This window comes from Rhizobium sp. RAF36, assembly GCF_052114105.1.
Classification (GTDB): Bacteria; Pseudomonadota; Alphaproteobacteria; order Rhizobiales; family Rhizobiaceae; genus Rhizobium.
Map to the genome: position 1 here is coordinate 7,501 of NZ_JBFREC010000007.1, position 226,231 is coordinate 233,731.

211 protein-coding genes and 1 pseudogene (1 of these 212 cut by a window edge) are annotated in these 226,231 nt (G+C 62.1%); 109 read left to right on the forward strand and 103 right to left on the reverse strand.

Going from position 1 to position 226,231, the window contains the following annotated elements; translation table 11 throughout:
* Positions 1-63: 63 nt before the first annotated feature.
* The 9 genes from ccoS to ccoN all read right to left on the reverse strand — a co-directional run bounded on the left by ccoS (position 64) and on the right by ccoN (position 8,315).
* Entirely contained in the window at positions 64-222 is a 159-nt protein-coding gene (gene ccoS / locus AB4Z25_RS21925; RefSeq protein WP_112389759.1) for a cbb3-type cytochrome oxidase assembly protein CcoS, read from the reverse strand.
* Positions 219-2,507: a cation-translocating P-type ATPase gene (locus tag AB4Z25_RS21930; protein WP_442208985.1), complete on the reverse strand. Its 2,289-nt coding sequence runs from the start codon at positions 2,505-2,507 to the stop codon at positions 219-221. Before AB4Z25_RS21930 ends, ccoS begins: the two co-directional genes overlap by 4 nt.
* On the reverse strand, positions 2,504-2,989 hold the full coding sequence (locus AB4Z25_RS21935) for a FixH family protein (RefSeq protein ID WP_112516615.1): 486 nt from the start codon (positions 2,987-2,989) through the stop codon (positions 2,504-2,506). The genes AB4Z25_RS21930 and AB4Z25_RS21935 overlap by 4 nt, the downstream gene beginning before the upstream one ends.
* Positions 2,986-4,554, reverse strand: coding sequence for a cytochrome c oxidase accessory protein CcoG (gene ccoG, locus AB4Z25_RS21940; RefSeq protein ID WP_442208987.1), 1,569 nt, complete (start codon positions 4,552-4,554; stop codon positions 2,986-2,988). The genes AB4Z25_RS21935 and ccoG overlap by 4 nt, the downstream gene beginning before the upstream one ends.
* Positions 4,555-4,725: 171 nt before the next feature.
* A complete protein-coding gene (locus AB4Z25_RS21945) occupies positions 4,726-4,911 on the reverse strand; it encodes a hypothetical protein (RefSeq protein WP_442208989.1) in 186 nt (61 codons plus the stop codon).
* Between the two features lie 11 nt (positions 4,912-4,922).
* Positions 4,923-5,786, reverse strand: coding sequence for a cytochrome-c oxidase, cbb3-type subunit III (ccoP, locus tag AB4Z25_RS21950; RefSeq protein WP_442208991.1), 864 nt, complete (start codon positions 5,784-5,786; stop codon positions 4,923-4,925).
* A gap of 1 nt (position 5,787) precedes the next feature.
* Entirely contained in the window at positions 5,788-5,940 is a 153-nt protein-coding gene (locus AB4Z25_RS21955; RefSeq protein ID WP_112389764.1) for a cbb3-type cytochrome c oxidase subunit 3, read from the reverse strand.
* Positions 5,941-5,949: 9 nt separating this feature from the next.
* Positions 5,950-6,684, reverse strand: coding sequence for a cytochrome-c oxidase, cbb3-type subunit II (gene ccoO, locus AB4Z25_RS21960; protein WP_112516611.1), 735 nt, complete (start codon positions 6,682-6,684; stop codon positions 5,950-5,952).
* Positions 6,685-6,692: 8 nt separating this feature from the next.
* Positions 6,693-8,315 (reverse strand): cytochrome-c oxidase, cbb3-type subunit I, encoded by a 1,623-nt coding sequence (gene ccoN, locus AB4Z25_RS21965; RefSeq protein ID WP_112516610.1) that lies wholly within the window; start codon positions 8,313-8,315, stop codon positions 6,693-6,695.
* Between the two features lie 240 nt (positions 8,316-8,555).
* Between ccoN and AB4Z25_RS21970 the strand changes: the two genes are divergently transcribed.
* The 7 genes from AB4Z25_RS21970 (at position 8,556) to AB4Z25_RS22000 (ending at position 14,689) form a co-directional block, all read left to right on the forward strand.
* Positions 8,556-9,287: a Crp/Fnr family transcriptional regulator gene (locus AB4Z25_RS21970; RefSeq protein ID WP_442208993.1), complete on the forward strand. Its 732-nt coding sequence runs from the start codon at positions 8,556-8,558 to the stop codon at positions 9,285-9,287.
* 18 nt (positions 9,288-9,305) lie between these two features.
* Positions 9,306-11,228 carry a PAS domain S-box protein gene (locus AB4Z25_RS21975; RefSeq protein WP_442208995.1) on the forward strand — a complete coding sequence of 641 codons (1,923 nt, stop codon included), beginning with the start codon at positions 9,306-9,308 and terminating at the stop codon, positions 11,226-11,228.
* A gap of 114 nt (positions 11,229-11,342) precedes the next feature.
* Complete coding sequence (locus tag AB4Z25_RS21980) at positions 11,343-11,789, forward strand: pseudoazurin (RefSeq protein ID WP_442208997.1); 447 nt, start codon at positions 11,343-11,345, stop codon at positions 11,787-11,789.
* A 158-nt stretch (positions 11,790-11,947) separates the two neighbouring features.
* Entirely contained in the window at positions 11,948-12,385 is a 438-nt protein-coding gene (gene speD / locus AB4Z25_RS21985) for an adenosylmethionine decarboxylase (RefSeq protein ID WP_442208998.1), read from the forward strand.
* Complete coding sequence (locus AB4Z25_RS21990) at positions 12,385-13,488, forward strand: fused MFS/spermidine synthase (RefSeq protein WP_442209000.1); 1,104 nt, start codon at positions 12,385-12,387, stop codon at positions 13,486-13,488. The genes speD and AB4Z25_RS21990 overlap by 1 nt, the downstream gene beginning before the upstream one ends.
* Positions 13,489-13,491: 3 nt before the next feature.
* On the forward strand, positions 13,492-14,325 hold the full coding sequence (locus AB4Z25_RS21995; protein ID WP_442209001.1) for a hypothetical protein: 834 nt from the start codon (positions 13,492-13,494) through the stop codon (positions 14,323-14,325).
* A gap of 10 nt (positions 14,326-14,335) precedes the next feature.
* Entirely contained in the window at positions 14,336-14,689 is a 354-nt protein-coding gene (locus AB4Z25_RS22000) for a hypothetical protein (RefSeq protein ID WP_442209002.1), read from the forward strand.
* Positions 14,690-15,092: 403 nt separating this feature from the next.
* Here the strand turns inward: AB4Z25_RS22000 and AB4Z25_RS22005 are convergent, their stop codons facing one another.
* Complete coding sequence (locus AB4Z25_RS22005) at positions 15,093-16,892, reverse strand: IlvD/Edd family dehydratase (RefSeq protein WP_442209004.1); 1,800 nt, start codon at positions 16,890-16,892, stop codon at positions 15,093-15,095.
* 106 nt (positions 16,893-16,998) lie between these two features.
* Here AB4Z25_RS22005 and AB4Z25_RS22010 point away from each other — a divergent pair, with 106 nt between their 5' ends.
* The gene (locus AB4Z25_RS22010) at positions 16,999-17,925 is read left to right on the forward strand and encodes a LysR family transcriptional regulator (RefSeq protein WP_112386762.1); all 927 of its coding nucleotides are present in this window, start codon (positions 16,999-17,001) and stop codon (positions 17,923-17,925) included.
* 17 nt (positions 17,926-17,942) lie between these two features.
* Here AB4Z25_RS22010 and AB4Z25_RS22015 read toward each other — a convergent pair whose 3' ends face one another.
* From AB4Z25_RS22015 to hemN, 4 genes are all read right to left on the reverse strand, one after another.
* A complete protein-coding gene (locus AB4Z25_RS22015; RefSeq protein WP_442209006.1) occupies positions 17,943-18,203 on the reverse strand; it encodes a BON domain-containing protein in 261 nt (86 codons plus the stop codon).
* Positions 18,204-18,285: 82 nt separating this feature from the next.
* On the reverse strand, positions 18,286-18,753 hold the full coding sequence (locus tag AB4Z25_RS22020) for a hypothetical protein (protein ID WP_442209008.1): 468 nt from the start codon (positions 18,751-18,753) through the stop codon (positions 18,286-18,288).
* A 127-nt stretch (positions 18,754-18,880) separates the two neighbouring features.
* Positions 18,881-19,390, reverse strand: a complete 510-nt coding sequence (locus AB4Z25_RS22025) for an NUDIX hydrolase (RefSeq protein ID WP_442209333.1) — start codon at positions 19,388-19,390, stop codon at positions 18,881-18,883.
* A 233-nt stretch (positions 19,391-19,623) separates the two neighbouring features.
* The gene (gene hemN / locus AB4Z25_RS22030; RefSeq protein ID WP_442209010.1) at positions 19,624-20,976 is read right to left on the reverse strand and encodes an oxygen-independent coproporphyrinogen III oxidase; all 1,353 of its coding nucleotides are present in this window, start codon (positions 20,974-20,976) and stop codon (positions 19,624-19,626) included.
* Positions 20,977-21,145: 169 nt separating this feature from the next.
* Here hemN and AB4Z25_RS22035 point away from each other — a divergent pair, with 169 nt between their 5' ends.
* Both AB4Z25_RS22035 and AB4Z25_RS22040 read left to right on the forward strand, forming a co-directional pair.
* Entirely contained in the window at positions 21,146-21,496 is a 351-nt protein-coding gene (locus AB4Z25_RS22035) for a hypothetical protein (RefSeq protein WP_442209012.1), read from the forward strand.
* Positions 21,497-21,582: 86 nt separating this feature from the next.
* Positions 21,583-22,143 (forward strand): LysE family transporter, encoded by a 561-nt coding sequence (locus AB4Z25_RS22040; RefSeq protein WP_442209014.1) that lies wholly within the window; start codon positions 21,583-21,585, stop codon positions 22,141-22,143.
* On the opposite strand, the gene AB4Z25_RS22045 is transcribed toward AB4Z25_RS22040, so the two are convergent.
* Positions 22,144-23,223: a LacI family DNA-binding transcriptional regulator gene (locus AB4Z25_RS22045; protein WP_442209015.1), complete on the reverse strand. Its 1,080-nt coding sequence runs from the start codon at positions 23,221-23,223 to the stop codon at positions 22,144-22,146.
* 169 nt (positions 23,224-23,392) lie between these two features.
* On the opposite strand from AB4Z25_RS22045, the gene AB4Z25_RS22050 reads away from it, so the two are divergent.
* The 4 genes from AB4Z25_RS22050 (at position 23,393) to AB4Z25_RS22065 (ending at position 27,950) form a co-directional block, all read left to right on the forward strand.
* Positions 23,393-24,376 carry an ABC transporter substrate-binding protein gene (locus AB4Z25_RS22050; protein WP_112386726.1) on the forward strand — a complete coding sequence of 328 codons (984 nt, stop codon included), beginning with the start codon at positions 23,393-23,395 and terminating at the stop codon, positions 24,374-24,376.
* An 83-nt stretch (positions 24,377-24,459) separates the two neighbouring features.
* Entirely contained in the window at positions 24,460-25,953 is a 1,494-nt protein-coding gene (locus AB4Z25_RS22055) for a sugar ABC transporter ATP-binding protein (protein ID WP_442209017.1), read from the forward strand.
* A gap of 37 nt (positions 25,954-25,990) precedes the next feature.
* The gene (locus AB4Z25_RS22060; RefSeq protein ID WP_442209335.1) at positions 25,991-26,956 is read left to right on the forward strand and encodes an ABC transporter permease; all 966 of its coding nucleotides are present in this window, start codon (positions 25,991-25,993) and stop codon (positions 26,954-26,956) included.
* A 10-nt stretch (positions 26,957-26,966) separates the two neighbouring features.
* Positions 26,967-27,950 (forward strand): ABC transporter permease, encoded by a 984-nt coding sequence (locus tag AB4Z25_RS22065; RefSeq protein ID WP_112516596.1) that lies wholly within the window; start codon positions 26,967-26,969, stop codon positions 27,948-27,950.
* Here the strand turns inward: AB4Z25_RS22065 and AB4Z25_RS22070 are convergent.
* Positions 27,947-28,672 (reverse strand): SDR family oxidoreductase, encoded by a 726-nt coding sequence (locus AB4Z25_RS22070; RefSeq protein WP_112516644.1) that lies wholly within the window; start codon positions 28,670-28,672, stop codon positions 27,947-27,949. The two genes, AB4Z25_RS22065 and AB4Z25_RS22070, sit on opposite strands and share 4 nt — an antisense overlap.
* A 261-nt stretch (positions 28,673-28,933) precedes the next feature.
* On the opposite strand from AB4Z25_RS22070, the gene AB4Z25_RS22075 reads away from it, so the two are divergent.
* The 6 genes from AB4Z25_RS22075 (at position 28,934) to AB4Z25_RS22100 (ending at position 36,235) form a co-directional block, all read left to right on the forward strand.
* Positions 28,934-29,992: a LacI family DNA-binding transcriptional regulator gene (locus AB4Z25_RS22075; protein ID WP_112516595.1), complete on the forward strand. Its 1,059-nt coding sequence runs from the start codon at positions 28,934-28,936 to the stop codon at positions 29,990-29,992.
* Positions 29,989-31,293, forward strand: coding sequence for an extracellular solute-binding protein (locus AB4Z25_RS22080; RefSeq protein ID WP_112516594.1), 1,305 nt, complete (start codon positions 29,989-29,991; stop codon positions 31,291-31,293). The genes AB4Z25_RS22075 and AB4Z25_RS22080 overlap by 4 nt, the downstream gene beginning before the upstream one ends.
* Before the next feature lie 93 nt (positions 31,294-31,386).
* On the forward strand, positions 31,387-32,232 hold the full coding sequence (locus tag AB4Z25_RS22085; RefSeq protein WP_112386720.1) for a carbohydrate ABC transporter permease: 846 nt from the start codon (positions 31,387-31,389) through the stop codon (positions 32,230-32,232).
* On the forward strand, positions 32,229-33,062 hold the full coding sequence (locus AB4Z25_RS22090) for a carbohydrate ABC transporter permease (RefSeq protein ID WP_112597819.1): 834 nt from the start codon (positions 32,229-32,231) through the stop codon (positions 33,060-33,062). Before AB4Z25_RS22085 ends, AB4Z25_RS22090 begins: the two co-directional genes overlap by 4 nt.
* A gap of 13 nt (positions 33,063-33,075) precedes the next feature.
* Positions 33,076-35,166: an ADP-ribosylglycohydrolase family protein gene (locus AB4Z25_RS22095; RefSeq protein WP_442209020.1), complete on the forward strand. Its 2,091-nt coding sequence runs from the start codon at positions 33,076-33,078 to the stop codon at positions 35,164-35,166.
* A gap of 10 nt (positions 35,167-35,176) precedes the next feature.
* A complete protein-coding gene (locus AB4Z25_RS22100) occupies positions 35,177-36,235 on the forward strand; it encodes an ABC transporter ATP-binding protein (protein WP_442209022.1) in 1,059 nt (352 codons plus the stop codon).
* Positions 36,236-36,262: 27 nt separating this feature from the next.
* Here the strand turns inward: AB4Z25_RS22100 and AB4Z25_RS22105 are convergent, their stop codons facing one another.
* The 7 genes from AB4Z25_RS22105 to AB4Z25_RS22135 form a co-directional block, all read right to left on the reverse strand.
* Positions 36,263-37,003 (reverse strand): phosphate/phosphite/phosphonate ABC transporter substrate-binding protein, encoded by a 741-nt coding sequence (locus AB4Z25_RS22105; RefSeq protein WP_442209024.1) that lies wholly within the window; start codon positions 37,001-37,003, stop codon positions 36,263-36,265.
* 8 nt (positions 37,004-37,011) lie between these two features.
* Positions 37,012-38,154 carry an N-methyl-L-tryptophan oxidase gene (gene solA, locus AB4Z25_RS22110; RefSeq protein WP_442209026.1) on the reverse strand — a complete coding sequence of 381 codons (1,143 nt, stop codon included), beginning with the start codon at positions 38,152-38,154 and terminating at the stop codon, positions 37,012-37,014.
* 10 nt (positions 38,155-38,164) lie between these two features.
* Positions 38,165-39,652, reverse strand: a complete 1,488-nt coding sequence (locus AB4Z25_RS22115; protein WP_442209028.1) for an HAL/PAL/TAL family ammonia-lyase — start codon at positions 39,650-39,652, stop codon at positions 38,165-38,167.
* A complete protein-coding gene (locus tag AB4Z25_RS22120; protein WP_112516587.1) occupies positions 39,649-40,425 on the reverse strand; it encodes an ATP-binding cassette domain-containing protein in 777 nt (258 codons plus the stop codon). Before AB4Z25_RS22120 ends, AB4Z25_RS22115 begins: the two co-directional genes overlap by 4 nt.
* Positions 40,426-40,437: 12 nt before the next feature.
* Complete coding sequence (locus tag AB4Z25_RS22125) at positions 40,438-41,142, reverse strand: ABC transporter permease (protein WP_112386712.1); 705 nt, start codon at positions 41,140-41,142, stop codon at positions 40,438-40,440.
* Complete coding sequence (locus tag AB4Z25_RS22130; RefSeq protein ID WP_442209029.1) at positions 41,142-41,867, reverse strand: ABC transporter permease; 726 nt, start codon at positions 41,865-41,867, stop codon at positions 41,142-41,144. The genes AB4Z25_RS22125 and AB4Z25_RS22130 overlap by 1 nt, the downstream gene beginning before the upstream one ends.
* A gap of 99 nt (positions 41,868-41,966) precedes the next feature.
* Positions 41,967-42,806 (reverse strand): transporter substrate-binding domain-containing protein, encoded by an 840-nt coding sequence (locus tag AB4Z25_RS22135; protein WP_442209031.1) that lies wholly within the window; start codon positions 42,804-42,806, stop codon positions 41,967-41,969.
* A 179-nt stretch (positions 42,807-42,985) separates the two neighbouring features.
* On the opposite strand from AB4Z25_RS22135, the gene hutC (AB4Z25_RS22140) reads away from it, so the two are divergent.
* Positions 42,986-43,738, forward strand: coding sequence for a histidine utilization repressor (hutC, locus tag AB4Z25_RS22140; RefSeq protein WP_112386710.1), 753 nt, complete (start codon positions 42,986-42,988; stop codon positions 43,736-43,738).
* A 32-nt stretch (positions 43,739-43,770) separates the two neighbouring features.
* On the opposite strand, the gene AB4Z25_RS22145 is transcribed toward hutC (AB4Z25_RS22140), so the two are convergent.
* Both AB4Z25_RS22145 and AB4Z25_RS22150 read right to left on the reverse strand, forming a co-directional pair.
* Positions 43,771-45,126, reverse strand: coding sequence for a sigma-54-dependent transcriptional regulator (locus AB4Z25_RS22145; RefSeq protein ID WP_442209032.1), 1,356 nt, complete (start codon positions 45,124-45,126; stop codon positions 43,771-43,773).
* Positions 45,123-46,976, reverse strand: coding sequence for a sensor histidine kinase (locus tag AB4Z25_RS22150; RefSeq protein ID WP_442209034.1), 1,854 nt, complete (start codon positions 46,974-46,976; stop codon positions 45,123-45,125). Before AB4Z25_RS22150 ends, AB4Z25_RS22145 begins: the two co-directional genes overlap by 4 nt.
* Before the next feature lie 222 nt (positions 46,977-47,198).
* Between AB4Z25_RS22150 and AB4Z25_RS22155 the strand changes: the two genes are divergently transcribed.
* Together AB4Z25_RS22155 and AB4Z25_RS22160 are read left to right on the forward strand one after the other, a co-directional pair.
* Complete coding sequence (locus AB4Z25_RS22155) at positions 47,199-48,524, forward strand: dicarboxylate/amino acid:cation symporter (protein ID WP_405049552.1); 1,326 nt, start codon at positions 47,199-47,201, stop codon at positions 48,522-48,524.
* A 163-nt stretch (positions 48,525-48,687) separates the two neighbouring features.
* The gene (locus AB4Z25_RS22160; RefSeq protein WP_442209036.1) at positions 48,688-49,320 is read left to right on the forward strand and encodes an NAD-dependent dehydratase; all 633 of its coding nucleotides are present in this window, start codon (positions 48,688-48,690) and stop codon (positions 49,318-49,320) included.
* A 20-nt stretch (positions 49,321-49,340) separates the two neighbouring features.
* On the opposite strand, the gene AB4Z25_RS22165 is transcribed toward AB4Z25_RS22160, so the two are convergent.
* The 3 genes from AB4Z25_RS22165 to treZ all read right to left on the reverse strand — a co-directional run bounded on the left by AB4Z25_RS22165 (position 49,341) and on the right by treZ (position 53,583).
* Positions 49,341-50,168, reverse strand: coding sequence for an endonuclease/exonuclease/phosphatase family protein (locus AB4Z25_RS22165; RefSeq protein ID WP_112516579.1), 828 nt, complete (start codon positions 50,166-50,168; stop codon positions 49,341-49,343).
* 90 nt (positions 50,169-50,258) lie between these two features.
* Positions 50,259-51,722 (reverse strand): phospholipase D-like domain-containing protein, encoded by a 1,464-nt coding sequence (locus tag AB4Z25_RS22170; RefSeq protein ID WP_442209038.1) that lies wholly within the window; start codon positions 51,720-51,722, stop codon positions 50,259-50,261.
* Between the two features lie 88 nt (positions 51,723-51,810).
* Positions 51,811-53,583: a malto-oligosyltrehalose trehalohydrolase gene (gene treZ / locus AB4Z25_RS22175; protein ID WP_442209040.1), complete on the reverse strand. Its 1,773-nt coding sequence runs from the start codon at positions 53,581-53,583 to the stop codon at positions 51,811-51,813.
* 283 nt (positions 53,584-53,866) lie between these two features.
* Between treZ and AB4Z25_RS22180 the strand changes: the two genes are divergently transcribed.
* The 3 genes from AB4Z25_RS22180 to AB4Z25_RS22190 all read left to right on the forward strand — a co-directional run bounded on the left by AB4Z25_RS22180 (position 53,867) and on the right by AB4Z25_RS22190 (position 57,504).
* Complete coding sequence (locus tag AB4Z25_RS22180) at positions 53,867-54,127, forward strand: DUF2934 domain-containing protein (RefSeq protein WP_442209042.1); 261 nt, start codon at positions 53,867-53,869, stop codon at positions 54,125-54,127.
* A gap of 325 nt (positions 54,128-54,452) precedes the next feature.
* Entirely contained in the window at positions 54,453-54,623 is a 171-nt protein-coding gene (locus AB4Z25_RS22185; protein ID WP_442209043.1) for a hypothetical protein, read from the forward strand.
* 157 nt (positions 54,624-54,780) lie between these two features.
* Positions 54,781-57,504 (forward strand): hybrid sensor histidine kinase/response regulator, encoded by a 2,724-nt coding sequence (locus AB4Z25_RS22190; RefSeq protein WP_112386700.1) that lies wholly within the window; start codon positions 54,781-54,783, stop codon positions 57,502-57,504.
* Here AB4Z25_RS22190 and AB4Z25_RS22195 read toward each other — a convergent pair.
* Positions 57,501-57,857 (reverse strand): hypothetical protein, encoded by a 357-nt coding sequence (locus AB4Z25_RS22195; RefSeq protein WP_112516575.1) that lies wholly within the window; start codon positions 57,855-57,857, stop codon positions 57,501-57,503. The genes AB4Z25_RS22190 and AB4Z25_RS22195 overlap by 4 nt on opposite strands.
* Positions 57,858-58,024: 167 nt before the next feature.
* On the opposite strand from AB4Z25_RS22195, the gene AB4Z25_RS22200 reads away from it, so the two are divergent.
* The 5 genes and pseudogenes from AB4Z25_RS22200 (at position 58,025) to AB4Z25_RS22220 (ending at position 62,776) form a co-directional block, all read left to right on the forward strand.
* Entirely contained in the window at positions 58,025-58,339 is a 315-nt protein-coding gene (locus AB4Z25_RS22200) for a plasmid stabilization protein (RefSeq protein WP_112516640.1), read from the forward strand.
* 83 nt (positions 58,340-58,422) lie between these two features.
* Positions 58,423-59,147: pseudogene (locus AB4Z25_RS22205) on the forward strand (glutathione S-transferase).
* A gap of 11 nt (positions 59,148-59,158) precedes the next feature.
* Positions 59,159-59,965 carry a non-homologous end joining protein Ku gene (gene ku, locus AB4Z25_RS22210; protein WP_442209045.1) on the forward strand — a complete coding sequence of 269 codons (807 nt, stop codon included), beginning with the start codon at positions 59,159-59,161 and terminating at the stop codon, positions 59,963-59,965.
* A gap of 129 nt (positions 59,966-60,094) precedes the next feature.
* Positions 60,095-61,285 (forward strand): formaldehyde dehydrogenase, glutathione-independent, encoded by a 1,191-nt coding sequence (gene fdhA / locus AB4Z25_RS22215; RefSeq protein ID WP_112386696.1) that lies wholly within the window; start codon positions 60,095-60,097, stop codon positions 61,283-61,285.
* 258 nt (positions 61,286-61,543) lie between these two features.
* The gene (locus tag AB4Z25_RS22220) at positions 61,544-62,776 is read left to right on the forward strand and encodes an MFS transporter (protein ID WP_442209047.1); all 1,233 of its coding nucleotides are present in this window, start codon (positions 61,544-61,546) and stop codon (positions 62,774-62,776) included.
* Positions 62,777-62,800: 24 nt separating this feature from the next.
* Here AB4Z25_RS22220 and ligD read toward each other — a convergent pair whose 3' ends face one another.
* From ligD to AB4Z25_RS22270, 10 genes are all read right to left on the reverse strand, one after another.
* Positions 62,801-65,308 carry a DNA ligase D gene (gene ligD / locus AB4Z25_RS22225; protein ID WP_442209049.1) on the reverse strand — a complete coding sequence of 836 codons (2,508 nt, stop codon included), beginning with the start codon at positions 65,306-65,308 and terminating at the stop codon, positions 62,801-62,803.
* Positions 65,309-65,310: 2 nt separating this feature from the next.
* Positions 65,311-66,147, reverse strand: a complete 837-nt coding sequence (gene ku / locus AB4Z25_RS22230) for a non-homologous end joining protein Ku (RefSeq protein ID WP_442209051.1) — start codon at positions 66,145-66,147, stop codon at positions 65,311-65,313.
* 23 nt (positions 66,148-66,170) lie between these two features.
* On the reverse strand, positions 66,171-66,401 hold the full coding sequence (locus AB4Z25_RS22235; protein WP_112386691.1) for a DUF2188 domain-containing protein: 231 nt from the start codon (positions 66,399-66,401) through the stop codon (positions 66,171-66,173).
* Positions 66,402-66,418: 17 nt separating this feature from the next.
* Complete coding sequence (locus AB4Z25_RS22240; protein ID WP_442209053.1) at positions 66,419-66,688, reverse strand: hypothetical protein; 270 nt, start codon at positions 66,686-66,688, stop codon at positions 66,419-66,421.
* Between the two features lie 288 nt (positions 66,689-66,976).
* Positions 66,977-68,008: a DNA topoisomerase IB gene (locus AB4Z25_RS22245; RefSeq protein ID WP_442209055.1), complete on the reverse strand. Its 1,032-nt coding sequence runs from the start codon at positions 68,006-68,008 to the stop codon at positions 66,977-66,979.
* Positions 68,009-68,026: 18 nt separating this feature from the next.
* Positions 68,027-70,180, reverse strand: coding sequence for a glycogen debranching protein GlgX (gene glgX / locus AB4Z25_RS22250; protein ID WP_442209057.1), 2,154 nt, complete (start codon positions 70,178-70,180; stop codon positions 68,027-68,029).
* Between the two features lie 272 nt (positions 70,181-70,452).
* Positions 70,453-71,247: an SDR family oxidoreductase gene (locus tag AB4Z25_RS22255; RefSeq protein WP_112516569.1), complete on the reverse strand. Its 795-nt coding sequence runs from the start codon at positions 71,245-71,247 to the stop codon at positions 70,453-70,455.
* Positions 71,248-71,361: 114 nt separating this feature from the next.
* Positions 71,362-72,567 (reverse strand): 3-oxoadipyl-CoA thiolase, encoded by a 1,206-nt coding sequence (gene pcaF, locus AB4Z25_RS22260; RefSeq protein WP_442209059.1) that lies wholly within the window; start codon positions 72,565-72,567, stop codon positions 71,362-71,364.
* A 10-nt stretch (positions 72,568-72,577) separates the two neighbouring features.
* Complete coding sequence (locus tag AB4Z25_RS22265; protein ID WP_442209061.1) at positions 72,578-73,267, reverse strand: CoA transferase subunit B; 690 nt, start codon at positions 73,265-73,267, stop codon at positions 72,578-72,580.
* Complete coding sequence (locus tag AB4Z25_RS22270) at positions 73,264-73,971, reverse strand: 3-oxoacid CoA-transferase subunit A (RefSeq protein ID WP_442209063.1); 708 nt, start codon at positions 73,969-73,971, stop codon at positions 73,264-73,266. The genes AB4Z25_RS22265 and AB4Z25_RS22270 overlap by 4 nt, the downstream gene beginning before the upstream one ends.
* Positions 73,972-74,178: 207 nt before the next feature.
* Here AB4Z25_RS22270 and AB4Z25_RS22275 point away from each other — a divergent pair, with 207 nt between their 5' ends.
* A complete protein-coding gene (locus tag AB4Z25_RS22275) occupies positions 74,179-75,429 on the forward strand; it encodes a diguanylate cyclase (protein WP_442209065.1) in 1,251 nt (416 codons plus the stop codon).
* 93 nt (positions 75,430-75,522) lie between these two features.
* Positions 75,523-76,278, forward strand: a complete 756-nt coding sequence (locus AB4Z25_RS22280) for an IclR family transcriptional regulator (RefSeq protein ID WP_442209067.1) — start codon at positions 75,523-75,525, stop codon at positions 76,276-76,278.
* Here AB4Z25_RS22280 and AB4Z25_RS22285 read toward each other — a convergent pair whose 3' ends face one another.
* Positions 76,279-77,160 carry a helix-turn-helix domain-containing protein gene (locus AB4Z25_RS22285; RefSeq protein WP_112386682.1) on the reverse strand — a complete coding sequence of 294 codons (882 nt, stop codon included), beginning with the start codon at positions 77,158-77,160 and terminating at the stop codon, positions 76,279-76,281. It abuts the gene before it with no gap.
* Between the two features lie 110 nt (positions 77,161-77,270).
* On the opposite strand from AB4Z25_RS22285, the gene pobA reads away from it, so the two are divergent.
* On the forward strand, positions 77,271-78,443 hold the full coding sequence (pobA, locus tag AB4Z25_RS22290) for a 4-hydroxybenzoate 3-monooxygenase (protein ID WP_442209069.1): 1,173 nt from the start codon (positions 77,271-77,273) through the stop codon (positions 78,441-78,443).
* A 192-nt stretch (positions 78,444-78,635) separates the two neighbouring features.
* Positions 78,636-80,159 carry an adenylate/guanylate cyclase domain-containing protein gene (locus AB4Z25_RS22295; RefSeq protein WP_442209337.1) on the forward strand — a complete coding sequence of 508 codons (1,524 nt, stop codon included), beginning with the start codon at positions 78,636-78,638 and terminating at the stop codon, positions 80,157-80,159.
* On the opposite strand, the gene AB4Z25_RS22300 is transcribed toward AB4Z25_RS22295, so the two are convergent.
* A complete protein-coding gene (locus AB4Z25_RS22300; protein ID WP_442209070.1) occupies positions 80,156-81,031 on the reverse strand; it encodes an NAD(P)-dependent oxidoreductase in 876 nt (291 codons plus the stop codon). The genes AB4Z25_RS22295 and AB4Z25_RS22300 overlap by 4 nt on opposite strands.
* 225 nt (positions 81,032-81,256) lie before the next feature.
* Here AB4Z25_RS22300 and AB4Z25_RS22305 point away from each other — a divergent pair, with 225 nt between their 5' ends.
* The gene (locus AB4Z25_RS22305; RefSeq protein WP_442209072.1) at positions 81,257-81,703 is read left to right on the forward strand and encodes a GNAT family N-acetyltransferase; all 447 of its coding nucleotides are present in this window, start codon (positions 81,257-81,259) and stop codon (positions 81,701-81,703) included.
* Positions 81,704-81,839: 136 nt separating this feature from the next.
* Here AB4Z25_RS22305 and AB4Z25_RS22310 read toward each other — a convergent pair whose 3' ends face one another.
* The 3 genes from AB4Z25_RS22310 to AB4Z25_RS22320 form a co-directional block, all read right to left on the reverse strand.
* Positions 81,840-82,058 carry a hypothetical protein gene (locus AB4Z25_RS22310; protein WP_112386678.1) on the reverse strand — a complete coding sequence of 73 codons (219 nt, stop codon included), beginning with the start codon at positions 82,056-82,058 and terminating at the stop codon, positions 81,840-81,842.
* Between the two features lie 28 nt (positions 82,059-82,086).
* Positions 82,087-84,015: a hypothetical protein gene (locus AB4Z25_RS22315; protein WP_442209075.1), complete on the reverse strand. Its 1,929-nt coding sequence runs from the start codon at positions 84,013-84,015 to the stop codon at positions 82,087-82,089.
* 239 nt (positions 84,016-84,254) lie between these two features.
* Positions 84,255-85,037, reverse strand: a complete 783-nt coding sequence (locus tag AB4Z25_RS22320; RefSeq protein WP_442209077.1) for an alpha/beta fold hydrolase — start codon at positions 85,035-85,037, stop codon at positions 84,255-84,257.
* 156 nt (positions 85,038-85,193) lie between these two features.
* Here AB4Z25_RS22320 and AB4Z25_RS22325 point away from each other — a divergent pair, with 156 nt between their 5' ends.
* A complete protein-coding gene (locus tag AB4Z25_RS22325) occupies positions 85,194-85,775 on the forward strand; it encodes a sigma-70 family RNA polymerase sigma factor (protein WP_442209079.1) in 582 nt (193 codons plus the stop codon).
* The gene (locus AB4Z25_RS22330; protein ID WP_442209081.1) at positions 85,772-86,419 is read left to right on the forward strand and encodes an NrsF family protein; all 648 of its coding nucleotides are present in this window, start codon (positions 85,772-85,774) and stop codon (positions 86,417-86,419) included. Before AB4Z25_RS22325 ends, AB4Z25_RS22330 begins: the two co-directional genes overlap by 4 nt.
* 3 nt (positions 86,420-86,422) lie before the next feature.
* On the opposite strand, the gene pcaQ is transcribed toward AB4Z25_RS22330, so the two are convergent.
* Entirely contained in the window at positions 86,423-87,349 is a 927-nt protein-coding gene (gene pcaQ / locus AB4Z25_RS22335) for a pca operon transcription factor PcaQ (protein ID WP_112516557.1), read from the reverse strand.
* A gap of 93 nt (positions 87,350-87,442) precedes the next feature.
* Here pcaQ and pcaD point away from each other — a divergent pair, with 93 nt between their 5' ends.
* The 11 genes from pcaD to AB4Z25_RS22390 all read left to right on the forward strand — a co-directional run bounded on the left by pcaD (position 87,443) and on the right by AB4Z25_RS22390 (position 97,350).
* The gene (gene pcaD / locus AB4Z25_RS22340; RefSeq protein WP_442209083.1) at positions 87,443-88,252 is read left to right on the forward strand and encodes a 3-oxoadipate enol-lactonase; all 810 of its coding nucleotides are present in this window, start codon (positions 87,443-87,445) and stop codon (positions 88,250-88,252) included.
* A complete protein-coding gene (pcaC, locus tag AB4Z25_RS22345; RefSeq protein WP_442209085.1) occupies positions 88,249-88,653 on the forward strand; it encodes a 4-carboxymuconolactone decarboxylase in 405 nt (134 codons plus the stop codon). The genes pcaD and pcaC overlap by 4 nt, the downstream gene beginning before the upstream one ends.
* Before the next feature lie 9 nt (positions 88,654-88,662).
* A complete protein-coding gene (gene pcaH, locus AB4Z25_RS22350; protein WP_112538732.1) occupies positions 88,663-89,412 on the forward strand; it encodes a protocatechuate 3,4-dioxygenase subunit beta in 750 nt (249 codons plus the stop codon).
* Positions 89,412-90,026, forward strand: a complete 615-nt coding sequence (pcaG, locus tag AB4Z25_RS22355) for a protocatechuate 3,4-dioxygenase subunit alpha (RefSeq protein WP_442209087.1) — start codon at positions 89,412-89,414, stop codon at positions 90,024-90,026. The genes pcaH and pcaG overlap by 1 nt, the downstream gene beginning before the upstream one ends.
* A gap of 187 nt (positions 90,027-90,213) precedes the next feature.
* Entirely contained in the window at positions 90,214-91,383 is a 1,170-nt protein-coding gene (locus tag AB4Z25_RS22360; RefSeq protein WP_442209089.1) for an acyltransferase family protein, read from the forward strand.
* 92 nt (positions 91,384-91,475) lie between these two features.
* Positions 91,476-92,525 (forward strand): 3-carboxy-cis,cis-muconate cycloisomerase, encoded by a 1,050-nt coding sequence (locus AB4Z25_RS22365; protein WP_442209338.1) that lies wholly within the window; start codon positions 91,476-91,478, stop codon positions 92,523-92,525.
* Positions 92,526-92,652: 127 nt separating this feature from the next.
* Positions 92,653-93,825: an ABC transporter substrate-binding protein gene (locus AB4Z25_RS22370; RefSeq protein WP_442209090.1), complete on the forward strand. Its 1,173-nt coding sequence runs from the start codon at positions 92,653-92,655 to the stop codon at positions 93,823-93,825.
* Between the two features lie 194 nt (positions 93,826-94,019).
* Positions 94,020-94,883, forward strand: coding sequence for a branched-chain amino acid ABC transporter permease (locus AB4Z25_RS22375; protein WP_442209092.1), 864 nt, complete (start codon positions 94,020-94,022; stop codon positions 94,881-94,883).
* 1 nt (position 94,884) lies between these two features.
* Positions 94,885-95,892: a branched-chain amino acid ABC transporter permease gene (locus AB4Z25_RS22380; protein ID WP_442209094.1), complete on the forward strand. Its 1,008-nt coding sequence runs from the start codon at positions 94,885-94,887 to the stop codon at positions 95,890-95,892.
* A complete protein-coding gene (locus AB4Z25_RS22385; protein ID WP_442209096.1) occupies positions 95,889-96,653 on the forward strand; it encodes an ABC transporter ATP-binding protein in 765 nt (254 codons plus the stop codon). Before AB4Z25_RS22380 ends, AB4Z25_RS22385 begins: the two co-directional genes overlap by 4 nt.
* Positions 96,634-97,350 carry an ABC transporter ATP-binding protein gene (locus tag AB4Z25_RS22390; protein WP_442209098.1) on the forward strand — a complete coding sequence of 239 codons (717 nt, stop codon included), beginning with the start codon at positions 96,634-96,636 and terminating at the stop codon, positions 97,348-97,350. The genes AB4Z25_RS22385 and AB4Z25_RS22390 overlap by 20 nt, the downstream gene beginning before the upstream one ends.
* A gap of 3 nt (positions 97,351-97,353) precedes the next feature.
* Here the strand turns inward: AB4Z25_RS22390 and AB4Z25_RS22395 are convergent, their stop codons facing one another.
* Positions 97,354-97,851, reverse strand: coding sequence for a GNAT family N-acetyltransferase (locus AB4Z25_RS22395; protein ID WP_442209100.1), 498 nt, complete (start codon positions 97,849-97,851; stop codon positions 97,354-97,356).
* 116 nt (positions 97,852-97,967) lie between these two features.
* Here AB4Z25_RS22395 and AB4Z25_RS22400 point away from each other — a divergent pair, with 116 nt between their 5' ends.
* On the forward strand, positions 97,968-98,735 hold the full coding sequence (locus AB4Z25_RS22400) for an SDR family oxidoreductase (protein ID WP_442209101.1): 768 nt from the start codon (positions 97,968-97,970) through the stop codon (positions 98,733-98,735).
* On the opposite strand, the gene AB4Z25_RS22405 is transcribed toward AB4Z25_RS22400, so the two are convergent.
* From AB4Z25_RS22405 to AB4Z25_RS22420, 4 genes are all read right to left on the reverse strand, one after another.
* On the reverse strand, positions 98,732-100,411 hold the full coding sequence (locus AB4Z25_RS22405; RefSeq protein WP_442209102.1) for an ABC transporter permease: 1,680 nt from the start codon (positions 100,409-100,411) through the stop codon (positions 98,732-98,734). The genes AB4Z25_RS22400 and AB4Z25_RS22405 overlap by 4 nt on opposite strands.
* Positions 100,412-100,422: 11 nt before the next feature.
* Entirely contained in the window at positions 100,423-101,382 is a 960-nt protein-coding gene (locus tag AB4Z25_RS22410) for an ABC transporter substrate-binding protein (RefSeq protein WP_442209103.1), read from the reverse strand.
* On the reverse strand, positions 101,375-102,484 hold the full coding sequence (locus AB4Z25_RS22415) for an ABC transporter ATP-binding protein (RefSeq protein WP_442209104.1): 1,110 nt from the start codon (positions 102,482-102,484) through the stop codon (positions 101,375-101,377). The genes AB4Z25_RS22410 and AB4Z25_RS22415 overlap by 8 nt, the downstream gene beginning before the upstream one ends.
* Positions 102,485-102,609: 125 nt before the next feature.
* Entirely contained in the window at positions 102,610-103,788 is a 1,179-nt protein-coding gene (locus AB4Z25_RS22420; protein ID WP_442209105.1) for a DUF3095 domain-containing protein, read from the reverse strand.
* Positions 103,789-103,913: 125 nt separating this feature from the next.
* Here AB4Z25_RS22420 and AB4Z25_RS22425 point away from each other — a divergent pair, with 125 nt between their 5' ends.
* Positions 103,914-104,393, forward strand: coding sequence for a class I SAM-dependent methyltransferase (locus AB4Z25_RS22425; RefSeq protein ID WP_442209107.1), 480 nt, complete (start codon positions 103,914-103,916; stop codon positions 104,391-104,393).
* 3 nt (positions 104,394-104,396) lie between these two features.
* Here AB4Z25_RS22425 and AB4Z25_RS22430 read toward each other — a convergent pair whose 3' ends face one another.
* Positions 104,397-104,861 carry an Rrf2 family transcriptional regulator gene (locus AB4Z25_RS22430; protein WP_442209340.1) on the reverse strand — a complete coding sequence of 155 codons (465 nt, stop codon included), beginning with the start codon at positions 104,859-104,861 and terminating at the stop codon, positions 104,397-104,399.
* 128 nt (positions 104,862-104,989) lie between these two features.
* Between AB4Z25_RS22430 and AB4Z25_RS22435 the strand changes: the two genes are divergently transcribed.
* Positions 104,990-105,895, forward strand: coding sequence for an NAD(P)/FAD-dependent oxidoreductase (locus tag AB4Z25_RS22435; protein ID WP_442209109.1), 906 nt, complete (start codon positions 104,990-104,992; stop codon positions 105,893-105,895).
* On the opposite strand, the gene AB4Z25_RS22440 is transcribed toward AB4Z25_RS22435, so the two are convergent.
* A complete protein-coding gene (locus AB4Z25_RS22440) occupies positions 105,892-106,770 on the reverse strand; it encodes an FkbM family methyltransferase (RefSeq protein WP_442209111.1) in 879 nt (292 codons plus the stop codon). The two genes, AB4Z25_RS22435 and AB4Z25_RS22440, sit on opposite strands and share 4 nt — an antisense overlap.
* Positions 106,770-108,488 carry an adenylate/guanylate cyclase domain-containing protein gene (locus AB4Z25_RS22445; protein WP_442209112.1) on the reverse strand — a complete coding sequence of 573 codons (1,719 nt, stop codon included), beginning with the start codon at positions 108,486-108,488 and terminating at the stop codon, positions 106,770-106,772. Before AB4Z25_RS22445 ends, AB4Z25_RS22440 begins: the two co-directional genes overlap by 1 nt.
* 193 nt (positions 108,489-108,681) lie before the next feature.
* Here AB4Z25_RS22445 and AB4Z25_RS22450 point away from each other — a divergent pair, with 193 nt between their 5' ends.
* Positions 108,682-109,770, forward strand: a complete 1,089-nt coding sequence (locus AB4Z25_RS22450; RefSeq protein ID WP_442209113.1) for a glycosyltransferase family 4 protein — start codon at positions 108,682-108,684, stop codon at positions 109,768-109,770.
* The gene (locus tag AB4Z25_RS22455; protein WP_442209114.1) at positions 109,767-110,519 is read left to right on the forward strand and encodes a polysaccharide deacetylase family protein; all 753 of its coding nucleotides are present in this window, start codon (positions 109,767-109,769) and stop codon (positions 110,517-110,519) included. The genes AB4Z25_RS22450 and AB4Z25_RS22455 overlap by 4 nt, the downstream gene beginning before the upstream one ends.
* Here the strand turns inward: AB4Z25_RS22455 and AB4Z25_RS22460 are convergent.
* On the reverse strand, positions 110,516-111,346 hold the full coding sequence (locus AB4Z25_RS22460) for an MBL fold metallo-hydrolase (RefSeq protein ID WP_442209115.1): 831 nt from the start codon (positions 111,344-111,346) through the stop codon (positions 110,516-110,518). The genes AB4Z25_RS22455 and AB4Z25_RS22460 overlap by 4 nt on opposite strands.
* Positions 111,347-111,701: 355 nt before the next feature.
* Complete coding sequence (locus AB4Z25_RS22465; protein WP_112516535.1) at positions 111,702-113,072, reverse strand: nucleotide sugar dehydrogenase; 1,371 nt, start codon at positions 113,070-113,072, stop codon at positions 111,702-111,704.
* Positions 113,073-113,511: 439 nt separating this feature from the next.
* Here AB4Z25_RS22465 and AB4Z25_RS22470 point away from each other — a divergent pair, with 439 nt between their 5' ends.
* From AB4Z25_RS22470 to AB4Z25_RS22515, 10 genes are all read left to right on the forward strand, one after another.
* Positions 113,512-114,855 carry an adenylate/guanylate cyclase domain-containing protein gene (locus AB4Z25_RS22470; protein ID WP_442209116.1) on the forward strand — a complete coding sequence of 448 codons (1,344 nt, stop codon included), beginning with the start codon at positions 113,512-113,514 and terminating at the stop codon, positions 114,853-114,855.
* A gap of 144 nt (positions 114,856-114,999) precedes the next feature.
* Positions 115,000-116,898: an ABC transporter ATP-binding protein gene (locus tag AB4Z25_RS22475; protein WP_442209117.1), complete on the forward strand. Its 1,899-nt coding sequence runs from the start codon at positions 115,000-115,002 to the stop codon at positions 116,896-116,898.
* Positions 116,892-118,805 carry an ABC transporter substrate-binding protein gene (locus AB4Z25_RS22480; protein WP_442209119.1) on the forward strand — a complete coding sequence of 638 codons (1,914 nt, stop codon included), beginning with the start codon at positions 116,892-116,894 and terminating at the stop codon, positions 118,803-118,805. The genes AB4Z25_RS22475 and AB4Z25_RS22480 overlap by 7 nt, the downstream gene beginning before the upstream one ends.
* A gap of 1 nt (position 118,806) precedes the next feature.
* Positions 118,807-119,805, forward strand: coding sequence for an ABC transporter permease (locus AB4Z25_RS22485; protein WP_442209121.1), 999 nt, complete (start codon positions 118,807-118,809; stop codon positions 119,803-119,805).
* Positions 119,805-120,977 (forward strand): ABC transporter permease, encoded by a 1,173-nt coding sequence (locus AB4Z25_RS22490; protein WP_162708505.1) that lies wholly within the window; start codon positions 119,805-119,807, stop codon positions 120,975-120,977. The genes AB4Z25_RS22485 and AB4Z25_RS22490 overlap by 1 nt, the downstream gene beginning before the upstream one ends.
* 88 nt (positions 120,978-121,065) lie before the next feature.
* Positions 121,066-122,274 carry a glycosyltransferase family protein gene (locus AB4Z25_RS22495; protein ID WP_112598460.1) on the forward strand — a complete coding sequence of 403 codons (1,209 nt, stop codon included), beginning with the start codon at positions 121,066-121,068 and terminating at the stop codon, positions 122,272-122,274.
* Between the two features lie 11 nt (positions 122,275-122,285).
* On the forward strand, positions 122,286-123,533 hold the full coding sequence (locus AB4Z25_RS22500; RefSeq protein ID WP_442209123.1) for a glycosyltransferase: 1,248 nt from the start codon (positions 122,286-122,288) through the stop codon (positions 123,531-123,533).
* A complete protein-coding gene (locus AB4Z25_RS22505) occupies positions 123,530-124,663 on the forward strand; it encodes a glycosyltransferase family protein (protein WP_442209125.1) in 1,134 nt (377 codons plus the stop codon). The genes AB4Z25_RS22500 and AB4Z25_RS22505 overlap by 4 nt, the downstream gene beginning before the upstream one ends.
* A gap of 182 nt (positions 124,664-124,845) precedes the next feature.
* A complete protein-coding gene (locus AB4Z25_RS22510; protein WP_442209127.1) occupies positions 124,846-127,560 on the forward strand; it encodes an ABC transporter transmembrane domain-containing protein in 2,715 nt (904 codons plus the stop codon).
* A gap of 108 nt (positions 127,561-127,668) precedes the next feature.
* Positions 127,669-128,136, forward strand: coding sequence for a cyclic nucleotide-binding domain-containing protein (locus tag AB4Z25_RS22515; protein WP_112386639.1), 468 nt, complete (start codon positions 127,669-127,671; stop codon positions 128,134-128,136).
* A gap of 6 nt (positions 128,137-128,142) precedes the next feature.
* Here the strand turns inward: AB4Z25_RS22515 and AB4Z25_RS22520 are convergent, their stop codons facing one another.
* From AB4Z25_RS22520 to AB4Z25_RS22530, 3 genes are all read right to left on the reverse strand, one after another.
* The gene (locus AB4Z25_RS22520; RefSeq protein ID WP_442209129.1) at positions 128,143-128,430 is read right to left on the reverse strand and encodes a type II toxin-antitoxin system RelE/ParE family toxin; all 288 of its coding nucleotides are present in this window, start codon (positions 128,428-128,430) and stop codon (positions 128,143-128,145) included.
* The gene (locus tag AB4Z25_RS22525) at positions 128,427-128,891 is read right to left on the reverse strand and encodes a hypothetical protein (protein ID WP_442209131.1); all 465 of its coding nucleotides are present in this window, start codon (positions 128,889-128,891) and stop codon (positions 128,427-128,429) included. Before AB4Z25_RS22525 ends, AB4Z25_RS22520 begins: the two co-directional genes overlap by 4 nt.
* Positions 128,892-129,005: 114 nt before the next feature.
* Positions 129,006-130,334, reverse strand: coding sequence for an MFS transporter (locus tag AB4Z25_RS22530; protein ID WP_112386636.1), 1,329 nt, complete (start codon positions 130,332-130,334; stop codon positions 129,006-129,008).
* A 377-nt stretch (positions 130,335-130,711) separates the two neighbouring features.
* On the opposite strand from AB4Z25_RS22530, the gene cyoA reads away from it, so the two are divergent.
* The 5 genes from cyoA to AB4Z25_RS22555 are packed head-to-tail and all read left to right on the forward strand — an operon-like array spanning position 130,712 to position 135,767.
* The gene (gene cyoA / locus AB4Z25_RS22535; RefSeq protein ID WP_442209132.1) at positions 130,712-131,899 is read left to right on the forward strand and encodes a ubiquinol oxidase subunit II; all 1,188 of its coding nucleotides are present in this window, start codon (positions 130,712-130,714) and stop codon (positions 131,897-131,899) included.
* Positions 131,900-131,944: 45 nt separating this feature from the next.
* Positions 131,945-133,948 carry a cytochrome o ubiquinol oxidase subunit I gene (gene cyoB / locus AB4Z25_RS22540; RefSeq protein WP_442209134.1) on the forward strand — a complete coding sequence of 668 codons (2,004 nt, stop codon included), beginning with the start codon at positions 131,945-131,947 and terminating at the stop codon, positions 133,946-133,948.
* A 5-nt stretch (positions 133,949-133,953) separates the two neighbouring features.
* Positions 133,954-134,574 carry a cytochrome o ubiquinol oxidase subunit III gene (cyoC, locus tag AB4Z25_RS22545; protein WP_442209342.1) on the forward strand — a complete coding sequence of 207 codons (621 nt, stop codon included), beginning with the start codon at positions 133,954-133,956 and terminating at the stop codon, positions 134,572-134,574.
* Positions 134,571-134,984: a cytochrome o ubiquinol oxidase subunit IV gene (cyoD, locus tag AB4Z25_RS22550; protein WP_442209135.1), complete on the forward strand. Its 414-nt coding sequence runs from the start codon at positions 134,571-134,573 to the stop codon at positions 134,982-134,984. Before cyoC ends, cyoD begins: the two co-directional genes overlap by 4 nt.
* 42 nt (positions 134,985-135,026) lie before the next feature.
* Positions 135,027-135,767, forward strand: coding sequence for an SURF1 family protein (locus AB4Z25_RS22555; protein ID WP_442209137.1), 741 nt, complete (start codon positions 135,027-135,029; stop codon positions 135,765-135,767).
* 12 nt (positions 135,768-135,779) lie between these two features.
* On the opposite strand, the gene AB4Z25_RS22560 is transcribed toward AB4Z25_RS22555, so the two are convergent.
* A complete protein-coding gene (locus AB4Z25_RS22560; protein ID WP_442209139.1) occupies positions 135,780-137,186 on the reverse strand; it encodes an FAD/NAD(P)-binding protein in 1,407 nt (468 codons plus the stop codon).
* A gap of 264 nt (positions 137,187-137,450) precedes the next feature.
* Positions 137,451-138,068: a flavodoxin family protein gene (locus AB4Z25_RS22565; protein WP_442209140.1), complete on the reverse strand. Its 618-nt coding sequence runs from the start codon at positions 138,066-138,068 to the stop codon at positions 137,451-137,453.
* A gap of 120 nt (positions 138,069-138,188) precedes the next feature.
* Between AB4Z25_RS22565 and AB4Z25_RS22570 the strand changes: the two genes are divergently transcribed.
* Together AB4Z25_RS22570 and AB4Z25_RS22575 are read left to right on the forward strand one after the other, a co-directional pair.
* Positions 138,189-140,153: an ABC transporter ATP-binding protein gene (locus AB4Z25_RS22570; RefSeq protein ID WP_442209142.1), complete on the forward strand. Its 1,965-nt coding sequence runs from the start codon at positions 138,189-138,191 to the stop codon at positions 140,151-140,153.
* A 239-nt stretch (positions 140,154-140,392) separates the two neighbouring features.
* Complete coding sequence (locus tag AB4Z25_RS22575; RefSeq protein WP_442209144.1) at positions 140,393-142,291, forward strand: ABC transporter ATP-binding protein; 1,899 nt, start codon at positions 140,393-140,395, stop codon at positions 142,289-142,291.
* 53 nt (positions 142,292-142,344) lie between these two features.
* On the opposite strand, the gene AB4Z25_RS22580 is transcribed toward AB4Z25_RS22575, so the two are convergent.
* The 10 genes from AB4Z25_RS22580 to AB4Z25_RS22625 all read right to left on the reverse strand — a co-directional run bounded on the left by AB4Z25_RS22580 (position 142,345) and on the right by AB4Z25_RS22625 (position 151,259).
* The gene (locus AB4Z25_RS22580) at positions 142,345-143,190 is read right to left on the reverse strand and encodes a fumarylacetoacetate hydrolase family protein (RefSeq protein ID WP_442209145.1); all 846 of its coding nucleotides are present in this window, start codon (positions 143,188-143,190) and stop codon (positions 142,345-142,347) included.
* A 30-nt stretch (positions 143,191-143,220) separates the two neighbouring features.
* The gene (locus tag AB4Z25_RS22585; protein ID WP_442209147.1) at positions 143,221-143,955 is read right to left on the reverse strand and encodes an SDR family oxidoreductase; all 735 of its coding nucleotides are present in this window, start codon (positions 143,953-143,955) and stop codon (positions 143,221-143,223) included.
* Between the two features lie 4 nt (positions 143,956-143,959).
* Positions 143,960-144,415: a MaoC family dehydratase gene (locus AB4Z25_RS22590; protein ID WP_442209148.1), complete on the reverse strand. Its 456-nt coding sequence runs from the start codon at positions 144,413-144,415 to the stop codon at positions 143,960-143,962.
* Between the two features lie 4 nt (positions 144,416-144,419).
* Positions 144,420-145,499 (reverse strand): Gfo/Idh/MocA family protein, encoded by a 1,080-nt coding sequence (locus AB4Z25_RS22595; RefSeq protein WP_442209149.1) that lies wholly within the window; start codon positions 145,497-145,499, stop codon positions 144,420-144,422.
* Positions 145,492-145,821, reverse strand: a complete 330-nt coding sequence (locus AB4Z25_RS22600) for an L-rhamnose mutarotase (protein ID WP_112388946.1) — start codon at positions 145,819-145,821, stop codon at positions 145,492-145,494. The genes AB4Z25_RS22595 and AB4Z25_RS22600 overlap by 8 nt, the downstream gene beginning before the upstream one ends.
* Before the next feature lie 11 nt (positions 145,822-145,832).
* Positions 145,833-146,945: a mandelate racemase/muconate lactonizing enzyme family protein gene (locus tag AB4Z25_RS22605; protein ID WP_442209151.1), complete on the reverse strand. Its 1,113-nt coding sequence runs from the start codon at positions 146,943-146,945 to the stop codon at positions 145,833-145,835.
* Between the two features lie 14 nt (positions 146,946-146,959).
* Entirely contained in the window at positions 146,960-148,057 is a 1,098-nt protein-coding gene (locus tag AB4Z25_RS22610; RefSeq protein WP_442209153.1) for an ABC transporter ATP-binding protein, read from the reverse strand.
* A 6-nt stretch (positions 148,058-148,063) separates the two neighbouring features.
* Positions 148,064-148,930 carry a carbohydrate ABC transporter permease gene (locus tag AB4Z25_RS22615; protein WP_442209154.1) on the reverse strand — a complete coding sequence of 289 codons (867 nt, stop codon included), beginning with the start codon at positions 148,928-148,930 and terminating at the stop codon, positions 148,064-148,066.
* Positions 148,931-148,932: 2 nt separating this feature from the next.
* The gene (locus tag AB4Z25_RS22620; protein WP_112516510.1) at positions 148,933-149,826 is read right to left on the reverse strand and encodes a carbohydrate ABC transporter permease; all 894 of its coding nucleotides are present in this window, start codon (positions 149,824-149,826) and stop codon (positions 148,933-148,935) included.
* Between the two features lie 122 nt (positions 149,827-149,948).
* Entirely contained in the window at positions 149,949-151,259 is a 1,311-nt protein-coding gene (locus AB4Z25_RS22625; RefSeq protein ID WP_442209156.1) for an extracellular solute-binding protein, read from the reverse strand.
* A 166-nt stretch (positions 151,260-151,425) separates the two neighbouring features.
* On the opposite strand from AB4Z25_RS22625, the gene AB4Z25_RS22630 reads away from it, so the two are divergent.
* Together AB4Z25_RS22630 and AB4Z25_RS22635 are read left to right on the forward strand one after the other, a co-directional pair.
* Positions 151,426-152,211 (forward strand): IclR family transcriptional regulator, encoded by a 786-nt coding sequence (locus tag AB4Z25_RS22630; protein WP_112388940.1) that lies wholly within the window; start codon positions 151,426-151,428, stop codon positions 152,209-152,211.
* A gap of 35 nt (positions 152,212-152,246) precedes the next feature.
* Positions 152,247-153,083 carry an amidohydrolase family protein gene (locus AB4Z25_RS22635; protein ID WP_442209158.1) on the forward strand — a complete coding sequence of 279 codons (837 nt, stop codon included), beginning with the start codon at positions 152,247-152,249 and terminating at the stop codon, positions 153,081-153,083.
* A gap of 55 nt (positions 153,084-153,138) precedes the next feature.
* Here the strand turns inward: AB4Z25_RS22635 and AB4Z25_RS22640 are convergent, their stop codons facing one another.
* The 4 genes from AB4Z25_RS22640 to AB4Z25_RS22655 form a co-directional block, all read right to left on the reverse strand.
* The gene (locus AB4Z25_RS22640; protein ID WP_442209344.1) at positions 153,139-154,245 is read right to left on the reverse strand and encodes an extracellular solute-binding protein; all 1,107 of its coding nucleotides are present in this window, start codon (positions 154,243-154,245) and stop codon (positions 153,139-153,141) included.
* Between the two features lie 20 nt (positions 154,246-154,265).
* Positions 154,266-155,426, reverse strand: coding sequence for a CaiB/BaiF CoA transferase family protein (locus tag AB4Z25_RS22645; protein ID WP_442209160.1), 1,161 nt, complete (start codon positions 155,424-155,426; stop codon positions 154,266-154,268).
* A 6-nt stretch (positions 155,427-155,432) separates the two neighbouring features.
* Complete coding sequence (locus AB4Z25_RS22650) at positions 155,433-155,933, reverse strand: MaoC family dehydratase (RefSeq protein ID WP_112516507.1); 501 nt, start codon at positions 155,931-155,933, stop codon at positions 155,433-155,435.
* Between the two features lie 151 nt (positions 155,934-156,084).
* Positions 156,085-156,276 carry a hypothetical protein gene (locus tag AB4Z25_RS22655; RefSeq protein ID WP_442209162.1) on the reverse strand — a complete coding sequence of 64 codons (192 nt, stop codon included), beginning with the start codon at positions 156,274-156,276 and terminating at the stop codon, positions 156,085-156,087.
* Positions 156,277-156,312: 36 nt separating this feature from the next.
* On the opposite strand from AB4Z25_RS22655, the gene AB4Z25_RS22660 reads away from it, so the two are divergent.
* Both AB4Z25_RS22660 and AB4Z25_RS22665 read left to right on the forward strand, forming a co-directional pair.
* Positions 156,313-157,458 (forward strand): alpha-hydroxy acid oxidase, encoded by a 1,146-nt coding sequence (locus AB4Z25_RS22660; RefSeq protein WP_442209164.1) that lies wholly within the window; start codon positions 156,313-156,315, stop codon positions 157,456-157,458.
* Positions 157,459-157,554: 96 nt separating this feature from the next.
* Positions 157,555-158,586 (forward strand): aldo/keto reductase, encoded by a 1,032-nt coding sequence (locus AB4Z25_RS22665; protein WP_442209165.1) that lies wholly within the window; start codon positions 157,555-157,557, stop codon positions 158,584-158,586.
* Between the two features lie 15 nt (positions 158,587-158,601).
* Here AB4Z25_RS22665 and AB4Z25_RS22670 read toward each other — a convergent pair whose 3' ends face one another.
* The 6 genes from AB4Z25_RS22670 to AB4Z25_RS22695 form a co-directional block, all read right to left on the reverse strand.
* Positions 158,602-159,678: an ABC transporter ATP-binding protein gene (locus tag AB4Z25_RS22670; protein ID WP_442209167.1), complete on the reverse strand. Its 1,077-nt coding sequence runs from the start codon at positions 159,676-159,678 to the stop codon at positions 158,602-158,604.
* A 46-nt stretch (positions 159,679-159,724) separates the two neighbouring features.
* Entirely contained in the window at positions 159,725-160,612 is an 888-nt protein-coding gene (locus AB4Z25_RS22675; protein WP_310290226.1) for a carbohydrate ABC transporter permease, read from the reverse strand.
* Positions 160,609-161,517, reverse strand: coding sequence for a carbohydrate ABC transporter permease (locus AB4Z25_RS22680; RefSeq protein WP_112388935.1), 909 nt, complete (start codon positions 161,515-161,517; stop codon positions 160,609-160,611). The genes AB4Z25_RS22675 and AB4Z25_RS22680 overlap by 4 nt, the downstream gene beginning before the upstream one ends.
* A gap of 64 nt (positions 161,518-161,581) precedes the next feature.
* On the reverse strand, positions 161,582-162,841 hold the full coding sequence (locus AB4Z25_RS22685; RefSeq protein WP_442209169.1) for an ABC transporter substrate-binding protein: 1,260 nt from the start codon (positions 162,839-162,841) through the stop codon (positions 161,582-161,584).
* Positions 162,842-162,935: 94 nt separating this feature from the next.
* On the reverse strand, positions 162,936-163,838 hold the full coding sequence (locus AB4Z25_RS22690) for a sugar phosphate isomerase/epimerase family protein (protein ID WP_442209171.1): 903 nt from the start codon (positions 163,836-163,838) through the stop codon (positions 162,936-162,938).
* Between the two features lie 11 nt (positions 163,839-163,849).
* Positions 163,850-164,884, reverse strand: coding sequence for a Gfo/Idh/MocA family protein (locus AB4Z25_RS22695; RefSeq protein ID WP_442209173.1), 1,035 nt, complete (start codon positions 164,882-164,884; stop codon positions 163,850-163,852).
* Positions 164,885-165,146: 262 nt separating this feature from the next.
* Between AB4Z25_RS22695 and AB4Z25_RS22700 the strand changes: the two genes are divergently transcribed.
* The 8 genes from AB4Z25_RS22700 to AB4Z25_RS22735 all read left to right on the forward strand — a co-directional run bounded on the left by AB4Z25_RS22700 (position 165,147) and on the right by AB4Z25_RS22735 (position 173,053).
* A complete protein-coding gene (locus tag AB4Z25_RS22700) occupies positions 165,147-166,277 on the forward strand; it encodes an ABC transporter ATP-binding protein (protein ID WP_442209174.1) in 1,131 nt (376 codons plus the stop codon).
* Positions 166,278-166,309: 32 nt separating this feature from the next.
* Positions 166,310-167,443 carry an ABC transporter substrate-binding protein gene (locus AB4Z25_RS22705; RefSeq protein ID WP_442209176.1) on the forward strand — a complete coding sequence of 378 codons (1,134 nt, stop codon included), beginning with the start codon at positions 166,310-166,312 and terminating at the stop codon, positions 167,441-167,443.
* Positions 167,444-167,620: 177 nt separating this feature from the next.
* Positions 167,621-168,445 carry an ABC transporter permease gene (locus tag AB4Z25_RS22710; RefSeq protein WP_112388929.1) on the forward strand — a complete coding sequence of 275 codons (825 nt, stop codon included), beginning with the start codon at positions 167,621-167,623 and terminating at the stop codon, positions 168,443-168,445.
* A complete protein-coding gene (locus tag AB4Z25_RS22715; RefSeq protein ID WP_442209179.1) occupies positions 168,442-169,290 on the forward strand; it encodes an ABC transporter permease in 849 nt (282 codons plus the stop codon). Before AB4Z25_RS22710 ends, AB4Z25_RS22715 begins: the two co-directional genes overlap by 4 nt.
* Before the next feature lie 9 nt (positions 169,291-169,299).
* Entirely contained in the window at positions 169,300-170,343 is a 1,044-nt protein-coding gene (locus AB4Z25_RS22720; protein WP_442209180.1) for a LacI family DNA-binding transcriptional regulator, read from the forward strand.
* 15 nt (positions 170,344-170,358) lie between these two features.
* A complete protein-coding gene (locus AB4Z25_RS22725) occupies positions 170,359-171,180 on the forward strand; it encodes an inositol monophosphatase family protein (RefSeq protein ID WP_442209182.1) in 822 nt (273 codons plus the stop codon).
* Positions 171,177-171,932: a phosphodiesterase gene (locus AB4Z25_RS22730; protein WP_442209184.1), complete on the forward strand. Its 756-nt coding sequence runs from the start codon at positions 171,177-171,179 to the stop codon at positions 171,930-171,932. Before AB4Z25_RS22725 ends, AB4Z25_RS22730 begins: the two co-directional genes overlap by 4 nt.
* Positions 171,933-172,015: 83 nt before the next feature.
* Complete coding sequence (locus AB4Z25_RS22735; RefSeq protein ID WP_112388925.1) at positions 172,016-173,053, forward strand: substrate-binding domain-containing protein; 1,038 nt, start codon at positions 172,016-172,018, stop codon at positions 173,051-173,053.
* Here the strand turns inward: AB4Z25_RS22735 and AB4Z25_RS22740 are convergent.
* Together AB4Z25_RS22740 and AB4Z25_RS22745 are read right to left on the reverse strand one after the other, a co-directional pair.
* Positions 173,043-174,341 (reverse strand): MFS transporter, encoded by a 1,299-nt coding sequence (locus AB4Z25_RS22740; RefSeq protein ID WP_112388924.1) that lies wholly within the window; start codon positions 174,339-174,341, stop codon positions 173,043-173,045. The genes AB4Z25_RS22735 and AB4Z25_RS22740 overlap by 11 nt on opposite strands.
* A 115-nt stretch (positions 174,342-174,456) precedes the next feature.
* The gene (locus AB4Z25_RS22745; protein ID WP_112388923.1) at positions 174,457-175,656 is read right to left on the reverse strand and encodes a multidrug effflux MFS transporter; all 1,200 of its coding nucleotides are present in this window, start codon (positions 175,654-175,656) and stop codon (positions 174,457-174,459) included.
* Positions 175,657-175,831: 175 nt separating this feature from the next.
* On the opposite strand from AB4Z25_RS22745, the gene AB4Z25_RS22750 reads away from it, so the two are divergent.
* Positions 175,832-176,563: a TetR/AcrR family transcriptional regulator gene (locus tag AB4Z25_RS22750; protein ID WP_442209186.1), complete on the forward strand. Its 732-nt coding sequence runs from the start codon at positions 175,832-175,834 to the stop codon at positions 176,561-176,563.
* A 2-nt stretch (positions 176,564-176,565) separates the two neighbouring features.
* Here the strand turns inward: AB4Z25_RS22750 and AB4Z25_RS22755 are convergent, their stop codons facing one another.
* On the reverse strand, positions 176,566-177,006 hold the full coding sequence (locus AB4Z25_RS22755; protein WP_112388921.1) for a response regulator: 441 nt from the start codon (positions 177,004-177,006) through the stop codon (positions 176,566-176,568).
* A 639-nt stretch (positions 177,007-177,645) separates the two neighbouring features.
* On the opposite strand from AB4Z25_RS22755, the gene AB4Z25_RS22760 reads away from it, so the two are divergent.
* The 6 genes from AB4Z25_RS22760 (at position 177,646) to cueR (ending at position 191,426) form a co-directional block, all read left to right on the forward strand.
* Positions 177,646-183,114, forward strand: coding sequence for an MG2 domain-containing protein (locus AB4Z25_RS22760; protein ID WP_442209187.1), 5,469 nt, complete (start codon positions 177,646-177,648; stop codon positions 183,112-183,114).
* A complete protein-coding gene (pbpC, locus tag AB4Z25_RS22765; RefSeq protein WP_442209188.1) occupies positions 183,114-185,195 on the forward strand; it encodes a penicillin-binding protein 1C in 2,082 nt (693 codons plus the stop codon). Before AB4Z25_RS22760 ends, pbpC begins: the two co-directional genes overlap by 1 nt.
* A 79-nt stretch (positions 185,196-185,274) precedes the next feature.
* On the forward strand, positions 185,275-185,838 hold the full coding sequence (locus tag AB4Z25_RS22770) for a dihydrofolate reductase family protein (protein ID WP_112516488.1): 564 nt from the start codon (positions 185,275-185,277) through the stop codon (positions 185,836-185,838).
* A gap of 129 nt (positions 185,839-185,967) precedes the next feature.
* Entirely contained in the window at positions 185,968-188,406 is a 2,439-nt protein-coding gene (treY, locus tag AB4Z25_RS22775; protein WP_442209190.1) for a malto-oligosyltrehalose synthase, read from the forward strand.
* Positions 188,407-188,501: 95 nt separating this feature from the next.
* Positions 188,502-191,021: a heavy metal translocating P-type ATPase gene (locus AB4Z25_RS22780; protein WP_442209191.1), complete on the forward strand. Its 2,520-nt coding sequence runs from the start codon at positions 188,502-188,504 to the stop codon at positions 191,019-191,021.
* Between the two features lie 9 nt (positions 191,022-191,030).
* Entirely contained in the window at positions 191,031-191,426 is a 396-nt protein-coding gene (cueR, locus tag AB4Z25_RS22785; protein WP_112388916.1) for a Cu(I)-responsive transcriptional regulator, read from the forward strand.
* Positions 191,427-191,428: 2 nt separating this feature from the next.
* Here the strand turns inward: cueR and AB4Z25_RS22790 are convergent, their stop codons facing one another.
* Together AB4Z25_RS22790 and relB are read right to left on the reverse strand one after the other, a co-directional pair.
* Positions 191,429-191,701, reverse strand: a complete 273-nt coding sequence (locus AB4Z25_RS22790) for a type II toxin-antitoxin system RelE family toxin (RefSeq protein ID WP_112388915.1) — start codon at positions 191,699-191,701, stop codon at positions 191,429-191,431.
* Entirely contained in the window at positions 191,685-191,909 is a 225-nt protein-coding gene (relB, locus tag AB4Z25_RS22795) for a type II toxin-antitoxin system RelB family antitoxin (protein ID WP_112388914.1), read from the reverse strand. The genes AB4Z25_RS22790 and relB overlap by 17 nt, the downstream gene beginning before the upstream one ends.
* 119 nt (positions 191,910-192,028) lie before the next feature.
* On the opposite strand from relB, the gene AB4Z25_RS22800 reads away from it, so the two are divergent.
* The 3 genes from AB4Z25_RS22800 to AB4Z25_RS22810 are packed head-to-tail and all read left to right on the forward strand — an operon-like array spanning position 192,029 to position 194,062.
* The gene (locus AB4Z25_RS22800) at positions 192,029-192,568 is read left to right on the forward strand and encodes a sigma-70 family RNA polymerase sigma factor (RefSeq protein ID WP_442209193.1); all 540 of its coding nucleotides are present in this window, start codon (positions 192,029-192,031) and stop codon (positions 192,566-192,568) included.
* Entirely contained in the window at positions 192,555-193,325 is a 771-nt protein-coding gene (locus AB4Z25_RS22805; RefSeq protein WP_442209195.1) for an anti-sigma factor family protein, read from the forward strand. The genes AB4Z25_RS22800 and AB4Z25_RS22805 overlap by 14 nt, the downstream gene beginning before the upstream one ends.
* Before the next feature lie 20 nt (positions 193,326-193,345).
* The gene (locus tag AB4Z25_RS22810; RefSeq protein WP_442209196.1) at positions 193,346-194,062 is read left to right on the forward strand and encodes a Bax inhibitor-1/YccA family protein; all 717 of its coding nucleotides are present in this window, start codon (positions 193,346-193,348) and stop codon (positions 194,060-194,062) included.
* 128 nt (positions 194,063-194,190) lie between these two features.
* Here the strand turns inward: AB4Z25_RS22810 and AB4Z25_RS22815 are convergent, their stop codons facing one another.
* The 3 genes from AB4Z25_RS22815 to AB4Z25_RS22825 all read right to left on the reverse strand — a co-directional run bounded on the left by AB4Z25_RS22815 (position 194,191) and on the right by AB4Z25_RS22825 (position 197,507).
* Positions 194,191-195,306: an RHE_PE00001 family protein gene (locus AB4Z25_RS22815; protein WP_442209198.1), complete on the reverse strand. Its 1,116-nt coding sequence runs from the start codon at positions 195,304-195,306 to the stop codon at positions 194,191-194,193.
* Positions 195,307-195,382: 76 nt separating this feature from the next.
* Positions 195,383-196,102, reverse strand: coding sequence for a histidine utilization repressor (hutC, locus tag AB4Z25_RS22820; RefSeq protein WP_310290290.1), 720 nt, complete (start codon positions 196,100-196,102; stop codon positions 195,383-195,385).
* A gap of 58 nt (positions 196,103-196,160) precedes the next feature.
* The gene (locus AB4Z25_RS22825) at positions 196,161-197,507 is read right to left on the reverse strand and encodes a formimidoylglutamate deiminase (RefSeq protein WP_442209200.1); all 1,347 of its coding nucleotides are present in this window, start codon (positions 197,505-197,507) and stop codon (positions 196,161-196,163) included.
* Positions 197,508-197,623: 116 nt separating this feature from the next.
* Here AB4Z25_RS22825 and hutI point away from each other — a divergent pair, with 116 nt between their 5' ends.
* Genes hutI through hutU form a run of 3 tightly spaced genes read left to right on the forward strand, consistent with a single transcriptional unit; the run spans position 197,624 to position 202,093 of the window.
* A complete protein-coding gene (gene hutI / locus AB4Z25_RS22830; protein WP_442209202.1) occupies positions 197,624-198,874 on the forward strand; it encodes an imidazolonepropionase in 1,251 nt (416 codons plus the stop codon).
* Positions 198,871-200,406: a histidine ammonia-lyase gene (gene hutH / locus AB4Z25_RS22835; RefSeq protein WP_442209204.1), complete on the forward strand. Its 1,536-nt coding sequence runs from the start codon at positions 198,871-198,873 to the stop codon at positions 200,404-200,406. The genes hutI and hutH overlap by 4 nt, the downstream gene beginning before the upstream one ends.
* Before the next feature lies 1 nt (position 200,407).
* The gene (gene hutU, locus AB4Z25_RS22840; RefSeq protein WP_442209206.1) at positions 200,408-202,093 is read left to right on the forward strand and encodes a urocanate hydratase; all 1,686 of its coding nucleotides are present in this window, start codon (positions 200,408-200,410) and stop codon (positions 202,091-202,093) included.
* A gap of 3 nt (positions 202,094-202,096) precedes the next feature.
* Here the strand turns inward: hutU and AB4Z25_RS22845 are convergent, their stop codons facing one another.
* The gene (locus AB4Z25_RS22845; RefSeq protein ID WP_442209208.1) at positions 202,097-202,480 is read right to left on the reverse strand and encodes a type II toxin-antitoxin system VapC family toxin; all 384 of its coding nucleotides are present in this window, start codon (positions 202,478-202,480) and stop codon (positions 202,097-202,099) included.
* A complete protein-coding gene (locus AB4Z25_RS22850; RefSeq protein ID WP_112597945.1) occupies positions 202,477-202,740 on the reverse strand; it encodes a type II toxin-antitoxin system Phd/YefM family antitoxin in 264 nt (87 codons plus the stop codon). The genes AB4Z25_RS22845 and AB4Z25_RS22850 overlap by 4 nt, the downstream gene beginning before the upstream one ends.
* A gap of 74 nt (positions 202,741-202,814) precedes the next feature.
* Here AB4Z25_RS22850 and AB4Z25_RS22855 point away from each other — a divergent pair, with 74 nt between their 5' ends.
* A complete protein-coding gene (locus tag AB4Z25_RS22855; RefSeq protein WP_442209209.1) occupies positions 202,815-203,399 on the forward strand; it encodes a HutD/Ves family protein in 585 nt (194 codons plus the stop codon).
* 29 nt (positions 203,400-203,428) lie between these two features.
* Here the strand turns inward: AB4Z25_RS22855 and AB4Z25_RS22860 are convergent, their stop codons facing one another.
* The 4 genes from AB4Z25_RS22860 to AB4Z25_RS22875 are packed head-to-tail and all read right to left on the reverse strand — an operon-like array spanning position 203,429 to position 206,912.
* The gene (locus AB4Z25_RS22860; RefSeq protein ID WP_442209210.1) at positions 203,429-204,241 is read right to left on the reverse strand and encodes a 3-methyl-2-oxobutanoate hydroxymethyltransferase; all 813 of its coding nucleotides are present in this window, start codon (positions 204,239-204,241) and stop codon (positions 203,429-203,431) included.
* A 12-nt stretch (positions 204,242-204,253) separates the two neighbouring features.
* The gene (locus tag AB4Z25_RS22865; RefSeq protein ID WP_442209212.1) at positions 204,254-205,477 is read right to left on the reverse strand and encodes an NAD(P)/FAD-dependent oxidoreductase; all 1,224 of its coding nucleotides are present in this window, start codon (positions 205,475-205,477) and stop codon (positions 204,254-204,256) included.
* A 9-nt stretch (positions 205,478-205,486) separates the two neighbouring features.
* On the reverse strand, positions 205,487-205,801 hold the full coding sequence (locus AB4Z25_RS22870; protein WP_112388900.1) for a MocE family 2Fe-2S type ferredoxin: 315 nt from the start codon (positions 205,799-205,801) through the stop codon (positions 205,487-205,489).
* Positions 205,802-205,826: 25 nt separating this feature from the next.
* Positions 205,827-206,912: a fatty acid desaturase family protein gene (locus AB4Z25_RS22875; RefSeq protein ID WP_112597951.1), complete on the reverse strand. Its 1,086-nt coding sequence runs from the start codon at positions 206,910-206,912 to the stop codon at positions 205,827-205,829.
* Positions 206,913-207,047: 135 nt separating this feature from the next.
* On the opposite strand from AB4Z25_RS22875, the gene AB4Z25_RS22880 reads away from it, so the two are divergent.
* Complete coding sequence (locus tag AB4Z25_RS22880) at positions 207,048-208,076, forward strand: LacI family DNA-binding transcriptional regulator (RefSeq protein ID WP_442209215.1); 1,029 nt, start codon at positions 207,048-207,050, stop codon at positions 208,074-208,076.
* 155 nt (positions 208,077-208,231) lie between these two features.
* The gene (locus tag AB4Z25_RS22885; RefSeq protein ID WP_442209217.1) at positions 208,232-209,044 is read left to right on the forward strand and encodes a TIM barrel protein; all 813 of its coding nucleotides are present in this window, start codon (positions 208,232-208,234) and stop codon (positions 209,042-209,044) included.
* Here the strand turns inward: AB4Z25_RS22885 and cobM are convergent.
* Together cobM and cbiE are read right to left on the reverse strand one after the other, a co-directional pair.
* Entirely contained in the window at positions 209,041-209,805 is a 765-nt protein-coding gene (gene cobM / locus AB4Z25_RS22890) for a precorrin-4 C(11)-methyltransferase (RefSeq protein ID WP_442209218.1), read from the reverse strand. The genes AB4Z25_RS22885 and cobM overlap by 4 nt on opposite strands.
* A complete protein-coding gene (cbiE, locus tag AB4Z25_RS22895) occupies positions 209,802-211,040 on the reverse strand; it encodes a precorrin-6y C5,15-methyltransferase (decarboxylating) subunit CbiE (protein WP_442209220.1) in 1,239 nt (412 codons plus the stop codon). The genes cobM and cbiE overlap by 4 nt, the downstream gene beginning before the upstream one ends.
* Here cbiE and AB4Z25_RS22900 point away from each other — a divergent pair.
* Positions 211,039-211,809 (forward strand): cobalt-precorrin-6A reductase, encoded by a 771-nt coding sequence (locus AB4Z25_RS22900; RefSeq protein ID WP_442209222.1) that lies wholly within the window; start codon positions 211,039-211,041, stop codon positions 211,807-211,809. The genes cbiE and AB4Z25_RS22900 overlap by 2 nt on opposite strands.
* On the opposite strand, the gene AB4Z25_RS22905 is transcribed toward AB4Z25_RS22900, so the two are convergent.
* The 6 genes from AB4Z25_RS22905 to AB4Z25_RS22930 are packed head-to-tail and all read right to left on the reverse strand — an operon-like array spanning position 211,773 to position 216,549.
* On the reverse strand, positions 211,773-212,537 hold the full coding sequence (locus AB4Z25_RS22905) for a precorrin-3B C(17)-methyltransferase (RefSeq protein WP_442209223.1): 765 nt from the start codon (positions 212,535-212,537) through the stop codon (positions 211,773-211,775). The genes AB4Z25_RS22900 and AB4Z25_RS22905 overlap by 37 nt on opposite strands.
* Positions 212,534-213,265 carry a precorrin-2 C(20)-methyltransferase gene (locus AB4Z25_RS22910; RefSeq protein WP_442209225.1) on the reverse strand — a complete coding sequence of 244 codons (732 nt, stop codon included), beginning with the start codon at positions 213,263-213,265 and terminating at the stop codon, positions 212,534-212,536. The genes AB4Z25_RS22905 and AB4Z25_RS22910 overlap by 4 nt, the downstream gene beginning before the upstream one ends.
* Positions 213,262-213,894 carry a precorrin-8X methylmutase gene (locus AB4Z25_RS22915; protein ID WP_442209227.1) on the reverse strand — a complete coding sequence of 211 codons (633 nt, stop codon included), beginning with the start codon at positions 213,892-213,894 and terminating at the stop codon, positions 213,262-213,264. Before AB4Z25_RS22915 ends, AB4Z25_RS22910 begins: the two co-directional genes overlap by 4 nt.
* 2 nt (positions 213,895-213,896) lie before the next feature.
* Complete coding sequence (cobG, locus tag AB4Z25_RS22920; RefSeq protein WP_442209229.1) at positions 213,897-215,240, reverse strand: precorrin-3B synthase; 1,344 nt, start codon at positions 215,238-215,240, stop codon at positions 213,897-213,899.
* Between the two features lie 56 nt (positions 215,241-215,296).
* Positions 215,297-216,055, reverse strand: coding sequence for a precorrin-6A synthase (deacetylating) (cobF, locus tag AB4Z25_RS22925; RefSeq protein WP_442209230.1), 759 nt, complete (start codon positions 216,053-216,055; stop codon positions 215,297-215,299).
* Positions 216,056-216,069: 14 nt separating this feature from the next.
* Complete coding sequence (locus AB4Z25_RS22930) at positions 216,070-216,549, reverse strand: DUF2938 domain-containing protein (protein WP_442209231.1); 480 nt, start codon at positions 216,547-216,549, stop codon at positions 216,070-216,072.
* A 153-nt stretch (positions 216,550-216,702) separates the two neighbouring features.
* Here AB4Z25_RS22930 and AB4Z25_RS22935 point away from each other — a divergent pair, with 153 nt between their 5' ends.
* The 9 genes from AB4Z25_RS22935 (at position 216,703) to AB4Z25_RS22975 (ending at position 225,842) form a co-directional block, all read left to right on the forward strand.
* Positions 216,703-217,629, forward strand: coding sequence for a dihydrodipicolinate synthase family protein (locus tag AB4Z25_RS22935; protein WP_442209232.1), 927 nt, complete (start codon positions 216,703-216,705; stop codon positions 217,627-217,629).
* Positions 217,630-217,760: 131 nt separating this feature from the next.
* A complete protein-coding gene (locus AB4Z25_RS22940) occupies positions 217,761-218,333 on the forward strand; it encodes a GbsR/MarR family transcriptional regulator (protein ID WP_112388886.1) in 573 nt (190 codons plus the stop codon).
* A 4-nt stretch (positions 218,334-218,337) separates the two neighbouring features.
* Positions 218,338-220,041 (forward strand): thiol reductant ABC exporter subunit CydD, encoded by a 1,704-nt coding sequence (gene cydD / locus AB4Z25_RS22945; RefSeq protein ID WP_442209234.1) that lies wholly within the window; start codon positions 218,338-218,340, stop codon positions 220,039-220,041.
* On the forward strand, positions 220,038-221,729 hold the full coding sequence (cydC, locus tag AB4Z25_RS22950; RefSeq protein WP_442209235.1) for a thiol reductant ABC exporter subunit CydC: 1,692 nt from the start codon (positions 220,038-220,040) through the stop codon (positions 221,727-221,729). The genes cydD and cydC overlap by 4 nt, the downstream gene beginning before the upstream one ends.
* Before the next feature lie 72 nt (positions 221,730-221,801).
* Positions 221,802-223,382 carry a cytochrome ubiquinol oxidase subunit I gene (locus AB4Z25_RS22955; protein ID WP_442209236.1) on the forward strand — a complete coding sequence of 527 codons (1,581 nt, stop codon included), beginning with the start codon at positions 221,802-221,804 and terminating at the stop codon, positions 223,380-223,382.
* Positions 223,383-223,387: 5 nt separating this feature from the next.
* Positions 223,388-224,539, forward strand: a complete 1,152-nt coding sequence (cydB, locus tag AB4Z25_RS22960) for a cytochrome d ubiquinol oxidase subunit II (RefSeq protein WP_442209238.1) — start codon at positions 223,388-223,390, stop codon at positions 224,537-224,539.
* A 12-nt stretch (positions 224,540-224,551) separates the two neighbouring features.
* Positions 224,552-224,662: a cytochrome bd-I oxidase subunit CydX gene (gene cydX / locus AB4Z25_RS22965; RefSeq protein WP_112388881.1), complete on the forward strand. Its 111-nt coding sequence runs from the start codon at positions 224,552-224,554 to the stop codon at positions 224,660-224,662.
* 119 nt (positions 224,663-224,781) lie between these two features.
* Positions 224,782-225,084, forward strand: coding sequence for a hypothetical protein (locus tag AB4Z25_RS22970; RefSeq protein WP_442209239.1), 303 nt, complete (start codon positions 224,782-224,784; stop codon positions 225,082-225,084).
* A 140-nt stretch (positions 225,085-225,224) separates the two neighbouring features.
* The gene (locus AB4Z25_RS22975; RefSeq protein WP_112597985.1) at positions 225,225-225,842 is read left to right on the forward strand and encodes a TerC family protein; all 618 of its coding nucleotides are present in this window, start codon (positions 225,225-225,227) and stop codon (positions 225,840-225,842) included.
* Here the strand turns inward: AB4Z25_RS22975 and AB4Z25_RS22980 are convergent.
* Positions 225,827-226,231: the end of a DUF2218 domain-containing protein gene (locus tag AB4Z25_RS22980; protein ID WP_442209241.1), read on the reverse strand. It continues 708 nt past the right edge of the window; only the last 405 of its 1,113 coding nucleotides appear in the window; the start codon falls outside the window, past its right edge — the gene reads right to left on this strand; it ends in the stop codon at positions 225,827-225,829. The genes AB4Z25_RS22975 and AB4Z25_RS22980 overlap by 16 nt on opposite strands.

Sequence of the window (226,231 nt, forward strand, 5' to 3'; positions counted from 1 at the left end):
GCTACCATTGCGGCCTTCGTCCACAATCTTCCGATCGAGATGATCGGGACCGGCGGCAGCCGATCAGGAGCCTGGCGGATCCAGATCATCATCAGCGATCGCCCGCCATGCCGCACCCTGCAGATCATCGTACTGGCCGCTCTTCAGCGACCAGAGAAACGCTGCCAGTCCAATACCACCCATGAAAAGCGCGATCGGAATGAGATAGATCAGCATGTTCATGCCGCCTGCGCCTCACTGGCCTTGCCGGCGGGACGCGCGATCGCGCCGGCGGGGATCGACTTGCCGAAGGCATTCAGCCTCAGCGCGTTCGAGACGACGATGATCGACGAGGTCGACATGGCGACGGCGGCAATCAGCGGGGTTGCCAGCCCGGAAATGGCGATCGGAACCGCCAGAATGTTGTAGCCGATCGCCAGCGCGAAATTCTGGCGGATCAACGCTGACGAGCGGCGGGCAACGGCGATTGCCAGCGGCACGGCATCGAGGCGCTCGTTGAAGAACACCAGGTCTGCAGCCTGCCGGCCGATATCGGATGCAGTCGCCGGTGCCATCGACACATGGGCGGCGGCCAGCGCCGGTGCGTCGTTGATGCCATCGCCGATCATGAAGACCCGGTGGTTGCTACTGTTGAGTGCCTGGCATTGATCGACCTTCTGCTTCGGTGTCAGGGCGCCCAGCGCCCGGGGGATCTCGAGTTCGCGCGCCGTGTTGCCGGCAACGCGCTGGCGGTCTCCCGATATCATCACCGTCCCGAATCCGGCAGCATGGAGCGTAGCGACGGCCTCGCGCGCTCCCGGCCGCAGCGTGTCGTCGAAGAAGAACCGCGCGGAAACGACGCCATCCTGCGATAGGACGACTTCCGAGAACGGGCTGCCCTCGGCCGGCTGAGTTGCCAGACCACGGCAGGCGAAGGATTCGCTGCCCAAACGGTAGAGCGTTCCGCAGCTGACGGCTTCGAGACCGCCACCGGGGATTTCGATGACGCGATCGAAGGGCACCGGGGTGGTACGCGCGCTATGCATCAGTGCCTGCGAGAGCGGGTGGCGCGAGTGGGCTGCGAGACCGGCCGCGATCGAGAGAGCGCTGCCTTCAGGCGGCTCGGCTTTCACCAGCCGGGGCCTGCCCATCGTCAGGGTTCCCGTTTTGTCGAAGGCGACGGTGTCGATCTCCGCCAGCCTTTCGAGCGCCGAACCATCCTTGACCATGATGCCGTTGCGGAACAGTTCGCCTGCCGCCACGACCTGGACGACGGGAACAGCAAGGCCCAGCGCGCAGGGGCAGGTGATGATGAGAACGGCGACCGCGACGAGCATCGCCTGCTTCCAGTCGCCACCGAGGAAGCCCCAGCCGAGAAACGACGCCAGCGCCAGAAGATGAACGACCGGTGAGTAAAGGGCCGCCGCCCGGTCGGCGATCCGGCGGTAGCGCGCCCTGCCCCCTTCGGCGGCCTCCATCAGGGCAATGATTTCAGCAAGCAGCGACTCGCCTGCGCGTTTGCTGGCGCGCAGGATAAGCGAGCCGGTGAGGCTCATCGAACCCGAGCTGACCGGACTGCCGGCTCGAACCGGAACAGGGCTGCTTTCGCCTGTGACGATCGAAAGGTCGAGATCGCTCTCGCCGCTTACAACGACGCCATCAACCGGGACGCGCTCCCCGGCGGCCACCGCGACTTCGTCGCCGATGGCGATGTCCTCGGTGGGCACATAACGGCGCGATCCATCTGGCAGGACCAACAGCGCGCCGCGCGGCGCAATACGCGCCAAACCGTTGATCGCAGCCCGCGCCTTTTCACGCATGACATGATCCAGCGTCCGGCCGATCAGCAGGAAGAACAGCAGTGAGACGGTCGCGTCGAACCAGGCATGTTCGCCGTGATGCATCGTCTCCCAGAGCGAGACGGCATAGGAGAGCGTCACGGCAAGCGAGATCGGCACGTCCATGTTGGTACGCCCATGCTTCAGGGCATTCCACGCCGACTGAAAGAAGAAGCGGCCCGAATAGATCAGCGCTGGCGCGGCGATCATCGCCGATATCCAGTGGAACATGTCTCGCGTTGCCGCATCGGCGCCCGACCAGACGGAGACCGAGAGCAGCATGATGTTGGCAGCGGCAAAGCCGGCGACGCCGACGGCGAGCAACAGCTGGTTGCGGGTCCTGTCGCCCTCGGCGGCAAGCGGCGCGTAGAGATGCGCGCGGTATCCCGCGCCAGCGACCGCAGCTATGATTTCGGCCGGATTTACCGCCTGTGCGCCGATCTTTTCGGCATAGATGCAGGTGACGCGCCGCGAGGTCAGGTTGACGCGCGCCTTGCTGACGAAGGGCAGTGCCGTCAGCGCCCTCTCGATCGTCGAAATGCAGGCGCCGCAGTGGACATCGGGGACGCTGAGATCAAGCTGATGCAAGCCACCACCGAGCGGATGGCTGGCAAGCGCGATCTCCTCGGCGCTGAAGGCGGTAGTGCTCATCGCCATCACCCCCTCGGCATCGATCGCACAGCAGGTCATCGAACGAACTCCGCGGTGTCGAACCGGATCGCCTCGTGCATGACGAGGCTGCCGCCTTTCTTCGAGATGAACTCGACGATCCAGTCGCCGACCGGGACATGGCGATCGGTCTCGAACGCCCCCTCGCCGCGATTGTCCAGCGCAACGGAAAAGTCCTCGTGGTCGCCGACCGGCCGCTTGAAATTGGCCGTCACGGTATCGATCGCCGCCGGCGATCCGTCCGGATTGGCGATCCGGTAGATGAAGCGGTCGTCCTTCAGCGAGATATGCCCCGCAATACCCGATGCGGTCATCGCCTTCATCTCTGCAGCGCGGTGATTGAACTCCTGGCTGGCGACATAGGTGTTTTCGACCACGAGGCCGCTCCAGCTTGAAGACGCGAACCAGGCCATCGTGACGTTAACGCTGATGACCACGGCGAAGAACGAAGTGATGACGAGCAGCATGTGGCGGCCGGTGAAGCCTTGGACGCGGGTGGTCATTGCGGATCTCCAGGTGCGTTGAACGCTGCGCGATAGGTCGCCCGGTCGCTGCCGCCGGGCTCCTCGATGGTGAAGAGGAATTCGTCGACAGCAGCCGTGCTCGGCTTGCGCGTGACGAAGACCTTGATCGTGGTTGCCGCATCCGGTGCCGCGTCCAGCGTGAAGCTGCGGACATCGTCCTTGCTGAGTTCGGGGATGCGCATGGTGGCGCCATCGAGGCCAGACAGCGTCAGCGCGATCTGCCGCGGCTGCGGCACCATGTTGAGGATGCGGATCGTGTAGCCGTTGCGGATCGAGCCGTCGCTTTCCATGACGAATTGCGGATTGCGGTCGTGGACGACGTTCAGTTCCAGACGCCCGCGCATCGACAGATGGACGAGCATGCCGATGCCGATCGCCGCCCATACGGCCGCGTAGAACACGACGCGCGGGCGAAAAATGATGCGCCAGTTGAAATGCCGGATGCCATCGACGAAGGAGCCGCCGGCATCGCGCACCTTGGCCGGCTGCACCGCCGTCCGTCCGCCATCGGTGGCGATGGCCATGTTGGCGGCATATTCGCTAAGCGTCGCATAGGCGATCAGGCCGCGCGGCTTGCCGATCTTGTCCATGACGCCGTCGCAGGCGTCGATGCAGAGAGCGCAGGTGATACACTCCATCTGCTGGCCATCGCGGATGTCGATGCCCATGGGACAGACGGCAACGCAGGCATTGCAGTCGACGCAATCGCCGACCGGAAGCCCATCCGCCTGCGCCTTCTTGCTGTGTCGCGAACGTTGCTCGCCGCGCCAGTCGTTATAGGTGACGACAAGCGAATTCTCGTCCAGCATGGCGCCCTGGATGCGCGGCCAGGGACACATGTAGGTACAGACCTGCTCGCGCAGCAGCCCGCCGAAGACGTAGGTGGTGGAGGTCAGGATGGCGACAGTGGCATAGGCGACGGCGGGTGCCGCGCCGGTTGCGAGTGCCACCGCCAGAGACGGCGCGTCGGCGAAATAGAAGATCCAGGCGCCACCCGTCGCAACGGCAATCGCCAGCCAGACAGCATGTTTAAGAGCACGCTTGCGCAGCTTGCCCAAGCTCCACGGCGCGGCATCGAGCTTGATCCGGGCGTTGCGGTCGCCCTCTATGGCGCGCTCGACGACGAGAAAGAGATCGACCCAGACCGTCTGCGGACAGGCATAACCGCACCAGGCCCGGCCGACCGCCGAGGTCACGAGGAACAGCCCGAACTCGGCCATGAGGAGCAGCCCGGCGACGTAGTAGAATTCCTGCGGCCATATCTCGATGAAGAAGAAGTAGAAGCGGCGCGAGGCGAGATCGACGAGGATTGCCTGGTCCGGTGCGTAGGGTCCGCGATCCCAGCGGATCCAGGGGGCCAGATAGTAGATGCCGAGTGTAACAAGCATCACGATCCATTTGAAACGGCGGAACTGTCCCTCGGCACGCTTAGGAAAGATCTTTTTCCGCGCCGCATAAAGCGGCTGACGGTTACGGCGGGCGTTCACAGGCTCGACATCGAGCCGCTCCACGCTCTTGGGATCGGGTGCTGTGAAAAGGTTCATAAATAATGTCTTTCGCGTTCGATACGCCTGTTCTCCTCCGGGGGCGGCCGAGCGTCCTTGATAAAGATCAACAAGGATCAACCGGCCGGTCGCCATAAAAAGACGGGCCGCGCTTCGAGGCGAAGGCGCGGCCCGGAAAACAGTGAGAGACTGGGGGTCTTCTCCCAATTTTTAACGGCTCGACGGCTCATCATCACTGAGCGAGGTCAGGCTGACGATCGCGCTACCGATCTTCTCCGGCGCGTCGCCCTTGCAGCCCGGCGGCAGCGACTTGGCACGGACGGAGACACGGGAACGCACGATCGAGCGCGGCATGCCGTAAAGCCCGAGGAGCGGATTGTTCCCGTGTGGCACCATTGTCCCTCTCCTTACTTACCGCCGCCGAGCGAGTGGACGAAGACCGTCAGTTCCTTGACCGTCGTATCGCCGAGACGCGCCGACCATGCCGGCATCACGCCATGCTTGGGCGCCATGACCTGGCGAATGATCGCCTCCTCGCCGCGGCCCTTCAGCCAGATCGCGTCGGCGAGATCGGGCGCGCCCATCTCGGCCTTGCCCTTGGCGTCCTCGCCGTGGCAGGCGGCGCAATTGTCGAGGAAGATCTGCTTGCCGGCAGTGGCCAAAGCCGGATCGGAAGGCGTGTTGGTCAGCCCCCAGACATAGGCGGCCACTTCCTTCGTTTGATCCTTGCTGAGGATATCGCCGAAGGCAGGCATCTCCGAGACATGCGTATCCGCATCCTCGTCGAAGCGGATACCGTGAGCGATCGTCGTCTGGATCGATTGCAGGTCGCCGCCCCAGAGCCAGTCGTCGTCATTCAGGTTCGGAAAGCCCGGTCCGCCGCTGGCGCCCGATCCGTGACAGGTGGCGCAGTTGACCTTGAAGGCCGAGGCACCACCGGCAATAGCGAATTCGCGCAGTGCCGGATCGGCGTCGATCTCTTCGACGCTCTTTGCCGCGATCATTTCGTGGAACTTCGCCTGGCCGGCCTTCGCGTGATCGAGATCCTGCTGCAACTCGGCGCGGCTGGAATAGCCGAAATAACCCTTCGTCGCCGAGGTTACCATAGGGATGGCGGGATAGACGACGACGTAGCCGATCGCCCAGAGGATCGTCACATAAAAGGTCCAGACCCACCATCGCGGCATCGGATTGTTCAGTTCGCGAATGCCGTCCCATTCATGCCCGGTGGTTTCGACGCCGCTGACTTCATCAATATGCTTTTCCGACATCTCAATCGTCCTTCAGGGGAATGTCAGCGGCCTCCTTGGCCGTCTGCTTGCTGCCGGGGCGGAGCGTGTAGGCGACGGCGCAGACGAAGAATGCCGCCATCGCCAGAAGCCCCCAGCTGTCGGCGAAGTGCCGCATTGCCGTGTATGTTTCCATGAGATCACCTCACCGGTAGCCGGTGGCATCGTCATAGGTCGAGAAATCGACCAGCGTGCCGAGCATCTGCAGGTAGGAGACCAGCGCATCCATCTCGGAAAGACGCTGCGGATCGCCGTCGAAATCGCCGGTCTTTGCCTTCGGGTAGCGCTGCAGCAGCGCCGAGGTGTCGGCGTTGGGATCGGCCTGCGCCTTCATGTCGGCTTCCGCATTGGCGAGCATGTCGTCCGTGTAGGGCACGCCGACATCCTCGTTGGCTTTCAGGTCCATGCCGATGTCCTTGACGGTGACCTCCTGCGTCTTCAGGAACGCGTATTTCGGCATGATCGATTCAGGCACGACCGCCCGCGGATCGGACAGATGCTGAACATGCCACTCGTTCGAATAGCGGCCGCCGACGCGTGCGAGATCCGGCCCGGTGCGCTTCGAGCCCCATTGGAACGGGTGGTCGTACATGGATTCCGCCGCCAGCGAATAATGGCCGTAGCGCTCGACTTCATCGCGGAACGGCCGGATCATCTGGCTGTGGCAGAGGTAGCAGCCTTCGCGGATGTAGATGTTGCGGCCTGCCAGTTCGAGTGGTGTGTAGGGGCGCATCCCCTCCACTTTCTCGATGGTATTCTGCAGATAGAAGAGCGGCGCGATCTCTACGATGCCGCCGATCGAGACGACCAGCAGCGAGCCGACGAGCAGCAGCGTCGCGTTCTTTTCGAGGATCTTATGTTTGTCCAGTATCGATGCCATGGTTCACCTCACTCGGCAGGCTGTGCCTGAGGCACATAAGCGGTCGGGATAGCGGCTTCGTCGCGCAGACGTCCGCGGATGGTCATGAAGACATTCCAGGCCATGACGAGACCACCGGCAAGATAGAGCGTGCCGCCCAGCGTGCGCAGCACGTAATAGGGGAACATCGCGGAGACGGTTTCTGCGAAGGAATAGACGAGGAAGCCCTGCGAATTGTATTCGCGCCACATCAGGCCTTGCTGGATGCCGGCGACCCAGAGCACGGCGGCGTAGACGACGATGCCGAGCGTGGCGAGCCAGAAGTGCCAGTTGACCATGCGCAGGCTATAGAGCCGTTCGCGGCCCCAGAGCTTCGGCGTCAGGTAATAGATCGCCCCGAAGGTGATCATACCGACCCAGCCGAGCGCACCCGAATGCACGTGACCGATGGTCCATTCGGTATAGTGGCTGAGCGAGTTGACGGTCTTGACCGACATCATCGGCCCTTCGAAGGTCGACATGCCGTAGAAAGCGATGGCGACGATCATCATGCGGATGATCGGATCGGTGCGGATCTTGTCCCAGGCGCCCGAAAGCGTCATCAGGCCGTTGATCATGCCGCCCCACGACGGCATCCAGAGCATGATCGAAAAGACCATGCCGAGCGTCTGCGCCCAATCAGGCAGCGCCGTGTAGTGCAGGTGGTGCGGACCGGCCCAGATATACATGAAGATCAGCGCCCAGAAGTGGATGATCGACAGGCGGTAGGAATAGACGGGGCGGTTCGCCTGCTTCGGGACGAAATAGTACATCATCCCCAGGAAGCCGGCGGTCAGGAAGAAGCCGACAGCATTATGGCCGTACCACCACTGCGTCAGCGCATCCTGGACGCCCGAGAATACCGAATAGCTCTTCGATCCCAGGAACGACACGGGCACGGCGAGATTGTTGACGACGTGCAGCATGGCGATGGTCACGATGAAGCCGAGATAGAACCAGTTCGCCACATAGATATGCGGCTCGCGGCGCTTCAGGATCGTGCCGAGATAGACGACGAGATAGGCGACCCAGACGATGGTCAGCCAGATATCGACATACCATTCCGGCTCGGCATACTCGCGGGCCTGAGTGATGCCGAGCACGTAGCCGGTGGCCGCCATGACGATGAAGAGCTGGTAGCCCCAGAAGACGAACCAGGCGAGACTGCCGCCGAAGAGCCGCGCATGACAGGTGCGCTGCACGACATAGAACGAGGTCATGATCAGCGCATTGCCGCCGAAGGCAAAGACAACGGCCGATGTGTGAACCGGCCGCAGCCGCCCGAAATTCAGATAGGGTGCTAGATTGAGATCGGGACATGCGAGTTGCGCGGCAATGATCACGCCGACGAGGAAGCCGACGACACCCCAGAAGACGGTGGCGATCAGCCCGTAGCGGATGACCTCATCGAAATAACCGGATGCCTCCGGCTTCGGCTGACGTCCCGCCGGCGAGAAATCGACACGGCGCATCAGGATCACCGTTCCGGCAAACAGGCAGAAACACAGGATCCCCATATGTGCGGCAAAAAGCTGATCGTGGGCGAAGGCCGCTCCTAGCAAGGCTAGGAACGCTGCGACCGCGACCATCACGGTCTCGGTTGTGTAGTTCATGGTATCATCCCCAGTGCGCAGCAGGCCGCGTGACGGCGCGCTTTCTCGTACTTTGCAGCAAGGACTGTCATGGAGCTCTCCAGCACTCCTTGATTTACATCAACGAACCGAACGGCTTAGCCGGTGATACCAAGCCTGTTACAAACTGTTACGCAGTCTCACCATTTGGCACCGTCCGCTCATCCTCGTGTGACGCAGCGGCTGTCTATTCCCTCGCGTGCAAACGAGGGGACTACGACGATGCTGATGCAGAACCACCAGGCGTTCGAACATGGAAAGCCCGCCGGTGAAGCGGGAAAGACGGGGCGCTCGCTATCGTCGGTGTTTCATCTCTCGGCGCTCGAACCTGTCGCCGCCGGCAAGGCGCTCTGCTGGGAAGGCGATGCGGCAAAGCATCTGTTTCAGGTGGTCGAAGGCGTTGTCCGCCTGCAACGCATCATCGGCGAGGGCCGCCGGGTGATCACCGGGTTCCATTTTGCCGGAGAAATCGTCGGCGCCTTCCTGCAGGGCGACTTCCTGTTCACTGCCGAGGCTGTCACCGATTGCAAGATCCGCCGCGTCTCGCGCAAGACCTTCCAGGACGAGGTGGCGCGCTCGGATGCGCTACGCCCCGAATATATCGCACTCCTCTGTCACGAGACGGCAGCGGCCCATGATCAGATGGTGCTCCTGTCGAAGAAGAATGCCGAGGAGCGGCTGTGCAGCTTCATCGCCACGCTCGCCGCCCGCCCCGGCGCCCAGCCGCGCCCGGGATTGCTGCGCGTGCCGATGAACCGTCAGGATATCGCCGACTATCTCGGCCTGACGATCGAGACGGTTTCACGCACGATCACCAAGCTCTCGCAGCGCAACGTCGTGGTCCCCGAAGGCCGTCATGACTTGAGGATTCTCAGCAAGGGCAAGTTGATCCAGCTCTCGGGCAACGCAGATGATTTTCCGGAGAAAAACTGCCATAGGGTCAGCGTTCACTGATCGCAGCAGGAAGCAGCCATGCCCCATCGCCTGATCTCGCCGCGCACGGCCTCCCCCCAGGAACTGGACGCGCTTGTGCATGTTCTCGATGGCGCCGATATCATCGTGCATCGCCTCGAAGGCACGATCACCCATTGGTCGATCGGTTGCGAGAACATGTATGGCTGGGCGCGCGAGGAAGCGGTCGGCGAAAAGGTCGATGTACTGCTCGCCACGCGGTTTCCGGAGCTGGTCGAAGATATCCACGCACACCTGAGGTCACGCGGTTTCTGGCAGGGCGAGATCGTCCACCGCCACAAGAGCGGCTACGACCTTCACGTCGCCACCCGCTGCGTGCTCGTCAACCTTCCGGATGGCGAACCAGCCGTCATTCAGGCGAACAGCGACGTCAGTGCTCTCCGGAAAGCCGAAGAGGCCGTCAGCGCCAGAGAAGCGCATCTAAGCTCTATTCTCGAGACGGTGCCCGACGCGATGGTCGTCATCGACCAGAAGGGCACGGTTCTCTCCTTCAGCACAGCAGCGGAAAAGCTGTTCGAGATGACCTCTGACCAGATCTGCGGCAGGAATGTCAGCAATCTCATGCCCTCGCCCTACCGCAGCGCCCATGACGGCTATATCGGCCGTTACCTGGAAACCGGCGAGAAGCGGATTATCGGCTACGGCCGCGTCGTCACCGGTCAGCGTGCGGACGGGTCGCAGTTCCCGATGGAGCTGCATGTCGGCGAAGCGACGGCGAATGGCGAGCGGATTTTTACCGGTTTCGTCCGTGACCTGACCAGCCGCTTCAAGATCGAGGAAGACCTGCGCCAGGCGCAGAAGATGGAAGCGGTCGGCCAGTTGACCGGTGGCCTCGCCCACGATTTCAACAACCTCTTGACTGTGATTAGCGGCAATCTCGAGATGATCGAAGACAAGCTGCCGCCGGGGCCGCTGCGCGATATGCTGCGCGAAGCGCAGGGTGCGGCGACAGACGGAGCGAAGCTGACGGGACAGTTGCTTGCCTTCGGCAGGCGCCAGCCGCTCAATCCCCGGCATGCCGATCTTGGACAGCTTCTCACCGGCTTTTCGGATCTGCTGCGGCGGACGCTCGGAGAGAATATCAAGCTCTCGACCATTCTCTCCGGATCCGAATTCAATGTTCTTGTCGATAGCTCGCAGCTTCAGAACGCCATTTTGAACATCGCTCTCAATGCGCGCGACGCGATGCCGAAGGGCGGCAGTCTGACGACCGAGATCTCGTCCGTGCATCTGGATGCCGACTACGCCAAGATGTATCCCGAAGTCCGCAGTGGAAACTTCGTGCTGATCTCGATGACCGACACCGGTTCGGGGATGACCGAAGACGTGAAGAAACGTGCCGTCGAGCCATTCTTCACCACCAAGGAAACCGGCTCCGGCACTGGGCTCGGATTGAGCATGGTCTATGGCTTCGTCAAGCAATCCGGCGGCCATCTGCAGATCTACAGCGAGGACGGCCGGGGAACGACGATCCGCATCTACCTCCCGGCAATCGGCCCGACGCCGAAAGCATCCGCTGAGGACGGATCGGCCGTCGAAAGCCCGATGCCGCGCGGTCACGAGCAAATCCTGGTGGCCGAGGACGACATTCGCGTCAGACGCATCGCCGTCGCAAGGCTTTCCGGCATGGGATACACGGTGCTCGAAGCCGACAATGGCCGGCGGGCGCTTGAAATCCTCAAGGACAATCCGGAGATCGCGCTGCTCTTCAGCGACATCGTCATGCCCGGCGGAATGACCGGCGATGAAGCGGCACGCGCCGCCCGCTCTATCCGGCCCGATATCGCCGTGCTCTTCACATCCGGTTACTCGGAACCGGCGCTGGCGGCTAACGAGGTCATCCCCGGCGCCCAATGGCTGCGAAAGCCTTACACGGCCCGCGAGCTCGCCGCGAAGATCCGCGACCTTCTCGACGCCAGGTGATCCCGGGGCAAAACGCCGATTCCGCACCTGAAGTTTGACCGGCATCAAAGAGCACCGCTGGTGGATGACTTAGAACGTCTCCGGGCGAACGGCCCGCAAAACAGGAGACGTGCGATGAATTTGAAATACGGCCTGATCGCCGCAACGGCGGCCATGATCGCCTTGCCAGCGCCGCTGATGGCAGCCGATCACCAGGTCCAGATGCTCAACAAAGGCACTGATGGCGCCATGGTCTTCGAGCCGGACTTCATCAAGATCGCTCCCGGCGATACCGTGACCTTCGTGCCGACCGACAAGAGCCACAATGTCGAGACCTTCAAGGGTCTGATCCCGGATGGCGCTGCGGAATTCAAGTCGAAGCCGAGCGAGCAGTTCCAGACGAAATTCGATATCCCCGGCGGATATGTCGTCAAGTGCACGCCGCATTTTGCCATGGGTATGGTAGCGCTGATTCAGGTGGGCGACCAACCCGCCAATCTCGACGCCATCAAGACGGCCAAGGTTCCGAACCTGGCACGCAAGCGCCTTGACGGTGAACTTGCGAGGGCCGCCGCGCAATAAGGCGTCCATCGTCGGACGGAGCGCGGGTTGCAACCCCTGAATGCGACCCGCGTCCGGCTCCCGGCAATATATGTTGCCTGGCTAATATTTTGTGGCATGCTCATTCCAAACTCCGTTCGATGTTGGGTTCCATGGGTGGAAGAGCGGCCGGGGACGCCATGACGGTGTCCGTTCATCGCAAGTCTGCAGCCTGCTACATGCCACCCATGCCCGTTGGCAGCGTGGTTCATGCGGGCAGGACCAATGGCGAACTTCCCGGCCGGCATCTCATCGCCGATTTCAGCGGCGCCGCACAACTCGGTGACGTCGCACATATCGAGGCAGCGTTCCGTGCAGCCGTGAAAGCTGCGGGAGCTACACTTCTCGGTATGAATTTTCATGTCTTCGACCCCGGCGGCGGCGTGACGGGAACCGTCTCGCTGGCGGAAAGCCACATGTCCATCCACACATGGCCCGAGCACGCCTATGCAGCGCTCGATATCTTCATGTGCGGCGCCTGCGATCCGCTGAATGCCCTGCCGGCACTGGTCGAAGCGCTCTCGCCTGCCCTGGTGGAACTGCGCCAGATCATTCGCAGAGAGGCAACGGATCTGTAATGGTCATTGTCATTTCCGACGATCCGGACGAGACCGCACTGGAGCCGCTGCCGGCGATTTCGCGGCCCTACCCTCTGCCGGAACTGCCGCCAGGCCGGGTCTTTGTCGAAGGGCTGGATACCGACGTGCCGCCGCGGAGCGGCAGCGTCTTCGTTCTCGAGGACGCCGATATCTTCGACGAGTACCACTATCGTGCCCAGTCTATCGTCTGTTCGTTTCGAACGCCGTTTCAGAACGTCACCATCGCCGATACCTACAGCTTCGGCCGTGCGCTGTTCCTCGACGGCGCCATCCAGAGCGCCGAGGACGACGAGGCGCTGTATCACGAACTGCTCGTGCATCCGGCCATGCTGATGCACGACAATCCGCGCCAGGTGCTGATCATCGGCGGCGGTGAAGGCGCAACGCTCCGCGAAGTGCTTGCCTATCGCGACGTGACGCGCGCCGTGATGGTCGATATCGACCGGGATGTGGTCGATTGCTGCCGCGAACATCTCGGCACCTGGAACTACGGCGCTTTCACCGATCCCCGGGCTGAATTGCATTATCGCGACGGCCGGGACTATGTGGAGACCACCGACGAACTCTTCGATGTCATCATCATCGACGTCGTGGACATGCTGGATAACGGCCCGGCCCAGCACCTCTACACCAAGGAGTTCTATCGCTCGCTGCGCGGCTGCCTGCGCGACGGCGGCATTCTGGTCGTGCAGGCGCTCGAATTTTCGTCCTGCAACTACAAGGGCCATACGGCACTTCGCCGGACGCTGCAGACGGCCTTCACCAAAGTCAGCAGCTATCAGGTGCCGATCCCTTCGTTTCTCGCCATGTGGGGCTTCATTCTGGCGTCAGACTGGCTCGACCCGGAAGAGGAGAATGCTGCCCGCCTTGACCAGCTGATCGATGCCAGGCTCGGCGACGACTGGCTCGAGCACGCGACCGGCGCCTTCATCATGTCGCGCTTCTGCTTCGACAAGGAGACCGGCTTTCTGCTCGGCCTTGCCGGCCCGGTGCTGGAAGACGGCGTGGCGTTCATCCCGCCTCCCGATGTCCATACGGTCGATGACGGCATGCGGCAGCTGCCCGCGCTGGCGGACGAGTAGCCGATGGCTGCGAACGGCGCTCAGCATTGCCGGCTGTTCCTGCTTCCTCCGGGTGAAGCCAGCCGCGCCGACGCTCTCCTCCTTTGCAGCCTTTCATATCCACGTCCCGTGTCGTTGCACGCGTCGATCACGCCGATCGAGAACGAGACTTTTCCGGTTGCACCATTTTTCGATTCCAGTAGTCAGCAGTTTGAAATCATCTTGCTGCCGAGCGGTTCCCAGACGTCCTTTGCTCTACAGGAAGCGGCAGCAGACTGGCTGCGCAACGCAGTCGCGCAAGACCGATTCGAAAGCCTGTCCGCCGATCTCAAACTTCGCAACGGGCAGATCAGCATCCGCGGTCAACGCGTCGTCGTCCAGTCCGCACCGGAGCTTTTCAGAGACCTGCTCGTAGGCATCGGGGCATTCGGCTGGCTCTGGCTTGGTATCGAGGACAACGAGCGGGCATTCGAGACCGCCTGGGATGGGCAGTATCGCGATGCCGCACTTCTTGAGCGCCGTACCTACAGCCGCCGGATCAGCCGTGAGGTCTCCGCCAAGGTGGCTGAAACCGCACGGCTTCGGCAGTGGTTTCTGAAGACCACGCTGCTTCTGGAGCGCGGCGACCGCGGCCTTCCGGCCGCCTCCCGCCGCAGCTTCTTCGAGCTTTGCCAGCAGATGGACTTCGCCCGCCGGCTTCAGTTGATCGGCGAGGCGATCGAAGCGCGGGAGACGCTCTACGGAACCGCTGCCGAACGCAGTTTCGAATACCGCATGTTCCTGGTGTCATGCGTGATCGAAGCGGCCATTCTGGCCGGCATCCTGATCGAAATCGCAATCATGCTCTATGATCTTTGAGGAGGGGTAGATGAGGTTCCGCATAGTCCTGGCCGCCATGGCCATAGCAACGCCGGCGTTTGCCCAGGAGGGATCGCTGTCCGGGGCGCAGATCAAGACCGCCTTCGCCGGCAGGACGGTCTCGGGAACGGAAGATGGCGCAGCCTATCAGGAGAAGCTTCTTGCCAACGGTTCGATTCAGGGGCGCTCCAGCCTTGACGGGAGCTATACTGGGGAGTGGGAAGTCGATGGCAACGAGATCTGCTTCTACTACGACGATGATGACGAAGACGACGATGAGGATTGCTCGCGCGTCATCCTGAAGGGAGCCAGTGTCACCTTCATCGACGAGGACGGATCCCGCTCGAGAGCGACCTTGCGATAGAGCGGCTGGGCGGCTCAAACGGCACGGTTTCGCCTTCCCTCTCGAGCTTTTGCACCGCGGGGGCCGTGTCACGCCGATGTCACGCGACGATGATCCGAGGTTGTGATTAGCTTTTTTCCGAGGGGCTGGGGGGCCGCTCATGAAACGGCTTCGCCAGAGTTCGAGTAGCGAAGCGTCCTGTTCAGGAGACCCGCCTTTTTAGGCGGGTCTTTCAATTCGAGGGACCTAAATTGACCAAAATCCATATTTCATTCGGAATAGCTTTTCTCGTGGCGCTGACATCGCTGATCCTGGCACTTCTCGGCTCGCCACTGCCTTTCTGAGCGGCCGCCGCCTGGCCACCAGAACAACAATGGCACGGGCGAGCCCGTGCCATTTTCGTTTCATTGCAGCTGATTTCAGCTCAGTGGTTGTCGCGCGGCACGCCCTTGGTCTGGGCAATGCGCTGATACTTGACCGCCGGTTCGAGCACCGCGCCGGTTTCCAGCTGGCCGACGACCGAGCGCTGGATTTCCTGCCATGGCGTCTGGTGGTCGGGATAGCGGTAGCCGCCATCGGCCTTGAGAGCCGCATGCCGCTCGGCAAGCTCGGCGTCCGAAATCAGAATATCGGCGCGGCCCTGGCCAACGTCGATACGCACCCGGTCGCCGGTCTTCAGAACCGCGAGCCCGCCGCCCGCGGCGGCTTCCGGCGAAGCGTTGAGGATCGACGGGCTGCCTGATGTGCCAGACTGGCGTCCGTCGCCGATGCAGGGCAGCGACGAGACGCCCTGCTTCAAGAGGTAGTCGGGAGCACGCATGTTGACGACCTCGGCGGCACCCGGATAGCCGATCGGACCGGCGCCGCGCATGAAGAGGATGGTATAGGCATCGATCCCGAGCGACGGATCGTCGATCCGCTTGTGATAATCTTCGGGACCATCGAATACGACCGCCCTGCCCTCGAAAGCTTCCGGATCCTTGGGATTGGAGAGGTAGCGTTCGCGGAACTCCGGCGAGATGACGCTGGTCTTCATGATCGCCGAGGAGAACAGATTGCCGCGCAGCACGCGGAAACCGGCACGTGGCTTCAGCGGTGTCTCGTAGCGGCGGATGACCTTTTCGTCCTGGATCGTCTGCCCGCGACAGTTGTCGCCCATCGACTTGCCGTTGACGGTCAGCGCATCTTCCTTGATCAGGCCCTGGCCCATCAGCTCGTTGACAACGGCGGGAACGCCACCGGCGTGATAATAGTCTTCGCCGAGATATTCACCGGCCGGCTGCAGGTTGACGAGCAGCGGCACTTCTTCACCATAGGTCTGCCAGTCATCGACAGTCAGCTCGACGCCGATATGACGGGCGAGCGCGTTGAGATGGATCGGCGCATTGGTGGAGCCGCCGATCGCCGAATTGACGCGGATCGCGTTGATGAAAGCATCCTTCGTCAGGATATCCGACGGCTTGAAGTCTTCACGGACCATATCGACGATGCGCAGGCCGGTGCGGTAGGAAATTTCCTGACGGTCGCGATACGGCGCCGGAATGGCGGCCGATCCCGGAAGCTGCATGCCGAGGGCTTCGGCCAGCGAATTCATTGTCGTCGCCGTGCCCATGGTGTTGCAATAGCCGGTCGAAGGGGCCGAAGACGCAACAAGCTTTACAAAGCCCGCATAATCGATCTCGCCCTTGGCCAGCAGTTCGCGGGCCTTCCAGACGATGGTGCCGGAGCCGGTGCGCTCACCGCGGAACCAGCCGTTCAGCATCGGCCCGACGGAGAGCGCGATCGCCGGAATATTGACGGTGGCCGCCGCCATCAGACAGGCCGGCGTGGTCTTGTCGCAGCCGATCGTCAGCACCACGCCATCCAGCGGATAGCCGTAGAGAACTTCGACAAGGCCGAGATAGGCAAGGTTGCGGTCGAGGCCGGCCGTCGGGCGCTTGCCGGTTTCCTGGATCGGATGAACCGGAAACTCGATGGCGATGCCGCCGGCTTCGCGAATGCCTTCGCGCAGGCGATTGGCGAGCTCAAGATGGTGGCGGTTGCAGGGCGACAGATCGGAGCCTGTCTGGGCAATGCCGATGATCGGTTTGTCGGACTGGAGCTCTTCCTGGCTGAGGCCGAAATTCATGTAGCGCTCGAGATAGAGCGCCGTCATGTCGGCATTGTCAGGGTTGTCGAACCAGGCACGGGAACGCAGGCGGGGTTTGCTGTCGTGTTGGGTCATTGTCGTATCCACGTTGCTTATTGACATGCAAATATCCTAAGGCAGGCAGATTGTATAATACCGTTCTCCTATTCTGACTTAGCAAAAACGAATATCAGGAGTGATGATGACAAGGCTTGACGCCTTCAAACTCAAGCATCTGCGCATGCTCGTCGCTCTGGAAGAGCACGGCAAGGTGGGCAGCGTAGCCGGAATGTTCGGCTTGTCCCAGCCCTCGCTGTCGCGAACGCTGGTCGAGCTCGAATCACTGGCCGGGCATCGGCTGTTCGAACGGCACAATCGCGGAACGGCGTTGACGCCGGAGGGCAAGGTTCTGGCGCGCTACGCCCGGACCTTGCTGGCGGAAGCTGCACGCGCCGAATATGACATGAAGGTCATTGCCTCGGGCAAGCGCGGTAGCGTCAGCATCGGCACGGTGATGACGCCCGCTTCCGAGATTGTCGTTCCCGCCCTCAACGATGCGCAGGCCGGATATCAGGATCTCGACATCAACGTTTCGCACGGCAGCAGCGATGCGCTTCTCGCACAGCTGAGCGCCGGGAGCCTCGATTTCGCGATCTGCCGCCTGCCCGAGAATTTCAACCGGACAATGTTCGACTACGAGCCGCTCGGCGAGGAAACCTTCCGGATGGTGGTGGCGCGCGGTCATCCGCTGGCTGCGAAACCGGCTGTCGAAGAGGCGGACCTCGAAGGGCTCGACTGGGTGCTGCAGCCGGAAGGCTCCTATCTGCGGGACGTGATGGACGACTATCACCGGGCGCACGCTATCGTGCCGCGCAGCGTCATTTCCACTTCGTCGGTGCTCATGACCATTCTGCTCGTCAAGAGCAGCGGCCGGGTCGGGATCTTCGCCAAGACCGTCGCCGAGATGCTCGACCAGCACCAGCTGCTGACGGCGCTGCCGATCCACGCCCGCATCGACATTCCGGGCTTCGGCCTGGTGCAATTGAAGGGCAAGGAGCTTTCGCCGCAGGCTCGAAGCGTGTTCGAGGCATTGCGGCAAAAAGCTCGCGAACGCAAGACGTGGGATTGAGGCGAGCAATCCCTGGCCTAAGGCGCCAGACGCCGCACCAGATGATACGCCGTCGAAATGTCGTTGACGACACGCTTGATTCCTCGAACATTTCCGGCAGCAGCACCTGCCGCCTCGCGCGTTCCCGTGCTTGCCAGCCGCCCCTTGAGGGTGACGACGCCGTTCGCCACGGTCGCCTTCACCACATCATGTGTCAGCCCGAGTTCCATCTGTAGCCGGCTGCGCACGGCAGTCGATAGCGCGTCATCGCCGATCGGCACGATATCGTTCACAAACATCGCGGAGCTCCTTCTCTCACCGCGCAAAGTGAACAACGGGCGGGAGCGCTACGCCTTGACGTAGATCAAGCGCCGGCAGGCGTCAGCTTCGCCGATGGAGAGAACGCACTGCGACCGCTTCGCGGATCTCGCCGATCAGCTGCCGCTCTTCTTTGATATGCCGGCGCGCCGGGCAGGAGAATGAACGGAGCGCATAGGCGATGGCGTCCGCCGAGAGGTTGCTTCGCCCGCTACTCAAGTCACACAACACCTTGACGGCGCGCTCGGCCATACCGCGTTGCTCGAGCCGATCGGAAATCCGGCGCTGCTCTTCGTCCCTCGGTGCCGGGACGCTGATAGCCAGGGCAGGATGCCGATCGACGCTGGTCTCTTCCAACCGGTGTATCCGCACCAAAAGCGGAACGAGGTCTCGCGTCAGTGCCCGGCACAACCCCTCATCGACATGGCAGGGCAGAAAATCGGCAATCGCCTCGATCAGATCGCACCAAGACGACAGTTCGCTAAGGTGCGTTTCCAATGCATCGAGGCCGCCACGTGTCTCATCTATCATTCCAAGCCCCCTTGAACCGACGAACACAGGTACATGGCTGTGTTCGTCCGAAGACGGGCTATAGAGAAAAATCAGGATTTTCTTTGAGATCGATAAACGAGACCGTGATTTGGGCGGCAGTGGGCCGTCACTTGACCTTGAAATCGATCAGCAGGGATTTCAGCTCGATCTCGCGAACGCGCCGCGCCGCCTCTTCCGGCTCGACCCAGGCAAGCACCCGCTGGCCGCGCTCTTTGAAGTTCTCGGACTGCTCCAGCACCTCGACCGTATAGACATCGACGATGCAGGGGGCGACGTCGCCGTTGTCGAGCCATTTCAGATAGGTGTAGCGGCCGACCGGCTTCTTGCCGACGGTGCCGCGCACGCCGGCCTCTTCCCAGGCTTCGGTTGCCGCCGCCTCATAGGGCTTCTTCTTCTTCATCGGCCAGCCCTTGGGGATCACCCATCGCCGGCTTTCCCGCGAGGTCATCACCAGCACTTCGATGCCGGAGCTGCCCGGCGCCTTACGATAGCACAGCGCCCCATATTGCTGGCGGAAGGCGCCGGTGAACAGCTTGTCGGGCGTGGCAGCGAGCTGCTGGAGAAGCGTCTTCGGCTTTTCCGGCGCAAGCTTTCGCTCCTTCTTCTTCGGCACCATCTGAAGGGGCTGGCTCCGCCACCCATCGTGGTGGAGATCTGTGACGAAAAGATTCATTGCTGCTCCGACGGACAGGCACGGCCATCCGTTTTTCATGCCACGTCGGTCGGGCATTAGCAGACAATTTGCAGCCATCGGCCAAAAGGGCAACCCCGCATGCCGCGCCCACTATGAGATTTTGATCGCAATCCCCGGCTATGGAGGGGCCGCCTCGTCAGAGAGTTGTAGCCGCTTCAGGCAGCCTTGCTATGCGTGCGCCCCGGCGCTCCGAGATAGGCATCGAAGGCAGCGGCCACGGCGCGCACCATGAAGCGTGCTTGCTGCGAAACGGTCAGCCGCCCGTCCGCCAGCGTCACCACGCCGTCGGCCAGCAGCTGCGCCAGCCGCTCGTTGCGGCGCGTCAGGAAGGCAGGGTCATATCCGGCTTCGCCGCTGAGCGCAGCGAGATCGGCCTCGAAGCTGCACATCAGCCTTTCGATGACCTTTGCCCGCAGCCTGTCCTCAGCGCTCAGCATATAGCCTTTCGCAGTCGGCAGGATGCCGGAGGCGACGCGCTCCGCATAGCGGCCGGGCGCCACCTCGTTCTGGACATAGCCGCTGGGAAGCTTGCCGATCGCAGAGGCGCCGAGACCGATCAGCGTTTCGCAGTCGTCGGTGGTGTATCCCTGAAAGTTCCGCCGCAGCGTTCCCCCCTGCAATGCCAGCGCCAGCGGGTCATGCGGCAGCGCGAAATGATCGAGGCCGATGCGGACATAACCGGCGCCGACGAGTTCTTCGGCGATCGCCTCGGCCTGGGCATTGCGCTGGCTGGCATCCGGCAGCTGGGTCTCGTCGATCAGCCGCTGATGCTTCTTGAAGGACGGGATATGGGCGTAACCGAATACCGAAACCCGCTCCGGCCGGAGCTCGACAGCCATCCTGACCGTCTCAAGACAGGAGCGCACGGTCTGCAGCGGCAGGCCGTAGATCAGGTCGAAATTGATGCTGCTGGTGCCGTTTTGCCTCAAGCCTTCGACGGCTGCTTTCGTCTGATCGAAGGTCTGTATCCTGTTGATCGCATGCTGCACCCGCGGATCGAAACTCTGGACCCCGAGGCTGGCGCGATCGACGCCGTTGTCGCCGAGCGCGCCAATCATTGCTGCGGACAGGGTTCGCGGATCGATCTCGACGGCGACGCTGCAATCCGCCTCGAACCGGAAGGCGCTCCTCAGCTTCGCCATCAATGCGGCAAAGGCGTGAGGCGTCATGATCGTCGGCGTGCCGCCGCCGAAATGGATGTTTCGAACCGGCAGATCATTGCCGGCTGCCTGCGAAACCAGTTCGATCTCCTCGCTCAGCACGTCGAGATAATCGGCAACCGGTCCGTCCTGGCGCGTCACCGACGTGTGGCAACCGCAATACCAGCACATCGAGCGGCAGAACGGGATATGCAGATAAAGCGATACCGCATCGGCCGCACCGAGCCGCGCCAGCCCGTCCGCATAGGCCTCCGGGCCGACGGCAGCGGAAAAGGCCGGGGCTGTTGGATAGCTGGTATAGCGCGGCAGGCGGGCTTCACCATATTTGGCGACCAGGGCATCGGACATCGTGATCTCCTTCATCTTCGTCTCGCGGCCTTATGCCCGGTGCGCGCGCACACTTCCTTGTCCTAGATCAACGAACCGGACACGCCTGAGGCGGCCTTGATCGAGATCAAAGTATCGTCTCCATGCATCCCGTAGACTTGGCGCATTGCGGGCGTGAGAGGACCATTCGATGCGATACGCGATCATTGCTGCGCGACTGGACGAGAGGAAAAAGTGCGGCCGTATCGAGATGCTCGATGGGGCAGTGGCACGCACCGTCATCATCACCCGGCGCGCGCTGCTCAGCATCGCGTCCCCGCCAAGGGCAACAGAGAACCGGCTTCTGCAACATCTCGAAGCCTTCTGCGATATCATCAGGACACAGAATATCGAACCCGACGCCACCGGGATGATCTTCATCAATGCCAACCACGTCAGGAACTGGCGTGGCCTGCGCGCGATGGACGATCCGGCGGGCAGCGCTTCGATCCATACGCCAAACGCGGCCGGGCTCCTCTTCCCCAACGGACCCGCCTCATAAATCCGCGCACACGCCCGCTGGAAATGGCAACGGGCGGGGACTATCGTTGCCTACTGAAACCGCAGGCTTCAAGGACACACAATCAGATGAACCTGCCGACTTTCTCTCTGGGCATCCTGGCGCTGCTCATCCTGCCCGGGCCGACGAACGCCGTCCTTGCCATGGCGTCATCACGCCTGACGGTGAAACGCCTGACATCCCTGCTGCTCGCTGTTGTCTCCGCCTATCTGCTGGTCATCCTGCCGGTATCCGGCATCGCCGGTCCATTCCTTCACGCGCATCCGGCCATTGCGCAGGCGGTGCGGCTGATATCGGCGGTCTGGGTTCTGATTCTGGCATTGAAGCTCTGGCGGTCGCAATCTGAAGGGGCGGCAGCGCCGGTCGGCATCCGGGAGCTTTTCCTCACCACCCTGCTGAACCCGAAAGCCATCATCATCGGCCTGACCATAGTCCCGGCCGTCGAGGCGCCACTCCCGCTGACAATCCTGATCTTCGTGGCATCGGTCACGGTGACGTCGACGCTCTGGATTGTCCTTGGCCGGCTGATCATCGGGCGGGGCACCGCCATGCCTCTGCTGGCACGGCGCTGCGCCTCTGCCGTGCTGATGGTTTTTTCCGTGACCCTGGTGGTCAGCGCCGTCGGCTGATCAGGGCTTGGTCTTTGCGGTTGAGGTTCTGACCACGAGCGGACCATCGACCTTGATGGTCATCGGCCGCAGCGTCTTGCCGTGGATGGCCATATCGATGAGCGTCTCCGCCGCCTTCTGCCCCATCTCGTAGTTCGGCAGGACCAGCGTCGAGAGCGGCGGATGGGTGTAGCGCGCCAGCTCCTGGTCGTCATAGCCCATGACGGAGAGATCTTCGGGAACGCGAAAGCCCTTCTCGGCCGCCGCTTCCATCACGCCGATCGCCATCAGATCGTTGCCGCAAAAGATCGCTGTCGGCGGATTGCTCATCGACAACAGGTCGAGACCAGCCTCATAGCCGCGCAAGGGCAGCCAGTCGCCGTCGCGCACCAGCGTCTCGTCGAAGGCGACATCGACGGTGGCGAGCGCCTGCTTGTAGCCCTTGAGGCGATCGACCGCCGCGTCCATCCAGGGTTCGCCGTTGATGAAGCCGATGCGCCGGTGGCCGAGCGAGGTCAGATGCGCCGTCGCGGCAAAGCCGCCCGCCACTTCGCCGGGCACGATCGCCATATGCTGACGCGGCTCGGCATAGCAGTTCAGCAATACGGTCGGGATGTTCTTCAGCAGTTCCGGCACCTTCACCTTGCGGGTGAAGATCGTCGCATAGATGACGCCGACGATCGTCGGGTCGCGCAGGATCGAGCGCAGCACGGCGTCTTCGAGATCCGGATTGGAACGCGTTGCATGCGCCGAGGTCAGGAAACCCTGCTCGAAAGCAAAATCGCGCACGCCGTCGAGGCTGACAACGGGATGCGGGCTGGTGGAGATTTCGTCGACGACGAAGGCGATCGTGTCTTTCTCGATTCGCGTGTCCGGTTGAGCTTCATGACGAACTCCAGGTAATTTATAACCAATTTTATGAGCAGCCTCCAAAACCTTGGCCTGGGTGTCCGGCGAGATGCGTGATCCCGACATTTCATTGAGCACAAGCGACACGCTGGACTGCGAAACGCCCGCAATACGGGCAACATCGGTCATTGTAGGCCGTCCAGCCTCACCGCGGCGCCCGCTTTCCCCGCCGCGGCCATTCTTTTTCGCCATCCCAATATCCTCCCGATGATTTGCTGCAGCGCAAACCAAAATTTGTGCAATAGCTCATAAAATGACGCTTGACTGCTAATATTATTAGCTACAAGATTAGCTCATGTGAAGCAATTATTGCTCACTGCCGGTTGGGAAGATACCGGAAAATTCGGGAGGAGAAACTGAGATGTCCGCATTCTCACGTCGTACATTCATGCTTGCTGCAACCGCACTCGGCGCCGTCGCCGTTGCCGGCACAGTTGCCATGGCAGAAGTGCCTGCGCTGAAGCAGAAGGAAAAGTACAAGGTCGGCTTCGCGCAGACCGAATCCAACAATCCGTGGCGCATCGCCCAGACCGAAAGCATGAAGGCGCAAGCTGAGAAGCTCGGCTACCAGCTGGTCTATACCGATGCCGCCGGCTCCGCCGCCAAGCAGGTTGCCGACGTCAACTCGATGATCGCCCAGGGCGTCGACCTGATCTTCCTGTCGCCGCGCGAAGAAAAGCCGCTGATCCCGGCCGTCAAGGCTGCCGAGAAGGCCGGCATCCCGGTCATCCTGCTCGACCGCAGCGTCGATCCGAAGCTCGCCAAGCCCGGCAAGGACTACCTGACCTTCATCGGCTCCGACTTCATCAAGGAAGGCCAGCGCGTTGCCGAATGGCTGGCGAAGAACGCCAACGGCAAGAAGAAGATCATCGAGCTCGAAGGCACGACCGGCTCCTCGCCTGCCAACGACCGCAAGAAGGGCTTCGACGATGCGATCAAGGCCGCTGGCGGCTTCGAGATCGTCGCTTCACAGTCCGGCGATTTCGCCCGCGACAAGGGCCGCCAGGTCGCCGAAGCCCTGCTTCAGGCGCATCCGGATGCCGATATCGTCTACGCCCACAATGACGAAATGGCGATCGGCGCCATCTCCGCCATCGAAGCCGCCGGCAAGGTGCCGGGCAAGGACATCCTGGTGCTGTCGATCGACGGCGGCAAGGAAGCTGTCGGCCTCGTCGCCGAAGGCAAGATCGGCGCCGTCGTCGAATGCAACCCGCGTTTCGGACCGAAGGCCTTCGAAACGATGGCGCGCTATGCAAAGGGCGAGAAGATCGAGCCTTGGGTCATCAATGACGACAAGTTCTATGATGCATCCAACGCCAAGGCCGAGCTCTCCAGCGCCTACTAAGCTCCCAGCGTGACCGCTCCGGCCGGTTCGGCAGATGCCGTACCGGCCGGCTTTTCTTCTATAGAATAATGGAGTCGACCGGCATGCTGCTGTCGATGCAGGGTATCTCCAAATCCTTTGCCGGGATCGCCGCGCTGCGCGCTGCCTCCCTCGATATTGCCGAGGGCGAGATCATGGCGCTCGTCGGCCAGAATGGCGCCGGCAAGTCGACGCTGATCAAGATCCTGACCGGCGCCTATCAGCGCGACGAGGGATCGATCCGTTTCAACGGCCAGGACGTTTCCTTCTCGACGCCGGCAGAAAGCCAGGCCGCCGGGATCGCCACCATCTACCAGGAGATCAACCTGGCGCCGCAGCGCTCCCTCGCCGAGAATATCTATCTGTCGCGGGAACCGAAGAAATTCGGCTTCCTCGACCGCCGCGCCATGCGCGATGGCGCCCGCAAGGTGCTCGCCACCTTCAATCTCGATATTGACGTCGATCTGCCGGTTGCGCGCTTCAGCGCCGCCACGCGCCAGATGGTGTCGATCGCCCGCGCCGTGACCCAGAACGCCCGGCTGCTGATCATGGACGAGCCGACCTCATCGCTGGACGAGCGCGAGGTGGCCGTCCTCTTCGAGACGATCCGCACGCTGCAGAAAAATGGCGTCGCTGTGATCTTCATCGGCCACCGCCTCGACGAGCTCTATGCGATCTGCGACCGTGTCACCATCATGCGTGACGGTCAGACAGTTGCCGTCAGCGCCATGAAGGACATCCCGAAAATGGAGCTGGTGCGCCACATGCTCGGCCGCGAACTGGCCGCCTTCGAAGCGCTCAGCCGCGATACGGACAATGCGATCGAACGGCCGGTGCGCCTTGAGCTTCAGGGCGCTGGTTCCGGCCTGCGTGTCCGCGACGTCGATCTGCTGATCCGCGAGGGAGAGATTTCCGGACTGGCCGGCCTTCTCGGCTCCGGCCGCACGGAGACGGCCCGCATCATCTTCGGCGTCGACAAGCTGGAGCGTGGCAGCCTGAGCTTCAACGGCACATCGCGCAGCTATGCCGAACCGGCCGCGGCGATCGCCGATGGCATCGGCCTCGTCTCGGAAGACCGCAAGATCGACGGGATCATCCCGGATATGAGTATCCGCGAGAACATGACGCTGGCGCTGCTGCCGAAACTGAAGAAAGCAGGCATCGTCGACCGCGCCCGCCAGGACGAGATCGTCGCCCGCTTCATCAAATCGCTCGGCGTCAAATGCGCCTCTCCGGACCAGCCGATCAAGGAACTGTCGGGCGGCAACCAGCAGAAGGTGCTGCTCGCCCGCTGGCTCTGCACCGATCCGCGCGTGCTGATCGTCGACGAACCGACGCGCGGCATCGATATCGGCGCCAAGTCCGAGATCCTGCGGCTGCTGCGCAACCTCGCGGACGAGGGGCTCAGTGTGCTGATGATCTCGTCGGAACTGGAAGAGCTGCTGGCCGCCGCCGACCGCGTCACCGTGCTCAGCGGCGGCATCTCGGTCGCGGTGCTGCCGAGACGCGAGCTCTCGGAGCAAAGCCTCCTTGCCGCCATGGCGCATCAGGTGAATTGACATGACGATATCGGATACCGCCATCAAACCGTCAGCCATGTCGAAGGCGTCAGCGCTTCGCATCGCCAGCCGCTACGGCACATTTGCCGCATTCCTGCTCTTGATCGCCGTCAACATTGCGATCACCCCGAACTTCCTGTCGTGGCAGACGCTGAACGTCAATCTGACCCAGGTCGCCACGATCGTCATCGTCGCGACCGGTATGACGCTGGTGATCGCCACCGGCGGCATCGATCTTTCGGTCGGCTCGCTGATGGCGATATCCGGAGCCATCGCGCCGATGATCTTCCTGGGAACCCTGTTCCCGATCGACAACGTGGCGCTTGCCGTTGGCCTTGCTTTCGTGGTGCCCGTCATCGTCGCCATGCTGTTTGGCTGGTTCAACGGCTTTCTCGTCACGCATTTCGCGATCCAGCCGATCGTCGCAACCCTCGTGCTGTTCATCGCCGGGCGCGGCATCGCCCAGGTGATGACCAATGGCAATTTGCAGGTCTTCAAGAACCCGGCCTTCCAGTGGATCGCCATGGGCCATTTCGCTGGCATTCCCGCGCAGGTGGCCCTGATGATCGTCATTGCCGCCCTAGCCTATACGCTGATCCGCTTCACCGTCATCGGCCGCCAGATCATCGCCGTCGGCGGCAACGAAAAGGCGGCGCGGCTGACGGGCATTCCGGTCAAGCGGGTGAAGACGCTGGTTTATGTGATCAGCGGTGCGCTTGCCGGTATCGCCGGGCTGATCGTCGTTGCCAGAAACTCCGCCAGCGACGCCAATCTGGTCGGCATGAGCATGGAGCTCGACGCGATTGCCGCCGTCGCCGTCGGTGGATCGCTGCTGACGGGCGGGCGGGCCAATATCTTTGGCACGCTGCTTGGCGCCTTCGTCATCCAGCTGGTGCGTTACACGCTGCTTGCCAACGGCGTGCCGGATGCGGCCGCGCTGATCGTCAAGGCCGGACTGATCGTCATTGCCGTCTTCATCCAGCAGCGCGCCGACAAGACCTGAGGACACCGAGATGCTTTCCGCCCTCTTCAAACCCTTCGCCCCGAAATCCTCCGGTGACCTTGCCCGCCTCGGCGTGCTGATCGCGCTGGCCGCGCTCATTCTCTTCGGTGCCCTGCGCTACGAGAATTTCCTGTCGCCCTTCAACATACTGAGCTTCCTGCGCTACAATTCGATGTTCGCGCTGATCGCGCTCGGCATGGCCTTCGTGATCATGACCGGCGGCATCGATCTCTCCGTCGGCGGGGTTGCGGCGCTGGCAAGCGTCGTTTCCGCACTCGCCTCGCCCTATGGCTGGGCGGCGGGGCTGGTGGCGGGCGTCGGCGCCGGTCTGCTCGTCGGCATGCTCAACGGCTTCGTCATCTCGAAGATGCGGATCCAACCTTTCATCGCCACACTGGCCGCTATGCTGGCCGCCTATGGCACCGCCTTGCTGCTGGCTGACAATCAATCGGTCTCCGTCGACTACGACACCGCTTTCGTGTCGATCGGCCAGGACGATTTCCTCGGCTTTCCGATCCCTGCCTGGATCGCGCTCGCTGCTTACATCGCCGGATGGATTTTCCTCGAACGCCGCCCCTCCGGCCGCCATATCCTGGCGATCGGGGATGGCGAGCACACGGCCGCGCTGATGGGCCTGAAGGTCAATCGGACGCTGTTTGCGATCTACGCGCTCTCAGGCGCGCTAGCCGGACTTGCAGGCGTGATCCTCGCTGCCCAGTTCGGCGCGGGACAGCCGACCGAAGGCGTCGGCTGGGAGCTTTTCGCCATCGCCTCGGTCGTCGTCGGCGGCACGCTCCTGACCGGCGGATCCGGATCGGTCGGGGCAACGCTGGCAGGCGCGCTGCTGCTAGGCATGGTCTTCAACGTGTTGAATTTCGAGAACGGTCTCGGCTGGATCTCGCTGTCTGCCTATTGGCAATCGGTGATCCGCGGCGCCTTCCTGCTCGTCGTCGTCATCCTGCAGGCACGGCTGACGGCCAAATCGGCCACCTAGGAAACCGCGAGACCGCCATCGACAGGCAGCGACACACCGTTGACCATCGATGCCCCGTCGCTAAGCAGAAACAGTATCGCCTCGGCAACCTCGTCCGGATCGAGGAACCGGCCAAGCGGAATGCGGGCCTTGACCGGGTCGGCCTTGGCCGGATCGCTCCAGGCAAGCTCGCCCATCGGCGTCAGCGTCACCGTTGGGTTGACGCAGTTGACCCTGATGCCTGACGGGCCAAGCTCGGCCGCCATCACTCGCGTCATCGCATCGAGCGCTGCCTTCGAGGCGCAATAGGCGGTGTGATTGACGACGCCGCGCCGCGCCGCATCGCTGGAAACATTAACGATCGCGCCCTTGATGCCGCGGGCCAGCCAATCCCGCACCACGATCTGCGACAGCACCATCGGCGCCACGCTGTTGACGTTCATCACCCGGTTGAACTCCGCGAGATCGCTTGTGACGAAGCTTTGCAGCGTTGTCGTCCCGGCGCAGTTGACGAGCAGATCGACCGGAAGCGCCGGACGGACCGCCGCTTCAATCGCACCGATCTCGGCAAGGTCGGCTGAGATCGTCTCGCAGGCGATCTCCGCGGCAAGTCCCGCCAGATCATCGGCGCTGCGGCTGAGAGCGACGACCTTTGCCCCGCGTCTTGCCAGCATCACCGCCGTCGCCCGGCCGATACCCTTGCCAGCTCCCGTCACCAGCACCCGGCGCCCATTCCAATCCATTCCCTCGTCCTCCTGCTCTTCATTGGGCCGGATCATGAGTGGCGAGCGAAGCGAAATCCACATCTATTGTGACGCCCGTGCCGGAAATTCTGCCGGGACCGCGCGCCCTCCAACCCTCTGAAATAGCGCTTGCATCCGCATCCGTTAACGCCGCCTCGGCGGACAAAAGCAGGCGGTGGCTCCAGCGAGCTTAAATATCGCTATTGACTAATTGATACGTAGCAATAAGTTGTTGCTACGTATCAATTAGGAATATCTTAGGTGACGGGGCGGAGGATTACGCAGAAGGAGGTGGCCGAAAGAGCGGGCGTCGCGCAAGCCACCGTCTCGCTGATCCTCAATGGCGGCCGCGAGAAGGTCACGCCGGAAACCGCCGAACGCATCGAGGCGGCAATCCTGGAACTCGGCTATCAGCCGAACCGGTTTGCGCAGGCGCTGCGCACCAAGCGGACCTATGTGATCGCCTGCGTGGTTCCGGATCTCGCGAACCCATTTTATCCCTCGCTCGTCGTTGCCGTGCAGAAGGTCGCGCGCGCTGCCGGTTACGAGGTGGTGACGATCGATACCGAAGGCGAGTTGAACAATGAGCGGCAGGTGATCCTCGCCGCGCAGCAGGGCCGCTTCGACGGCGTGGTCGGCGTATTCTTCAAGACTAGCGCCAGGGATCTCGCGCCGCTCGGCAAGACGGGCGTTCCCGTCGTCCGCATCGAAGTCTCCAGAAAGGTCGGCGGCCCGCTGCCGATCGACAACCTGTTCATCGACAACGTCGCCGCCGCCCGGACGCTGACCAAGCACCTTCTGGACCTCGGCCACCGGTCGATCGCCATGATCGCAGCACCCGGCGGTCCGCAGCAGGTCCGCCTGCAGGGCTATCTCGAGGCGATGGCGACCATGGGGGCCGCGCCGATCGTGCTGGAAGCCGCGCATTTCACGCTGGAGGGCGGACGCGAGGTCGCCGACCGGCTGTTGGAAGGCGGCCGTCCGGTCAGCGCCATCATCGCGGCCAACGACTTGATGGCGATCGGCACCATGCAGAGCCTCGCCGCCCACGGCCTGTCCGTTCCCGGCGACGTCTCGGTTGCCGGTTTCGACGACATTCTGGCGGCAGCGCTGGTGACACCGGCGCTGACGACAGTCGCACAGTTTCAGGATCGGATCGGCGCCCGCGCCGCCGAGAAGCTGATCGAACGGCTGGCAGACGGGGCTTCCGAACCCGGCCAGGCAGAGGAAATGGCATACGAACTCATCATCCGCGCCTCGGTTGCCCCGTTCAAGGGACAGCCGGAGCACATGCATCAAACTAGGGAGGAAACAGAATGACCAGGCTGAAGCTTTTCGCCGCCACAGCATTGATTGCCAGCACGTCGCATATCGCACTCGCGCAGGAAAAGGTCTCCTGGTGGTACGAGCAGGCGACCCCGGACCAGCAGAAGCTGATCCAGAAGGATATCGTCGAGCCCTTCGCCAAGGCCAATCCCGATTACAGCCTTGTCATCGATTACCGCGGCAACGAACTCGACAAGCAGCTGCGCGTCGCCATGCTCTCCGGCAACGGCCCTGACGTCGTCTACACGGCAGGCCCGAGCTATGTCGCACCGATGGCCCAGTCCGGCCAGCTGATGCCGCTGGATGACTATGCCGCCAAGTACAAGTGGCAGGACCGTATCCTGCCCGTCTTCCTGAAGATGGGCGAATATAACGGCAAGATCTACGCCCTGCCGAAGACCTACGAAACGGTCGGCCTGTTCTACAACAAGACGCTGTTTGCCCAGAAGAACTGGCAGCCGCCGAAGACGCTGGACGAACTAGAGACCGTCGCCGACGCCATGCTGAAGGACGGCATCACCCCGTTTGCGGCAGGCAATGCCGATTGGCGCGGCGCAAACGAATGGTTCGTGACGCTGGCGCTCAACTCGGTTGCCGGCCCCGAAAACCTCAACAAGGCGCTGCGCGGCGAAATGCCGTGGACCGCCGAGCCCTTCGTCAAATCGATCGACCGGCTGAATTCCTGGTGGCAGAAGGGTTATTTCGGCAAGAATTACTTCTCGGTGACGAGCAGCGAACAGGCCGCTGACGCCATGGCATCCGGCAAGGCCGGGATGATGCCGACCGGCACCTGGCAGTTCCAGAATGTCGATACCTACGGCAAGAAGGCAGGCAGCGAGGCCGGCTTCGTCGGTTTCCCGAGTGCGTCGGGCGACCCGGTCTTCCCGCTCGGCATCGGCTCCACCTTCTCGATCGCCACAAAGGCCAAGAACCCGGATGGCGCGGCAGCGGCGATCAACTATGTCTTCTCGCCTGAAGTCTACGAGACGATGAATTCGGCCTGGCAGGGCGAATGGAACATTCCGCTGAAGGATATCTCCAACGTCAAGATGGCGAGCGAAGTGACGCCGCTCTTTACCGAGACGATGAAGAACCTCTCCTCATCGGTAAACGACGGCAAATACGGCTACACGACCTGGACCTTCCTGCCGCCGGCGACCGACAGCTATGTCATCAACGGCATCGAGGAAGTCTGGCTGAAGAAGACGACAACCGCCGACTTCCTCGCCAAAATGGACGCTTCCTTCCAGAAGGAAATGAAGGCCGGAAAGGCGCCTGCGGTCCCGGCCCGCTGATCAAAATGGCCGTGAGGGCGCAGCTTCGGCGCCCTCACCTTCGCCTGCGCCGCATCGGCGCGGGAGTGGCCTGTTTGCCTTGAAAGGTCTGCAATGCACCGACTTTACGTCCTGCCGACATTGATCATCAATGTCGTCATCATCGCCATACCGGCGCTGCTCACGGTGGCTCTCGCCTTCTTCGAATGGGACGGCATCAGCACACCCGTCTTCGTCGGCCTCGACAATTTCCAGGCCCTCTGGGACGACAGCGTCTTCTGGACGGCGCTGACCAACAACATCATCTGGACGCTGATCTTCCTGACGGTACCGATCGCCATGGGCCTGCTGGCCGCCACCATGATGCTGGTCGTGCGCCGCGGCTCGAACTTCTTCCAGGTCGTCTATTTCCTGCCTGTTATCATCGCCACGGCGATCACCGGCCGTGTCTGGCAGGGCATGATCTATTCGCCGGTCACCGGCATCACCGGCCTTCTGCAGCGCATGGGTCTCGATATCGCCAATCCGCTGACCGAGACGTCGAGCGCGCTCTATGGTATCGCGGTCGTCGACCTCTGGCATTGGTGGGGCTTCCTCTGCGTCATCTTCTTCGCGGCCCTGCGCCAGGTGCCGAACGAACAGATCGAGGCGTCTCGCATCGAGGGTGCCACCTTCTTCCAGACCATCCGCTATGTCCTTCTGCCCGGCATCATGCCGACCATCACGCTGATGATGATCATGACCGTCATCTGGTCGTTCCTGGTCTTCGACTTCGTCTACATCCTGACCCAAGGCGGACCGGCCTATTCGTCCGAAGTGCTCTCGACCTTCGCCTATCGCTCGGCCTTTTACGATCTTGCGGTCGGCAAGGCGGCAGCGATCTCGGTGGTCATCAGCCTCTTCGGCCTGGCCGCAACCGTCTTCTACATCCGCGCCCAAGCGACGGAGTTCGAACAATGAACATCACCGAAAGCCGCCTCACCTTCGCGATCGTCTACATCACCCTGTCGGTGCTGCTGATCATCACGCTGTTTCCGATCGCGCTGACCGTACTCAACGCGTTGAAGCCATCGGCAGAGATCGTCCAGAATCCGCTGGCGCTCCCCTCCGTCATCCGCTGGGACAATTTCACCCGCGCCTGGACGGATGCGAATTTCGGCCAGACGCTGCTGAACTCCGCCGTGCTCACGGGCCTGACGATCATCCTCGTCTGCTCGACCGGATCGCTGACCGCCTATGTTCTGGCCCGCCAGAAGATCAAGCGCTGGAAGATCCTGACCTTCTATCTCTTGGCCAGCACCACCGCGCCGATCCAGCTTTTCCTCTTTCCGCTCTATTTCGGCTTTGCCCGTTTCGGGCTGATCAACAACCCTGTCGCCGTCGCCTTCATCTATACGGCAGTCTATTCGCCCTTCGCGATCATGCTGCTGCGAACCTATTTCCTTGCGGTTCCCAAGGAGCTGGAGGAAGCCGCACTGATCGACGGCGCCACGCATTGGCAGGTGTTCCGCCGCGTCTTCCTGCCCATCGTCTCGCCCGGGATCCTGACGGTGGCGCTGATCATCGGCCTCTATTCCTGGAACGAGTTCCTGATCGCCACGACCTTCCTGCAGGGACAGGACAGGCTGACGGCCGTCGTCTCGTTCTTCCTACTCTCAGGCCAATACTCGTCCGACTGGGGTGAGATCATGGCCGCCGCTCTCATCATCATTTTCCCCATCGTAATCCTCTTCGTCCTGCTGCAGCGCCACTTCATCGAAGGAATGGCCGGTGGTTCGGTGAAGGGCTGATCAAGGAGTTCGCATGTCCATTCCCGCAGACTACAACAACCGCGTCTATGCAGGCGTTCTCGGCAAGCTGATCGGCGTCTATCTCGGCCGCCCGTTCGAGAACTGGCGCTACAAGGACATTCTCGAGAAGCTCGGCCCGATCACCTATTACGTCCATGACCGCCTCGGCGATCCGCTGATCGTCACCGACGACGACGTGGCCGGCACCTTCACCTTCCCGCGCGCGCTGGACGACTACGGCATCTCGCCGGATCTGTCGGCGGAGGACATCGGCAAGGCCTGGCTGAACTACATCATCGAGGAACGTTCGATCCTCTGGTGGGGTGGTGCCGGCAATTCCACGGAACATACGGCCTGGCTCAACCTCCAGCGCGGCATTCCAGCGCCGGCATCCGGTTCGATCGCCGTCAACGGTGCCACCGTTGCCGAGCAGATCGGCGCGCAGATCTTCATCGACGGCTGGGCGCTGGTCTCCCCCGGCAACCCGGCGCAGGCCGCCAAGCTGGCGCGCGCTGCCGGCTCCGTCAGTCACGACGGCGAAGCGGTGAACGCCGCCGTCCTCTGGGCGGCGATGGAGGCGGAGGCCTTCATCAGCAAGGATGTGAACCATCTGCTCGATACCGGCCTTGCGCATATCCCGAAGGACAGCCTGATCGCCAAGCTGATCGCCGATATCCGCGGCTGGACATCGGGCAACGAGGATTGGGAAGCGACGCGTCAGAAGATCGAGGACAATTACGGCTACGACAAATATCCGGGCAATTGCCATGTCGTGCCCAACCACGCGCTGATGATCATGGCGCTGCTGCATGCGCCGCACGACTTCCAGCGCGGCCAGATGATCGTCAACACCTCGGGTTGGGACACCGATTGCAACGCCGGAAACCTCGGCTGCCTGCACGGCATCATGCTCGGCCTCGACGGTCTCGATGCCGGTCCCGACTGGCGCGGCCCGGTCGCCGACCGTCTCTACATGTCGACCGCCGATGGCGGCCGCTCGATTGCCGATGCCGCCGACGTCTCGCTGTGGCTTGCCAATCTCGGCCGCAAGCTTGCCGGACAGACAGCCGAACCGGCGCCGAAGAATGGCGCGAAGTTCCACTTCTCGCTTCCGGGCTCGGTCCAGGGCTTCCGTCCACAGGCGGGCCAGACCGCTCTTGACGGGCTGAAGGTGACCGGAACCGGAGCGGCGCTGGCGATCGATTATCAGGCGCTGGCTCAAGGACGGGAGGCTGCGGCCACCACACCGGTCTTCACGCCGCTCGAAGTCACCAAGATGCGCACCTACGATCTGGTCGCTAGCCCGCGCATCCATGCCGGACAGACGCTGCGCGCAACCATCCGCGCCGAAGCGGCAAACAGCGGCTCCGTCGAGGCGAAGTTCCGCATCCGCCACTATGATGGCAGCGATGCCCTCGTCGATATCGACATGCCCGCGGGCAAGCTTCTCAACCCCGGTAATTCGGCAACGCTCGAATGGACCGTTCCCGCAACCGGCCACCAGCCGATCGCCGAAATCGGCTTGGTTCTGACGGCACCGCACGGCCGGGCAAACGGCCGGGTCCTCATCGAGGCGCTCACCTGGGATGGTTGCCCTGACGTGACCTTCAAGCGTCCGGAAGGCGCCAGCGACTTCTGGCGCCGCGCCTGGGTCAGCAACGTGCATTTCTTCTCGAAGAACTTCCCGCAGGACTTCCGCATCAGCCAGAACCGCGGCGAAGGATTGATCCTGCAGGGCACGCGCGACTGGACGGACTATGCGATCGAGGCCGACCTGATGCTGCACCTCGGCGATCACGGCGGCCTGGCGATCCGCGCCGAGGGGCAGCGCCGCTACTATGCGGCACTGATCACCCGCGACGGCCAGCTGCAGATTGTCTGCCGCAAGGATGACAAGCAGACTGTGCTCGCCTCCACCCCGCTCCAGGTCGAATTCGAGACCCGCTTCATGATGAAGTGCTCGGCCAGGGGCGGCAAGCTTTCCGCCACGGTCGGCGGCACCACCGTCGAGGCTGATGACGCCACCTTCACCGGCGGATCGGCCGGACTGATCATTCATGAGGGCGCACTGTCGGCCACCCGCATCCGCATCGGCGCGGCGTAAGGAGGTCCCCATGGCAAGTGTCACGATCGACAAGGCCGTCAAGCGTTACGGCAGCGCTGAGGTTATTCACGGAATCGATGCGGCGATCGGTGACGGCGAATTCGTCGTCCTGGTCGGCCCGTCGGGTTGCGGCAAGTCCACGCTGCTGCGGATGATCGCCGGTCTCGAAGACATCTCGGGCGGAACAATCTCGATCGGCGGCAAGGTGGTCAACACCCTGCCCCCTAAGAGCCGCGACATCTCGATGGTGTTCCAGAACTATGCGCTCTACCCGCATATGACCGTCGAGGAAAACATGGCCTTCTCGCTGACGCTGGCGGGTGCCGGCAAGGCCGAAAAGGAAAAGAAGGTCCGCGAAGCGGCCGAGATTCTCGGCCTGGAAAGCCTGCTGCAGCGCAAGCCGAAGGCACTGTCCGGCGGCCAGCGCCAGCGCGTTGCAATGGGTCGCTCGATCGTTCGTAATCCGCAGGTCTTCCTCTTCGACGAACCGCTGTCGAACCTCGACGCCAAGCTGCGCGTGCAGATGCGTGGCGAGATCAAGAGCCTGCATCGCCGCCTCGGCACCACCATGGTCTACGTCACCCACGACCAGGTGGAGGCAATGACCATGGCCGACCGGATCGTCGTCATGCAGGCGGGCCGCATCGAGCAGATCGGCACGCCGCTGGAACTCTACGACCACCCGGCCAATGCCTTCGTCGCGCAGTTCATCGGCTCACCGGCGATGAACCTGTTCCCGGCAACCGTCGCCAGCGGCAAACTCATCCTGCCGAATGGCCAGCCGTCGGGGCTTGCAGCGCCATCGGGTGTTCAGGAAGGCCAGAAGCTGCTGATCGGCAAGCGACCGGAAGAAATCGGCCTTGGGGCCGAAGGCGACCTGCAGACAACCGTCGAGAATATCGAGCCGACCGGCTCCGAGGCCTTCATCGAGCTCAAGCTCGGCGAGCAGCTCGTCTCGGTGGTGCTCCGCGAACGGCCATGGTTCGATGTCGGCAGCAAACAGACACTGACCCTAACCAAGGGCGCCGTTCACATCTTCGACGCGGCGTCGGGCAACAGGATCGGCTGAGGAAGCACGCCGCCAGGAAGGCGGCGCTCATTTCAGCCTGTCGAAATCGATCAGCCCCATCGTATCGCGCGCCACCTCAAGAGATGGCGCGCGGATCGAGGCCATGAGCGCTTCACGAAGCAGCTCAACCTGTCCGTCGGTTGCATCGCCAGACGTGATGAAGGGCAGCCCGGGACCGGCAGGCGTCAGCGCAAGCTGCCGGATTTCAGTCACGCGCTCAGGGTCGAAGCGTTGGATATTTGCAAGTGTAACGCAATCGATGGCTGCACAATCGGCCCGCCCCTGGGCAACCGCATCGATGCTGGCGCCATGGCTTCCCGTCTCGATAAGGGCAGCAAAGAAGCGCCCCTCGCGGGCAAGGGGAGCAACGGCGGCGCGCAGGAGATTGGCGCCGGAATTGCTGCTCGGGCTATTGACCGCCGCGACTGCGTCACGCAGATCTTCGATCGCAGCAAAAGCCGAGCCGCGTCTGACGACGATGACGCTGCGCATCAGCGGCCCTTCGCAGCCCGGATGGCTGTAGACTGGCGTTGCGACGAGGCGGACCCTGCCCCGCAGCTGTGTCACATAGGGATAGCCGCAGGTCTGCGAGAGCAGGAGGTCGGGACGAAGCCAGGCTTCGTCATAGGCCAGATCGGCATCCAGACGATCCGGCAATCCCGAGACACCCGGGCGCGAGAGATATGCGCGCAGGAACTCCCAGAGTTCGGCGGTCGCCGCAGCGAGCGGCGGCGGGGTAACATACATTGCCAGGCTGACAAGATGCATCTTGTGTCTCAGCCGTTCGGGAAGTGCCGCGCAAACGAGAACAGGCCGTGCGGCAGCGTGCTGCCGCCCTCCAGCGCAAGATCCGCCAGAAGTTCGCCGATGACGCTGGTGAATTTGAAGCCGTGGCCGGAGCAGGCGGAGGACACGACGACATCAGGCGCACCCGGCACATGATCGATCAGGAAATCTTCGCTCGGCAGCATGGTGTAGCGGCAGGTCGTCGCCCGCGCCCGCATCGAAGCCGCATGCGGCAGACGCTTGCGGACGAAGCTGTCGAGAAGCGCGGTATCGGCCTCGTTGACGGGCGGATTGGGGGCACGCGGATCGATCGGCTCGCGGAAATGCGCGTGACGGCCGACCTTGACGCCGTCGATGCCGATATTCGGAAAGCCGAAATAGGATCCGCCCTCGCCGTCATCCCGCAGGAAGCAGGGCATGCGCTGCGGCCCGGCAACGAAGCCATCGGATGGCTGATACCAGGCCACTACCTGGCGGATCGGCACGGCACGCGACCGCAGTTGCGGCACGAGCTCGGCGATCCAGGCGCCGGTCGCAACGATGACCTTGCGTGCGCGGTAGGTCGCGGTGCCGGAGACGATCGTCACACCATTGCCGCCCTGGTCGATCGAAAGCACTGGTTCGCCGAAATGCAACGCAGCACCGTGTTCGGCGGCCAGTTTCAGATAGCCCATGATCGCGGCTTCAGGCCTGACATAGCCGCCCTGCGGATCGAGCAGCCCGATCTCGCCGTCATCGAGAGCGAAGGCCGGAAACCGCCGCGCCATCTCCTGCTTGTCGAGGATCTGATGCGCGAGGCCATGCATCTCGCAGGACGCCCTGGTTCCGCTGACGATCTTGCTGTCCGGCGCGCCGATCTGCAGTACGCCGGTGACGGTCAGGATATCGGTTCGCAGCTGCGCTTCCAGCGCCCGCCAGTTTTCATAGGCGCGCTGCAGCAGCGGCACATAGGACGGGTCTTCGAAGTATCCGAGCCGGATGAGACGGCTGTCGCCATGCGACGAGCTGAGCGGATGGGCCGGGAAATAGGCTTCCAGCCCGATGACTTTGGCGCCGCGCGATGCCGCAAAGGCGGCTGCCGAACTCCCCATGGCACCAAGACCGATGACGGCGACATCGAATTCTACAGACATGTCCATTCTCTCATTCGCCCGGCTGATGGGCTGATATCAGGGTTCGGAGCGCCTCGATATCGCCATGCAACGGCCGGTCATCATGGTAACGGCCGGCAACGCCGCGCACCATCGCGTAGATGGCGCCGGTTCCGGCAGCTCGCTCGCCATTAGCGGCAACGAAGTCATGGGCTTGTGCCGCCGCCATCAATTCGACGGCGAGGATATATTCGGCGTTGTCGATGATGGCGAGCAGCTTGTTCGCCGCCGCCGTCGGATGGGCCAGGAAGTCCTCCTGCAAACCGGAGGTGATGCCGCCGTCGAGCGAGGCGGGTGCCGCGAGACGGCGATTTTCGTTGGCAAGTGCCGCAGCGGTATATTGCGCGATCATGAAGCCGGAATGGCTGCCGGCATCGCTGGCGAGAAACGGCGGCAACCCGCTGACAAGCGGATTGACCAGCCGGTCCGCGCGCCGCTCGCTCATTGCGCCGATCTGCGCGATCGCGATTGCGAGAGCATCGGCGGCCTGCGCCAGGGCGGGCGCCACGGCATGCGCTTCGGAGGAAACAATGGGATGATCAGGCGTCCCGGAGACCGCAGGGTTGTCGGTCACGGAAGCAAGCTCCTGATCGACGATCCGCGCCGTCTCCTCGAACACGTCCCACGCAGCGCCGTGGGCGTGGGGCACCGAGCGGAGGCTGAGCGCGTCCTGCGTCCGTTTGCCCTTGGCAGCCGCGACCAACGCGCTGCCTTTCAAGCGGGAGCGTAAGCGCTCGCCTACCTTTGCTATACCTTTGGAGGGGCGAAGCGCCAGCACCGGCTCTTCGAAAGCGGCTGTCTGACAACCCACGGCTTCTAGCGTCAGCGCTGCGGCGCCGTCGGCCCAATCGAGCAGCCGTTCGGCGCGGGACAGGGCAACGGAAGACAAGCCCGTTGCGCAGGCCGTTCCGTTGACGAGGCTCAGACCTTCCTTGGCCTGAAGCACAAGCGGCGCGAGCCCGAGTGCGGCGAGCGCCTCGCGACCCGTCATCCGCCGTCCGCCGACGGTGGCATGGCCCTCGCCGATCAGCACCAGAGCCGAATGGGCGTTATGCGTGAGGTAGCCCGCCGATCCCTTGGACGGCATATCGGGAATGCAGTCCTTCGCGAGGAACGCCGTGAGATGTTCGAGGATTTCAAGGCGCACGCCGGAATGGCCGTGGCCGAAATTGGCGATCTGCGCAGCGATGATCGCGCGCACTTCGCACGGTCCCAGCAGAGGACCGACACCGCAGGCGTGGCTCAGAATGATATTGCGCGACAGGCGGCTCTGCGAGGTGCGATCAACGACCGTGTCGGACAAAGCGCCGACCCCGGTATTGATGCCATAGGCCCTGACGCCGCTTTCAACGATGCTCTCCACGATCTGTCTGGCGCGGGCGACACGGTCGCGTGCTGCGGCCGACAAGGCCAGAGCTCCACCCTCGCCGACGCGGGCGACATCGCGCCACGACAGACGTTCATGCAGGACGATGGTCATTGGCCGGTTCCGAAATGGCCGATGAACTGGCGGAAGGCCGGTGTGGCCGCACTGCCGAACATATCGTCCGGCGCGCCGCTGCTTTCGATCAGGCCTTCGCGCATGAAGACGACGCGGTTGGAAACGTTGCGAGCAAAGCTCATCTCGTGGGTGACGACGAGCATCGTCATGCCTTCCTCGGCCAGCGCGCGCATGACGCGCAGCACTTCGCCGACCAATTCCGGATCGAGCGCCGAGGTCGGTTCATCGAACAGCATCACCTTGGGCCGCATGGCCAGCGCACGCGCAATGGCAGCGCGCTGCTGCTGGCCACCGGAAAGATGCGCCGGATAGGCGTGGCGCTTGTCAGCGATGCCGACCTTTTCCAGCAGCGCCTCGGCTTCGGCAATACACTCAGCCTTCGGGCGCTTCAAAACGTGGACCGGTCCTTCAATGACGTTCTGCAGGATCGTCATGTGAGACCAGAGATTGAAGCTCTGGAACACCATGCCGAGCTCGGAACGGATGTGGTCGACCTGCTTCTGGCTGGCAGGACGGCTGCTGCCGTTCTTGTGCACCATTCGGATCTGCTCGCCATCGACCCAGATCTCGCCATCGCTCGCGGTTTCCAGGAGATTGATACAGCGCAGGAAGGTCGACTTTCCCGAGCCGGAAGCGCCAAGCAGCGAAATGACGTCGCCGTCCTGGGCCTCGAGGGAAATGCCGCGCAGGACCTCATGGGTGCCGAAGCTCTTGCGGATGTTGCGGACGGAAAGGCGTGTCACACCGGGCATCGCGGTTGCTCCTTAGGCCTTGAGTGCCGGCGGGATGGCGCGGCGGTGTTTGGAGAGTGAATATTCGAGCAGCGCCATGGCCTGCAGGATGATGAAGTTCAGCACCAGATAGATGATGGCGGCGCACAGGAAGACTTCCATGGTGCGATAGGTCTGCGAAATCAGCCGCTGCGCGACACCGGTGACTTCCCAGACGGTGACGAGACTCGCAAGCGCTGTCGATTTCATCATCAGCACGATCTCGGTGGAATAGGCAGGCAGCGCATGACGGAAGGCGATGGGCGCGATGATGCGCCGGATCATCAGCATGCGCGGCATGCCGATGGCGCGGGCCGCCTCGATCTCCTTCGGCGAAACGGCGCGGATGCCGCTGCGGAAGATTTCCGCCGAATAACCTGCCGTGCAGAGCGCCAGCGAAAGCACGGCGCAGACCATCGGCTCGCGCAGGAAGGGCCAGAGGAAGGAGTAGCGGATGACGCCGAACTGACCAAGCCCGTAAAAGACCAGGAACATCTGGATCAGTAGCGGCGAGCCGCGAAAGATGAAGATGTAGCCCTTAGCGAAACCGGCCAGCAACGGATTGCCACTGACACGAAGCGAGACGATGACGAGCGCCAGCAATCCGCCGAAAAAGATCGACAGCGAAAACAGGATCAGCGTCGTCGGCACTGCTTTCAGCAGCGTCACCATGGTGGAGAACAGAAATTCGAAATCCATCACGCTTGCCCCATCGCCGACGCAGGCATGCTGCGGTTTGCGCGCCGTTCGGCGGTGTTGAAGACCCGGTCCGAGAGACTTGTGAGCAGCAGATAGAGAAGGCCGCCGGCGATGAAAAACAGGAAATACTGGCGCGTCGAGCCTGCGGCCACCTGGCTGGTGCGCATCAGCTCGGCGAGGCCGGTGACGGAGATCAGCGCAGAATCCTTGAGGCTCAACTGCCAGACATTGCCGAGACCGGGGATCGCGAAGCGCAGGACCTGCGGAATGATGACGCGCCGCAGGCGCAGCACGCGCGGCATGCCGATCGCCGATGCCGCTTCCAGCTCTCCCTTGGAGATCGCCAGAAAGGCGCCGCGATAGACTTCCGCCTGATAGGCGCCGGAGATGATGCCGACGGCAAGGGCGCCGGCGGCAAAAGAGGGCAGACCGAGGAAGCCCTCGTAGCCCAGCCATTGACCGACGGATGTCACCGCCGCCGAGCCGCCGAAATAGATCAAATAGATGATCAGCAATTCAGGCACGCCGCGAAACACGGTCGTATAGATATTACCGAGCGTCACCAACAGCATGTTGCCGGAGAGTTTGGCCGAGGCGATGATGGTGCCGAGTACGGCGCCGATCGCCAGCGCAGTCGCGGTCACGGCGAGCGTCATCAAGGTTGCAACAAGCAACAATGCGCCCCAACCGTTCGGGCCGAAGCCCAAGAATCCTAAGGTTCCCATTGCGTCCGTTCCCGTCGATAGCGGCTTCAGGCGTCGAGATTATCACAGGCGTCTCCGGCAAGGTGCCGGAGACCGTATCGGTGATAGCCCGAAGGTTGCTTATTGCGGGCTGACGTCGACCTTGAACCACTTCATCGAGAGGGTCTTGACGGTACCGTCGGCCAGCGCGGACTTGATGGCTTCGCTGAACTTGTCGCGCAGGTCGGTGTCTTCCTTCCGGATGCCGAGACCTTCGCCCTCGCCCCAAATCGAGCCGGCGATTTCCGGGCCGGTGAAGGCAAGCGTATCGTTTGCCGACGCGAATGCGTTGTTGAAATAGACCGCGTCGTCGAAGCCGAGATCGATACGGCCGTTCTGCAGATCGAGATCGCGGTCGGCGCCGGTCTTGTATTCGCGGATTTCGGCGATCGAGCCGAAGTTGTCATAGACGAACTTCGCATAGACGGTCGCGGCCTGGATGCCGATCGTCTTGCCCTTGAAGGCTTCCTTCAGCGCATCGATTTCCTTCACGCCGGTCTGGCCGGGCGTCATCTTGATCGTCACGCCGGTACCGGCGGCATTTGCCAGCGGGCTATCCTTGGCGGTCGCGAAAGCGGCAGGCGTCGCGGCATAGGGAACGGTGAAGTCGATGATCTTCTTGCGCTCGTCGGTGATCGACAGCGCATCCATGATCACATCGAACTTGCCGGCATTCAGCGCCGGGATCATGCCGTCCCAGTCGGACGCGACAAGCTTGCATTCGATCTTGGCGCGCTCGCAGAGCACCTTGGCCAATTCCGGCTCGAAGCCGCCGAGCGTGCCGTCGGCGTTGGTCATGTTCCAGGGTGCGTAGGCACCCTCGAGGGTAATCGTCGCAGTCTTCCAGTCCTTGGCGAGAACCGGCGTCGCGAGAGCGGAGATTGCCACCGCTCCAGACACGATGATGCTATGCAATTTCATGTTCCAAACTCCTCTGAAATTCGATTGACCGTCTTTCCTGCCGATCTCCGCCGGCTTGCCTTTTGCGAAGATCAGATCTCGCCGAAGGTTGTATAGGGTACCATATGAATAATTTTGTGATATGCAAGATGGAAAGTTGAGTTTTGCGGCAGTTGCTGTCGATGCCAAGGGATTAGGCAATGAAACGTGCCGGTGAAATGAAGCGGGAATTGGCCGAGAATGACGCGACCCCGCTTTATGCGGGCGTCAAGCAGATCATTCTCGACAGGATTCACAGCGGCGAGTGGCCGCCCAAATACCGCGTGCCCTCGGAAAACGAGCTGGTTGTCGAGCTTGGCGTCAGCAAGATGACCGCCAACCGGGCGCTTCGCGAGCTTGCCAGCGAGGGCGAACTGGTGCGCATTCAAGGCGTCGGCTCGTTCGTTGCCGAGCGCAAGGGCGTCTCCGCCCTCTTCGAAGTGCGCAACATCGCCGAGGAGATCGCCGAGCGCGGCCACGCCCATGAAGCGGCGGTTATCGTGCTGGCGCAGGAGACTGCATCGCCTGAAATGGCGGATGCATTGGGCCTGGAGATCGGCTCGGCGGTGTTCCATTCACTCGTCGTCCACAGCGAAAACGGCGTCCCGGTGCAGATCGAGGACCGCCATGTCCACCCGGATGCCGCCCCTGATTACCTCACGCAGGATTTCCGCAGCAAGACGCCGAACGCTTACCTCTCGGAAGTCGCACCGCTGACGGGCTCGGAACACATTGTCGAGGCGGTCATGCCGCAGCCTTGGGAATGCAAGCTGCTGACGATCCTGAAGTCCGAACCCTGCCTGACAATCCGCCGGCGGACATGGTCTTCACGCGGCGTCGTGTCCGTCGCGCGCCTCATCTATCCTGGCCACCGCTACCGGCTGGAAAGCCGCAACGGCGTAGAAGCCAAGTAGTTGTATATGGGAGTTAACGGCGATTTAGCCGTTTACCGCTTGTCGGCGTAGTCGCTGCGGACGATCCCGTGACGCTGCATCTTGTCGTAGAACGTCTTTCTCGGGATGCCGAGGGCGGCGATCGTCTGCTGCACGTTGCCGCCGAACGAGGTCAGTGTATCGCGAATGATCCCGGCCTCGTAGTGATCAAGCCGCTCGGGCAGCGGCACGCCGCCGGAAGCACCGGGATCGGCCTTCGGCGGTTCGGGCTCGGCTGGCTGCATACCGAGGACAGTTCGCTCGGCAAAATGCGAGAGTTCGCGAACATTGCCCGGCCAGTCATGTTCCCGCAGATAGCGGCTGACGGCTGCCGTGATCTGCGGCACATCGCGCTCGAAGCGGCGGGCCGCCCGCTCGGCAAAATAGCTGAAAAGCAGCGGAATATCGTCGCGCCGCTCGCGAAGCGGCGGGATCGCCAGCGTCACCACGTTCAGACGGTAATAGAGATCCTCGCGAAAGCTCTGGCGCTGCGCGGGATCGCCGAGATCGACCTTCGCTGCCGCAACGATGCGCAGATCGACGGGGCGCACCTCGTTGGTTCCGAGCGGCGTCACCTGACGCATCTCAAGCACGCGCAGCATCTGCACCTGCGTCGACAGCGGCATGCTCTCGATCTCATCGAGAAACAGCGTCCCGCCGCTCGAATGCTCGATCCGCCCGACACGTTTCTTCTGCGCGCCGGTAAAGGCGCCGGGCTCGTGGCCGAAAAGCTCGCTCTCGATGATCTGTTCGGGAAGCGCGCCGCAGTTCAGCGCCACGAAATTGCCCTTCGAACGGCGGCTCCAGCCATGCAGCAGGCTCGCCACAACCTCCTTGCCGCTACCGGTTTCGCCGGTGACAAGCACATCGACATCGGTATCGGCGATCTGGCGCAGCATATGGCGCAGGCGCTCCATCACAGGGGTCTGCCCAATCAGCGGCATGCCCGGGTCGGCCTGCTGCGCGGCTTCGCGGAGATTGCGATTTTCGATCACCAATGCCCGCGTCTCGGCCGCACGCCGCACACATTGAATCAGCCGCTCGGTGGCAAACGGCTTGGCGATGAAATCATAGGCGCCGTCCTGGATCGCCTTGACGGCCATCTGGATATCGCCGTGGCCGGTCATCAGGATAACCGGTAGCTCGGCGTCGAGCTGGCGGATGCGCTCGAACATCTGCAAGCCGTCGAGGCCGGGCATGCGGATGTCCGACACCAGCACGCCCGGAAATGTACGGTCGAGCTTGCCGAGCGCTTCCATCGCCGACGTGCAGAGCGTCACGTCGAAGCCGGCGAGATCGAGCGTCTGCCCGGTGGCGCGCGACAGATCCTTGTCGTCGTCAACGAGGATGACCGGGGCTGCCTTGCTCATGCCGAAACCTTCTTCAGATGGACGATAAAGCGGGTGCCGTCGGCCCCACTCTCGACATCGATGCTGCCGCCATAGTCGGAGACGATGTCCTTGGAGATCACGAGGCCGAGACCGAGGCCTTTTTCCTTGGAAGAGTTGAAGGGTTCGAACAGGGCTTCGAGAATATCGGGGGCAATGCCCGGACCGTTATCGGCGACCGAAATGGCAACGCCGTCGCCGGAAACACCTGCCGAAACAGTCACCCGGCCGCCATCGCGCGCCTCCACGGCTTCCAGCGCATTCTGAAACAGGTTGATGAAGACCTGTTCCAGCCGCAGCCGGGTGCCCATCACCTGCAGGCCTTCAGGGACAGCCTCGACGGTCAGCATCTCCAGCCGGCCGGTGAATCGGCTGCGCAGCAACATCAGCGCGCCGTCTATCATCTCCTCGACGCCAACCGCTTCGGGCGCCGTTCGTCCGCGCCGGGCGAGTGCCTTCAGATCCTCGGTGATGGTCCCAATCCGCTCGGTCAGTCCGGCAATCAGCGCAAGGTTCTCCGCAACCGGTTCTGTCTGCTGGCGCTTGAGATAGACCGCGGAATTGTCGGCATAGGCACGGATCGTCGCGACCGGCTGATTGATCTCATGGGCGACACCGGCCGCGATCTGGCCGAGGATCGCCAGCCGGTTGGCATTGACCAGATCCTGCTGGACGCTCTGCAACCGTGCATCGGTCGCCCGGTGACGGGTGATCTCGGCCTCGAGGCTATCGCGCGTCCGGCTGAGATCACGCGTCCGCTCGGCAACACGCTGCTCCAGCTCTTCGCGCGCCAGCTGCTCGCGCACGATGGTCATCAGCGCCACATCCCTGCGCCGGAGCCAGATGGCGGCAATGGCAATCACGGTCAAAAGCGCCAGCGCCGTCACCAGCAGGGCCTCGCGCACGGCCGCAGCCACCGGCAATTCGACCGGCAACAGATACTGAAACGTCCAGTTCGTCGAAGGCACCGGCGCTATGATCTTGAGATAGGTCGCAGCCCGGCCACCCGGAAGGATGGCGCGGATCAGCAGCGCATCGGCGCCCAGCGCTTTCACCGGCTGGAAAGGCAGAGGCAAAAGCGGCGCATCGCCGAACTGCAGGCTCTCGCGGATCGAATGCAGGCTATCGGCAGCAAGCGCTTCCGACGTCATGAACCGCCAGGAGGGCACGCTGGTGATCAGCACCACGTTGTTCTGATCGACCACGAAGGCCGGACGCTGCGTGTCGCTCCAATCGCTCTCCAGCTGATCGAACTCCATCTTGACGACAACGACGCCAAGCGGTGCAGATGCAGGCCCGATACGGTGCGAGATATAGAGCCCGGGGCGTTTGCTGACGGAACCGAGCGCAAAATGCTCGGCCATCCCCTCCCGCATGCCGCGGGTGAAATAGCTGCGGAACGTGTAGTCGTTTCCGACGAAACTCGTCGCCTCGTGCCAATTGCTGGCCGAAACCGCGATACCATCCGCGTTGACCACGTAGATGACGGCGGCATTGGTGCCCTTGACCAGATCTTCCAGCTTGCCGCTCAACGCATCCTTCTTTTCCTGACCGGACTGGGTCAGCGCGTCCTCCACATCGCGGTCACGCGACAGCAGAAGGGGCAGCGCACGCGGCCGCTCCAGAACGGCTTGAAGCAGGGCAACCTTCAGATTGGCATCGGTGCGGCCCTGCTGTTGCAGCGCCGAAAGTGCTGCGGAACGCCCATAGATCGCCGCAGCGGTCAGTGCGGCAGCCGCGATCAGCGCCGATATTAGCGCAAAGACGACCCACGTCCGGCGAATACCGAGGCGAAGGCGCGCGTCTTCCGCGGATGGAGAGGCTATGCCCATTGCCGATATTGAGCACAAAACCGCACTTCATTCAATATAGGCCGTGCGGATTTACGCACATTCCGCATCAGACGACTTGCGCACCAATGTATAGTCTCAAAACAAATCAATGCCTTAGTCAGTATTTCCGAGTCTGGCACGCCGATTGCTGATCGTTCTACGACGAAACGCAATTCGCCCCGGGAGAGCCAAATCCTTGGTTGGGGCTTCATGGAGGATATCATGGACATTGCACACCAAGACACGCAGCCGCGTGCGCCTCTGCCGTTCTACCGGCATCTTTACGTACAGGTGATCGCCGCCATTGTCGCCGGCATCCTGCTCGGCCACTTCTATCCGGATACCGGTACGGCGCTGAAGCCGCTCGGCGATGCTTTCATCAAGCTCGTGAAGATGATCATCGCCCCGGTTATTTTCCTGACGGTCGCGACCGGCATTGCCGGAATGTCAGATCTGAAAAAGGTCGGACGCGTTGCCGGCAAGGCGATGATCTACTTCCTCGTCTTCTCGACGCTGGCGCTCGCCGTCGGCATGCTGATCGCCAACGTTCTGCAGCCGGGCGCCGGAATGCATATTTCCGCCGCCTCGCTCGATGCGAATGCCGTCTCCAGCTATGCCAGCAAGGCGCATGACGCGACCATCACCGGCTTCCTGATGAACATCATTCCGGACACGATCGTCGGCGCCTTCGCCCAGGGCGATATCCTGCAGGTGCTGTTCTTCTCGGTGCTCTTCGGTATCGCGCTCGGCATGGTCGGCGATCGCGGCAAGCCAGTTCTCGACTTCCTGAACGCGTTGACTGCACCGATCTTCCGTCTTGTCGCCATCCTGATGAAGGCAGCGCCGATCGGCGCGTTCGGCGCCATGGCCTTCACCATCGGCAAATACGGCATCGGCTCGATCGCCAACCTCGCCTTCCTGATCGGCACGTTCTACCTGACGTCACTGCTCTTCGTTATCGTCGTGCTCGGCGCTGTTGCCAAGTACAACGGCTTCTCGATCTTCGCGCTGATCCGCTACATCAAGGAAGAGCTTCTGCTGGTTCTCGGCACCTCGTCGTCGGAAGCCGCCCTTCCCGGCCTAATGCAGAAGATGGAACGGGCCGGCTGCAAGCGATCCGTCGTCGGTCTGGTCATCCCGACCGGCTATTCGTTCAACCTCGACGGCACCAACATCTACATGACGCTGGCAGCCCTGTTCATCGCCCAGGCAACCGACACGCCGCTCACCTTCGGCGACCAGATCCTGCTGCTGCTCGTCGCGATGCTGAGCTCCAAGGGTGCCGCAGGCATCACCGGCGCCGGCTTCATCACGCTTGCGGCAACACTATCGGTCGTCCCGTCCGTCCCGGTGGCCGGCATGGCGCTGATCCTCGGCATCGACCGCTTCATGTCGGAATGCCGCGCCCTCACCAATTTCGTCGGCAACGCGGTCGCGACCGTCGTCGTCGCCCGCTGGGAGAACGAGCTGGACGAAGGCATGCTGGCCCGCGCGCTCTCCGGTCAAGCGACCGAAGAACCTGTCCCGGTTCTTCAGGCCGCCGAATAATTCCTCCCAGGGAAGAGACCCGGTCTCCGGAAGGCCCGCCGCTTGCGGCGGGCTTTTTCCGTTTGCGGACAGCGCCACGGGAATTGCTTGACGGCTTCCGGGGCCAGGGCATTCTCTATGCCTGATAAGGCCAGCGTGATCTCACCCTATGAAAGAGCTGAAGATGAAGCTGCTATTGCTTGGCGCAACGGGACTGGTCGGCAACAAGGCATTGGAATTGGCACTTGCCAACGCCGCGATCTCCGAAGTCATCGCACCGACAAGAACGCCGCTGCCTGCCCGCGACCGGTTGTTGAACCCCGTTGCCCCGCGTCTGGAGGCGCTTGTTCAAACCTCCATATCGTACCAGCCGGACGCAATCCTGTGCGCGCTCGGAACAACACAGGCCAAGGCTGGTTCGAAGGAAGCATTTCGCTACGTCGACCACGAATTACCGGTCGCGTTCGGCCAAGCGGCGTTTGACGCCGGGGTCGAAACCTATGCCATCGTCAGCGCCGTTGGCGCATCGGAAAAGTCCATGAACTTCTATTCGCGGACGAAAGGCGAGGTCGAGCGGGACATCCGGAATATCGGTTTTCGATCCCTGACGATCTGCAGGCCGAGCCTGATCGGCGGAGAGCGTAGCGAGACGCGGCGGGCGGAGAGAGCGGCACTCGCCATGGTTCGGCTTCTGGCGCCGGTCCTGCCGAAGAAGTTCCATCTCAATCCGGCGGAAAGGATTTCCGCAGCCGCGCTCGACGCGGTCATCGCCGCAAAGCCGGGCTGCCACTTCATCTATGCCGAGCAGATGCGCTGACCTCGTTCGTCGAATAGAATCTAGGCCGTCGTCAGTTTCTCGATCGTCTGCAGATTGATCACCGCCTTAATCGGCAGATGATCAGAGGCAACGCGCGACAGTGGCGTGTCATGCGCTTCGATCGTCGTCAGAACGCCCTTGCGGTTGGCGATGATGCGATCGAGCGCCAGGATCGGCAGACGCGCCGGGAAGCTTGGAACAGCCGGCGGCTGCGGCCCGAAAGCCGATTGAAAGCTATTCAGCGACGAGCGGTCGCCCAGCCGCCACTCGTTGAGATCGCCAAGCAGGATGGTCGGCATCTCGTGCCGGTCGGCCATCAGTTCGACCAGCATCTGCGCCTGACGGGCGCGCGAATGGCGCAGCAGGCCGAAATGCGCTGCGATGATGCGCAGTGCCCCGCCACGCTCCAACTCGATTTCGGCCACCAGCGCCCCGCGCGGCTCAAGGCCGGGGAGCTTGATCTGGTGGACGTCGCGCACCAGGCCTTTCTTGAAGAGCACGACATTGCCATGCCAGCCATGCGCCTTCGCCATGCCAGTGATCGGCACCGGGATAAGGCCGGTCTCGCGCTCCAGCCGGGCAAGATCGAGAATGCCGGTGCGCTCGCCGAAACGCGTATCGGCCTCCTGAAGCGCGATCAGGTCGGCATCAATCTCGTGGATGACGCGGCTGGTCCGCTCAGGGTCGAACCGCCGGTCAGCGCCGACGCATTTGTGCACGTTGTAGGAGGCGATCAATGTGCCTTCGGCACGCGGCCGCGCTTCGGCAAGGGCGGCGTCAAGCCGCTTCTTCCTGTTGCGGATCGAGGCCAGGATGCTGGCGGGGATACTGTCTTTTCTGGCATGCATCGGAGTGGGCAAAGGCTCCGTTGATCGAAAATAGCTCTCCCGGGATTATAGGCGGCACAGCGGAAGCTGCCATAGGGGAAGCGCAGAAAATCAGAGATAGGGCGAGCCGAGCCAGAGAACCTTCTCGACGAGACGGACCAGGAAGGGCCGGGCGCGCAAGCCCTCCAGCGTCACCGGCGTTGCCGTGCGCAGCACCTCTTCGGCGTGCTCGTCGATCTCGGCTGCAAATCCCTCGTTGAACACTTCAAGATCGATCTCGAAATTCAGACGCAGCGACCGCGGATCGATGTTGGAGGAACCGACATAGGCCCAGGCGCCATCGACCGTCATCAGCTTGGAATGGCTGAAACTGCCGGTCGCCCGCCAGATGCGGCAGTAATTCTTGAGGATCTGGTCAAACTGCGCCGTCATTGCCCGGTCGACCAGCATCAGATTGTTGACGGCGGGAACGATGATATCCACCTCGACGCCGCGCCGCGCCGCCGTCACCAGCGCGCTGATCAGTTCGCGGTCCGGCAGGAAATAGGGAGACATGATGCGGATCGATTTTCGGGCGACCGAGAAGGCACCCATCAGCATCTTGTGATTGGTTTCAACGCTGCGGTCCGGCCCCGATGCAACGACGCGCATGAACACCGGATCACCCGGCTCGCGCTCCGGCGTGGCGGTCTGCCAAGCCGCGCTGTTCAAAAGCTCGCCGGTTGCAAACCGCCAGTCTTCGGCTGCGACATCGAACAGATCGGCGACGGCCGGACCGGTGACGGAAAAATGCGTGTCGCGGGCATAGTTCTCGCCCGACATCTCCTCGCTGAACCCTTCGCGGATATTCATCCCGCCGGTCAGCGCCAGCCGCCCATCGACAATGACGATCTTGCGGTGGGTCCTGAGATTCGCATAGGGCAGCCTGAGGCCCATGATGACGTTGCCGTTGAAGACCGAAACGGTGACGCCGCCCTCGGCGAGATAGCCGAGGATGCTCGGCACCGAATAACGGGCGCCGACGGCGTCGATCAGGACCCGCACCTCCACGCCGCGCTTGACGGCCGCTATCAGCGCATCGGCGATCCTGAGGCCGATCCTGTCGCGGTCGAAGATGTAGGTCTCAAGCAGGACACTGCGCTCGGCACCATCGATCGCCGCCTTCATGGCGCGATAGGCATCGTCACCCGTTTCCAGCATGTCGATCGTGTTGCCCGTTGTCAGCGGGTTGCGCGCAACGCGGTCGCCGAGCGTCTGCATGGCGGCAAAGCGATAACCATAGCCGCTGATCACCATCTCCGCATCGGCATCGAAAGTCTCGAGCTCGTCCAGCGCCGCATCGGGCAGCAGTTCATCGCGCCGGATACTCAGCGACTTGCGGCGGATGCGATTGACGCCGGCAATGGCGTAGAGCACCGCACCGACGATCGGCGACAGGATGATGACGCCGACCCAGCCGATCGCGGCGCGCACTTCCTCCTTGGTCATGGCGGCGTGAATCGCCGCCGCGGCTCCCATGGCGATCGAGATGATGAAAAGAATATGCGGCCAGTAGGTCGAGATGAGATAAAACATCGCTCAGGAATATAGCCGCGAAACGGCGGCGTTCAATTCGCCACTCTTCGCGTCAGGCGTGAATCTTTCGTGCAGATGTGAAATGCGGTCAGGCAAGAGCGAAAACCACCGATTCCGGCGGCAATCCTTCCCCATGCGCCTCGCGGATCAGCTCAAAGATCGTCTGGCCATTGACCGCGGGCAGCGTCATCGGCAGCGACGTGAGGTTGGCCCGCAGTTGAAGTCTTGCGCCGTCCATCGCCCAGTCGATCGCCAGGGCGCCATCGCCGGTTTCCAGCGCCTCGGCCTGCATCCGCGGTGTCCGCTTCAGCAGCGGCACGACATGCTGTTGCCGGATCCGCGCCAGCTCCGCGACGAACGCTTTCCGGCGCCTGCCATCGACAGCCTCGGCGCGCTGCCATTGCAGGGCTGAGCCATCGAAGGTCGCGCGCGCATTGGGGTCCGGCAGCGTCTCCTTCGATTGGCCTTCCTTCAGACCACCGAAGCCTTCAGCTTCCGTCATGCGGCCTTTGCGGATCATATCGCCGAGTTCGCCGGCATAGTCGCAGAAGAAATAGAAGGGCTGCGTCTCCCCATATTCCTCGCCCATGAACAGGAACGGGATCTGCGGCGCCAGCATCATGATCGCTGTCAGCGTCTCCACCATCGGCGGCCGGGACAGGCTCAGCAAACGCTCGCCAAAGGCGCGATTGCCGATCTGGTCGTGGTTCTGCAGGAAATTCACGAAGGCTTCGGGCGGCAGATAGACACGCTCGTCGCGCGGCAGTTCCGGTGGATCGGCACGGTCGGGATAGACGAAGCCATGCTGCAGGGCGAGCTTGGTCTTTTCCCAGAGGTCGGCGGCAAAGGGCTTGTAGTGACCGTTGTCCTCGCCGGTTGCGATGATATGCGCGACATGGTGGAAATCGTCGTTCCATTCGGCCGTGTAGGTCTTGACCTCGCCTTTCTCGTCGCGCTCCAGAAGACTGACGAGATTGCGCTGATCCTCGACGACCAGATGAACCTTTCGGCCGGGGAAAGCCGCACGCACTTCTTCCGACAATTCTTCGAGGACATGGCGCTCCGACAGGTCATGGATCTGTTCGACGGCATCGAGCCGCAGGCCATCAAGCTGAAATTCGCCGATCCAATAGAGTGCGTTGTCGATGAAATAGCGGCGCACCGCGGGCTGAGCGAAATCGATTGCCGCTCCCCACGGTGTCTGGCGGTCGGCGCGGAAGAAATCCGGGGTATAGCCATGCAGGTAGTTTCCTTCGGGGCCGAAGTGATTGTAGACGACATCGAGCAGCACCATGATGCCGCGGGCATGCGCTGCATCGATGAAGGCGCGAAAATCATCCGGTGTCCCGTAGGCCGAATGCGGCGCGTAATGCAGCACCCCGTCATAGCCCCATCCGCGCTCGCCGGAAAACTGCGCCACCGGCATCATTTCGATTGCCGTGATGCCGGTCTCGGCGAGATGATCAAGCTTGCCGATCGCGCTTGAGAACGTACCCTCGCTGGTAAAGGTGCCGACATGGATCTCGCTGATGACCGCCTCTTCCCAGTCCCTTCCCTTCCAGTCGGTCCGCCAGCGATAGCCACTGGCCGGCACCAGCGACGGTCCATGTACATCGCCGCGCTGCTGGCGCGAGGCGGGGTCGGGCACGGCGCGTCCATCTCCGAGAACGAAGACGTAATCCTGTCCTTCGAGCGGTCCGGACACGCGCGTCTCGAACCAGCCGTCACCGGTGTTTTCCATCTCATGGGCGGCGCCAGCCAGCTGCAGAACAACCGCCGCTTCTCCCGGTGCCCAGAGGCGGAATTTGATTGCATCGCCATCTGTTTGTGGTCCCCAGGCGTGCCTTGCATTTCCCGTCATGCCGTCCCCTCGTCGCGGATATCAGAACATGGTTTGAAATCCACGATCGCGCCGGTTGTTCCATGATGGCGAGCTGCCGAACATTAGAAAGTGGAAAAGCACAAGTTTTGTGCAGTACCTCTCAAAATTGCAGGCTGCCAGCGAGCAAAACTGCCCATTTATATTGCACCGCAAACAATATTTTGCAGTGTGTCAAAATTCTTCTTGAAACTGCATGATTCCTCTGGAACCATCCCATATAGTCTAGCGTTTGACTGCGGCATGTTGTGACGGGAGATCAGCGATGGCAGAAACTCGCGACGAGTGGATCAAGAAGCGTGCATATTCCCTCTGGGAAGAAGAAGGCCACCCGACGGGGCGCGATTCAGTTCATTGGGAACAGGCAAGGAAAGAGCGCGAGACGCTCGAGACCTCTGCCGCATCCAAGGACGGCACCGAAGTCAAGACCAGGGCAAAGCGGACTGCAACGGCCGGCGCCAAGACCAATGGCGCCGTGAAGGCCGTGGCCGCACCCAAGAAGACGGCAAGCCGCAAATCGGTTTAGCCTGACATCATTTATCCGATCTTCGCAGACGCGCGGAAACTCGCGTCTGCATATTTGTGTCATATATCTGAATTACTTGCGTTTTATGGTGTGATTCATGGAGCAGACAGCTCCCCGGGGGATCGATCAGGCCAAATGAAGACCACAATCTGGCATCTTCAAAATATTGCCGCGAAATGGCCACGAATGGCGGAACCAAAACCCGCCTGGAATGTTATTGGCGGGAATGGGAGAACCGCCATGAACAAAGGCTATTTCGACGTCATCCTCGTGTCCCTCATCGTAGCCAGCTGCTACATGTTCATAGCGCCGGTGTGAGGGAACAATGCTTGTCCTGACGATCGCCGCGCTGGCCTATTTTCTGCTCGCTATCGGGCTGGTGATTGTCATCGACAATATGGTCGGCTTCGTCTTTCCAGAGCGCCGCCCGGCATCCGGCGGCTTCTTCGATCTGACCAAGGCGATCGCGGTCGCCCAGCGCTTCGGCCGCAAGTAGTTTCCCCATCTCCGGCAGTCCTTCGCGCGCAAGAATACACGCGTGTTAAGCTTATTTTCCGTCAGGCCTTTCCCAATACGTGCGACCCTCTATTTTAGCCTGCAATTGGGCAGAATCGCGCTGCGAAAGCAGCGGCATCGCACGGAAGTGAATTTGAATGACGGGGCAGACTGAAGGCGATTGGCCGAAGGGTGGCGGCGGGATCGGCAAAATGCTTCGGGATCCGGAGTTCCGCGCCTCAGGTCTGGGACCTGTCGATCAATGGCCCGCCTCGCTCCGCTTCATCGTCGACGCAGCCCTCGATTCCCGCCATGCGAAGTTCATCGCCTGGGGTCCGGACCTCGCCTTCATCTACAACGACGCCTATGTGCCGATCTTTTCGGAGCGCCATCCACATGCGCTCGGCCGTCCCTTCAAGGAAGTCTGGAGCGATATCTGGCCGCAGTTCGAGCCGATCGTAAAGGCAACGCTTGACGGCCAGGCGCAGCTTTTCGAAGAGCTGCTGGTTCCGATGCGCCGCGGCGGCAAGCTTGCGGATGCCTGGTTCACCTTCTCCTATACGCCGCTGCGCGACGAGACCGGCTCGATCGTCGGCATTCTCTGTGCGACAATGGAAGTCTCTGGCCAGGTCACTGCGAAACGTGGCGAGCGGCGGGCGCTCGATGAACTCCGGATCAAGTCGGATGCGCTGTCGATCGTCAATGCCGCGGGATCGGCGATCACCGCCGAGCTGAATGTCGAGCGTCTGACGCAAACTGCCGTCGATGCCGGCGTGGCATTGACCGGCGCCGAGTTCGGCGCCTTCTTCTACAATGTCGATGACGGCGAAGGCGGCAGCTATATGCTCTACGCCCTGTCGGGCGTTGACCGGAAGAACTTCGAGCGCTTTCCGATGCCGCGCAACACAAAGGTCTTCGCGCCGACCTTCAATGGTGAAGGCGTCGTACGCTCCGACGACATCCTGCTTGACCCGCGCTATGGCAAGAACGCGCCGCATGCGGGAATGCCGAAGGGCCACCTGCCCGTGCGCAGCTATCTCGCCGTCCCGGTCAAGTCGCGCGACGGCTCGGTGATCGGCGGCCTGTTCTTTGGCCATGCGCAACCCGGCCGCTTCAATGATGCCGCGGAATCGAGCCTTGTTAGCCTCGCCGGCCAGGCCGCCGTGGCGATCGACAATGCGCGCCTCGTTCGCGCCCAGGAGATGGAACTCAATCAGCGCCGCAATGTCGAGGAACAGCTCCGGCGGCTGAACGAGACGCTCGAGGTTCGTGTTGCCGCAGAGATCGCCGATCGCCAGCACGCCGAAGCTGCCCTCCAGCAGGCGCAGAAGATGGAATCGATCGGCAAGCTGACCGGCGGCGTGGCGCATGACTTCAACAACCTGCTGCAGGTGATTTCGGGCAATCTCCAGCTGCTCGGCAAGGACGTCTCCAGCAACACCCGCGCCAAGGAGCGTATCTCCAACGCCCTCACCGCTGTCGATCGCGGCTCACGGCTTGCGAGCCAGCTTCTGGCTTTCGGCCGGCGCCAGCCGCTGGAACCGAAGGTGATCAATATCGGCCGCTTCGTCTCGGGCATGGACGACATGCTGCGCCGCGCGCTGGGCGAGGAAATCGAGGTCGAGACCATCGTCTCCGGCGGGCTCTGGAACACCTTTGCCGATCCGATCCAGATCGAGAATGCCCTGCTCAATCTGGCGATCAACGCCCGCGATGCTATGGATGGCTCGGGAAGGCTGACGATCGAGGTCGGCAACGCGTTTCTCGACGATTCCTACAGCCGCACCCATCCCGAGGTCGTCGCCGGCCAATATGTCGTGCTCGCTGTCAGCGACACCGGTTCGGGCATGACGGCTGATGTCATCGAACAGGCTTTCGAGCCGTTCTTCTCCACCAAGCCCGAAGGCAAGGGCACCGGGCTCGGCCTGTCGATGGTCTATGGCTTCGTCAAGCAATCCGGCGGGCATGTGAAGATCTATAGTGAGATAGGCGAAGGCACGACGCTGAAGCTGTATCTGCCGCGCTCCTTCCAGAGCGAGGATCGTATCGCCAGCATCGAGACCGTGCCTGCCGTCGGCGGCACAGAGACCATTCTGGTCGCCGAGGACGACGAGGGCGTGCGCGCCACCGTTGTCGAGATGCTGACCGATCTCGGTTATTACGTGCTGAAGGCCCGCGATGCGCAGAGCGCGCTGACGGTCATCGAGAGCGGCGTCCATATCGACCTTCTGTTCACAGATGTCGTCATGCCCGGCACGCTGAAGAGCCCAGAGCTGGCCCGCATGGCGCGCGAACGGCTTCCGCATGTCGGCGTCCTCTACACATCCGGCTATACCGAAAACTCCATCGTCCATGGCGGCCGTCTGGATCCGGGGCTGGAGCTGCTTTCGAAGCCTTATACCCGCGAAGCGCTGGCCCGGAAGATCCGCCATGTGCTTGCCAATCAGGCCCAGCGCCGCCAGAGCGCCGCAGCGGCAATCAGCGCGCCCGGAACGCCGCCGCGCGAAATCGTCCAGGAAAAGCTCAAGCTGCTGCTGGTCGAAGACGACGCTTTCATCCGCATGGATACAGCCGAGATCCTGCAGGATCTCGGCTATGACGTGATCGAAGCCGAGAGCGGCGAACGCGGCGTCGAAATCCTCGCTGCTGCCTCGGTCGATATCATCGTCGCCGATGTCGGGTTGCCGGGTATGTCCGGCCCCGCCTTCGCCGCCAAGGCGCGTGCGGCATTCCCGTCCGTCGGATTGGTCTTTGCCACCGGCAATAGCAGCCTTCCGGAAGCGGCCCGCTTTGCCGGCTCCGTGTTGCTGACAAAACCCTTCAGCAGCACGGCTCTCGACACAGCCATCAAGACCGCGGCCCAGCAGCGCCCGATCGCCTAGAACCCATCGAGCTTGTGGCTGCCGCTGTTGAACTCGGGATATTTGCGGACGATGTCATCGGTGCTGACGCAGCTGTCGTCGCGCGCGATCAGTTCGACCGCCAGACTGTCGCCGGTATTGAGCGCGCCGCCAGGGTGATAGACGGGAATACGCGCGCCACTGGCGCTGATCAGCACGGCATCGCTGGCGAAGCCGCGTTGCAGCAGCCAGTCGCGCGACGCCATCAGGCGAACGTTGATCTCAAAGGATTGGCCTGTGCCCTTCCTTACCTTGAGGCTGTAGGCCACAGGCGATAGCTGGCCATTCAGATCGATCTTGCCGTTTCCATCGGCTTCGCTGATGTGGTTGTCCATGTCTGTGCTCCTTCCTTTTTGGTCATGAGGTTTCAGGACTCGCCGCCAAAAACGGGGTCAACGCGATTTTTGTTCCGTTTACGTAAGAATCGTACCGCGCCGCGGAATGGACGGAACTTTTCAAGTTCCGGGCGGTTGAAACTTGTTTGGAGCAACAGGAGGCGATGATGCCCAGAGGCGACAAATCGGCCTATACCGGCAAGCAGAAGCGCAAGGCGGAGCATATCGAAGAGAGCTACGAGGATCGCGGGCTCTCCCACGAGGAGGCCGAGCGCCGGGCCTGGGCGACCGTCAACAAGGAAGACGGCGGCGGCAACAAATCCGGATCCGGCCGCGGCAAGACGGACACCCACGTCTCCGCGGGAAAGGGCGGCCGGACCGGCGGCAAAGCCTCTGCCTCACGCACGCCCGCCGAGCGCTCCGCTTCCGCCAGCAAGGCAGCGGCAACTCGCAAGCGCAATGCGCAACACGCTCATCACTGATGGTAAAAGCCGCGCCTGTTGACGGATGCGCCAGCCGCTACACTTCAATGGATGAAACATGGCGTATCTGGCCGGGGAGTTGAATGGCATACGAACTCTATTATTGGGACGGCATACAGGGTCGCGGCGAATTCGTCCGCCTTGCGCTTGAGGAAGCTGGCGCCAGCTACATCGACGTCACGCGGGAGCCCGGCAGAGGCACGGGCGAAATGATGGAAATAATGAAGAGCGGCTCCGGTAGCGACATCCCCTTCGCGCCGCCATTCCTGAAGGACGGTGACCTGATCATTTCCCATGTCGCCAACATCCTGTTCTATCTCGGAGCGAAGCTCGACTGGCGCAGAAGCATGATACGGCGCGCTATGTCCTCAACGGCCTGCAGCTGACAATCACCGATTTCGTCGCGGAGGTGCACGACACGCATCACCCGATCGCGACGTCACTCTACTATGAAGACCAGAAGGAAGAGGCCAGGGCGCGCTCGGCCGAGTTCATCAAGGAACGCATCCCCAAATTTCTCGGCTATTTCGAGCGCGTCATCGCCAACAACCCGAAGGGGCCGGCGCATATCTCGGGCGACAAGCTAACCTATGTGGACCTGTCGCTGTTTCAGGTGCTCAAAGGACTGCGCTATGCCTTTCCCAAAGCGATGAAGGGCTCGGAAGAGGCATATCCGCTGCTGCAGGCGCTGCATGACAGGGTCGAGCAGCGACCGAATATCGCTGCCTACCTGAAATCCGATCGCCGTCTCGCATTCAACGAGAACGGCATTTTCCGCCACTATCCGGAACTGGACAAGGCGGCCTGAGGAGAACCGAGATGCCCCGGCAGACATTCTGGAAAGGCTATCTGAAGCTCTCGTTGGTGACCGCACAGGTGTCGCTGACGCCGGCGACGACGGACAGCAACAAGGTGCGGTTCAACGTTTTGAACCGCAACACCAAGAACCGCGTCGAAAGCCGCTATGTGGACAGCGTTACCCACCGGGCGGTTGCGGCCAGGGAGCAGGTGAAGGGCTATCCGCGCGGCGAGGACGATTATGTGCTGCTCGAAGATGCCGAGCTCGACGAGGTCGGCCTGGAAAGTACGCGGACGATCGATATCGACACATTCGTGCCGCGCGGCTCGATCGACTGGATCTGGTATGACAAGCCGCATTTCCTGGCGCCCGAGGACAAGGTCGGGACCGAGGCTTTCTGCGTCATCCGCGAGGCGATGGCTGCCAATGACGTGGTCGGCATCGCCCGGCTGGTGCTCTATCGGCGCGAGCGCGCGGTGCTGCTGGAGCCGCAGGGCAAGGGCATCGTGCTCTGGACGCTGCATTACGGCGACGAGGTCCGCGAGGCTGTCGGAACGGTCGATATCGACGCCAAGCCCGATGCCAAGGTGCTGGCGATGATGAAGAAGCTGGTGAAGGACCAGACGCAGGACTGGAGCCCCGCCCTGATGCAGGATCCGGTGCAGAAGCGGCTGCAGAGCATCATCCGCGCCAAGCTGAAAACCATGAAAAAGGCGGCGCCGGCCAAGAAGGCGCCTCCGGTCAAATCGACCGGCAACGTCGTCAATATCATGGACGCCCTGAAGAAGAGCCTGGCGAAAGAAAGCGGCCAGCCGAAGCGGCACTGACAGGCCAATTCCGGACCCAAACCGTCGCATTCGGAACGGTGCCTGTTCGCATATGCTCTAATCTGTGAGCACAGCCTGCAGCGGGAGGAGCCCTGCGGGATGGCGGCATTTTCAACGGAGGAGACGAAAATGAGCAAGAATAGAGGCGTAGTCTATCTGCGGCCCGGCAAGGTCGAAGTCCGCGACATCGACGATCCGAAGCTGGAGGCCCCCGATGGCCGCCGCATCGAACATGGCGTCATCCTGAAAGTCATTTCGACCAACATCTGCGGCTCCGACCAGCATATGGTCCGCGGCCGCACGACCGCCATGCCCGGCCTGGTTCTCGGCCACGAAATCACCGGCGAAGTCATCGAAAAAGGCATCGATGTCGAGATGCTCGAGATCGGCGACATCGTCTCCGTTCCGTTCAATGTTGCCTGCGGCCGCTGCCGCTGCTGCAAGTCGCAGGACACCGGCGTCTGCCTGACGGTCAATCCGTCGCGCGCCGGCGGCGCCTATGGCTATGTCGACATGGGCGGCTGGATCGGCGGTCAGGCCCGCTACGTCACCATTCCCTATGCCGACTTCAATCTCCTGAAGATCCCGGATCGCGACAAGGCGATGGCCAAGATCCGCGACCTGACCATGCTGTCCGACATTCTGCCGACCGGCTTTCACGGTGCGGTCCGCGCGGGCGTCGGTGTCGGCTCGACGGTCTATGTCGCCGGCGCCGGTCCTGTCGGCCTTGCTGCCGCCGCCTCAGCCCGCATCCTCGGCGCCGCTGTCGTCATGATCGGTGACTTCAACAAGGATCGTCTGGCGCACGCTGCCAAGGTCGGTTTCGAACCGATCGATCTGTCGAAGAGCGACCGTCTCGGCGACATGATCGCCCAGGTCGTCGGCACCAACGAAGTCGATAGCGCTATCGATGCCGTCGGCTTCGAGGCTCGCGGCCACGCTGGTGGCGAACAGCCGGCGATCGTCCTCAACCAGATGATGGAAATCACCCGCGCCGCAGGCTCGATCGGTATTCCCGGTCTCTACGTCACCGAGGATCCGGGCGCTGTCGATGCCGCCGCCAAGCAGGGCAGCCTGTCGCTGCGCTTCGGTCTCGGCTGGGCGAAGGCGCAGTCCTTCCACACCGGCCAGACCCCTGTCATCAAGTACAATCGCCAGCTCATGCAGGCGATCCTGCACGACCGTCTGCCGATCGCCGACATCGTCAACGCCAAGGTCATCTCGCTCGAAGACGCCGCACAGGGCTACGAGAGCTTCGACCAGGGCGCGGCGACGAAATTCGTCCTCGACCCGCATGGCGTGGTGTCGAAGGCAGCCTGATTTCGGAAGGGGCGGCGCAAGCCGCCCTTTTCATATGTGCTCGCGATTGACCAGCCCAAGGTTTGCCGCTAGCTCTAGGCAATGATGATCGCAACGGTTCTCGTAGTGGTGATAGGGCGCATGGGCAGGATGGCGTAGCCATCCGGCGAAAGCACCCATGCGCGGTAAGCAGGCTCCCGGCGGGGCCTTTTTTATTGCCCGGATTCCGGGCAGCGGCCTGCCGGACATCCCTCTTCCCATCACCCGAGAGACCGACCGATGACCGGACAATCCGCATCCGAACCCGCGCCCGCAGGGCAACTCCAATCCGGGCCGCCACGGCTGATCACCCTGATCCTGCTGACCGCCCTCTCCGTCCTACCCGTCAACCTGATCCTGCCGTCCCTGCCGGAGATTGCCGCCGATCTGCGCGCCGATCCGGCACTGGTGGCGCTCTCCGTTGCCGCTTATGCTGCGCTGACCGCTTTTGCCGAGATCATCGGCGGCGCCCTGTCCGATCGCTTTGGCCGCAGGCCGGTCGTGATTTTCTCGCTGTCTGTCTTCATCCTGGCCTCAGCCGGTTGTGCCCTGGCGGATAACATTCATGTCTTCTTGCTGTTCCGAACCTTGCAGGCGGCCATTGCCGCCTGCTTCTCGATCGCGCTCGTCATCGTCAAGGAAAGCTGGGGCGGGCAGAAAGCCGCCAGCAAGTTCGGCTATCTCGCCATGGGCTGGGCGGTAGCACCAATGATCGGCCCGACGATCGGCGGATCTGTCAGCGAGCTCTTCGGCTGGCGGGCAAATTTCGTGATGTTTGCGATACTCGGGGCAATCATGCTGGCGCTCGCCGCCCGTGAGATCCGTGATGAGACCGGGAAGCGGAAAACTAACGGACATGGCTATCTCGCGGCATACCGGCGGCTGCTTGGCTCGCCGCGCTTCCTCGTCTATGCCGCCTGTATGGCCTGCTCGATGGGAACACTTTACGTCTTTCTTGCCGGCGCGCCGCTGGTCATGAACGACGCGCTCGGCGGATCAAGCGCCATGCTCGGCCTCTACATGGGACTGGTGCCCGCGGGCTTCATCCTCGGCAGCTATCTCGCCGGACGGTATGCCGGCCGCATTCCAATCGCTGCCGTATTGGTTGCGGGACGCGCAGTCACTTGCACCGGATTGCTCGGCGGCCTGGCTCTTGCCGTCAGCGGATTGACCGCGCCTCCCGCCTTCTTCGCGGCCTGCATATTCATCGGCATCGGCAACGGGCTGACCATGCCTGCCGCCAATTCGGGGATACTGGCCGTCCAGCCCGATCTCGCGGGTACGGCCGCCGGGCTAGCGGCAGCCGTCAGCGTCGGCGGCGGCGCCATTATCGCCTCGATCGCCGGACTTCTGCTAAATGACGCTTCGAGCGGCCGGGATCTGCTCTGCGTGATCCTCATCCCGGCGGCATTGGCTCTTGTCAGCGCCGGTCTTGCCAGCCTGCTCGACCGGAGCAGACCGATCGCTGCATGATCAGACGAGAGCGATCCTGACGTTTCAGGACCGCTTCTTCTTTTCGAGAGGCCTCGCTGCATCGAAGAAATCGGCCCAGGGGTCGCTTGACAGCGCGTTGACCCTCGCCGGCGTGTTGTCGACGGTGAAATAGGCGGGGCCGATTTCACCTGTCAGCTCGCTCCAATCGATGGGCATTGAGACCGGCGCGCCTTTGCGGGCGCGGGCCGAATAAGGCGCGACGGCGGTGTTGCCGCGGCCGTTGCGCAGATAGTCGATGAAGATCTTGCCCGTTCGTTCGGCCTTTGTCGCCTTGGCGATGTAGCGGGATGGGTCGGAGGCTTCCATCGTGTCGGCGATCCATTTGGCGAAGGCTTTCACTTCGGTCCAGCCCGCCTTCGGCGCCAGCGGCGCCACGACATGCAGCCCCTTGCCGCCCGAGGTCTTGACGAAGGCAGCCAGCCCCTCGCCTTCCATGAGCGCCTTGATCTCATGCGCCGCCGATATCACCGCGTCCCATGGCACATCATCGGCCGGATCGAGATCCATGGTCACCATATCGGGCTTTTCCCATTTGGCGGTCGTCGCGCCCCAGGGGTGGATCTCCAGGACGGCCGACTGCACCAGCGCGACGAGCCCGTCGAAATCCCTGATCCGCAGCAGCTTCTCGCCGCTGCGATCCTTGGGGTCGACGATCTCTTCGATATGTTCGTTCATGCCCTTCCAGGCGTGTTTCTGGAAGAAGCGCTGCTTGCCTGCTATGCCATCGGGCAGGCGCAGCAGCGAGAGCGGCCGGTTGACGACGAACGGTTTCATCAGTTCCCAGACATGGGCGTAGTAATCCGCCAGCCCGGCCTTGGTGATGCCCTCGTCAGGCCAGTAGATGCGATCGGGATGCGTCAGCGTCACGCTCGATACCGGCAGTTCTTTTGCAGCAGTTCCACCCATTTCGCGCCCCACATCCTTTGCTGCCTTGTCCTCGCGCAGACCGCGGAAGGCCGCATGGCGGAGATTACCATCGGCCGACCAGGCGCCAAACTCAACCTCGGCAACCTTATCAGGCTTGACGAACACCAGCCCGCGGCGCTCCTCGGCCGTCAGCTTGCCGTCGAAAGGGCTGTTGGCTTGCTCGATCTTGGAGAGCTGAGTGTAGAGATCGTGCGAGAGCTTCACGGTATATCCGGTGCCGACCCGCCCGATATGCTTCAGCTTGCCCTTGTCATAATAGCCCATGGCGAGCGAGCCGATCGCGCTCTTCATCGAGGTCGAGGGCACATACCCGCCAATGACGAATTCCTGGCGCTTGACGCATTTGGATTTGATCCAGTCGCCGGTGCGGCCCGACACATACTTGCTGTCGCGACCCTTGGAGATGACGCCTTCCAGGCTGAGCTGGCAGGCGTGGTCTAGAACCAGGCCGCCATTCTCGTTGAAATGGTCGCTGTAGCGCAGCTTGCTGCTCCCCGCCGGCAGCAGCTTTTCCAGCAGCGCCTTGCGGTCGATCAGCGCTGCATGCCGTAGATCATGGCCATCGAGATGGATCAGGTCGAAGGCATAGAAGGAGAAGCGGTCGCTACGCCCCTCGCTCAGATCGTGCTGGAGCGCCGAGAAGTCGGAGGCGCCATTCTCGCGTTCGACGACCAGCTCGCCGTCGATCAGCGCAGTCTCGACAGGCAGTTCGCCAAAGGCGGCGGCGATCTCTTCCCCGAATTTCTCCGTCCAGTCCAGGCCGGTGCGGGTCAGCATAGCCACATTCCCGTCGCGGATACGGATCTGCAGGCGGTAACCGTCGAACTTGATCTCGTGGATCCAGCCGTCACCGGCCGGAGGACGCGGCTTCAGCTTGGCAAGCACCGGCTCGACGAAATCGGGCATCGCCGCCTTTCGCGTACCCTTCGGCCATTGGTGAGCCTGCGGCTTCGCCTTGGCTTTGGTCGCAGGCCTGGCTGCCGCCTTCCGGCCATTCGGCTTTGAATTCCAGGTATCATCAGGGTTCTTGGCGACCTGTTCGATCGTCCGGCCGCTCTTGGCCGATTCCGGACGCTTCTTGAGGATGTCCTCGCGGCCATGGCGGGCTTCGGCGTCCTCGCCCTTGATCAGCAGCCAGTTCTCGCGCTTTTCGCCCGGCTTGCCATGCATGCGGACGAGATGCCAGCGACCCTTCAGCTTTTCGCCGTCGAGCTCGAATTCGATATGGCCTTTTCGATAGGCTTTCTTCGCATTGTACAGCGGCGTCCAGGTTCCCTGATCCCAGACGATGACGGTGCCGCCACCATATTGGCCTTTCGGAATGACGCCTTCGAAATCGCCATAGGAGAGCGGGTGATCCTCGACATGGACGGCCAGCCGCTTGTCATCGGGGTTCAGGCTCGGGCCGCGCGTCACCGCCCAACTCTTCAGCACCCCATCCATCTCCAGCCGGAAATCGTAGTGCAGCCGCGTCGCGTCGTGTTTCTGGATGACGAAGCTGTTGCCCTTGCTCTTGCCTTTTGCGCCGCGCGGTTCGGGAGTGGCCTTGAAGTCGCGCTTCTGCTGATAGGTTTCGAGCGCCATCGTCAGCTCGCCTTCTTGCGGCGGCTGGATGCGCTGGCGGCAGGCTTACCAGATCCGGATTTGCCGCCGATCTTGGCGCTTTGGCGCAGCGCCTCCATGAGATCGACGACCTTGCCCTCCGGCTTCGGCTTGCGCTTCGGCGGCTCCCGGCCCTCGATCTTGGCTTTCACGAGTTCGGTCAGTGCCGCCTCGTAGCGGTCCTCGTATTCGGCCGGATTGAAGCTGCCCTTCTTGGTGCCGATGATGTGGCCGGCAAGCTCCAGCATTTCCTTGTCAAATTTGATATCGGGAATGTCCTTGAAGACTGTCTCGGCGGAGCGGACTTCGTAGTCGAAATTGAGCATGGTGGCGATGACGTGATCGCCCTGCGCGCGGATCAACAGTGTCCGGTTGCGGCGGAACAATACGGCCTGGGCGAGCGCTGCGACCTTGTTGTCCCGCATGCTGCGCATGATCAGGCCGAGCGCTTCGGCATCATGATCTTCGACTGGCGCAAGATAGTAAGGACGGTCGAAATAGAGCTTATCGATCTCCTCCAGCGGGATGAAGCTCTGGACGCCCATCACCTTGTCGCTCTCCGGCATGACGCTGGCGATCTCGTCACCTTCGATGACGATGTAATTGCCATTGTCCATCCGGTAGCCCTTCACCTGGTCCTCGCGGTCCACGGGCTTTCCGGTTTCGCTATCGACGAACTGCCGCTCGACGCGATGGCCGGTCTTCCGGTTGATGATATTGAAGGACAAGCGGTCCGACGATGAAATGGCGGTGTAGAGACCGACGGCGCAGACAAGGTCGCCGATCTTCAGATGGCCTTTCCAGCTTGCCCGCGCCGCCATGTCACTCTCCTACGCTTGTCCCGTCAGAGCCTGCTTCCGCTCTTGTCCGTTTCCAGGGGTTGAAACTGCCAGCCGCCATCCGGCGACGGATAGGCAAGCGTGGCATCGCCAGCCCCGATCTTCTGCCGCGACGCAGCACTTCGCGCGCGGTCAGCGGCTTCCTCGGCCGTGGCATAGGTCTCGGAAATGGTTTCGCCGAGCTTGTAGGCCCAGCCTTCGTCATGCGGCACGATCTGATATGTAATATCCACCATCTTCAGCTCCTCTTTCTTCAGTCGTAGTCTTGTGGCGCACCTTTGCGGCGCTCATCCAAAGCTATGATCTTTTCGACCGATGCGATCTCGTCGCTGGTCACCGGCCTGACGGGATCGGAGGCGATCGCTTCCAGCACCGCGTCCGACAATCCGCCATTGCGGATGACCCATTCGAGCGTCTCGCGCGTCTCCCGCTCGGCCTTCAGCTGCGCGTAGAGAGCGACGATCAACCGGTCACGAGGATCGAACTTTCGGTCCTTATCAGCGGCTTTGCGGACATTCGGCATGGGAGCGCCCTTTCAGAATGACTTCCGATCAAGCTTTTCAACGAGATGTAAGAGAATTTGTTCCGCGGCCGCCGCTTTAAAGCCAAGTTTGCAGATCGCGCGCCGCATTTCAGGAACGATCTGGCGCTTGAGCGGTTCTACTTCTGCGACCGCACCGAGTGGAGCGCGTATTTACTGCGACATCGGCGCGGCGAGTAGATCGAGGAAGGCCGTCTTTCAGAAGCGGCTGCTTGATAAGACCTCCTGTTACCTTGAGAAGCCCGCGCTCCTGAGCGCGGGCGTTTTTCATCATCTTGATGAGGGCGTGATGCCCGCTTCGCGCATCAGGAAATCGAGCAGGCGGTTTTCCTCGGCGCGAAGACCGCGCAGCGGCTCTGCCGGCTCCGGCAGTTCTTCCGCCAACGCGCTGCCGCGGTCCGAAAGAGCGATGATGCGCGGGTGGATATAGCTGGAGCGCGAGATGGCCGGCGTGTTGTGCAATACTTCGGCCGAGGCCTCCGCCATCTCTTTCACAGTTGGGTGGCGGCCATCGAGGATTGCGCCGCGTGCCGCGCCGAACCCGGCAAGCGAGCCCGCCCAGGTACGAAAGGTCTTGGCGGAAATCGCGATGCCGGAAATTTCGGCCAGATAGGCGTTGAGCCTGCCGGACTCGACGGGCTTCAGCGATCCTGCCTCGTCCTTCCAGACAAAAAGCTGGCGGCCTGGCAGATCGGCAATCTCTTCAAGGATTTTCTGCAACCTCGGATGCTTGAGGCTGCGCTGCACGCGTTTGCCGCCCTTCGCCCGAAATTTGAGCTCTATCCTGCCGTCGTTCAGCTTGATGTGGCGCTTGAGTAGCGTCGTTGCGCCATAGGTGCCATTCTCCCTGACATAGGCCTGATTGCCAACGCGCAGATGCGCTTCATCGAGCAACGTCGTCAGGGCTGCAAGCACGCCCCTGACATCGTCAGCCCCGGTATCGAGATCACGCAATGCCTGCCGGCGAATCTTCGGCAGCGCCTGGCCGAATTCGATCAGCTGATGGAATTTCTCGACGCTGCGGAAGCTGTTCCAGTCCTTGTGATAACGGTACTGCTTGCGCCCGCGCGCGTCGTAGCCGGTTGCCTGCAGGTGGCCGTTTTCCTGCAGGCAGATCCAGACACCCTCATAGGCGGGCGGCAGACCAAGCGATGCGATGCGCTTCTTCTGATCCGGATCGGAGACCAGCGAACCATCCGGCAGACGGTAGGAAAAGCCCTTGCCCTTCCGGCTGCGGCAGATACCCGGTTCGGTATCGTTCACATAGGTCAGTCCGAGCTCAGTTATCGCGTCCGCATTCATCGCTTTGTTCTGGGCCTGTCACTTCTTCTTGCGGCCGAAACTGAACCAGCGCCGGCGCTCGGCGGTATCGGCATCCTTGGGCGGCTCGGTGGCGCCTTTCGGCGCGAACACAGCGATGCTTTCGCGATAGAGCGTGAACGGATTCTCGGCGTTGATGACCTCGAAGGCATCGTCTGCTCCGGTCTCGACGAGGCGTTGCCATTCCTTGACGCCGTTCACCTCCGGCAGATTGATCTCGCAATCGCCACCGGCGTTGAAGAGCATGTAGAGGCCCTGCATGTCCTCGTTTTCGGGTGCGCTGACGCTGCGCGACAGATAGACCCCGAGCACGCGCAGCTCGCCATCGTTCCAGGCGCCATCATCCATGAAGCTGCCGTCGGGCTTGAACCAGGCGATCTCGGTCCGGCCATCCTCGCTGGTTTCGCCGGTCAGGAAGCGCTCCTGCCTGAGCTCGGGATGGGCTTTGCGGAAGCCGATCATCTTCTGGCAGAAACTCAGGAACGGATCGTCGAGACCGCTCCAGTCGATCCAGCCGATCTCGTTGTCCTGGCAATAGGCATTGTTGTTGCCATGCTGGCTGTTGCCGACCTCATCGCCGGCGACGATCATCGGCACGCCCTGCGACAGCATCAGCGTCGCCATCATGTTGCGGCGGCGCCGCGCGCGGTTGTCGTTGATGCCCTGATCGTCGGTGGCGCCTTCGGCGCCCATATTGTCGGAATGATTGTCGGAATGGCCGTCATTGTTGTCCTCGCCATTCGCTTCATTGTGCTTGTCGTTGAAGGACACCGTATCCATCAGCGTGAAGCCGTCATGGGCAGCCAGCAGGTTGACCGAAGACGTTGCGCCGCGATCGGAATGATTGAACTGCACCGACGAGCCGGTGATGCGCTGCGACAGGCTGGAGACCAGACCGCCATCGCCCTTCCAGAAACGCCGGACATCGTCGCGGAACTTGTCGTTCCACTCGCGGAACGGATGCGGGAAGCCGCCGACCTGATATCCGCCCTCGCCGACATCCCACGGTTCGGCGATCAGCTTGACGCCTGCCAGCATCGGGTCCTGGCGGATGGCGCTGAAGAAGATGCCGGCACGGTCGAATTCCAGATCCTGGCGGCCGAGCGTGCTCGCGAGATCGAAGCGGAAGCCGTCGATATGCATGACGCCGACCCAGTAGCGCAGGCTGTCGAGCACCATGCGCATCACCATCGGGTTGGCAATGTTCAGCGTGTTGCCGGTGCCCGTCGTATCGAACGTATGGCGCGCATCGTCTGGCGAGAGAATGTAGTAGCTGGCATTATCGAGGCCGCGGAAGGAGAGTGTCGGGCCGCGTTCGCTGCCTTCGGCGGTGTGATTGTAGACCACGTCCATGATCACTTCGATGCCGGCCGCATGGAACTTGCGCACCATCGTCTTGATCTCGGTGATCTTGTCGCTCGACATGTAGCGCGACTGCGGCGCGAAGAAGCCGAGCGTCTGGTAGCCCCAGTAATTGGTCAGGTTCTTCTCTTCGAGATACCGGTCGTTCGGGAAGAACTGGATCGGCAGAAGTTCGATGGCGGAAATGCCGAGCTTGGTCAGCTGATCGATGATCGGATCGCTCGCCATGCCGAGGAACGTGCCGCGCAGATGATCGGGCACCTTTGGATGCGTCATCGTCATACCGCGTACATGCGCCTCGTAGACGATGGTTTCCGTCCATGGCCTGCGGATCGCCTGGTCGCCATCCCAGTCGAAATCCGGATCCTGGACGACGCCCTTGACCATGAAGGGCGCGCTGTCGCGTTCGTCGAAGGACAGATCGTCCTTGCCGATCGCATATCCGTAGAGAGCATCATCCCATTTCAGATCGCCTTTCACCTGCTTGGCATAGGGATCGAGCAGCAGCTTGTTGGGATTGAAACGATGGCCGTTTTTCGGATCGTAAGGGCCGTGGGCGCGATAGCCATAGACCGTTCCCGGCCCGACGCCAGCGATATAGCCCGACCAGATGTCGCCCTCGCGCTTGGGCAGCGCCAGCCTCGCCTCCTCCTTCTTGCCGTCGGCGGAGAACAGGCAGAGCTCCATCTGTTCGGCATGGGCGGAGTAGACGGCGAAATGCGTCCCGGATCCGGTATATTCCGCACCAAGCTCCGGCTTGAGGAAATCGAGTTCCGAGAACGAATAGCTCATCTTTGTGTCGCCCATCCTTTATGTCGCTTCATTGTACGGTTTTCGCTGCCGCGGCAGCGACGAGGCGGATGGGCAGTTCACCAATCAGACACGGCAAAGCACTGCGTCCGGCAGCGTTGCCCGGCACAGCGATTGGAGTGGCTTGGCTTGAACATGATCATCCGTCTCAAATAACAAGGAACGGCGATCGCCTTTCCCCCGTCTCCGAAACGTCAAGGGAACCCGAAGGTTCCCTTGTGCAGTGCAAAATATCGGGGAGAAAAAATGCCGGATTACGGCATCAGCTGGCCGCCGTTCACTTCGATGATCTGGCCGGTGATGTAGCCAGACAGGGTCGGCGAAGCGAGGAAGAGATAGGCGCCGACGCAATCTTCCGAGGTCCCGACAAAACCCATCGGGATCGACTTGCGCTGCATCTCCATCTGCTCGTCATTGGTATAGCGCTCGTGGAACGGCGTGGCGATAACGCCGGGCGCCACCGCATTGACGCGGATGCGATCGCCGACGAACTCCTTGGCGTGGCCGCGGGTAATCGTCGAGACGAAGCCCTTGGATGCCGCATATAGGATCGCGCCGTTGCCGCCGCCATTGCGGGCGGCGATCGAGGTGGTGTTGATGATGAAACCGCCCTGCTTCTTCAGCCACGGATGGGCGGCGCGCACGGCAGCGAGGACCGAGCGTGCATTAAGGTTCATGACGTTATCGTAGTGCTCGTCGGTATATTCGGCGGTGGGCTTGCGGCCGAGCATGCCGCCGGCATTGTTGATCAGGCCATCGAGATGGCCGAAGGTCTTTGCCGTTTCTTCGACGACGCGCTCCGTCTCGCCCTCTTTCGACACGTCGCCATGCACGAGATGCACGGTGGCGCCGGTGGCGCGGATTTCCTCGGCGAGCTTTTCGGCCGGTTCGCGGCTGGCATTGTAATGAATGCCGACCTTCATGCCCTGCGCCGCGAAGGCGCGGGCGAGCGCTGCGCCGATACCGGTCGAGGCGCCGGTGATGAGCACGGCCTTGCCGGCCAGATCCGGCAACTTGATGGACGCGAGTGATTGAGCAAGATCAGCCATGGCTACAAAGCCTCCCTAAAACAATTGCATGGTAATGAGATGCAGGAGTCTTAGCAGGCTGCGTCCGGCAACTGCAATGCCGGACACGAGAATTTGTACGATAACCCTTGGCGCTCAGACCCGCTCGAGCGCCACCGCAATCCCCTGCCCGACGCCGATGCACATGGTCGAAAGCGAATAGCGGCCGCCGGTTTCGGCAAGCTCCAGCGCCGCCGTGCCGGTGATGCGGGCGCCCGACATGCCGAGCGGATGCCCGAGCGCGATCGCCCCGCCGTTGCGATTGACGCGGGCATCGTCATCGGCAATCCCGAGTTCGCGTAGCACGGCCAGCCCCTGCGAGGCGAAGGCTTCGTTGAGCTCGATGACATCGAACTGCTCCTGGCTCATCCCAAGACGCGCCATCAGCCTGCGGGAAGCGGGGACGGGGCCGATCCCCATGATGCGCGGCGGCACACCGGCGGCGGCCCCGCCGAGAATGCGGGCGATCGGCCTGAGACCGTATTTCTTCGCCGCCGCTTCCGAGGCGATGATCAGGGCTGCCGCGCCGTCGTTGACGCCGGAGGCATTGCCCGCGGTGACCGTCCCGCCTTCCTTCTTGAAGGGTGTGCCGAGCTTGGCGAGCGCTTCGATCGAGGTTGCACGCGGATGCTCGTCCCGGTCGACGACAACGGCATCGCCCTTGCGCTGTGGAATGTTGACGGCGGTGATTTCCTTGGCCAACCGGCCGCTTTCCTGCGATGCCGCGGCCTTGGCCTGCGAGCGGACCGCGAAGGCATCCTGATCCTCGCGGCTGACCTTGTAATCCTCGGCAACGTTCTCGCCGGTCTCAGGCATGGATTCGACGCCATATTGCTTCTTCATCAGCGGATTGACGAAGCGCCAGCCGATGGTCGTGTCGTAGATCTCGGCATTGCGCGAGAAAGCCGTATCGGCCTTCGGCATGACGAACGGTGCCCGCGACATGCTTTCGACGCCACCGGCAATCATCAGCTCTGCTTCACCGGAACGGATCGCCCGGGCTGCCGTGATGACGGCATCCATGCCGGATCCGCAGAGCCGGTTGATCGTCGTGCCTGATACGCCGAGCGGCAGACCGGCCAGCAGCAGCGACATGCGCGCCACATTGCGGTTGTCCTCGCCGGCCTGGTTGGCGCAGCCGAAGACGACGTCATCGACGGCCTCCCAATCGACGGAAGCGTTGCGCTCCATCAGCGCTTTCAGCGGCACGGCGCCCAGATCATCGGCGCGGACGGAGGAGAGCGAGCCGCCGAAGCGGCCGATCGGGGTGCGGATGTAGTCGCAGATGAAAGCGTCAGCCATCGGTCAGTCCTCAGAGTTCGGGCACGGTGAGATCGGCGACTGGGCCATCGACATGCAGCTTGGCGCCGGTCATTGCCTGCAGTTCCTCAACACTCATGGCGGCCAGCTTTTCGCGCAGCACGAACCGGCCTTCGACAATGTCGATGACCGCATGGCTCGTATAGACGCGGGTGATGCAGCCGACGCCGGTCAGCGGGAAGGTGCATGTTTCGACAAGTTTCGGCTCGCCGTTCTTGGTGACATGCTCGGTGATGACGCAGACCTGCTTGGCGCCGTGCACCAGATCCATGGCGCCGCCAACGGCAGGCACGCCCTTCGAGCCGACCCGCCAATTGGCGAGATCGCCGTTTTCAGAGACCTGATAGGCGCCGAGGATCGCGATATCGAGATGACCGCCGCGCACCATGGCGAAGCTGTCGGCGTGATGGAAGAAGGCCGCACCCGGCTTAAGCGTCACCGCCTTCTTGCCGGCATTGATCAGATCCCAGTCCTCTTCGCCCGCAGCTGGTGCCTCGCCAAAATTCAGGATGCCGTTTTCGGTATGGAAGATCGCCTCGCGGCCCTCCGGCTGATAGCGGGCAACCATCTCCGGGAAGCCGATGCCGAGGTTGACATAGGCACCGTCGGTAATGTCCTGAGCGGCGCGCCAGGCGATCTGGGCGTTCGAAAGCTTGATGTCTTCGCGTGTGTCAACAGTCATACGTAAGCCACTCCGGCTCGAATGAGCTCTTCTTCCTGTTGCGGATTGGCGATCTCGACGACGCCGTCGACGAAGATCCCGGGTGTCACCACCTGTTCCGGATCGATACTGCCAGCAGGCACCAATCTCGACACCTGGGCGACGGTCTTGCCCGCCGCCATGCACATCAGCGGGTTAAAGTTACGGCCCGCCTTGTTGTAGGTGAGGTTGCCATGGGTATCGCCGAGATGCGCCTTAACGATCGCAAAGTCGGCTTTCAGCCAGCGCTCCTGCACATATTTCCGCCCGTCGAACTCGGCGATCGGCTTACCCTCGGCAAGCTCGGTGCCAAAGGTGGTCGGCGTATAGAAGGCCGGGATCCCGGCGCCGCCGGCGCGGATGCGCTCGGCAAGCGTGCCCTGCGGCACCAGCTCAAGCTCGATCTCGCCCGCCAGATACTTGTCGGTGAAGGCCCGCGGATCGGACGAGCGCGGGAAGGAGCAGATCATCTTCCTGACCATCCCGGCATCGATCATCGCCGCAATACCGATCCGGCCATTGCCCGCGTTGTTGTTGATCACCGTCAGGTTCTTCGGCCCCTTGTCGATCAGCGCATGAATGAGCTCGATCGGCGCACCCGACCCGCCGAAACCGCCTATCATGACGACGGCGCCATCGCCGATTTCGGAAACGGCATCCGCCGCGCTCCGGATTGTCTTGTCCATGCCGGATATCTCCTCGCCTGGCATCGCGAGGCTCATTCGCCTCGATCTGACTGCTACGGATAAATCCGGGACCTTGGGTCAGGCAAGCTAATTGTGCGATATTTGATATTTGTTCGTATATCGCACCGATGATTATATGATGTGGTTTGGAAACATTACCCGTTATTTACAATTAGCCCGCATATTTGCTCGCAAAAGAGGTGGCAAATGGCGGTTGCTAGGGCATTTGGCAGATCATCGGTCGAGGCGGCGCAGCGGGAGCTGGAGCGCCTCAATGCGCTTGACGAGCTTGATATGCTCGATACGCCAAGAGACGAGGGCTTCGAACGGCTCGTCCGTCTCCTCAAGCAGATCTTCTCCGTCGATATCGGCATCGTCTCGTTCATCGATGCGCACCGCCAATGGTACAAGGCCTGCTCAGGCCTGACCAACGACGAGATGCCGCGGGAGGACACTTTCTGCCGCTACGTCGTCGATGACGAACAGCCGATCGTCGTCCAGGATGCCACGCGCGATCCGCGCTTTGCGGCCAATCCGGCGGTCACCGGCGAGGCTCATATCCGCTTCTATGCCGGCGTTCCCTTGAAGACCCGCGACGGCCATACGGTCGGAACGGTCTGCGCCATCGACCGCAGGCCGCGTTCTTTCGGCAGCAAGGACCTCAGCATCCTGGAAGAAATCGCCGGTATCGCGATGGATCGCGTCGAGCTGCTACGCTCGGCCGCCACCGACAGCTTGACGGGCGTCCTCAGCCGCCGGGCCTTCAATGAGGAAGCACGCCGCCTTCTCTCGCTTGCCACCCGGCATCAGCATGATGCGGCCTGCATCGTGCTCGATGTCGACCATTTCAAGAAGGTCAACGACACCTATGGTCATTCGGCTGGCGATGCGGTTTTGAAGGCCGTTGCGGCGACCTGCCGGGAACAAATTCGTGCCGGCGATATTCTCGGGCGGCTCGGCGGCGAAGAATTCGCGGTGCTGCTGCCGCACGCCGATCGGGACGCGGCTCTCGCTGTGGCCGAAAAGCTGCGCGGCGCGTTGGAGGCCAGTCCGGTTCCCGTTGCCGACAACGCGATCCGCGTTACGGCCAGCTTCGGCGTAACCGGCATGTCGATCATCGCCAAGGACATCGACGCGCTTCTGGCGCAGGCGGACGCCGCCATGTACCGGGCGAAGCAGGCGGGCCGGAACCGCTGCGCTTCCTCCGCCCCGGCCTCGTCATCAGAAGCCGGCGAGCGGCGCCGGGTGCTCAAAGCGGGCGTGATCATCTTCAACGACAGGCGCTCGACATTCGATTGCACGATCCGCTCTCTCGGACCTGATGGCGCCAGCCTTGCCGTCTCGAACGCAACCGGCATTCCGCCGGAATTCACTCTGGGCATTCCCGGCGATCGCTTCGAAACCGCCTGCCGCGTCGTTGCGCAAGATCGCCAGCATCTTGAAGTCCACTTCCGATAGCACCGCCCAGCTTTGCCGGCGAGCAATGCCGTGCTAGCAAACCGCTAGGCTCGATCGAGCCAGCAACAGAAATTCTGGACTTGACCGGATCGAATGCGCGAAACGGACTTCGTCAGCGGCTTTGCGAGAGGCCTGAAGGTCATCGAAGCCTTCGGAGAGATGCATCAGCGGCTGTCGATTACCGATGCCGCGAAGCTGACCGGCCTCGACCGCGCAACGGTCCGGCGCTCGCTGCTGACGCTCTCCGAACTCGGCTATGCCGATTACGACGGCAAGTTCTTCACGTTGACGCCGAAGGTTTTGCGCCTCGGCCACGCCTATCTCTCGGCGACGCCGCTGCCCGCAATCCTGCAGCCGCATCTCGACCTGCTGTCGGACAAGGCTGGGCAAAGCGCCTCGGCCTCGGTGCTCGACGGCACCGAGATCCTCTATATCGCACGGGCCTCGCAGAAGCGGGTGATGTCGATCAACCTGACGCCGGGGAGCCGCCTGCCCGCCTATTGCGCCTCGATGGGCCGCGTTCTTCTTGCAGCCCTGCCCGAGCCCGAGGCGCGCGCCATTCTCGCCCGCAGCGATCTCAAGGCCAATACGCCGCGCACGATCGCCGATCCCGAAAAGCTGATCGCCGAGTTCCAGCGCGTCCGCGCTCAGGGCTATGCGGTTATCGATCAGGAACTGGAGCTCGGCCTGTGCTCGATCGCCGTGCCGGTGGAAAACGATCGCGGCCAGCTGATCTGCGCGCTGAACATCGGCGCCCCCGCCGCTCATGTTGCAGCGTCGGAGATGGCAGCGCGCTATCTGCCGCTGCTGAAGGAAACACAGGCCGCCCTTCGCCTGGTCCTGCGCTGATCACATGCCGAGCTTCGCCCGCTCGGCAATCCGCCAGGCCCGCGGCGTCTCGCCCGTCTGCTTCAGGAAGAAGCGGGAGAAATAGGCGGGATCGGCAAAGCCGAGCCGGTAACTGATTTCCTGGACACTGCCGAAGGTGAAGACCAGCTCGCGTTTGGCCTCATCGGTCAGGCGATGCGCAATCATCTCATGCGTACCCTGCCCCGTCGCTGCCTTAACGATGCGGTTCAGATGCGTTGCGGAGACGCCGAGCTCACCGGCATAGAAAGCGGCCGGCCGGTGGGATCTCAGATGCTGCTGGATCAGGCCGTTCAGCAATTCCATCCGCCGCCCGTTTTCGTCGCCAGCCTGCCCGGCATCGCTGCCGGAGAGCCGCATCGTCAGCTGCAGCGCGATCGTCACATAGGCTTCCAGCAGATCGGCGCGGCCACTGCCACGTCCCGCGAACTCGGCACCAAGGCGTGAGAGCGTCTGCCCGGCATAGACTGCGTCCGGATCGTCCCGGTGCAGGCTCGTCAGATGCGGTCGGGCAAGCCATTCGCCAAGCGGGCTCCGGCCACCCGGCAGCGCCTTCAGATGCGAGGCAAGCACGGTGATGACGAAGCCGTCGATATCCTTCGAGAACCGGAAGCCATGGTTCAGCCCCGGCGGCACGGTGATCACCGTGTTGGGCGTGATCTCATGCCGCTCTGCGCCAAAGATCGCATCTCCGGATCCGGCGCTGATGTACAAGATCTGAAAGAAGCTCTCATGGCGATGCAGCTTGATCTCCCAATGATGCAAGCTGCTGCGCGAGGGTATCGTCTCGCAATGCAGCCAGAAATCGGGATTTCTGCCGGTATTCTCGCCATAGAGCTCATAGGTCGGGACGAATTTCGTCATGGCCGCATCCTCCTGCCATGTTCGATAAGTGCAATTTCTGGCGCGAAATGTCCATTGCTGCGGGCCACCGCGTTCCGCAAAATTCGGGCAAGAGGATGCAAGGAGGAACCATGCGCACCAAAGTCGCCATTATCGGCTCGGGCCCCGCCGGTCTGCTGCTCGGCCAGCTGCTGACGGATGCCGGGATCGACAACGTCATCCTCGACCGCGCCACCAAAGACTATATCCTCGGACGGGTCCGCGCCGGCGTGCTGGAGGAAGGCACCGTCGGGCTGATGGACAGGGCGAAATCCGGCGCCCGCATGCATGCCGAGGGCTTGCCGCATGATGGTTTTTCGCTCGCCTTCGACGGCCGCGACCATCGCATCGATCTCTTTCAGCTGAGCGGCGGCAAGCGCGTCATGGTCTATGGCCAGACGGAGCTGACCCGGGATCTGATGGAACATCGCGAGGCGAGCGGCGCGCTGGCGATCTACGAAGCGGCCAATGTGACGCCTCACGATTTCGACGGTGCCGCGCCCTACGTTACCTATGACAAAGACGGCGTGACCCATCGCATCGACTGCGATTTCATCGCCGGCTGCGACGGCTTTCACGGCGCCAGCCGCAAGGCCGTACCGGAGAAGGCAATCCGAACCTTCGAAAAGATCTATCCGTTCGGCTGGCTCGGCATCCTAGCCGATGTCGCGCCTGTCAGCCACGAGCTCGTCTATGCCAACCATCCGCGCGGTTTCGCACTTTGTTCGATGCGATCGGAAAGCCGCAGCCGCTATTACATCCAGTGCCCTCTTGACGAAAAGATCGAGGATTGGAGCGACGAGCGTTTCTGGGACGAGCTGCGCCGCCGCCTGCCTGCGCATCACGCCGAAGCGATGCAGACGGCACCGTCCTTCGAGAAATCGATCGCGCCGCTGCGCTCCTTCGTCGCCGAGCCGATGCGCTTCGGGCGGCTGTTCCTTGCCGGTGACGCGGCCCATATCGTGCCGCCGACCGGGGCCAAGGGGCTGAACCTCGCCGCAAGCGACGTCCATTACCTGTTCTCCGGCATCGCCGAATATTACGCCGAGCATTCAAGTGCCGGGATCGACGCCTATTCGCAGCGCGCCCTGTCGCGCGTCTGGAAAGCCGTTCGCTTTTCCTGGTGGATGACGACTATGCTACACCGCTTCCCGGATACCGGCGATTTCGGCCAGAGGATCCAGGAAGCCGAACTCGATTATCTGACCCATTCGACAGCCGCCTCGACGGCGCTTGCCGAAAACTATGTCGGGTTGCCCTACTGACGACACGCCTTCCGCCATCCACGGAAAGCGCCCCACCGATGAATATGCTCGACAACTGAAATATGATGGCCGATCTTGTACCCCTTGGGTTTTGATATCGATCAGCGGGTGGGGCAGATCGTGGCGACGCGGGAAAAGGAAATATCGACGGCGCGCAAGAACGCGCACCTGATCGGACTGGTGACGCTGATCATGCTGGCCGGCCTGCCGCTTGCGGCCTGGCTTGATGTCAGCACACTGTCGCGCGATGCCGTGCACCGGCAGGCGCAGGACATGAGCTCGCTGATCACGAGTATCCGCTCCTATTACTCGACCAACGTCGTCGGCCGGATTCTCGCAGCCCACGCGGCCGGCCAGGAAAACGGGACGGTCCCCTCCCACAACTACGCCAATATTCCCGGCGCCATTCCGATACCGGCGACGCTATCGCTGGAACTCGGCGATGTCATCAAGGAGCAGCAGGCGAATATCACCTACCGCTTCGTCTCCGATCTTCCCTTCAAAAACCGGGCATCGCACGATCTGGACAAATTCGAGAGCGATGCGCTCACCGCGCTTCGCACCAATCCGAAGCAGACGATGACGGAGAACAAGCGTTCGGGCTTCACCAATATCTTCCGTCTCGTCACGCCCGTGCTGATGGGGCCTGCCTGCGTCGCCTGCCACAACACCCATCCGGAGAGCCCGAAGACCGACTGGAAGGTAGGCGATGTCAGAGGCATTCAGGAAGTGATCATCCGTCAGCCCTTTGCGGCCAATGTCTTTGCCTTCAAATATCTGCTCGCCTATTTCATCTGCGTCGCGGTACTTGGCGCGTCCTTCATCGTCATGCAGCGCCGCCAGGCCTCGGTGCTGCATGCCTTCAACCGCGATCTCGAATCCACCAACGAGTTCCTGGCCAGCATCTCGCTGAAGATCTCGCGCTATCTCTCGCCGCAGATCTACAAGAGCATCTTCAGCGGCCAGCGCGACGTCGTCATCCAGACCGAGCGCAAGCGGCTGACGATCTTCTTTTCCGATATCAAGGATTTCACCGCAACCACCGAGCGGCTGCAGCCGGAAGCGCTGACGGAGATGCTGAACGAATATCTGACCGAGATGTCGAAGATCGCGCTGAAGCATGGCGGCACCGTCGACAAGTTCATCGGCGACGCGATCCTGGTTTTCTTCGGCGACCCCGAAACCAAGGGCGCGGCAGAAGATGCGAAAGCCTGCCTGCGCATGGCCGTCGATATGCAGCAGCGGCTCGGCGAACTGAAGGCGAAATGGCGACGCGACGGTACGGCCGAGCCCTTCATCGTGCGCATGGGCATCAACAGCGGCTATTGCAATGTCGGCAATTTTGGCAGCACCGATCGCATGGACTATACGATCATCGGCGCCGAGGCCAATCTGGCGGCGCGGCTGCAATCAATCGCCGAGGGCGGCAAGATCGTCATGAGCTATGAAACCTATGCGCTGGTGGAGGATATTGTCGAAGCCGTGCCGCTGGCGCCGATTACGATGAAGGGTATCCAGCGCGATATCGTGCCTTACGAGGTGCAGGGCCTGCTCCTCGGCAACGACGGTCATTCCAGGGTGATGAGCGAGCATTTTGCCGGTCTGGATCTCCACCTCAACATGTCGCAGCTGGAGCCTGGCGAAAGGAGCAAGGTCAAGGCGGCGCTGATGGAAGCGCTGGCGGCCGTGGAAAAACCCAGTGAGAAACCGGCCTAGGATTTCGCCGCGCGAGCCGCGATCGCCTTGATAACGGCAGCCATGTCGAGCCCTCCAAGACCCATCTCTTCGGTTTCGGCATAGAGCGCGCGGCAGACATCGAGCAGCGGTGAAGCTATCCCCAAGCGCCGTGCGGCCTCGACAACCAGCTGATTGTTCTTCAGCACGTCGGAGATCGCGGCCTGCGGCGAGAAATCGCCTTCGGCAAGCTTGGCGCTCTTGATCCTCGAAATGCCGCTCGCCATCTGGCCACCATCGGCAATCCGCTTGAAGAGCTGCAGGTCGAGGCCGTGGCTGGCGGCGAAATTCGCGGCTTCGGCAAGACCTGTCACAGTCGAGATCAGGAAGATGTTGACCGCCAATTTCATCAACAAGGCATTGGGAACCGCGCCGCAGACAATCGCATCGCGGCAGAGCGGCTGGAGCAAGGGCTGCACAGTTTCGACTGTTTCGGCCGCTCCGGCCAGCATGGCCACAAGCTCGCCAGCCTCGGCTGGAACACGCGAACCTGAAACTGGCGCCTCGACATAGGCACCTCCGGCTGAAAGCACATCCGATTCCAGCGCCCTCGAATAATCGGGCGCCGTGGTGCCCATGTGAACGAGGGTGCGCCCGGCAACAAGGCTGGCAAAGGCAGGGGTTCCGCGCTGCAGAACCGCATCGATTGCCGCATCCGTCGCCAGCATCAGGATGATCACATCAGAGCTGGCGAAAAGGGCCGCGACGCTTGCCGCCACTTCGGCGCCTTCAGCTTCGAGAACGGCTGCCTTTTCCGCAGAGCGGTTCCAGACGATGACGCCGCGCCGCGATCGCACCAGATTGAGGGCCATGGGCGTCCCCATGATCCCGAGACCGATGAAGCCTATGCGCATGTGCCCTCCAATCGCCGATAGACGACAATGGCAGGCGGCGATGGCGTCGTCTTGAAGATTAGTGCTCCGTCAAATTGTCGCGGCACCGGGAAAAGACCTGTAGGACGGCACCATTCACAACTTTAGACCACAATTGAGCGGTAAAAAATACAGCAACCAGTTGTTTAGGACCGGCGCTCATAATATTCATCAGCATCGCCCTTGGTGCTTCGTTAGACAGTGGCCATGACAGTCGTTTTCAAGCGGATCAATAAAAACCAGGCGCTTCAGGGCGCCGCCATCATCGTCGAAGCCTATAGTGCCGCGCCATGGCACGAACACTGGACGATCGAACGGGCCAACGCCCGGATGGTGGAACTGTCGACGACGCCGGGTTGGCTCGGGGTCGGCGCGCTTGATGGCGAGGATCTTCACGGTTTTGCCATAGGCTATCCGCACACCGCGGCAACCGGTTGCATGCTCTATATTCCGGAGATCGCCGTCATGCCTGCCCATCAAGGCAAGGGCATCGGCACCGCGCTGCTGAAGCTGCTGGAAGAAGAAGCGCTGGCAGCCGGTTTTTCGAGCACCTGGCTGCTGTCGCAAAATGAGGGTGTCGCCGCGGACTACTACCGGTCAGCCAGCTACCGGCAATCTCCCAATCACCGGATTTACTCGAAGCCGCTCAAGTAGCGGTTTTTTTGGCATCGCCCGGCGCATCGCATGCGGGCCGGTGGAATATCGCTCGAGAGGGCACGATGACCCTGCGTGAGCAGCGCCGCTCGCTGCTCACATCGGCGATTTTGATGCTGGTTGTCTTAAGGCGCGACTAGCCGTCGTAGTGGCCGGCCGCGACAGTATCCGCCGACTTGACGGCAACGGCCAGATTGACGCCCTTGGTGATGACACTGCCCTTGGCGGCGAGAGCCGCAGCCTCGGCAAGTGCGCCAGCCTTCGGCACGCTCAGCGGCGTGACCGTGCCACGGCCGAGATCCGCCACCCAGAGCCCCTTTTCACCCTCAACACTGATTACAACAACTTTGGTCATGCTCTTATTCCCTCTTCCAGAGTTGACGTTAAAAGCCTGCCTTCTTCAGTCCTTCGCGATAAAGGTCCTTGTGCCACTGTTCCTTGCTCGGAACGGCGGACAACCATTTATCGACATCGAAGTTCGGATTGGCCTCGCGGACGCGGCGCACCAGAACGCGCGCCTTGTCCTTGTTGCCAAGCATCGCCCAGCTGGCGGCAGCAAGTCTGTCTGCCAGGCTGGGATCGCTCATCTGGCTGATATAGTCGATCGACGCGGAAAATTCGCCGAGCGCATAGTTGGCGCCGGCCGCAGTCCAGAGATAGGGATCCGGGCTCAGCGGATTGAGCTCGATTGCGCGCTCGATCTTCTGCAGCGCCATGCCGGGGCGCGAGCAATGCACCAGCGTATCGGCATGGTCGGCAATGACGTCGGCATAGTGCGGCGACAGGGTTTCGGCGATTTCCATCGCCTCTGCGCTGTCGTCGAAAGCGCCCTGCAGCAACTTGGCGACGCCAAACTCGCGGTAGCCATCGGCCAGATCGTTGCGGGCTTCAATGGATTTGGTCGCAAATTCCTCGGCCGACTTCAGAAGCTCCATATCGCCGCGGGCCGTCAGCAGCCATTCCTTCGAATAGGTTCTGGCAGTCGAGCTCAGCGCCGGTGCGAAATCGGGCGTCGCCTTCAGTGCCGAGCGCATCTCCTTGCGCGCACGGCGCAGGTTGGGCAGCGTCAGGCGCCCGAGATACTGCTTGCCGACCAGATATTGATGGTAGGCGGCCGGATTGAGCTCGAGATAGGAGCGTGTCGCCTCATGCCGCTCGATCTCGCTGGAAACAGACAGCGCCACGCGCCGTGAAATCACCCGCCTGTCGCGCAAGAGATCGGCCTGATTGAGGCTGAAGCGTTCGGCCCAGACGATCTGGTTGTCGTCGAAGAAAATCAGCTGCGCGAAGAGCTTGACCTCGTCGAAACCGGTGATCTGGGTTTCCAGCACATAGTTGACGGCGTGCCGTTCGAAGAATGCGGTCTGGTCCTCGCTCTGATGGCCGATCTGTACGGCCGAATGCGGCGCGATGACCTGCAGACTGTTGAAGGCGCAGAAACCGATGGTGATATCCTCGATCAGCGAGGCGGCAATCATCACCGATTGCGGATTGCTGGAGAGGTTACGCGGCGCGAGCAGCATCAGGCGGGGAATGGCCGGGCGCCCTGCCCTTTCCAGTGACAGACCCTCGATCCCATCCCCTGCTGCGGCACCCGCCGGTCTTGCCTCCAGCTTGCTGCTGCCGTTGCCGTTGACGGGCGACACGGCATCGAGGCCGCGCGCAATCGAGCTCTTCCGCTTCTCGATATAGTCGCGGATATATTCGACTTCTTCCTGCGCGTCGAAAATATCGAGCAGCAGGCGCAGCATGTCCGGGTCTTTCGGCTCGTCGCGGAACACCAGAAGCCCGGCTTTCCTTAGAACCTCCCATTCCTCGGTCGTTTCGACGGGAAAAGAAACCGCTTTCAGCGTATCCTGAAGCACACCGGAATGGCGGTAATTCTGATCCTTCAGCCAGCCATCGAAGACGTGGCTCTGGCAATTGACCTGCCCCAGGAAGGGCTGACCCATCGCTTTCGTCAGCTTCGTCAGCCGGGCCATCGGCTCGCCTGCTGCCTGCAGCGCAACGAAGTCGGCGCTCAGCGACGATGGATCGAGGGAGACGGAGCTCTCGGTGAATGTCAGGAATTCGGTGCCGAGCTGCTCCTGGCGGGCCTTGATGCGCGAGATGGTCTTGCGCAGGTTGGACAGCGAGATCGCCTTGTCCTCATTGCCCCACAGAAAGTCGGCAGCCATCGTGCGGTGCGCCGCATGCTTTTCGAGTGTCAGCAGATAGGCGACGAGCAGCAGGCCTTTCTCGGGGAAAGCAATATCGTTGCTTTCCGCGTCGGCAAGCCGCAGACGTCCAAACGTTTCTACGAGAAAAGCCATTTCAACCTTTGAGTTGCGCCGCCCTGATTCGCATCCTTCGTGCGAGATATTAATGCAACCAAAAATACGAATAATGCTCGGCAAAGCAAGCTTTTGCCGAGTGCCCTGGAAATATGAGTTTGGCTTAATGTGCGGGCAAATTCAACTGTTGTGCACCGCACGCGCCACCGCAGCTCAGCCGGGAGTTGGTGAGCCGGCTATTCGGGGCCGGACGCAGCCCGCGTCCGGCCCCGCTGTCTTCATTTTTTAACCGGATATCCGGCGGCTGCGAGGATGAGATTGGCGATCTCGCGCGGATGCGAAATCAGCGACACATGGCTGGAATTGAGCTCGACGGTGGTGGCGTTCATGCGCTTGGCAAGGAAGCGCTCGAGATCCGGATTGGTCGTCCGGTCGCTTTTCGAAACGGCGTACCAGCTCGGCTTTGTCTTCCACGCAGCCTGCGTCGTCTTGGTCGAAAACAGCGTATCGGAGATCGGGCCCTGGACGGCGTAGAGCGCGAGCGCGTCCTTCTTGCTCAGATCACCCGCGAAATCATGGACGAAAGCATCCTCGCTCAGCTGCGCGAAGCCGCCGCTATGCACCAGGCCCTTGCTTGCGGGAGGAGCTGGGAACTTTGCGGCAAGCGCCGGATAATCCTCACCCGCGTCGGGCGCGCGGGCGGCGACATAGACCAGTGCCGAGACCTTGGGATCGACGCCCGTCTCGCTGATCACCATGCCGGCATAGGAATGGCCGACGAGCACGGTCGGGCCGTCCTGAAGGGCAAGAGCCCGCTTGGTGGCGGCAACGTCGTCGGCAAATGAGGTGAGCGGGTTCTGCACCGCGGTTACATGCAGCCCGGCCTTCTGCAGCAGCGGGATGACTTTCGACCAACTGGAGCCGTCGGCATAGGCGCCGTGGACGAGCACGACGTTGCGCGCCTTGACCGGCGCTTCACCGGCAGCCGAGGAGGCGCCGACAAAAGAGACCGCAGCGATAAATGTTGCCGCAGCAAAAGCGGCTTTCTGGAAAATGTTCATGATCTGACGTCCGTATCGTTTCGTGATGAAGCACGTCGCTTCAAAAGCCCTATTCGATCGGCATTTCAGGTCCGCAACACTATCACGCTTTTGTGACGGCCTCAATTTTTTCACCAGTCCATGTAACGAAACGCTGACAACAGCGAAAAGACGATCATGACCCCTCGCGAAGACAATTGGGCGGATGCAATGCGCGCCGCCCGCCGTGGCGATGCCGGAGCCTACGAAGCGCTGCTCGAAGATATTGGGCGGACGCTGCGCGTGCTCGTCGGCCGCAAGCTGGCCAGGCTCGGCATGGGGACCGACCAGACGGAAGATATCGTTCAGGAAGCCCTGCTCGGGCTGCATATGATGCGCGACCGATGGGACGACAGCCGGCCGTTCCTGCCCTGGCTGCACGCGATCGTCCGCTACAAGATCGGCGACGCTGTGCGCAGGCGCGGCCGCGAGGCCCGCCACCGCTGCGACGTGACGCTGGACGAGCTCTCCGATGTGATCGCCGCGCCTGATCAGGGCGACCGCCACATGCCTGACATGGACCGGGCGCTTGCAAGCCTTTCTTCCGGCCAGCGCGACGTCGTCTCGTCATTGGCGATCGAGGGGCAGTCTGTTCGGGAAACGGCCGAGAGATTAAAGACCAGTGAGGGTGCCGTCCGCGTCACCCTGCATCGCGCCCTGCAGCGTCTGACGGCCTTTGCCGATCCGGGGCCCGGCTATGCAAGAAAAGGCAAATCATGAAATCCGCCCAAGACACCTCCGCCTTGATCCGCAGCTTGGCGCGCGAAGCCGCCGAGGAAGAACCGTCGCAGGGCCTGCGCTTCGATCGTCTGCTGATGCTGGCGGGCGGTTTCTCGCTGCTGCTGTCGATCGCGCTGGCGCTCGGCCTGTTCGGCATCCGCCCCAATCTGCCTGCCGTTCTGGTCGGCGCGCCGTTTCTCTTCAAGTTCGCGACGATGCTGCTTCTGGCCGGTGGCGGACTGGCGCTGGTTCGCCGGGCGGGCGAGCCTGACAGCGGCGGTGCTGCCTGGATGATGCTTATTCCGGGCTTCCTGGTGCTCGCCATGGGGCTGGCACTCGATGGCTCCAGCTTTCCGCTTTTGGGCCGGCATGGCGGCGCGGTGCCGAGCTGCGTCGGCGCTATCGTTCTTCTATCGCTTCCGGCGCTTGCTGCCGCTCTCGGTGTGCTGAAGCGCGGCGTGCCGACCCAGCCTCTGCGCGCCGGTTTGTCGGCAGGCTTCCTTGCCGGAACGATCGGCGGAGCGGCCTATGCCTTCGTCTGCAAGAACGACGGCGCACTCTTCGTTGCCGTCTGGTACGGATTGGCGATTGTCATTGTCGCAACGCTTGGTGCCCTGATCGGCCGTAAGGCACTGGCCTGGTAGCATTCAGGACTTGGCCGAGACCTCGTCGGCCGCTTCGCGGATGGTCTGCATCAGGATCGATAGCGGCAGTGATGGGATCGCGTCGGTGCGCATCGTCAGGCCGACCGGCCCCTTCGTCTCGCTGGTGTCGATCGGCAGGATCGCCAGGACGCCATCCTCGATATCCTTGGCGACAACACCGGTCGAGATGATCCAGACCGCATCGCTCGCCCGCACGAAGGCGCGGCCGAAACTGTCCGAGACGGTCTCGATCTGGTTCGGCAGGCTCGGCACACCGTTGGCAATCAGGAAGCTCTCGACGAAGGGGCGGATGATCGAGGCCCGCGTCGGCATCAGCACCGTGTAATCGGCGAGCGCCGCAAAATGCGATTGCCGGGTCTTCAGCAACGGATGGCCGGCGCGCACGGCAAAGACCACCTGCTCCGAATAGAGATGCTCGAAGGAGAAGCCGGTCATCTTCTCCGGCCCGGCAAGACGGCCGACGACAAGGTCGAGATCGCCGACGCGCAACTGCTCCAGAAGCACGGCGTTTTCGCCGGTGACGATCTTCAGCCGGCTCCAGGTGTTCTCCTTCAGAAACAGCTCCATCGCCCGCGGCATGATGCGCGTCGATACCGTCGGCAGCGCGCCGACACGGATCGGCGGAGCGTCGCCGACGCGCTCCTGGGTGACGGAATCCAGTCCCTGACGCAGCGCCGTCAGCGCCGCGCCCGCGTGCTTGAGAAATACTTCGCCATAACGGGTGATCTTGATGCCGCGGCCGTCGCGCTCGAAGACCTCGACGCCGAGAACCTCCTCCAGCTCACGGATCGTCTTGGTCACCGCGGGCTGGCTGACATGCAGCAGTTCGGCCGCCTTCATCACGCTTTTCTGCCTGGCGACCTCGACAAAGGTTTGCAGATGGCGGAACTTTATGCGGCTGTCGATCATCGATCACATAACTCCGGAGTTATCGGAAAGCCACGAAATATCATTTTACCTAACCAGATTAAACATTCAATTTCCTGTCCGGAGGAGTTTCCAGTGCAGTTTGCCCGCGTCAACGACATCGCCATTCACTATCAGGTTATCGGCGGCCCCGCCGACAAGCCGGTCCTGGTCTTTGCCAATTCGCTGGGCACCGATTTCCGCATCTGGCGCGATGTCGTCGTCCGCCTGGCAGGCGATTTCGCTATCCTGCTCTATGACAAGCGCGGCCATGGCCTTTCCGATGTCGGCCAGACGCCCTATTCGATCGAGGACCACGCGTCCGATCTCATCGGCCTGCTCGAAACGCTGAATATCAAGAAGGCCATCATCTGCGGCCTGTCCGTCGGCGGTCTGATCGCGCAGTCGCTCTACCAGCAGCGTCCCGATCTCGTCAGCGCGCTGATCCTCTGCGACACCGCGCACAAGATCGGCACGGCCGATAGCTGGAATAGCCGCATTGCTGCCGTCGAGCAGAATGGCATCGCCAGCATGTGCGACGCGATAATGGAGCGCTGGTTCACGCCGGCATTCCGCCGCCCTGAGAACACCGCCTATGCCGGCTATTGCAACATGCTGGTGCGCCAGCCGGTGGCCGGCTACGCCGCGACCTGCGCTGCCGTGCGCGACGCCGACTTTACCGAAGCGGCAAAGACCATCGCCGTACCAACGATCTGCATCGTCGGCGCTCAGGACGGTTCGACGCCGCCAGACCTCGTCAAGTCGCTGGCGCAGTTGATCCCCGGCGCACGCTTCGAAATCATTCTCGATGCTGGCCACATTCCCTGCGTCGAGCAGCCCGAAGCGCTGACGTCAGTCATCCGCGCATTCATCGATTTCGCATTGCATGGAGAAAAGAGCCCATGAGTGACAGTTCGCGCGCCTCCGAGCGCTACAAGCAGGGCATGGCGACGCGCCGCGCCGTGCTCGGCGACAGCCACGTCGACCGCGCCGAGGCCGGATCGACGGATTTCGACAAGCCCTTCCAGGAGCTGATCACCGAAGCCGCTTGGGGTCATGTCTGGTCGCGCCCAACGCTTTCCAAGCGCGAACGCTCGATCGTCACCATCGCGCTGCTCGCCGCTCTCGGCCAGGACGATGAAGTGGCTATGCATGTGCGCGCCACAGTCAACACAGGCGCCAGCCGCGATGATGTCTGCGAGGCGCTGCTGCATGTGGCGATCTATGCCGGTGTTCCGGCCGCCAATCACGCGATCAAGATTGCCAAGCAGGTCTTCGAACAGATGGACGCTGATAAGGCGGCATAAGAGGAAGCCATGTCCGACATACCGAACCGCAAGCCCGAAACAGGCGCCTTTTTCGCCCGCGACCACGCCTGGCATCCGCCTGCCTTTGCGCCAGGATACAAGACCTCGATCCTGCGTTCGCCGCAGCGCGCCCTGCTGTCTCTCGACGGCACGATCTCCGAGATAACCGGCCCCGTCTTCGGCCACGGCATGATCGGCGAACTCGACAACGACCTGCTCCACAATTATGCCAAGCCCGGCGAGAGCGCGATCGGCGAGCGCATCATCGTTCACGGCCAGGTGCTGGACGAGCGCGGGCGGCCGCAAACAGGCGTGCTGGTCGAGTTCTGGCAGGCCAATGCCGGCGGGCGCTACCGCCACAAGAAGGAAAGCTATCTGGCAGCGATCGACCCGAATTTCGGTGGCTGCGGCCGGGCGATCACCGACGAGGAAGGCCGCTACTATTTCCGCACCGTGCGGCCCGGCGCCTATCCCTGGCCGAACGGCGTCAACGACTGGCGCCCGGCCCATATCCATTTCTCGGTCTTCGGCCACGGCTTCTCGCAGCGCCTGATCACCCAGATGTATTTCGAGGGCGATCCGATGATCTGGAAGTGTCCGATCGTCAGCACGATCCCCGACAAGGCGGCGATCGAACAGCTGATCGCCCCCATGGATTGGGGCAACACCATTCCGATGGATAGCCGCGCCTACAAATTCGACATCGTGCTGCGCGGCCGCCGCTCGACGATGTTCGAGAACAAGCTGGAGGGCAACTGATGGCCCAGGAAATCCGTTACCTCAAGGAAACGCCATCGCAGACCGCGGGACCCTACGTCCATATCGGTCTCACGCCGAATTTCTGCGACATATCAGGTGTCTATGACGGCGACCTCGGTACCGCGATGGTCAACGACAAGACGACAGGCGAGCGGATTACCGTGGCAGGCCGCATCTTCGACGGTGCCGGCGCTTTGGTGCGCGATGCGGTGATCGAGATCTGGCAGGCCGACAGCGCCGGGCTCTATAACAGCCCCTCGGAAATGCGCGGCACCGCCGATCCCAATTTCAACGGCTGGGGCCGCTGCCCGACCCGGGCGGAGGACGGCGTCTACAGCTTCGAAACCATCAAGCCCGGCAAGGTGCCGTTCAAGGACGGGCGCAGACAAGCGCCGCACATCACCTTCTGGATCGTCGCTCGCGGCATCAATATCGGCCTGCACACCCGCATGTACTTCCCGGAAGAATCGGAAGCCAACGCTACCGACCCGCTGCTGCAGCGGATCGAGCACCGCGACCGCGTGGCGACACTTATTGCCGCACGCGACGGCGCAACCTATACGTTTGACATTCGCCTGCAGGGAGAAAACGAGACAGTCTTTCTCGATATCTGACAAGCATTACTGCTGCTGGATTTTCGCCTGATCTCGGAAATCCGGCAGCAGCCAGCTTTCGTTAAGCACGCGCAATTCAAGATACAACCGGGAATGTATTTTCCATGCTGCATCCGCGTAAAGCGGGTTGGCATTCATGCTGCGCCGCGGTATGAAGCGGGCGGGCTGAAACGTTGATGGTGGAAACATGCAGAAAACTTTCGGACACGTCCTGGCGGCGCATAGGGGCCTCGGTCCAGGTTTTGATTTCTTGCGAATCGCGCTCGCTTTTTCAATTGTCCTCGCGCATTCCTTCCTGCTGACCGGCAATGACGAATTCTTCCGCTCCACGCCGCTGTGGTTCGCGGAATATGCGCTGGTGCCGATGTTCTTTGCGCTGAGCGGCTTCCTGATTGCAGGCAGCGCCCAGCGGCTGAGTCTCAAGAACTTCCTGCTCAATCGCGGGCTGCGTATCGTTCCGGCGCTTGCCGTCGATATCGTCGTCTGCGCCCTGATCATCGGCCCGCTGCTGACGCCGGTGGCGCTCAGCGCCTATTTCAGCAGCGCCGATTTCTTCAAATATTTCCTGAACATCATAGGCTGGATCCACTACAGCCTGCCGGGCGTTTTCGAGAACAACCCGACCCATCGCGTCAACGGCGCCCTGTGGACGGTCCCCTGGGAGATCTTCTGCTACATCATCATGTCCGGCCTGATGATGACCTCGATCATCTCTTCCTGGCGCAAGACGGCGCTGCTGACTGCAGGCTTCATCGTCGCCGGTCTTTTGATCCAGACTTTGGGACCGCACCTGCCCTACCGCGTCAACCTGGTGCTCGGTACGGTCTTCGTCAGCCGCGGCGCCCAGCTGGTCTTTGCCTTCCTGCTCGGCATTCTTGCCTATCAGCTGCGCGACGTGATCCCGCACAGCCGCACATTGCTTGCCGTCTGCGCCGCGATTGCGATTGCCGCGATCTTCGTACTCAACAGCTCGTCGATCGAGACGGTGCCGAACCGCATCTTCGTCATCCCGGCGCTGGTCTACATCACCACCTTCATCGGGCTGACACCGGTGCCGTTGCCCTCCGTCTTCCACAAGGGCGATTATTCCTACGGCGTCTACCTCTATCACGACCCCTTCCTGCAGATTCTCATCGGCCTGGCGCCGGGTGTCTTCCTGGTTCCGAAAACCGGAGCGCTGGCGCTTTATGCGATCGGCATCTGCGCGGCGATGGCGGTGGCGGTCATTTCCTGGCACATGATCGAGAAACCCATTCTCGGCATGCGCAAGAAGTTCTCCTTCGTCGCCAAGGCCCGTGGCGTGGATGAGGCCAGCGAACCGAAGATCCTCCCTGTCGAGAAGCCAGCTAAGGCATAGGCTGACGCCTGAACGCTATTGACGTCTCGACGGGCTCAAGGCTTTCTGCCGCTAGACGGCGGCAGATGCCGGCCATGAAAGAAGAGACGACAGTGAGCGCAACGGCTTTCGACCACCCCTTCCTCTCCGGCCTGCTCGGTGACGAGGAGATATCCGCCTATTTCACCGCCGAGGCCGATATTCGCGCCATGCTGCAGTTCGAGGCGGCGCTAGCGCGCGCCGAGGCGGCTCACGATGTCATAGCCCGGCCCGCCGCCGAGGCCATTTCCGCCGCCTGCACGAGCTTTGCCGCCGATATCCCGGCACTGCGCGCCGCCACCGCCCGCGACGGCGTCGTCATCCCCGAGCTGGTGCGCCAGCTGCGCGCCGCTACAGGCGAGGCCGGTCCCCATGTCCATACCGGCGCCACCAGCCAGGATGTGATCGACACCAGCCTTATGCTGCGACTGAAACCTGTGGCCTTCATCTTTGCGGCGCGTCTGACCGCGATCGAAGTCAAGCTCGCCGCCCTGGAAGCGAGCCTTGGCGCCAAACCGCTGATGGGCCGCACCCGGATGCAGGCGGCGATCCCCATCACCGTTGCCGACCGGCTGCATGCCTGGCGAACACCGTTCGACGGCTATCGCGAAAAGCTGACGGAACTGCGCTTCCCGCTGCAATTCGGCGGCGCGGCCGGCACGCTGGAAAAACTTGGCGGCAAGGCGGCCGCCGTGCGCGGTTCGCTCGCCCAGGAACTCGGCCTCGCCGATCTGCCGCAATGGCAGAGCCAGCGCGCCTTCATCGCCGAATTCGCGGGATTGCTGTCGGTTGTGACCGGCAGCCTCGGCAAGTTCGGCCAGGACATTGCGCTAATGTCGCAGGCGGGGGACGAGATTGCGCTGAGCGGCGGCGGTGGCTCGTCGGCCATGGCGCACAAGCAGAACCCTGTTGCCGCCGAGACGCTGGTGGCGCTGGCCCGCTTCAATGCCACGCAAATCTCGGCGATCCACCAGTCGATGGTCCATGAGCAGGAACGCTCCGGCGCGGCCTGGACATTGGAATGGCTCGTCCTGCCGCAGATGGTCGTGGCGACCGGGGCTGCCCTTCGTCTTTCGCGCGAGCTTGCGGATAACATCCAGAGGCTCGGCGCCGCGAATTCATAACCGTTCGATCATGAATTCTGGCATTTATTTCATTTTACATTACCGTTTCGCATGACAAACTAGCGCGAAAAGTTTTAGCTGCGAGCTAATACGGCGCTGGAGTACGCCGAAAAAGGGAGAGAGAAGAATGAAGAAGCTGCTTCTGGCCGCCGCTGCGGCCATGCTCATGGGCTCGGGCGCCTATGCGGATACGATCAAGGTCGGCGTCATCGGACCGTTTTCCGGTCCGTTCGCCCTGCAGGGCAAGAACTTCAAGGCCGGCATCGACGCCTATATGGCGACCAACGGCAGCAAGGTCGGCGACAACATGGTCGAGGTCATCTATCGCGACCTGCCCGCCGCCGATCCGGCGCAGTCGAAGGCGCTTGCCCAGGAACTGGTCGTCAAGGAAAAGGTCCAGTATCTGGCCGGCTTCTACTTCACGCCTGATGCCATGGCCGTAACCCCGATCCTGAAGCAGGCCAATACGCCGCTGGTCATCATGAACGCCGCGACGTCCGCGATCGTCACCAAGAGCCCGCTCGTGGTGCGCACCTCCTTCACGACCTGGCAGACCTCGACGCCGATGGCGCAGGTCGCCTTCGACAAGGGCGTCAAGAAGGTGATCTCCGTGGTCAGCGACTACGGCCCGGGCGTCGACGCGGAAAATGCCTTCAAGGCCGGTTTCGAAAAGGCTGGCGGCGAGGTCGTGGAAGCGATCCGAATGCCGCTTGCGACCAACGACTTCAGCCCGATCATGCAGCGTATCAAGGATTCTGGCGCGACCGGCGTCTTCGCCTTCCTGCCATCGGGCCCGACGACGCTCGGTTTCGTCAAGGCTTACAACGAAAACGGCCTGAAGACCGGCGGCATCCAGCTCTTCGCACCGGGCGATCTGACGCAGGAATCCGATCTTCCGGCACTCGGCGATGCAGCCTTGGGCATGCTGACCACCTTCCATTACGCGGTTTCCCACGACTTGCCCGAGAACAAGGCCTTCGTCGAAGCCGCCGGCAAGGCGATCGGCAACCCGGCCGAGCTGACCTTCCCGGCTGTCGGCGCCTATGACGGCATGCATGTCATCTACAAGATGATCGAGGCAACCGGCGGCAAGCAGGACGCGGCGAAGGCTGTCGAATCGGTGAAGGGTCTCGCCTGGACGAGCCCGCGAGGCCCGGTCTCGATTGATCCCGATAGCCGCCACATCACGCAGAACATCTACCTGCGCGAAGTCGCCAAGGACGCGGACGGCAAATACATCAACAAGGAAATCCAGACCTTCGAAAAGCAGGGCGATCCGGGGCTTGCGGCTGTGAAGTAAGGATTTCCGACTTAGACGTTGTGCCGTGAGCCCCCTCACCCTACCCTCTCCCCGCTGGGGAGAGGGGAAGCGACCGTAGCGCTCCAATTTCCCTTCTCCCCTCGGGGAGAAGGTGCCGGCAGGCGGATGAGGGGGCCACAAACACCCTCGCCAACTTGATCGCCGCCCGCCAACAAAAGGACCACACCAAACCCATGCAAACCGTCTTCAGCATAGCCGTCGATGCGCTGGCCTATGGCATGGTGCTGTTCGTCATCTCGATCGGCCTTTCCGTCACCATGGGGCTGATGCGGGTCGTCAATCTCGCCCACGGCGCCTTCGCGATGATCGGCGGCTATATCGCTTCCTACGCGGTGCGCGATCTCGGGCTCGGCTACGGCATCGGCGTCATCGCCGCCGTCATCGGCACGATCATCATCGCCATCCCGATCGAACGCTTCCTCTACCGCCGGATTTATGGCGCGCCCGAGTTGACACAAGTGCTGATGACGATCGGCATCACCTTCTGCATCATCGGCATCGCCAACTATGTCATGGGTCCGACGCTGAAGACCATTCCGCTGCCGCAGGGGCTGCAGGGTTCGGCCGATCTCGGTTTCCGCACCATCCCGGTTCATCGCCTCTTCGCGATCGTCTGCGGATTGGGTGTCGCGATCGCGCTGTGGTTCACGATCGAACGGACGAGTTTCGGGGTGAAACTGCGCGCCTCCGTCGACAACGCATCGATGGCGGCTGCCCTCGGCGTGCGCACCGAGATCATCTACGCGCTGAGTTTCGCCGTGGCCGTCGGCCTTGCCGCCTTCGGCGGCGTCGTTGGGGCGGAGCTGCTGCCGGTCGAGCCCTACTACGCGCTGCGCTACATGGTGACCTTCCTGGTCGTCGTCTCGGTCGGCGGCGCGGGATCGATCCCCGGCGCGCTGATTGCCTGTCTCGTGCTCGGTGGCATCGATACGACAGGCCGCTACCTGATGCCTGAGTTCGGCGAATTCTTCTTCTATCTCGCCGTCATCGCCATCATCTGCATCTTCCCGCGTGGCTTTGCCGGGAGGACGAAATAGGATGACGCTTGCCATGAACACTGAAACGGCTGCCGCTGCCGCACGCCGTCACCGCTCGGCGGGCAGAGACTTCGCCGGCGTTGCGGCAATCATCGTCCTCGCTGCCATCGGCTACCTGCTCTTTCCTGACAATCTGGCCCTGCTGACCCGCATCATCGCCATCGCGCTGCTCGTTCTGTCGCTTGATCTCGTGACCGGCTATTGCGGCGTCGCGACCCTCGGCCATGCAGCCCTCTTCGGTTCCGGCGCTTATGCCGCCGGTATCGTCTCGGCCCATTACGGGATCACCGATCCGCTGCTGATGACGCTTGCCGGTATCGCCGGCGGCGCGATCGCCGGGCTGATCTGCGGCGCCATCATCCTGCGCGCCCACGGCTTGCCGCAGCTGGTGCTGTCGATCGCGCTGATCAACCTGTTTCATGAATTCGCCAACAAGACGTCCTCCTGGACCGGCGGCAGCGACGGTCTCTCCGGAATTTCGGCCGATCCGGTGCTCGGCCATTTCGAATTCGATCTCTACGGGCATACCGCCTATTTCTTCGGCGTTGTCCTGCTGCTCGCGGTCTTCATCCTGCTGCGCCTTTTGGTGCGCTCGCCTTTCGGCATGCTCTGCCGCGGCATCAAGGAAGATCCGCTGCGTATCAAGGCAATGGGGGCATCGCCGAAGGCTGCGCTGATGAAGATGTATGTCATCTCCGGCGCGGTGGCCGGCATCGGCGGCGCGCTGACGGCGATCTCGACGCAAGTCGTCGGCCTCGACAGCCTGTCCTTCACGCTCTCTGCCGAAAGCCTGGTCATGCTCGTCCTCGGTGGCACCGGCTCGCTGTTCGGCGCGCTCTCAGGCACCGTCATCTTCATGCTGTTCGAGGATTATGTCTCGGCCGCCAACCCGTTCCACTGGCTGACCATGGTCGGTGCGCTCTTGATCGCCGTCGTGCTTTTCGCACCCAAGGGGCTCTACGGCACAGCCGCTGCCGTCCTCTCCCGCCGCAAGGAGGCAGGCGAATGAGCGCCGTATTCGAAGTTGCCAACCTGAAGAAATCTTTCGGCGGCCTTGCCGTCACCAACGACGTCTCCATTGCGATGCAGCCGGGCGACCGGGTGGCGCTGATCGGGCCGAACGGCGCCGGAAAGACCACCTTCGTCAATCTGGTCACCGGCAATCTGGCCCCCGATTCCGGCGAAGTCCGCCTCGGTGGCGAGACGGTGACGAAGGTGGACGCGGCAGGGCGTGTGAAACGCGGGCTGGTCCGCTCTTTCCAGGTGACCCGCCTCTTCCAGGAGATGACACCAGCCGAGCACGTGGCGCTGGCCATCCTGCAGCGCGACGGGAAGACCGGCCGGATGTTCGGAAACTTCCTGTCGATGCAAGGCGTCATGGACGAAGTGAGCGGCATGCTGCAGACGTTGGGGCTGATCGCCCTCATGCACCGCAAGGTCAGCGAGATCGCCTATGGCCAGCAGCGTCTCTTGGAAATCGCCGTCGCCATGGCCTTGAAGCCCAAGGTGCTGCTGCTCGACGAACCCGCCGCCGGCGTGCCGCAGAGCGATACCGGCCGCATCGAACAGGCGCTGGCCGATCTGCCCGCCGATCTCGCGGTGCTGATGATCGAGCACGACATGGACCTCGTCTTCCGCTTCGCCAAGCGCGTCATCGTGCTTGCCGCCGGCGCCATCATCTTCGACGGATCGCCCGCCGACGTCACCAAGGACGCCCGCGTGCGCGAGGCCTATCTCGGGAGCTATGCCAATGCCAGCCACGCCGCTTGAGGTGGAAAACCTGTCGGCCGGCTACGGCCCGACCCGCGTTCTCGAAGGCGTGTCCTTTTCGGTCCCGGCGGGCGCCCGCCTCGCCGTGCTCGGCCGCAACGGCATGGGCAAGACAACGCTGCTCGCCACCCTTGCCGGACAGACGAAACGCTATGACGGCCGCATCCGGCTGGGTTCAACCGACGTGACGGCGATGCCGAGCGCCGCACGCGCGCATCAGGGGCTGGGCTTTGTGCCGCAGGCGCGCTGCGTCTTCCCAACTCTGACGGTGGAAGAAAACCTCTTCGTCGGCCTCAAGGGGCGGCCGAAGACGGCGCTCGACGAAGCCTACCAGATGTTTCCGCGCCTGAAGGAACGCCGCCGCAATCTCGGCAGCCAACTTTCCGGCGGCGAGCAGCAGATGCTCTCCACCGCCCGCTCGATCCTCGGTCGCCCCTCGGTGCTATTGCTGGACGAGCCGCTCGAAGGCCTGGCGCCGGTCATCTGCGAGGAACTGATGGCCGCCTTCGCCGAACTCGCCAAAACAGGCGACATGACCATTCTGCTGGTCGAACAGCGTATTCAGAGCGCGCTCGACTTCGCCGACCAGGTCATCATCCTCGAACGCGGAAGGCTCGCCTGGAGCGGCACGCCGGCGGCGCTGTCTGAGGATCATGACGCGGTGGAACGGCTGCTGGGCGTGGGTGGGCTGCACTAACGCTCAGCTCGCGGAAAAGCCCTCGTCATAGGTCACCTCGCCCGACGGCGTCTCACCGCTGAATGTCACTGCCTGAAAATACTCGGCCGGGACGCCCGGAAGCGTTAGTTTCGCATCTGCCTGGAAGCCGAAGCGGCTGTAGAAAGCCGGATCACCAAGCAGCACGCAGCCCCTGGCGCCAAGCGCCCGGATTGCCGCCAGGCCCGCGTCTATCAGCGCGCCTCCAATTCCCTGCCCCTGCCATTCCGGTGCAACGGCAATAGGGCCAAGCCCGTACCAGCCGAGATCGGCGCCATCGATCGCCACTGGAGAGAATGCAACATGGCCGACGACATTTCCTTCATCTTCGGCAATCAGTGAGACACTGAGCTTACCGCGGTCGCGCAAGGCATCGACAATCGCCGCCTCCGTCTGACTGCTGAATGCCATCGGCGCAAAGGCACGGGTTATCAGCGCCCGGATGAGCGGAATATCGGCTGCGGTTTCTTCGCGAAGCTTCATCGCTGTCCTCCAATGACAGCAAATCGGGTAGCAAATAGCCTCACTTGCGTCAAAGCCGCAGCTTGCATTGGAACGCCGACTCCTCTTTGATCGCAGGCCAAAGAGGAGTATCCCGCTTGTCCTTCCCCCTATTCGACCTCACCGGAAAACGTGCGTTGATCACCGGCTCAAGCCAGGGCATCGGCTATGCGCTGGCACTCGGGCTGGCCGAGCATGGCGCGTCCGTGGTGATCAACGGCCGCAATGCCAGCAAGGCTTCGGAGGCGGCGGAAGTGATCCGGGGCAAGGGTCATCATGCGTTGAGTGCCGCCTTCGACGTGACGGATGCGCAGGCAGCGCGCAGCGGCATTGCCTATATCGAAGAGGAAATCGGCCCGATCGACATCCTTATCAACAATGCCGGCATGCAGTTTCGCACGCCGCTCGAGGATTTTCCGGTCGAGAAGTGGGACGAGATCTTCAAGACCAACGTCTCCAGCGTCTTCTATGTCAGCCAGCCGGTCGCCAAGGCGATGATTGCCCGCGGACGCGGCAAGATCATCAACATCGCCTCGGTACAGGCCGAACTCGCCCGCCCGAGCATCGCGCCCTATACGGCGACGAAAGGCGCGGTGAAGAACCTGACGCGGGGCATGGCGACGGATTGGGCCAAGCATGGACTGCAGGTGAACGCAATCGCGCCCGGCTATTTCAAGACGCCGCTCAACCAGGCGCTGGTCGATGATCCGAAATTTTCCAGCTGGCTGGAAGGGCGCACGCCTGCCGGGCGCTGGGGTAATGTCGAAGAGCTGGTGGGCGCCGCGGTGTTCCTGTCTTCGGAGGCTTCGTCCTTCGTCAACGGCCACATGCTGATGGTCGATGGCGGGATCACCACCAGCCTCTAGTCGGCGACCATGTTTCCACGGCGCATCAGCCGCATCAGGATAAGCGGCAGCAGCGTGGTGATGCAGATGGCGATGAAGGCCATCGCCATGCCGAGACCGATCGAGCCCTGCTCGAATTGCCGCCAGATGAAGGTGGCGATTGTCTGCATGCCGAAGGGAGCGACGACGACCGAGGCGACGAGCTCGCGCGAGGCCAGCGCGAAGACCAGAAGCATCGATGAGGCAAGGCTCGGGAAGACCAGCGGCAGCAGGATACGCCGGAAGGCCATGACGCCGCTGGCGCCGCAGACGCGGGCGGCGGCTTCCAGATTGTCGCCGATCTGCTGGAAGGCGGCTGCGGTGTAGCGCACAGGCTGCGGCAGCAGGATGCAGCAATAAGCGAGCAGCAGGATGAAGCCGGTATTGTAGGGCGTGAACGCCAGCCCTGGCATGTTCCAGGCAAGGATCAGCCCGACGGCGACGACGATGCCGGGCAGCGCGTTCGGCAGGATGGTCATGATATCGATCGCAATCCGGCCCCGCATCTTCGTCTTCACGACGGTATAAGCGGCGGTGACGCCGACGAGGCCGGTGATAATAGCCGTGCCGATGCCGAGCGAGAAACTGTTGATCAGCGCGGTGACGGCACCGGCACTGTTGCTGAAAACGGCGATGAAATTGTCGAGGCTGACATTGTCGAGCGCAAGACCGCCGGAAATGGTGCGCGCCAGCGCCGTCGCCAGGATCGCCAAGAGCGGCACGCCTGTCGCCAGGAAAGCGACTACGGCAAAGCCGATCATGACCGGAACCTTCAGCGCTCCGAGTGGCCGCTTGTCCTTCGCTGTCGGCTTGCCGCCGACCGTCTGATAGGAGCGGCGCGCCAGAATCCAGCGCTGTAGCAGGAAGGTGGCGAGCGACATGGCGACGAGCACCAGCGACAGGATTGCAGCACCCGGCAGATCGATCGGCCAGTCGGTGACGCGCAGGTCGATGCCGGTGACCAGAACCTGGAAACCGGCGCGGCGGCCGAGTGCTGCGGGCGTGCCGTATTCCTCAATCGCCGCGGCGAAGACCAGCATCAGGCTGGCCGTCAGGCCGGGCGCCGAGAGCGGCAGCGTGATACGCCAGAAGGCGCGCGCCGGGCTTGCGCCAAAGACCCGGCCGACATCGGCATAACGGGCGCCGACAGCCTCGACGGTGCGCGACACCGCGAAATAGACAACCGGAAAAGTGTTGAAGGCCATGACGACGGTCATGCCGAACAGCGAAAAGAGATAGGGCGCGAGATTGAAACCGGCGAGCTGCTCAAGATAGCCGCGCGGCTGCAGCGTCATGATCCAGCCGAGCGTGGCGATATAGGGCGGGATCATGAAGGGAACGAGCAGCACCACATCCCAGAAGGTGGCGAAGGGAATGCGGTAGAGGGCGCGGAAGACGCCGAGCGGCACGGCAACGAGCGCCGAAGCCAGCACGACGCAGGCGCCGAGCAGGATGGTATTGCCGCCCATGCGGATCAGCGCGCTATCGGCAAGCGTCGCGTAGAGCGAGGAGAAGGGGCTCGCAAACGAGCCCCGTCCGAGTTCGGGAAAAATGCCTTGCAGGACGACGGCGATGAAGGGAACGGCAACGACGAGGATGAGACCCGCTGTTGCCAGCCAGGCGGCCGGAGCCGTGCCGCCGATGCCGTTCGCTTTCATCTCGTCAGACCTTACTTGGCGCCGTAGAGTTCCGCGAAGGACTTCAGCGTTTCCTTGCGCTTGCCGTAAACGGCGGCCGTATCATACTTCAGGAGCTTCAGATCGCTGATCAGCGGGCGGGCAGCCGGAATATCGGTGCGCGACGGCATCAGCATCTCACCGGCAACGAGCTTTTGGCCTTCGTCCGAGAGCATGTAGTCAATGAACTTCTTGGCATCGTCCTGGTTCTTGGACCAGTTCATGATCATCGCCGGGCGCGGCGCGATGACGGTGCCCGAAGCCGGGAACACGACTTCGATATTCTCGCCCTTCTTCTGGGCAGCAAGCGCGATGTAGTCGACAGCGCCGAAGACAACGGCCTTGGCACCTTGCAGAACCGGGTTGAGGGCGTCAGCATTGGCACCGGCAATGATGGCGCCGTTGGCCTGCAGATCCTTGAAGAGCTTCCAGTCGTCCTGGCCGCCGAGAGCGGCGGTCAGCTCGAAGGACGAGCCCGACTGCGCCGGATCCGGAATGTTGACGAGGTCCTTGTATTCAGGCTTCGAGAGATCGGCCCATTCGGACGGCTTCGGCGTGCCGCTCTTCGAGTTCCAGACGATGCCGAGAGCCGAGATGCCCTGCGCCACGGCGCCTTCCGACTTCAGGAAATCAGGAACCTTGGCAGCGTTCGGGCTGGCATAGTTGACGAGCCAGCCACGCTTGGCGAAATCGTTTGCCGTATCCCAGGACGCCGAGATGACGACATCGACGACCGGGTTTGCAGCTTCGGCTTCGATACGGGCCATGACCTTGCCGGTCGTTGCCTGGAAAACATTGACCTTGACGCCGGTCTGGGCGGTGAAGCCGGCCGACAGCTTGTCGATCAGGCTCTGCGGGCCAGCGGTGTAAACGGTAACGTCGGCATGGGCGACGCCCGCCATAAGCGCGGCGGCAACAGCGCCGAACGCAATGCTCTTCAATGACTTAAACATTTTCGAGTCTCTCCTGTTTTGAAGTATCGGCAGTTTCTGGAAACCAGCGGATCTGGGTGGCATCGATCGAAAGACCGACCGTTTCACCGGCGCGAAGCTTGAGACGGCTCAGCACCTGCAGCTCGAATGACGGCAGGTCCCTCAGCGATACCGTCGCCAGGTGGCCGTCACCGCGAAATTGCGATCGCAACACCACAGCGCAGAGCCGCTCGGGCGCATCGGCCGAAACCGAAATTCCGGATGTCGGGATGAGGATGTCTGCGGCGCGCGGCCCATCGGCAGCAGCCTCCATCAGCGCCACCGTGCTGTCCTTGAAGAACCAGAGCGCGCCGCGCCGCTCGATCCCGGCAACGCGGCCGAGGCGCAGAAAATCCGCCACTGCGGGCGTAGCAGGGCGTTCGATCAGCTCGTCCGGGCATGCCAGCTGTTCGATCAGCCCGCCGCGCATGACGGCAACGTGGTCGGCCAGCGTCAGCGCTTCACTGTGATCGTGTGTCACGTAGATCGCCGTCAGCCCCAATGTCGCAATCAGGTCGGCGAGCTCACCGACCATATTCTCGCGCAGCTCGCGGTCGAGGTTGGAAAGCGGCTCGTCGAATAGGATCAGCTGCGGCTCGGCGACGATGGCGCGGGCAATCGCCACGCGCTGCTGCTGGCCGCCGGAAAGATCGCTCGGGCGGCGGTCCGAGAAGGCCGAGAGCCCGACGCGATCCAGCGCCCGCATCGTTCGTTCCCGACGCTCAGCCTTGCCGACGCCACGCATCTCCAGCGGAAAGGAAACGTTGCCGCCAACGGTCAGATGCGGCCAGAGCGCATAATCCTGGAAAACCATGCCCAGCCCACGGCGCTCCGGCGGCACGAAGGTGCCCTCGCCGGCAACGTGCTGCCCGGCAATGGAGATCTGGCCTTTCGTCGGCGCCAGCAGGCCGGCGACAAGCCGCAGCAGCGTGGTCTTGCCGCAGCCTGATGGGCCAAGCAGCGCCAATGTCTCGCCCTTGCGAAGAGAGAAGTCGATCCCCTTGAGGATGCGCGTCTGCCCATAGCTCAATTCGAGCCCGGCCGCGGAAACGGCGGTATTCGACGGAATTGCGGGGGCGTTCATGGGGAACCGGATGTCGCTTCAGAAATTACGGCGACATTTAGGCAGGCCGGATGACAGCTTTGCGACAGTTCGATTTCAGTTTGATGACATTGGGTGGATGCGCTCTTGGGCGCGAGGTCCGGTGGTTAGCGATCCAGCAACTCGATCGGCCCCAATGTCTTGCCCGATATCTTGCTGGCGGCGACCGCATAGCCGCCGCTGGCGCCGTCGATGAAATGGATGTGGTCGCGCGACATCGGCGTCGGCACAAAGCAAGTCATCAGCGCCGAATCCTGCCGGTGCAGGCCGTAACGGGCGATCCCCTTGCTCTGCGCCTCCTTGAGCAGGGCTTCGATCCGCTCGAACCGCGCGCTATCGACATCGATCGTCATTTTCAGTCCGTCGTCGAATTTGCGGAAATCGGAATTTCCGGCGACGTCGCGCTTGTATTGACGCGCGTCGAACCTGCCGAAGGGGATGCCCAGCTTGAAGAAAATCACGGTCAGTGCCAGCTGCAGCATGATGAACAATTTCTGGCGCCATTGCCTGCCAGCCGCCGCGGTTGCCTTGGCCTCGCGCTCGATGCCCTTCCTCGAGAAAGACAGGTCCGGGCCGTCGGCAGGTACTGGATGGCCGCCACGGCCTTGTTCCGACGAGATGGCGACGATGGCGGTGACCAGCGACTGGAACTCCGGACCGGAGCCCGCTTCACCGGGAACGGCGATGATCGAGACGATTTCCCCGTTCTCGGCCTCGATCGGGTTCCAGCGGCAGGAGAGACCGGCCAAATCCGGCCGGGTGCCCGCGGGGGCTGCGGCAACGCCGTAGCGTCCCGATTTCATCTGCTTTTCCGCCCAGCTGTTGCCGCCGCCGGCAAACATTGCGTAGGTCACGTAGGGGCTTGCCGAATAGCGGGCAACACGCACATCCAGCCCTTCCTTGCGGATGTCGGCAACGGGAACGATCGCGGTCCGCAGGTCGAGGCCGAGGTCTTCCCTCACCCAGACCTGGACTGAGGCAAGGGCCGCGCGGGCAGCATCCTCATGCGATGCAGGCAGGGCGATCATCGCGCCATCGCCGCCGAAGACGAAGGGAAAATCACCCTTTCCGACAGCGTTTAGCACGGCGGAAATCACCGAGGCGCCCGCCATGTTGACGTCCTTGTAGCGCCCGTCACCGATTGCCTTGGTGGAGCCGACGATGTCGGCCAGCGCCAGGATCCATCCCTCGGGCAGGGGGCGGTAATTGCCAGTATCGGCCACACCCTTGAACTCGGCAAAGACCGGCACGGAAGCAAAGAACTGATCGTTGGAAGCGGCGCTCATGATCCGACCTTATCACAGACAGTTGTAGCGGCGGCAACGCCATTTCAGGAGTTACGGCAATCGACTTCGCACAGTTTCGTGTGATAGCACCGCAAGATAAAAATGAATGACGGACAAGGACATAGATGAGCCGCCTCGACAGCTTCATCCGCCGCCTGACGGCTCAGCGCGATATCTTGAATTCGATCGTCGATCTGGTCGGGCCGCTTCAAGGTCCGGTCATCGAACTCGGTCTCGGCAACGGACGGACCTACGACCATCTGCGCGAGATTTTCGCCGGCCGCCGCATCATCGCCTTCGACCGCGAGGTCCGTTCCTATTCCGCCTCGACGCCGCCCGCCGAAGATATGGTGACCGGCGATATCCGCGAGACGGGGCAGCGTTTTCTCGGCGTCAACGCGGCGCTTGCGCATGCCGATATCGGCACCGGTCACGACGATATCGATGCCGTGACCCTGACCTGGCTGCCGCAGCTGATGGCCGGCGTTCTGCGCTCCGGCGGCATTGCCGTCTCCGGCCTGCCGCTCGACCGGCCGGAGCTCACTCCCCTGCCGCTGCCTGACGGCATCAAATCCGGGCGTTATTTCCTCTACCGCCGCACATAGCTTTCAGTCGCTACAGATCTCCGGCATTGGGCCGGACGCGCCGAGCTTCGCGTAGCGGCGCTCGAATTCGCCGGCGAGATCGCCGAGCGTCACCGCTTTCAGCCGGGCGAGGATCAGCGCCTCGGCCTCCCGCAAGGTGTCGCCGACGGCATTGTTGACCGCCTGTTCGACCAGGCATTCCGGATGATCGGATGCAGGGCCGATGGCGAACAGCTCCGGCTCGCCGATCGCCTGGTAAACATCGAGCAGGGCGATCTCGGACAGTGGCTTGACCAGCGTCCAGCCACCATGATGCCCCTTCTCCGAGCGCACATATCCCTGATCCCTGAGCCCCGCCATGGTGCGGCGGACGACCACAGGATTGGTGCTCAGCATCCCGGCGATCATTTCGGATGTCACCGGTTTCTGATGCCGGTCCATGTGGATCAGCACATGCAGCATGCGGGACAGGCGGCTGTCACTTCTCATCATCATCCTCGTATGCGTCTACTACGCACTATCCCATGCCATTCGTAACAACACAAGTGACGTAAGACTTGACGACATCATTTCACGTAACTTATGTAGATGCGTGAAATGCAAGAAGGAGCGATATCATGCATTACGAAGCAATCGTCATCGGCGGCAATTTTGCCGGGCTCTCCGCCGCCATGCAGCTCGCCCGCGCCCGCCGCAGCATCCTGCTGATCGATGCCGGGCGTCCGCGCAATCGCTTCGCCGAGGCATCGCACGGGTTTCTGGGCCAGGACGGCGTGGCCCCGGCTGCGATCATGCTGGAGGGCAAGCGCCAGCTTTCGGCCTATCCGACGGTGAGCTTCGCCGAAGGGGAAGCGATCGCGGCCGAAAAGACCGGTGGCGAATTCAATGTGGCGCTGGCGGATGGACGGCAGTTCAGCGCCGACCGGTTGCTGCTGGCGACAGGCGTCAGGGATACGCTTCCGGATATTCCGGGGCTGGCCGAACGCTGGGGCCGCTCGGCGCTGCATTGCCCCTATTGCCACGGATACGAGGTGCGCGACCGTGCGCTCGGCGTGCTCGGCAGCCACCCCTTCTCGATCCACGCAGCGCTGCTGATCCCGGATTGGGGTCCGGCCACCTATTTCTCGCAGGGGCTCGTCGAGCCTGATCAGGAGCAGCTGGCGCAACTGGCGGCCCGTCAGGTTCGCGTCGAAAGCAGCCCGATCGTCGAATTCCTCGGCACCGCGCCGGATCTCGAGGCTGTCAGGCTTCAGGATGGCCGTGTCCTACCGCTCTCGGCGATCTTCGTCGCGCCCAAAGTATCGATGGCCACCCCGCTTGCCGAACAGCTCGGCTGCGAATTCGACGATGCGCCGCTTGGCCCTGTCATTCGTCTCGATGAGCGCAAGGAAACCACGGTGAAGGGCGTCTACGCCGCAGGCGACGCGACGAACCCGATGCACAACGCCACACTGGCCTCAGCCTCCGGCGTGCTTGCCGGCGTCCATTGCCACCAGTCGCTGGCGCTGGGTATGGCGCATTAGGGTAGAAACAGTACGTCGTACTGATCGATCCCGCCGGGCAGCTCGCGCACTTTCATCTGCTGCTCGCCCTCCTCGAAAAACACGAGGCAGTTCTCGTAGAAGGAAGCCAGGGTGGCGATGAAATCGCGGGTCTGTTCCGGGCCGTAGAAGAGCGGCGTGAACTCCATGTAGAGAGGCACGCGCCGCTTCATCAGCTCCGTCATCGAGCGGCAGGCAACGGGCTCGTATCCCTCGATATCCATCCAGACCAGACCGACGGCGCTCTGTTCGAGGCCGAGATCGCCAAGGATCGCCGCGACCGGGCGGACGGGAACGCTGATCCTGGTATCGGACGGGCTCTGCCTGATCGCGCTGCTCTTGCCGTGATTGGCGGCATTCATGAAGAAGTCGATCTCACCGACCGTCTCTCCTGCGGCGCAATTGACCGGTGTGACGATCCCGTCCAGCCGGTTCTGGCGGATATTCGTCTGCAGCAGCGGAAAGTTGCGCGGATCCGGCTCGACGCTGACGATGCGGGAATAGGCGCCGCTCAGCGCGAAATAGACGGTCTGCGTGCCGATATTGCCGCCGAGTTCCAGCAGCACGCTGTCTTTGCGCGACAGGCCGCGCTCCCGGAGCACGGCCAGTAGGCGATCGACATGATCACGCTCGAAATGCCCCTTCCGGAAGACCTTGCGGCCGATATAGTCGGATGGCGAAAAGGTCATGCGGTGGTCGCCGGCATCGACGGTCATCGTCAGCACCCGCGGTCCGATGCTTTCGATCAAAAGACGGCGGCCGAAGCGGGTATCGAAGAAGCGGGCAGCGGCGGCATTGCGCATCTTGCGGAGCCGCTTCATCCAGTATTTTTGCGTCAGCAGCGCATTGGCGGCCATCAGGCTTTTCCTTGCAGCGGCAGCGCCGCCTTGTCCTTGGGAATCACGAAGACCTTCAATGGCAGTGCCCGGCCGCGGACGTTGATCTCGTGACTCTCGATACCGGTCATATCGGCGCCGGCGCGCTCGGCAACCGGTTCGGAAACGACGATCGCCACGTCGAACTCCTTGGCGGCGTGCTCGAGGCGGCTGGCGACGTTGACGGTATCGCCGACGGCGGTCAGGCTGCGGACGCGGCCATAACCCATCGTGCCGACGACTGCCGGACCGGTGTGGATGCCGATAGCGATCTGCAGCGGGATCGACAGCTCCTCGGCCAGCTCATGGCCAAGCTTCTCGATCTCTTCGGCGATGGTCGCGGCCGCCTTCAGCGCCTGCCTGCAGCCCTCTTCCGGCGAGGTGTTGATGCCGAACAACGCCATGGCGCCGTCGCCGATGAACTTGTCGACACGGCCGCCGGCCTGCTCGACGGCCTTGCCGACCAGCGCGAAATAGCGGTTCAGCAAAAAGACGATATCGAAGGGAAGACGGGGCTCCGTCAGCGCCGTGAAATTGCGCATGTCGCAGAAGAGCACCGCGATATCCCGCTCGCGGCCGGGGCTCGTTTCCTGCGTGTTGGCAGGTAGAGTCGCCTCCGTTGCCGGGATCAGCAGCGGCACGACGGTCAGGTCATGGTTCGGCCGCAGCTGGCAGGCAAGCCGGACATCCGGGGCGGCATTGATCCGCCGGAGCGTCGTCTGTTCCATCTTGTCGGGTGGCGGCAGGCTCTCGTAGTCGCTGAGGATCTGCACGCGGCAAGTGGAACACTGCCCCTTGCCGCCGCAGACAGAGTAATGCGGCAAGCCGCCAAGACGGCTCGCCTCCAGCACGGTGAAGCCGCGCGGCACATGGATCGTCTCGCCAGCCGGGTAGTGGACAGCAATCTGATCGGTGGCTTCCTTCCATTTGCGCAGGCTGCGGGCGAGGACGACCGAGAGCAGCGCCAGCGAAAAGCTGCTGTAGAGACCGGCGCGGATCAAGGCGATCTGCCTTTGCGCTTCCGGGTCGGAATAGTAGCGGCGGTTCAGGTTCTGCAGATAGTGGCCGGTATCGACGAGACCCTCATAGGCAGGCTCGGCGATCGTCCGCCCCATTTCGGCGAAGCCGAGAAGGGCGAGCACCGGAAGCAGGATTGCCAAAGCCAGAAGCAGCGGCGAAAAAGCCTGATACCACGGACGATAGCGCAGCCAGAAATGCAGGCCGATGCATCCGTGGGTCCAGACGACGACGACCGCAAGCGCCTGGCGCACACCCGAACTCGGCGAATTGATCCACAACAGACTGACGATCGTTTCGTAGTTGTCGGAGTAGTGAAACAGCTCGTGGACGATGCGCGTGCCGATCACATGGTCCATGATGATCAGCGGTATGGCCAGGCCGAGGGCGATCTGCGCCAGCTCACCCTTCGGCATAACGAGGCTGCGCCGGATATAAAGCGAGCGCAGCGCCAGCGTCATGTGGGTGAGGATGGCGCCATAAAGAGCAACCGTCCCGACCGGGTTACGCCACAGCATCATGAACAGCCGGCGTCCATCTTCCGCGGCTCCGACCGAAATCAGCCCGAGCGCATGGTTCGACAGATGCAGCGTCACGAACAGGAACATTATCAGCCCGGCGCCCAGCCGGGCACGCCGGATGTTCCGCTCGGTGAAAATGCTTGTGTCTGCGACGGCGGCCATTCATTCCCGTTCTTGAAGATCGAATCTCTTATGCAATAGAGATGTTCGAAGAGAAGCGGAATGCCGCCTTCTTCAACTGCGATCACATTCTATATGTTTATCAGCAACTCTTAAGGAAGCGGACCATAGCGCAGAATTTCGCCGCGGGCTGGATTGGGAATTGGAAACGCTCTGTCTCGGCGAGCGCTTGCTGATGAAGATTGCTTTTTACGCGCCTTTGAAGTCTCCCGGCCATCCCGTTCCCTCCGGCGACCGGCTGATGGGCAGGCTTCTGATGCGCGCGCTCGGTCTGGCAGGCCATGAGGTCGAACTCGTCTCCAGCTTCCGGAATTTCGCCGCAACACCGGAGGCCGCAGCACTCCTGGAAGAGGGCCGCCAGAGCGAATTGCAGCGGCTGCGGACAGAGTTTGCTGCCGGCGCTAAGCCGGACCTCTGGTTTTGCTACCACCCCTATTACAAATCGCCGGATCCGTTCGGTCCCGTCCTTTGCGGTGAACTCGACATTCCCTATGTGACCGTCGAGGCATCCTATTCGCCGAAGCGTGATCAAGGCCCCTGGCAGCCGTCCCAGGTGCTGGTCGCCAGCGCTATCCGGCAGGCGGCGGTTAACATCGCGATGACGGCGCGGGACCGCGTCGGTGTCGAGCGGGCGATTCCCGAGGCACGCATGGCCTCGATCCAGCCATTCATCGATCCGGCGCTCTATGCGGAGCCCGGCACGGTTGCCGATCCAACGCGGTTGATCGCGGTCGCGATGATGCGCCCAGGCGACAAGATGCAAAGCTATGCGACGCTCGCGGCCGCCTTGCATCATATCCGCGATACGGCCTGGACGCTGGCGATCGCCGGTGACGGTCCTGAAAGGAATGCTGTCGAAGCGCTGTTTGCCGGTTTCGAGCCCGGACGCATCGAGTGGTGCGGTGAGCGCAGCCCGGAAGATATTGCTGCGCTGCTGAAGCAGTCTGCAATATATGTCTGGCCGGGTTGCGGTGAGGCCTATGGCCTGGCCTATCTGGAGGCGCAGGCCGCCGGACTTCCCGCCGTCGCGCAGGAGACCGCGGGTGTCCCCGCAGTGATCGGCAACGGCACGACCGGCGTATTGACATCTGATGGCGACGTGGCGGCCTATGCAGACGCGATCCGTGAGCTGCTGGAGCACCCGGAGAAACGGCGTAAGATGGGCGCCGAAGCCCGCCGGTTCATTCTCGAAGAGCGGTCGATCGCAACCGCGGCAGCAGCCCTCGACGATATCTTGAAGACCTATGCAGGAGTGAAGCGATGAGCGGCAATACGGCCTGGGAACCCCTTCGCGGCGAGTTGGCGCGGTGGACTGCCGCGGGTCGCACCGCGGTCTTCTGGTGGCGCGATGACGATGCGACCGAACCGACGGACGCGCTCGACAGACTGCTGGGCCTCTCCAATCGCTATGACGTCCCTCTGACGCTTGCCGTTGTGCCGGCGAAGACCGGACCGGCGCTGTCGCAGCGTCTGGCCAATGAGAAGCACGCCGCGGTGGCAGTTCACGGCTGGGCGCATCAAAATCACGCCCCGGCGGAGGAGAAGAAGCAGGAGCTTGGCAGCCATCGCCTGGCCGAGGCGGTGCTTGGCGAGCTCTATCACGGCTTCCTCAATCTGAAGCAGCTTCACGAGACGTCTTTCGTGCCGATGCTGGTGCCGCCGTGGAACCGGATCGACGATGCGCTGATCCCGAAGCTTTCCGCACTCGGCTTCGAGAGCCTTTCCATTTATGGACAAGCCGCGCCGGATCAGCCGATCGGCATCCTGAACACCCATGTCGATATCATGGATTGGCATGGTACCCGCGGCGGGCGGCCGGAAGAAGAGCTGATTGCAGAACTGGTCGCCGAGCTGCAGAACCGCTTCGAGGGCAGCGACGAGCCAATCGGTCTGCTGACGCACCATCTCGTCCATGACGCCGCAGCCTGGAATTTCTGCGATGCGCTGTTCAGGGAGACAGCCGGGATCAAGGCGATCGCCTGGACGCCCGCCGCCGCCTTGCTCAAAAGCTAGATGTCGATGACCTGATTGTCGCGGGCGGCAAAGGATGCCGGGAAAGCGGCCTGCGCCTCGCGCTCCATCTGGCCGAGCTGCTCGTCGGTACGCGACGGGGCGTGATGGAAAAGCGCGAATTGCTTTGTACCCGCCATCTTGGCAAGCTCGACACCGTGCTGCCAGGTCGAGTGACCGAAGCCCTTGAAGCGCTGCATCTCGTCTTCGTTATAGGTGCAGTCGTAGATCGCCAGATCGGCGTCCTTCATCATCTCCAGCGACACCGGATCGTAGGAACCTGGGATGTGCTCGATATCGAAGATCAGCGCAACGGAGCGGCCGCCCCACTCGATGCGGTAGCCGATGGCGCCGCCCGGATGGTTCAGCATGTAGGTCTTGATCTTGATGCCGTCGCGCGGCGACAGGACTTCGCCGGCGTGGAAATCGCGGAAATCCATCGTTGCTTGGCAGATGTCGGTCTTCACCGGAAACCAGGGCGGACTGATGAACTGGTTGACCATCTCCTTGGTGGTCATCTTTCCGTCCAGATGTCCTGACCAGATGTTCAGGTGGATCGACGGGTAATAGATGGCCTTGAAGAAGGGCAGACCGATGATGTGGTCATAGTGGCAGTGGCTGAAAAACAGATCGACGTCGCTGACGCTCTCGTTGAGCATCGCGAGCCCGGCTTCGCGCAGACCGGAGCCCGCGTCGAAAATCATACGGTGGGCGCCGCAACGGATTTCGATGCACGTGGTGTTGCCACCATAGTGATCGAACTCGGGTCCCGAAACCGGGATGCTGCCCCGGACGCCCCAAAACTTAACCTGAAATAGTTCTTTGCTCATTCTTTCGTCGATCGGACGTTCCCGTGGATGCGATCGTAACCACAAACTGATCTGGTTGCGAAGAGCACCATGCTACGGACATGCCGTTTCCTTACCAATCCGCCTACCGCTACAGGCAGAACAAGTAGATTTTCCTAAGCAAGCGGTTTTCGCCTTGGATTGCAACTGGATATGGTTTGTTTTCGGTAAACGGAAGCGGCTGGGCCTGCAAATGGCGAAGAACGGATCCGTGTTACCTGACATTAGATGGGTTCTAATGTCGCAAATTGCAAATTGGCGCCTAATGCGACCTTCATCTACACAGGACTGATCTCAGCGCTGGAAAGAATAAGCACCGCGCCAAGCACCCCGGCGATCACGCCTTGATGATGTGATCGCCAGCCAGGCCGAGGCGCGCGAATACATTGCGCGTATCGACGATCAGAGGCGCGCTCTTAGCCAGCACGCCGTAGTCAACCGCATCGTGATCGGTGGCGATAAGAACTACATCATAGTCTGCAAGCGTCTTGGCGCTGATCTCGACGGACTTACGGCCCTTCAGCGCCTGATATTCGCGAGTCGGCGGGATTTCGGCAACGAAGGGATCGCTGTAGTCGGCCTTGCCGCCGCGCTCCTCGATGATCTCGATCAGCCTGAGCGACGGGCTCTCACGAATATCGGCGACGTTCTTCTTGTAGGCGAGACCGATCACCAGCACCTTGCTGCGGCTAAGCGCCTTGCCGGCGCGGATGTCGAGTGCCTCGGCGAGCTTTCCGACGACATAGCGCGGCATTGCGGAATTGATCTCGCCCGCCAACTCGATGAAACGGGTCGGAAGCTCGTATTCGCGGGATTTCCAGGTCAGATAGAAGGGGTCGATCGGAATGCAGTGCCCGCCGAGACCGGGACCGGGATAGAACGGCATATAGCCGAACGGCTTGGTCTTGGCGGCGTCGATCACTTCCCAGACGTCGATACCCATGGCGGCGTAAACGGTCTTCAGTTCATTGACGAGCGCGATATTGACCGAGCGGAAGATGTTCTCCGTCAGCTTGACGGCTTCAGCGGTCGCATTCGACGAGACAGGGACGACTGTCGAGACGGCCGCCCCGTAGAAGCTCTTCATCAGCTCCAGCGCATCCGGCCCGTCACCCGCGACGACTTTGGGAATGGTCGCCGTGTTGTAATGCTGGTTGCCGGGGTCTTCGCGCTCCGGAGAAAAGCCGATGAAGAAATCGGCGCCCGACCTCAGACCGGTCTTTTCGAGGATTACTTTGACGACGTCGTCGGTTGTCCCCGGATAGGTGGTCGATTCCAGCACGACCAACTGGCCCGGCCGCAGGTGTTCGGCAATGGCGCGCGACGTCGCCTCGACATAGGAAAGATCCGGATCCCGGTGTTTAGTCAGCGGCGTCGGCACGCAGATGACGATGACATCGCAGGCTTTCAGCCCGGCAAAATCGGTGGTTGCGGAAAAGCGGTCTGCCTCGATCTCAGCGGCGAGAGCCACATCGGTCACCGCATCGATGTAGGATTTCCGCGCATCAAGCGCGACGATCTTCTTCGGATCGATGTCGAAACCGCTGACCGGAAAGCCGCTGCGGGCGATCGCCATGGCCAGCGGCAGGCCGACATAGCCAAGGCCGATGATGCCGGCGCGGGCGGTGCGATCGCTGATCTTTGCGGAAAGGGCGGCTGATGTCTGCGAGGTGGCCAAGACGGGGTCTCTTTTGACGAGGAAAGTCATGGGTGAGATAATGCAAGATCGCAATGATTTAAACCCGCCTTCTGCCTGACAGGATGGTGAAGCGGTCGTGATCGGCGTTGCCCGATACAAGCCGTAATCGCAACGCACCTCTTTTGCACTGTGGCCGAAAAGACTCGCTGGCCGCAGACATCGAAACCGGAGGCAGAAAATTATCCGGATACCATTGTTTCGGACCGGCCAAATGCCTATTTGAATAGGATGCCAAATGCCTATTTGAATAGGATAATGAACCACCAGAAAGGACACCCGTCCTCGCTCTTTTTGGGCTCTGACAGGTAGGTTTGCCGGGTCTTCGGCAGATCGTTGACACAATAATACCGCTCGTCCATCTTGACCCCCGCCCTGCGCGTGACCGCGCTGCAGGCAGGTTTTTCGTCGCTTTCAGGAACGGACGTGCTTGATGAGGATAATACCAAAAATGAGCACGATCGAATCCAGCGTGTCCTCCATTCTTCTGGACCGAGTCGCCGAATGGCTGACGAATTCTTCGCTGGCCGGGGATGATCTGGAGAATATCGTTCGCGGTTTCTGCGAGCGCATTGCCGCTGCCGGTCTGCCGATCGCCCGCGTTCACCTGACGTTTTCGATGCTGCATCCGCTTTATGACGCGCTGAGCTTCACCTGGCGGCGTTCGAGTGGCGTCACGATCGAGGGCTACCGGCATTCGGCCGGCGCCAAGCCTGACCGCTTCCTGCAGAGCCCCTATTACTACCTGCTCGACAACAACCTGCAGCATATCCGCCGCCGGATGAGCCAAGAAGGACCGGCGGAATTTCCGATCTTCGACGATCTCCGCAAGGAGAAGATCACCGACTATCTCGCCTTCGTGCAGCCTTTCGGCGATGGCTCGGTACAGGGCATGATGGGCTCGTGGTCGACTGATGCGCATTCCGGCTTTTCCGACGACATGATCGAGGCGCTGCTGCGCATGCAGAACCATCTGGCGGTCGCCGCCAAGATGGCGGTGCTCGGCAAGCTCGCCAACAATATGCTGACCACCTATCTCGGAGGCGATGCTGGCAAGCGGGTGCTGAACGGCCAGATTCGCCGCGGCGACGGCGAGACGATCCGTGCGGCGCTCGTCATGGGTGACATGCGCCAATCGACGATGTTCGCCGAAAAGGAAGGCCGCCAGGCCTATATCGATACGCTGAACGAGTTCTTCGACGCGATCGCTGCACCCTTTAACCGCAATGGCGGCGAGATCCTGAGCTTCCTCGGCGACGGCTTTCTCGCCGTCTATCCGTGCGGCCGCCACAAGGACCCCTCGAAAATTGCTGCACAGGCAGCACTATCGGCCGTCCATCAGGCACAGTCGCGTGTTGCCGAGCTCAACAATGAGCGCGCCGGAAAAAACATGAGCCCGGTGCGCTACGGCATCGGGTTGCATATTGGCAACGTCATGTTCGGCAATGTCGGGCTGAAGGACCGGTTGACGTTTTCGGCCTTCGGGTCGGCCGTCAACGAAGTCCAGCGCCTGCAGTCGCTGACCAAGAAGTACAATCGCGAGGTCGTCGCCAGCCAGGCCTTTGCCGGTTATTGCGGCGGCGAATGGACGACGCTCGGCGAGGAAAAGCTGCGCGGTATCCGCCAGAAGGTCACCGTGCTGCAGCCGCGCATCACGCCGCCGCCGCTCGCTGATGGCGGAACCTTCCAGGACGTCGCCCAGAATGGCCTGTCCGAAGCCGAACAGGTGATCCTGCTGCATCGTGACGCGAAGAAGCAGGAGAAGCGTCCGACGGTTGAAAGGTTCGTTCAGTAAGTGGCCTTCAAAGAGGCCGATTTTTGCTTGAATATCAGCGCTAAAGCGCCAAATTCTCCAGAGCTGTCATAAACTGGACACCCCGCTTACGGTAGGCTAGTGTGCCTTAACGGGAACAGAATAAGACTGGGGAATATCATTGGTATGGCGTCCGCGTCCGACTTGTTGCGTATCGAGAATCTCGACGTCTCATTCTCGGTTTTCGGGGACAAGCTGCGTGTCGTAAAAGACGCGGGATTGCGGATTCTTCCCGGTAAAGTCACCGCGCTTGTCGGTGAATCCGGCTCCGGAAAATCCGTCATCAGTCAATCGATCATGGGCATTCTGCCGACGCCGGCCAAGGCGACGGGCAAGATCCTGTTCACCGATCCCCTCGACGGCAAGACCACCGATATCCTGCAATATGGCCGCGACAGCGAACAGATGCGCGATCTGCGCGGCAAGCGCATGGCGACGATCTTTCAGGAGCCTATGACCTCGCTTTCACCGCTGCATACGGTCGGGAACCAGATCAGCGAGTCGCTGCTGATCCACACCGACGCCGACAAGAAGGAAGCGCGCGAGAAGACCGAGGAGATGCTTGGCCTTGTCGGCTTCGCCAATCCGAAGCGCACCTACGACATGTACCCGTTCGAGCTGTCTGGCGGCATGCGCCAGCGCGCGATGATCGCCATGGCGCTGATCTGCCGGCCGGCGCTGCTGATCGCCGACGAGCCGACGACGGCGCTCGACGTGACGATCCAGGCGCAGATCTTGGAACTCCTGCGCGATCTGCAGCACAAGCTCGGCATGGCGATGCTCTTGATCACCCATGATCTCGGCGTCGTCGCCAACATGGCCGACGAAGTGGTCGTCATCTATCATGGCGAGATCATGGAAGCCGGCCCGGTCAAGGAAATCTTCCGCAACCCACAGCATCCCTATCTGAAGGGCCTGATGGCCGCGGTCCCGCATTTCGACATGAAGCCCGGCGAACGGCTGAAGGCGCTGCGCGACGTGCCGGTCAATCTCGAATCGCTGATCGGCAAGAAGAAGTCGTCCGTCGATCACGACGCGCCGAAGGTGCTGCTGTCGGTCAACAATCTCTCGAAGACCTATGCGATACGCAAGCGTGGTCTTTTCGGCCAGGGCGAGAAATCCGTGCTGCGCGCCGTCGATGATGTCAGCTTCGACATCAGGCGCGGCGAGTGCCTGGGTCTGGTCGGCGAATCCGGCTGCGGCAAGACCACGGTCAGCAAGATCCTGATGCGGGCGATCACACCGGATAGCGGTTCGGTGATCTTCAACGACGGCAAGGAAGTCATCGACGTTCTGACCGTAAAGGGCGACGAGCTGCAGGAGCTGCGCACCAAGATCCAGATGGTGTTTCAGGATCCGGTCTCATCACTCTCGCCGCGCATGACGGTGCGCAATATTCTCAGCGAGCCGCTTGAAATTCACGACCGCGGCGACAGCGAGGAGCGCAAGCGCAAGGTCGAAGCGCTGATGGGCGCCATCGGTCTCGACCGCCGCTACCTCAGCCGCTATCCGCACAGCTTTTCCGGCGGCCAGCGCCAGCGCATCGGTATCGCCCGCGCGCTTGCGCTCGGTCCCAAGCTCGTCATTCTCGACGAGCCGGTTTCGGCGCTCGACGTCTCGGTTCAGGCGCAGATCCTCAATCTCTTGAAGGACCTGCAGAAGGAACTCGGGCTGACCTACCTGTTCATCTCGCATAATCTCGCAGTGGTGGACTATATGGCCGACCGCATCGCCGTCATGTGCAAGGGCCGCATCGTCGAGATCGCACCGCGCGAAATCATCCTGCGCGATCCGGTTCACCCCTATACCAAGTCGCTGCTGGCGGCCGTCCCCTTCCCCGATCTCGACCGGCCGCTCGATTTCGAAGCGCTGCGCAAAAATGGTGCTGCCGACAAGCAGAACTGGGGCCTGACCTTTACCGCCGAACATGACGACGCTTCCGAGCTTGCCTATGCCGATCTCGGCGAAGGCCATTTCGTGCGCGCCCGAAAAGGTGCCGACGTCAAGGAGCTGCGCGCATGGTAACGCGTCGCACCTTCCTCGGCGGCATGATCGGCGCAACGGTTGCGCCTACCCTTGTCCGCGCCGCCTCCGATGACCGCGACATCGAGCCGGAATTCCTGCGCGACCAGCTGCGAGCCGATGCCATTCCGCCCATGGCGCAGCGGCTGCCGAAGCATCCGCGCATCATCAACATGAAGGAAGCGGGCCTGGCGCCCGGCACCTATGGCGGCCAGGTCAAGACCATTATCGGCGGCCCGCGCGACGTCCGCTACATGACCGTCTATGGCTATTCGAGGCTGATCGGTTACGACAAGCACCTGCAATTCCAGCCGGACATTCTCGGCGGCTACACGACAGAAGACGACCGCATCTTCACTTTCCACCTTCGCGAAGATCACAAGTGGTCGGATGGCAAGCCATTCACGGTCGATGACTTCCGCTACTGGTGGGAGGATGTCATCCTCAACAAGGAAGCGACCCCGGGTGGCGGTGCATTGGAGCTGCGTCCGCACGGCGACCTGCCGAAGTTCGAGGTGCTCGACGACCTCATCGTCCGCTACACCTGGGAAAAGCCGAACCCAAGCTTCCTGCCGGCACTCGCCGGTCCTCTGCCGCTCGTCATCTTCGGGCCGGCGCACTACCTGAAACAGTTCCACAAGAAGTATCAGGACGATTTCCGCCTTTCGGCGCTGATGAAGGAAAACCGGGTCAAGAAGTGGGCCGACCTGCACATCAAGATGTCGCGCGCCTCGCGTCCCGAGAACCCTGATCTGCCGACGCTCGACCCCTGGAAGGTCATGACCAAGCCGCCGGCCGATCAGTTCATCTTCGACCGCAACGCCTTTTTTCACCGTGTCGATGAGAACGGCGTGCAGCTGCCCTATATCGACCGCTTCATCCTGAATGTCAGCTCCTCGTCGATCATCGCCGCCAAGGCGGGTGCGGGCGAATCCGACCTGCAGGCAACCGGCATCGATTTCAACGACTATACCTTCCTGAAGGAGGCCGAGCAGCGCTTCCCGGTCAAGGTCAATCTCTGGAAGCAGGCCCGCGGCTCGCGTGTTGCGCTGCTGCCGAACCTCAATTGCGCCGATGAGGTCTGGCGCAAGCTGTTCCGCGACGTTCGCTTCCGCCGGGCGCTGTCGCTGGCGATCGACCGCCACGAGATCAATATGGTGGCGTTTTATGGGCTTGGCACGCCGAGCGCCGATACCGTTCTGCCCGACAGCCCGCTCTTCAAGCAGGAATATGCCGACGCCTTCATCCAGCATGATGTCGATCAGGCAAACAAGCTGCTCGACGAACTCGGCCTGACCAATCGCGACGAAGAGGATATCCGCCTTCTGCCGGACGGGCGGCGTGCCGAGATCACCGTCGAGACGCCCGGCGAAAGCACGCTCGACACCGATGTGCTGGAACTCGTGCGCGATCACTTCCGCACGATCGGCATCGCGCTCTACACCCGTACCTCGCAGCGTGACATCTTCAGAAGCCGCGCGATGAGCGGCTCGATCATGATGGCGATCTGGTTCGGCATCGAGAACGGCGTGCCGACCGCCGACATGGCGCCGGTACAGCTTGCACCGACCGTAGACGATCAGTTGCAATGGCCGATCTGGGGCATGTACTACCTCTCGGCCGGCCAGGAAGGCAGTGCGCCTGATATCCCCGAGGTCGTGCAGCTCGTTGATCTACTGAACCAGTGGGGAGCGACCGCCGACTTCAAGAAACGGGAGGAGATTTGGCACGAGATGCTGGCGCTCTATACCCAGCAGGTCTTCTCGATCGGCCTGATCAACGGTGCGCTGCAGCCGATCCTGATCTCGAAGAAGATGCAGAACGTTCCGGAACGGGCGCTCTACGGCTTCGACCCGACCTCCTTCCTCGGCATCTACATGCCTGACGCATTCTGGCTGAAGGAGGCGTGAGATGCTGAGATATATCCTCTGGCGCATCGCCGCCATGGTGCCGACGCTGTTCGTGATCTCGGCTCTGGTCTTCACCATCATCGAGCTGCCGCCGGGCGACTTCTTCGAAAGCCAGATCGCCGAGCTGCGCGCCCAGGGCGAAGCCGCCAACCTCCAGGAGATCGAAGAACTCCGGAAGCAGTACGGTTTCGACAAGCCAGAGATCGTCCGCTATTTCTACTGGGTCGGCGGCATGCTGCATGGCGATTTCGGCTATTCGTTCGAATATCAGCTGCCAGTCTCCGATGTCGTCGGCGACCGGTTGTGGCTGACAATCCTCGTCTCCTTCACCACCATCCTCGTCACTTGGCTGATCGCCTTCCCAATCGGCATCTATTCGGCCACGCATCAATATAGCTGGGGCGACTACGGGCTGACCTTCTTCGGCCTGCTCGGCATCGCCATCCCGAATTTCATGCTGGCGCTGATCCTGATGTATTTCGCCAACGTGTGGTTCGGCCTCTCCATCGGCCATCTCATGGACCAGCAATATCTGAACGAGCCGATGAGCTGGGAAAAGGCGAAGTCGATCCTCGCGCATCTCTGGATTCCGGTGATCATCGTCGGCACCGCCGGTACCGCCGGCATGATCCGCCGCCTGCGCGCCAATTTGCTCGACGAGATGCAGAAGCAATATGTGACGACCGCACGCGCCAAGGGCCTGCATCCCACCCGGGCGCTGATCAAATATCCGCTGCGCATGGCACTGAACTTCTTCGTCGCAGATATCGGCTCCATCCTGCCGTCGATCATTTCGGGCGCGGAAATCGTTGCCATCGTGCTATCCCTCGAAACCACCGGGCCAATGCTGGTCAAGGCGCTGCAGAGCCAGGACATGTACCTGGCCGGTTCGTTCCTGATGTTCCTCGCCTTCCTGAACGTTATCGGCGTGCTGATCTCGGATATCGCTCTCGGCTTCCTCGATCCCCGCATCCGCTTGCAAGGCAGGAGCACCAAATAATGTCGCCCTTGCCGCCGCCCGGTGCGCCTCTGGAGCACTTTGTCTCGACGACGCCGTTCGATCCACAGGCGCAGGAGACGATGACCTCTGCGCAGTCGCGCATTCATCTCGCGTCGCAGAAGCAGCTGATGTGGTGGAAGTTCAAGCAGCACCGCTTGGCGCTGATTTCCGGCATCTTCCTCGCATTGGTCTATTTCGCGATCCTGATCGTCGAATTCCTGGCGCCCTACGGCCTGCATAGCCGCAATGTCGACTACATCCATTCGCCGCCGCAGCGGGTGCACTTCTTCGACAAGGGCGAGTTCATCGGTCCCTTCGTCTATGGCCGCTCGATGCGGCTCGATATCGATACGCTGCGCCGCATCTACACCGAGAAGCCCGACGACATTCAGCCGATCCGCTTCTTCTGCAGCGGCGATGCCTATCGTTTCTGGGGTCTGTTCGAATCCAGACGGCACCTCGTCTGCCCAGCCGAAGGCGGCCAGATGTATCTGCTCGGCACCGACCGTCTCGGCCGCGACGTTCTCTCGCGAATCCTCTACGGCGCGCGCATCTCGCTGACCATTGGCCTGATCGGCATCACCATCAGCTTTGTGCTCGGCATCGTCATCGGCGGCCTCGCCGGCTATCGCGGCGGCGTCTTCGACCTGCTCGTCCAGCGCATGATCGAGGTGCTGCAATCGCTGCCGAGCTTGCCGCTCTGGATGGCGCTTGCCGCCATCATGCCGGTGACCTGGAGCCCGATCGTTATCTATTTCGGCATCACCGTGATCCTCGGCATCATCGACTGGACCGGGTTGGCACGTGCCGTCAGATCCAAGCTTCTGGCGCTGCGTGAGGAAGACTATGTGCAGGCCGCGCAGTTGATGGGCGCCAGCACGCCGCGCATCATCGGCCGCCATCTGGTCCCCGGCTTCATGTCGCATCTCATTGCTTCTGCAACGATTTCCATCCCCGGAATGATCCTTGGTGAAACGGCGCTGTCGTTCCTCGGCCTTGGACTTCGGCCACCGATCACCAGCTGGGGGATCTTGCTCACCGAAGCGAAAAGCGTCAGTGTCATCGCTTTCTACCCGTGGCTTCTGTTCCCGATAATTCCGGTGGTTCTTGTCATTCTTGCCTTCAACTTTCTGGGAGACGGGTTGCGCGATGCCGCAGATCCCTACAAATAACAGCAAGTCCAGCGGATCATCGGCCCGCTGTCTCTTGGCCTCCGGCAAACGGGGGTGAACTATGTCATTCGCCCCAGAGGTACTCTCCATGGCCAGACGTGTTGAAGATGCACGTATCCTCATGTACAGCCACGACACGTTCGGTCTCGGCCATTTGCGCCGCTGTAGAACGATCGCTCATGCGCTGGTCGAAGACTATCGCGGCCTCAACATCCTGATCATCTCGGGCGCCACGATCGCCGGCGCCTTCGATTATCGAGCCCGTGTCGATTTCGTGAAGATTCCGAGCGTGATCAAGCTGCGCAACGGCGAATATACGTCGATGGCGAGCCATATCGATCTGCAGGATACGCTGAAGATGCGCGAATCCAGCATTCGCCATACCGCCGAGACCTTCCAGCCCGACATCTTCATCGTCGACAAGGAGCCCATGGGCCTCAAGGGTGAAGTCGAGGATACGCTCGCCTATCTGAAAGCGCGCGGTACAACGCTGGTGCTTGGCCTTCGCGAGATCATGGACGCGCCGCACCTGCTCGATGCCGAGTGGAAGCGTAACGGCATCATGCAGAAGATCGACCAGTATTATGACAGCGTCTGGGTCTATGGCCCGCCTGACTTCTACGATCCATTGGTCGGCCTCGATGTTCCCGCCAATGTCCGACGCAAGATGGATTTCGTCGGCTTCCTGCAGCGCAGCGTTTCGAAGAGCAAGAAGTCGGTGAACACGCCGAAGGAAAAATACATTCTCGTCACGACGGGCGGTGGTGGCGACGGCTCCGACCTGGTCCACGACGTGATGAACGCCTACGAGCAGGATCCAACCCTTCAGCTGAAGGCGCTGGTCGTGCTCGGCCCTTATATGCCGGCTGCCGAACGCACCAAGCTCGTCAAGAAGGGCGAAAAGATTCCGTCCATCGAGGTCATCGAATTCGACAATCACATGGAAGAGCTGATCGAGGGAGCAACGGGCGTGGTCGCCATGGGCGGCTACAACACCTATTGCGAGATCCTCTCCTTCGACAAGCCGGCACTGATCGTGCCGCGCGTCAAGCCGCGCGAGGAGCAGTTGCTGCGGGCGCAGCGCGCCAGCGAACTCGGCCTCGTCGATATGCTGCTGCCGGATCAGTCCGCCAATCCTGCCATTATGGCCGAAGCCCTGAAGCAGCTGCCAAACCGCCAGCCGCCGTCGCAGAGCGGCTGCACAATGCGGCTTGAGGGCCTCGATCATATCTCGCAGACCGTTGGCCGCTGGCTCGACAACCGCGGCCGTCATCTCTCGCTCGTCGGCGCAGAGTGAAGACACCGACATTGCCAGAGCGCCGGAAGATCCTCGTCGTCCTGAAAGGCTATCCACGCCTTTCGGAAACCTTCATTGCCCAGGAGCTGCTTGGTCTCGAAAGGGCCGGCTTCGACCTGACATTGATTTCCATGCGCCGCCCGACCGACAAGAAGCGGCATCCTGTTCATGACGAGATCAAGGCGCGCGTCGTCTATCTGCCGGAATATCTCCACGAGGAACCGCTTCGCGTTCTGAAAGGCCTTTTCGCCAGCTTCAGCAGGAAGGGGTTCGGAGCGCTGATGAAGCGCTTCTTCGCCGACCTGCCGCGCGATGTTTCCCGCAATCGCTTTCGCAGGCTTGGCCAGGCGCTGGTTCTCGCACGCGAATGGCCTGATAACGGCCAGTGGCTGCATGCGCATTTCATCCATACGCCGGCCTCGGTAACGGAATATGCCAGCATTCTAACCGGCGTCCCGTGGACGGTTTCCGCCCATGCCAAGGACATCTGGACTTCACCGGATTGGGAGCTCAACGAGAAGCTTTCGAGCGCCCGCTGGGCGGTGACCTGCACCCGAACCGGTTATGAACACATGCGGACGCTGACCAGCCGTCCGGATGCGGTGCATCTCAGCTATCACGGGCTCGATCTTGCCCGTTTCGGCCATTTTTCAGGCGATCGGCCAAAGCGTGACGGATCGGCCACCAGCGATCCGGTCTTCCTGCTCAGCGTTGGCCGCGCCGTCGAGAAGAAAGGTTACGACATCCTGCTCAATGCGCTGGCCCTGCTGCCGAAGGATCTTGCCTGGCGTCTCGAGCACATCGGCGGCGGTGATGAGCTTGCGAAGCTCAAGGCACTTGCCAGCACTCTTGGCCTTTCTGAGCGCATCATCTGGAAGGGCGCGCTCGCGCAGGAAGATGTTCTCGATCACTACAGACGGGCCGATCTCTTCGTGCTCGCCTGCCGGATCGCCGCCAATGGCGATCGTGACGGGCTGCCGAACGTGCTGGTGGAGGCGTCGAGCCAACGGCTTGCCTGTCTGTCCACCAATATCTCGGGCGTGCCGGAACTGCTGACTGACGACGAAAATGGCCTTGTCGTGCCCCCTGAAGACCCGAAAGCGCTCGCTGCAGCGCTTGAGCGGGCAATCCGCGATCCGGCTCTGCGCCACCGCCTCGGCGACGCCGCCGAACAGCGCGTCCGGGCGCATTTCGACTATCATTCCAGCATCGCGCAGCTTACGCAGCTTTTTGAAGCCGAATGGGAGAAGACCCCATGAGCGCGAAGCGAGCCTTCTTCTACGTTCAGCACCTGCTCGGCATCGGCCATATCGCCCGCGCGAGCCGCATCGCCAATGCCATGGCAACAGATGGTTTCGACGTCACCGTCGTCACCGGCGGCTTGCCGGTTCCGGGGTTTCCGGCCGAGGGACTGAAGACGATTGCGCTGCCGCCTGTCGTTGCCAGCAATGCCGGGTTTTCAGGGCTTGCAGACGCAAATGGTAATCCGGCCACCGAAGCGTTCCTGTCTTCCCGCCGCGACATGCTGCTTTCGGCATTTCGCGAGACCAAGCCGGATGCAGTCATCATCGAAGCCTTTCCCTTCGGCCGCCGGCAAATGCGCTTCGAATTGCTGCCGCTGCTCGATGCGATCGCTTCGGTCAATCCGCGGCCAAAGCTCTTCAGCTCGGTCCGCGACATCCTGCAGGAAAACAGGAAACCCGGCCGCGACGAAGAAACCGTCAAGCTCGTCAAGGATCACTTCGATGCCGTTCTCGTTCACGGCGATCCTGATTTCGTGCGGCTGGAAGACACCTTTCCACTGACTGCTGATATTGCCGACAAGGTGCGATACACCGGCCTTGTCGCCCCACCGCTGGTGGCCGATCCGGCTGAGCGATTCGATATCATCGCGTCAGCAGGCGGTGGCGCTGTCGGCCTGGATTTGATACGCGCCGCCCGCGATGCCGCATCCTCACTTTCCGCTTCCTATCGCTGGCTGCTGATTTCGGGCCCGAATCTCCCTGAACGGGATTTCGCAATGCTCCAGCACGAAGCCCCGGCAAACGTGACGCTGGTGCGGTTCCGCAAGGATTTCCCATCTCTGCTGAAGGGCGCCAAGGTGTCCATATCGCAAGCCGGCTACAATACGGTCGGCGATCTTCTGCGCACTGATTGCCGAGCAATCTTGATCCCCTTCGTTGCCGGCGGCGAAACGGAGCAAACCGTGCGCGCCGAACGGCTGAAAGCCATGGGTCTGGCTAGCATTCTTCCGGAGACCGGGCTGACCGCTGAGCATGTCGTAAGTGCCGTCTCCGAAGCCCTTGCGCGCCCGCCCCGGCAGGCCGCCGCGCTGGACCTTGCGGGCGCTGAAACCACAGCGGCGATCATTCGCTCAATGCTCGGCTGAATTGCTCGCACTTTATGAAAGTCCTGTGATATAAACGGATTTCCGGCAGAATCGGCAGTTCGATGGTAGTCCGCTTCGCCTTGTTTTCGTTACGATATCCGGCGGTCCGGCGGCATGAACCTGTTTTCCGAATCCCCCTTCGTAAACGTCTCCGGACCCTCCCTTCAGGTTGACGGTTAGCAATGGAAAAGAGTCTCGCCCGCTACATCTGGTCGAACACCCGCCTCCAGCAGCTCTGGATTCTGGCGGTCGTTGCGGCGTCGATGATCCCCTACTTCCTGTCCTTCGATCTGCCGAAACAGATCGTCAACGGACCAATCCAGGGCGACGGCTTCGACAATGCCAACGCCACCCAGACCTTCATGCATCTGGCCTATGATCTGCCGCTGATTGGGCATGTCGAGTTCTTCCAGGGTCTGCAACTCAACCGTCTGCAGATGCTGATGGCGCTCAGCCTGGTTTTCCTGGCGCTCGTGGTGCTGAACGGTCTCTTCAAATTCTACATCAACACCTACAAGGGCCGCCTCGGCGAGCGCATGCTGCGCCGTATCCGCTTTCAGCTGATCGACCGGGTGCTGCGCTTTCCGCCGGCGCATTTCAAGCGAGTGAAATCCGCTGAAATCGCCACGATGATCAAGGACGAGGTGGAGCCGATGGGCGGCTTCACCGGGGATGCCTTCGTCTCGCCCGCCCTGCTTGGCGGTCAGGCGCTGACGGCGCTCGCCTTCATCATAATCCAGAATTTCTGGCTCGGCATGATCGCCGCCGGCATCGTCGGCGTGCAGGCCATCGTCATCCCTCGCATGAGAAAGCGCCTGCTCGAACTCGGCCGCCAGCGGCAGCTGACGGCACGCGAGCTATCGGGCCGCGTCGGCGAAATCGTCGACGGCATCGGCACGATCCACGGCAACGACACCTCCAACCTCGAGCGCGCCGATATCGCAGCGCGCCTCGGCCTGATCTTCTCGATCCGCTACGACCTTTACCAGTGGAAGTTCATGGTGAAATTCCTGAACAACTTCCTGGCCCAGGTCACCCCATTCCTGTTCTACGCCATTGGTGGCTATCTGGCGCTTCAGGGCCGCCTCGACATCGGCCAGCTGGTAGCCGTCATCTCCGCCTACAAGGACCTGCCGGGACCGCTGAAAGAGCTGATCGACTGGGACCAGATGCGCCAGGACGTTCAGGTCAAGTATCAGCAGGTCTACGAGCAGTTCAACGTCGAGCCGCTGATTGACAGCAAGATCCAAGACGTGCCCGCCGAAGCGATAGGCCCGTTGACGGCGGCACTCGTCGTGACCAACCTCGCCGTCAATGACGACAGTGGCGCGCGGCTGGTCGATCACGTCTCGGTAGAGATCAAGCCGAACGAAACGGTGGCGATCGTCGGCCCGAATGGAAGCGGCGCGGAAGCTTTTGCCGAAGCGCTCGGGCGCATCGTCTGGCCGGAAGGCGGGCGCATCAGCATCGACGGCCAGGATCTGCTTGCGCTGCCGGAATATATTACCGGCAGACGGATTTCCTACGTATCGTCGGATACCTACTTTTTCCACGGCACGCTGAAAGACAACATCCTCTACGGCCTCAAGCACGCGCCGCTGACTGATCCGGGCTACCAGGGTCAGGACGCTCTCGAATTCAAATGGCGAAACGCGGAGGCGCTGCGCGCCGGAAACCCGATATTCGACCTCAACAGCGACTGGGTGGACTATAACGCCGCCGGTGCGACAGGTCCTGACGATCTGCTGAAAGCGATCCGCCCGGTACTCGACGCCGTGCTGATTTCGCAGGACATTCTCGATCTGGCGCTGCGGTCGTCGGTCGATACCAGCGTGCATGTGGCGCTTGCGGAGCGCATCGTCGATCTGCGCGCCTCCTTGCGCGAGCGGCTGGAGGAAGAGAAGCTCGACACCATCGTCGTGCCCTTCGATTTCGACACCTACAACGCTCAGGCGACCGTTGGCGAGAACCTGCTTTTTGGCACGATGAAGCGGCCGCACATGACCAACAGGCGTCTCGCCGCCCACCCCTATTTCCAGCAACTGTTCCGCGACACCGGCCTCAGCAACGATCTCTACGCGATGGGCCTGGAGATCGCCGAAAACGCCGTGGAACTGTTCCATGACCTGCCGCCGGATCACCCGTTCTTCCAGCAACTGACCTTCATGACCGCGGACGACATCCCCGCCTACCAGGCACTGCTGCAAAAGCTGCAGAGCCGGAAGTTCGAGGACGCAACGGCCGAGGAACGCTCAAGTATCATCCGCCTGAGCTTCGCCTATATTGAACCCCGCCACCGCTTCGGTCTGCTGACCGACGAGCTGATGGAAAAGATCGTCTCGGCGCGCAAACAGTTCCACGAACATATTCCGAGTGATCTCTCGGCACTTATCGAGCGCTACGATCCGGAACGTTTCACCGCGTCTGCCAGCCTGATGGACAACGTGCTTTTCGGCCGCATCGCCTATCAGCAGGCCGATGCATCGGAGCATATCCGCTCGATCATGGGCGAGCTCTTCGACAAGCTCGATCTGTTCGACGACGTGCTGTCGATCGGTATGGAATTCGATGTCGGCTCTGGCGGCAAGCGCCTGACGATGGTTCAGCGCCAGAAGATCAATCTGGCGCGCGCGCTGCTGCGCCGTTCCGACTATTTCATCCTCAACCGGCCGCTGCTGGCGCTGGACCAGCGCGTCCAGGACCAGATCACCCGAAACGTGGTGACCGGCCTTCACGAGGAAGGTAAACGCCCGGCAATCATCTGGGTTCTGTCGAACGCGCGCCTTGCTGAGGTCTTCGACAGGATCCTGCTTTTCGAACGCGGTGGCCTGGCGCAAGCCGGTGGCTATCCGGAACTTTCGGAGAAAAACACTATGTTCAAGGAACTGTTATCGTAATAATCTACTGGGGCGGCTGAGACGGCATTCTTGCGAGGGAATGCCTGGTAGAGTTTTAGAAAACGCTTTCTCCTTATACGAGAGGAGGCGCCAGGGGGTAAAACACTCATGCTGTTGAGAGATGAAGTCGAAATGCTGCGGCGGGTGCCGATCTTTTCCAGGATCGCGCCGGCAAAACTCAAGCTTTTGGCATTCACCTCCGACCGGATGACCTACAAGGCCGGTCAGAACCTTTTCCATCAGGGCGATCCGGGCGATGCAGCCTACGTGATCCTCTCGGGAACGGCCGACATTCTCGTCCATTCTCCTGCTGGCGATATCAAGGTCGCCGATGTCGAACTCAACTCGATCGTCGGCGAGATCGCCATTCTCTGCGACGTCTCGCGAACGGCAACCGTGCGCGCCACCTCGGGGCTCGAAGTCCTGCGCATCAGCAAAGAGCACTTCCTGAAGCTGCTCAGCGACTTCCCAGAAATGGCCGTCGAAATCATGCGCGTGCTGGCCGACCGCCTGAACCACACGACTGCCGAACTGACCGCGGCCCGCGCAAAGCAGCCACCGGAACCGGTTAACTGATCAATATTAATCCGGCGGCCATTGCTGGGCGCCGCGAAGCAGGCGCAGGATCTGGATTTCCTGCGCGTTTTCATCGACGCGATAGATGATGACGAAGGGCGTCTGCGGGACAACGAGTTCACGTGTCCCGGGTTGACGTCCGGGGCGTCCAGCACGCGGATGCTCACCGAGCATAGCAGCGTTGCGAAGCACAAGATCACCCTGCGCCAACGCCGCGCGGGGATTCTTTTCTGAGATGTAGTGGATTTGGCGATTTCTATCGTGCCGGGCCTGGGTGGTCCATTTGACGATCACGCCTTGCCCTCTTGCGCAGCTATGCGCGCTTCAAGTTCAGCACGCATCTCTTCCCACTCCTTTTCCATCTCTTCCTGGCTGACCCATACGGTATTCGGATCATCCGCCTCGCGAAGGCCGATCTGGACTTGCTCGCGGAACCACCGGTCGTGTTCGGCCGCCTCATGCGCGCGCTTCAGTGCATCGGCACGATCAGGGCGCTTGCTGGATTTTGCGGCGTAGTCGGCAGCATCCACATCGAATTGCGAGATGCCGACATCCTTGAGATAGGAGACGAGCGTCTCCATGCGCTTGAAAAGCCTGACCTGGCGGCTGCGCTGGGCGGCAAGCGAATGCTCGCTCTTTCCATAGCGCACGACGATGGACCAGCCGCCGAGTTGTCCGACGACAAGGGTCTTGTCGATGGCGCCGGCTTCCGCGAGCCGCGAGAGGGTCGCATGGTCGATCATCGAATGGGTCATGAGAGCATCTCCTTGGTCCGGAAGGATATGCAATCAATTATAATTTGCAATGCGCTATTCAATAAAAAGCCCGGTACGAAACCGGGCTCTTTTGTTCGATCAGGATAGCATTCGCTACTCGCGTTGTTCCAGCGCCTTGCTGAAAGCCAGTGCTGCAAGCGTGCAGATTGCGCCCGAGAGCAGGTAGTAGCCGACGAAGGTCAGGCCGAAGCTGCTGGAGAGGCTCAGCGCCACCAGCGGTGCAAAGCCGGCACCGACGAGCCAGGCGAGGTCGGAGGTAAAGGCGGCACCGGTATAGCGGTAGCCGCGGCCGAAGCGCGAGGAGATCGAGCCGGTCGCCTGACCGAAGGACAGGCCGAGCACGCCGAAGCCGATGATGACGAAGGCATCCTGTCCGGCATCGCCGGATGCAATCAGCATCGGCCCGACGAAGGAGAAGATCGCGATCAGCACCGCACAGACGGCGAGCTGGGCGCGGCGGCCGATACGGTCGGCGATCAGGCCGGAGGCGATGATCGCGACGATGCCGACGAGTGCACCGATGATCTGCACCACCATGAACGTGTCGAGCGGCTGCGTTCCATAAAGACTCATCCAGCCGAGCGGGAAGATGGTGACCAGATGGAACATCGCGAAGCTCGCCAGCGGCACGAATGCCCCGATCAGGATATCGCGGCCATGAACCTTCAGAACCTTGCCGATCGGCGCGGCCTCGAGCTCATGCTGTTCCAGCAGCGTGCCGAACTCCTGGGTCATGACCAGGCGCAGGCGGGCAAAGAGCGCCACGACGTTGATCGCGAAAGCGACGAAGAACGGATAGCGCCAGCCCCACGAGAGGAAATCCTCGTTGGAGAGATTGGCGATGAAGAAGCCGAAGATAATGCTCGCCAGCGCGAAGCCGATCGGCGCACCGAGCTGCGGGATCATCGCGTACCAGCCGCGCTTGTTCTGCGGCGCATTCAGCGCCAGCAGCGATGCCAGGCCGTCCCAGGCGCCGCCGAGCGCAAAGCCCTGGCCGAGCCGGAACAGGGCCAGAAGCGCGATCGCCCAGTAGCCGATCTCGTTATAGCCGGGCAGGAAGGCGATCGACGCCGTAGAACCACCGAGCAGGAAAAGCGCAATCGTCAGCTTCGTGCCGCGGCCATAGAAACGGTCGATCGTCATGAAGACGACGGAGCCAACCGGACGCGCCAGGAAAGCCAGCGAAAAGATCGCAAAGGAATAGAGCGTCGCCGTCAGGCGATCCGGTGCGAAGGGAAAGATCAGTTGCGGGAAGACCAGAACCGAAGCCAGGCCATAGACGAAGAAGTCGAAGAATTCCGACATTCGACCGATGATGACGCCAAGGGCGATACTTCCGGGCGAAACCTTTTCGCCAGAATGGATCTGTCTTGCGTCGCGTTCAAGTGTCGTGGACGATGGTCCATAGTTTGCTGCAGTCATTAACGCCTCCCTCGTTGAGACGCCGCGGCAAAGCGCCTCAAGACGATGTTGATCAAACCCGCAAGCTTATCAAGTCTGATGGACGTAAATAGTTCATCATCCATTCTCAAAATTAGATGTGGACGAGAAATCGGGCGTGATCCGGCGAATCGAGCCGCCGCCAGGTGGCCCTTTTCATTTTCACGGATATATTATGCCGCTAACATGCATGCGCCCGGGCCAAATCCTTCGTAATTTATCAGGATTTCAAAGCCGTAGCGTCTTACAATTTTTGCCGCGCTGCGGCATCTTTGCTGCAGTGCGACCAAACACCTCATGTTGCCATCAGGTTCAGTGCTTTAGTCGCGGTTTGGACGAAACAACAAGAGCTTAGAGACGTGCAAAAACTCGTGAAGTTTTCCCGCCTTCTATCCGTGTTGCCGCTGATGATGCTGGCAGGATGCAATATGGTCGTGATGTCGCCGTCGGGCGATATCGCAAGTCAGCAGGCAGATCTCATTCTGGTCTCCACCTTCCTGATGCTGCTCATCATCGTGCCGGTCCTGTTCCTGACGCTGTTCTTCGCCTGGCGTTACCGGCGTTCGAACACGGCTGCGACCTACGATCCGGAATGGCATCATTCGACACGGCTGGAAGTGGTTATCTGGTCTGCGCCGCTGGCGATCATCATCGCGCTCGGCGCGATCACCTGGATTTCGACTCACAAGTTGGACCCATACCGCCCGCTCGACCGGATCGACGCGGAGCGCAGCATTCCGGCCGATACCAAGCTGCTGACCGTCGAGGTCGTGGCGCTCGATTGGAAATGGCTGTTCTTCTATCCGGATCTTGGCATTGCCACTGTCAACGAACTGGCAGCGCCGGTCGATGTGCCGATCAACTTCAAGATCACCGCATCGTCGGTCATGAACTCCTTCTACATCCCTGCCCTTGCCGGCCAGATCTATGCGATGCCGGGCATGCAGACCAGGCTGCACGCCGTCATCAACAAGGAAGGCGAGTATGAAGGCTTCTCCGCAAATTATAGCGGCGACGGCTTCTCGCACATGCGCTTCAAGTTCCATGGCCTGAACCAGCAGGGCTTCGACGATTGGGTCGCGCGGGTGAAGAGCCAGGGTACGGCGCTGAACCGCGACACCTACCTGAAGCTCGAAAAGCCCTCCGAGCGCGAACCGGTGCGCTATTATGCCAGCGCCGACAAGGATCTCTACGACGCGATCCTCAATCTCTGCGCAGCACCCGGTAAGATGTGCCTGAGCGAGATGATGCATATCGACATGATGGGCGGCGGCGGCAAGGAAAGCGCCGAGAACCGCGAGAAGCTGCAATATGACAACCGCCATGTGGAAAAGGGCGAAGGCACCAATGCCGCGACCTTCCCGGCAACCGGCACGCCTGCCCGCAGCGACGAGAAGCCCGCCGGCACCGGCGAAAATGGCCAGCAGCCGATGCAGAACGACATGCCTGGAATGGACATGAATGGCGGCGGCCACGATGGCCATTCGATGCCCGGAATGGACCATGGTACTGGCGATCCGGCTCCGGCCCAGCTGAACAACAATTAAACCTGGCGCTTTGCGTCGCTAAGACATCAATGAACGGGTTATTCCATGTTTTCCAATCCTGACCTCCTGAAGTTTATCTTCGGCCGGTTGACCCTCGATTCGATCCCCTATCACGAGCCGATCCTGGTCTTCACCTTCATCGGCGTGGCGATCGGCGGCATCGCCGTGCTGGGTCTCATCACCTATTTCAAGTTCTGGGGTCCGCTCTGGCGCGACTGGATCACCAGCGTCGACCACAAGAAGATCGGCATCATGTACATCATCCTCGCGGTGATCATGCTGCTGCGCGGCTTCTCCGACGCAATCCTGATGCGCATCCAGCAGGCGATCGCCTTCAACGGCAATGAAGGCTATCTGCCGCCGCATCACTACGACCAGATCTTCACGGCGCACGGCGTCATCATGATCTTCTTCGTGGCGATGCCCTTCGTCACCGGCCTGATGAACTTCGTCGTGCCGCTGCAGATCGGCGCGCGCGACGTCTCCTTCCCGTTCCTCAACAATTTCTCGTTCTGGATGACGACGGCAGGCGCGATCATCATCATGATGTCGCTGTTCGTCGGCGAATTCGCCCGTACCGGCTGGCTGGCCTATCCGCCGCTGTCTGGAGCTGACTACAGTCCGGGTGTCGGTGTCGACTATTACATATGGGGGCTGCAGGTCGCCGGTGTCGGCACGACGCTATCGGGCATCAACCTGATTGCGACGATCGTCAAGATGCGCGCGCCCGGCATGACCTTCATGAAGATGCCGGTCTTTACCTGGACTTCGCTCTGCACCAACGTGCTGATCGTCGCTTCCTTCCCGATCCTCACCGCAACGCTCGTTCTGCTGTCGCTCGACCGCTATGCCGGCACGAACTTCTTCACGAACGATCTCGGCGGCAATCCGATGATGTATGTGAACCTCATCTGGATCTGGGGTCACCCGGAAGTTTACATCCTGATTCTGCCGGCCTTCGGCATCTTCTCCGAAGTCGTCGCCACCTTCTCCGGCAAGCGCCTCTTCGGCTACGCATCGATGGTTTACGCCACCTGCGTCATCATGATCCTGTCCTACCTCGTGTGGCTGCACCACTTCTTCACGATGGGCTCCGGCGCCAGCGTCAACTCGTTCTTCGGCATCACCACGATGATCATCTCCATCCCGACAGGGGCAAAGATGTTCAACTGGCTGTTCACGATGTATCGCGGTCGCATCCGCTACGAAGTGCCGATGCTGTGGACCGTCGGCTTCATGGTGACCTTCGTCATCGGCGGCATGACCGGCGTCATGCTCGCCATCCCGCCTGCCGATTTCGTGCTCCACAACTCGCTGTTCCTGATCGCCCACTTCCACAACGTGATCATCGGCGGCGTGCTGTTCGGCCTGTTTGCGGGTGTCAACTACTGGTTCCCCAAGGCCTTCGGCTTCAAGCTCGACCCGTTCTGGGGCAAGATGAGCTTCTGGTTCTGGCAGATCGGCTTCTTCTTCGCCTTCATGCCGCTCTATGTGCTCGGCCTGATGGGCGTGACCCGCCGCGTCTCGCAGTTCGAGGATCCGTCGCTGCAGATCTGGTTCATCATCGCCGCTTTCGGTGCCGGCCTGATCGCACTCGGCATCGTCTCCTTCCTCGTGCAGATCTTCGTCAGCTTCCGCAAGCGCGAGGCCCTGAAGGACGAGACGGGCGACCCCTGGGAGGGCCGTACGCTGGAATGGGCGACGTCCTCGCCGCCGCCGGACTACAACTTCGCCTTCACGCCTGTCGTTCACGACCATGACAGCTGGTACGACATGAAGAAGCGCGGCTATGTCCGTCCGCTCGAAGGGTTCCGCCCGATCCACATGCCGAAGAACACCGGCACCGGCGCGATCCTTTCGGCCCTCAGCATCGGTCTCGCCTTCGGCCTGATCTGGTACATGTGGTGGCTGGCTGCCGTCTCCTTCGTCGCGATCGTCGTCGTGTCGATCGCCCATACGTTCAACTACAAGCGTGACTTCTACATTCCCGTCGAGGAAGTCACCGCGACAGAGGACAAGCGCACCAAGCAGCTTGCGGTGCAGGCATGACGACCATGACCGATCACACCATCGACACGGCCGAAAAGCCCGTCTTCTATCTGACCGAGGATCATCATCCGGAGAGCAGCACCAATCTCGGGTTCTGGCTCTATCTGATGAGCGACTGCCTGATCTTCGCCGTGCTTTTCGCCACATACGGCGTGCTCGGCCGCAATTATGCAGCCGGCCCGTCGCCGAAGGATCTGTTCGATCTGCCGCTGGTGGCAATCAACACGTCGATGCTTCTGTTCTCGTCGATTACCTATGGCTTCGCCATGCTGCAGATGATGAGAGGCTATAAGGCCGGCGTACTGTTCTGGCTGGCGATCACCGGCCTGTTCGGCGCCGCCTTCATCGGGCTCGAACTCTATGAGTTCGCGCATCTGATCCACGAGGGCGCCGGACCGTCGCGCAGCGCGTTCCTCTCGGCCTTCTTCACGCTGGTCGGCACCCACGGCCTGCACGTCACCTTCGGCATCATCTGGCTAATCACGCTGATGGTTCAAGTCTCGATGCACGGCCTGATCGAAGCCAACAAGCGACGCCTGATGTGCCTGTCGATGTTCTGGCACTTCCTCGATGTCGTCTGGATCGGCGTCTTTTCCTTGGTCTATCTGCTGGGAGTTCTCGGATGAACTCGAACACTCACGCCCACGACGCGCATCACGATCACGGCCATGGCCATGGCGACCATGGTCACGGCGGCCACGATGCGGATCACGGCTCCTTCAAGAGCTACATGATCGGCTTCGTGCTGTCTGTCATCCTGACGGCGATCCCCTTCTGGCTGGTCATGGCAGGCGTCTTCGAAAGCCCCCTGGTGACGGCGGTCACGGTGATGGCGCTCGGCGCCGTGCAGATCGTCGTCCACATGATCTACTTCCTGCACATGAACACCCGTTCGGAAGGCGGCTGGACGATCATGGCGCTGATCTTCACCATCGTCATCGTCGCCATCGCGCTGGCCGGCTCCTTCTGGGTCATGCATCATCTGAACACCAACATGATGCCGATGAGCCCCGAAATGATGAAGAACATGCCGTAAGGCAGATGCGGGCGGCCTCCGGGCCGCCCGCTGCATTTGACCATGACCGATCTGTCCGGCTCCAAACCCACCACACCCCGCTCGACCGGCAAGCTCATTCTGCTTGGCGGCCTGATGCTGCTGGCAATCGCTACCTTCATGGCACTTGGTATCTGGCAGGTGGAGCGGCTCTACTGGAAGCGCGATCTGATCGCCCGCGTCGATCAGCGCATTCATGCGGCACCGGTGCCCGCTCCAGAAGGCGCCGCCATCGACGCCACGGCCGATGAATACCTCCGGGTCTCCGCGACCGGCACATTCGACAACAGCAAGGAAACGTTGGTCTACGCCTCCACCGAGCTCGGCCCCGGATACTGGGTGATGACGCCGCTCCGGCTGGAAGACGGCAATGCCATCCTCATCAATCGCGGCTTCGTACCGCTGGAAAAGCGCGACCCGAAAATGCGCACTGAGGGTCAGCTTTCGGGACCGGTCAACATAACGGGGCTGCTGCGGCCAACGGAGCCGAAAGGTTCACTGCTGCAATCCAATGATCCCAAGACGGGATGGTGGTATTCGCGCGACGTGGCGGCCATTGCAGCCGACAAGGGCATCGGCAAGATCGAGCCCTACTTCATCGACGCCGATGAAGCGCCGAATCCGGGTGGCGCCCCGGTCGGCGGGCTGACGCGCGTCGTCTTCCCGAACAGCCACCTGAGCTATGCGATCACCTGGTTCGCCATGGCGCTGATGGTCATGGGCCTGTTTGCAGCCGCCGTTCGCAGCGAACTCCGCCGCCGCTGAGCGAAGCGACGGCTACATGGCCCGGCATTGCGGAAATGCACGGACCGCGACCTGTTCGGCAGCGGCATAGGCCTGGCTGACGATCTCCGGCACCAGATCGATATCCGGAAGGCTGCCGAGCCCGAGCGGACCGATGGCGAAAATCCCCTCGACGGACGATCCGTCGGCAAGATAGGGCTCGCCACGCTGGTTGACGGCGATGCCGAGCGACAGTTCGTCCGGCATCGCAAGCCCTGAGGCAAAGAGGCTCTGCATCAGCGGCACATCGAGGTCTGCGGCTCTGCAACGGCAATCGATCACCCGATCGGCATGGATGACTTCCTCCGTTCGCGTACCTGAGGGCGTGAAGAAGATACCACTCAAGCCCTGACGGCCCGCCAAACCGCGGCGCAGAACGGTATTGCCGCCTGCGAGCTCACGCTTGAGCCGCGCATACATCGCTTCCGGCAATCTGTTGCGGTGGCTGTCGTAGATCGCCCGCAGATGCCGGTTGAATTGCTGCTTCTGGCGCGCAGGCAGCGAGCGCCAGAGCGAACGCGCATGCTTGCGCAGGCCGTTCATCACGGATTGCCAGCTGCGGCCGCCCTCCTCGGCATCCCTGCAGGCCTTGCGGATGAAATGCACAATACCAGCGAGATCCTTGGGAAGCTCTTCGGCAGGGAAAAGCGGATCGGCGGAGTTCGGCGTATGGCTCTGCGGCAGGAAGCCATGCTTTGAAACGATGGAAATCTGGCCGGAATAGCCCTGATCCCGCAGCTGCAGCAACTGATCGACGACGCGGATGCCGCTACCGAGCAGGATGGTATGCGGACGCGCGACCAGCCGCTGGGCGCGCACCGGCGAGGTGTTCTCCGTCACGGCAGCGGACGGCGCAAGGCCATAGCCGGTGGCGAGGAAAACGGTGTCGAAAAGCGGATTTGCAGGGCCGGCATGTTCCAGCAGGAAGCGGTTTCCGTGACTCCTGCGGATCGCCACGACGGGCTCGTGGCAGACCTGGACGGTGATGTCCTTGCGGGTCGAGAGCGCTTCGGAAAAGCGCTGGTAGACGTAGTCGCTGAAAATTTCCTTTGGCACGAAGATCTGGCGGAATCCCGGGATCGCCGCCGGGACGGCAGCGCGGAATTCCGTGTTGCTACAGAGCCAGTCGTTGAAATCATCGGCATCGCCAGCCGACACCGAAAGGTCGCGGACGCGGGTGTTGAGGATGGCGGAACTCTTTGCCGACGACAGCGCCTGTCCGCCGCTGACGGAGGAATTCGGATCGAAGAGTTGCAGATGGAAGGGCGTACGCACTGTCTTCATCAGCGCAATTGCCGTCATCATCCCGGAAAAGCCGCGCCCGACAATGGCGATGCGCGGGATAGCCGAAGGCTTTGCCGCGGCAGCGGCCTTCGCAGAGAAAAGTCCTTGAACCGTCATCTCAACTCCCTTGCGGTCATCACCGCATCCGTGTCTCGATCAAGGTATCGACGCAGAAAAATCAGGCTGCGTCGGCCGGGGTTCGAACCGCTATACCAGCGGTCGTCCGGAACTGGCCGGAAAGGAATCTAGGGGAGTGAGGTCTCCCGCCCATAGTCTATTAAACTAGTCGTGTATGAAAGCGCTAAAATGCCTTCGCCGCAAGCCTCTGATTTCCGCCGGAGCAAAAATGCGGGTTAACACATTGATTACGGGCGCTGTTTTTTAGCTCTCTTCGCCGGGATATTGCTTCGCCTTGAGCAGTGCGGCGAGATGGGTGATGTTTCGCGCCAGGGTCTCGATCATCGTGGTAACGTTCTCCGGCACCTGCTTCAGATCGGCGAAATTCGTTGATCCCATCGCCTCGCCGACCCAATAGGCGACGGCATTGGCCGGCACCGTGAAACCGACATCGTTCAGCGCCTGATAGAGTTCGGCCGAGACATGGTGCGCGCCGTCCTCGTTTCCGACCACGGCAACCGCCGCCACCTTTCCATACGATACCATGCGACCCTCCGCGTCGGTTTCCGATAGGAACGCATCCATCCGCTCGAGGGCTCGTTTGCAGACGCTCGACGGTTGGCCCATCCATATCGGCGTCCCGACGAGCAGAATGTCGGCGGCGAGGATCTTTTCGCGGATGCCGGGCCAATCGTCCCCCTCGCCTTCGTCGGATGTGACGCCGGGCTTGATGTTGAAATCCGCCAGCCGGAGAACCTCGGTCGTGACATCGTATTTCGCCAACTCGTCGTCGATCAGCGCAATCATTCGTTCGGTCGATGACTGCTCCTGGCTTTCCGCGGTTTTCAGGGTGGCGTTGAGGGCGAGTGCTTTGAGAGACATGCGGTGCTCCACGGACTCATATCGGTCCGTCACACGAACACGGCAAAGCATCGATTGTTCCGCGCGGAAACGGCGCGTGATCGCGCTCACGAGAAAATAACCAGTTGGTGAATTCTTTACTTGAACGGCCAGGTGGAATCGGCAAAAGTAAGCGCACTACCAATCCCATCATGGAATTGCCGTGTTTTCGGGTCAGCGTCCGAATGCACTTATCTATTTGGAATCATTACCGTGAGCAGCGATGCGTCCTTAAGCGCGACGAAGCATTCGGCTTCGCTCGCGAAAGCAACTGCGGCAGGCTGGGGCAAGGGGCTCTACACACTGGTCCGCATCACCGTCATGGCCTTCCGGCATCCCTGGCAGGCAAGTCTGGCGATCGGCGCGACGCTTGTGGCGTCCACCTTTCAGCTGATGATCCCGCGGCTACTCGGCCAGGCGGTCGACCACACCCAGGTCGCCCTGAGCGGCGGCACCGTCGGCCAGGCGGCGCAGGACGCGCTGCTGACGACGGCGCTGATGCTGCTTGGCGCCAGCGTGCTGCGCGGCCTCTTCACCATGGTGCAGAACTATTATTCCGAGAGCGTCGGCCATCATATGGGCTATTCGCTGCGGCTGGCCTGCTATGAAAAGATCCAGCGGCTTTCCTTCAGCTTCCACGACACCGTGCATTCCGGCGACCTCATCACCATCGGCCTGCTCGATCTCGAAGGCGTCCGGATGTATTTCTCGACGGCGCTGGTGCGTGTCTTCCTGCTGTCGATGCTAATCGGCATCGGCGCCTATATGCTGATCACCACCGATCCGGTGCTCGGTCTCCTCGCCCTCAGCTTCGTTCCCTTCGTCGGCTGGCGTTCATCGGTCACGCAGCTGCGCCTGCGTGCCACATGGCTGGAGCTCCAGGAGCGTCTTTCGGTGCTGACCCGCATCATGGAAGAAAACCTCGGCGGCATTCGCGTCGTCCGCGCCTTCGCGGCTCAGGACCATGAGATGGCGAAATTCCAAGCGGCATCCGAAAGTGCGATCGAACTCGCACATCAGCGTGTCGGCATCCGCGTTGCCAATACCAGCGCCATGACCTTCTCGTTCTTCGTGTCGATGGGTCTCGTGCTCTGGGTCGGCGGCGGCAAGGTCATGGCCGGCGAAATCACCGTGGGCACGCTCGCCTCGTTCCTGACCTTCATGACCATCCTGCAGATGCCGGTGCGCCAGCTCGGCCTGATGGTCAACGCCTTCGCCCGGGCCTCGACCTGCGGCACGCGCCTCTTCAATCTTCTCGACCTTGAGATTGCCGTGCGCGATGCGCCCGATGCGGCGGAGCTCAAGGTCACCGAGGGAACGCTTCGCTTCGAGCATGTGGACTTCGCCTATCCGAGCTCGGAGATGCACCAGGTTCTCTACGATGTCAGCTTCGAGGCGAAGCGCGGCGAAACGATCGGCATTGTCGGCCCTCCGGGTAGCGGCAAGTCGACGATCGCGCATCTGATCCCGCGCTTCTATGACGCCACCGGTGGCCGCATCACCATCGACGGTCAGGATATCCGCAAGGCGACACTGCAATCGCTGCGCCGCTCCGTTGCCGTTGTGCAGCAGGATTCCTTCCTGTTCACGACGACGATCGAGAACAACATCGCCTATGGCGACCCATGGGCGAAGGAGCCGCGGATCGAGCGTGCCAGCGAAAGCGCGCAGCTGCACAACTACGTGCTCGGCCTGCCGACTGGATATGGCACGGTCGTCGGCGAGCGCGGCGTGTCGCTGTCCGGCGGCCAGCGCCAGCGCCTGTCGATCGCCCGCGCCCTGATGCTGCGCCCCGCCGTGATGGTCTTCGATGACTCGACGGCTGCAATCGACGCGGCGACCGAACAGCGTATCCGCTCGGCGATGCGCAAATACGCCGCCGACCGGGTGACGATCATCGTCGCGCACCGGCTGAGCTCGCTGATGCATGCCGACCAGATCCTCTTCGTCGAGGACGGCCGCATCGTCGAGCGCGGCACGCATGCGGAATTGCTCGCTCTCGGTGGGCGCTACAAGGCGCTTTACGACCTGCAGGTACGGCCGGGAGATGAGGCGCTGAGTGCTTAGCACGAACAAGCGTTTGTGAGACTGTGTGTTTGCGTTTTGCTCCCTCATCCCTGTGCTTGTCACAGGGATCCAGCAGCGCCGCGTCTGCGGCGCGGAAGAACTCTTTCACGCGAAAGACTTCGCGTGGCTAGATTCCTGTGACGAGCACAGGAATGAGGGAAGAGAATTATGCCAGCCGCAGATAGAGGCATCTGCAGTGGGTCCAGACCACAAGAAGCCTCAAGACCAGGGAGTGGATGATGGCCGAGGAAATGGAACCCGAGCGCCCCGATCCGCGCGAAGACGGCAGGCGGCCGCCGCGGGCGGTGGTCGGTTCGCACCGGATCGAAGAAGAGATGTTCGGTACCGCCTTCGACGGCAACATTGTCAAGCGCATCTGGACCTTCGTCGATCCCTACAAGGACAAGATCATCTGGTCCGTCGTGGCGGTGCTGACCTTCACGGCCATGCAGCTGCTGATCCCGCTGATCATCCGCTACGCCATCGACCACGGCATGCGGCAGGGGGGCAGTTCCAGCGCGCTCACCTGGTCGATCTTTGCCTTCCTCTGTGCCATCCTCGTCAACTATGCCGCCAGCTATGCGCAGGAGACGCTGGTGGGCGGGGTGGCTGAAAACGTGCTCTTCGACATGCGAAAGGCAATGTTCTCGCATCTGCAGCGCGTCTCGCTCTCCTTCATGGACAAGACCGAAGTTGGCCGCCTGATGTCGCGGCTACAGGGCGACGTCAACTCGATGCAGGAGTTTCTCGAAACGTCGGTCCTGTCCGTCGGCGATATCTTCCTGCTCTTCGGCATCGTCTTCGTGATGCTCTATCTCGATTTCAAGCTCGGATTGCTGACGCTATCGGCCCTGCCGGTGCTCTTCGTCGTCCGCCTCTTCTGGCTGCCGCTGGCGCGCAAGTCGTTCATGGCAGCACATGAAACGAACTCGGTGGCGAACGGCGCGCTGGCAGAGGCGATCCATGGCGTGCGCGCAGTCCAGAGCATGGACCGCCAGAGTGTGAATTTCACGCTCTACGACGACAAGGCCCATGCCAATCTTCTCACCCATCTGACGGCAGCGCGCTATGCGCAGGTGATGGTGCCGATCGTCGACAGCCTGACGGGCGTCGCCATGGCCCTCGTCATCGTCGTCGGCGGAGCACGTGTCCTGAACCAGGCGCTTGACGTCGGCGTGCTCGTCGCCTTCCTGTTTTATATCCAGCGCTTCTTCGATCCGATCCGTTCGCTGACGCTGCAATATTCGGTGATGCAGCGCGCCATGGCCTCAGGCCAGCGGCTGACAGAGGTGCTGGACGTTCCCGTCGACATCCAGGACGCCCCCGATGCCAAGGTGCTTTCGCGGGATATGGACGGCTCGGTCGAATTCCGCGACGTGGTCTTCGGCTACAATCCGAAGCATCCGGTGCTGAAGCATGTGAGTTTCCGCGTCAATCCGGGCGAAACGGTTGCGCTCGTCGGACCGACCGGCTCGGGAAAATCGAGCTGCATGTCGTTGATCCACCGCTTCTACGATGTACAGCAGGGGCAAGTGCTTGTCGGCGGCAATGACGTGCGGGATCTGACGCAGGATTCACTCGGCGACCAGATCGCCATGGTGCTGCAGGAGCCTTTCCTCTTCACGGGCAGCGTCTTTGAAAACATTCGCTATCACAAGACAAATGCCACCCGCGAACAGGTGATCGAGGCGGCCAAGGCCGTCGGTGCGCATGATTTCATCATGCGGCTGGCAGAAGGCTATGACAGCATTCTCGGTGAGCGCGGCGGCAATCTCTCGCTCGGGCAAAGGCAGCTTCTGTCCTTCGCCCGCGCGCTCGTCGCCGATGCGAAGATCCTCGTTCTCGACGAGGCTACGGCCAATATCGACAGCTATACGGAAATGCTGATCCAGAAGGCCCTGGTGAAGCTACTGGAAAACCGCACCGGCCTCGTCATCGCCCACCGTCTCGCGACGATCCGCGAAGCCGACCGCATCATCGTGCTGCAGAACGGCGAGCTGATCGAGAGCGGCAACCATAATGAGCTGATGAAGAACGGGAAGCTCTATTCCCGGCTCTATAATCTCAACTACGCGTCTTTCGACGATATTCCCGAAGACGTGCTCGAAGAGACGGCATCAGGCAGCTCGGCGACATAAAAAGCACGAGGCATGGCGTCGCCTGCCTCGTGCCCATCAGCACCATGGAGCTATCAGATATCCGCCCTGACGGCCTGCCGCTGGCTGCCGAGCTTTTCGATGCCGAGCTCGACGATATCGCCTGATTTCAGGTAGCGCGGCGGCTTCATGCCCATGCCGACGCCCGGCGGTGTGCCGGTCGAGATGATGTCGCCGGGATGCAGCGACATGAACTGGCTGAGGTAGGAGACTAGATAGGCGGCTCCGAAGACCATGGTCTTGCTGGAACCGTTCTGCATCGTCTCGCCGTTGACCTTCAGCCACATCTTCAGGTCTTGCGGATCAGGCACCTCGTCCTTGGTGACAAGCCAGGGACCGGTCGGGCCGAACGTGTCGCAGGACTTGCCCTTGGTCCACTGACCGGAGCGCTCAATCTGGAAGGCGCGTTCGGAGACGTCGTGGATCGTGCAGTAGCCGGCAACATAATCGAGCGCATCGGCTTCGCTGACATATTTCGCCGTCTTGCCGATGACGATGCCGAGCTCGACTTCCCAATCGGTCTTCTCCGAGCCGCGCGGGATGACGAGATCATCATTGGGGCCGACAATCGCCGAGGTCGCTTTCATGAAGATGATCGGTTCCGGCGGCACGGTGGCACCGGTCTCGGCGGCGTGGTCGGAATAATTGAGGCCGATGCAGATGAACTTGCCGGTACCGGCAACGCAGGGGCCGAGCCGTGGTGTTCCCTCGACAACCGGCAGCGTGCTGGTGTCGAGCCGCGACAGTTCGGCGAGACGATCGGGGTTCAGGGCCGCTCCGGCGAGATCGCCAAGCTGGCCGGAGAGATCGCGGATCTTGCCGCCGGCATCGAGAAGGCCGGGCTTTTCCCGGCCGGCTTCACCGTAACGAAGAAATTTCATGCGGATTCCATTCCTGTGTCGGTTCGAAGGTCAGATGGTCCAGCCGCCATCGATGGCGTAGGCCTGACCTGAGGTGTAGGTGGCGCCGGCGAGATAGACGGCGAGTTCGGCGATCTCTTCCGGCGAGCCCAGACGGCCCATCGGCTGGCGCGAGATGAAGGCGGCGCGCGCCGTCTCGTAATCCCCCTGCGCCTTCATGCGATCCTGCAGCGACGGGCTTTCGACAGTGCCGGGGCAGATGGCGTTGCAGCGGATGCCCTGCGCTACGTAATCGGCAGCAACAGACTTGGTGAGACCAATGACGGCAGCCTTGGTGACGCCATAGGCGAAGCGGTTCGGCACGCCCTTGATGCTAGATGCCACCGAAGCCATGTTGATGATCGAGCCATCCTTGCTTTCCAACATGCCGGGCAGCACGGCGCGGATGGTGCGGATCATCGCCTTGACGTTGAGGTCGAGGGCGAATTCCAGATCGGCGTCCTTCATCTCCAGGATCGAGCCTGCATGGACGAAGCCGGCGCAATTGAAGAGCACGTCGATCTGGCCGATCTCTGAGACCAGCGCATTGACGGCTGCCTCGTCGAGAACATTCAGCTTGTGGGTCGCAATCCCGGTTTCGGCCGTCAGCTGCGCCAGTGCATCGGTGTTGATGTCGGTGGTATGTACGGTGGCACCAGCCTGCTGAAAGGCGATTGCGGAGGCGCGGCCGATCCCCTGCCCTGCGGCGGTGATCAGAACGATCTTGCCGGTCAAATCCTGTGACATGATCTTATCCCTGTTTCTGTTGGCGCTCGACGAGCAGGATATGGTCTGCGGCCAGCACCACTTCATTGCGCTGGTTCAAAACCTCGCAGCGCTCGACGACGCGGCCCATATCCGGCCGCTTAGGATCGTCCTCCTTGGCCGAAATAGTCACCCGGGTGCGGATCGTGTCGCCGATATGAACCGGGCGGACGAAGCGCAGGCGGTCGTAGCCATAGGAAAAGGCGACCGGGTTGATGAGTGTCGCCGTCAGGCCGATACCGATCGAGAACACCATCGTGCCGTGGGCGATGCGCTGGCCGCCCGGCAGGGTCTTGGCGAATTCGGCGTCCATGTGATGCGGGAAGAAATCGCCGGTATGCCCGGCATGGACGACGAAATCCGTCTCGGTGATCGTGCGGCCTGTCGTCGTGCGCGACGCGTTCAGTGCGTAGTCTTCAAAATGGATGATCTGTTCCGACATGGGTCTATTCCTTCGGCAGCGGGCTGAGCGGGGTCGCCGGGCTGGCACTCGATTGATAGGCGGCTTCGACCAGCGCCATGGTCTGCCAGCCGTCCTCGACGGCGCCCACGAGCCTGTCGTCTTCGCCCGAAGCGAAGCGCTGTAGGTTCGCCATGCGGTTGGCGAAGGCATCGGGGAACCATGTGCCTTCGAGCGGCACGGAGACCCAGTCGCTGGCGCCCTCCGTCTTGATCCAGAGCTCGTCCGGCTCGCCGCGTGGATAGTCGAGATTGACTCCAAGCTTCAGGTAGGCGGCCCCGTTCGTCCCCGATATCCGGAACTCGCAGGCCTGGAAGCGGCGGCCGAAATCGTGGTCGTGGTTGATCGACAAGGCGCAGCGGATGCGGTCGCCGTAGTCGAGGATCGCCGCGGTGCGTGTCTGCGCCACGTCATGGTTCGGATGGCCGATAGTTTTGGCGTGCACGCCGAGCGGATTGCCGAGCAGATCCCTGACGACATCGAGATAGTGGATCGAATGCATGGCGATCTCGATGCGCGGCAGGCCCTTCAGGAAAGGCCAGAGTCCCCACGGCGTTGCAAGCGCCAGCCAGGCGTCAAAATCGACGATCTCGCCGAGATGGCCCTTGGCGATCGCATCCTTGAGCGCCAGCATCATCGGCGCGAAGCGCAGCTGGAAATTGACTGCAGCCTTGATGCCGCGGGCGCGGCACAGCCTCAAAATTTCGGTCGCCTCATCGAGATTGCTGCCCATCGGCTTCTGCAGCAAAGCAAAAGAGCCCTCCGGCAGTTTAGACAGGATGGCGGCATGGGCCGCGGGTGGCGTGGCGAGATCGAAGATCGCGCCTTCGGTTTGCAGTGCTTCGCTCTCGGAGGCAAAGGCTTTCGTGCGCCATTGCTCTGCCAGCGCGCTGGCCTTGGCGAGATCGGGATCGAAGATCCCGGCGACCGGGAATCCGGCCTTCATGTACGCCGGCAGATGGGCATCGCCGACAATGCTGCCCGCGCCGAAGATAACGATCGGGCGCGGCTTGGCCGGACGCGGCCAGGATTGCTGCAGACGATTGGGATCGAAGACCTCAGTCATGATGGAAGACCTCCTCCATCATCGCCCACCATTCGCCGGGCTTTCGCGTTTCCAGCGGCTGCTGCTGCGGCATGCAGACGGCCCACCATTCCTTGTTCTTCGGGTGATCGGCCATCTTCGCCATATCGGCCGCAAAGTCGCTGCCGGTATATTCCCAATAGCCGAAGAGCAGATTTTCCGGCTCTTTCAGGAAGATCGAATAGTTGCTGATGTTGCATTCCGAGATCAGCGCCAGGATCTCCGGCCAGACGGCGGCGTGCAGGCGCTTGTATTCGGCGATCTTCTCGGGCTTCAGCCCGACAACCATTCCCATGCGCTGCATGGCCCGTCTCCTCAGCCGCGAAACTCTCGGGTGAATTCCTTGATCGACCGCTCCTCGATCGCCTGCCAATCCCAGCTGATGCCGAGGCCCGGTTCGGACGGGGCAATCGCCCGGCCGTCGCGTATTTCCATGCCCTTGGTGGTCAGCTGATCGAGCTGGGGAATGTATTCGACATATTTGCCGTTCTGCACCGCGCAGACGAGGCTGACATGCAGCTCCATGAGGAAATGCGGGCAAACCGGGATATCGAAGGCCTCAGCCGCATGCGCGACCTTGAGCCAGGGCGTGATGCCGCCGATGCGCGCGACATCGACCTGGACGATGGAGCAGGCGCCCTTCTGCATATATTCTCGGAAATGCCGGATCGAATAGATCGACTCGCCGACGGCGATCGGCGTCGTCGTCGAGCGCGACAAACGGATATGGCCATCGAGATCATCTGCCGGAAGCGGCTCTTCGATCCAGGCTAGATCGAGCTCCTTCAACCGGGCGGCGCGGCGGATCACTTCATCGACCATGAAGCCCTGATTGCAATCGGTCATGATCTCGAAGCCGTCGCCGACGGCAGCGCGGACAGCGGAGAGACGCGTATAATCTTCGGCGCCATGCGGCTTGCCGATCTTCACCTTGGAGCCAGAGAAGCCTTTCGACTTTGCCAGAAGCGCGTCTTCGACCAGCGCCTCCTTCTCGATATGCAGCCAGCCGCCTTCGGTGGTGTAGAGCGGGCAGCTATCCTTGGCGCCACCCGCCAGCTTCCAGAGCGGGAGGCCCTGCTTTTTCGCTCTGAGATCCCAAAGCGCGGTATCGACGGCGGCAAGCGCCAGCGCGGTGATCGCGCCGATCGTCGTGGCGTGGGTGGCGAACTCCATCTTGCGCCAGATCGCCTCGATGCAATCGGCATCCTCGCCGATCAGCAGCGGGACGAGATGATCCGACAGCAGTCGCATGATCGACGATCCGCCAGTGCCGATCGTATAGCTGTAGCCGATGCCGGTCGCGCCGTCGGAATCCGTGATCGTGACGATCGGCGTTTCCTGGCTGACGAAGCTCTGGATCGCGTCGGTGCGCTTGACCTTGGGAGCAAGATCGACCATCCGGATGTCAATTTTCTCGATGCGGGCCATGTCTCTCTCCCCTCTCAGATCGCCAGCGTCTTGCCGGTGTCCGCAGCAAACAGATGCGCTTGTGACAGATCGAAGCTCATCCTGATCTGCTCGCCCGTTGCCAGCGCCCTCGGGTTCAGCATGCGCGCCACCCATTCGCGGCCGGCAAATTCAACGAAAACCAGCGTCTCGTTGCCGAGCGGCTCGGTGATAACAACGGGCAGGCTGATCTCATGAACCGCAGAGGTGCTGTCCGAGACCAGGCCGTGGCCGGTCGGGAACAGGTCATCCGGGCGCAGACCAAAGGTGACCTTCTGGCCATGAGCGACGGCATTCCTGAACTTCGGCGGCAGCGGAAGGCGATCGCCATTGGCGAAGACGATGCTGTCGCCATCGACGGTGGCATCGAGGATATTCATCGGCGGCGAACCGATGAAACCTGCGACGAAGCGGGTCGCCGGGCGCTTGAAGACTTCGTCGGGCGTTCCGACCTGCTCGATATAGCCATCGCGCATGATGACGATACGGTCGGCCAGCGTCATTGCCTCCACCTGGTCGTGGGTGACGTAGATGACGGTCGCTTGAACCTTGGCATGCAGCTTCTTGATCTCGGTGCGCATCTGCGTGCGCAGCTTCGCGTCGAGGTTGGACAGCGGCTCGTCGAACAGGAAGACCTCGGGATTGCGCACGATGGCGCGGCCCATGGCGACGCGCTGGCGCTGGCCGCCGGAAAGCTGTGCTGGCCGCCGGTCCATCAGCGCCTCAAGGCTCAGAATGGCCGCCGCCTCGTTGACGCGCTGGTCGATCTCGGGTTGCGGAACCTTGGCGATCTTAAGCGAGAAGCCCATGTTCTCGCGCACGCTCATATGCGGATAGAGCGCATAGGACTGGAAGACCATCGAGATGTTGCGGTCGCGCGGCGGCAGATCGTTGACGACGCGTCCACCAATCTCGATATCGCCGCCTGAGATCGGCTCGAGGCCGGCAACCATGCGAAGCGTCGTGGACTTGCCGCAGCCGGACGGGCCGACGAGGGCGATGAATTCCTTGTCGGCAATATCGAGATCGATGCCGTGGACGATTTCGAGGGCGCCGTAGCGCTTGACGAGTTTTTTAAGAGAGACCTGAGCCATGGGAAATCAACCTTTGACCGCGCCGAATGTCAGGCCGGACACGAGATGTTTCTGAATGATGAAGGTGAGCGCCAGCGCCGGAACGATCATCACGACCGCAAGCGCACACATGCCGCGCCAGTCGATGGTGAATTCCGCCGTATAATCGAGGAGCCCGACCGGGAGTGTCTTCGAATTGACAGAGCGCGTCAGCTGCGAGGCCAGCGCATATTCGTTCCAGCAGGTGAGGAAGGCGAAGATGCCTGCCGACGCAATGCCGGGACCGGCCAACGGAAACTCGACCTTCCAGAATGCCTGCCAGCGCGTGCAGCCGTCGATCTGCGCGGCTTCCGCCAGATCCTTCGGCACCTGGCGGAAGAAGCCGTCGATCAGCCAGATCGTGAAGGGCACGTTGAGCGCCACATAGGTCAGGATCAGGCCGAAATGCGTATCGATGATGCCGATGCGCGAATAGACGATGAACAGCGGCAGCGAGAGCGCGATACCGGGAACGGAGCGCGTCAGCATCAGGCCGAGGAAGGTTGCCGACTTGCCGGCGAAGCGGAAGCGCGCGAAGGCATAGCCACCGGACATGCCGATCACGAGCGCGATGACAGTCGAGGTGATCGAGATGATCAGCGAGTTGCGGAAGTAATCCCAGATCGGAATGCCGCCCTTGCCGATGCCCGAGAACATCGCGCGGTAAGCATCGAGCGACAATTCGTTGGGGATCCAGACCGGCGGCTTGGCCATGATCTCGACCGGCGGGCGCAGCGAGCTGAGGACGATCCAGAAGCCCGGCAGGCAGATGATGAGCATCGCCAGGAACAGGCCGATGAGATAGAGAACCTTGCCGATACGGCGGCGCAGACGTTGTTGAGCGTTGCGATCCATGATTACCACTCCGCGCCGATTTGGGTGCGGGCAAGCGCCAGCTTCCGGAAGAAATAGACGGTGAAGCCGATCGACAGGATGATCGAGACATAGGCCATGGCGTTGGCGAGGCCCATCTGCGCATCGGCATAGGCGGTGCGGCCGACCAGTGTCCACAGCAGCTCCGTGCGCCGCGCCGGTCCGCCATCGGTCATGATCTTGACGATGTCATAGGCGCGCGCGACGTCGAGCGAGCGGATCGTCATGGCGATGAAGGCGAAGGGCATCAGGAACGGCCAGATGACATAGCGGAAGGTCTGAAGCGGCGTGCAGCCATCGACGCGGGCGGCCTCGACCGGCTCCTGCGGCATGGCGAGCAGGCCCGAGAGGATCAGGATCGCGAAGACCGACGTCGATGACCAGACCTCGGCGACGACGATCGAAAATAGCGCCAGATTGCCGTCGATCAGCCACGGGATCGCATTGTCGGTCAGTCCGAGCGCCTGAAGCGCATTGTTGATCAGACCGACATTGTCGTTGAACATGAACTTGAACTGGAAGCCGACGAGCACGGGCGAGAACATCATCGGAAACATCATCAGCGTGCGCAGCACCCGCTGGCCCATCGTCGCCTTGTTGACGAGCAGCGCCAGGCCGAGGCCGAGCAGCATTTCCAGATTGAGCGCGATGGTCAGAAGCACGACGGTGCGGACGAAGGCGGCGAGGAAAACGGGATCGGTCAGGATGCGCACGTAATTGCGCAGGCCGACGAAGACATAGAGCGTCTGCGGGCGGGTCAGGCGGAATGGCGTGAAACTGGAATAAAGCGAAAGCAGCAAGGGAACCAGGACGACTGCGACCAGCACGACGATCGCCGGCAGGAGCAGAAGAATGGGTGTCGGAATTTTTTTCAACATCGAGTGACCTGTCCACACCTGATAGGGCGCCGGGACCGCAAGAGGGAGCGCGGGAAGCGCTCCGGTCTTCCAAAAATGAGGCCCCGCACCCGTCGCCGGATGCGGGACCTGTTATGACAGGATTAGAGGGCGCCGGCGTCCTTGAGGATGCCGGTTGCCTTTTCGGCAGCCGCGTCGAGCGCTTCCTTGGAGGTCTTGTCGCCGAGGATGGCGGACTGCAGCTCCGGATAGACGGCGTTGGAGATCTCGATCCATTCCGGCGTGCGCGGAACCGGGAAGGCATGCTTCATGGCTTCCTGGAAGGCGCCGAGGGCTTCCTTCCTGTAAGGATCGCTGGCAGCCTGCTGGATATCCCAGTCCCAGACAGCCTTGCGGGTCGGCAGCGTGCCGTTTGCCGCTTCGATCTTCTGCGAGTCCTCGTTGGTGAGGAACCAGACCAGCGACGCAGCCGCATCCTTGTGTTCGCAGGCTTCGGTGACCGAGAAGCCGTGGTGACCGGACCAGCCGGTCCGCTTGCCGGACGAACCGGCAGGCTGGACGATCACGCCGACATTACCGGCGATCTTGGAGTTCTTCGGGTCGTTGAAGTAGGCGGCCCAGCCCGGCCAGTCGAGATCGAGCGCCACGGTGCCGGACGCAAAGCCGGCGCCGAGGTCGTCCCAGAGATAGTTGGTGGTGCCGGCCGGAACGGCCTTCGCCTTGTACATGTTGACGAACCAGTCGAGCGCACGAACACCGGCTTCGGAGTTGAACGCAGGCTTGCCGTCCTTGTCGAGATATTCGCCGCCTTCGGCGACCAGCATTTCAAAGAAGCGTCCGTTGATCGCTTCTTCCTTGCCGGGGAACTGAGTGCCGAAGAAATTCGGCGGATTGGAGAAGAAGATCGCCTGATCCGAAACCTGCTTCCAGGTGTCGGGCGGCGTCAGATCGTAGCCGTACTTTTCCTTGAAAGCCTTCTTCTTGGCTTCGTCGGTGTAAAGGCTCTTCTGGTAATACAGCGCCGAAACGTCGAACTGGGCGCGCGGCAACATCACCAGCTTGTCGTCGATCGTCGAAGCCGAAATGGTGGAATCGACGAACTTGGCGATTTCTTCCGCCGGCAGAAGCGGCTTCAGATCAGTGTAGAGGCCTTCGTAGATCGGCGCGAAGGACGAGTGGTTGGAACCGACACACCACTTGATATCGCCGGACGCGATATCCGACTTCATTTCCTTGTCGAGCTCGAAATAGTTCTTCTTCGAGAGCACGTTGACCTTGGCGCCGGTCGCCTTTTCCCATTCGGCAATGCGTCCGTAGAGCGGCTCGTACTGCTGTCCGCCGATCAGCTTGGCATCGATCGTCACGCCTTCGAACTTGCCGGGCAGGTCCGCAGCATTGGCAGAGCATGCAAACAGCGAAATTCCAGCCGCGAGGCTGGCTAGCAATCTTTTCATATTCCTCTCCTCCACAACGGCGATCTTGATGAGTTCGCCGACTCTCCTCACATATGAGTTTTATGTTTATATACAAACGACAAGAAAGTTGCGACGTCAAGCGGAACTTTCCCTTCTCGAATGGTTCATCTGCGTATATGCAACTATCATTCATGGGAGATCGCACATGGACATGGACGACGCAGACCGTTACCGCGCGCCCGCGCTCGACAAGGGTCTCGATATTCTGGAACTGCTCGCCAGCGTCGAGGACGGCCTGACGCAGGCCGAGATATCGAAGCGGCTCGATCGCAGCCCGAACGAATTCTACCGGATGCTCGACCGCCTGGTACGCCGCGGCTATGTCACCAAGCTGGAGGGCGACCGCTTCGCGCTGACGCTCAAGCTATTCGGCCTGTCGCAGCTTCACGCGCCGACAAGACGCCTGGCATCCTTCGCAACGCCGCTGATGCGCGATCTGGCGCAAAAGACCCGCCAGGCCAATCATCTTGCCGTTTTCGACCGCGGGTATGCCGTGGTTATCGCCCAGCAGGAGGCACCTGATTACTGGGGTATCTCGATCCGCGTCGGCTCGCATGTGAACCTTTTCGACACCGGCTCCGGCCATGTGCTTCTGGCCTTCCGCGATGCCGAAGAGCGTGAACTGATGATCTCGGAGCACGTCCGCAGCAAGGACGATCCCCGCCTGACGCCTGACTTTTACGAAAGGCTCGATCAGATCCGCGAGCGGGGATACGAGATGATGGCCAGCGCCCAGACCGCCGGCGTCTATAACCTTTCCGCCCCGATCATGGGGCCGGATGGCCGGGGTATTGCCGCCCTCACCTGCCCCTATATCGCGCTGGTCAACGCGCCGTCCGCGCCTGATATCACCCGGACGATCACCCATCTCCAGAAGACCGCCGAACAATTGTCGCTGCTGGTCGGATCGGACGTCAACGTCGCGCCCTGAGCGCGGTCCATTCATCGCAAAACGCGGAGGACGCTTTGCTTATCGATACCCATCTGCACCTGATCGACAGGTCGAAACTGACCTACCCCTGGCTCTCCGGCGTCCCGGCGCTGGACCGGGACTTCCTCTACAATACCTATGCATCGGAAGCCCGCCGCTGCGGCATCGATGCAGCGCTGCACATGGAGGTGGATGTCGATGCCGGGGAGATGCAGCGCGAAACCGATGTTGTCAAAGAGCTCTCGGATACCAGCGGCCAGCTGATCCGTGGCGCCATCGCCGCCTGCCGTCCCGAGGACGAGGGCTTTGCCGGCTATCTCGAGCGGCAGATGGCCGATCCCTTCGTCAAAGGCTTTCGCCGCGTGCTGCACGTCGTTCCCGACGAACTCTCCGAGGGTGCAGTGTTTCGCGAGCACATCAGGCGCATGTCCGGCTCGCGGCTGACCTTCGATATCTGCGCGCTGCCGCATCAGATGAGCCGGGTTTTAGCGCTCATCGACCTCGCACCCGAGGTTCAGTTCGTCCTCGATCATTGCGGCGTGCCGGCGATCAGCAGCGGCGCCTTAGACGTATGGAAGGACGGCATTCGCGAGGTCGCCAAGCGGCCGAACGTCGTCTGCAAGGTATCGGGCGTCGCGGCCTATGCCGATGCGGAGACCTGGGATGTCGAGACACTCAGGCCCTATATCGAGCAGGTCACGGCGAATTTCGGCTGGGACCGCCTCGTCTGGGGCAGCGACTGGCCCGTCTGCACGCTGGGCGGCGGGCTTTCCACCTGGGTTGCAACCACCCACGCGCTGTTTGCAGGCAGCAGCGAAGCGGAGCGAACAAAGGTCTTCTCCGCCAATGCGAAACGGCTCTGGAATCTCTGATAGCAGGCTCGCCCTGGCGCTCTCATCCCAGAGGTAGGAGCGCCAGGGCAGCTCCCTAGAAGCTGGCGGCAAACAGCCTATTCAGATCGGCAACGATTGCCGCGGCACTTTCGCCACTCTTCAATCCGGCATTCAACCTGTCAGATCCCTGCTGCTGGAACGCCATGTAGCCATCGTGCCGCGGACGGACCCAGGCGCCTTCCAGCGTTGCGCGCGTGCCGCGATAGAAGTCGGCCGTTGCCAGATTGACCGCGTCGTCTTCCCATGCCGCCGCATGGCCCGGCTGCCCGCCGGCGCTGGCATACAGTCCGCGCTGGACACCTGCGCCCGCGACCCAATAGGCAAAATCGACCGCCTCCTTGGGATTGCCTGAAAAGGCCGAGACGGCGATGCCCGTGCCGCCCAGCGCCGAGCCGACTGCCCCGAGATCACCGGCAACGGGAATATCGGCAAACTTGATCAGCCAGTCACGGAAACCCGGCATCGAATAGCTGACATAGCCGTAGATCAGCGGCACGCAGACGATCCTGCTATCGGCAGCCGCCATCTGCTCGAAGACCGCGATCGGATCCATCTCGAAACAGGCGGGGTCGATCAGCGCGGAGATTTCACGCATCATCTGGACGGTTTCAGCACCGGCTTCAGGGTCGATCAACTGCCCAGCCTGTGTCTGGCACGGATGCCCGCGGTTGGCCGACAGGGTGTAGAAGGTCATCAGCGTGTGAGGCGGGCGAAGCGGCAGAAGCACGCGTCCGTCCTTCGCCAGTGCGATCACCTCCTGCCAGGTCGCGGCCGGTTGCGGCAACCGATCAGGCCGGAAGGCCTGGACCTGCGTCGCCGCATCGATCGGGAACGCCCATTGATGTCCCTGCCAGAGATAGCTCGGATAGGAGGCGCCGACGCTGCCCTTTTCGAGGGCCATGCGCTCCTCCTCGCGCCCGGAAACGTCGAGCGGCAGGAGGCATTTCTCATTGGTGATCTGGCCGACATGCGGGTGATCGATGACGATGAGGTCATAGGCGCGCGCCAGCTCTTCGACCGGATAGGTCTCGAAATCCTGCAGCGAACGCTTCTCCCAATGGACTGCTACGCCCGTCTGCTCTTCGAAGAGCCGCGCGCAGGCCACCATCGGATCGTAGCCGCGCGGATGGCTCCAGGTCATGCCTTTCAAGGTCACCTTGCTCACAGGCCGAACTCCTCGCGAATGGCGGCGCTATGCTCGCCGATCCGGGGGGCAGCGCGCTGGAAGACCGGGCGGGCGCCATCGACGCGAAGTGGCGAACGGGTCGTCAAGATCGAGACGTCGTCCTCGCGCGTCACCGTCTGCAGCATGTCGAGCGACTTGAAACCGTCGCTGTCCATAAGCTCGTTCCAATTCAGCACTTTTGCGCACCAGATATCGGCCGGCTCCAGCACTGCCAGCCACTCGTCGATTGTCCTGGTGGCGATCTGCTTGGCAATCAGTTCCTTGATGCCATCGCGCTGCAGGAACCAGCTGGACGGATCGTCGCGATAAGGATCGAGCTCGGGCATGCCAAGGAGATCGGCGAGCTTCGGGATCGGCGTCATGGCGATCGCCAGATAGCCGTCCGAGGCAGCGTAAACACCGTAAGGAGCGGCGAGATAGGCATGGGCGCTGCGGAAGTTTGACCGCTTCGGCAGCCGCTTGCCGTCGTTCAGATGCGTGGTCAGCACCTCGAACTGGAAATCGACAAGCGCCTCGAGCAGGCTGGTCTCGACGAGCGCACCCTTGCCGGTGATGCCGCGGCGCACCAACGCCGCGAGGATGCCCTGGCACGCAGCCGCTCCCGCCAGCATGTCGCCGATCGCCAGACCGAACGGCACAGGACCCTGATCCTCGTCGCCGTTCAGCCACATCACGCCGGAACGCGACTGGGCCAGCAGATCCTGGCCGGGACGCTTCACCCAGGGACCTTCATCGCCATAGCCGCTGATCGACGCATAGACGAGGCGCGGATTGATTTCCTTGACCGCATCGTAATGAAGACCGAGCCGTTCGATCACGCCGGGGCGGAAATTCTGGATCAGGACATCGGCCTTCAAGAGCAACGCGCGCAGCGCCTTCAGGTCGCTCTCGTTCTTCAGGTCGATCGCCAGGCTCTCCTTGGCGCGGTTGATCGCGTGGAAGATCGTCGAGTCGCCGCCGATTTCGGTGTCGCTGAGATAGAGCCGGCGCGAAAGGTCGCCGCCATCGGGCCGTTCGACCTTGATGACCCGCGCGCCGAGATCCATCAGGCGCAGTGAACAATAGGGGCCGGAGAGGAACTGGCTCATGTCGACGACGACGAGGCCGCTTAAGGGAAGATCGCTGGATTGCGTCATTGCATCTTACTTTTCTGTCTTACCGGCGAAGTCGGCCGGGTTCTTGTATTTCACGGTTTGCAGATGCTCACAGTAGAGCACCAATTCGCCTTCGCCCTTGAAAACCTCGTAGCTCGCGCGGATGAGGCCGAGCTCCTTGTAGCGCGGGCGTTTGTCGAGGTTCGTGCGGATGGTGTAGATCGTATCGCCGATGAAAACCGGCTTGATGAAGCGCAGCTTGTCGTAGCCATAGGAAAAGGCGTTGACGCAGTTGGTGGCGACGAGGCCGAGCCCTGCCGAGAAGACGAAGGCGCCGGCAACGAGACGCCGCCCGAACACGCCGTCCTTTTCCGCAAACATCTGATCCTGCACATAGGGATGGATGTCGGTCACCAGCACATTGAAAAGGTGGCTGTCGCTCTCCCCGATCGTGCGGCGGAGCGAGCGGATCTTCTGGCCCTCGGGCCAATCCTCGTAAAACCAGTTCTCGGCATTCCATACCGGCAGATCGGCATGCGCTTGCGGCATGTCGGACGGATGGGTGGACGAAATCCCGACTGTCGGCACCTGCGCCACGATCACGCCTCCTCCCGGCCATGAATTTTCTTATGTGAAGATTATTTTCACATATGGGTTATCTTTGCAAGAGCTGTCGATTGTGCCAAGACACCATGGAAGATCAGCGCCGGACCGGTCGGCGCAATATCGGCAGCGAAATGCTGATGATGTCAGGCAGGTTCATCGACGGCGGCGCGCCGATGTGTATAAAGACGATAGCGGCGCGGCTCCCCGCCTGCGCCGCCGCCAATTTCCAACCAGGGTAGCGCTTGCCGTCCGCCGGTGGCTCGCGCTTCTCGATCAATCCAAGCAAGCGACGCTCTGCGACAACGAGATTCTGGACACAAACATGCGCCTTACGGATTGCCATAACTTCCACGACTTCCGCCGTCTCGCGAAGAGCCGCCTGCCCGGCCCGATCTTCAATTACATCGATGGCGCGGCTGACGACGAGGTGACCTACCGGCGCAACACGGCATCCTTCGAAAGCTGCGATCTGCTGCCGAGCGTGTTGCGCGGGGTTACCGATGTCGACATGTCCGTGACGGTCATGGGGCAGCGCCTGGCGATGCCGGTCTATTGCTCGCCGACGGCGCTGCAGCGGCTGTTTCACCATGACGGCGAACGGGCGGTTGCGCGGGCGGCGGGCAAGTTCGATACGATGTTCGGCGTTTCCTCGCTCGGCACCGTCAGCCTTGAGGAAGCGCGGCGGATCAGCGGCGCGCCGCAGGTCTATCAGTTCTATTTCCACAAGGACCGCGGCCTGAACCGCGAGATGATGTCCCGCGCCAAGCAAGCGGGCGTTCAGGTGATGATGCTGACCGTCGACAGCATCACCGGCGGCAACCGCGAGCGCGACAAGCGCACTGGTTTCTCCATCCCCTTCCGTTTGAACCTCGCCGGCATCGCGCAATTCGCGGTCAAGCCTGGCTGGGCACTCAACTTCTTCACCCACGAGAAGTTCAAGCTGCCCCAGCTCGATAGCCACGTCGATATGGGCAGTGGCACCATGTCGATCAGCCGCTACTTCACCGAGATGCTCGACCCGGCGATGAACTGGGAAGACGTAGCCGACATGGTGAAGACCTGGGGCGGCCAGTTCTGCCTCAAGGGCATCATGACCGTCGAGGACGCCAAGCGGGCGATCGATATCGGCTGCACCGGCATCGTGCTCTCCAATCACGGCGGCCGCCAGCTGGATGGCTCGCGCAGCGGCTTCGATCAGCTGGCCGAGATCGTCGATGCGGTCGGAGACAAGATCGACGTGATGATCGATGGCGGCGTGCAGCGCGGCACCCATGTTCTGAAGGCATTGTCGCTCGGCGCAAAGGCCGTCGGGCTCGGCCGCTACTACCTCTTCCCGCTGGCCGGAGCCGGTCAGGCAGGCGTCGAGCGCGCGCTGACGCTGATGCACGCGGAACTCGAACGCGGAATGAAGCTGATGGGCTGCTCGTCGATCGACCAGCTCACCCGCGCGAATATCCGTTTCCGCTAATCAGGGCCTTCACGTTCACGATTGAGAGAGCAAGCGTTGTGTGTGACGGCACAGCGCGATAGATCTGGCGTTGTCTTTTGAAATGGAGGATTTTCAATGGATTATCGCAAGCTCGGTCCGAGCGGCACGATCGTGACCGCCTATTGCCTGGGGACCATGACATTTGGCGCAGAGTCGGATGAGGCGACCTCGCACAAGCTGCTCGACGACTATTTCGCCTGGGGCGGCAATTTTATCGATACCGCTGATGTTTACAGCGCCGGCGTTTCCGAAGAGATCATCGGCCGCTGGCTGAAGGCGCGGCCGGCGGAGGCCAAGCAGGCCGTGATAGCCACCAAGGGCCGCTTTCCGATGGGTGACGGGCCCAACGATATCGGCCTGTCGCGCCGCCATCTTCACGACGCGCTGAATGCATCGCTGAAGCGTCTCGGCGTGGATTATATCGATCTCTACCAGATGCATGCCTGGGACGCTCTAACGCCGATCGAAGAGACGTTGCGCTTCCTCGATGACGCCGTATCGGCGGGGAAGATCGGCTATTACGGCTTCTCGAACTATGTCGGCTGGCATATCGCCAAGGCATCGGAAATCGCCAAGGCGAAGGGCTATACCCGCCCGGTGACGCTGCAGCCGCAATACAATCTGCTGATGCGCGATATCGAGCTCGAGATCGTCGCGGCCTGCCAGGATGCCGGCATGGGCCTGCTTCCCTGGTCGCCGCTCGGCGGCGGCTGGCTGACCGGCAAGTACAAGCGCGACCAGATGCCGACGGGTGCAACGCGCCTCGGCGAAAATCCGAAGCGTGGCGGCGAGGCCTACGAGGCGCGCAACGCGCAGGAGCGCACCTGGGATATCATCGGCACGGTCGAGGAAATCGCCAGAGCCCGCGGCGTCAGCATGGCGCAGGTGGCGCTTGCCTGGACCGCAGCTCGCCCCGCCGTGACCTCGGTCATCCTCGGCGCCCGCACCACCGAGCAGCTATCCGACAATCTCGGCGCCGCCAAGCTGACGCTGTCGGATGAAGAAACGCAGCGGCTGACCGACATCAGCGCCCCGACGCCCGGACAATATCCCTACGGCGTCAACGGCACCAACCAGCGCCACCGCAAGATGGAAGGCGGACGCTGACAATCGAAGGCGGCGTCAGATCCTGACGCCGCTCGTTTCGTCGAAGAGATGAAGATGGGCGGGATCGACGGTCACACCGATCGTCTCGCCCGCATGTGCGCCGCTGCGGCCGGTCTGGACGATGGTCATTTCGGGCGTGGTTGCCGTCGCGACGAAGGTCGATGAGCCCGTCGATTCCACAAAAGCGACAGGGACATCGAAGGTCCCCTGCCCCTGCCCGGTGATACCGAGATGTTCTGGCCGCAGCCCCGCCGTCACCCTGGCGCCCGGCTGTAGTTGATGGTTGGAAGTGATGGTTTGCTTTACGGTGCCGAAATCGAGAACCAGGCTCCTTCCGTCTTCGCCGGCGATTGCCGGGATGAAGTTCATCGCCGGCGAGCCGATGAATCCGCCAACGAACTTGTTGGCCGGCCTGTCGTAGAGATCGAGCGGTTTGCCCTGCTGCTCGATGATACCCTCGCGCATGACGACGACATGGTCGGCCATCGTCATGGCTTCGATCTGGTCGTGCGTCACATAGACCGACGTCGCATGCAGCCGGTCGTGCAATGCGCGGATTTCCTTGCGCATCGAAACACGCAATGCGGCATCGAGATTGGACAGGGGTTCGTCGAACAAAAAGGCCTTGGGGTTTCGGATAATAGCCCGGCCCATGGCGACGCGCTGGCGCTGGCCGCCAGAAAGCTGGCGGGGATAGCGATCCAGCAGGCCCGTCAGGCCGGCGATCGTCGCCACCTCCTGCGCCTTGCGCTTGGCCTCCGGTTTCGGGACCTTCCGCATCCGCAGCGAGTAGGTGAGATTCTGCTCGACGGTCATGTGAGGGTAGAGCGCATAGGACTGGAAGACCATGGCGATATCGCGCATGCGCGGCGGCACATCGTTCATCACGTCGCCGGCGATCTTCATCGTGCCGCCGGTGATCCGTTCGAGGCCTGCCAGCGAGCGCAGCAGCGTCGATTTTCCGCAGCCGGACGGGCCGACCAGGGCGACGAACTGCCCCTTCGGGATCGTCAAATTGATATTCTTGAGGGCGTGATAGGCGCCGTAATGCTTCTCGATTCCGGAGAGTTCGATCTGGATGTCCTGGTTCATGCGAGGCGACCTGTAATTGGAACGGAGAGCGGATTGTTCACGAGCATCATTTCACGGCTCCCACGGCAATGCCGCGCGTCAGAGTGCGCTGGAAGATCAGGAAGAAGATCAATGTCGGCGCAATGCCGAGCAGAGCTGCGGCAGCCGTCGTCGTCGGCGTCTGTACAAACTGGCCGTTGAGCACGCCCATCGAGACGGAAACCGTCTGGTTGACATTCGAGACCAGCAGCACCAGCGGCAGCAGGAACTCGTTCCACGTCCAGATGAAGAAGAAGGTCGCCAGCACCGCCAGCGTCGGCATCAGCATCGGCACGACGATGGTCCAGAGAATTTTCCAGGGTGTCGCGCCATCCATCTCGGCGGCCTCGATGATCTCGCGCGGAAATGCTGTCATGACCGACGAGAGAAGATAGGTGCCGAAGGCGCTCTGCAGGACCGAGAAGACGATGATCACCGACCAGATCGTGTCGAAAAGTCCGACGGCCTTGGAGAGATAGTAGATCGGATAGATCAGCGATTCATGCGGGATCATGATGCCGACGAGCAGGATCGTCAGCATGTATTTGCTGCCCTTCACCTTGCCGATGCCGAACGCATAGGCATTCAACAGACTGAGCAGCACGGCGATAACGGCTGTCGATGCGCTGATGATCGTGCTGTTGATCAGCTTCTGCGTGAAATCGACATTGTTCCAGAACGTCTTGAGCGCGGTCAGGTCGAAGCTTCGGGGAATGGCGAGCGGCCCGTAGGTGCCGTAGTCCTCAGGTGTCCGGATCGCGTTGGTGAAGGCCAGCACGAAGGGGCACAGGAAGAGGATAAGCGCGAAGGAAATGGCGGCAAGCACCCACCAGCGCGACGATCCATACATCGACCCGGTCGATGCCGCATGCGCCGGCCGGCCGGCCGTGTCGAGGGAGATCGCTGCTTCGCTCATCGATCATTCTCCGTGTGACGCGACTGGATGCGGATGAAAATGAAGCAGATGACGAGGGTCATCAGCATCTGCGCCGTGGTGATGGCCGCGCCGTATCCAACGCGGTTGGTGGCGAAGAATTCGTGATAGGACATTTGCGACGGCACCATCGTCGCGTTGTCGGGTCCGCCCGACGTCAGCACGAAGATCGGCGCGAAAACCTTGAGCGCGGCGATGGTCGTGGTCAGGCCGACGACGAAGATCTCCGGCTTAAGAAGAGGTACGGTGATCGTCCAGAAGCGCTGCAGCCAGGCAGCACCATCGAGCTCTGCCGCTTCCTGCAGCGAAGGATCGACGCGGGCGAGGCCGGACATGAAGACGACGAGGCAATAGCCGAGCTGCAGCCAGACCATAACGACCATGATCGCCCAGAGCGCCAGCTGCGGCTCACCGAGCCAGTTCTGCTTGAGGCTCCCCATGCCGGTTGCGTCGAGGATGGCGTTGATGATGCCGAACGGGTTCAGCATCCAGCCCCAGAGAATGCCGGCGGCCGAGACCGGCAGGATCTGCGGCAGATAGAAGCCGGCCCGGAAGAAGCTGGCAAGCGCGTTGGAAAAGCGCGAACTGATGTAGTCGAACAGAAGCGCGGCAAGAAGAACGCCGATCGCGGTCGGGATGATCGCCATGGCGAAGACGAAGGCGGCGGTGTTGACCAGCGAATGCCAGAACGTATCGTCCGTCAGCAGCCGTTCGTAGTTGCGCAGACCGGCGAACTTCGGAATGCCAATGCCCTTCCACGTCGTGAAGCTGATCATCAGATTCATGACGAACGGGATGAGAATGATGGTCACGAAACCAAGCATTCCGGGTATCAGGTAAAACCAATAGACCCTGCCCGGCTGTGCGTCCGCGGATGCGCCCGACATATTTCCTCCGGCTTCATTTGAGAGGGGAAGCGGGGCGCCGTGGCGCCCTGCCGGTCAGGATGACTTACTGGTCGCCCTGCACTTCGTCGTAGGGTTCCTTCAGGCGTTCGGCGAATTCCTCGGGCGTGACCGATCCGCCGATGACAGCCTGAGTGGCCTTCAGCATGACGTCGTAGTAGCCGGGAACCGGCCAGTCCGGATAGAAGCCGAGGCCATTCTGGGCGACGAGCTTGTTGAAGAGCTCGACCTCGATCTTGCCGACCGGATCGGTGACCATGGCCGGATCTGCGGCGATCGGCAGACCGCCGGAATTGCCGAACAGCGCCTGATTATCCTTCGACAGCGTGATGTCGATGAAGTCGTAGGCGAGGTCCTTGTTCTTGGCGTTCTTCGGCACGACCCAGATATTGCCGGTCGATGCGGGCGAAATGACATTGCCCGGGAACAGGAACTGGCTGGCCTTGAAGTTCTTGATGGCGCCGAACTGGGCACCGTACCAGGTACCGGTCACAACCATCGGAGACTTGCCGGTTTCGAAGAGGTTCGCCATGTCAGGCGCCTTGAGGCCGGTCGAATCCTTGGAAATATAGCCCTTCTTGACCCACTCCTGCAGTTTCTGGCCGGCATAGACTAAGGGGGCCGTATCGAGCGGCGTGCGGATGGCCTGGAAGTCGTTGACCCACTTCGGATCGGCCTTCGACAGCGCGAAGAGATACATCAGATGCTGGGCCGGGTAATCGTTGGCGGCCTCTGCGATCGGCGTGACGCCCTTCTTGACGAAGACGTCCATCACCTTTTCCATCTCTTCGAGGGTCTTGGGAACCTCGACGCCGGCTTCCTTGAACATGTTCTCGTTGTAGAACACCGAGACGAATTCGCCGTAATTGGCAACGCCGATCAGCGGACCGTTGCCGTAGATGCCCTTCTCGTCGTAGCGGCTCAGCTGGTTGCTGGCATCGGAGAGAACCTTGTCCCAGCCGCGCTGCTTGGCAACGTCGCCGAGATCGGTCAGCAGGCCCTGCGATGCGGCGAGACCGGCAACGGCATTGCCCTTGTTATATTCCATCAGGTCCGGCGCTTCGGCCGAATTCAGGATCATGGTGCCGGATTTGGTGATCTGGTCGAAGGTCTTCAGCTCGAACTGAACTTTGACGTCGGGGTGCTTCTCCTGGAAGGTTTCAAGCGCCTTCTTCCAGGTGATGCCGGCGGCACTTGCCGCGTCTTCATACCACCAGATCTTGAAGGTCTTGTCCTCGGCATGGACGGTCGTGGACAGCAGCATCGAAACGCCGAGCGCCAACGCAAGTTTTGATATCGCTTTCATACTTTCCTCCCAAAAGCGGCCATGCCGCGAAAGCTTAAATGATCGCGTTGCACGCCTGGCCTCCTCCGCCCGCGCACGCCGCACGATAGGTCAGTCAAACCGGATCGGCAACAAAATCACCGCCCCGGGCATGCTTTAGGTGGTTCAGCGCATGAACCTGACCGGTCATCTCCAGCGCATCACGGTAAACAGGGTCGTGCCAGCCTTCGATATCGATCGAACCCGACCAGCCGGCCAATCGCAGTTCGGAGATGATGTCGGTCCAGTTGCTGTCGCCGAAGCCCGGCGTGCGCATGAAGACAAATTTTTCCTTGCCGAAGATGCCGTGCTCCTTGATGACGTCCCAGCGGACCGTCGCGTCCTTGCCGTGGACGTGGAAAATCTTCGAGGCCCATTTGCGGATCTGCGGCAGTGGCTCGATGAGATAGACCATCTGGTGGCAGGGTTCCCATTCGAGGCCGATATTGTCGTCGGGTGTCTCGTTGAAGATCAGCTCCCAGGCATCGGGGTTATGAGCGATGTTCCAGTCGCCTGTCGCCCAGTTGCCGTCCATGGCGCAGTTTTCGAAGGCGATCTTGACGCCCTTGTCGGCTGCCCGCTTGGCGAGATCACCGAAGATCTGCTTGTAGCGCGGCAGGCTGTCGGTCAGCACCTTTCCGCGGATGCGGCCGGTAAAGCCGGCAACGCAGGTGGCGCCGAAATGATGGGCGTTGTCGATGCAATCCTTCCAGCCCTGCAGTGTCTGCAGGTCGATGTCGGTCTCTTCGAGCGGGTTGCCGAACATGCCGAGCGTCGAGATGGTGATGTCGCGATCGCCGATCGCGTCGCGCGAGCGCTTGCCGAGTTCGGCGAGATCCTGGCCGTTGGTCGTCTGCCAGAAGAACGGCTCGAAACTTTCGAAACCCATATCGGCGATCTGGCCGATGCGCTTGTCGGCGCCGCCGTTGGAGGCGCTGATCATGGTGCCGATACGGATGGACTTTGCGGGGTTGCTCACGATCTCATGTCCTATGCTGAAATTTCAATGCGCTTGCCTGTCTTGGCGCTCTCGATGGCGCCGAAAACCATGGCAAGACTTCTGATATTGTCGGAGCTGACGGTCTCCGGCCGTTTGCCGGAGCGGATGGCCTCGACGAAACTGGCGATGACGCTGGCATGGCCATGCGTCTCGTCATCATGCTCGGGCTGTGGAACCTCGACGGCGCTGAAGCCATGCAACAGGCCGGGCTCCACGCCCGAAACGGCGGCGCTGAAGTTTTCCGCACCATCCCAGGTCAGCATGCCCTTCGAGCCGACCAGCCGCCACTCGCTTTCCCAGCTGGTGCGCTCGCCTTCGGCGCACCACGAGCCGCGATAGGTGAAGACCACATCGTCGGCAAATTCGAAAGTGGCGTTGGCGGAAGCGCCATGACGATACCACGAGCCCTTCGGGTTCTTCTCGACGCAATAGACGGCCAGCGGCTTCTTGCCCGCCACATAGCGGGCGGCGTCGAAGGTGTGGATTGCCATGTCTAGCAAAAGGACATTGTCCATCTCCTCGCGAAAGCCGCCGAAATGCGGGGCGATGAAGAAGTCGCAATGAATGCCGGTCAGATCGCCGATCGCCCCGCTCTCGACGAAGCGGCGCATGCGGCGCACGCCCGAGATGAAGCGGCGGTTCTGAATGATGGCGTGGATCTTTCCGGCATCGGCGGCCAGATCGATCATCGCTGCACCTTCGGCAAGCGAGGTCGCCATCGGCTTTTCGCTGAGCACATGGCAACCGGCCTTAAGCGCCGTGGAAACGACATTGAAGCGGGCAGCGGGAATGACGACGTCGAAGACGATATCGGCCTCTGTCCGCGCAATGACATCGCCAAGGGCGGCGCCGATGACAGCATCGCTCAAGCCGAATTCGGCAGCGAGCGCTTCGGCGACAGCAGGGTTCAGATCCACGAGGCCCTTGACGGCGATCGCACCGGCCAACGCCGGCGTGTCCTGGATTGCCCGCAGCCAGCCTTTCGACATGGCTCCGCATCCGCATAAAACGGCATTCAATGTCACGATTTCCTCCCGCGGCGCGCTTCCCGTCTCCTCCGGAAGCGCATTCCGTAAACGTTTACGATACTATTCGGAAAGGTTTCCTGCTGTCAAGGCACCGGTAAATTAGAAAAAATGCTGCGGAAAACACCAGTGAAAGCCAGCCCTTAGGCTGGTTTGCGCGGCAGTGCAGCACAGAAATATCTTCGATGTCATCTGGCTGTTAAACAAACATTCTACTAAGCTCCAGACCGGATTGCACAGCCGTGCAATGGGAGGAGACACGATGAACCAGGACGCGTTTCTGGAACTGAATTCTGTTGCCTGCAGATATGGCAGCACCAAGGTTCTGAACGATATCAACCTCAGCATTCAGCGCGGCGAATTCGTGGCCCTTCTCGGCTCTTCCGGCTGTGGAAAGACGACGCTGCTGCGCGTGCTGGCTGGTTTCATCGCGCCCTCTTCCGGCACCGTCAGCGTCCGGCATCGCGATGTCACGCATCTGCCGCCGGACAAGCGCGGCATGGCGCTGGTTTTCCAGTCCTACGCGCTCTGGCCGCATATGACGGTCGCACAGAATATCGGCTATGGCCTGAAGCTGCGCGGCGTTGCGAAGGCCGAGATCGCCACGCGCGTCGCCGCCATGCAGAGCCTGCTTGGCCTCGACGGGCTTGGCGCACGAAAGCCCGCGGCGCTGTCAGGCGGCCAGCGCCAGCGCGTCGCCCTTGGCCGTGCATTGGCCATCGACCCCGAGATACTGCTGCTCGATGAGCCGCTTTCCAATCTCGACGCCCGCATTCGCCTCACGGTCCGCCACGAGCTTCGCGCGCTGCAGAAGCGTCTCGGCATCACTGCCGTTCACGTCACCCACGATCGCGAGGAGGCCATGGTGATGGCCGATCGCATCGTCATCCTCAATGCCGGAGAGATCGCCCAGCAGGGAACGCCGGAGGATGTCTACAACCGCCCGGCATCCGCCTTCGTCGCCGCCTTCATGGGCGCCGAGAACGTGCTGTCGCTGGAAGGCGCCCCGCAGGGCGACAGTTTCCACATCGCCGCAGGTCCTGCCAATGCTGCAGGCAGCGTGCCGCTGCTCGGCCGCAAGCTTCTAGCTGGCACCATCGAGGCGCGGTTCCGGCCGGAAGCCGCCCAGCTGCTACCGATGGACACGCCGATCGCGGCACCCGGCATGACCTTCGAGGGCGAGGTGACCGCCGTCAGCTATCCGGGCGGCCATTGGCGCCATTCCGTCAGGCTCGGCGAGCGCGACATCATGGCCGATGCGCCGCGCGCCTTCGAACCTGGTGACCGCGTGCAGGTCCATGTCGGACCGGACGCGCTGTTTCTTTTCAATTCGCCGGAGTCCAACCCGGCCATTGCCATTTCCCGGTCCGCGGCCGGGAAAGCTCACGCATGACTTTATCTTTTTGAACCCATGGAGACATACTCATGAAGAGACTGACCTATGCAGCTTTCGCCGTCGCTCTCGCCGCCTTCCCGCTGAAGGCCGAAGAACTGACCGTTGCGACCGCTGGCGACCAGAACATGGTCGATTACATCAACCAGTATCTCGGCCCGCTTTTTGAAAAGGCCTATCCGGGCAATACCGTTCGCGCCGTCGGCACCGGCCCCGGCGACGCCGGTTCGCAGAAGATCCTCGAGCGCTTCGACGCCCAGCAGGCTGCCAACACGGCAAACTGGGATATCGACGTTGCCGTCGTCCACGAGAAGTTCGCTGGCCCGATGGTCCAGAAGGGCTATCTCGAGAAGTATCGTGGCGCGATCGACACCGGCAAGCTGGTTTCGCGCGACAATGCCAAGAACGCTCTCGGCTCCGACGTCGACGGCTATGTCATGCCGATGTTCAACAGCCAGACGGCAATCGCATACAACCCGGCTCTCGTTCCGAACCCGCCGAAGAGCTACACCGAGCTCGCAGCCTGGGCCAAGGAACATCCGAAGCAGTTCGGCTATAACGGCATCAAGGGCGGCGCTTCCGGCGTCAGCTTCGTCATGGGCTGGATCTACGCCTTCGGCGGCGGCGATGCTGCCAACCTGATGACCGGCCCGTTCAAGCAGGATGAGACCACAAAGTGGGGCGATGCCTTCAAGAGCCTTGCCGACTTCACCAAGAACGCAACGCTGACGCCTGGCAACGCCGGCACGCTCGACCTGCTGTCGCGCGGCGAAATCGCTATGGGTCCGGTCTGGGTCGACATGTTCTACTCCTGGCAGGCCAATGGCCAGCTGCCGCCGGAACTGAAGCTGGTTCTGCCGGCTCCGGGCATGCCGGGCCAGCCGATGCACTATGTCGTTCCGGCCAAGGCATCGCATAAGGACCTCGCCGAGAAGTTCATCGCCCTCGCCACCAGCCCTGAAGTTCAGGCCGACGGCATCGTGAAGAAGTTCAACTGGTATCCGGGTATCGACGCCCAGTTCGTCAAGCCGAGGCTCGACGATGCCACCTGGAACAAGCTGTTCGTCGACATCACGCCTGAAGACCTCGCCACCAAAGGCAAGCCTTTCCCGATCGCGCCCTACAACACCGCGATCCTCGAAGCCTACGAGCAGTCTGTGAAGTAACGCACTGTCTTCTCCCCAGCGGGGAGAAGATGTCCGAAGGACAGATGAGGGGGTGAGCGACGGAGGAGCGAACGGCCGGCGAAAGCAAGGCCGCTCCCCGCCCGATCGCCCCCTCATCCGGCCCTCTGGGCCACCTTCTCCCCAAGGGGAGAAGGGAACAAGAAGCGAGGTCAAACGATGTCCAGACGCCTGCTCGGTCTCTTGCTCGTGCTTCCGGCACTTGCGGTGATTGCCTTTCTCTTCATCCTGCCGCTGGTCATGTCGGCGGTTGGCGCCTTTCGTATCGAAGGCGGCGGGTTCGGCTGGGACAATTTCTACAAGACCTTCGATCTCTACACCAAGGACATCATCTTTTCGGTGGTGATCATCACCATCTCGACTATCCTGATCGGCCTCGCCTCGATCGCCATCGGCGGCTATCTGACGCTCGGCGAGCATCCGGTCGCCGTTGCCATCCTGCGCTGGCTCTATCGCTGGCCGATGTTCATTCCCTTCATCGTCGTTGGCCAGATCCTGCGCACGTTCCTCGCCAAGAGCGGGCTGATGAACAGCACGCTGATCAGCCTCGGGCTGCTGACGCCGATCGACGCCCAGAGCTATCTCGACTGGCGCGGTATCGTCATTGCGTTCGTCTGGAAACAGACGCCGTTCGTGACACTGCTGGTTGCCGGCGCCATGGCCTCGGTCAACCGCGATACGATCGAGGCGGCCCGCAATCTCGGCGCTTCGCGCCTGCGCCTGCTCTTTGAAATCCTCGTACCGCAGGTGTCGGTAACGCTGACCGTCGGTCTGATCCTGTCTTTCGTCACCATGATGTCCGTTCTCTCGGTACCGCTGATGATCAACGCGCAGTCGCCGACGATGTTGACGGCCGACATCGCCTTCCGCGTCAACGCCTATGGTGACTATGGTGTCGCCAATGCGCTCGGCCTCGTCTCGCTGGTGCTCGCCTCGTCGGTCGCCTGGATCTACCTGCGCCAGAGCCTGAAGGAGCGCGCATGACCCTCGCCACGCTTTCCCCTTCGCAATCGCAAGCGAGCCCGCTCTCGGCACTCTGGTGGATCCCGCGCGGCATCATCTTCGGCCTGATGGCCTTCTTTATCTTCGGGCCGCTGGCAAACCTGCTGCTCTGGACAGTCGCCGAGAAGTGGTACTTCCCGCACAGCCTGCCGCTGCAATACGGCTTCAGCAGCTGGGCGAAGGTGTTCGCGCCGCGCGGCGGGGCGCTGGAATCGCTGACCAATTCGCTCATCGTCGCCGTGTTGACCGTCGTCTTCTCGTTGCTGCTGGCAATCCCCGCCGGCTACGCTCTGGCGCGGCTGAAATTGCCTTTCCGGGCTCTGATCCTGCTTGCCTTCCTGATTCCTCAGGCGTTTCCGAACCTGACGGTCTATGTGAACGTCGCCCGCATCTTCTACGAGATCCGCCTCAATGGCACGATCCTCGGCGTCGTTCTCGTCCATGCCTCGCATGGTCTCGTCTACGCCGTCTGGATCGCCACGGCGGCCTTCTCGGCAATCGACGAGGAGCTGGAGCAGGCGGCGCGCTCGGCTGGAGCCAGTGCCATCAGGGCCTTCATGGATATCACTTTGCCGCTCGCCGCCCCCGGCCTGATGGCCAGCGCCATCTTCGTCTTCCTCGAAAGTCTCGATGAATTTACCGGAAGCTATTTCGTCGGCGCACCGGATGTGAACATGCTGCCGCTTCTGCTGTATACTGCAGGTTCCGGCGGTAATTATCAGATCGCCTCGATCACTGCCCTCTTGCTGCTCATTCCTTCCTTGGTCTTTATGTTTATCGTCGAGCGATTCCTGAAGGCAGACGTCCTTTCACGCGTGGGGCATTGAGAGATTGTCATGAATGACGGCCCGATCAACGACGCCAAGAACCAGCGCAAGGAGCGGATGCGCTTCGTCAGCGCCGAACAGGTGGCGCAGCTTGCCGGCGTCTCGCGATCGGCGGTTTCGCGCACCTTCACGCCGGGCGCCAGCGTGGCGCCGCTGACGCGCGAGAAGGTACTGAAGGCAGCCGACGAGCTCGGTTATCAGGTCAACGACCTGGCGCGCGGCGTGCTTGCCAACCAGAGCCGGCTTGTCGGCATCGTTGCGACACGGCCGGAAGTCGGCTTCCGGGCCCACCTTGCGGCGGCCTTGTCGAAGGCGCTGATCCAGCGCGGCAGCATTCCGATCCTGATCAACACCGGTCAGACCGAAGAGGAAATGCTGGCCGCCCAGAAGATGCTGATTGGCCACCGCGCCGAGGCAACGATCATCCTCTCGGGCTCGCCGCCGGCCAATTTCGTCGAGCTGGCGCATCGCAACGGCCAGCCACTGGTGGTGATCGGCCGCTCCGAGCCGGATGCCGACCACGTGCGCGCCGGCAACTCCGAAGCATCGCGAAAAGCGGCCAACGCCTTTTTCGAAAAGGGCCGCCGGAAGCTTGCCGTCGCCGCATCCTTCTCCGCGACCTCAAGCATCGCCGAGCGCGAGAACGCCTTCAGAACTGCTGCCGAAGCACTGGGGGCAACCGTCACCATCGGCCGTGGCAAGGATTCCGACTATGACAGCGGTATCGCCGCCGCCAGGCAGCTTTTCGCGCGTTCGGACGACCATCCCGACGCCGTCTATTGCGCCAACGACCAGATCGCCTTCGGACTGATGGATTATGTGCGCACCACACTCGGTCTACGTATCCCGGAAGACGTCGCCGTCATCGGCTTCGACGATGTTCCCGAAGCCGCCTGGCTGAGCTACCGGCTGACGACCTTCCGCCAGGACCCTGTCGTCATGGCGCAGCGCGCTGTCGAGTTGGTGGAAAAACGGCTGGCCAATCCCGACCTTCCCCCCGCCTATGAGCGGGTCATTCCGGAGCTGATCGTCCGCGACAGCTTCGTTCCCTGACCCAGAAAGATCCCCATGCCCTGCGAATTCCCTGATGATCCGCGCTTCGTGCTGGCGCGGGAGGTGATCCTCGAAGCCGCGGCAAAGGCGCTCGCCTACTTTGCCGACCTCGCTTCGCTGGAAAGCAGCCAGAAGCTCAACGGTCAGGATATCGTCAGCGAGGCCGACAAGGCGGTCGAAGCGCTGATCCGCACACGCATTGCCGCCGCCTTTGCCGATGATGGCGTGCTCGGCGAGGAAGAGGGCCTGAGCGAAGGCCCATCGGGCTATCTCTGGGTGGTCGATCCGATCGACGGCACCAGCTGTTTCGTCAACGGCCTCGACCAATGGTGCATCTCAATCGCCGTCATGAAGGGCACCGAGACAGTGCTCGGGCTGATCTGCCAGCCATCGACAGGCGATCTCTTCGTTGCCAAGCAAGGCGCTGGCGCGCAGCTCAACGGGCGGCCGATGCAGGTGACCGGTACCGGCAGTATCTCGACCGGCCTGCTCGGCGTCGGCGCTAATTTCCGCATTCCGCTCCGGCAGGTGTCTGTCTTCATCGAGCTGCTTCTGGAAGCGGGCGGCATGTTCATCCGCAATGGTTCGGGCGCGCTCATGCTGGCGCAGGTCGCCAGCGGGCGGCTGGCTGGCTATTACGAGCCGCATATCAACGCCTGGGACTGCGCAGCCGGCCTGTTGATGATCCGCGAAGCCGGTGGCTGGACCGCGGACTTTCCGGGCGAAGGCGGAACGCTGCTGACCGGCGGCCCCGTCATCGCCGCAGCGCCGCAGATGCGCGACGAACTGCTTTCGCTTATCACTCATTCGCTTGCAAATGCCGAGGCTGCCGCATGAAGCTCATCCACATTTCCGATTTCCATCTGGTTTCCGCTGGTGAAACGCTGCTTGGCCTCGATCCGGCCGCCCGCATGGATGCGTGTCTTTCAGACGTCGAGCAGTTTCACCCAGACGCTTCGCTCGTCGTCGTATCGGGCGATCTTTCGGAGACCGGCGGCGCCGATACCTACGAGATACTGAAGTCCCGCGTTCAGCGCTCGCCGCTGACCATCCGGCTGATGCTCGGCAATCACGATATCCGCAAGAATTTTGCCGCAGCGTTCCCGGATCAGATGGCCGAAAACGGCTTTGCCCAGGCAGCGATCGATCTCCCCGAGGGCCGGGTGATCACGCTCGATACGCTCGACGACGGCAAGGTGACCGGCAGGCTCTGCGCTTTGAGACTGGCCTGGCTCAAGGAAAAACTCGATGAAGCCAGCGACCGGCCGGTCTATCTCTTCATGCACCATCCGCCGGCCAAGGTGTATCTGCCTGCCCTCGACCTTTTCGGACTTGCCGAACCGGAGCCGCTCTTCGAACTCCTGAAAAGCCATGGCAATGTGCGCCACATCTTTGCCGGCCACCTGCACCGGCTGATCACCGGCAACTGGCAGGGCATCCCTTTCGCCATCCTGCGCAGTACCAACCACCAGACGGCGCTCGACTTCGTTTCACCGAAGACGACGAACTGCTTCGAGCCGCCGGTCTATTCGATCATCCTCGCCGACCCGGATTCGCTCATTATTCATATCCACCAATTCGCCGATTGACGGCGGTAGCGCTTTCCGGAAACGTTTTCCTGTGGCAAGAAGAGGGTTCTACGGGCTTTGATCGAGGAGGAAGATCGCCTGATATGAAAGGGATCCGACAACTTGCAAAGCATCTCGACATTTCGATCGGAACGGTTTCCCGCGCGCTGAACGGCAAGCCCGATGTGAATGAGGAAACCCGCAAGCGCGTTCTCGCCGCCGCCGAGGAGCTTGGCTATGTCGCCAACCAGTCCGGCCGCAGCCTGCGTCAGGGAACGACCAACGCGATCGGCTTGATGATCGAATCCAGCAAGGAGACCGTCGAAAATAGCGACGACTTCTTCCTCGGCGTCACCGGCGGCCTGCAGAGCGTCCTGGCACGGCACAAGCTCGACCTCGTCATGCTGCCCTGCCCCAATGACGAAGACCCCTACGAATATCTGAAGCGCATGGTGGCGCGCCGCGTCGTCGATGCCATGATCATCTCGGCAACACAGCGGATCGACAAGCGCATCGATTTGCTGGTCAAGGCCAAGATCCCCTTTGTCAGCCTCGGCCGCAGCTCGTCGGGCGGCAACTACCCGTGGATCGACCTTGATTTCGAGGGCGTCGCGACGTCGGCCGTCGACCGGCTGGTTGCCAAGGGTCACCGCAAGATCGCTATCGCCGCACCGTCGAACGACATCAATCTCGGCTACATCTTCGTCGATTCCTACCGGCGGGCGCTGGAGCGGCATGGCATCAAATACGATCCCAATCTCGTCATCCGGGTGAAATCGAGCGAACAGGGCGGCTATCAGGCGGGCCATGAGCTCTTGCTGCTCGACAGCAAACCGACAGCCATCATCCTGATCTATGAGCTGATGGCATTCGGGCTCTATCGCCGGCTGGTCGAAGCGGGTGTGATTCCCGGCCGCAACCTCGCCATCATCGGCTTCCGCGAAGAGCCGCGCGGACGGTTCCTGCAGCCGTCGCTGACCTGCTTCCGCATGTCGCTACGCGATCTCGGCGTCGAACTCGCCGAGACCCTGCTTGCGACCATGCCGGCCTATGCGGAATCCTATCCGGAGGGAGCCCGCAACACGATCTGGCCACTAGAGCTGGTGCCCGGCGAAAGTGACGCGTTCTCGCTCACGTCCTGACTGTAGCCTGCGTATTCTCGTGGTCCTTGCGGGCGATCAGCTGCGTCACGAGGAAGACGAGCAGGCCGCCTGCCGCCAGGCAGATCGCGAGGAAAATCATCGGTGCGATCGTGCTGCCGGTTGTATCCTTGATCCAGGGCACGACATTCTGCGCCACGAAGCCGCCGAGATTACCAACCGAATTGATGGCGGCTAGGCCTGCGGCAGCTCCCGCGCCCTTCAGGAAGCGCGACGGCAGGCTCCAGAATACCGGCTGCGGCGCAAAGATGCCGGCTGCGGCAACGCAGAGGAAGGCGAATTGCAGCGTGTTGTTCGGGATCAGCGCCGATAGCAACAGGCAGGCCGCACCGATAAAGGCCGGGATGACGATATAGGGCGTTTTGGACGGCGCCTTATCGGCCATCGCGGGCACGGCATAGAGCGCAACGGCGACCAGGATCCACGGGATGACATTGATGAAACCGTTGACCGTGTTGGTGACCCCGAAGCCATGGACGATGGTCGGCAGCCAGTAGCTGAGACCATAGGCGGCCAGGGGGAACGCCACGTAGCAGAGTGACATCAACAGCACGCGCGGATCGATCAGCGCCTTGAAGCCGTTCTCGGCATTCTTGTCCATGCCGGCATTTTCGCTGTCGAGCCGGTTCTGCAGCCAGCTCTTTTCGTCGCTGCTCAGGAACGTCGCGGTCTGCGGATTGCCCGGGAGGTAGAAGAAGGTGACGATACCGGCGATGACGGCCGGAATGCCTGTCGCCAGGAACACCCATTCCCAGCCCGCATAGCCATAGAGGCCATCGAGATCGAGCAGCATGCCGCCGAGCGGCGCGCCGACGGCGTTTGCCAGCGCACTGAAGATCATGAACAGCCCCACCATGCGGCCGCGATAATCCGCCGGAAACCAGAGCGTCAGCAGATAGAGCACGCCCGGGAAGAAGCCCGCCTCGCAGACGCCAAGCAGAAAGCGCAGGATGTAGAACATCGTCGCGTTCTGCGTATAGGCGAGCGCGATGGTGACGATGCCCCAGGAGACAAGAATGCGCGCGAACCAGATGCGGGCGCCGAGCTTGTTCAGAAACAGGTTGCTGGGAACTTCGAAGAGGAAATAGCCGATGAAGAACAGCGAGGCGCCAAGGCCGTAGGCATATTCGCTCATGCCGAGATCGCCAACCATCTGCAGCTTGGCGAAACTGACATTCTGCCGGTCGATATAGGCGATGAGATAAAGGATGCCGAGGAACGGCATCAGGCGCCAGGTGATCTTGGAGATCAATTCCCGTTCGCTGACCATGCTTGCTTCTCCGAAATGATATTGCTCAGCAGGTACTTATGGCCCGTCCGGCGATTATCAATCGAACGTTGCAGATATCAGTACCGCCGCGCCGCCGGAGCGGCGCGGCAATGGTTCATTCGGCGGCTGCGACCGCGGTACGGCGGCCGATGGTTGCCTGCGTCACGGCAAAAGCCAGGAAAGCACAGATGGCGATACCGCCGGCCATCGGCAGCGCGGTACCATCGGCAACCAGGCTCGAGAAGACCATGGCGACCGCCGAGATGACGAAATGCAGTGTGCCCATCAGTGACGACGCGGTGCCCGCGATCTCACCGTGATCCTCCAGCGCCAGGACGGCGCTGGTCGGAATGACGAGGCCGAGGAAGCCATATCCGGCGAACAGGAACACAGCCATGACAGGAAGCTGGTCGAGGCCGGCGGCCATGACGGCGACCATGGCGATCATCACAAGCGCGTAGGAGGTGACGGCGATGCGCATGACGCGGACAAGGCCGAATTTCTCACCGAGCCAGCCGGTTGCCTGCGACACGGCGAAGAACGACACGGCGTTGATCGAGAAGGCGAAGCTGTATTGCGTCGGCGTCAGCCCGTAATGCTCGATGAGCACGAAGGGCGAATTGGCGAGATAGACGAGGAAGCTCGAGATACCCAGGCCACCGATGAAAGTCAGCGTCATGAAGTTGCGGTCGCGGAGAAGCATGCCGTAGGCGCGCATGGCGCCAGCGATGCTGCTTTCCTTGCGATGGTGGGCAGGCCGCGTTTCCTCGAGCTGCGTTGCCAGCAGAAGGATACCGATGAAAGCCGCAATGGTGACTGCCCAGAACACGCCCCGCCAGCCGTAGAAGGCAATGACGGCACTGCCGGTCAGCGGCGCAAGGATCGGCGAGATCGAGAAAACCAGCATCAGCAGCGACATAAGCCGCGCTGCCTGGACGCCGGTATGCATGTCGCGGACGACTGCGCGCGGAATGACCATGCCGGCAGCGCCGCCGATGCCCTGGATAAAGCGGAAGGCGATCAGCGTTTCGATATTCTGCGCCAGCGCGCAGCCGACACTGGCGACGACGAAGACGCTGATACCGATATAGAGCGGCAGCTTTCTGCCCCACATGTCGGACAGCGGCCCATAGAGAAGCTGCGCCAGTGCAAACGAGATGAAGAAGGCAAGCAGGCTCAGCTGTGTCACGCTGTTGTCGGAGTGAAGGTCCGCCCCGATGGACGGCAGCGCCGGCAGATACATGTCGATGGCAAACGGGCCGATGGCCGACAGCAAGCCGAGAATGAGCGCAGTGCGAAAGAATGGAGCGTTCATGGCGGTGATCTTTCATAAAAACGCAGCGGACGAGGCGGAAATTCACACCACCGCTTTGCTTTCGAAGGGGTTCAATTGGGTGTCCGGAGCGGTCCATCGGCGCCTTGGGAGAAGCGTCAACGAATACGCATCAATATGTCAATTATTTTGGACACTGGTGTAAAATTAGACAGCATTGTCTAAAACGTCAAGACGCACTACATTTACGGATATGAAAAATTCCGCGACACCCGAAAAGCGATCCGAAGGACCGACGCAGCGCGGCCAGTTCAAGAAGCGTGCATCGATCCTGGAGGCCGCGGCCGAGGTTTTCTGCCGCGAGGGTTTCGCCGGAGCGAGCGTCGACGAGATCGCCATCGAGGCCAATGTCTCGCGACAGACCGTCTATAATCACTACTGCGAGAAGGAAACGCTATTCGTCGCCGTCGTCGAGGACGTCATGAGCCGCGCGGACCAGATGCTGTTCTCGATGCTTTCGACCTTCCCGATCAATGCCGACAATCTGGAAGACGATCTCGTCGCCTTTTCAATTCGCATCAACAAGAACTGCTTCTGCAATCAGGACGGAAAATTCCTGCGCCGTCTGATCCAGAACGAAGGCGAGCGCTATCCGCATCTCTTTGAGACCTGGCGTCAGCAGGGACCGGGCAGGATCATTTCAGCGCTCGGGGCGCTGTTTGCGCGGCTGAGTGCCGGAGGGTCTCTGAAGATCGATGATTTCGATGTGGCAGCCCGCCAGTTTCTGGCGCTCGGCAATGCCGATCTGCAATTGATGCTTCTGTTCGGACAATTGCCGACGGAATCACAGCTCGAAAGCGCAGCACGCAATGCCGTGCGGACTTTCCTTCGTGCCTACGGCACGGAAAAGCTAGCCGAACGGCCGCAACTTGCGGCCGTCAGCGGCTAATTTCAGGCAAACACCATCATCTGCGGCGGCACCGACGCCAACATGCCTGCGCGGCGCGCGACGGCATATTTCAGCGACTGTTCGACCACCGCAGGCATGACGGGCTTGCTGACGACACCCAGCGCACCCTTGACGCCGTTTGCGACAGCCTCCGGGTTGCCGGTCATGAAAACGACCGTGATGCCATGCTCTTCGGCAAGGCGGCGGCCGATTTCCGGACCTGTCGCGCCATCGGACAGGTTGATGTCGACGAAAGCCACGTCCGCCAGGTGCGCAAGCTGCAACGCCTGCTCCTTGTTGGTCGCAAGTCCCGCGACTTCCATTCCCAAGTTTTCGACTGTCGCCTCGAGGTCGAGGGCGATCAGAAACTCGTCTTCTACAATCAATACTCTCTGGTTCATAACGTTATCCCGCAGCCATTTACGCACAACATTGATGGCCATGACGCCCTCTTCCGTTAACCCAAGCACGCGAAAGAACTTCATTCCGGACGGTTGTGAGCCTCTGGAACTTGAGCAGATAACGGTGCTGAACAGGTTATGTTCCGGGCCGGAACGTATTTTTTTGAGTTTAACCCGTTGTTAACATTGATAAAATGTTAAAATTAGCTAAGCCTTTGAAATGATAGGCGGCTCAGGGTGCCGCCTGCGTGGTTATCCACAGGGCGGAATAACACTCGACAGGCCCTCAGAGCAAGAACGGATCTTCCCGGCACGCCTCGCAAGAAACCTTTTCGGATTTTCGGCGAGAGTTCGAGTGTATCCGGCTGATCGGCCGGTCGCCGGGATGACAGCCGCTTATTGGGGCAGCGCTTTCGACGAAGCAGGCAAGCAGTGAAATCGCGCTCGGCGCGACACGCCTTCCTGACAAAAACAGGTCCACCGGAGGGCAATTCCCTTTGGCGCGTTTCGTCTTGCCAAAAACAGCAAAAAGGCCCAATTCCAAAGCACTTATCTCATGATGACATGACAATGCGATGGCGGCTTCTGTGCGAAAACGCGACACCGCATAAGTTGTGTTGACAACGCCATCGGGGCAGCCAAGAGTGCGGCCCGATCAGCGCAGCCGCCCGGGGGGACTTGATGTCTGTACGCTCTTTCTTCGCCTTCGCCGCCATCGCCTTTTCTGCACTTGCGATCAGCCTGCCAGCCGGCGCCGCCGATGCGAAGCGCGATATCCAGACGATCAAGGATGCCGATTTTTTCGGCTTCGATCTCAGGACGGAGCAGAACGTCTCGCTCGACCAGTGCAAGAAGTCCTGCATCGGCGACAAGAGCTGCAAGGCCTTTACCTATAATCCAAAGGTCCAGTGGTGCTTCCTGAAATCCGACTTCAAGACGATGAACGCCTTCCCGGGCGCGATCGCCGGCCGGATCGTCGAGACGACGGCTGCCGCCATTCCGCAGGAGCCGGATCTCGGTGCCGCGCCGCGCCTCAACTTTCTCTCGGCCGACGTCATCCAGCAGGCCCGTGACTACAAGACCAACAACGAGCTGACCGAGGCCCAGGAAGGTCAGTCGGTCGATAATCTCACGGCGACCGCCCGCCTCGACCTGACGGCCAACAATCTCGCCGCCGCACTGGAATCCTTCCATGGTGCATTGGCGCTCACGCCGAACGACGGCGACCTCTGGCTCGAAACCGCGCGCGCCGCCAATTCGCTCGGCGGCACCGACAGTCAGGTCTTCGGCCAGGCGCAGCTCGATGCGCTGAACGCCTATGACCTGACCCGCACCGCCTCCAAGCGCGCCGACGCGCTGGCCGTGCTTGCTACCTCTTTGTCGAAAAATTCAAACTACCGTGCGGCACTCAACGCCTACAAGGCGAGCCTGGCGCTTGCGAGCTCCAAGGAAGTCAACGACGCCTATCTGAAGCTCAAGGCCGAGCAGGGTTTCCGGATCACGGAGCATAATGTCGATGCCGACAGCGCCAATCCACGCGCCTGCGTCACCTTCTCGGAATCCTTGGTCAAGACGACGGATTACACGCCCTTCGTGACGCTGAACGGCCAGGCGCCGAAAGCGCTCGAAGCCAAGGACAAGCAGATCTGCGTCGAAGGTCTCGTTCATGGCGAGAACTACAAGATCGTCTTCCGCTCCGGCCTGCCGTCCTCGGTGGACGAAGTGCTGGAAGCGCCCGTCAGCCTCGACATCTACGTCAAGGACCGCAGCCAGACGGTGCGCTTCACCGGTGACAGCTTCGTGCTGCCGTCCACGGCGCGCCGCGGCATTCCGCTGGTGTCTGTCAACATCCAGTCGGCGGCACTGAAGCTCTACCGCATCGGCGATCGCGGCATCGCGCCGCTGCTGACGAATTCGCAGTTCCTGACGCAGCTCGACGGCTACAGCGCCCAGCGCATCGAAGACGAAAGCGGCGAGCTGGTCTGGCAGGGTTCGATCGACATCGCCAATGACCTGAACAAGGATGTCGTCACCAGCTTCCCGGTCGACGAGGCGCTGCCGCAGCGCAAGCCCGGCGTCTACGTGCTGATCGCCTCGCCTGCCAACGCGCCCGCAAATGAATGGGACAGCAAGGCGACGCAATGGTTCGTCGTCTCCGATGTCGGCATCACCACCTATGCCGGCACCGACGGCCTCAACGTCTTCACCCGCTCGCTGGCTTCCGCCAAGCCGATCGCGGGCGTCGAGCTGACGCTGCTTGCCAAGAACAATGAAGTGCTTGGCACCGCCAAGACCGACGATAACGGCCGCGCCACCTTCACCGCCGGCCTGATGCGCGGCACGGCGGCGCTGACGCCGGCGGTCATCACCGCCAAGAACGGCGATTCCGACTACGTCTTCCTCGACATGACCCGCGCCGGTTTCGACCTCTCCGACCGCGGCGTAACCGGCCGCGCCTCGCCGGGCGCAATCGATATCATGACCTTTACCGAGCGCGGCATCTATCGTGCCGGCGAGACGGTGCATGCCTCCGCACTAGCCCGTGACACCGACGGCAAGGCGATCGAGAACCTGCCGCTGACCTTCGTCTTCCTGCGCCCCGATGGCGTCGAGGACCGCCGCATCGTCAAGGAAACAAGCGATCTCGGCGGCTACACCGTCGATCTGCCGGTGCAGCAGAACGCCATGCGCGGTACCTGGACGATGAACATCTACACGGATCCGAAGGGTGCTGCGATCGGCACCAAGAGCTTCCTGGTCGATGACTTCGTGCCTGATCGCACCGACATGGAGCTGAAGACCGCGGCCAAGGAAATCGGCCCGGATACGCCCGCGACGATCGAGATCGACGGCAAATACCTTTATGGCGCACCGGCCGCCGGGCTGACGCTCGAAGGCGACGTCGTGCTGAAGCCGACCCGCGAAAGCGCTGCCTTCCCCGGCTATTTCTTCGGCCTTGCCGACGAAGAAGCCTCCGAAGAAAACCGCCAGACGATCGAGGGCCTGCCGGAGCTCGATGAGAACGGCAAGGCATCGACCGATCTCACGGTTGGCGACCTGCCCGCCACCACCCAGCTTCTCAACGCCACCGTCTATATCCGCATGCAGGAACAGGGCGGCCGGGCGCTGGAGCGCTCGCTGGTGATCCCGGTGAAGAACCAGGGTCCGATGATCGGCATCAAGCCGGAATTCTCCGGTGATGTGGCCGAGAATTCCACCGCCTCCTTCAATGTCATCGGCATCACCGCCGAAGGGCAGAAGCAGGAGGTAAAGGGCCTGCGCTGGAAATTCTACAATCTCGAGCGCGAATACCAGTGGTATCGCGACGGCACCGCTTGGAAATACGAGCCTGCCTACAACGCCCGCCAGGTCGCCGACGGCGTCATCGATGCCGGAACAGACGGCGGCAAGATTTCCGTGCCGGTCGGCTGGGGCCGCTATCGACTCGAAGTCGAAAGCCCGGATGCCGACGGCCCGACCTCAAGCTTCGAATTCGACGCCGGCTGGTTTGTCGAGACGACCTCGACGGAAACGCCTGATGGTCTCGAAATCGCCCTCGACAAGGACAGCTACAAGGTCGGCGAGACGGCCAAGCTGAAGGTTACCTCGCGCTATGGCGGCGAGCTGATGGTCACCGCGGGTACCGAGAACCTGGTGGCCGTGCAGAACGCCACGATGGGCGAGACCGGCGGTGAGGTCGATATTCCCGTCACCGCCGAATGGGGTGCGGGCGCCTATGTCACCGCCACCCTCTTCCGCCCCGGCGACAGCCAGGACAATCACATGCCGATGCGGTCCATCGGCATCAAATGGCTGAAAGTCGATCCCGAGCAGCGGGCGCTGCAGGTGAAGGTCGATGCGCCTGAGAAGATGCTGCCGCGCGGGCCGCTGAATATCAGCCTCGCAGTTGCCGGTGCCAACGAGGATGCCTATGTGACGGTTGCCGCCGTCGATGTCGGCATTCTCAACCTGACGCGCTACGAGGCGCCGAACCCCGAAGACTGGTATTTCGGTCAACGCCAGCTCGGTCTCGAAATCCGCGACCTCTACGGCCGCCTGATCGACGGATCGCTCGGCGCAACCGGCAAGCTGCGCACCGGCGGCGATGGCGGCGCCGTGGCGCTCTCGGCCAGCCCGCCGACGCAGAAGCTCGTCGCCTTCTTCTCCGGCCCGGTGAAGCTCGATGCCGAGGGCAAGGCGAATGTCAGCTTCGATATTCCACAATTCAACGGCACGGCCCGCGTCATGGCGGTTGCCTGGTCGAAGGACGGTGTCGGCCATGGCGTCAAGGATGTCATCATCCGCGACCCCGTCGTTGTCACCGCCAGCCTGCCGCGCTTCCTGGCGTCGGGAGACAAGGCCGAACTGCGCCTCGACATTGCCAATACCGATGCCCCCGCAGGCGACTTCAAGGTGGCGATATCAGGCAACGACGCCGTCGACGTCGATGCCGCCTCGGCTTCCAAGACCATTCATCTCGATGCCGGTGCCAAGTCCGATCTGACGCTTGCCCTTATCGGCAAGCAGCCCGGTCAGGGTTCCGTCTCGATCAACCTCTCCGATGCCTCGGGCCTGTCGCTCGACCAGACCGTCGATGTGCCGGTTCGCCCGGCTTCGCTGCCGGTCACAGAGCGCCGCGTCATCGCGCTGAAGCCGGGGGCCTCGTTGAAGATCGACAAGGAGCTGCTGGCCGACAGCGTGCTGCCCGGCGCCTCCGTCAGCGTCAACGTCACCCGCTCGGCTGCTTTCGATATCCCGGCGCTGCTGATGACGCTCGATCGCTACCCGTTCGGCTGCGCCGAGCAGACGACGAGCCGCGCCATGCCGCTGCTCTATCTCGGCGAACTCGCCAAGCAGAACGGGCTTGAAGACGACGCCGATGTGAAGAAGCGGGTGCAGGACGCGATCTACCGCGTGCTCTCCTATCAGGCATCGGCAGGCAGCTTCGGCCTCTGGGGACCTGACTCAGGCGACCTCTGGCTCGATTCCTACGTCACCGACTTCCTGACCCGCGCGCGTGAAGAGAAGTATGATGTGCCGGATCGGGCGTTGGTGCAGGCGCTTGAGAACCTGCAGAACGCGCTGAGCTACGACGTCGATGTCAAGACGCAGGGCGACAATATCGCCTATGCGCTCTACGTTCTCGCCCGCAACAAGAAGGCGGCGATCAGCGATCTGCGCTACTACGCCGACACGATGATCAACGACTTCCCGACACCGCTCGCCAAGGCCCATATCGCCGCGGCGCTGGCGCTCTACGGCGATGCCACGCGATCGAAGAACATCTTCGTCGACGCGCTGCAGATGACCGAGACGTCGATGGTCCAGCGCGTCAATCTTTCGCGCACCGATTACGGCTCGATCCTGCGTGATGGCGCGGCGATCCTGGCGCTGGCGGCTGAAAGCCGTCCGGTGCCGCCGGTCATTCCCGAGCTCGCCAAGGCCGTTGCCAAGGAGTTCAACCGCTCGAAATGGACCAGCACGCAGGAACAGGCCTGGATGCTGCTGGCCGCCCGCGCCATCCAGAGCGGCGACGACGCGCTGAAGGTCGACGTCAACGGTGCCGAACACACGGGCTCCTACATGGCGTCGATGAGCGGCGATGCGCTGCTGAAAAATCCGCTGACGCTGACCAGCGCCACCAGCGACACGGTCTCCGCCGTGGTGACGACGGTTGCCGCCCCGGTGACGCCGCTGCCCGCCGGCGGCGACGGCTTCGCGATCGAGCGCAGTTACTACACGCTCGATGGCGAGGAAGCGAATGTCAGCGAGGCCAAGCAGAACGAGCGCTATGTCGTCGTGCTGCATGTCACCGAAAGCAACGACTGGCCGTCGCGCATCGTCGTGACCGACCTGCTGCCGGCCGGATTCCAGATCGACAATCCGAGCCTGGTCGATAGCGCCCAGCTGACGAATTTCGACTGGATCGGCGAACAGACGGCCGCCCATACCGAGTTCCGCGACGACCGCTTCGTGGCGGCCTTCAACCGCTCGGAAGGCGATAACCGCGAGATCAACGTCGCCTATGTCGTGCGCGCCGTGACCCCGGGCACCTACGACCATCCGGCTGCCGTCGTCGAGGATATGTACCGGCCGCAGCTTTCGGCCCGCACCGCGACCGGCAAGATGGAGGTTGTCGCAGCACAGTAATGCGGCTCTGGCACAGGCTCACCATTGCATCGGCCGCCGGCGTGATCTTCGCCGGCGCGCTGGCGCTTGGCCTCGATGCGCTCGACAAGGCCTACCCGCCGCCGCTCGATACTGCCGGGCAGGTCTCCGCTGAAGTGCTGGATGCCGACGGCCAGCTGCTGCGCGCCTTCGCAACGCCCGAGGGACGCTGGCGGCTGAAGACGGATGTCTCCGACGTCGATCCGCAATTCCTGCGCATGCTGGTCGCCTATGAGGACCGGCGCTTCTACGACCATCACGGCATCGATGCGCTGGCGATCGGCCGGGCAGCGCTGCAGCTTGCCACCAGCGGCCGCATTGTCTCCGGCGCCTCGACGCTGTCGATGCAGGTGGCGCGGCTGATCGAGCCGCGCAGCGGCCGCTCGCTGTCGGCCAAGCTGCTGCAGGTGGTGCGCGCCATCCAGATCGAACGGCGGTTGTCGAAGGAGCAGATCCTCGATCTCTACCTGACCCATGCACCCTATGGCGGTAATCTTGAAGGTGTGCGGGCCGCAAGCCTTGCCTATTTCGGCAAGGAGCCGAAACGGCTGACGGTGGCGCAGGCCGCCCTCCTCGTCGCCTTGCCGCAGCTTCCCGAAAAACGGCGCCCCGACCGCAATCTCGCGGCCGCCGAAGCGGCCCGCAAGCGGGTGCTGGAGCGTGTCGCAGTCGCCGACGCCGTCGGTGATGGCGAAGCCGGGCGTGCCGAGGCGACACTGGTGCCAGCGCGGCGCATGCAGCTGCCGGCGCTTGCGGCGCATGTTGCCGAAGCGGCGCTGCGCAAGGCGCCCAAAGAGCGCGAGCACAAGACGACGCTGAAGAAACAGGTTCAGGAAGGGCTGGAGCTGACCGCCAGGAACGCGGCCATGCGGCTCGGCCCGAAGCTGTCGATCGCCATGGTGATGGCCGACGCCCGCTCCGGCGAGATCGTCGGCGAGGTCGGCTCGGCCGATTATTTCGATGCCAGCCGCTCCGGCTGGATCGACATGACCCGCATCAGCCGCTCACCGGGCTCGACGCTGAAACCCTTCATCTATGGTCTCGCCTTCGAGCAGGGCCTCGTCGCCCAGGAAACCATCATCGAGGACCGTCCGGCGGATTTCTTCGGCTATAGGCCGCGCAATTTCGACATGAGCTATCAGGGCGACGTGACGATCCGCGAGGCGCTGCAGCTGTCGCTGAATGTCCCGGCCGTGAAGCTTCTCGATGCCGTGAACCCGACGCGGTTGATGGTGCGCTTCCGCCGCGCCGAGGTGCAGCCGAGCCTGCCGCCGAACGAGACGCCGGGTCTGGCAATTGGCCTCGGCGGCGTCGGCATCACGCTGAAGGATCTGGTGCAGCTCTATACGGCGCTCGCCAACAACGGCCAGCCTGTGAGGATCGGCGATGGCGTGACCGGCATCCCCGGCAAGATCGACGGTGAGCCGCTGCTGGAACCGGTCGCCGTCTGGAACATCGCCGATATCCTCTCCGGCGTCATTCCGCCTGCCGGCGCGCCGCAGCGCGGTATCGCCTACAAGACAGGCACGAGTTACGGCTATCGTGACGCCTGGTCCGTCGGCTATGACGGCCGCTACGTCCTCGGCGTCTGGGTGGGACGTCCTGACAACGGCGCGGTCCCCGGCCTGACGGGATATGGCACCGCAGCCCCGATCCTTTTCGAGGGTTTCGCCAAGTCCGGCATCGCTACGACTCCCCTGCCTCGTCCACCCTCCGGCGCGATCCGCATCGCCAAGCAGGACCTGCCGGTCAGCCAGCGCCGTTTTGCGCTGAATGCCAGCGGCCTTCTGGTCAACTCCTCACGCGAATCCGCGCCACAGATCGTCTATCCACCCGAGGGCGCGCATGTGGATCTCGGCGCCAAGAACGGCGATCTCTCGCCGCTCGTGCTGAAACTGCAGGGCGGCCGGGCACCATTCCGATGGCTGGCAAACGGCAAGCCGCTGCCGGACCTCTCACGCCGCCGCACCAATCAGTGGCTGCCGGATGGCGCCGGCTATTCGAAGCTGACCGTCATCGACGCGATGGGCCGTGCGGCCAGCGTCGGCGTCTTCATCGACTGACGTCCCGATTTTTCGGCAGCGCTGTCGGAACCTGCGCCCTCGCTACGTCCTTGGATCAGAACAACGCTAGGAGAGAGCAATGCGAGACCTGATCCTGACCATGGCCATGTCGCTCGACGGCTTCGTCTGCGGTCCCGAAGGCGAGATCGACTGGATCTTCAACGGCGACCAGGAGGCGATTGCCTGGAAGGTGGAGACGGTCTCAAATGCCGGCCTGCACATCATGGGCAGCCGCAGCTTCAAGAGCATGGCCGGATTCTGGCCGAACGCGGCAGGGCCGTTCGCCGCGCCGATGAACGAGATACCGAAGGCCGTCTTTTCGAAGTCGGGAGCGGCCGTCCTGGAGGCTGCCGAGACCGGCAACTGGCCGGACGCCTATGTGGCGAGCGGTGATCTCAGCGAGGAGATCGCCAAACTCAAGGCCACCGGCGGAAAGCCGATCGTTGCTCATGGCGGGGCCAGCTTCGCACGGAGTCTCATCGCCGCCGATCTGGTCGATCAATACCGGCTGATGGTCTACCCGTTGGCGCTCGGCAGCGGCCTGCCGATCTTCTCCGGCGTCACGCCGCTCCGCCGCCTTGAACTGGTCAGCTCAAAGACCTTTCCAAAGGGGACACAGGCACAAGTCTTTCGCCGCGGATGACCATGACTGCGCGGGCCTGACAATAGGCGGAAGGAGATTGCCCCGCCGCCTGCCGCAAGAGTGAAATGGCGGGAACAAAAGCCCGCCGCCGCCGTTCCGGATCGTTATCCTTCCGAACAAAGGCGGCTCATGACGCTTCCCACATCCACCTACCGGCTCCAGTTTCGCAACGGCATGACCTTCGACCATGCGGCCGAACTCGTGCCCTATCTCAAGGCGCTCGGCATCAGCCATCTCTATGCCTCGCCGATCTTCACGGCGGTCTCGGGCTCGACCCATGGCTATGACGTCACCGATGCCAACGAGATCGACCCCGCGATCGGCGGGCGCCAGGGGTTCGAGCGGCTCTGCGCCGAACTCAAACAGGCCGGTCTCGGGCTGATCCTCGATATCGTGCCGAACCACATGGCGGCCTCGACCGAAAATGCCTGGTGGCGGGACGTCCTGCGGTATGGAAAACAGAGCCGCTATGCCGGCTATTTCGACATCGACTGGTCCGAACCGCTGACGCTCCCCCTCCTCGGGAAGCCCTTCGAGGAAGCGCTGGCCGACGGTGAGCTGAAGATCGTTCACGACGCGGAAACCGGCGAGCAGGCCCTTGCCTATTTCGAGACGCATCTGCCGTTGCACCCGGATAGTGCCGAAACTGGCGACATCGGCCGACTCCACGCGGCGCAGCATTGGCGGCTCACGCACTGGAAGACGGCCGCATCTCATCTGAGCTACCGCCGCTTTTTCGAGGTCACGGGTCTCGTCGGCCTGCGCGTCGAGGACGAGGCCGTCTTCGAGGACAGCCATCGCGTCATCCTCGATCTTGTCCGGTCGGACAAGGTGCAGGGCTTGCGCCTCGACCACATCGACGGCCTTGCCGACCCCAAGGCCTATCTGGACCGGCTGCGAAAGGCCACCGGACCGGAGACCTATATCATCGTCGAAAAGATCCTCGGCCATGGCGAGAGCCTGCCTGCCGATTGGCCGATCTCCGGGACGACGGGCTATGAGTTCATCGCCGCTCTTGCCGATCTTTTCATCGACCCCAAGGGAACGGCCGAGTTGCAGAAGGCGTATGCGACCATCGCGGCGGCCAACGCAGACTTTCAGGCGGGGCTGAGAGCCGCCAAGACGCTGATGGTGGAGCGGAATTTTGCGGGCGAGGTGAGCCGTCTGACTAAACTAGCAAGCGCCGCGCTCCCCGATACGCCGGAAGCGGATATCAGGAACGCCATTCGCGAGCTTCTGATCGCCTTTCCTGTTTATCGAACCTATGGCCAGGGCGGTGCGATGGACGCACGCGAGGCCACGGTGCTGGAGGAGGTAAAAGGATCGGCCGCCAGGCATGTCAAAGACTGCAGGGCGCTCGACGGCGTCTGCGCATTGCTGACCAACGGCCGCGCGGAAGAATTCCAGCGGCGTTTCCAGCAGTTGAGCGGTCCCATCATGGCAAAGGCGATGGAGGACACGCTGTTCTACCGCCACAACCGGCTTCTCGCCGCAAACGAAGTCGGCGGCGAGCCGGACGCGATTCCCGAAGGCGTTGAGGCTTTTCACCACTTCATGCAAAAGCGCGCGGAAGAACAGCCGCATGGGCTTTCGGCCACGTCCACCCATGACACCAAGCGGGGCGAGGATGCCCGCGCCAGGCTCTATGCCCTCAGTGAAGAGCCTGACCTCTGGCGCCGCAGCGTCGAGCGCTGGCGCGAAATGAACCGCGAACACCTCACCGAACTACCGGGCGGCCTGACGCCAGAGGGCAATGTCGAATGGATGCTCTATCAGGCGCTGGCCGGCATCTGGCCTGAAGATTTCAGCGAAGGCCGGGCGGAAGCTTTGACGGAGCGATTTGCCGCCTATGCCGAGAAAGCGATCCGCGAGGCGAAGCTCGGTACCAGCTGGGACGAGCCGCATGCGGGATACGAAGCCGCGGTGAATGCTTACGCATCAGCGCTCACAGCCTCATCGAACCTCACCTTCCATGAGGACTTTGCCGAAACGCTGCGGCCCCTCCTTTCCGCCGGCTATCTCAACAGCCTGTCGCAGACGCTGATCAAGCTGACCGCTCCCGGCATCCCCGATATTTATCAGGGCGCGGAAGGCTTCGATTTCAGCCTCGTCGATCCCGACAACCGCCGCCCGGTCAATTTCAAGGCACTCCGCAAGTCGCTTTCGGCGCATCGCGAAATCGACGAGCTGACGGCACCGGTGCTGAAACAGCGGATTATCGAGATCGGCCTGCACCTGCGCCGCCGCCAGCCACAGCTGTTTGCCGCTGGCCGGTATCTGCCGCTCGGCATCACGGGAAGCCGAAAAGACCACGCCGTTGCCTACGCCCGGCAGCTCGACGGCGACTATGCGATTACGGTCGTACCACGCCTGATGCTCGGCTGGCTGGATCCCGGTGTGTTGTTTTCAGGGCCGGAGTTCTGGGCCGATACCGCAATCGAGATCCCGCCAAGTCTGCAGGGCATCAAATGCGATCTTCTTACCGGACATCATCTCGATCCCGGACCACGGCTGCCGCTCGCCAGTATTCTTGGCGTCCAGCCAGTCGCCCTGATCGAGCCGGATTGACGATTTTCAGGTGGGATGAAATTTCCCGCTTGACCTTCCAGTTGCTGGAAGGTTCATAAGCCTATCCACTGCCCTTGCGGGCAAAGGAGAATCTTATGGATAATCACGACCATTCCCACCATCACGGCCACGGAGCGCAGGGCTGCTGCTCCGGCCATAGCCACGGCACACCGGCCGAAGCGCGCGTCACGCGCGATCCCGTCTGCGGAATTACCGTCGATCCGGATGCCGGCAAGCCGAGCCTGGTCCATGCAGGCCATACCTACCATTTCTGCTGCGATGGCTGCCGCAAGAAGTTCGAAGCAGCGCCCCAGGATTATCTCACCGCCAAGGACCCGGTCTGCGGCATGTCCGTGGATCGCTCGACGGCGAAGCATTTTCTGAAGCACGAGGGCGAAAAGTTTTACCTCTGCTCGGCAGGCTGCAAGGCGAAGTTCGAGGCAAGCCCGGGCGATTATCTCGATGGCAATCGCCCAGAGGCAAAGCCGATGCCGAAGGGCACGCAATATACCTGCCCGATGCATCCGGAAATCGTCGCCGACCACCCCGGCGACTGCCCGAAATGCGGCATGGCGCTGGAGCCGATGGGCATTCCACCGGCAGATGAGGGTCCGAACCCAGAGCTCGTCGACTTCACCCGCCGCTTCTGGATAAGCGCTGCGCTGGCCGTTCCGCTGCTAGCGCTGACCATGGGACCGATGATCGGTCTGCCGCTGCGCGAGATGATCGGCGAGGCGCGTGCCGTCTGGCTCGAACTCGCCCTGGCGACACCCGTCGTGCTCTGGGCCGCCATCCCCTTCTTCCGCCGTGCCTGGGCCTCGCTTGTCAACCGCAGCCCGAACATGTGGACGCTTATCGGCCTCGGCGTCGGCACCGCCTATCTCTACAGCATCGTCGCGACATTCGCGCCGGGCCTCTTTCCGATGAGCATCCGCGGCCACGGCGAGACGGTGCCTGTCTATTTCGAGGCAGCCGCCGTCATCGTCACCCTCGTCTTCGTCGGCCAGCTTCTGGAGCTCAAGGCACGCGAACGCACCGGTTCGGCAATCCGTGCCTTGCTCGATCTTGCCCCGAAAACCGCGCGGCGGATCACCACCGATGGCAGCGAGGTCGATATCGAAGTCGATGACATCGCCAAGGGCGACCGCCTAAGGGTGCGCCCCGGCGAGCGCGTGCCGGTGGATGGACGGGTCAGCGAAGGACAATCGATCGTCGATGAATCGATGATATCGGGCGAACCGCTGCCGGTCGAAAAGACCAAGAGTGATGCCGTCACCGGCGGCACGATGAACCGCAACGGCAGCTTCATCATGACCGCCGAACGGGTGGGCGCCGAGACCACCCTATCGCAGATCGTCGACATGGTCGCCAAGGCGCAGCGTTCCCGTGCGCCGATCCAGGGTGCCGTCGATCGCGTCTCTGCCGTCTTCGTTCCCACCGTCGTTGCCGTGGCGATCCTCGCCTTCGGCGCCTGGATGATCTTCGGTCCGGAGCCGCGGCTTGCCCATGCACTGATCGCGGCCGTCGCCGTGCTGATCATCGCCTGCCCCTGCGCGCTCGGCCTGGCAACGCCTATGTCGATCATGATCGCCACCGGCCGCGGCGCTCAGGAAGGCGTATTGATCAAGGATGCCGAAGCGCTGGAGCGCTTCTCCAAAGTCGATACGCTGATCGTCGACAAAACCGGAACCTTGACCGAAGGCAAGCCACGCCTGACCGACACGGTTGCCCTTGAGGGCATCGACGAAAGCCGGCTGCTTGCCGTGGCGGCAAGCCTCGAACGCGGCGCCGAGCATCCCCTCGCCGAAGCGATCGTTGCCGGTGCTGAGGAACGCAGCATTGCGCTATCCGAGGTCACATCGTTCGATGCAATCACCGGCAAGGGTGTCACCGGCCTTGTCGATGGCGCTAAAATCGCGCTCGGCAATGCCGCGATGATGCGGGATCTAGGCATCGATACCTCGGCGCTCGACGAACAGATCAGCGCGCTGCGCGACGACGGCAAGACGGTGATGTTCGTCACCATCGACGGCAGCCTCGCTGGCTTCGTCGCAGTGGCCGACCGGATCAAGCCGACAACGGCGGCGGCCATCCGGGCGCTGCATGACAGCGGTCTGCGGATCATCATGGCGACTGGGGACAACGAGCGGACAGCAAAGGCCGTTGCCAAACAGCTCGGCATCGACGAGGTGCGTGCCGATGTGTTGCCCAAGGGCAAGAAGGCGCTGATCGACGAGTTGCATGCCAAGGGCGCAGTTGTCGCCATGGCTGGCGACGGCGTCAATGATGCGCCGGCGCTCGCCGCAGCCGATGTCGGCATCGCCATGGGCACCGGCGCCGATGTGGCGATGGAAAGTGCGGGCATCACGCTGGTGAAGGGCGATCTTACCGGAATTGTCCGCGCCCGCCGTCTGGCGGAGGCAACGATGCGCAACATCCGCCAGAACCTTGGCTTTGCCTTCGGCTACAACGCGCTCGGCGTTCCCGTCGCCGCAGGCATCCTTTACCCGGTGCTCGGCCTGCTGCTCTCGCCGATGATCGCGGCGGCGGCGATGAGCCTGTCATCTGTCTCGGTCATCGCCAACGCGCTCAGGCTGCGCGTGCAGAAACTCTAGGAGGCTGCCATGAATATCGGCGAGGCATCGGACCGGTCCGGTCTTCCGGCAAAGACGATCCGCTACTACGAGGATATCGGCCTAGTCCGCCCTGAAAGGGGCGGAAACGGCTATCGTGACTACGACCTGTCCGATGTCCACAAGCTGCGCTTTCTGCAGCGTTCCCGCGGCCTCGGTTTCTCGGTCGAGGAATGCCGGCAGCTTCTGGCGCTCTACGAAGACAAGAGCCGCGCAAGCGCCGACGTCAAGGACATCGCCCAGACCAAGCTGACCGAGATCGACCAGAAAATCCGCGAGATGATGGAGCTGCGCCGCACGCTCGAGCATCTCGTCCACGCCTGCCACGGTAATGACCGGCCCGATTGCCCGATTTTGGATGGGCTTTCGGATGGTAAGGCAGTTTAGCCTCAGCGCCGGTAGACCTCTCGGCGATTGCCGATCCGGACGATCAGGATCTCCACGATCCCATCCTCGATATGCGCAATGATGCGGTAATCGCCGACACGATATTTCCAGAAATTTCCGAGCTCGGATCCCTTCAGCGCTTCACCGATCGAACGCGGATCATCGAGCTTCGCCAGCCTGCCGTGAAGAAAGACAAGAATTCGCTTGGCGGCATCCGCGCCGAGTTTGGAAAGCTCGCGTTCTGCCGAGCGCTCGAGCCTAATCTTCCAGACCATAGGCCTTCATCAGATCTTCGAGCGCGACGCTGTCGCTCCGCCCACTGCGAACATCTTCCAATCGCTTCTCGGCGAGATAGATATCTTCCAGATCGTCCAAGTATTCGAGAATGGCCTCCCGCGCGTAGAAGCTCTTGCTTCTGCCGGTACGCTTGGCAAGTTCATCAAGCCGGGCTTCAACATCCGGCGGCAATCTCAGGGCGAGCATCGGGTTCTCCTTGCTATACATGTATAGCAAATCCCGCGTGGCGCGGCAATCTAACGAAAAATCTGAAGGTGCCGAAAATTTTCGGGAATAAATCCCGGCCAGCATCCGTATACTCAATCATGGAACGGAAAGAACGCCCATTCGATGTTATCGGACAGCTCGCAGCGCTCAGGCGCTACGCGCGTGCTCTGGTGCGCAACTCGGATGACGCGGAAGATCTGGTGCAGGATGCCCTGCTGCGGGCCTACGAGAAGCGTCAAAGCTTCCGCGGCGGCGGCAATCTTCGCACCTGGCTGCTTTCCATCGTCCACAACGCTCACATCGATCGTGTTCGCCAGAACCGGTCGCTCACACGAAGGCATGACGAAGCGGCCCTCGAGGCGGACCAGTCGTTGCCGGCAGGACAGGAACATGCCGTGCGCCTGCAACAGGTTCGCGACGCTTTCTTCAACCTGCCGGAAGAACAGCGGGAGGCGCTGCATCTCGTCGCCATCGAAGACCTTTCCTATCAGGAAGCGGCCGCATCGCTCGGCATTCCGGTGGGTACGCTGATGTCGCGCATTTCGCGAGCCCGCGCCCAGCTTCGTGAATTCGAGGAGAAGACACCGCGCGTTTCGCACCTGCGCCTAATCGGAGGGAACAGCAATGAAAGCAGTTGATCCGATCATCGACACCGATCTCGACGCCTATGTGGATGGCGAGCTCGATGTGGCGCGCCGCATCCAGGTGGAATCCTACCTTTCGGAGAACCCGGATATCGCTGCGAAGGTGATGGCCGATCTCAGCATCAAGGGCGAACTGCGCCTGGCGCTGGCCGGCGAGAATGCCTTCGGCCGGATCGAAACCCGGGATGCCGCACGGCGGCTGGAGCGTGGCCTGTCCTATGGCCGCATTCTGCACAGCGTTCAGCGGATCGCTGCCGTTGCCGTGCTCGTTGCTGCCGGCTGGGTCGCCCATACGACTTTCGGCGCCTTCACGGCTACCGAAGTGGCTGCCTCGACACCGGCTCCGGCCTATGTCGAAGACGCCGTTCGCGCTTATCAGACGGCGCAATTGCGCCAGACCGTGCCGTCACAGGCTGCGGCACCACATTACAACGCCGACGACATTCGTGCGGCGACTGCAATTACCATGCCCGAACTGCCGAAGGACTGGAAGGTCTCTGATGTTCAGATCTTCCCGTCTGCATTCGGCCCGAGCGTGGAGATGGCTATCCAGGAAGCGAACGGCAAACAGCTCTCGTTGTTTGCCGTTAGGCCGGGGGCGTTTGCCGTGCAACCGGTTGGCCATCTCGCGCTCGACAATACCGAAGCTGCCTACTGGCAAATCGGCGAAGTGGCCTATGCCCTCGTTGCCGGTGATGGTGGCCTCAATCTCGACAGGGCGGCCGAAGGCCTAGCCCGCTCGCTCTACTAGTTCAACCCGAGGAGATCGCAATGAACCAGATCAATCCGCGTTACGGCTACGGCTCTGCCGCCGGCTCGCAGGCGCTCTTCGACGAGGGACTGCGCCAGCATATGCTGCGCGTCTACAACTACATGGGTGTCGGCCTCGTCATTACCGGCATCGTCGCCTTCATCGTCGGCTCGACGCCGGCGCTCTACGTGCCGATCTTCCAGTCGCCGCTGAAGTGGGTCGTCATGCTCGCTCCGCTGGCCTTCGTCTTCTTCTTCTCGTTCAAGATCCAGACGATGTCGGCAAGTGCTGCACAGATGATGTTCTGGGCGTTCTGCGCCGTCATGGGCCTGTCGCTGGCCTCGGTGTTCCTGGTGTTCACCGGCACGAGCATCGCCCGTACGTTCTTCATCGCCGCAACGATGTTCGGCGCGACCAGCCTCTACGGCTACGTCACCAAGCGTGACCTGGCGAAGGTCGGCTCGTTCCTGATGATGGGCCTGATCGGCGTCGTCATCGCCAGCATCGTCAACATCTTCCTTGGCTCGTCTGCGCTGCAGTTCGCCATCTCGGTCATCGGTATCGTCGTCTTCGTCGGCCTGACCGCCTGGGATACGCAGAACATCAAGGAACAGTATTCCGAAAACCACGATCAGGAATCGAACCAGAAGCTTGCCGTCTTCGGCGCTCTGTCTCTCTACCTGAACTTCGTCAACATCTTCCAGCTGCTGCTCAACTTTACGGGCGAGCGGGAATAGGACTGCGCTTCTGGGGGCAATGGAAGCGCTAGAGCGTCCGGCCCGCAATCTGTGACAGGATGGCGGGCCGGACGTTCACCCTTAGAGAAAAGGCCGGGGTGAAAGCTCCGGCCTTTTTTGCGTGTTGCTTAGAGGATGCCCCAGGCACGGTAGCGGCCACGGCCGGTCATCTCGCGGATGCCGATCTCGTTCAGCAGATTGAGCGCGCCGCGGCTCGTAACCTTCAGCTGCTTGGCGACCATCGCCGAAGAGACCATCGGCCGCGACAGCACGAAATCGGCAAGCTGCGGCAGGCTGCTGTTGGAGCGCCGGTCCCTGAAGCGCAGCTCCATCTGGGTGCGCGCCAGCGTCAGGCGATCCATCTCCTTGAGGCCGGTCGCGGCGCTCTCGCTCATCGCTTCCAGAAAGGCCAGAAGCCGGGTCAACCGGTCACGCGAGCGGCGGCGCTCGTGGCGGACGGTCTTCAGGCCGCCGTAGAAAGAGAAGAGATGCGAGGCGACCTTGCCGCGCGCCCGCAAATGGCTGGAGACCAGCAATCCGCCAAGCCAGTTCTGCCGCCGGAGCGGCTCGATCCTTTCCCAAGCCTCGAAAAGAACGGCGGCGGCGAGCACCGGAGGCAGATCGCCGGCAAGCGGCAGGACTGCACGCCAATCCGCAAGCCGCAGCCCCTCGTCCCACTCGTCGTCGCCGAAAAGCCCGAGCGGATCGTCGCTGCGCTTTTCCTTCGGCCGTTCTTCCGGCTCTGCCTCCTTGCCCATATGGGCATCGAGCAATTTCTGAGAGCGGGCGAGAACCGCATCGATCTCGGCGAGCTCGGCGGCCAGCAGCTCGTCGGGATCGTCTGCCTCCTCCTCGACAGGGCGCAGGCTCTTGATCTCCGGCGCCGTCCCCTCGTCCAGCCCGGCTCCGGCAAGCGCGTTCAATCCTGCAGCGCTCAGCGCCCAGGTGGGGTCCGCAGTCCAGATCCGCCGCCTTGCGCGAAGAACCGCATGCGCGATCGTCAGTTCGTGGCTCGGCGTGCGGCTGTCCATATGGGCGTCGTGCAGAACGAGATCCTCGATATGAACGAGCTCTCCGGCGACCCAGAGCGCGCCTGCGGCATCGAAAAAGTGGCCACGCTCGGTAAAGCCTTCGCCCACAGGCGAGCGCGCGGCGCGCTCATCGAGGCGCGCCAGCATATCCTCGGCCTGCACCACCGCTGGCAGCAGGCTTTTCAGCAGAGCGTTGTCGATCTCATAGCGCATGTCATTTTCCGGAAGCCATCTTGGCGTTTACTTCCGCTATTTGGCGCATGATTCGCAATAAGCAGGCGGTCGATTCTCAGGAAGCCGGGCTGAAACGGGCGACGAGCGCATGCCGGTCGCCGGGATAAGTGAAACGCACATGGGTGACCGGCCCGGCATTGCTCCAGGTCCGGCGCTCGATAACGAGGCAGGCCGTGCCACGGGCAATATCCAGCGCGTCGGCAGCGGCATTGCCCGCAGACAACGCGTGGATCTTGTGCTCAGCCGTCGTCCAGGGCACCTGCTTCAGAAGCCAGGCCCCTGGCGCAACATCGCCGAAATCCGCAGTTGCGGCATCGGGCACGGTTTCGAGATTGATCAAACGCTCTTCGAGGCAAAAGGGGCGCGGCCCGGCAAAGTGAACGCAGGCAAGCTCCAGAAGCGGCGTACCGGCTGCCAGATCCGGCAACCGCCCGTCTCCCGCCTTTGCCTTCCGGCTGGATTTCGCGACGACGCGATAGCTGTAGGGCAGGTTCAGCGATTGAACCTCGGCCTTTATGTCGTGGATCTCAAGAACGGCCGATTGCGCCTGCGGCTGGGTGACGAAGCTGCCGGATTTCTTCCGCCGCTCGATCAGCCCGGCCTTGGCAAGCTGAGTCATCACCTTGTTCACGGTCATACGCGAACAGCCATACTGCTGGGCGAGATCGACCTCGAAGGGAATGCGGTGCCCCGGCGGCCACTCGCCGGAGACGATACGACCCTCGATCTCGCTCAAGATGCTTTGATGCAGTGTCGCATCCTTGCTGCCGTTCATCTCTGGCTCCGGTTGGCGTCCTCCCCGCTCTAGAGCTTATACGGAAGGAAGGGAAGGCTCATGCATCCAGCAGCTCGCGCATCGCGGCAAGGAAGCGGCGATTGATGGCCTCCCGCTTCTTATGGCGGCCACCCTCGACCTGCTTGCGTCCGAGCGACCAGACACTGTCTATCCCGACACCCCCGGCGAAAATCCAGTGATCGAGCAGCTGATCGCCTGAGAGATAGGGAACGGCGGTGCAATCGAGCGAGATGATATCGGCATCGCTCCCTTCGCCAAGCCCGGCCGCGGCAGACAGTGCCGCATTGCCGCCCCTGACGGCATTGTCGAAGAGAGCGCGCGCCGTCGAACCGCCGGGCGCGGCAATGACGTTGCGGGCGCGCCGATGCAGGCGCTCGGAATATTCGAGCTGGCGCAGTTCGCCGGACAGCGAAATCAGCACGTTGGAATCCGAACCGACACCATAGCGCCCGCCCTCTTCCAGAAACAGCGGCGCGGCGAACGTACCGTCGCCGAGATTGGCCTCGGTGATCGGGCAGAGGCCGGCAATCGCCCCGCTTCTCGCCATGGCGCGCGTCTCGTCATTCGTCATGTGGGTCGCATGAATCAGGCACCAACGGCCGTCGACAGGGGCGTTGGCAAGCAGCCACTCGACCGGCCGCGCGCCGGACCAGGCGATACAATCCTCGACCTCCTTGATCTGCTCGGCGATGTGGATGTGAACAGGGCCGTTGCCTGCCAGCGGCAGAACCGCATTCAGCTCGTCCGGCGTTGCAGCCCGGAGACTATGCGGCGCGATACCGAGTTTGGCGCCCTCGATCCCGCCCGTTATCGCCGTGCAGCGCTCCATCAGGCTGCCGAAGCTTTCCACAGAGTTGATGAAGCGGCGCTGCCCCTCGATCGGTGCCGCGCCGCCGAAACCGGAATGCGCATAGAAGACAGGCAGAAGCGTCAGGCCGATGCCGGTATCGATGCTGGCGCTGGCGATCCGCCCGGCAAGCTCGGCAATATCGTCATAGGGCCGGCCGTCCTTGTCATGGTGCAGGTAGTGGAACTCGCCGACGCGGGAGAAGCCAGCCTCCAGCATTTCCATATAGAGCTGCGCGGCAACGGCTTCGACGTGGTCGGGCGTCATCGACAGCGCAAACTTGTACATGACCGTGCGCCAGCTCCAGAAGCTGTCATCGGCGGGGCCGCGGACTTCCGCCAGACCCGCCATGGCGCGCTGAAACGCGTGGCTGTGGAGGTTGGGCATCGCCGGGACCAGCACGGAATGCCGCTCATCGCCGGCGGCGGCCGCGACACCGGTTTCGACCTGGGCAATCCGGATGCCCTCGATCGTCAACCGCACATCACTTTGCCACCCCTGCGGCAGCAGCGCGCTTTTTGCATGAAGTGTCGTCATCGGCTTCTCCCTTCAGGGCGTCCCATCTTTCTTTTCCATGGAAGCGCCCAAAATTCCACTTGTCACCTGATTATTATGTATATACATGTTTCGACATAAGGAAAGGCGTAAAGCTGATGACAGGGGATAATCTTTTCACCGGAACGGACCGTCCAAGCCTCTGGCGCAACGCCAGACTGGCGACGCTCGATCCTTCACAGTCCGGTCTCGGCATCGTCGAAAAAGGTGCTGTCGTGACCGAAGGCGGCCAGATCACCTATGTTGGCCCGGAAGGCGAACTGCCTGTTTCAATGATCGAGCGTGCCGAGATCATCGATCTCGAAGGACGCTGGGTTACCCCCGGTCTTGTCGATTGCCACACGCACATCGTCTATGGCGGCAACCGCGCCCGCGAGTTCGAGATGCGCCTCGAAGGCGCGACCTACGAGGAAGTCGCCCGCGCCGGCGGCGGTATCGTTTCCTCGGTCAAGGCGACCAATGCGCTTTCCGTCGACGGCCTCGTTCAGGCCTCGATCCGGCGGCTGGATACGCTGCTTTCCGAAGGCGTCACGACCATCGAGATCAAGTCCGGCTACGGGCTGACCAGCGATGGCGAGCTGAAGATGCTGGAAGCCGCCCGCGCGCTCGGCGCCATCAGACCCGTTCGGGTCAAGACCAGCTATCTCGGCGCCCACGCGACACCCGCGCATTACAAGGGCCGCAACGGCGACTATATAAACGATGTCGTGCTGCCGACGCTGGATGAAGCGCACAAACGTGGACTCGCCGACGCCGTCGATGGCTTCTGCGAGGGCATCGCCTTCTCGACGGACGAAATCGCGCGTGTCTTCGATCGTGCCAAGGCGCTTGGCCTGCCGGTCAAACTGCATGCAGAGCAGCTGTCGAACCTCGGTGGCGCCAAACTGGCGGCCGGTTACGGCGCACTGTCCACCGATCATCTGGAATATCTCGATGACGAAGGCATTGCGGCCATGGCTGCAGCCGGAACTGTTGCCGTCTTGCTGCCCGGCGCATTCTACGCCATCAACGAGAAGCAGAAACCGCCGGTCAAGGCGCTGCGCACCACAGGTGTGCCGATCGCCATCGCGACCGACTGCAATCCCGGCACCTCACCGCTGACGTCTCTGCTGCTGACAATGAACATGTCGGCAACGCTTTTCGGCCTGACCGTCGAGGAATGCATCGCCGGCGCCACCCGCGAGGGTGCTCGCGCCCTTGGCCTTCTTGGCGAGACCGGGACGCTGGAGGCCGGAAAATCCGCCGATATGGCAATCTGGGATGTCGAGAGCCCCGCCGAGCTCGTCTACCGCATCGGCTTCAACCCACTTCATGCACGCATCTACAAGGGCGAAAGGATCGGCCGTTGACCATCACCCTCCATCCAGGCTCCGTTTCTCTGAAACAGCTGGAAACCATCTACTGGACCGGCGAACCGGCCAGGCTCGATCCGTCCTTTGACGCCGGGATCAATAAGGCAGCCGCGCGCATCGCCGAGATCGCCGCCGGTAACGCTCCGGTTTACGGCATCAATACCGGCTTCGGCAAACTTGCTTCGATCAAGATCGATGCCGCCGATGTCGCCACGCTTCAGCGCAACCTCATCCTGTCGCATTGCTGCGGAATCGGCGCGCCGCTGCCCGAGAATGTCGTACGGCTGATCATGTCGCTGAAGCTCGTCTCGCTCGGCCGCGGCGCATCGGGCGTTCGCCTCGAACTTGTACGGTTGATCGAAGGCATGCTGGAAAAGGGCGTGATCCCTGTGATCCCGGAAAAGGGCTCCGTCGGCGCCTCCGGCGACCTTGCACCGCTCGCCCATATGGCAGCCGTGATGATGGGCGAAGCCGAAGCCTTCTTCGCAGGCGAACGCCTCTCGGGCGCAGCGGCATTGCAAAAGGCCGGGCTGACGCCCGTCGTGCTCGCCGCCAAGGAAGGTCTGGCTCTGATCAACGGCACGCAGACGTCGACGGCGCTGGCGCTGGCAGGCCTCTTCCGCGCCCACCGCGCTGCCCAGGCCGCGCTGATTACCGGCGCAATGTCGACGGATGCCGCGATGGGTTCATCCGCTCCCTTCCATCCCGACATTCATACGCTGCGCGGCCATAGGGGCCAGATCGATACGGCAGCGGCGCTGCGCGCCCTGCTCGACAACTCGGTCATCCGCCAGAGCCATATCGAGGGTGACGAGCGCGTGCAGGATCCCTACTGCATCCGCTGCCAGCCGCAGGTCGATGGCGCCTGCCTCGATCTTCTCCGTTCGGTTGCCCGCACGCTTGAAATCGAATCCAACGCGGTGACTGACAACCCGCTGGTACTCTCCGACAACTCCGTCGTCTCGGGCGGCAATTTCCATGCCGAGCCGGTTGCCTTTGCCGCCGATCAGATCGCCATCGCCGTCTGTGAAATCGGCGCGATCGCCCAGCGCCGCATCGCGCTTCTCGTGGATCCGGCCCTGTCCTACGGCCTGCCGGCCTTCCTCGCCAAAAAGCCTGGCCTGAATTCCGGCTTGATGATCGCCGAGGTGAGCTCGGCGGCGCTGATGAGCGAAAACAAGCAGATGTCGCACCCGGCATCGGTCGACTCGACGCCGACCTCGGCGAACCAGGAAGACCACGTCTCGATGGCATGCCATGGTGCCCGCCGCTTGCTGCAGATGACCGAGAACCTCTTCGGCATCATCGGCATCGAAGCGCTGACGGCAGCACAGGGCGTCGAATTCCGCGCACCGCTCGCCACCAGCCCCGAGCTGCTGAAGGCGATCGGCGCGATCCGCGCCGTGGTCCCGACGCTCGAAATCGACCGCTACATGGCCAACGACCTCGAGGCTGCAAGCAGCCTGATCGCCACCGGGGCGCTCAACGCGTCCGTTTCCGCCAACATCCTTCCTTCCCTGGAGATCTGAGATGAGCAATCCGCGTCACAACATCCGAGAAATCCGCGCACCTCGCGGCAATGAATTGAATGCCAAGAGCTGGATGACCGAAGCGCCGCTGCGCATGCTGATGAACAATCTCGATCCCGACGTGGCCGAGAACCCGAACGAACTGGTCGTCTACGGCGGCATCGGCCGCGCCGCCCGCACCTGGGAGGACTTCGACCGCATCGCCGCAACACTGAAGACGCTCAACGAGGACGAGACGCTGCTCGTTCAGTCCGGCAAGCCGGTCGGCGTGTTCCGCACCCACAAGGATGCGCCGCGCGTTCTGATTGCCAATTCCAACCTCGTGCCGCATTGGGCCACGTGGGATCATTTCAACGAGCTCGACAAGAAGGGCCTTGCGATGTACGGCCAGATGACGGCCGGTTCGTGGATCTATATCGGCACGCAGGGCATCGTTCAGGGCACCTACGAAACCTTCGTCGAAGCCGGCCGTCAGCATTATGACGGCAATCTCAAAGGTAAGTGGATCCTTACCGGTGGTCTCGGCGGCATGGGTGGCGCGCAGCCACTGGCAACCGTGATGGCCGGCGCCTGCTGCCTCGCCGTCGAATGCGACGAGACCCGCATCGATTTCCGTATCCGCACCCGCTATGTCGATGAAAAAGCAAAGACGCTCGACGAGGCCCTAGCCCTTATCGATAAGTGGACCAAGGCCGGAGAGGCCAAGTCCGTCGGCCTGCTCGGCAATGCCGCTGAAATCTTCCCGGAACTCGTCAAGCGGATGAAGGCCGGCGGCCCGCGCCCCGATATCGTCACCGACCAGACCTCGGCGCACGACCCTCGCAACGGCTACCTGCCGGTCGGCTGGACGGTCGAGGAAGCCAAGGCCAAGCGCGAAACCGATCCGAAATCCGTTGAAGACGCTGCCCGCGCCTCGATGCGCCAGCATGTCGAAGCCATGGTTGCCTTCTGGGATGCCGGCGTTCCGACGCTCGATTACGGCAACAACATCCGCCAGGTCGCCAAGGACGAAGGCCTTGAAAACGCCTTCGCCTTCCCGGGCTTCGTGCCGGCCTATATCCGCCCGCTGTTCTGCCGCGGCGTCGGCCCGTTCCGCTGGGCTGCCCTTTCGGGCGACCCGGAGGATATCTACAAGACCGACGCCAAGGTGAAGGAACTGCTGCCTGACAACAAGCACCTGCACAACTGGCTCGACATGGCGCGCGAGCGCATCGCCTTCCAGGGCCTGCCGGCGCGTATCTGCTGGGTCGGCCTTGGCGACCGCCACAAGCTCGGCCTCGCCTTCAACGAGATGGTCCGGAACGGCGAGCTGAAGGCGCCTGTCGTCATCGGCCGCGATCACCTGGATTCCGGCTCCGTGGCCTCGCCGAACCGAGAGACCGAGGCGATGAAGGACGGCTCGGATGCCGTTTCCGACTGGCCGCTGCTGAACGCGCTGCTCAACACCGCATCCGGCGCAACCTGGGTGTCACTGCACCATGGCGGCGGCGTTGGCATGGGCTTCTCGCAGCACTCGGGCATGGTCATCTGCGCCGATGGCACGGATGATGCCGCCCGCCGCCTTGGAAACGTCCTCTGGAACGACCCGGCGACCGGCGTCATGCGCCACGCCGATGCGGGCTATGACATCGCGATCGATTGCGCCAAGGAGAAGGGCCTGCGGCTGCCGGGGATTTTGGGGAACTGACGATCACATCAGCCGGACAGAACCACCGTATTGCGCGAGGGTTCTGTCCACTGTCAGCAGGACCAGACCTTCCGAAAAGGCCTGGGCGACAAGCAGGCGGTCGAATGGGTCCCCATGAATAGACGGTAGATTTTCGACAGCCGTCGCATGCTCGCCGGTCACTTGCAGTTCGTCGAATCCGTTATCGAGCAGGAAGCGCCGCAAAAGCCCGGCCGTGATGTCGAAATTCGGCCTGCGCCGAACCTTGATCGCGACTTCCCAAATACTGACGACGGAGAAGATCAGCTCGTTGGTCTCGTCCTCGACAAGCTTGACGAATTCCTTTGGCAGCCGGTCGGATTCCTCAGCCGTCCAAAGCAGAAAGTGCGTATCGAGCAGAAATTTCATCGGTCTTTGAACTTGTCGGGATTACCGTAGAACATTTCCTCGATCTCATCGGCCATCATCGTATCGAAGTCTTCGGGTGTCTTGAACATGCCCTTCATGAAACCGATACGCCGCTTCTTGGGCTTCTCAACCTCATCGATCGGCACGACCTTGCCGATCGGTTTGCCCGCCTTGGCGATGATGAAGGACTCGCCTTTCGCGACCTTCTCCATTAGGCGCGACAGGTTGGTCTTGGCTTCATGGATATTGACGATTTCCATGGTGCAGGAGCCTCGTTGAACTTAGTTCACTAAACTTAGTCCACTTGATCGTATTTTTCAATCTGGAGCCCAATATGCCCCGCGTTACCCACCTTAAGTCCAGCAACCATCGCCGCATGCCGTGGAAGAATGGCGGCGGGGAGACGGTGGAAATTGCTGTCTTCCCCGAGAGCGCGGCGCTCGGCGCATTCGATTGGCGGGTCAGTATGGCGACGGTTGCCAGCGATGGACCGTTTTCGATTTTCGAGGGGATCGACCGGACTTTGTCGATCCTCACAGGCAACGGCATGTCGCTCGCCATCGGCGGCCGGGCTCCCGTTTTGCTGACCAGATCGAGCGAGCCGCTCGCCTTCCCTGCCGACGTTCCGGTGGCCGCCACCCTCGCCGATGGCACGATCACCGACCTGAATGTCATGACGCGGCGCGGGGGACTTGCACACAGCGTCGTACGGCTTGCAGTCGATGGTGATTGGACTGGGACAGCGAATGCCGGCACGGTTCTGCTTCTTTGCCGCGACGGCAGCCTCGTCTGCGAATACGGTGGAGAAAATGCAGCACTCGAGAATGACGACGCGGTCCTGGCCGCAGTGGAACACCCGTCTCCATTCGTTCTTCGCGGCCGCGCAACCTGCTATCTGATCCACATCCGGCAGGCGTAGCACGCCACGCCTGCCGCCTCGCCAAGCAATCAGGCGCGATCCAGCTCGCTGCGCAGCCGGTGCAGGAAGAGTTTCAGCTGCTCTTCATCGACGCCGACGAGGTGCCGCTTTTCCGGATAGGCGCCGGCTTTGACATCCTCGGCGAATTCGGTGAAGGCCGCGATACGTTCGCGCTGCAACCGGTCATGCTCGGCTGCAAAGTTGCGATAGACCTTGGCGTGGCGCGGATAGTGGTCCCGGTTGGCGCCGAGCACATCGTCGGCGAAGAGATATTGCGCATCGCAGCCGGTTCCGGCACCCATGGAGATCATCAGCAGCGAAGTGTTCTGGCTGATCGCAGCCGCGACCTCGCCGGGTACGACCTCGATCTCGGCCGCGAAGGCGCCCGCTTCCTCCAGCGCCTTGGTCTGGCGCCAGATCTCGAAGGCGCTCGCAGCTGTCTTGCCGACAGCGCGAAAGCCGCCGGTCCAGGTTGCCTTGGATGGGATGAGGCCGACGTGACCGCAGACGGGAATGCCCTCCTCGCGCATCCGCCGGATGGTGGAGAGCCCGGCAGCGCAATAGACGGCATCACCGCCGGCTTTCAGCGCCTTGAACGCCTCGCGCATATATTCGTCCGCCGAGACCAGATCGCCATATTCAAGCCCAGGGATGGCAAATGGGCTCGGCGCCATCTCGCGGAAGACCGGCCCCAACAGCGCCGGTGGAACCGAGACGATATCGATCTTCGCCTTCTCCGCGGCCTCCGCTTCTTCCAGCGAGGTCACGCGCAGCATCGTAAGTTGACGCTTACCTTTTTCTGCCAAAAGATCGGCGACGGTCGGCCGGATATGCTTCTTCATTCTGTTCTCCATTCAGGCCGCGAGCAGCGACTTCAATTTGACATTGGTTGAGGTCAGGGCCGCCGGATCGGGATGGGCGCGCGCAGCAATCAGCATCTCCGCAAGGCGGATGTCGCGGGCCACTGCGTTTCCGGTTCCAATGCCACTTGCCGCCAGCAGACGGCCGCCGGCATCGAGATGGAAGAGGATGAAGGCGCCGTCGCCGATATCGCGCCTCAGATGCGTCACTGCTCCATCGGAGAGGCCTGCGATCTGCAGTGTCAGATCATACTGATCCGACCAGAACCACGGCACGGCGGAAATCGTCTCGCTGCCGCCCATCATATTGGCGGCGGCGAGGGTGCCCTGCTCCTGCGCATTGCGCCACGATTCGAGTCGCACGCGTTTACCGCCGTAAATTTCAAGGGGAAAAGAGCAGCAGTCTCCAGCAGCATAAATGTCCGGCATGGAGGTCTGCAGATGGGTATCGACAGCGATACCGTTATCAACAGCAAGACCTGCTTTTTCCGCCAGCTCGACATTCGGCCGGGCGCCGATTCCAACGAGAATCATGTCGGCTTCCAGCGTCTCGCCCGCCATGCGGATGAAGGCATGTCCCTGCGCTTCGCCGATCTCTTCGATCGCTGCTCCGCAGCGCAGATCAATCCCTTCGCCACGATGACGCTCCGCCAGCGCATGCGCGATCTCCTCCGGCACGCCTCGCTTCAGCACCCGCTCAAGCCCCTCGATGAGGGTGACGCGCGCGCCGAGCTTGATCGCCGTTGACGCCACCTCGAGGCCGATAAAACCGCCGCCGATAATGGCGATATGCTTGCCCGGCTGCATGACACCGCGCAGGGCAATCGCGTCCTGGTGCGCGCGCAGCGCCCGGATCCGCGCGCTCATCGCAGGCGCACCGGGAAACTCCCTGGCGCTGGCACCCGTCGCCAGCAGCAGCTTGTCATAGGAGATCACCGCGCCATCGGAGAGCACCATATTCCGAGCTTCCGGATCGAGACTCTCCACCGAAACGCCCGTTAGCAGGCGGATATTCGCCGCCTCATAGCGTTCGGCAGCGGCGATCAATTTGGGCTCGATCGTTTCGCTGAGGCTCGCCTTCGATAGCGGTGGCCGCTCGTACGGCAGCAGGGTTTCGGTTCCGACAAGCGTGATGCTGCCGTCAAAACCCTTTTCGCGCAGCGCAAAGGCAGCGCGGGCGCCGCATTCTCCGGCCCCGACAATGACGAAATGAGACATGATCGCCTCCTAGAGAGAGATGAAGACGGCGCCGCCTTCGACCTTGACCGGATAGGTCTTCAGGTTGACGCAGACGGGAGCGCCTTTGGCCTCGCCTGTCTTGTAGCTGAAGCGGCCGTTATGTTTCGGACATTCGATGATGTCGTCCATCACCAGACCATCCGCGAGGTGAATGCGCTCGTGGGTGCAGAGCCCGTCCGTCGCAAAGAACTCGTCGTCGGGGCTGCGATAGACCGCGAAGGTTTTGCCGTCGTGATCGAAGCGGATGACATCCTCCTCATCGATATCATCGGCCGCGCAGACTTCGATCCAGTTTCCGCTCATGTTCTTTTCCTCCCAGATATGTCGTTTATTGTGCGGCGGGGGCGAGCTCGCCGTGGAACTCCTCGCGATAGGGCCGTGCCGTCTGCGGCAGTTCGCGCTTCAGGAAATAGTCCTCATTGCGCAGTTGGCGCAGGAAGGCCGGGATCATTTCCTTGTAGCCCGACCACATCGAGGCGTTCGGCGCCGGAAGATCGTGTTTGATCATCGCGTGCAGCTGCGGTAGCGCGTGATAAGGCACCATCGGGAACATGTGATGCTCGACGTGATAGTTCATGTTCCAGTAGATGAAGCGGCTGATCGGGTTCATGTAGACGGTGCGGCTGTTCAGCCGGTGATCGATGACATTGTCGGCAAGGCCGCCATGCTGTAGCAGACCGGTCAGCACATGGTGCCATGCGCCGTAGAGACGCGGCAGACCAATCAGCATCAAAGGCAGGAACGAGCCCAGATAGACCGCGATCGCGATGGTCACGACATAGATCGCCAGCCAGATGCGCGCGACCTGGATCGTCTTCGGCTGTTCCATCTCCGGGATAAAGGTTTTCTCGGCAGCGCTGATGACACCGAAGGCGTTGCGCAGCATATCGATGACAGCATATCCGGCGTCGAGAATGCCGAAGAAATTGAGGATCAGCCGGAAGAGATCCGGCGGGCGCATGACGGCGATTTCGGGGTCGCGGCCGACGATGACGGTGTCGGTGTGATGGCGCGTATGGCTCCAGCGCCAGGTCACCGGATTGCGCATGATCATGAAGCAGGCGATCTGATAGACGGCATCGTTCATCCAGCGCGTCTTGAATGCCGTGCCATGACCACACTCGTGCCAGCGGCTGTCGGACGCCGAGCCGTAGAGCACGCCATAGGCCAGGAAAAAGGGCACGCAGAGCCACGAGCCCCAGAAATAGATGCCGAGACCGGCGAAGATCACCATGCTGCCGAGCCAGATGACCGTGTCGCGGATCGCCGCCGCATCGGAGCGCTGCATCAGCGCCTTCATCTCCTTGCGCGACACTTCGGTGTGATACCATTCGGCCGCGGCAAGCCCAGTCTCAACCGCCCGGCGGCTGCTCTCGCCCAGCAGGCTATAATCGCGTTTCATCGTCTCGGTCATTCTTGCCTCCCGCCGCTCCTTGGCTGCCATGAAGGTTAAGTTGACTTTGCGCCGGGCTCAATGCAGTCTTGATATATTCTATCAAAAGACATCACGACTGACTTTCATTCGTGATGGAATCCATCAGGAAGAACGATGCGCCGACCAACCATTTCCGATCTCGCCCGCAGCTCCGGCGTCAGTGTCGCGACCGTCGATCGCGTGTTGAACGGCAGGCATAAGGTGCGCGAGGAGACGGCACGCCGGGTCTATGACGCAGCGCAATCGATCGGTTACCACGCGGTCGGCCTCATCCGGCAGCGGGTGTTCGAGGACCTGCCGCGCTATCAACTGGCCTTTCTGCTGCAGAAGCCGATGCAATCCTTCTACCAGGCCTTTGCCCGCGAGATCGAGCTTGCGGCTGCGGCCTGCACCACCGCACGGCTGCAGATTCAGATCGATTACCCCCCCGCCTCGACCCCTGCCGCCATCATCGAAAAGCTCAGGAGCCTGACGGCCCGCAATCAGGCGGTGGCCATGGTGGCGCCCGATTATCCGGCGGTGACGGCCGCCGTCGAGGAGCTGAAGCAGAAGGGTATTCCGGTTTTCACCGTCCTTTCCGACTTCGCGGAGGGCGTGCGCGCCGGCTATCTCGGCCTCGACAACCGCAAGGTCGGGCGCTCGGCCGCCTGGACGATCGCACGCACGGCCCGGAAGCCCGGAAAGGTAGCCTGTTTCGTCGGCAGCCATCGCTTCCATGGCCACGAGCTGCGCGAAATGGGCTTCCGCTCCTATTTCCGCGAGGAGGCGCCGGAATTCGATCTGCTGGAGACGTTAATCAATCTCGATACGGTCGAGATCACCCACGAGGCGACGTCGACATTGCTGCAGAAACATCCCGATCTTGCCGGCCTCTATGTCTGCGGCGGCGGCATGGAGGGGGCGATTGCTGCCATCCGTGAGGAGAAGCGCACCGGCGAAGTGGCGCTGATCGTCAACGAACTCGTTCCCGAGAGCAAGGAGGGCCTGATGGACGGCACGGTGACCATGGCGATCAGCACGCCGCTGCCGGCACTTTGCCGCGAGCTGATCACCCAGATGACCGCCGCGATCGAAACCGGGGAAGCGGGGAGCGCCGGCCAGAGTTTTCTGCCGCTCGAGATCTATATCCCCGAGAATATCTAGAATGATGGAATTCCATCATTTCGTTGAAATTCTATCACAGATGATAGGGACGCATGGCCTTCTGCCGCTAGCGGCGCTTCGAATTTCAGATAGAGATTCGATCGACCATTGATCCGCACTTGCGCACCGCAAGCGCGCCCCGGGAGGACCCACATATGACATCCATTCGCTACGCGCTGAACCATATGGCCGCGCCGAAACTTGGTATCGACGATTTCTTCGCGCTGGCGAAGAGCCTAGGCATCGATGCGGTTGAGATCCGTAACGACCTCGATGGCAACGCCATTCTCGACGGAACGCAGCCGTCGGAGATCAAGGCGGCGGCAGCCCGCCATGGCGTGACGATCATCTCGATCAACGCCCTGCAGCGCTTCAACGAGTGGAACGACACCCGTGCCGCTGAAGCCCGGGAACTCATCGACTATGCCGCAGCCTGCGGCGCCAAGGCACTGGTGCTGGTGCCGAAAAATGACGGCACCGGCCGCGAGGATGGCGCACGTCAGGCCAATCTGCGCCAGTCGCTCACCGCTCTGAAGCCGATGCTGGATGCAGCCGGGATCACCGGTCTCGTCGAGCCGCTCGGCTTCGAGATCTGCTCGCTGAGCTCGAAGACCGAGGCTGCCGAGGCGATCCGTGAACTCGGCGCCGAAGGCAGCTTCAAGCTGGTGCATGACACGTTCCATCATCACCTCGCCGGCGAGGCCGCAATCTTCGCTGATCTCACCGGGCTGATCCACATTTCCGGCGTCGACGACGCCAAGGTGACGGTATCGGACATGCGCGATCCGCACCGGGTTCTGGTGACGTCAGCTGATCGGCTCGACAATGCCGGGCAGGTGCGTTCGCTGCTGCAGGCTGGATACACAGGCCCTTGCTCCTTCGAGCCCTTCTCGCCGGAAGTCCACGGCTTGCAGGACCCGGCTGCAGCGCTGCGCCAGAGCATGGATTACCTCGCGTCGGCGGTTTAGAGCGTGTCGCGGCCGCGGAAGCGGCGCTGATAGGCGGGATCATAGAGCGAGCTCTCACGAAAATCGCTTGCTGACAGGGACGGACCGGCGAAGATGATCGCCGTCCGTTCGATCGGTTCAGCGGCAACCTTCGCCTCGATATCGCCAAGCGTGCCGCGAATGATCCGCTCATCCGGCCAAGATGCCTTGACGACGATCGCAACCGGGCAATCGGCGCCATAAAGGGGCGTAAGCTCAGTCACGACCTGCGGCAAGGCATGGATCGCCAGGTGAATGGCGAGCGTCGAGCCCGTCGCCCCGAATTTCTCCAGCGTTTCGCCATTCGGCATCGGCGATGCGCGGCCGGAGACGCGCGTCAGCACAAGGCTCTGCGCAACCGCCGGGATCGTCAATTCACGGCCGAGCGCAGAGGCGGCGGCGGCAAAGGCCGGAACACCCGGCGTCATTGTGTAGCCGATACTATGCTTTTCCAGGCGGCGGATCTGCTCGGCGACAGCGCTCCAGACGGAGAGATCGCCGGAATGCAGGCGGGCGACATCTTCGCCCGCATCGGCAGCCCGAAGATATTCCGCCTCGATCTCGTCGAGCGACATCGGCGCGGTATCGACGATCCGGGCGCCGGGCGGGCAATATTGCAGCAGCTCCGGCGAGACGATCGATCCCGCATAGAGGCAGACCGGGCATTTCGCGATCAGATCGCGGCCGCGAACGGTGATGAGGTCGGCGGCACCTGGCCCGGCACCGATGAAATGTACGGTCATTCCTGATCCTTTATCCAGCGCCATTGCGTGACCGGCATAGCCGGGCGCCAGCCGCTCATCGTGCCGACAGCCGCTGCGCGGGAAATATCGAGGCGGGTGAGCGAGCCGCCGCGTTTTGCATATTCGGATAGCAGCAAGGCTTCCATCTCCAGCGTCACGGCATTGGCAACCAGTCGGCCGCCGGGCTTCAGGGCCGCGATCGCCGCTTCCAGGACACCCGGCTCGCTTCCGCCGCCGCCGATGAAGATCGCATCCGGTTCCGGCAGGCCGGCAAGGGCAGCCGGCGCCGCACCTTCGACAAGGGCCAGATGCGGCACGCCAAGCGCCGTTGCATTGCGCGCCGCGCGCGCGGCGCGTTCCGGCGACTGCTCGATGGCGATCGCTTTCAGCGACGGGTCACAGAGCATCCACTCGATGCCGACAGAGCCGGATCCGGCGCCGATATCCCACAACAATTCGCCATGGCGCGGCGCCAGCGCAGACAACGTCACCGCGCGGATCTCGCGCTTGGTGATCTGGCCGTCATGCTCGAACAGCGCATCGTCAAGGCCGCTTGCAAAGGAGATGATGCGGGCAGCCTTGTCCGCCACGACCTCGATCGCGCAGACATTCAACGGATCGATACGCTCAAGCGCAAACTCGGTCGCGGTCACCGTGCGGACACGCTCGCGCTCGCCGCCGAGGGCTTCCAGCACGGTCATGCGGGAGCGGCCAAAGCCGATACCGGTCAGCAGCGCCGCGATGGCTGCCGGGCCATTCTCGTCGGAGGTCAGCGCAATGATCCGGCGCCCGTCGTGCAGATGGGGCAGGATTAGCTCGACCGGGCGGCCGTGAAGCGAGATTGCCGCGGCGTCCTGCAGCGGCCAGCCGAGCCGCGATGCGGCAAGACTGAATGCCGAAGGCGCCGGGATCACACGCATCTCGCCGGTGCCGATGCGCCGGGACAGCGTTGCGCCGATGCCGTAGAGAAAGGGATCGCCCGATGCGAGGACAACGACGGGCGTGCCCCTATGCGCAACAATGTCTTCGACCGAGCGCTCGAACGGGCTTTGCCAGACCCGCCGCTCACCGGAGATCAAGCCGTCCATCAGCGCATGATGCCGCGCCCCGCCGTAAACCACCGGAGCGCCTGTGATCAGACGTTTTGCCTCTTCGCCCAGCCCATCTGGACCATCCTCGCCGGTACCGATAATGATCAGCCATGGCTTTTCGGATCGGGATGGCAGATCAGACATGGCGGCATACCGGGTTCTGATTTTGGGCGGGACGAGCGAGGCGCGCGCATTGGCGGCCGCCCTTCGCGATCGTGACGGGCTCGATATTCTGCTGTCGCTGGCCGGAAGAACCGAAAATCCGTCCACACAGCCGGTTTCTATCCGCATCGGCGGATTCGGCGGCGCCGAAGGTCTCGCGGCATTCCTTGCCGAGGGAAAATTCGATCTGCTTGTCGACGCGACCCATCCGTTTGCCGCGCGTATCTCGGCCAATGCCGCCGAGGCTGCGCAGATATCCGGCGTTCCGGCCGTCGCGCTGCGCCGTCCGCAGTGGCGCGAAGAGCCCGGCGACCGCTGGATCCAGTTCTCCACCATCCCGGCCGCAATTGCAGCGCTCGGCACAGTACCACGCCGCGTCTTTCTGGCCACCGGCCGCCAGGAGGCACATGCGGCCGAGGCGGCGGCGCAACATTTCTATCTTGTCAGAAGCGTCGATCCGGTGACCCCGCCTCTGGCGCTGGCCGATGCGACCTTCATCCTCGATCGCGGCCCCTTCGTGCTCGATGCCGAACTGGCGCTTCTTCGGGAATATCGGATCGATACGATCGTCGCCAAGAACAGTGGTGGTGACGCCACCTACGCCAAGATCGAGGCGGCGCGCGCTCTTGGCATTGAAGTCTTTATGATCGGCCGTGCCGTAGCGCCCGCCATGGAGACGGTCGAGACTGTCGGGGAGGCGCTGGCGGCGATCGATCACCGGCTTCCTCCGGCCATGAAACGTGGCGTATAGACAAGATCGGATTTGCCGTCCCGGGCGATGATGCGGGTCTCCGGCGAGCCGATGATGACACAGGTTGCCATATCTGCAACCGCCGCGTCGGCAGTCGCGAGCGGCTGGACAACGATGCGCTCATCAGGCCTTCCGGCCGCTCGCCCGAAGATGACGGGCGTGGTGCCGGGCAACTCCCGGCGCAACAGCTCGAAGGCCCGCCCCAGCTGCCAGGGCCGCGCCTTGCTGATCGGATTATAGAGGGCAATCACGAAGCCAGCCTGAGCCGCAAGCGCCAGCCGCTTTTCGATGATCTCCCAAGGCTTCAGATTGTCCGACAGCGAGATGGCACAGAAATCGTGGCCAAGCGGCGCGCCTGTGCGCGCAGCAACCGCCAGCATGGCGGTGATACCGGGCAGAACGACGAGATCGACGGCGCGCCATGCGGGATCACCATTGTCGATCGCCTCGCAAAGAGCGGCAGCCATGGCGAAAACACCGGGATCGCCGCCGGAAACGACGCAGACCGTCCGTCCTCCGGCCGCCATCGTCAGCGCGGCCGCGGCACGGTCGAGCTCCTCGCGATTGTCGGAGGTGTGGCGCGTCTGGTGCGGCTCATAGGCTATGCGGTCGAGATAAGGACCATAGCCGAAGAAATCGGTCGAGACGGCAACAGCGCGTGCCGCTTCCGGGGTCATCTGGTCCGGATTGCCCGGGCCGGTGCCGATCACATAGAGCCTGCCGCTCATCGGCTCGCCTCCCAGCCGGGCACAAGCACCAGCGAGAAATACGGCGCTTCGCCATCCGGCCGTTCGGCGAGCTTGATCATCGCCGCATTGGCCATCGTGCCGCGCTCGACATAGACGGCTTCTCGCAACCGGCCGGCTGCTTCCAGCGCCCGCCGGATCTTCGGCAGATTGCGGCCGACCTTCATGATGACGGCGGCCTGCGTGTCGGCCAGCCTGCGGGTCAGTTCCGTTTCCGCCATCGTGCCCGGAAGAACTGACAGCACGTCGTCACCCTGGACGATCGGCATGCCCGCGACCGACCAGCAGCCGGACATGGCGGTAATCCCGGGGATCACCTCGGCCGGGTAGCGATGCGCCAGCCGCACATGCAGATGCATGTAGGAACCATAGAACATCGGATCGCCTTCGCTGAGGATGGCAACGGTCTTTCCGGCATCGAGACGGGCGGCGACGGCTGCGGCCGACGCGTCGTAGAAGGCGGTGATCTGGCTCTGATAGGCCATCTCGCCCTTATCGATCTCGGTGGTCACAGGATAATAGAGCGGCAGAAGCTCGGCGCTTGCGGAAATCAGATGCTGCACGATGGCGCGTCCGTTTCCGCTCCGCCCCTGCTTGGCGAAATAGGCGATGACGTCAGCCGCCTCGATCGCCTTTACTGCTTTGATGGTCAGCAGGTCCGGGTCGCCCGGTCCGGTGCCGACGCCGATCAGACGGCCGGGAGCGCTCATAGTCCGGGCCTCGCCAGCGCGTTGACGGCAGCCGCCGTCATGGCACTGCCACCAAGCCGGCCGCGCACGATCGCATAGGGCACGCCATAGGAATTTTCCGCCAGCGCATCCTTGGATTCCGCCGCGCCGACAAAGCCGACAGGCATGCCGAGAATGGCTGCAGGCTTCGGCCCGCCGTCACGAAGCAATTCCAGGAGATAAAAGAGGGCCGTCGGTGCATTGCCGATCGCGACGACGCTGCCGGCAAGCCGGTCCCGCCACAGTTCGATCGCAGCTGCCGAGCGCGTGTTGCCCTTTGCCTTGGCGAGATCGGGCGTGCGCGGATCGCGCAGCGTGCAGATCACCTCGTTTCCCGCCGGAAGGCGGGCGCGGGTAATGCCATGGGAGACCATTTCCGCATCGCAGAAAACCGGCGCGCCGGACTGCAGAGCCGCACGAGCCGCCTGGACAAAACCGGGCGCAAAGTCGAAATGTGCAGCCGCTTCCACCAGCCCGCAGGCATGGATCATGCGGACTGCCACGTCGGCCTCGTCGGGCGCAAATCGCGACAGATCGGCTTCGTTGCGGATGATCGCGAAAGAGCGCTCGTAGATAGCGTCTCCTTCGCGGATGTAATCGTAGTCTGGCATCCCTAGTCCTGTTGCAGCGCTTTCGCGATGGTGCTGGCGCCAAGCCGCTGAAGGCAGGCAGCCACCGTTTCTCCGGCCCGCCGTTCTGTTCCGGCAAGCTGGGCGAGCCTCTCTATAGCGGATTCGATCCCGCCGCCAGCAATCGTTGCATCCGGCGGGTCCCCGGCCTTACCGTTCATGGAAAGGGCATAAGCATTTCCGCGTCCAGCCAGCGTCAGCGCCGCCTGCGGATGAGCGCAGCCCTTGGCGCAGCCCGACAGATGCACCGTCAGAGATCCATCCAGCAAATCTGGAGCGGTATCTATGATCCGGGCGGCAAGCTTTCGCGTGTCGTAGAAACCTGATGCGCAGGCGCCAGCACCGGCGCAGGCGGCGATGTTGGCAGATGGATCGACCGGGTCGGCGCTGAAACCGCAACTGCCTGCGCGAACTGCGAGCGTCTCGGCTTCCGCGGCGGCAAGGCCGGTGAGAAAAAGCTGCCGGTCGGGGGCCAGCCGGATCTCGATGTCATCGGCAAGATCCGCCAGGAAGGCCCTCAGCGCATCTGCCCGCATCTGGCCAAATCGCGGTCGCAGGCCGAGAACAGCCCTTCCATCCGGCAAGGCGAGAATGCCCGGTACCGGTGTACGAGACGGTGAAAAGGATATGGACTGCGGAGCCTCGGGAAAGGCTGCGTGCAGCGTTTCGATATCGATATCGCGGGCGCGGCTATGGCGGCCGGTCGCGATCAGGATGTCGAGGACATGCCCGACGGCAGTCACGGCCCCGTCGATACCCCCTGAAAACACATGCCATGCCACACGCGCGGTGCCGCCGGCCGCTACCAGCCAGTCGTGACCGGCAAGTGCGACGATGCGGATATCGGCGCTCAGATGATCCAGGCAGAAAACGCCGCGGCCATCGACCAAAATGGCAAGCTTGGGCGCGATATCGGCCGATTGCAGTTTGCCGGCAAGAGTGCTGCGCAACTGCGCTTCCAGCGCAGCCGCATCGCCGAGCTCCGCGCTGTCGATGCCATGCAGCGGCGAAAGCTCGATTGCAGGGCCGGGCGGAACCACGATACCAGCGGCATCGATCGCCAAGGCGAGAGTGCCAACGCTATCGGGTCGCAAGCCGCGGACCTGCAGATTGCCGCGGGCGGTGATTTCAAGGATACCGTTGCCACAGGATGCCGCCGCACTTGCCAGCGCCTTGAGCTGTGCAACGGTCAGGGCGCCGCCGGCCGGGCGCAGACGGACGAGCAGACCGTCACCGGTCTCCATCGGCGCGGCAAGCGTCGGGCAGGCGCCGCGTCGAAGCCCGGTGACCACCGTTTCCTGCAATTGTCTGTTAGCGGCCGCAGCCATGGCACACCCTTCCATCCCCTGTCCTTACAGGATGACGGCGCGCTCGGCAAAGCCGCTCACACCTCGAAGTCGCGCCCCTTGCGCAGCAGGTAGATATCCATGATCCATCCATGCCGCTCGCGCGCCGCGGCACGCATTCTGACGATCTCGTCCGAAACGTCGCCGAGACGGCCGGAATGGATGATTTCGTCGGCAGTGCCAAGATAGGCCCCCCAGAAGATCTCCGCATCCGGATCGTCGATCTGCGAAAACGCCTGAATGCCGTCCAGCATCACGACGGTGCTGTCGGCAGTCAGCCCCTCGTCGGCAAGCCGGCGCCCGGTGGTGATCTCGACCGGCTTGCCGACGAGATTGACCGGGATCTTGTGGCTGGCGGCAAGCGCCTGGATGCTGGTGATCCCCGGGATGACCGTCACCTCGAAGGCGACGCTGCCACGGATCCGCTCGAGGATGCGCAAGGTGCTGTCATAGAGACTGGGATCGCCCCAGACCAGAAAGGCCGCGGCGTCGTTTTCGCCGAGATCGCCGATCATCGAGGCATAGTTCGCAGCGATGGCCGCATGCCATTCATCGACGCTCTGGACGTAGCTCTTTCCCTCGGTCTGCCGCTGCGGCACGGCAAACTCGATCGTCTTCGTCGTTCCGGCATCGAGATAGCGATCGCAGATCTCGCGGCGTACGCTCGCAAGCTCCTCCTTCTTCGCTCCCTTGGTCGGGATGAAGACGCGGTCTGCGCCCTTCATGGCGTTGATCGCCTGAATGGTCACATGATCGGGATTGCCGGTCCCGATGCCGATGACGAAGATCTGTCTCATGACGCCTCCGGCCGCTAGCGGATCAAAAGCGCCGTCCCATAGAGCCCGATCGCAAAGACCGTGTGGGCAATCAGGTTCATGGTGCGTGCCTCGGCCGGGTTCGGCGTCTTCGATGCCGCCCAGCCGATGCCGAGACCGGGCTGCAGCAGAAACCAGCCGGCACCGACGGTGACGATACCGAGAATCCAGGCTGGAATGAAGGTCGGCTCTGCGAGCCAGGACGGGCCCATGAGGATCGCCAGCGCCAGACCGTAGACGATGCCGGTGACGTAGTGGCTGATCCAGCCGAGCGCCAGTTCATGCTCGTAGGGCGCGGCATTGCCGATACTGTCGTGGAACACGATGCCGTTCTTCAGATGATAGAACCAGCGTCCGACCGGCGCCCAGTTGGCGGCGCTCTGCCCGAAGAAGCGGTGCAGAACGATCGCCCAGATGTCCATGAGAACGGTCGCACCGATGCCGATCACGATGCCGCGCCAGATGATATCGAACATGTGAGAATATCCAGATGTGAGAACCCTTACCGTCTTAGCGGCGCCGGGCCCGGCCTGCAACATTGCCCGACGTCATTGATGGAGCAAAACGGCTATTTCGGTTGATCACCCCGCTTGGCCTGCCTAAGCTCGCGCAAAACGAGGGGGATCCAGATGAAGCTCGACCATACCGCCAAGGGCGTCTACGCCATTGCCGCCACGCCCTTTCACCCGGATGGGCGGCTCGATACGGTCTCGGTCGACCGGCTCACGGATTTCTATCTCGAATGCGGTGTGACGGGTCTGACGATCCTCGGCATTATGGGCGAGGCGCCGAAGCTGGAGCCGGAGGAATCGCTGGCGATCACCCGCCAGGTCGTCGGCCGCGCCGGCGTGCCCATCATCGTCGGCGTCTCGGCGCCGGGCTTTGCGGCGATGCGTTCGCTTGCCCGCGGTGTCATGGATCTCGGCGCCGCCGGGGTGATGATCGCCCCGCCGCCTTCGCTGCGCACCGACGACCAGATCATCGGCTATTATGCGCATGCCGTCGAAGCGATCGGGGATGACATTCCTTTCGTCATCCAGGACTATCCGCTGACGCTGACCGTAGTGATGACGCCTGGTGTGATCCAGAAGATCGTCAACAATCACCGCTCCTGCGTCATGCTTAAACATGAGGACTGGCCGGGGCTGGAGAAGATTTCGAAGCTGCGCGCCGCGCACAAGGCCGGCGAGATGCGGGATATCTCGATTCTCTGCGGCAATGGCGGGCTGTTCCTCGATTTCGAGCTGGAACGCGGCGCTGACGGCGCGATGACCGGCTATGCCTTCCCCGACATGCTCGCCGATGTCGTCCGCCTGCAGCAGAAAGGCAGGCGCGACGAAGCGCATGATCTCTTCGACGCCCACCTGCCGCTGGTGCGCTACGAGCAGCAACAGGGCGTCGGCCTTGCCGTGCGCAAATATGTGCTGCAGAAGCGCGGCGCGATCGCCAGCGACGCCCAGCGCAAACCAGCGAGCGCCATCAGCGACAAGGCAAGAGCCGAGGTCGATTATCTCCTCTCGCGTCTCGCCAGATACGACAAGCGCGCCGCGTTCTAGACCGTCACACGGCTTACACTCATCTCTGACCAAATTGACGCAGGCGGGTGCCGCCGATTGTGCGGAGCGAAAAGTGGAATATAGTGATTTCAGAAATTTCTGAAATCACAGATATTACGGAAATCACTGTCATGAACCTTCCGCCACTCGTTCAATCCTTCGTTCTGCATTTCGGCGAGATGGGCTCGCGCTGGGGGATCAACCGCACCGTCGGCCAGATCTACGCGCTGCTTTACGTCTCGCCCGAACCGCTCTGCGCCGAGGACATCGTCGATGCGCTCGGCATCTCGCGCTCGAACGTGTCGATGAGCCTGCGCGAGCTACAGGCGTGGAACCTCGTGCTGATGAAGCACAAGCCGGATGACCGCCGGGATTTCTTCTCGACGCCTGACGATGTCTGGCTGATCCTGCGTACGCTCGCCGAGGAGCGCAAGAAGCGCGAGGTCGATCCGACCCTCTCCGTGCTGCGCGAAATCCTGATGCAGCGGCCGGCCAGTGACCACGAGCGATATGCCCAACAGCGCATGGGCGAGATGCACGGGCTGATCGAGCAGCTGACGCATTGGTATGAAGACGTAAAACAACTTGAAACCGAGCGCCTCGCAACATTACTATCTCTGGGGGCAAAAGTTACGAAGCTTCTGGAAGCCAAGGACCGGGTGATTTCGCTCGGCCGCGGCCGCCGTCCTGCGAACAAGAGTTAGCGCCATGGGGAGTGCTTTCTTAGACGCGAATGACGAGCCAGAACCGGGCGCGCAAAAGCGCGGCCGTCGCAGACAGCGTGTCGGCAAAAACAGACCCGCTTCCAAGGCCGCCGCGCTGTTGCAGACAGCAGGCGCCCTCGTCTTCATTCCTCAGGCTGCTTTCATCGCTCTTTCCGTCGGCCGCATCGCCAACGGCGGCGGCCTCGCCGCCGTGCTGTGGCCGGCACTCTTCATCGTCATTCTCGGCATCGCCAAGAGCTGTCTTGAAGCGGCTGGTGGCCGCCTGGCATTCAAAGCCGCCCGCGCCGAACTCAGCAAGCGCCGCGCCGCCGCCGTGGCAGCACTCGCGCGCCGCTCGCCTGTCGATCCTTGGCGGCCAGCATCCGGCGAAGCGGCCAGCGTCATCGGCGAACAGGCCGAACTGATCGTGCCCTATATTGCCCGGTTCCAACCGGCGCGCTTCAAGGCGACGGCCGTGCCCTTGGCGATACTCGCCTGCATATTCCCGATTTCCTGGATCGCAGCGCTCATCCTGCTGATCGCCATGCCGCTGATCCCGCTCTTCATGGCTCTGATCGGCTGGCGCGCCCAGGCGGCCAGCGAAAAGCAGCTTGCCGCCACCGGCGGGCTGAACGGCTTCCTCCTCGACCGGCTGCGCGGCCTGACGACGATCCGCGCGCTCGGCGCCGTCGATCAGACGGCGAGCCACTTGCGCGCCGATGCCGATGATCTGAAAACCCGGACGATGGCGGTATTGCGGATCGCCTTTCTCTCCTCGGCGGTGCTCGAACTCTTTGCTGCGCTCGGCGTTGCGCTGCTCGCCGTCTATGTCGGCTTCAGCCTGCTCGGCGAAATCACCTTCGGCGCCTGGACCGGCGGGCTTGACCTGACCACCGGCCTGTTCCTGCTGCTGCTTGCTCCGGCTTTTTTCGAGCCGCTGCGCGATCTCTCGTCGGTCTGGCACGACCGCGCGAGCGGCGAAGCCGCGCTCTCGGCGCTGGCGGCAATTGCACCCGGCGGGCTCGATATCGTTCCGGAAGCTGCCGGCAAGCAAACCACGCGTTTCGATATCGAACTTGCCGATACCGGCTTCCGCTATGCTGCCGAGAAGCCACCGGCCATCGAAGCGTTCAGCTGTCGCATCATGCAGGGCGAGCATGTCGCCCTGCTCGGCGCCAGCGGCAGCGGGAAATCGACTTTGCTGGCGATGATTGCCGGCCTTGCTCCGGTCTCGGATGGTGCGATCCGCATCGGCGGCCTGCCGCTCAACGGAGCGGGCGACTGGCGCCGCCATATCGCCTGGATCGGCCAGAAGCCGCATATCTTTGCTGGTTCGCTCGCGGGCAACGTTACGCTCGGCCGCGCCGGCACCAAGGCGGATGAGGCACTCCGTGCCGCCAAGCTCGACCAAGTCGCGGCAGCTTACGGCAAGCGCCCGCTTGGTGAAAGCGGGCTCGGCCTGTCCGGTGGCGAGGCGCTGCGGCTTGCCATCGCCCGCGCCGCCTGCAATCCCGACATCCAGATCATTCTCGCCGACGAACCGACTGCACATCTCGATGCTGCGACAGCGGCGGATATCACCGAAAGCCTCATCCATCTCGCCAAGGGCAAGACGCTTGTCGTCGCCACCCACGATCCGCGGCTTGCCGCCCGCATGCAGCGGGTGATCGCGATCGGCGCGGAGACGCTTCGGGAGGCAGCGGAATGAACACGCGCCTCGGTGATCTTAAACCCGTCGTCTACCTGTTTATCGCCGAACGGCGCCGCGGCCTGCTGATCGGCGCGCTGATGTCGGCGCTGACGGTGCTGGCCGGTATCGCCCTTCTCGGCCTCTCCGGCTGGTTCATCACCGCCGCCTCGATTGCCGGACTATCCATTGCCACGGCCGTCACCTTCGACGTTTTCGCGCCATCGGCTGGTATCCGCCTGCTGGCGATCGGACGTACCTTCTCGCGCTATGGCGAGCGGATGACCACCCACGATGCAACGTTGTCGGTACTGGCGGCCCTCCGGGAGCGCCTGTTTAGCGGATGGGCGAAGGACGGCGCGGCGCGCGATCTCGCAGCCCGGCCCTCAAAGCTTCTGTTCCGCCTGACGGCCGATATCGACGCACTCGACGGCCTCTATCTGCGCGTCCTCGTTCCCGCTGCCGTTGCGATCTGCACCGCGATCGCGGCAAGCGTGGCGCTCGGCATGATCCATCCGCTGATTGGCGCCGCGACCGGGTTGATCCTCCTGCTTGCCGGGCTCGGCATTCCCTACCTCGCCGGCCGTGCCGCCGCAAAATCCGCACGCCGCCGCATGCATGGTGTCGAAGCGGTCCGCGGCCGCGTCATCGATCTCGTCTCCGGTCAAACGGACCTGCTGATGGCTGGGCGTCTGGACGCTCAATCTGCCGCAGTTGTCACGGCCGATGCCTATATCTCGGCGGCGGACGACCGTCTGAACCGGATCGAAACCGCCGTCACCTTTGGCTTCGGCCTGACCTCCTCGCTGCTGCTCGCCGGATCGCTGCTGGCGGTCGCCACCCTTGCGGGGACAGGCAGCATCGGCGCACCTGTCGCCGCGCTCGGCCTGCTGGTCGCCTTCGCCGCCATCGAGCCCTTTGCCGCCCTGCGCCGCGGCGCCATCGAGCTCGGGCGCACACTCATTGCTGCACGCCGCGTCGGCGCCCGTCTGACCGCGGCGGATCGGACGACCGGACATGGCGCACCGGAAACCGGCATTGCTTTTGCCCTGACAGATGTTGCAAGCGCTCATGACGAGGCGGAAAAGCTCGCCCTTTGTAAGCTAACGATTACACTCAAAGCAGGCGAGACGCTGGCGCTCATCGGCTCCAGCGGCGCCGGAAAGTCGTCATTCCTGGCTCTTCTCGCAGGCGAGTTGCAGCCGCAAGACGGAAGTGCGGTGATCACGGATTCGACGCTGCTGACACAGCACACCGAACTCTTCGCCGACAGCATCCGCGGCAATCTCCTGATCGCCGATCCCTCGGCCAGCGAGGCACAGCTTCGCGATGCTCTCGAGGCTGCCGGATTGCTCACCACCATCGACGCCCTGCCGCAAGGACTCGACACGAAACTCGGAGAAGGCGGGCTCGGCCTATCCGGCGGGCAATCGCGCCGCCTGGCGCTGGCCCGTCTCTTTCTCCGCAACGCATCCCTCTGGCTGCTCGACGAGCCGACAGAGGGCCTGGATGGCGAAACCGCCCGCGACGTGATCAGCCGCCTTGCCGAAAAGGCATCCGGCCACGCCGTGGTCATCGCCAGCCATATCCGCCGGGAGGCGGCAATCGCCGATATCATCGCGGTGATTGCGGATGGGTGCATCGTCGAAATTTCGCGCCGTGGAGAGGCGGCGTTCGAAAAGGCTCTGAACCGGCTGCGGCCGGATTGAGCGGCATGACTGCGGGCGCCGGCCGGCGCCCGTGGAACTCTTGATACCGCGTGGGACCGTGGGAGAAAGATAATGGAACTCGACATAGTGGCGCTATCGCGCTTTCAATTTGCGCTGACCGCGCTCTATCATTTTCTATTCGTACCCCTGACGCTTGGGCTTTCCGTGCTGCTTGCCATCATGGAAACCACCTATGTCATGACCAGCCGCCAGATCTGGCGGCAGATGACGAAATTCTGGGGCACGCTTTTCGGCATCAATTTCGCCATCGGTGTCGCAACCGGCATCGTCATGGAATTCCAGTTCGGCATGAACTGGAGCTATTACAGCTATTATGTCGGCGACATCTTCGGCGCACCGCTCGCCATCGAAGGCCTGATGGCCTTCTTCCTGGAAGCGACTTTCGTCGGGCTTTTCTTCTTCGGCTGGGACAAGCTTTCCAAGGTCGGGCATCTCGTCGCCACCTGGGCCGTGGCGCTGGGCTCCAACTTCTCGGCACTCTGGATCCTGATCGCCAATGGCTGGATGCAGAATCCGGTCGGCTCGGCGCTCAATCCGCAGACGATGCGCATGGAGGTCACCAGCTTCTTCGACGTGGTGTTCAATCCGGTCGCCCAGGCAAAGTTCGTGCACACGGTCTCGGCCGGTTATGTCTGTGCGTCGATCTTCGTGCTCGGCGTCTCGGCCTGGTACCTGCTCAAGGGACGCCATGTCGAAATCGCCAAGCGGTCGATGACCGTCGCCGCCTCGTTCGGCCTCGCTTCGTCGCTGTCGGTTGTCGTGCTCGGTGACGAAAGCGGCTATCTGGCGACGGAAAACCAGAAGATGAAGCTCGCCGCGATCGAGGCAATGTGGAAGACGGAGCCCGCTCCGGCCCCGTTCACCGCCTTCGGCTTTCCGGATCAGGAAGCCCGCGAGACGCATTTTGCCGTTCATATTCCCTGGGCGATGGGCCTGATCGGCACACGCTCGCTGACGACCGAAATCCCCGGCATCGACAAGCTGGAGAAGGAAGCCGAAACCCGCATCCGTGACGGCATCAAGGCCTATGACGCCCTGATGCAGATCCGTGCCGTGCGCGCGCCGGACCAGCCGACGCAGGAGGTCCGCACCTCCTTCGAAGACCTCGGTCACGATCTGGGCTATGCGCTGCTTCTGAAGCGCTATGTCGACGATCCGCGTCAGGCGACCGACGCGCAGATCGCCCAGGCCGCCCGCGATACGATCCCGCATGTGCCGACGCTGTTCTGGTCGTTCCGCATCATGGTCGGCCTCGGGATGTTCTTCATCGTGCTGACGGCAACCTTCTTCTGGCTGTCGGCCCGCCGGCATCTCGACAAGTATCCGCTGCTGCTCAAGGTCGCCGTCTTTGCGATCCCGCTGCCGTGGGTGGCGATCGAAGTCGGCTGGATCGTTGCCGAGTTCGGCCGCCAGCCCTGGGTGATTGAAGGCGTGCTGCCGACGGCGGCTGCCGTCTCCAGCCTCGGCGCCAGCACCGTCCTTCTGACGATCATCGGCTTTGCGGTGCTCTACACGACGCTGATCATCATCGAGATGGGCCTGATGCTCAATGCGATCAAGAAGGGCCCCGAGCCCGATGACGAGCCGGAAGCCGAGCTGATCTCCGAAACCCTCGTTCCTGCTGCGGAGTGATTGTCATGATCCTTCACGAACTCATCGACTACGATACCCTGCGGGTCATCTGGTGGCTGCTGCTCGGCATCCTCCTGATCGCCTTTGCCACCACTGGCGGCTTCGACCTCGGCGTCGGAACGCTCCTGCCCTTCGTGGCGAAGACCGATACCGAACGGCGGGTCGCCATCAACAGCATCGGCGCCACCTGGGAAGGCAACCAGGTCTGGCTGATCCTCGGCGGCGGCGCCATCTTCGCCGCCTGGCCGCCGCTTTACGCGGTCTCCTTCTCGGGCTTCTACCTGGCGATGTTCGCGATCCTCTTCGCGCTCATCCTGCGTCCGGTCGGGTTCAAGTACCGCTCGAAGCGCGACAGTGCGCGTTGGCGCAGCAACTGGGACTGGGCGCTGTTCATCGGCGGCTTCGTTCCGGCGCTGATCTTCGGCGTTGCCGTCGGCAACGTGTTGCAGGGCGTGCCGTTCCGCTTCGCCGACGACATGCGGATCTTCTACGAAGGTTCGTTCTTTGGGCTGCTGAACCCCTACGCGCTGCTCTGCGGATTGCTGTCGGTGGCGATGCTCGTCATGCATGGCGCAGCATGGCTGATCCTGAAGACCAGCGGACCGGTCGCCGAACGGGCCCGGACCTATGGCAGCCTTGCCGCCTTCGCCGCCATCCTGCTCTTTGCGCTCGGCGGCATTTTCCTCGCAGCCGGCGTCGATGGCTACCGCATCACCAGCGACATCAGCCCGGTCGGCCCCTCCAATCCGCTCTTCAAGACGGCGGAACATGCCGGCACCTGGTTTGCCAATTACGGCACCTATCCGTGGCTGCTGATCGCACCGGCCTGTGGCTTTGCCGGAGCGGCCCTTGCCCTGCTCAGCATGCGGGTTCGGCTGGAGGTCACCACGCTGCTCTTCAGCAAACTGTCGATCTTCGGCATCATCTCGACGGTCGGCGTCTCGATGTTCCCGTTCATTCTGCCGTCCTCTCTCGACCCGCGGTCGAGCCTGACGGTCTGGGATGCATCGTCGAGCCATCTGACGCTGTTCATCATGCTCGTCGTCACGGCAATCTTCCTGCCGATCATCTTTCTCTACACCGCCTGGGTCTACAAGGTGCTGTGGGGCAAGGTGGACGAGAAAGCCATCACCGACAAAAGCGGCCACGCCTATTAAAGGAGAAAGACGATGTGGTACTTCGCATGGATCCTCGGCCTGCCGCTCGCAGCCGCCTTCGCCGTCCTCAACGCCATGTGGTACGAGCTGATGGACGATGAAGCCAAGAAGAAGAAATCCTGAGCTTCACGAATTGAGACGATGCCGGGCGCGATGATTGCGCCCGGCATCCCGCAAACCTGGCACAAGCCTTGCTTCATATTCTTCAGGCGGAATATGCCCGCCTGAAGAAGAGGGGTAGCATGGTGTCAGTCACGGATATGATCGGTGCAACGTGGCGTCTCGAGGATGCGATCCGGGATGTGATCGCTGAAAACCTGAATTTCTCCAGCAATTCCAGACCGATGAGGAACAAGGCGCGCCTGCTGCCTCACCTTCTCGTGCAGAAATATCCGCAGCTGTCGGATATCGAGCATGAGCTGCGCGGCGTCTTCGAGACCTGCCGCATCGCGATTGACCATAAATCCATCAGTCCGGTCGTTGCGAAGGCAGCCATTGCGATCGCCGACGAATATCGCGAGCTGATCATCAAGCTCAAACATTAGGCGATAGCCTGCCCGCGCATTTCCGGCGTGGGACTGGCAGGACACACATCCGGGACATTTGCGTGGACCCGGATGATTGCCGGTTGACGTAACGTTTTGCGGGCTCTAGTTCGGCTTCCGAACATCGGGGGACGTTTTTCATGGAAATCTTTACTGCCGCGGGGCTGACTGCGCTTATGCAGGTCATCGCGATCGATCTCGTGCTTGCCGGCGACAACGCCGTCGTTATCGGCCTTGCCGCCGCCGGCCTTCCGGCCGATCAGCGCAAGAAGGCTATTCTGGTCGGTATTCTGGCCGCAACCGTTCTGCGTATCATCTTCGCTTCGATCACCGTTCAGCTGCTCGCCATCGTCGGCCTGCTGCTCGCCGGTGGCCTGCTGCTGCTCTGGGTCTGCTGGAAGATGTGGCGCGAGCTGCGTTCGCAGCACGGTGCGGAAGGCGAAGACGCGCTCGAGGGCGCCGAAGGCAAGCCGAAGAAGACGTTCTGGCAGGCCGCCAGCCAGATCGTCATCGCCGACGTTTCGATGTCGCTCGACAACGTGCTGGCTGTCGCCGGTGCCGCCCGCGAACACCCGACGGTCCTCGTCGCCGGTCTCGCCCTGTCGATCGCCATGATGGGTATTGCCGCAAACTTCATCGCACGCCTGCTCACCAAGCACCGCTGGATCGCCTATGTCGGTCTGGCAATCATCCTCTATGTCGCGCTCGACATGATGTATCGCGGCGCACTTGAGGTCTGGCCCTATCTGGCCGGCTGATCGGCTTTTCTGAAAAGAGAAATCAGGCGGATCGGCGAAAGCCGGTCCGCCTTTTGCTTTTCCCAGTAGCTGCCGACGCGCATGCACTGCCGGTCATATTGCAGCTCGTCCTTCAGATATTCGCGGATCGCCACGGCTTCCGCCTTCTCGCAGCCAACCCAAATGAAGGTGGGCGCGGCGCATTGCGGCGCCAGTGAGCGGATCAGCTGCTGAATACCGCCCATCGTGCCGGCCGCAGCACCGTTGCGATGCAGCCAGATGGCCTCGATATCGGCCGCCGATGAGATCGGCTGCTCTTCGGCCGCGCTGTCAACCTCGCCGAAGAAGCGGACCTTGGTTCCGGCCGGTGCCGCTTCGGCAATGCGCAGCATGGCAGGCAATGCCGTTTC

Coding starts and splice junctions, on each gene's coding strand:
- cyoC (WP_442209342.1), top strand. CDS start 133,954: ATGACCGATCACACCATCGACACGGCCGAAAAGCCCGTCTTCTATCTG.
- AB4Z25_RS22560 (WP_442209139.1), bottom strand. CDS start 137,186: ATGACGGTTCAAGGACTTTTCTCTGCGAAGGCCGCTGCCGCGGCAAAG.
- AB4Z25_RS22010 (WP_112386762.1), top strand. CDS start 16,999: ATGACAAGGCTTGACGCCTTCAAACTCAAGCATCTGCGCATGCTCGTC.
- pcaH (WP_112538732.1), top strand. CDS start 88,663: ATGTCCGACATACCGAACCGCAAGCCCGAAACAGGCGCCTTTTTCGCC.
- AB4Z25_RS22935 (WP_442209232.1), top strand. CDS start 216,703: ATGAAGCTCGACCATACCGCCAAGGGCGTCTACGCCATTGCCGCCACG.
- AB4Z25_RS22790 (WP_112388915.1), bottom strand. CDS start 191,701: ATGGTCTGGAAGATTAGGCTCGAGCGCTCGGCAGAACGCGAGCTTTCC.
- AB4Z25_RS22875 (WP_112597951.1), bottom strand. CDS start 206,912: ATGACCGAGACGATGAAACGCGATTATAGCCTGCTGGGCGAGAGCAGC.
- AB4Z25_RS22745 (WP_112388923.1), bottom strand. CDS start 175,656: ATGAACGCTCCATTCTTTCGCACTGCGCTCATTCTCGGCTTGCTGTCG.
- cueR (WP_112388916.1), top strand. CDS start 191,031: ATGAATATCGGCGAGGCATCGGACCGGTCCGGTCTTCCGGCAAAGACG.
- fdhA (WP_112386696.1), top strand. CDS start 60,095: ATGAGCAAGAATAGAGGCGTAGTCTATCTGCGGCCCGGCAAGGTCGAA.
- AB4Z25_RS22475 (WP_442209117.1), top strand. CDS start 115,000: ATGGCGTCCGCGTCCGACTTGTTGCGTATCGAGAATCTCGACGTCTCA.
- AB4Z25_RS22760 (WP_442209187.1), top strand. CDS start 177,646: ATGTCTGTACGCTCTTTCTTCGCCTTCGCCGCCATCGCCTTTTCTGCA.
- AB4Z25_RS22095 (WP_442209020.1), top strand. CDS start 33,076: ATGTCCATTCCCGCAGACTACAACAACCGCGTCTATGCAGGCGTTCTC.
- AB4Z25_RS22805 (WP_442209195.1), top strand. CDS start 192,555: ATGAAAGCAGTTGATCCGATCATCGACACCGATCTCGACGCCTATGTG.
- AB4Z25_RS22070 (WP_112516644.1), bottom strand. CDS start 28,672: ATGGATTGGAATGGGCGCCGGGTGCTGGTGACGGGAGCTGGCAAGGGT.
- AB4Z25_RS22040 (WP_442209014.1), top strand. CDS start 21,583: ATGAACCTGCCGACTTTCTCTCTGGGCATCCTGGCGCTGCTCATCCTG.
- AB4Z25_RS22630 (WP_112388940.1), top strand. CDS start 151,426: ATGGACATGGACGACGCAGACCGTTACCGCGCGCCCGCGCTCGACAAG.
- pobA (WP_442209069.1), top strand. CDS start 77,271: ATGCGCACCAAAGTCGCCATTATCGGCTCGGGCCCCGCCGGTCTGCTG.
- AB4Z25_RS22220 (WP_442209047.1), top strand. CDS start 61,544: ATGACCGGACAATCCGCATCCGAACCCGCGCCCGCAGGGCAACTCCAA.
- AB4Z25_RS22680 (WP_112388935.1), bottom strand. CDS start 161,517: ATGTCGGGCGCATCCGCGGACGCACAGCCGGGCAGGGTCTATTGGTTT.
- AB4Z25_RS22845 (WP_442209208.1), bottom strand. CDS start 202,480: ATGAAATTTCTGCTCGATACGCACTTTCTGCTTTGGACGGCTGAGGAA.
- AB4Z25_RS22020 (WP_442209008.1), bottom strand. CDS start 18,753: ATGATAGATGAGACACGTGGCGGCCTCGATGCATTGGAAACGCACCTT.
- AB4Z25_RS22770 (WP_112516488.1), top strand. CDS start 185,275: ATGCGAGACCTGATCCTGACCATGGCCATGTCGCTCGACGGCTTCGTC.
- AB4Z25_RS22870 (WP_112388900.1), bottom strand. CDS start 205,801: ATGAGCGGAAACTGGATCGAAGTCTGCGCGGCCGATGATATCGATGAG.
- glgX (WP_442209057.1), bottom strand. CDS start 70,180: ATGAGCTATTCGTTCTCGGAACTCGATTTCCTCAAGCCGGAGCTTGGT.
- AB4Z25_RS22490 (WP_162708505.1), top strand. CDS start 119,805: ATGTCGCCCTTGCCGCCGCCCGGTGCGCCTCTGGAGCACTTTGTCTCG.
- AB4Z25_RS22660 (WP_442209164.1), top strand. CDS start 156,313: ATGCGCCTTACGGATTGCCATAACTTCCACGACTTCCGCCGTCTCGCG.
- AB4Z25_RS22675 (WP_310290226.1), bottom strand. CDS start 160,612: ATGAGCGAAGCAGCGATCTCCCTCGACACGGCCGGCCGGCCGGCGCAT.
- cbiE (WP_442209220.1), bottom strand. CDS start 211,040: ATGTCTGATCTGCCATCCCGATCCGAAAAGCCATGGCTGATCATTATC.
- ccoG (WP_442208987.1), bottom strand. CDS start 4,554: ATGAACCTTTTCACAGCACCCGATCCCAAGAGCGTGGAGCGGCTCGAT.
- AB4Z25_RS22055 (WP_442209017.1), top strand. CDS start 24,460: ATGCTGCTGTCGATGCAGGGTATCTCCAAATCCTTTGCCGGGATCGCC.
- AB4Z25_RS22885 (WP_442209217.1), top strand. CDS start 208,232: ATGACATCCATTCGCTACGCGCTGAACCATATGGCCGCGCCGAAACTT.
- AB4Z25_RS22600 (WP_112388946.1), bottom strand. CDS start 145,821: ATGCAGCGCATGGGAATGGTTGTCGGGCTGAAGCCCGAGAAGATCGCC.
- AB4Z25_RS22900 (WP_442209222.1), top strand. CDS start 211,039: ATGGCGGCATACCGGGTTCTGATTTTGGGCGGGACGAGCGAGGCGCGC.
- AB4Z25_RS22425 (WP_442209107.1), top strand. CDS start 103,914: ATGAGCCGCCTCGACAGCTTCATCCGCCGCCTGACGGCTCAGCGCGAT.
- AB4Z25_RS22395 (WP_442209100.1), bottom strand. CDS start 97,851: ATGAAGCTTCGCGAAGAAACCGCAGCCGATATTCCGCTCATCCGGGCG.
- AB4Z25_RS22330 (WP_442209081.1), top strand. CDS start 85,772: ATGAAATCCGCCCAAGACACCTCCGCCTTGATCCGCAGCTTGGCGCGC.
- hutU (WP_442209206.1), top strand. CDS start 200,408: ATGAGCAATCCGCGTCACAACATCCGAGAAATCCGCGCACCTCGCGGC.
- speD (WP_442208998.1), top strand. CDS start 11,948: ATGACGGTGTCCGTTCATCGCAAGTCTGCAGCCTGCTACATGCCACCC.
- ku (WP_442209051.1), bottom strand. CDS start 66,147: ATGGCGGCGCGGGCAAGCTGGAAAGGCCATCTGAAGATCGGCGACCTT.
- AB4Z25_RS22090 (WP_112597819.1), top strand. CDS start 32,229: ATGAACATCACCGAAAGCCGCCTCACCTTCGCGATCGTCTACATCACC.
- AB4Z25_RS22650 (WP_112516507.1), bottom strand. CDS start 155,933: ATGCCGCAAGCGCATGCCGATCTGCCGGTATGGAATGCCGAGAACTGG.
- AB4Z25_RS22515 (WP_112386639.1), top strand. CDS start 127,669: ATGCTGTTGAGAGATGAAGTCGAAATGCTGCGGCGGGTGCCGATCTTT.
- cyoD (WP_442209135.1), top strand. CDS start 134,571: ATGAACTCGAACACTCACGCCCACGACGCGCATCACGATCACGGCCAT.
- AB4Z25_RS22185 (WP_442209043.1), top strand. CDS start 54,453: ATGCTTGTCCTGACGATCGCCGCGCTGGCCTATTTTCTGCTCGCTATC.
- AB4Z25_RS22060 (WP_442209335.1), top strand. CDS start 25,991: ATGTCGAAGGCGTCAGCGCTTCGCATCGCCAGCCGCTACGGCACATTT.
- AB4Z25_RS22915 (WP_442209227.1), bottom strand. CDS start 213,894: ATGCCAGACTACGATTACATCCGCGAAGGAGACGCTATCTACGAGCGC.
- AB4Z25_RS22155 (WP_405049552.1), top strand. CDS start 47,199: ATGGACATTGCACACCAAGACACGCAGCCGCGTGCGCCTCTGCCGTTC.
- AB4Z25_RS22200 (WP_112516640.1), top strand. CDS start 58,025: ATGCCCAGAGGCGACAAATCGGCCTATACCGGCAAGCAGAAGCGCAAG.
- AB4Z25_RS22665 (WP_442209165.1), top strand. CDS start 157,555: ATGGATTATCGCAAGCTCGGTCCGAGCGGCACGATCGTGACCGCCTAT.
- AB4Z25_RS22035 (WP_442209012.1), top strand. CDS start 21,146: ATGCGATACGCGATCATTGCTGCGCGACTGGACGAGAGGAAAAAGTGC.
- AB4Z25_RS22880 (WP_442209215.1), top strand. CDS start 207,048: ATGCGCCGACCAACCATTTCCGATCTCGCCCGCAGCTCCGGCGTCAGT.
- ccoP (WP_442208991.1), bottom strand. CDS start 5,786: ATGTCGGAAAAGCATATTGATGAAGTCAGCGGCGTCGAAACCACCGGG.
- AB4Z25_RS22080 (WP_112516594.1), top strand. CDS start 29,989: ATGACCAGGCTGAAGCTTTTCGCCGCCACAGCATTGATTGCCAGCACG.
- AB4Z25_RS21975 (WP_442208995.1), top strand. CDS start 9,306: ATGCCCCATCGCCTGATCTCGCCGCGCACGGCCTCCCCCCAGGAACTG.
- AB4Z25_RS22285 (WP_112386682.1), bottom strand. CDS start 77,160: ATGACGAAATTCGTCCCGACCTATGAGCTCTATGGCGAGAATACCGGC.
- AB4Z25_RS22130 (WP_442209029.1), bottom strand. CDS start 41,867: ATGGGAACCTTAGGATTCTTGGGCTTCGGCCCGAACGGTTGGGGCGCA.
- AB4Z25_RS22710 (WP_112388929.1), top strand. CDS start 167,621: ATGTCCAGACGCCTGCTCGGTCTCTTGCTCGTGCTTCCGGCACTTGCG.
- AB4Z25_RS22800 (WP_442209193.1), top strand. CDS start 192,029: ATGGAACGGAAAGAACGCCCATTCGATGTTATCGGACAGCTCGCAGCG.
- AB4Z25_RS22975 (WP_112597985.1), top strand. CDS start 225,225: ATGGAAATCTTTACTGCCGCGGGGCTGACTGCGCTTATGCAGGTCATC.
- ku (WP_442209045.1), top strand. CDS start 59,159: ATGCCCCGGCAGACATTCTGGAAAGGCTATCTGAAGCTCTCGTTGGTG.
- AB4Z25_RS22195 (WP_112516575.1), bottom strand. CDS start 57,857: ATGGACAACCACATCAGCGAAGCCGATGGAAACGGCAAGATCGATCTG.
- AB4Z25_RS22280 (WP_442209067.1), top strand. CDS start 75,523: ATGCGCGAAACGGACTTCGTCAGCGGCTTTGCGAGAGGCCTGAAGGTC.
- AB4Z25_RS22270 (WP_442209063.1), bottom strand. CDS start 73,971: ATGGACAAGACAATCCGGAGCGCGGCGGATGCCGTTTCCGAAATCGGC.
- hutC (WP_310290290.1), bottom strand. CDS start 196,102: ATGAACGGCAGCAAGGATGCGACACTGCATCAAAGCATCTTGAGCGAG.
- hemN (WP_442209010.1), bottom strand. CDS start 20,976: ATGTCCGATGCCCTGGTCGCCAAATATGGTGAAGCCCGCCTGCCGCGC.
- hutC (WP_112386710.1), top strand. CDS start 42,986: ATGAAACGTGCCGGTGAAATGAAGCGGGAATTGGCCGAGAATGACGCG.
- AB4Z25_RS22860 (WP_442209210.1), bottom strand. CDS start 204,241: ATGAAGAAGCATATCCGGCCGACCGTCGCCGATCTTTTGGCAGAAAAA.
- AB4Z25_RS22320 (WP_442209077.1), bottom strand. CDS start 85,037: ATGAACATTTTCCAGAAAGCCGCTTTTGCTGCGGCAACATTTATCGCT.
- AB4Z25_RS22905 (WP_442209223.1), bottom strand. CDS start 212,537: ATGAGCGGCAGGCTCTATGTGATCGGCACCGGCCCGGGCAATCCGGAC.
- AB4Z25_RS22160 (WP_442209036.1), top strand. CDS start 48,688: ATGAAGCTGCTATTGCTTGGCGCAACGGGACTGGTCGGCAACAAGGCA.
- AB4Z25_RS22495 (WP_112598460.1), top strand. CDS start 121,066: ATGGCCAGACGTGTTGAAGATGCACGTATCCTCATGTACAGCCACGAC.
- AB4Z25_RS22610 (WP_442209153.1), bottom strand. CDS start 148,057: ATGGCTCAGGTCTCTCTTAAAAAACTCGTCAAGCGCTACGGCGCCCTC.
- AB4Z25_RS22410 (WP_442209103.1), bottom strand. CDS start 101,382: ATGTTTAAGTCATTGAAGAGCATTGCGTTCGGCGCTGTTGCCGCCGCG.
- pcaG (WP_442209087.1), top strand. CDS start 89,412: ATGGCCCAGGAAATCCGTTACCTCAAGGAAACGCCATCGCAGACCGCG.
- pcaF (WP_442209059.1), bottom strand. CDS start 72,567: ATGGCTGACGCTTTCATCTGCGACTACATCCGCACCCCGATCGGCCGC.
- AB4Z25_RS21930 (WP_442208985.1), bottom strand. CDS start 2,507: ATGACCTGCTGTGCGATCGATGCCGAGGGGGTGATGGCGATGAGCACT.
- AB4Z25_RS22165 (WP_112516579.1), bottom strand. CDS start 50,168: ATGCATGCCAGAAAAGACAGTATCCCCGCCAGCATCCTGGCCTCGATC.
- AB4Z25_RS22430 (WP_442209340.1), bottom strand. CDS start 104,861: ATGAGAAGTGACAGCCGCCTGTCCCGCATGCTGCATGTGCTGATCCAC.
- AB4Z25_RS22725 (WP_442209182.1), top strand. CDS start 170,359: ATGCCCTGCGAATTCCCTGATGATCCGCGCTTCGTGCTGGCGCGGGAG.
- AB4Z25_RS22180 (WP_442209042.1), top strand. CDS start 53,867: ATGGCAGAAACTCGCGACGAGTGGATCAAGAAGCGTGCATATTCCCTC.
- AB4Z25_RS22620 (WP_112516510.1), bottom strand. CDS start 149,826: ATGTTGAAAAAAATTCCGACACCCATTCTTCTGCTCCTGCCGGCGATC.
- AB4Z25_RS22300 (WP_442209070.1), bottom strand. CDS start 81,031: ATGCGCATAGGCTTCATCGGTCTCGGGATCATGGGGACGCCCATGGCC.
- AB4Z25_RS22405 (WP_442209102.1), bottom strand. CDS start 100,411: ATGAAAGCGAACGGCATCGGCGGCACGGCTCCGGCCGCCTGGCTGGCA.
- AB4Z25_RS22305 (WP_442209072.1), top strand. CDS start 81,257: ATGACAGTCGTTTTCAAGCGGATCAATAAAAACCAGGCGCTTCAGGGC.
- AB4Z25_RS22435 (WP_442209109.1), top strand. CDS start 104,990: ATGCATTACGAAGCAATCGTCATCGGCGGCAATTTTGCCGGGCTCTCC.
- AB4Z25_RS22530 (WP_112386636.1), bottom strand. CDS start 130,334: ATGACTGCAGCAAACTATGGACCATCGTCCACGACACTTGAACGCGAC.
- AB4Z25_RS22625 (WP_442209156.1), bottom strand. CDS start 151,259: ATGAAAAGATTGCTAGCCAGCCTCGCGGCTGGAATTTCGCTGTTTGCA.
- AB4Z25_RS22445 (WP_442209112.1), bottom strand. CDS start 108,488: ATGGCCGCCGTCGCAGACACAAGCATTTTCACCGAGCGGAACATCCGG.
- AB4Z25_RS22585 (WP_442209147.1), bottom strand. CDS start 143,955: ATGTCACAGGATTTGACCGGCAAGATCGTTCTGATCACCGCCGCAGGG.
- AB4Z25_RS22275 (WP_442209065.1), top strand. CDS start 74,179: ATGGCGGTTGCTAGGGCATTTGGCAGATCATCGGTCGAGGCGGCGCAG.
- AB4Z25_RS22715 (WP_442209179.1), top strand. CDS start 168,442: ATGACCCTCGCCACGCTTTCCCCTTCGCAATCGCAAGCGAGCCCGCTC.
- AB4Z25_RS21935 (WP_112516615.1), bottom strand. CDS start 2,989: ATGACCACCCGCGTCCAAGGCTTCACCGGCCGCCACATGCTGCTCGTC.
- AB4Z25_RS22255 (WP_112516569.1), bottom strand. CDS start 71,247: ATGGCTGATCTTGCTCAATCACTCGCGTCCATCAAGTTGCCGGATCTG.
- AB4Z25_RS22105 (WP_442209024.1), bottom strand. CDS start 37,003: ATGCATCTTGTCAGCCTGGCAATGTATGTTACCCCGCCGCCGCTCGCT.
- AB4Z25_RS22940 (WP_112388886.1), top strand. CDS start 217,761: ATGAACCTTCCGCCACTCGTTCAATCCTTCGTTCTGCATTTCGGCGAG.
- AB4Z25_RS22085 (WP_112386720.1), top strand. CDS start 31,387: ATGCACCGACTTTACGTCCTGCCGACATTGATCATCAATGTCGTCATC.
- cobM (WP_442209218.1), bottom strand. CDS start 209,805: ATGACCGTACATTTCATCGGTGCCGGGCCAGGTGCCGCCGACCTCATC.
- AB4Z25_RS22755 (WP_112388921.1), bottom strand. CDS start 177,006: ATGGCCATCAATGTTGTGCGTAAATGGCTGCGGGATAACGTTATGAAC.
- AB4Z25_RS22455 (WP_442209114.1), top strand. CDS start 109,767: ATGAGCGGCAATACGGCCTGGGAACCCCTTCGCGGCGAGTTGGCGCGG.
- AB4Z25_RS22740 (WP_112388924.1), bottom strand. CDS start 174,341: ATGGTCAGCGAACGGGAATTGATCTCCAAGATCACCTGGCGCCTGATG.
- AB4Z25_RS22120 (WP_112516587.1), bottom strand. CDS start 40,425: ATGCCCGGTGTGACACGCCTTTCCGTCCGCAACATCCGCAAGAGCTTC.
- AB4Z25_RS22485 (WP_442209121.1), top strand. CDS start 118,807: ATGCTGAGATATATCCTCTGGCGCATCGCCGCCATGGTGCCGACGCTG.
- relB (WP_112388914.1), bottom strand. CDS start 191,909: ATGCTCGCCCTGAGATTGCCGCCGGATGTTGAAGCCCGGCTTGATGAA.
- AB4Z25_RS22000 (WP_442209002.1), top strand. CDS start 14,336: ATGAGGTTCCGCATAGTCCTGGCCGCCATGGCCATAGCAACGCCGGCG.
- AB4Z25_RS22470 (WP_442209116.1), top strand. CDS start 113,512: ATGAGCACGATCGAATCCAGCGTGTCCTCCATTCTTCTGGACCGAGTC.
- AB4Z25_RS22525 (WP_442209131.1), bottom strand. CDS start 128,891: ATGACCCATTCGATGATCGACCATGCGACCCTCTCGCGGCTCGCGGAA.
- AB4Z25_RS22385 (WP_442209096.1), top strand. CDS start 95,889: ATGAGCGCCGTATTCGAAGTTGCCAACCTGAAGAAATCTTTCGGCGGC.
- AB4Z25_RS22235 (WP_112386691.1), bottom strand. CDS start 66,401: ATGGTGGATATTACATATCAGATCGTGCCGCATGACGAAGGCTGGGCC.
- AB4Z25_RS22170 (WP_442209038.1), bottom strand. CDS start 51,722: ATGTTTTATCTCATCTCGACCTACTGGCCGCATATTCTTTTCATCATC.
- ligD (WP_442209049.1), bottom strand. CDS start 65,308: ATGGCGCTCGAAACCTATCAGCAGAAGCGCGACTTCAAGGCCACTCCC.
- AB4Z25_RS22115 (WP_442209028.1), bottom strand. CDS start 39,652: ATGACCATCGTCCTGCATGAACGTCTGTCGTGGCGCGATGTCGCCCGC.
- pcaC (WP_442209085.1), top strand. CDS start 88,249: ATGAGTGACAGTTCGCGCGCCTCCGAGCGCTACAAGCAGGGCATGGCG.
- AB4Z25_RS22240 (WP_442209053.1), bottom strand. CDS start 66,688: ATGCCGAATGTCCGCAAAGCCGCTGATAAGGACCGAAAGTTCGATCCT.
- treZ (WP_442209040.1), bottom strand. CDS start 53,583: ATGACGGGAAATGCAAGGCACGCCTGGGGACCACAAACAGATGGCGAT.
- AB4Z25_RS22955 (WP_442209236.1), top strand. CDS start 221,802: ATGGAACTCGACATAGTGGCGCTATCGCGCTTTCAATTTGCGCTGACC.
- AB4Z25_RS22605 (WP_442209151.1), bottom strand. CDS start 146,945: ATGGCCCGCATCGAGAAAATTGACATCCGGATGGTCGATCTTGCTCCC.
- AB4Z25_RS22005 (WP_442209004.1), bottom strand. CDS start 16,892: ATGACCCAACACGACAGCAAACCCCGCCTGCGTTCCCGTGCCTGGTTC.
- AB4Z25_RS22380 (WP_442209094.1), top strand. CDS start 94,885: ATGACGCTTGCCATGAACACTGAAACGGCTGCCGCTGCCGCACGCCGT.
- AB4Z25_RS22480 (WP_442209119.1), top strand. CDS start 116,892: ATGGTAACGCGTCGCACCTTCCTCGGCGGCATGATCGGCGCAACGGTT.
- pbpC (WP_442209188.1), top strand. CDS start 183,114: ATGCGGCTCTGGCACAGGCTCACCATTGCATCGGCCGCCGGCGTGATC.
- AB4Z25_RS22580 (WP_442209145.1), bottom strand. CDS start 143,190: ATGAAATTTCTTCGTTACGGTGAAGCCGGCCGGGAAAAGCCCGGCCTT.
- AB4Z25_RS22645 (WP_442209160.1), bottom strand. CDS start 155,426: ATGACGCAATCCAGCGATCTTCCCTTAAGCGGCCTCGTCGTCGTCGAC.
- AB4Z25_RS21970 (WP_442208993.1), top strand. CDS start 8,556: ATGCTGATGCAGAACCACCAGGCGTTCGAACATGGAAAGCCCGCCGGT.
- cydX (WP_112388881.1), top strand. CDS start 224,552: ATGTGGTACTTCGCATGGATCCTCGGCCTGCCGCTCGCAGCCGCCTTC.
- AB4Z25_RS22730 (WP_442209184.1), top strand. CDS start 171,177: ATGAAGCTCATCCACATTTCCGATTTCCATCTGGTTTCCGCTGGTGAA.
- AB4Z25_RS22310 (WP_112386678.1), bottom strand. CDS start 82,058: ATGACCAAAGTTGTTGTAATCAGTGTTGAGGGTGAAAAGGGGCTCTGG.
- AB4Z25_RS22325 (WP_442209079.1), top strand. CDS start 85,194: ATGACCCCTCGCGAAGACAATTGGGCGGATGCAATGCGCGCCGCCCGC.
- AB4Z25_RS21955 (WP_112389764.1), bottom strand. CDS start 5,940: ATGGAAACATACACGGCAATGCGGCACTTCGCCGACAGCTGGGGGCTT.
- AB4Z25_RS22065 (WP_112516596.1), top strand. CDS start 26,967: ATGCTTTCCGCCCTCTTCAAACCCTTCGCCCCGAAATCCTCCGGTGAC.
- AB4Z25_RS22910 (WP_442209225.1), bottom strand. CDS start 213,265: ATGAGCGCTCCCGGCCGTCTGATCGGCGTCGGCACCGGACCGGGCGAC.
- AB4Z25_RS22700 (WP_442209174.1), top strand. CDS start 165,147: ATGAACCAGGACGCGTTTCTGGAACTGAATTCTGTTGCCTGCAGATAT.
- cobF (WP_442209230.1), bottom strand. CDS start 216,055: ATGAGACAGATCTTCGTCATCGGCATCGGGACCGGCAATCCCGATCAT.
- AB4Z25_RS22855 (WP_442209209.1), top strand. CDS start 202,815: ATGCCCCGCGTTACCCACCTTAAGTCCAGCAACCATCGCCGCATGCCG.
- AB4Z25_RS22295 (WP_442209337.1), top strand. CDS start 78,636: ATGCTGGCCGGCCTGCCGCTTGCGGCCTGGCTTGATGTCAGCACACTG.
- AB4Z25_RS22565 (WP_442209140.1), bottom strand. CDS start 138,068: ATGTCTCTCAAAGCACTCGCCCTCAACGCCACCCTGAAAACCGCGGAA.
- AB4Z25_RS22555 (WP_442209137.1), top strand. CDS start 135,027: ATGACCGATCTGTCCGGCTCCAAACCCACCACACCCCGCTCGACCGGC.
- AB4Z25_RS22150 (WP_442209034.1), bottom strand. CDS start 46,976: ATGGGCATAGCCTCTCCATCCGCGGAAGACGCGCGCCTTCGCCTCGGT.
- AB4Z25_RS22460 (WP_442209115.1), bottom strand. CDS start 111,346: ATGAGCAAAGAACTATTTCAGGTTAAGTTTTGGGGCGTCCGGGGCAGC.
- AB4Z25_RS22375 (WP_442209092.1), top strand. CDS start 94,020: ATGCAAACCGTCTTCAGCATAGCCGTCGATGCGCTGGCCTATGGCATG.
- AB4Z25_RS22505 (WP_442209125.1), top strand. CDS start 123,530: ATGAGCGCGAAGCGAGCCTTCTTCTACGTTCAGCACCTGCTCGGCATC.
- AB4Z25_RS22125 (WP_112386712.1), bottom strand. CDS start 41,142: ATGGATTTCGAATTTCTGTTCTCCACCATGGTGACGCTGCTGAAAGCA.
- AB4Z25_RS22595 (WP_442209149.1), bottom strand. CDS start 145,499: ATGACTGAGGTCTTCGATCCCAATCGTCTGCAGCAATCCTGGCCGCGT.
- hutI (WP_442209202.1), top strand. CDS start 197,624: ATGACAGGGGATAATCTTTTCACCGGAACGGACCGTCCAAGCCTCTGG.
- ccoO (WP_112516611.1), bottom strand. CDS start 6,684: ATGGCATCGATACTGGACAAACATAAGATCCTCGAAAAGAACGCGACG.
- cyoB (WP_442209134.1), top strand. CDS start 131,945: ATGTTTTCCAATCCTGACCTCCTGAAGTTTATCTTCGGCCGGTTGACC.
- AB4Z25_RS22360 (WP_442209089.1), top strand. CDS start 90,214: ATGCAGAAAACTTTCGGACACGTCCTGGCGGCGCATAGGGGCCTCGGT.
- AB4Z25_RS22025 (WP_442209333.1), bottom strand. CDS start 19,390: ATGGTGCCGAAGAAGAAGGAGCGAAAGCTTGCGCCGGAAAAGCCGAAG.
- AB4Z25_RS21945 (WP_442208989.1), bottom strand. CDS start 4,911: ATGGTGCCACACGGGAACAATCCGCTCCTCGGGCTTTACGGCATGCCG.
- AB4Z25_RS22930 (WP_442209231.1), bottom strand. CDS start 216,549: ATGTTCGATATCATCTGGCGCGGCATCGTGATCGGCATCGGTGCGACC.
- AB4Z25_RS22135 (WP_442209031.1), bottom strand. CDS start 42,806: ATGAAATTGCATAGCATCATCGTGTCTGGAGCGGTGGCAATCTCCGCT.
- AB4Z25_RS22450 (WP_442209113.1), top strand. CDS start 108,682: ATGAAGATTGCTTTTTACGCGCCTTTGAAGTCTCCCGGCCATCCCGTT.
- AB4Z25_RS22315 (WP_442209075.1), bottom strand. CDS start 84,015: ATGGCTTTTCTCGTAGAAACGTTTGGACGTCTGCGGCTTGCCGACGCG.
- AB4Z25_RS22670 (WP_442209167.1), bottom strand. CDS start 159,678: ATGAACCAGGACATCCAGATCGAACTCTCCGGAATCGAGAAGCATTAC.
- AB4Z25_RS22685 (WP_442209169.1), bottom strand. CDS start 162,841: ATGAAAGCGATATCAAAACTTGCGTTGGCGCTCGGCGTTTCGATGCTG.
- AB4Z25_RS22970 (WP_442209239.1), top strand. CDS start 224,782: ATGGTGTCAGTCACGGATATGATCGGTGCAACGTGGCGTCTCGAGGAT.
- AB4Z25_RS22265 (WP_442209061.1), bottom strand. CDS start 73,267: ATGACTGTTGACACACGCGAAGACATCAAGCTTTCGAACGCCCAGATC.
- AB4Z25_RS22735 (WP_112388925.1), top strand. CDS start 172,016: ATGAAAGGGATCCGACAACTTGCAAAGCATCTCGACATTTCGATCGGA.
- AB4Z25_RS22370 (WP_442209090.1), top strand. CDS start 92,653: ATGAAGAAGCTGCTTCTGGCCGCCGCTGCGGCCATGCTCATGGGCTCG.
- AB4Z25_RS22190 (WP_112386700.1), top strand. CDS start 54,781: ATGACGGGGCAGACTGAAGGCGATTGGCCGAAGGGTGGCGGCGGGATC.
- cobG (WP_442209229.1), bottom strand. CDS start 215,240: ATGGCTGCGGCCGCTAACAGACAATTGCAGGAAACGGTGGTCACCGGG.
- AB4Z25_RS22045 (WP_442209015.1), bottom strand. CDS start 23,223: ATGGCGAAAAAGAATGGCCGCGGCGGGGAAAGCGGGCGCCGCGGTGAG.
- cydC (WP_442209235.1), top strand. CDS start 220,038: ATGAACACGCGCCTCGGTGATCTTAAACCCGTCGTCTACCTGTTTATC.
- AB4Z25_RS22720 (WP_442209180.1), top strand. CDS start 169,300: ATGAATGACGGCCCGATCAACGACGCCAAGAACCAGCGCAAGGAGCGG.
- AB4Z25_RS22575 (WP_442209144.1), top strand. CDS start 140,393: ATGGCCGAGGAAATGGAACCCGAGCGCCCCGATCCGCGCGAAGACGGC.
- AB4Z25_RS22420 (WP_442209105.1), bottom strand. CDS start 103,788: ATGAGCGCCGCTTCCAACGATCAGTTCTTTGCTTCCGTGCCGGTCTTT.
- ccoS (WP_112389759.1), bottom strand. CDS start 222: ATGAACATGCTGATCTATCTCATTCCGATCGCGCTTTTCATGGGTGGT.
- solA (WP_442209026.1), bottom strand. CDS start 38,154: ATGTCTGTAGAATTCGATGTCGCCGTCATCGGTCTTGGTGCCATGGGG.
- AB4Z25_RS22245 (WP_442209055.1), bottom strand. CDS start 68,008: ATGAATGCGGACGCGATAACTGAGCTCGGACTGACCTATGTGAACGAT.
- AB4Z25_RS22865 (WP_442209212.1), bottom strand. CDS start 205,477: ATGTCTCATTTCGTCATTGTCGGGGCCGGAGAATGCGGCGCCCGCGCT.
- AB4Z25_RS21990 (WP_442209000.1), top strand. CDS start 12,385: ATGGTCATTGTCATTTCCGACGATCCGGACGAGACCGCACTGGAGCCG.
- AB4Z25_RS22390 (WP_442209098.1), top strand. CDS start 96,634: ATGCCAGCCACGCCGCTTGAGGTGGAAAACCTGTCGGCCGGCTACGGC.
- ccoN (WP_112516610.1), bottom strand. CDS start 8,315: ATGAACTACACAACCGAGACCGTGATGGTCGCGGTCGCAGCGTTCCTA.
- treY (WP_442209190.1), top strand. CDS start 185,968: ATGACGCTTCCCACATCCACCTACCGGCTCCAGTTTCGCAACGGCATG.
- AB4Z25_RS22100 (WP_442209022.1), top strand. CDS start 35,177: ATGGCAAGTGTCACGATCGACAAGGCCGTCAAGCGTTACGGCAGCGCT.
- pcaQ (WP_112516557.1), bottom strand. CDS start 87,349: ATGATCGACAGCCGCATAAAGTTCCGCCATCTGCAAACCTTTGTCGAG.
- AB4Z25_RS22815 (WP_442209198.1), bottom strand. CDS start 195,306: ATGCGCTATGAGATCGACAACGCTCTGCTGAAAAGCCTGCTGCCAGCG.
- AB4Z25_RS21995 (WP_442209001.1), top strand. CDS start 13,492: ATGGCTGCGAACGGCGCTCAGCATTGCCGGCTGTTCCTGCTTCCTCCG.
- AB4Z25_RS22810 (WP_442209196.1), top strand. CDS start 193,346: ATGAACCAGATCAATCCGCGTTACGGCTACGGCTCTGCCGCCGGCTCG.
- AB4Z25_RS22510 (WP_442209127.1), top strand. CDS start 124,846: ATGGAAAAGAGTCTCGCCCGCTACATCTGGTCGAACACCCGCCTCCAG.
- AB4Z25_RS21980 (WP_442208997.1), top strand. CDS start 11,343: ATGAATTTGAAATACGGCCTGATCGCCGCAACGGCGGCCATGATCGCC.
- AB4Z25_RS22780 (WP_442209191.1), top strand. CDS start 188,502: ATGGATAATCACGACCATTCCCACCATCACGGCCACGGAGCGCAGGGC.
- cydD (WP_442209234.1), top strand. CDS start 218,338: ATGGGGAGTGCTTTCTTAGACGCGAATGACGAGCCAGAACCGGGCGCG.
- cydB (WP_442209238.1), top strand. CDS start 223,388: ATGATCCTTCACGAACTCATCGACTACGATACCCTGCGGGTCATCTGG.
- AB4Z25_RS22590 (WP_442209148.1), bottom strand. CDS start 144,415: ATGTCGGAACAGATCATCCATTTTGAAGACTACGCACTGAACGCGTCG.
- AB4Z25_RS22640 (WP_442209344.1), bottom strand. CDS start 154,245: ATGACCTGGAGCCATCCGCGCGGCTACGATCCGATGGTGGCCTGCGCG.
- AB4Z25_RS22440 (WP_442209111.1), bottom strand. CDS start 106,770: ATGGCCGCCAATGCGCTGCTGACGCAAAAATACTGGATGAAGCGGCTC.
- AB4Z25_RS22050 (WP_112386726.1), top strand. CDS start 23,393: ATGTCCGCATTCTCACGTCGTACATTCATGCTTGCTGCAACCGCACTC.
- AB4Z25_RS22705 (WP_442209176.1), top strand. CDS start 166,310: ATGAAGAGACTGACCTATGCAGCTTTCGCCGTCGCTCTCGCCGCCTTC.
- AB4Z25_RS22615 (WP_442209154.1), bottom strand. CDS start 148,930: ATGGATCGCAACGCTCAACAACGTCTGCGCCGCCGTATCGGCAAGGTT.
- AB4Z25_RS22465 (WP_112516535.1), bottom strand. CDS start 113,072: ATGACTTTCCTCGTCAAAAGAGACCCCGTCTTGGCCACCTCGCAGACA.
- AB4Z25_RS22015 (WP_442209006.1), bottom strand. CDS start 18,203: ATGTTTGTGAACGATATCGTGCCGATCGGCGATGACGCGCTATCGACT.
- AB4Z25_RS22145 (WP_442209032.1), bottom strand. CDS start 45,126: ATGAGCAAGGCAGCCCCGGTCATCCTCGTTGACGACGACAAGGATCTG.
- AB4Z25_RS22825 (WP_442209200.1), bottom strand. CDS start 197,507: ATGACGACACTTCATGCAAAAAGCGCGCTGCTGCCGCAGGGGTGGCAA.
- AB4Z25_RS22850 (WP_112597945.1), bottom strand. CDS start 202,740: ATGGAAATCGTCAATATCCATGAAGCCAAGACCAACCTGTCGCGCCTA.
- AB4Z25_RS22415 (WP_442209104.1), bottom strand. CDS start 102,484: ATGAACGCCCCCGCAATTCCGTCGAATACCGCCGTTTCCGCGGCCGGG.